The following is a 230,686-nucleotide window of genomic DNA, read 5'->3' on the forward strand; positions in this document are numbered from 1 at the left end:
TCTGGCCGACGCAGTCGCAAGATTTGCGCCCACACGCAGCAAAATGCCCCACCCTTCTTGCCAGCCATATTTGCCCAGAATGCTCTCCACCATCATTTGTGTGGTACCAGAGCGTGCAGGCGTACTCATGGTGACATGACCAAAATAGATAGGCTTCGCTAAATCAACAAACTCTTTAGGCTGCGGTAGTTGGTGCGTTTTCAGATAATCTTGGTTCCAGACCAAACCCGCACCGGAGTAACCAATAGTGGCGACTTGTTCAGAGCTAGGCAAAGCATAAGGCTTCAACCAATCTGGCGTTTGCATTCGCTCCGGTAAAGTGACGAGCTTTCCGCTTTGCGCCAAATGCTGCATAAGATAAGGCGATGAGCTAAGCACCAGATCAATGTTCTGGATGTAACTCTTATTCAGCAGTTGAACGCTGGACTGAGCGCGTCGGTGAATAATTTGCACTTCCACGCCCTCGTAACGACGGCTGAACTCTTCAACCAAAGGCAATAAAGGCTCACGCGAAAAGGTAGTGAGGATCACCAACTCTCTCTCTGCGGCCTGAGTCACACTCGGCAACACACCAAAACTCAGCAAGAGGCTGGGTAAAATAAAAGCAAAAATCCATCGCTGCATTGGGTAAACCCCTAGGTTTTGTGCGTTCACTCAAATCTCTATCAATTGTTCAAAAAAAGTCATCTGCGTGTTTGGGTCAACTCTGACCTCTCTTGCCATTAATATTATCAGCAATTGCTTATCAACTGAGGTCAAAATTCCCAGTTTTGACACGTCTAGAGTGTGCAGTTGAGTCATTTCTGTCCCAAAAAAGCGACTTTGAGCCCAAATTTGCTTTGCCTGATGATGCTTCACGACAAACAGCCCGTTTGATCTTGTGAACTAGGGAGAGCAGTTATGCTTAATTTCTTTAAAACCCGCCCAGATCTGCCTTTAATGAGCAGCTCAAAAGCGGAAATGTTAAAACGCTACAAAAGTTATCAGTGGCAAGTCTTTATTGGCCTGATTTTCGGTTACGCCATGTTCTACGTGGTACGTATGGCGCTCGGCGTAGTGAAAAAGCCGATGCTGGATGCGGGTATCGTAACCCTCGAAGAACTCGGTATCATGGGTTCGGCATTCTTCTTTACTTACGCATTTGGTAAGTTCCTGAACGGCTTCCTGTCTGACTATGCCAACATTGGCCGCTTTATGTCGTTCTCACTGCTGCTGTCGGGTATCGCCTCTATCTTCATGGGGATGAACACCGTCGCTTTCTTCTTCGTTCTGTTATGGGGCTTGAACGGTTGGTTCCAATCAGTAGGTTCTGCGCCATCTTGCGTATCTATCTACCAATGGTTCTCTCCAAAGCAACGTGGTAGCCGTTACTCAATCTGGGGTGGCTCACGTAACATCGGTGAAGGTATCACTTGGATCCTAACGGCAACCTTGGTGAGCTACTTCGGCTGGCGTGCAGGTTTCATCGGTGCTGGTATCGCAGGTATCGTTGCTTCTCTCATCATGTTTAAACTTTTGAAAGACCGTCCACAAACTTACGGTATGCCAGATCCAGGCACAGCGTTTGACGAGGGTACTGAAATCAAAAAATCGAACGACCCAAAAGAAACTCGTCGTGCGCAAATGTTCATCCTGAAGCAACCTGTTGTATGGCTAATCGCTCTAGCTTGTGCGGCGATGTACATCTCTCGCTACGCGATGTCTTCATGGGCAGTTCTGTTCCTGCAAGAACAAAAAGGCTACTCACTGATTGACGCTGGTTTTGCGATGTCTATGTACCCAACTGCGGGTCTGGCTGGTGCGATTCTGTCGGGTATCTTGTCTGACAAAGTGTTCAAAGGTAACCGTAACATCCCTAACCTGCTGTACGGATTGACCAACATCGCTGGTATGTGTCTGATGTTCTTCGGCCCAGATAACCGTATCGTTGATGCTGTAGCACTGAGCATGATCGGCTTCTCAATCGGTGGTCTAGTAGTATTCCTAGCAGGTCTGATCGCTTGTGACCTGATGCCGAAAAACGCAGTAGGTGCAGTTAAAGGTCTGATCGGTCTATGTTCTTACATCGCCGCTTCTGCTCAAGAACTTATCTCTGCATCACTGATCACAGTAACTGAAGTAGAAGGCGTAAAACACTACGACTTCGGTAACGCTCAGTACTTCTGGCTGGCAGCGGGTGTGGTTTCAGTACTGCTCGCACTGACAGTGTGGAATGCGAAGAAAGTCGTCGATATCGACGAAGCTGAAGGCAAGCCTCTGAAAACTCAAGAAGCCTCTTAATCTACGCCAAGCAGGAGCCTAGCTCCTGCTTACTTTCTCCTTTTTTATTTTCTTGTTGAGCGTCGTTATAGGAATTGCAATATGTGTAAAACCAAAATTGTGGCCACTTTAGGCCCAGCTAGCCAAACTCGTGAAACCCTTACTCAACTCATCCAAGCTGGCGTGAACGTTGTTCGCCTTAACTTTTCTCACGGCAGCGCTGAAGAACACATTGCTCGCGCCGAAATGGTTCGTGAAATCGCTCAAGAGCTGAATGTGAGCGTTGGCGTACTGGTTGACCTGCAAGGTCCTAAAATTCGTATCGCTTGCTTTGAAGAAGGCGCGATTCAACTCGCCGCAGGCGACACCTTTATTCTTGATGGCAATTTAGATCGTCAAGCCGGTACTCAAGAGCGCGTGGGTTTAGATTACCCAGAACTGATTGATGATCTGAAAGTGGGCAATATCCTGCTCCTTGATGATGGCCGTATCCAACTTGAAGTGACCGCGGTAGATGCCCAAACTCGCATCGTTCACACTGTAGCACTCAACAGCGGCAAACTTTCAAACCGTAAAGGCATTAACCTGCTGGGCGGTGGTCTTTCAGCGCCTGCACTGACTGAAAAAGACAAAATCGACATCATTACTGCGGCTGAGCTGCAAGCAGACTTCTTAGCCGTTTCTTTCCCACGTAATGCAGAAGACATTGAATACGCACGTCAATTAGCCGTACAAGCGGGTTGCCATGCACACATTGTTGCCAAAGTTGAGCGTGCTGAAGTGGTTGCCAATGAAGCGGCAATGGACAGCGTGATCCGCGCGTCAGATGTGATCATGGTTGCTCGTGGTGACTTAGGCGTAGAAATTGGTGATGCTCGCCTACCAAGCGTACAAAAAGCGCTGATCGCTCGTTCTAAGCACTTAGGTAAGCCAGTGATCACTGCCACTCAAATGATGGAGTCCATGATCGAAAACCCACTGCCAACGCGTGCAGAAGTGTTAGACGTGGCAAACGCTGTTATTGATGGTACTGACGCGATCATGCTTTCAGCAGAGTCAGCAGCGGGACGTTACCCAGTTGAAGCCGTGCAAGCTATGGTGCGTATCGCACAAGGTGTTGAGCATGAAACTCACTGCGCACAAGATTGCTGGGATGCACTACAACATCTTTGCAGCGATGCGGGCAAAAGCTTCGCTCTGTCTTCAATGATTTCAGCATCCAAAGTGAATAAAGATCTTGGTGTTGCGATTGTGACTGAGCAAGGCGAAACGCCACTGTTGATGTCACGCTGCCAAAGCCAAGCCACCATTTGGGCGGTTTCTGATAAGCCTGCTCTACTGCGTAAGCTATCCATTCTGCGTGGTGTAACACCGACTTATTTCCAGCATTTAGACAAGCAAGGTGATATTGCTACTCAGCTGATTCACTTGCTGCGTAAACCTGCACAAGATAAGCAAATTTCATCCATCCTAGTGACTCAACTTGAGTCAGTAGAAGGTGTTGGTCACATTAACGTGTGCCGACTACTGAATTTGGCGCAACAGGAAGAACTGGTCGCCTAACCCAATTAGTGACGCGGGAAGTAGGGTTCAGCGTCACTAATATCCCCCAAAACTTTGTAATCATACTCTCCCAAATGCTCCACATAGGGATTTGACCTGCGCTTGTCGCAGGTCTTTTTTTATCCATTTTTCAAATTAGCTAAGCGCTTGATACAAAGCGTGTTTTGCTTGTTCTACGGCTTCAACTAATGGAGTTAATTGATAAACTTCAGCAGGGGAAGCGGCTTGCTCAATCCGTTGGCAAAGTTGATATAACGCCGTTAACCACAACGCTCCTGCAGAGCCTTTCAATTTATGGGCTTGGCTTTTGATCACCGCATCGTTGTTTTTCTGCTCTTCACAAATAGCGAAGAACTCTGCACATCCTTGTTCAAAATAGCCGACGATTTCGCGCATTTTGTCGACACCAAGGATCTGTAAATCCTGCTCAAACTTGCTCATATCCAGCACTGCAACGGCTTCCTTCTCCGCTTGTTCCGTGACTATGGAAGCAGGAGTCTCTGATTGAGGTTTCATTGTTGCACCATCGCTGACAGCATCCGTTACATGCCCCGCCAACTGTTGACGCAGCATGGCGGCTAATTGTTCTTTGACCAGAGGTTTAGGCAGATAGCCATCAAAACCGGCAGCTAAGTACCCGGCTACTTCTTCATTAAACACATGAGCAGAAACCGCGATAAAAGGAATTACTGCGTTATGCGCACTATCTTCCATTTGCCGCAAGTCGCGCAGCAAATCAACCCCATTTCCATCCGGCAAATGAATATCAAGTAATGCAATATCAAAGCGTTGCTGTTGGAAGCACAGCTTCGCTTCCTGCACGCTTTTCGCTATGGTGACACGGTGACCTAAGCTGTTTAAAAAGCCTTGTGCCACCAAACAGTTGACTTCGTTATCTTCCACCACCAACACATCAGCCACAGGTACTTCATCCAAGGTACGGGCTGGTGTGTCTACGGGTTGACCCGGCTCTAAAGGCAGTGTGAAGCTAAAGCAACTGCCTTGTCCCAATTGGGATGATAACTGTAACTCTCCCCCCATCGCTTGCACTAGCTTGCGGCTGATCGCTAAACCTAGCCCAGTCCCTTGTTTACGACGCCCTGCTTCCGCTTGCGTGAAGGCATCAAACAGTGACACTTGATCTTGCTCCGCGATACCAATTCCCGAATCTTCCACCGCAAAGCGGATACCTTGCCCTTCCGGGTCTTGGCTAATTCGGATACATACATGTCCTTGTTCGGTAAATTTGATCCCGTTGCCGACCAAATTATTCAGCACTTGTCCGATGCGTATTTCATCGCCCTGCCAGTATCGTGTTACATCATCTTCAAATTGATAAGACAGCGTAATGCCCTTCTCTAAAGCACGGCTTTGCATCAGCTCATGGGTTTCACGCACTAAACGGTATAAGTCAAAATGGGCTTGATGAATCTCCAAATGCCCCGCTTCGATCTTGGAATAATCCAACACATCGTTAAGGATCGCGAGCAGTGATCGCCCACTGCGGTTAATCACTTGCACGTAGTGTTGCTGGGTTGAAGTAAGAGAGGTTTCCTGCAACAGACGCGCCGTGCCCAACACCCCATTCATCGGGGTACGAATTTCATGGCTCATGGTAGCCAAGAACGCTGATTTGGCACGGCTTGCCTGCTCAGCTTGGTAACGTGCTTTGGCGTGATTAAGCACTTCTTGGTTGAGTTTATGGTTCATTTCACTCAATTGATGGGTACGCTGCTCCACCAACTCTTCCAAGTGCTCTTTGTGTTGTTGCAGTTCGCGCTTCGCCAGCACCTCACTTTCTGCCACCACCTTAAGTGCTTTGGCGGTATCACGCGCATGGGCAATCGCCAGCCCCATTTGTGCCAACTCATCTTTACCTTGTGTTTCAACCTCGACCTCAAGTTGACCTTTGGCAACAGAAAGCAGTGCCGCGGTATGTTTATCCAACCTTTGAATCACTGAACGGTACACCACTTGCCACACTATCCACACCACGATCACCAAACCGAGCAACCCCAAAATGGTCAAGATCAGTTGCGCGTAATACAAAGTATTGGAAAGTTTCCCCACCGCTTCTGTCGTCACTTGGTTTGACGCATCCACTAACTGGTTAACCGTTTTATTGAGACTGGTAAATTGGGTCAAGCTGTCTTGCAGCAGTTGTTGTGCTGCTTGTTCGTTATCGTAGCGTTGTTTGAGTAAATCGAACACGATGCGCCGTTTTTCTAGCTCGCGCAATAAACTGACCATCTGTTTCGAACGGGTTGGATCTTCTACCGCTTGCACACGGCGCTGCATAATGCTCAGGTTCTGTGCAAATTCCGCATCCAAAGCCAAGATCCGCTCCAAATCAGTCACGGTTTGCGTTTCTTCAATTTCATTGAGCACTTTAAAGGCCAGCAGATGCAGCTCATGTAAACGCTCCGCCAGATCTAAATCCACCTCAACCAAATTATCTAAGGCTTGATACACCTTTGCTTGCTGCTGCTTTTGCAATAGATCATAGATGTGAGTGACATTCGCCACCGCAATCGTACTGGTATTGAGCACCTGAGTACGCGTTAACTGCTCTAGCTCTTGCGCCAATTTACGCATCTCTTTCACACTCAGCCCCAGTTGCCCTTCCAATGAGAGGCGCTGTTCGACTCGACGCCCTAGCTGCGCGAGCGAATCAATCACGTTTTGCACATCCTGTTCTAAGCGATCAAGTAAGACGCTATCAAAGGCTTCCTCTCCCAATTGCTGAATATGGGTGAGCAAGGTTTCCAATTGAGTAAACACTTTTTGCCCAGTTTCTTGGTGTTCTTGCTCATTTTTGGCACTGGAGAGGGTTTGGGCAGACGCAATGATCTGGTGGCTAAGCTCCGCCACTTGACGAGCTTCAATCATGGATGGAATGGCATTGTTCACCATATCCCGTTCTGTTTTCGCGACCAGAGAAAAGCCTAAAACACCGATCAATGCGGAGAGAAGCACCAGCAACGCCATCGCGCTGAAAGAGAATAAGAGCTTGCGACCAATACTGGCTTTAGCGAGACGCATGGGGAAAACCTTCTTGTTGACTTCTTCTGCGTGACGGATTGGGCTATATTGTGCAGTGTTTACTCTGGTTCGCCAACGAATAACCTCATGTTAAATCTGCGCTTGTACTCATTTTCTCTGATTTCTGCACTTTTGCTGCTCTGCCCACTGCCAGTGGCCGCAGCAGAAAAACTATGCGCGCTTTACCCCCACCTCAAAGATTCTTACTGGTTGTCAGTGAATTACGGCATGGTGGAAGAGGCGCGTAAACTCAACCTTGATTTACGCGTGATGGAAGCTGGGGGGTACCCTAACCACGATAAGCAGCAGCAACAAATTGCCCTATGCGTACGTTGGGGGGCGGACGCGATTCTACTCGGAACCGTCTCTCCTGAACTCTACCAACACGATTTAGCACGCTATACACGCTCCGTGCCTGTATTTGCTACCGTGAATCAACTTTTGTTGGATGAAAAACAACAAGAGCATCTGAAAGGCGAAGTCGGTGTCGATTGGTATTGGATGGGGTTTTACGCCGGAGAATATTTAGCCCGCAAACACCCGAAAGGCAGCGGTGAAGTGAATATTGTGGCACTGCCTGGCCCTGCATCTAGCGGTGGTACTCAACCGGTTATGCAAGGGCTACAGGATGCAATACGCAACAGTGATGTACTTATTATCCAAACCTTGTGGGCGGACAACGATAAAGAGTTACAGCGCAATCTCATTCAACAAGCGTTAGAGCAACACAAGATACGTTATCTGGTTGGCAGTGCCGTTGCGATCGAGGCCGCCATCAGTGAATTACGAACACTGAACCAAAGCGAGCAAATTGGGCTGATTGCAACCTATTTGAGTCACGGCGTGTATCGCGGCTTACTGCGTGGGCGCGTAGAGTTTGCCCCAACCGATCAAATGGTCGAGCAAGGTCGGCTTTCCGTACGCCAAGCCGCGGCATTTTTGCACGCTAAGCCGTACGTCAAACAGCAAGCCCCAAAAATTGAAGCGTTAACGCCAAATCGCTTAGAGAAAAAAATCATTGCAGATTCGTTATCTCCATCCGAATACAGGCCTGTATTTCAGGTAAAAGCAGTTGAATAAACGCAGATTTTTGGTTATCAAGCATCTAATCAAAAAACATTAGGAAATGTACCAATGAAAAAAACTACCCGCACCATGGCAGCGCATAAACACGTTGCTCTTGTGGCTCACGATAACTGCAAAGGTGAACTGCTGCGTTGGGTACAAGAAAACAAGGAAAAATTACAGCGCCATTTTCTGTATGCGACTGGCACAACAGGCCACATGCTGAGCAAAGAAACTGGCCTTGCCATCAAAAGCATGATCAGTGGTCCGATGGGTGGTGACCAGCAGCTTGGTGCGTTGATTTCTGAAGGTAAAATTGATGTGCTGATTTTCTTTTGGGATCCGCTCAATGCGGTTCCGCATGACCCGGATGTGAAAGCGTTACTGCGTATAGCCAGTGTGTGGAATATTCCAGTAGCCACCAACCGCGCCAGTGCCAAATTCCTATTTACCTCTGCGTTAATGGAACAAGAAGTCGATATTGAGATCCCAGATTACCAAGCGTACTTAGCAGAACGCACTTAGACCAGTTGAGGAAATCCGTGATGGCTATCGCTCATATTTTAAGGAAGGATAGCCATTTAAGCGTGCGGGAATTTATATATCGCCGTTTAGCAATTGCTGCGAAGTCGTTAACTGACATCCGGCAGTTTGCATTTCATACCATGCCGCGGCGCAATCCCCGACATTCAGCTCCACACCACGACATGCATCTTGGATCACCCAAGTATTAAAGCACAAAGAGATGGAGTCCAACGCAGTGAATTTCACACAATAATCCGTGGCTAAGCCAGCAATGTAGACATCCGAAATACCGTGACTACTCAAATACTCGGCGAGCCCCGTCGCATGAAAACGTTGATTATCAAAAAAACCGCTGTAGCTATCAACGTCAGGATGCGTACCTTTGAGTACAGTATGAGTAATCTGCTGCACCTCTAGCCCATCAATAAACTCTGCGCCTTGCGTATTTTGGATACAATGCTCAGGCCACATCACCTGAGGAATGCCATTGAGATCGATTACTTCACCGGGGGCTTTCCCCTGAACAGAAGCAAAACTGGCATGTTGGGCTGGGTGCCAGTCTTTGGTTGCAATCACATGCTCAAACAGAGGAATCAGTTGATTAATCACCGGAACTACAGCATCCCCATCAGGCACAGGCAAGGCACCTCTGGGTGAAAAGTCATTCTGAATATCAACTAATAGAAGTGCTTTGGCCATTCATTCTCGCCTATTAATCATAAAGTTCTAGATTTACCGGACATAGAATAACATCCCTTTCACACTCTGGCATTATACTGCCGTGCCATCACCACATCAGAATGACAAACTGGCGTAAATTCCTGTTTCGTCACCATCAAAATAAGGCACAAGCACTAAATTGGTGGCTGAGATCCCCCCAACAGTAATCGCGTATTGAATACCCGTGGCTAATGCCATGCCGGCGGCAACATCTCGCCAGTAATGTTTATTCGCATCAACTCGTGAATAGCCAACTAATGCTGCCGCAGCGTAAGCTGGGATGCCGTAAGTTGAACCATACCGAAATTGCAAATAAGCTGCCCCTTGGCTAGCCGCTGATGTATGTCCAGAAGGAAAACTTTGGCTTCCACCATTTGGACGTTGGGCATCAATAGAGACTTTAATAAGTTCAGTTGTCGCGGCCGTCCAGAATGCACCTTCCGCCAATTGCATCATGCCTTCACCATCCATATGTATGGCAGTAATCAATCCAGCGGTAAGAGGAATCCCATATTGTGCAATATCGCCATATACCTCTAATTTACTTTTTTCAGCCGAATAGGCGATTGGAGAGGTACACATAAGTATTGAAGTAACCAATAACAGACGAGGCGTCATAATAAAATCCCTATTATTTGTTTTTTAAATGATGTTCTTTTTATTCATTAACCATTAATTTACGGTGAATGTTAAATACAAATTCCCCACAACCAGTCGTACTTATTATTACTATCGACCATGAGAACTTGGCGATAAAAAAAGTAACAATTTGTAATGTTCGACCAATACACATAAAAAGCATTCGTTATGGATGCAGAATTCATGCCTAATCAAAAAATCAATTAAATCCCATGTCTAAAAAATCGACGCATCTAATAACAATATTAAAACTATTCTCATTGACTATCGATTCTGACCTCCTAACGCTAGCGTTGCAATCAAGTCTTAAAGAATACTTAAGAACACAAATTTTAATGAAAAAAAACCTTATTAGTTGGCAGCTGATGATAAATCTTTATAATCCGTAGCCATTCAAAAACAAACACAACATGACAAACACTATGAAGCATTCACGTACTGGTATAGCGCGTGTTTTTTACGCGACTGGGTACTCAATGAAAGGATTCGCCGCTGCATGGAAAAATGAAGCTGCATTCCGTCAAGAAGTTGCCTTAACGTTACCTTTAACCATTCTCACCTTTTTCTTACCGGTTACGAAAGTTGAGCAAGTATTACTTGTTGGCTGCCTTGTTCTTATTTTAATCGCTGAGCTTTTAAATTCTGCCGTTGAAGCTGTCGTAGACAGGATCGGTGCCGAACATCATGAACTCAGTGGACGAGCCAAAGATATTGGCTCTGCAGCGGTTTTTGTTTCGCTCTGTTTTGCTGCCTTTACATGGGCGTGGATATTGTTGTAAGTATCAATTGCGATAGAAAAAAATAAAAAGGTTTGCGTCAGCAAACCTTTTTTATTGAACTAAGATTATTGAGTTCAATTATGAACACATTCTAACCATTCCCTTAAGTATTCATTAAGATTAAATCGATAAGATGTAGTCAATGCATAACGTAAAGGAGAGCATTATGTCACTACTTAAAACATCTCGTCTGTTCGCTATCACTTCCCTTGGATTAATTTCGGCTGCCGCATTTGCTGACCCGACTTGCACTAAAGAACCAGAAAGTAGCTGGATCTCTTTTGAACAAGCTCAAAAGCAAGTCGAAGATATGGGCTATAAAATCAAGGTTTTTAAAGTCACTAAGACCAGTTGCTATGAGTTATATGGTCATGACAAAGATGGCAACCGAGTAGAAATTTATTTCAACCCGACCAATATGGAAAAGGTGAAAGAGGAAAAAGATGGCTAAACCATACACTTGGGATCTTTTTGTTCGGGCGACGCACTGGTTAGTTGCCGCCCTTTTCTTGGCTAATTTTTTTGCGATTGAAGAGGGTAGTGATCCCCATGAGTGGGTTGGGTATGTGGTTATGGGTGCCGTTATTCTGCGTTTAGGCTGGGGGCTAATCACTCACTCCCCTGCTCGGCTAACGGCTTTTACGCCATCCATTCCCAAAGCCATTGAGCACATTAAAGAAGTGGTGCGAACCAAACAAGATAACCACACTGGGCACAATCCTGCTGGTGCGATTATGATTTGGGCAATGTGGATTTTACTGCTCGCCACCGGTTTATCGGGTTGGATGAATGAGTGGGATCTGTTTTGGGGTGAAGACTGGATTAAAGAGGTGCATGAAACCTTAGCTAACCTCACTATGGCTGCTGTTGCCGTCCATGTTTCAGCGGTGATTATTATGTCTAAATTTACTGGGCATCCTTATGTGCATGGAATGCTGAAAGGGCATAAAACATCTTCACAAAATAGTGAACCGTCGTGATTGCAAAAGGCGAGCTCAGCTCGCCTTTTTTCTGCGTTTCACATTAATCCAGATTCTATTTCTGCTTAACAACCGGATAGTCATCATTCAGCAGCTCTTGAACAAAACTGGATCCGTTGCCATTGTAAGTCACCCACACTTTCTCTTTGCCGCGAGTGAGTGCCACATAAAATAAACGTCGCTCTTCTGCATAAGCAAAATCGTCTTCGCCTTGGCTCAATGCACTGTCGAGATGCAGTGCTTTCACTCTAGCAGGAAACTGCCCTTCATCGACTGCCAAAATAATCACAAAATCAGCCTCTTTACCTTTACTCGCATGGCAAGTCATAAAATCAATTTTTAAGGAGAGATAGCGATTTTGCCAATCTTTCAAAAGTTCTGGTTTATGGTAGTGGTTACGGCCAAGTAAAAGCACTGTTTTTAGTTTATTCGTTGAACGATTGAGCTCATCGAGAATTTTTTCCACCGCGTTATTGGGTGCCAACACGACTGATTTTTGCTTTTGCGTTTTGAAACTATTCAGCGTTTTCGGTAACTGATTCGGGTTTTGCTGAATAAAACGGTTAGCTACCGCCCCAATCTGATCATTAAAACGGTAAGTCGTATCCAGATAATGCACTGTCGATTGAGCAAAACGGGTTGCAAAACCAGTGGTTAAATCCACATCCGAACCCGCAAATTGATAAATCGATTGCCAGTCATCGCCCACCGCAAACAAGTTGCACTGGCCTTGGTTCTGCTCACACAGCGCTTGTAACAAGCGTAAACGCTGCGGCGAGATGTCTTGATACTCATCTACCATGATAAATTTCCACGGCGATCGGAATTTGCCTTTTTCGACATACTCGGTCGCTCTGGTGATCATGATGTTGAAATCAATCTGGTTTTGATTTTTAAGCATCTGCTGCCACGCTTGATAGCACGGCCAGCATAAGGAAAGCTCGCTGTTTAAGCGCGGGAAATCCTCATGATCGACTAAGCGCTCCTGCAGCTCTTTCTTGCTCAAACCCAGTTGTGCCAACTGATCGAGCTGCTTCTCTAACCAAGCAATCAATTTCGGGTTTTCAACATGACTGCCAAGTTCATCATCCCCCGCCAGATACGCAATTGGCCATTTGGCGAGATGTTTTTGCCAACGTTTAAAGTTGGTCGGCGTCATCCAATGGCGCTTTAGCCAATCAATACACCAAGCTTGCTTTAGTTTATTGTCGTTCGCCAGTGGAGACATAATAACCGTTTTACCTTCCACTCGGTTGAGGATCCGCAATCCTAGCTGATGGAAAGTATTAACGTGTAGCCGATCGGCTTCCAAGCCAATTTTATTTTTTAAACGCTCAGCCATCTCTTGTGCCGCATCGCGTGCAAAAGCCACCATCAAAATTTGCTCGGGCTTCGCCAAGTGACTTTGCAACAAATAAGAAACTCGCGCAGTTAATACACTTGTTTTGCCTGAACCTGCCCCTGCCAGTACAAGATTATGATCATCATTGAGTAAGACAGCATATTGTTGCGATACATTGAGCGGCGAAGACTCACACTGTGAAAATAGGACCGTCCAATTTGCACGCTCTATCTCCAACCAAGCTTGGTTACGTTCATAAAGCGTGGCTGAGGTATCGAGCAACCAAGGCAATAAAGTATCGAATACTGTAGGAAGGTGCTTTTGTGCTTCATGCAGCGTCATATCCATCCGCTTTAAGTCAGCGTATACCTGCTCGACCCAAGCTTCGATAGACGAGTGTGACAAGAAAGAAGGCAGACGTTTTAAGCGCGACAACTCTTGCTGCCAGCGAGGAAAATACAGGCTCAACTGTTCACACTGTTGATTGTGCCAAGCCTGATAATGCGCGACAAGTTGATGCGCAAAATGCCGACACTCTGGCCAAGGTAGCCCTTGTACTAACCAGCTACGTTGTACGCCATTTTCAGGGTGCGCAAAAAACTGCAATGTTCCCCAGACTAAGCCTCTGCGGATCTGCACTTCTCCATTCCATACATGGAATGGAATACGTTCTTCGCTACTAAGCGAAGTCAGAACCAGCCACTCGTTATCAAGTTCGACTTGGTAATATTCATTGGCAATAAAGAACTGTGCAGTCTTATTTGCGTTCAGCTGCATTGGTAAAAGCCCACTAACAAAGTTGTCGGCAATAATAACCTAATCCCCCTCCCTGATGAAAAGATAATGTCAATATTCTTAGTGATTAATCAATACTCAACAATCACTTGGCAGCCCAGTTATTCAGCCAATCCCACTTTATCGCTTCATAGCAGAAACACGATTTTTCTTTATCTTGATCAGAATCTTATTACTTCAATCTGCTAAACTCCCCACTTTCTATACTCACTGACGTGCTGCGCTGTGCCAAAAATCAACCAACTGCGCCTGTATTGGGCAAATAAAACTGTTAACTACAGTGTTTTGATCTTACTGACTTTACTTGGTGTAGTGATCCCCGCTTGGCACTATCAGCTCAATACTTGGATTACCCCTCTCATTTTAGGCGTGATTGCGGCGGCACTCGCCGAACGTGATGACCGTTTTAGTGGGCGTTTGAAATCGATCACCCTGACATTGATCTGTTTCGCGATCGCTGCTTTTTCAATTGAAATTCTATTTCGCACCCCTTGGTTGTTCGCCATTGGCCTTTTCAGTTCAACCTTTGGCTTTATCATGCTCGGCGCGCTAGGCTCACGTTACGCGAGCATCGCGTTTGCTTCACTGTTGATCGCTATTTACACCATGCTCGGGGCGCACCAAAGCACCAATATCTGGTTCCAGCCTTTGCTGCTACTCAGTGGCAGCGCGTGGTACTACTTAATGTCGATGCTTTGGCATGCATTCTGGCCAATGCAACCGGTACAGCAGAATCTCGCTAATATATTTCTGCAATTGGCTAATTACTTGGAAGCCAAATCTACACTGTTTCATCCCGTGTCGAATATGGTACCGCAGCCTTATCGCATCACAGAAGCGAACCTGAACGCCGCGACAGTAAACGCACTGAACCAATGTAAAGCCATCTTTCTTACGCGCTCGAAACGCGGGCATGTCGACAGTGCCAGTGACCGGTTTTTGAACATCTATTTTCTCGCACAAGATATTCACGAACGCGTCAGCTCAAGCCACTACCGTTACCAAGAACTGGCTGAGCATTTTGGCCGCTCAGACATCCTCTTTCGCTTTAAATATCTATTGGAAACGCAAGCCAAAGCCTGTCGCGATATTGCGCAGTCCATCCGTTTAGGTCACAGCTACCAGCATGATTCTGCGTCCATCGTTGCACTGGATGAACTGCAACTGTCTCTCAGTTATTTACGCCAACAAGATCGCCGAGATTGGAAGAGTTTGCTCGGCCAATTAGGGTATCTGTTTAATAACCTTGCCACCGTAGAAAAGCAGCTCAATAACGTAAGTAATCCTGATGTCGCAAAGCCTGAAGAGGGGATGTTAGATGATACCGAAGCACACACCTTAGGCAGCATGTGGGAACGTTTACGCGCAAACCTGAATAAAGATTCTCTGCTTTTTCGTCACGCATTACGCATGTCTATCGCACTGACCGCAGGTTACGGCATCATTCAAGGATTAGGTATTGAACGCGGTTACTGGATCTTGCTTACGACCCTATTTGTTTGTCAGCCTAACTATGCCGCGACCAAACAGAAACTCACCGCTCGAATCATAGGAACGTTAGCCGGATTGTTTGTCGGTGTACCATTACTGACATTCTTCCCCTCACAAGAAAGCCAACTGGTGTTTATTGTACTTTCTGGGGTGATGTTCTTTGCCTTTCGCTTGAACAATTACGGCTATGCCACAGGTTTTATTACCTTACTGGTGCTGTTTTGTTTTAACCAACTCGGGGAAGGCTATGCTGTTGTACTACCAAGGTTAGCCGATACCTTGATTGGTTGTGCTTTAGCTGTTGCGGCCGTCGCGTGGATTTTGCCAGACTGGCAATCGAAACGCTTACACAAGGTCATGGCTGAAGCTGTGGATGCCAACAAGCAGTATCTCGCACAAATCATCGGTCAGTATCGAATTGGGAAAAAAGACAGCTTGAGCTATCGCATTGCTCGCCGTCATGCCCATAACCAAGATGCGGCACTTTCTGCCGCTGTCACCAATATGCTGGCAGAGCCCGGCCGTTATCGAGCGGCAGCAGATGAGAGCTTCCGTTTCTTAACCCTTAATCATGCCTTGCTCAGTTACATCTCTGCGCTCGGAGCTCATCGAACTCGGCTTGATGATGAAACGGTGCATCAGTTGGTGCTCGATTCACATCGCGTGATTCATCAGCATCTCGACTTGCTTCACCAACAGTTATTCGACCACTGTGAAGAGTGTGATACTAGCAACATTGATAGCTCTGGGTTGGAAAAACGTCTGGCGGAATGGCGTGAAGATGATGATGGTTCAGCACGGATGGTACTGCAACAATTGCACTTGATATATCGCATGTTGCCAGAGCTGCACTCCCTCGCGAGCAAGTTTGCAGTGCGAGTGAGTTCGAATACTGACAAATAATACTTAAGCCAGTCCGATGACGACTGGCTTTTTATCCTCTCATGCTGCGCGACATCAGGCTCATCTTGATTATCCCCCGAACTTTATTGAGCCTTTTCTAAACTATATCACCGCATTTTTTGAAAACACTGACACTTTTCGGACAAAAAACCACCAGCCCAGCGTTAATTTTTGCGTATTACAACACGGCGACATAGAGCGGATCAGGATGATGAGCACCGATTGTCGAAAACGTCTAAACAACGACCTATTTTCATTAATACCGGAACACGCCATGAGTCATCAACAATTTGAACGTTGGAAATCACAATTACAGCAGTTAAGCCCACAGCAACTTCGTGCACTACAAGGCGAAATTGATCGCTCACTCCATCAAAGTGAACCCTCAATTTTGACCGAAGAAGAGCGCGATGCGATTGCACACCTGTTTTCTTAACTTGAGTAACCCAAGCGGTACGGCTAAACTTTAAGCACAAAGGTGAGGTAAACACTATGCCCGTATCAGCAGTCCCTAATGGCTCTTCAATGCTCATGCAATCTTCCAAAATGATGGAGGACGCCGCGCGTGACATTCAACAATCTAGCCTCCCTGTTGAATCATCAAACTCTAAAATCACGGATCCAAGTCAGCAGCCTGCTCCTCCGGCAATCAAAAAACAGTATGCCGATCATATTGATGCCTTAAATGCTCTCAATCAGGCATCACACTACAGTCGCATCGGTACCAACATCATTCAGCGCGATCAAGACATGCTCGGCACCATGTTGGATGTGCGCGTTTAAAGCAAACTGTAAGCTTTTTTATCCTTGCGTTGAAATTCACCTCTTTCGCTTTACAATGCCCAGCAAACTCAATACCAAGAACTGTTATGCCTAAGTTTGCTCTGCTGCCCCCTTATTCGCCGGATATGGCGACTCTTGATAACGATATGCTGACTGAGCAACTCGCTCCGCGCTTTCACAGGCCAAATTTACGCCTAACGCCAAGCCCCGCACTCAATGAACAACAAGTCATGAAGCGCTGGCAAAAACTGGATGCCCCCCAAGCTCAAGCGTTACTGCTCGATGAACATACCGAACAGACCATGCTGGCTTACCAGAAAAACATCGAGTATTTCATCGGCACCGTGAAGTTACCTGTCGGAATTGCCGGGCCGCTGCGCGTCAACGGTTCGCATGCCCAAGGGGATTATCTGGTTCCGCTTGCCACCACGGAAGCGGCGTTGGTTGCTTCATACCACCGCGGTAGCCAGCTGATCACCGCAGCAGGGGGAGCAAGTGCGCTATTGATCAATGAAGGGGTGACTCGAACACCTGTCTTTGCCTTTCTCTCTTTAGCGCAAGCCGGACAATTTGTCGGTTGGGTCACCAGCCAGTTTGAACAGATGAAAGAGATTGCTCAATCCACCACCGCTCACGGTAAGCTCAAAGATATTCAAGTCAATATTGAGGGCAATCACGTCTATCTGGTGTTTGAATACACCACAGGCGATGCGAGTGGGCAGAACATGGTGACCATCGCTACGCATGCGGTATTCGAGTTTATTTTGCGCCACTCTCCGGTCACACCGACTCAAGCCTTTTTGGACGGTAACCTCTCCGGCGATAAAAAAGCCAACAGCTACACGCTACGCAGTGTGCGTGGCAAAAAAGTAACCGCAGAAGTTCACCTATCCACTGAGTTAGTCAAAAAATATCTGCACACCACACCAGAAAAAATGGTGCAGTTTGGACAAATGACCACAGTGGGTGGCGCGCTTAGTGGCGCAATCGGAGTCAACGCGCATTACGCGAATGCCCTGGCGGCACTCTACATTGCGTGCGGACAAGATGCCGCATGTGTCGCGGAATCCGCGATTGGGATGACACGCATGGAAATACACCCGAAAGGCGGTCTGTATGCCAGCGTAACGTTACCCAATTTGATGGTAGGAACGGTTGGGGGCGGCACTAGTCTACCCAGCCAACAAGCTTGTTTATCCTTAATGGGATTAGCGGGACAAGGCCACGCAAGAGCCTTAGCGGAAGTGGCGGCCGCACTCTGTCTTGCCGGTGAGTTATCGATTGTCGGGGCGTTTTGTGCAGGGCATTTTTCGCGTGCACACCATAAGCTCGCGCGCTGAACACTCAGCGCGCAAAACCCATTTCCTGTGCGAAGCAATACCAGAATCAGTAAGGCTAAGGAACAAAAAGATTAGTGGGTCAGGATCACGTCGCGTTGTGACACACTGACCCCTTTAATTTGCGCGAACACTGACATGCCCACCTTTAGCGCCAACTCCGCGTGAGCCCATTCAGTAACCACCGCCCACAAATAGCATTTCGGTGCCAATTCCAATTTCAGCGAAACACTTTTTTTGCTCGGTTGTTGGTGTTCAATCGCCACAATGCGTGCTGGCAAAATATTTCGAATGGAACTCGCGGTCGGTTTGTCTAGCGCTATCGACACATCATTGGCACGCACTTGCATGCGCACACTGCTGCCGATTTCAGCATCCACTTGCTGTACCCAAAGTAGAACCTCATCCGCCAAGCGAACTTGAGTCAAACCGTATTCTTGGTGATGTTTGCTCACCGTTGCGGAAAACAGCGTGCTTTGCTCACTGAATGATTGCCAAGGTCGCATCGCTTTGGATGACCAGACTTGCTCAATCGGCCCCGAACTCAAAACTTTGCCCTGATCCAATACCACCAGATGATCGGCCAAGCGCAAAATTTCCTGCATGCTGTGTGAGACATAAAGGATCGGCAGTTGAAAATGCTGCGCGAGGTTTTCCAGAAACGGCATCACTTCTTTCTTACGTGGCATATCGAGCGATGCCAGCGGTTCATCCATCAACAATAAATCGGGTTTAGACAGCAGTGCACGCCCAATCGCCACACGCTGCTTTTCTCCACCAGAGAGATCGCGTGGATGGCGATCTAATAACGGCTCTAATGCCAATAAGCGAGTGACGCTGGCAAAATAATCAGGATCAGCTTGAGTCACCCCGTAATTGAGGTTGCCACGCACCGTATAGTGCGGAAAAAGCCGTGCATCTTGGAACACATAACCGATCTTGCGTTGTTCAATCGGCAGGTTAATACGCTGTGATGAACTAAACAGAGTTCGTCCGGCAAGGTGAATTTCACCGTGCTCAGGCGTGGTTAATCCACTAATCAGGTTGATTAACGAGGTTTTCCCCGCTCCAGAACGGCCAAAAATCGCGCAAATCCCTGATGCAGGCAGTCGTAAATCCACATAGAGGTGAGTATCCCCTAATTGCTTTTGGATTTGTAAAATCACCTCGCTCATTACTGCACTCCTAAGCGATGCTTCATGCGCCGGCTTAACCATTCAGAAGTAAACAGTGAACCCAATGCAATAACGATGGAGATCACACACAGCCGCGCGGCTTCCATTTCCGAACCCGGTGTTTCTAAAAAGGTGAACATGGCCAGCGGGATGGTTTGCGTTTCCCCTGGGATGTTAGAAACAAAACTGATGGTGGCACCAAACTCGCCAAGGCTACGCGCAAAAGCCAACATCACCCCAGTCAAAATTCCCGGCAAAGTTAACGGCAAAGTGATGGTGAAAAAGACTCGCAGTGGTGAGGCACCTAAAGTGCGGGCTGCTTGTTCGAGTTTTTGATCGACGCTTTCCAGACTGAGACGAATCGAGCGCACCATTAAAGGCAGCGCAATCACCATACAAGCCAACATCGCGCCACGCCAACTGAAGCTGAAACTCAGCCCAAACACTTGATAAAGCCATTGGCCGATAAAGCCTTGCCGACCCATGCTGATCAGCAGCAAATAGCCAATTACCACTGGCGGCAAAACTAGTGGCAGATGCACTAAGCTATCAATCAGCCCTTTACCCACAAAAGAAGTACGTGCCAATACCCACGCCAGCACGATGCCGATCGGCAGCAACCATAACGTGGCGTAACCCGCCACTTTCAAACTCAGCACCAGCGCTGCCCATTCGTAATCGGTCAACACAACTCATTACTCGCTAGCAGATTCAAAACCAAAGCCTTGCAAGATTTGTTGTGCTTGGGCTGAGCGGAAATACGCCACCAGCTCAGCACTTGCGGCTTTATTGTTAAGTTGTGCCAGTGGATAACGAATCGCTTGATGTGACTGCGCCGAGAAAGTCGTCACGATCGTGACTTTGTCACTGAGCATAGCATCGGTTTTATAGACGATCCCAAGCGGCGATTCACCACGTTCCACCAACGCCAGAGCTAAACGCACGTTATTGGTTTGCGCAAGGCGTGATTCAAGTTGCGACCATACTCCGGCATATTGCAAAGCTTGCTTGGCATAAATACCCGCAGGTACGGCATCGACTTGTGCCACCGCCAATCGTGAGTCTGCTAATGCTGCTTGCCATGCCGATATATTTTGCACATCAAATACTTCAATAGGCTGCGCAGAAGGACGAATCAAGACCAAACTGTTTGCCGCAAGCGTTGTGACGTTTTGCGGTTTGACCAAGGACTTCTCAACCAAGTAATTCGCCCACTCTTCATTGGCGGAAATAAACAGATCGGCTGGAGCGCCCGCTTCAATTTGGCGAGCCAGAGAAGAAGATCCACCGTACACCGTCACTAATTTAACATCATGCTGCTGTTGATAGGCTTCGACCAAGGCATTGACCGCATTGGTCATCGACGATGCCGCATAGATGTGCAGCGTCTCTTTTGCATTCACAACCTGCACGTTAAAAGCGATACACAGCAGCAACAAAATTCGTTTGAACATGTGAATTTTCCTTATAAGTCTGGCCACAAGAGTTTGAGGTCTAGGTGCTCTTCAATCGCATCGGCGATACGGTCAATCGCCCGCTCTTGTACTGCTCTGTGGTCATACAGTTCAATTTCGGCAGCGCCTGCCCATTGGCAAACACGCAGCGCGGTTTCAGGGCGGTCAAAAATACCATGTAAATAGGTACCAAAGAGTTGATTGCAGTCACTGACTAACCCATCGACGCTACCATCACTGAGCAAAATCGGACTTTTTTGATCTTCAGCCCAAGTCGAACGTCCGGCATGAATCTCATAACCTTGCGCGATGACTTCTTGTCCATCTAGCATTAAAGTGCCTTGCACATTGGTGAGACGCTTTTCTGCGGTGAGCTCAGTTTCCATCGCAAATAGACCCAGCCCTTCGCTACTTCCCGCTTCCCCTTCAATACCTAATGGGTCATGTACCCATTTCCCAAGCATTTGAAAGCCGCCACAAATCCCCATGACTTTGCCACCCAAGCGCATGTGACGAAGGATCTCTTTATCCCATCCTTGAGAGCGTAAATAAGCGAGATCAGCTCGCGTGGATTTAGTACCGGGGAGAATGATCAAATCCGCTCCCGAAAGTGATTCACCCTGCCCGACATAACGAAAATCGATATTGGGATTCAGTCGCAGCGGGTCAAAATCCGTGTGATTGCTGATTCGCGTAAACACAGGTACCGCAACACACAGTTGGCGATCCGCTGAAAGTGTTTGATGCGCCGAAATTGCATCCTCCGCTTCCAGATCAAACCCGTGTAGATAAGGCAACACGCCAATCACCGACTTACCCGTTTTCTGCTCTAACCAGTCTAGTCCAGATTGCAGCAGCGCAATGTCACCGCGGAAGCGGTTAATCACAAAGCCTTTCACTCGTGCCTGCTCGGTCTCTGAAAGCAGTGCCAACGTGCCGTATAAGTGGGCAAACACGCCGCCGCGATCAATATCCGCCACTATGATCACCGGAATATCAGCCTTTTCTGCAAAGCCCATATTGGCGATGTCATTTGCACGTAAATTGATTTCGGCAGGGCTGCCCGCCCCTTCAATCATTACCGCTTCGTAGTCGTTTTGCAGACGCTGGAAGGAATCCATCACGGTATCCATCGCGACTTTTTTATAGTCGTGATAAGCGTTGGCTTCCATGTTGGATAAAGCACGCCCTTGCAAAATCACTTGTGCGCCCGTATCGGAATTGGGTTTGAGCAATACCGGATTCATGTGCACGCTTGGTGCAATACCGCATGCCTGTGCTTGTACGGCTTGTGCGCGGCCAATCTCACCCCCATCGGGTGTTACCGCGCTGTTCAACGCCATGTTCTGCGGCTTAAACGGGGCTACCTTGATGCCTCGGCGCGCCAATACACGGCACAACCCAGCAACCAAAACACTTTTGCCAGCATCTGAGGTGGTGCCTTGCACCATTAAGGCTTTTGATGTCGGAATCATTTCAACTTAACTCTCTGAATTTGGCGACATAATAAGTGCTGAACCTAGCTCACTCAACAAAATGAACCGAATATTAATCGTCACCTCAGTATTCGTTCAAATCCGATAGCGTTTAATAGCCACATCAAGACAACAAAGAGTCTCGTTAAGAGGCAAAATGATTAAAAAGGAAAAACCATGAAACGTACTATTATCGCTCTGACTTCTGCTCTGATTCTGGCTCCTGCAGTAACCCTAGCTGCTGACAATTCTCAGCACATCAAATTTGTTGGCGATAACCAAGCACAAACCGGTGTGCAATTCCAAGGTCCTGTGGAAGTGGTGAAAGTGCAATCTCTGCTGGATTCATCAAACCCTTTTATGGAGAAAAAAGTGGTAGTGGAAGGCAACTTGGTTCGTCAACTGCGTAAAGACACTTTTATGTTTTCAGATGGTAGCAATGAAATTCAAGTTGAACTGGATGATGACATCCACCTGAATGCAACCCTAACTCCAGAAACCAAAGTGCGCCTATTCGGTGAGTTTGAAAACGGCCGCACACCAGAGATTGAAGTGGATCATATTGAATTGCTGTAATTTCAGGTACTGATCATCGACAGCGATGCCTTACGCATCGCTGTCGGTTTTCCCTTGGAAACACGTCATGACCTCTCTTTAACACCTCTAAGATCCCTTTTTCTGGCGTAAAATCCCTCAATAAGTCCTCAATTGGAATAAATGGCCTGTAATTTGCTTACTATTACGGTATCTTTGCCACTTATTTGATTGCTTGCGGACAACGTCATTATGCTTAATAAAACGCACCTATCCCTGCTGCTCGGCTTGGTACTTTCAGCACCAGCTATGGCTAACAACTTTAACTACAACTTCCTTGAGTTCAGAACCGCAATGAACCCAGAGTCTGGTGGCGTCGAATTCAGCACTTACTTTACCGATAATTCACACTTTATTGCACGCATCGACTCTCAACTCGATAGTGATTGGGATATTGCAGGTGGGATTGGTTTTAATGGTCCAGTGAATCAATTTGCCGATGTGTATGGGCAAATGTTGGTACACAATATCCGTATGCCAAAAGAGTTAGGCGGAGAAAAAGAGACCGAGCTTGAATTTAACCTCGGCGGCAGAATCTGGCTCACCAACCAAGTAGAAGGCCATGCGCGGATTGGCAGATTGGGCGAACATTCGGTGTTCATGGCTGGGGTTCGCTTTCATTCAACAGATCAATTGTCACTCACGGCAGAAACTCGTAATGCTGGCGTTTGGGGACCACAAATCGGTATGGGCGTACGTTTTCAGTTTTAACGAACCGTTTTGTCGCCAAGTTGAGACAACGCTCAGCTTGGCCTCACCTTATCCGTCAACTTAGTGTAAGAATGCAGAACAAGAAGTAGCAAATACCCAGCTTTCAGGTGTATAACTTTGCCAAGAATAAAAACCTCTAAGAGTTTGATATGGCAGTCGGTTCCAATGATCTCAATAAACTGGCGTTATTGTTAAAACCCGGCATGCGAGTCTCGGCGGAAATTCAATTCGGACCTCAAGATAACTACGCGTTCCACACCACCCTGATTGGCCACAAAATTGAACAATATATTGTGCTGGATCTGCCGCTCAAAGCGCATCAAGCCTTGGTGATGCGTAAACTCAAGAATGTCGCGATCGTCTTACGCGGTATGTGTGACACTGAATTGGGGCATATTTTGGCGTTTCAAAGTTCCATTTTGCAGCCCAGCACTAAGCCTTTCTGTGTTTTGTTTATTCGCCCACCCAAACATTTTGCGACCAAAGCGATTCGTAGCCATGAACGTTATAAAGTGGCGATTCCGGCTGAAGTGAGCGAAGACAACAAAAACTATGCGGGCACGTTAGTCGACTTTTCCATTTCAGGTTGCGGAGTGTTCATTCGTGGTGAAAATGAGCTCCATATGGGCTCTAAAGTGCGGATCAATAGTGAACTCGACCCCTTTCTGCCGAAGCGGCTCAAAAGCCATATCGTCAATATTCGGCGTAAATCGAATGGGCATTTGATCGGCATTCAGTTCGAACAACCGATCACCTTGACGGAAACCCTCAAAAAGCAGGTTTTAGAGCAAGCTTTCCTCGCCGGCTCAATTTGAGCTTGCCTGATGTAAATGCTGGTTTTTGAAGTGTTCTAACGCTTTATGTAAGGTCTGTTCTTTCAGTGGCTTAACCAAAACATATTCCGCCCCTGCGTGGAAAAAGGCTTGTCGAGTCTCCTCTAAACCATCGGCCGTACAGGCATACACTACTGTCGGTAAATGCAATACCTGTTTGATGGTTCGCGTGGTTTCCACACCGTCTAGATAAGGTAATTGGTTATCCATCAACACTAAGTCGTAACGATGCAATTTCAACTCTTCAATTGCTTGCAAACCATCGGTAACCCAACTCACATCTAGGCCATATTTTCGGCAAAATGCTTGTGCAATGAAAGCATTGGTATGGTTATCTTCAACCAATAACACTCGCAGAGGTTTATCAAATAAGCGATGAGGATCAGGCAACAATAATGGAGGTTGCGCAGGCTCAACTACCTCAACCAACTCGATAGGTAGCTGGATCTCGAAACGAGTGCCGACACCATATTCCGAGCTAACATGCAGTTGCCCACTGAGCATTTCAACCAAACTATGCACAATGGTTAACCCCAAACCACTGCCGCCATATTCACGCGTGGTGGTTGATTCCGCCTGCATAAAGGGTTCAAAGATCACGGTCATATCTTGCTCACGAATACCAATTCCCGTGTCAATCACTTGAATCACTAACTGCGCCAACGGCTCACCAACCATCAATTCCAGCTCCACTCGCACTGAGCCTTGGTGGGTAAACTTAATTGCGTTGTTGAGTAAGTTAAATAAAATCTGATTGATGCGAATTTGGTCACTGCGCACCATCGTTGAACGGGTGATATTCGAATTGACGATCAGTTGTAGACCTTTGTCATTGCAGAGTGGGCGATAAATTCGGTCGATAGCACACACTAGCTCTTGGAGAGGAAACTCATTTTTTTGAATACGGAATTTACCTTGCTCTAGACGAGAAAAATCCAAAATATCATTCAGCACAGCAAGCAGATGTTCACCACTGCTGCACAAAACGGCGACATGTTCGCGCTGTTCATCCGTCAATGATGTGCGCTTGAGCAATTGCGAAACACCTAAAACCCCATTCAGTGGCGTACGTAATTCATGACTCATCTTCGCCAAAAATTCCGCCCTCACGCGCGCGGATTCTTCTGCCTCTCGTCGGGCAACTTGGCTCTGTTTTTCAGCTTCCGCAATCGAGGTCACATCCTGACCTTGGGTAATGACGGAAATAATCTGCCCTTCCACCATAATCGGTGAGAGGTTCCAGCGATACACTCGCCCATCCACTTCTGTCGTCACTTCACTGGGATTTTTACCTTGCGCGACGTAGGTAATCATCGGTAATAGCTGTTTTTCAAGGATTTCAAATAAAAAATGGTTTTGTGCATCCTCACGCAAAAATTGAATTTGCGCAGAGGGATTCATACGAATCAAACGCCCTGCGGTGTTCCAAAGCATGGTGGGTGATAATGCAAAGTTAAACAGATCTTCAAACTGCTTTTCTTTGTTAGCTAAGCGGCGAAACGACTGTTCGAGCGTTCGCCCAAAGTAATCAAACTCGTAAATTTTTGACCCCGCAAATTGACTCTTGGTGTCTAAATCCATCAACTTGTGGGTGTAATTCATTAAGGTTTCGATTTCACGCTGAATACGTTTTTGCAACCACCAACGAGAAGCCATCGAGACTCCAATCATCGTAACCAGTGCAAACGCCATCCAAAAATAGAAGTTATCACGTAAAGTCAGGACGTTTTGGTTGGTTTGGATCGAATAAACACAAAGATACGTCGGTACGCTTTCTACTTCTAAAAAAGTTTGCCCAACAATGAAGCTATCACGCATCGCATCTTTGGCACTATGCACGACATAATCTAGCGAGTAGGGTTCGTTCCCTTTCAAAGTAGAGACCAGTGGCGTGCTGTCCACCACTAGCACGAGATTTTCGGAATTACTGCCACTACGGATAGTTTCTAAAAGGGCAAAATTATCATTCAATACAATACCGACATAGAGGTATCCCATCACATGCCCAGTAGTGGACTCAATCAAAGAAGATCGACGAACCAAAAGATAAAGCGATTTACCGTCACTCGGCATTTGAACCAGATGCCAGTTACCACTGATCGCGACTCTACGAATCAGTTTATTCAGCTCTTGTGTAGCAATACCATAGAAAGACGCATTACCGTCATCCCACAAAATCGTATCGTTACTGGAAATAAAACGCAGATCGGGAGCATTAGAAAGTTCGAGCTCATCAACACTCGAAAAAAACTCATCCAACTGACTGGCTTGGCGGCTGTCTAGCGCCCGAATCAAGCTGGCATTTTTGGCGGTACTGTCTTGATGAATTTTGAGTGCTGTGAGCCGAAAATCAAATAGGCTTTGAATCAGGCTGGAGGTTTGAACCGAAGTACGCTGCCCTTCTTGAGCCATTAAACGACTGCTGATCTGATAGCTTTGAAATAAAACACTGACGATCAAAATCCCCATTGCGATGACGACAGCATGCGTAATGAAGGAAGCAATGCGTTGTTTGTGCTTAATCTGGCTAGGTCGAATGTTCAAACACGTAATCCTCTTATCCCTAGCGATCCGAATAACGGAACGCGCGGGCTTTCAGCGCTTCAACGTGTTGAGTCGAGTCTTGCTGAGTCACGATTTCAAAATCACCGGAATACACCAAAGGTACCGTTTTACCTTCAAGATCCCATTTAATCGCTTCTGCCATCGCAACTCCCGTATCATCGTTCATACGCATCACGGTCATATTGAGTTCGCCTTTTGCCAACGCCTCTAATTCCGCAGATCCCCCACCCCAACCATTGAGTAGAATATCCTGTCGCCCTAGCTCTTTTAATGCTTGGGCTGCGCCCAAAGCAATGTCTGTGGCACACGCATAGATAAAACCAATTTCTGGGTTACTTTTAACGATGTTCAAGGTCGCCTCATACCCACTTTGTTCGGTAGCCTTAGTGTAATAGGAAGAAGCAAGTTGAAAACGGTGCGCTTCATTCATTTCTTGAATAAAGGTATCTCCGCGCGCTTCACTGATGTACCCCTCAGAGAAATAAAGTACCGAGTATGGTTTGTTCGGTGCTATCAATTGGTATTGTTTCGCTAATTGCTGCGCACCTAACTCATGGTCGAAGCCGATATACATCATAGGTTGTCGGCCTTGCCAATCTTTCACTGGTGTTGTGATGTTTTGTAATATCAGTTTGGTCTGTGAAGACTGTAATACGTGCTCAATAAACTTACGATGACGCGTCGTATCTAGCGTAAAAATCAGATAATCGCTTTTATTTTTCAGTGCTTCCATTAATGAAACACTTTGTTGACGAGTATCCAGATTAGGGCGAGTAAAGACTTGATTAATTTGGTAGCGAATACCGAGCTCATCCATCCTTTTTTCAAAAGCTTTAATGTTACGAACCCAATAGTCTGAGATTTGTTGTCCAGGATAGACGACAGAAATCACGATCGGTTGTTTTTGCTCAACACCAAGTGGGATCGGTTTTTCGCGAACCATTTTCGCCAGTTGATCCGTCAACTGATGTTGTTCTGGGTACTTCGCGAGAAAATCATCGTAATGCCAATAACCTTTGAGTGAACTGGTATAGCCTTCTGTGCTGAAGAGTGCTGCAGTTAGAAGCAGCGAGAACATTAGCTTTTTTTTCATAGCTTCCTCACGAGCTTTTCTTCCTCTCCTGCCTACGAATGGCCCCACAAGCTCGGTGATGATTCATAAGTGAAAGGTGAACGCTTTTTGCCCTGAGTGGGAAATTGTTGTTACTGATTATTAAGCATCATGGAGGTAATTCATAGTGCAGGTGTGGGAAAAACGGATTCTCACACCTGCAACTGCTCACTTATTCAGCAAATCACCCTCAGAATGTGAAAGCAAGATTCGCAGAAAGGCCAAATTGATTATCCCCAGCATAGGAGCCTGCAAAATCTAAGCTGACAACATCCCACGGGCTGACACCAAGACCGACAGAAACCGAGTTATCTAACGAGTTTTGCAAGTCCACTTCATACCCTGCTCGTAGCTGCGCCCAACCCCATGCATTTCCTTCCAGCCCGAAACGCATAAACTGGGTATCATCGTTGTCACCGTTGAAGCGGCGCTGTTTAGTGACATCAAGATCAATAGCAGCCACAAAGAAATTACTCACATAACTCGCCGATACCGTTACTTGCGTATCAAGCTTGTAGGTGTTGTTTTTATTCATGGTTTGGATGTCTTTGGCAAACAGATCTTTCGCTACCACACCGAAACGATACTGATCTAGCAACCAAACCGCGCCTATATCTAAGTTAAAAGAGTTATCTCTTACTTCACTCTGATCATAGTTATCTAATTCAAATGATTTGACGGAGAGATTTTGTTGATAGGTTCTGAGTTGCTGCACTTTGGGAGTAACCCCTAACGCGACTGTTTGTCCTGCCAATACCACTTGTTTGGCAATAGCAATACCCACTTCGGTATAACCAAACGCAGTTAAATCAACATCGGAACTTTCATAGCGAGTTTTCACCTCATTGGCACTGTTGCCAGATTTCTCTGCCACATTGGCTTTCGCAATCACTTCTGCATAGCCGCGGGTAAAAAAGTTGAGGGAGACTGCATCGAGAGGTAGGGCGACTGCAATACCAATCCCTGCTGTGACGGCCAAGGGTTTATCATCCGCCAATTGATCGAGATAACGATTGAGCTGATCTACGTTTTCCTGCGTTGCCGCCCCGACTCCTGCGCGCTCAAACTGTTCAATGGAATCTTGCAAATCATCTATCGTTTTGAGTGATTCATCCTTGTCTTCCGATCGCAGTCCGATGCTGGGCAGCAAAATGCCGAATGAGTCATTTTTACGATACACCGCCGTCAGCGCAGGGTTGTAGTAGGGAGCAAGCAGATAATCCGCCGTAGAAACGCCCGTGTTACCCATACCGGCACCGCGAGCATCCATCAACAAATTAGAAGCTAATGCCGAAGAAGAGAAGGCCATTGCCATGACCACTGCTAAAGTACTTTTTGTTTGAATATTCATTCCGTTACCAACCTGTTTTTGGTGATTCCATAAACAAGGTTAATACAAGAATGAGGTTTTCCCAGTAAACCAGACGATCCTGTTCACTAATTTGGAATAATCACCTGAAAATGATGTCGCTTTGTTCGATGTAAGCACAACCAGAAACCAATGCCTCTTTCTGCGCTTTAGAGAGTGTTTTGATTCGGTATTCGAGTTTGAGTGCAGCGCTTTTCCCCTCTGCAACAGAGTGTGTCCATACCAACGTCAATGGTCCTTTACCACGTAACGCTTTCGCGCCGCTGCCCTTTTGATGTTGGGCAAAGCGACGCGATACATCGGTAGTGATGCCACAATAGAGTGCGTTATTTGCACAACGCACCAAATAAACAAACCAAGGTGAAGACAACTCAGCCGAGGTTTCCATTAGCCTAAATGCAGTTCAATCAGTGCACGCAACTCGGCCACCTCTTCACGCAGTGCTGCCACTTCTTGCTCTAATTCTGCTAACTGAGAAGAGGCCATGCCTTCGTTTTCTGTACTCGACGCAAAAGCACTCATATCCACTTCACCGCAAAACAGGTGGTGATAACGTGACTCACGTTTGCCCGGTTCGCGTGGCAATTTAACCACTAAGGCTCCGGAAGCGCGGTTGGCTAAACGATCTAACACCGCTTCGGTTTCTTTCACATCACTAAAGTTACATAAGCGATTGGTACGCGTGCGCAGCTCACCCGGCGTTTGTGCACCACGCAGTAATAAGCAGCAAACCAAACCGAGTTCTTGTTCATTGAGCTTCAAATCACCAAATTCCGTATTGCAGAACCGATGCTGATATTTACTGGTGCGACTATTAAAACTGCTTTCATCACTGACTAAACGGCGGGCAATCAGCGCTTCCACTGTATCTTGTACTTCCGCTTCACTGAGGTTGAGAACGGGTTCGCGGTTGCTTTTTTGGTTACAGGCGGTGGTTAAGCTATTGAGTGTCAGCGGATAGTGATCGGGCGTGGTGACTTCTTTTTCAATCAAACAGCCAATTACGCGGGCTTCGAGTGGGGAGAGTTGAATATTCATCGTGCTGTCCTTCTGCTGGCGGGCGAACCCGCAGTCGGTATTTAGTGCTCGGTTAACAGGGGTAACCGAACCAACTTGCCATCCTCGTCAATCATGACAATTTTGGCGCGGTTTAATTCAATTTCGGTCAACTCAAGCTCATGACGCTCTTGCACATAAGCTTCACGCAACTTCACAGCTGTAGCGTCAGGCTCAGTTTGCACCGGCGGCTGGGGAACCAAAATTTCAGAAATACGCATGGTTGCTCATCATGTCTTCATGAATGGCGCACATGATATAGCGCATTTTTTCTGATGTACAATCACCTAACACACTGAGTGGCGATAAATTGGCCAAGTTAAGCGGCATATTGATCTTAAGTCTGTTATGAAAAGAATTGTTGTGTTTTAATCTTCGCAGTTGCATTAAAAGTAGGAAAAGGAACCTATGAACAGCGTATTTGAAATTGTGAGCTTGGCTCGTCGCAAAAATAAACTTCAACGCGAACTCGATGATAACGAGAAAAAAGTTCGTGATAACCGTAAGCGTGTTGAACTGTTGGTTAACCTGTTGGACTACATCAAGCCAAACATGAGCCACGAAGAGATTCTTGGCATCATTAAAAACATGAAGTCTGACTACGAAGATCGTGTCGATGACCACATCATCAAGAGCGCGGAAATTTCTAAAGAGCGCCGTGACATCAGCCGTCGTATCAAAGATTTGACTGAGCACGATAAGCAGATGACTCAAGGCAAAAAAGCCTGATAATTTAAGACCCACCGCAAGGTGGGTTTTCTTTATTGCGCCAATCCGTTTCTCTCATTCGATTTAAGGCAAACGCGTTAACGCTTTTATCAACGTCAGCCTTGCAAAAACTGAACGTGATCGACATTAAACGTTTGCGTAATCGCTAACCTTCACCGAACAAAATTACGAGCCTTTCGTCACATATTTTCCATTGCTATAGTAATGATAGTGAATCAACGGGATGCTCCTGCAAGCGCAACATTGACTAAAATAGCGATACAACAGCATCTTTTCTTGAGGTTCGAGTCTGTACATTCAGCATTCAAACTTACCAAGATAACCATTCGAGGCATGGAGCTTCCTCACTACTCTCACGATGAGAGGATTGGTACGACACTAACACTGTCCACACTTTATAGAGGGTCAAATAATGGAAATGAGTATGGTTGAAATTTTAGGATACGCGGCATCGATCATGGTGGCGGTATCATTGACAATGAAAGACATCGTCAGACTGCGTGTACTGAATTTTATTGGTTGTGCGCTGTTTACTGCATACGGCTTGATGATTGATGCTTGGCCTGTCGTCGTGACTAACGGCTTTATTGCCTGCGTCAACGTCTACTTCTTGGTGAAAATGCAGCAGGAAAAAAAGCCTGACGCGTCTTCGAGCGCGGCTTAATTCCCCAGATGAAAAAATAATGCCCGGTTTATCCGGGCATTATTGTTATGGATAAAAGAAAATTACTCTTCTTCGTTGTGCAGCACAGCCCACGCTTGGGCGCATTTCACTGCACGCTTCCAACCTTTGTAACGGCGTTGGCGTTTCTCTTCATCATGATGCGGCGCAAAACTGCGATCAATTTCTGCTTTACCTTGTAGCTCTTCCAAACCATCCCAGAAACCAACAGCAAGACCGGCTAGATAAGCGGCACCTAACGCGGTGACTTCCGTGACTTTCGGACGATGCACTTCGGTATCCAATACATCTGCTTGGAACTGCATCAGGAAGTTATTGGCGACCGCACCACCATCGACACGCAGCGCAGAAAGCTTGATGCCGGAATCCGCTTGCATCGCATCCAACACATCACGCGTTTGGTAAGCGATACTTTCCAGCGTTGCGCGAATAATGTGGTTTGAGTTCACACCACGGGTTAAGCCGACAATTGTGCCACGCGCATACGCATCCCAGTACGGAGCGCCTAAACCCGTAAAGGCTGGCACCACATACACCCCATTGGAGGTATCCACTTTGGTGGCGAAGTATTCTGAGTCGCGAGCATCGGAAATCAGTTTCAGTTCATCACGCAGCCATTGAATCGATGCACCGCCCATAAACACCGCACCTTCCAGTGCATAAGCGGGTTCACCACGTGGGCCACACGCTAGCGTGGTCAGCAAACCGTTGTTCGAGGTCACTTTTTCTTGTCCAGTGTTCATCAGCAAGAAGCAACCCGTACCGTAGGTGTTTTTCGCTTGTCCCGCTTGCACGCACATTTGGCCGTACAGCGCCGCTTGTTGGTCACCCGCAATCCCCGCGATAGGAATACGCGTACCACCTTTACCACCAATGTTGGTTTGGCCATACACTTCCGATGATTTTTTCACTTCCGGCATCATGGAGAGCGGGATATTGAATTCGGCGAGGATCTTTTCATCCCACTGCAAGGTGTTGATGTTGAACAGCATGGTACGTGATGCGTTAGTGTAGTCCGTCACATGTACGCGACCTTGGGTCATTTTCCACACTAGCCAAGTATCTACGGTACCAAACAGCAGTTCACCGGCCTCGGCTTGCTCACGTGCGCCTTCTACGTTATCCAAAATCCATTTAATTTTGGTGCCTGAAAAGTAAGGATCGAGCACCAAACCGGTGTTTTCGCGAATGTAACTTTCTAATCCGCGTGCTTTTAGCTCTTCACAAATTGCCGCAGTTCGGCGACATTGCCAAACAATCGCGTTGTAGACAGGCTTACCTGTCTCTTTATTCCACACCACCGTAGTTTCACGTTGGTTGGTGATCCCAATGGCTGCGACTTGATCACTGCGGATACCCGCCTTACCTAACGCCTCAACCAGAGTCGAACTTTGGGTTGCATAAATTTCTAGCGGATCGTGTTCTACCCACCCAGCTTCTGGGTAGATTTGAGTAAATTCACGCTGAGAAACGCTCACGATATTCGCATCGTGATCCAATACCACAGCACGAGAACTGGTTGTGCCTTGATCGAGAGCGACGATGTATTTTTGCTCAGTCATGTTCTATTCCTTATAGTTTCACGTTCTTGCTTCAAAGGTTTTTCTGTTTTTTACGTGTTATACGTGGGCTTCTTTGGCTTCTTCTTCACTATCACACTGATTGGGGATAGTACAACCTGTACCCACTTTGGGTAGGTAAACGGCAATGAATTTCGGGTAAGCCCAAGCGCCAAAGCATGCCCCTAAAATCGGAGCCACAATCGGTACGATGAAGTAAGGGATCTCTTTTGCGCCAGTCAGGGCATAATCCCATCCCGCTAAGTAGGCAAACAGTTTAGGACCGAAATCACGCGCAGGGTTCATGGCAAAGCCAGTCAATGGACCTAATGATCCGCCAATCACCGCAATCAGAATACCGATCAACAGAGGGTTCATCGCGTTGCGATGAGCGCCATTATTTTCATCACCCAAAGCCAAAATCGCGAACATCAGTACCGCTGTAATGGTGAACTCCACGGCCATGGCTCCCATAAAAGAGAGAGAAGCATGCGGATAAGTTGAGAAGATCCCCGCAGTGGCTAAGGCTTCTTGGCTGCTACGTACAAAATTGTGGGCGATTTCGTAATCGGTAAAAAGATTGCTGTACAAGCTGTAGACCAGTGCTGCCGCACAAAACGCACCAGCCACTTGTGAAACGATGTAAGGTAGCACTTTCGCTTTATCAAAACCGTGGAAAGCGGCCAGAGCGATAGTGACGGCAGGGTTAATGTGCGCGCCAGAAACCCCAGCCGTACAATAAATGGCAATCGATACGCCAAAACCCCAGACAATGCTGATTTCCCACTGTCCGAATTGAGCACCTGCTAAAACGAGTGCGGCCACGCAGCCGACGCCGAAGAAAATCAGTAATCCTGTACCGATAAACTCGGCGATACACTGCCCGAGCAGAGTATGTTGCTTTGTTTGGTTCATAGTTCAGAGTCCTTTTTGTTATCTTGCTACCAGAACCGCATAAAACAGCACCAAAAACCAGTTATGCTTAGATAATCAGCACTATTCTCTGAAATTTAAGCATTACTAGGTTTATGTCGTGGTGACCGCCTACACCCATCAGTTCTAATAACCTGTATTTAAATAGCCGTTATTGGATGAACAAGTTCACTGTTCGACGCTGAATCTGGCACAAATTCCTCATCCCGAAAATAAACGACCGCGATTAATGAGTGTTCGAGCACAATTTTGTTATTAACAAATTCGTTTTTTGTTAAACAACGCATCTTTTTCCAATCTCTTTTCAGCCCCACCCAAATCATCAGCAGCGTTATTAAGTGATTACTAAATCATTAGTTTAAGAACCATTTGGCGTGCATCTTCACTAAAATTCGAGCTTACTTTGAATAGTGAGCCTTAAAACATAAGCACTCAAACGAGCACTACTTGTATAATAAATGTTATCAACAATGTTAATCATCAATAGATCAATCGCATAAAATTGCACCACTGAAAGCGATTCTGTATTCACAATATCACAAAAATGCTCGTTCGCGCTTTTGTGAGCAAGATAGCGAACATGAAATGAAAATAATGGCACACTAACCCTATGTGTTTTGATTGCATAAGGTTGAGCTCATGACGGCTTATCAAAGAATGGAAACCGACGTGGTCATCATTGGCGGCGGCGCAACAGGAACCGGAATCTTGCGCGACTGCGCATTGCGCGGATTGCGCTGTATTCTGGTTGAAAAAGATGACATTGCCGCAGGCACCACAGGTCGCAATCATGGTTTGCTGCACTCCGGCGCTCGTTACGCGGTCACTGACTCTGAATCGGCACGCGAGTGTATCCAAGAGAACAAAATTCTGAAATCCATCGCGCGCCACTGCGTTGAAGCCACCGACGGTTTGTTTATCACTCTGCCAGAAGATGATTTAGGCTTTCAGGAGTCGTTTATTCACGCCTGCAGTGATGCAGGGATTGAAACGCAGCGCTTAACACCTAAAGAAGCCTTGTTACTTGAGCCGAATGTCAACCCTGCTTTGATTGGCGCGGTGAAAGTGCCTGACGGTACGCTCGACCCTTTTCGCCTGTGTGCGGCCAATGTGCTGGATGCCAAAGAGCACGGCGCGCGAATGTTTAACCGCACCATAGTGACCCAATTGATCCGTGAGGGAGATAATGTGCTCGGCGTGCGTTGCCAGCATTTAGGCAGTGGCGCTAAGTTTGATATTTTCGCCCAGCAAGTGATTAACGCGGCAGGTATTTGGGGACAAAATATCTGCGAATACGCGGATCTCAACATCAAGATGTTCCCCGCCAAAGGCTCGCTGCTGATCTTGGATTACCGCATTAATAATCTGGTGATTAACCGCTGCCGTAAGCCATCCGATGCGGACATTTTGGTTCCCGGCGATACCATTTCGCTGATTGGTACCACTTCCGAGCACATTGATTATGACCAGATCGATAATCTGCATGTCACTGAACGAGAGGTGGATATTTTGCTCGCCGAGGGCGCAAAACTCGCCCCCATTATGGCCAACACTCGCGTATTACGCGCTTATGCGGGCGTTCGCCCACTGGTCGCAGTGGATGATGATGGCAGTGGCCGCAATATCAGTCGCGGTATTGTTTTGCTGGATCACGAGCAGCGTGACGGCTTGAAAGGCTTCACCACCATTACCGGTGGCAAACTGATGACTTATCGTTTGATGGCCGAGTGGGCCACCGATTTGGTCGCCAAGAAACTTGGCAATACCCAAAGTTGCCAAACGCACCTACGCCCTTTACCAGGATCTCAGCAAGCGCCAAAAGCACTCAAAAAGACTGCCAGTATCGCCAAACCGGTTTATGAATCCGCCATTTATCGCCACGGTGAGCGTGCTGCGAGCTTTTTAGCCGATGATGCGAAAAGCCAAGCGGTGATCTGCGAATGCGAAATGGTCACCGCCGGTGAAATCGAATACGCCATCAAGCAGTTGGATGTGAATAATTTGGTCGACCTACGGCGCCGTACTCGTTTGGGCATGGGACCTTGTCAGGGTGAGCTGTGTAGCTATCGCGCAGCCAGTCTGTTTAGTGAATACGGGCAAGTTTCGGGTTGCCAATCGAGCCATTTGTTGGTCGATTTTCTGGAAGAGCGCTGGAAAGGCATCAAACCGATTTTCTGGGGCGATGCGCTACGCGAAGCAGAATTTAGCTACTGGATTTACGAAGGCTTGCTCGGTGCAAGCGATTTACCTTCCTTCGACTCAGCCACGGAGAAACAACAATGATGCATTATGATGTGGCCGTCATCGGTGGCGGAATTGCCGGATACTGCGCCGCCCTGCGCGCACTGCAAGCCGGAAAAAAAGTGGTGTTAATCAACCAAGGGCAAAGTGCGCTGCATTTTTCTTCCGGCTCGATTGATGTGCTTGGCCGTTTGCCGGATGGCAGCGTAGTGAATCAGCCGTTTGACGCACTTTCAGCTTTACAACAGCAAGCACCAGAGCACCCTTACAGCAAAGTCGGACGCAAAAACAGCGAGAAAGGTTTGATGTGGTTCAAACGCACTTTAGACAGTGCGCACGTCCCTTTGCATCACGAACCCGACGGGGCCAACCACTGGCGCATTACCCCGCTTGGCACCCTAAAAAATACTTGGCTGTCGCAGCCTTTTGTTTACCCTTATCGTGGTAATGCCGACTTTTCACGCATCGTGATTGTTGCGATTGACGGCTATCGCGATTTTCAACCTGCGATGCTGCGCGATAACCTCGCTCAGCGCCCTGAGCTTGCTAACACGCCGATGCTCACGGTGAATGTTTCTATCCCCGGCTTTGAAGGGTTCAGACGTAATCCTAACGAGCTGCGCTCGATTGATATTGCGCGTTTGCTGCGCCAAGAATCGGCGTGGAATGCATTGTGCGATCAGCTGATGCGCGTTGCGCGTCCAGATGATCTGGTGATCATGCCTGCCATCATGGGCAACGGTGATGGTTTGCATTTGATGAGCAAACTCCAACAGGTAACCCAACTGCGCTTTCATGAAGTGCCAACCATGCCCCCATCACTACTCGGGATCCGCATTGAAGAAGCGCTGCATCGTAGTTTCATCCAAGGTGGCGGCGTGCAACTCAAGGGAGACAAAGTGATTGATGGCGATTTTGCAGGCTCTCGCCTCACCGCTATTCATACTCAAAATCTGCGCGATTTTCCGATCAGTGCTGAGCACTATGTGATGGCGACTGGCAGTTACTTCAGCCAAGGATTACAAGCCTCACAACATGCGATTCAAGAGCCGATCTTTGCGCTGGACGTCCAGCAAAACCCTGACCGCGCTCAGTGGCGACATGCCCAATTTATCGCCGCACAATCACACCCGTTTATGACTTTCGGCGTCACTACCGATGCCAATTTGCATCCGTCACGCCAAGGCAAAACCATTGACAATCTATGGTGTTGCGGCGCAATGCTCAGTGGGTACGACCCCGTGTTTGAAGGCTGTGGCGGAGGCGTAGCGATTGCGACCGCTTATCATGCCGTAGAACAGATCCTTGCGACTTATACGCAAACCAAACAACCGGAGGTGCTGCTATGAACCATGCCTTTATTCACTCTGCACCGCAAAATACCACCTTTGATCAATGCATCAAATGCACGGTGTGCACTGTGTATTGCCCCGTTGCCAAAGCCAACCCAAACTATCCCGGCCCTAAACAGTGTGGCCCAGATGGTGAGCGTTTACGGATCAAAAGTGCCGAATACTATGATGACGCGCTCAAGCTGTGTACCAACTGTAAACGCTGTGAAACCGCCTGCCCTTCAGGCGTCAAAATTGGCGATATGATCGCCGTGGCGCGTGGCAAATACGGCAAAAAACCGCTTAACCCTAAATTGGTGCGCGACTTTGTGCTCAGCCACACCGACTTATTTGGCTCGATCGCCACGCCGTTTGCGCCACTCGTCAACGCCGCAACCTCGTTGCCATTGGTGAAAAAGCTGATGCACAAAACCATTGGCGTGCATGACCATAAAACCTTACCCAAATATTCGCACGGCACGTTCCGTCGCTGGTTTAAACAAAACTGCACCAGCCAGCCGCTCTACCAAAGGCAAGTGGCTTATTTCCATGGTTGCTACGTGAACTACAACCACCCGCAACTCGGTAAAGACTTTGTGCGAGTGATGAACGCGATGAACATAGGCGTGCGTTTGCTTGATAGCGAAAAATGTTGCGGTGTGCCCCTGATCGCCAACGGTTTTCACAACAAAGCGCGTAAAAACGCGCTGCACAACGTCAAACACCTTACGGCTATGGTCAATGATTACCATGCGCCGGTGCTTTCCACCTCTTCCACCTGCTCGTTTACCTTGCAGCAAGAATACCCGCATGTACTAGGGGTAGATAACAGCCAAGTGGTGGATCAAATCCATTACGTCACGCGTTTTCTGCTCAAAGAGTTTATGAGCGGTAACGCGCCGAAGATGAAACCTGTACACAAAAAAGTGGTGTATCACACCCCTTGCCATTTAGAGCGCAGTGGTAATGTGATGTTTACGATTGAGCTGCTGAAAATGATCCCCGGCTTAGAACTGGTGGTGCTCGACAGTGAGTGTTGTGGCCTAGCCGGTACCTATGGTTTTAAAGAAGAGAACTACGAGGTATCGAAGAAAATTGGTTCGCATCTGTTTGATGCGATTCAAACCTCTGATGCCGATTATGCGGTGACCGATTGTGAAACCTGTAAGTGGCAAATCGAAGAAAACGCGCATTTGGAAACCATTCATCCGGTGAGTTTACTGGCGATGGCGCTAATCGATGAGCCTCGTGCTTGAGCGTGAATAGCCACTTCCTACTTGAAGCCAAAAGCTGGACGGAAATATTAAACAATCACCACTGCTGAAAGCCGTGGTTTAGGGAGGGCAGTAAATAGGGCAAGTAAAACTTGCCCTATTGTTATTCCAACATTCAGAAAATCATTCTGATTGATGACGCTTGCAGTGCTCAATAGCCTTGCTCAACAGATCTAACGCCGTGTGATCACAAGAAGGCAATTGCGCATCGCTTTTACCCAGAGGCGTTATCCGCTCACCCCAGCGAATATGACCCGCACCCCACGTTAGCCCTGCGCCAAAAGCGGCGACCAACAGATCATCATGAGGTTTGATTTTACCTTGCTCTAACGCTTCGCATAGGGCAATCGGCACCGTGGCCGCGGAGGTATTACCGTAGCGATGAATATTGACAAAGGCTTTGTCTTGCGCGATGCCCGCCAAATCACACAGGGTTTGAATAATGCGGATATTGGCTTGATGCGGGATCACCACATCAATTTCTTCGGTCGATAAGCCGCTACGTGCCAGCACTTGCTGCGCCGCAGCACCCATGCCACGCACCGCGCGTTTAAAGATCTCTTTACCCACGAAATCAAATGCCCAGTAACCATTGTCTGCATCAAAACGATCCATCGCGGTTCCAAACTTAGGTACCGCTAAAATATCTCGTCCTTGGGCATCACAGCCAATTTGCGCATCTTGCAAGCCCACTTTTTGTTCGGTCTTGCTCAATACCACGGCACCTGCACCATCCCCAAACAGCACAGCAGTGTCTCGCTGCGTCCAGTCAAGATAGAAAGAGAGGCGCTCAGCACCAATCACCAAAGCATGGCGATAATGGCTCGCTTGCATCAAGCGTGTTGCGGTTTCTAAGCCATAGAGGAAACCGGTACAGGCTGCGTTGAGATCAAAGGCGGCGGCAGAAGGAATGCCTAAATTTTGCTGCACTTTTGAAGCAATATTGGGAATTAACGAATCCGGTGAACAGGTTGCCACAATAATCAGGTCTATCTCTTCAACGCTTACGCCCGCACAGGCAATGGCATGCTGAGCGGCCACGGTGGCGAGATCGGAAGTATTCACGTGGCTTATCCGACGCTGTTCAATCCCAGTACGTGATTGAATCCACTCATCGGAAGTATCAAGAAAGGTGCTCAAATCGTGATTGGAGAGCGTCGCAGGTGGCAGACATTTACCCCACCCGGTAATTTCGGCATAACATTGAGTCATAAAAATTCCGTCTATGCTGCTTATTGTAATTTGGCGGAGCGCCCCAAGATATTGAGCAACGCCCGTCGCCATTGTCGGCAATGGGCAGAAGTATACGCCGATTTTCGAACCATGGTTAACCATTGAGCTTAAACTGGTGACGAAAGCGCAAAATAAAGAGAGGAAGTCATGTCAACATTCAATACCCGCTGCCCATCTTGCCACAGCCTCAACCGTGTGCCAGAAGAGCGCATTACCGAAAGCCCAAATTGTGGCAAATGCCAAAGTGCACTACTCGATGGAGCACCAATTGAAGGTACTGAAACCAATTTTTCCGCGCTGCTGCAAAGCGACAAACCTGTCGTCGTCGATTTTTGGGCACCATGGTGTAACCCTTGTGTCGGCTTCGCACCGATTTTTAGTGATGTTGCCGCCGAGCGAAAAGGCCAGATCCGCTGCGTGAAAATTGATACCGAAGCGCAGCAAAACCTTGCTGCACATTTTCAAATTCGCAGTATTCCCACCATTATGGTGTTCAAAAATGGCCAACGCATCGACATGATCAATGGTGCGCTACCAAAATCTCAATTTGACCAATGGTTAAACCAAGCGCTGACTAAATAATCACATCTTGTAATCCACAATTAAGTTGGCATTTTCGATAAAATTATGCCAACTTAACTGGCAATTTCCCCGCCCTTTTCCTCAACAAGCAAAGTTTATCGTCAAGAACGTTTTTTTTCGTTTTACTCTGCGCACTATTCGTCCCATATTCGCGCCAACTGTTCCTTCTGCTGTTCCCGAGGCCTGCTGTGGAAATCCATTCTTCTGCACCAAACCGCATTGCGGTGCCTGTTATTGCGTTAACTCTGTATGCGATTGCCGCAGGCTACTTAATGAGCCTAGTGCCTTTAATGCTGCCGCATTACCAACTCGAATCTGATTTGGCCAGTTGGCTGGCAAGCGTTTTTTATGCCGGATTATTAGCGGGCGCGCTGGTTGCAGAGCCTTTCGTTAATCGTTTAGGCCACCGTAAAGCCTTTGTATGGTGCTTGAGCTTACTGCAACTGTCGATTGTGGTTATGCCGCTATTGCCCTACGCCAGTATTTGGCTCTTGGCGCGCTTGGTCGCAGGTATCGCCGTGGCCGGCATTTTTGTGGTGGTGGAATCTTGGTTACTGCATGGCGATGAACAAGGTCGCGCTAAGCGTCTTGGCATTTACATGGTGTCACTCTATGGCGGTACTGCACTCGGACAAATGGCAATTGGCCAACTGGGGGTGGCAGGTGCCGTGCCTTTTATTGCGATCACCACACTACTTTTGATTGCTTCCATGGTGCTGATGTACGTAGATTCGGATCAGCCTTCCACGCAGCAAGCCAGCTCACTTTCGTTGCGTCAGATTTTCACGCTCAGTAAAGCGGCGATGATCGGCTGCCTCGTTTCGGGCCTGACATTAGGAGCAATTTACGGTTTGATGCCGGTGGAACTTGCCAACCGTGGCATTAGCCATACTGATCTGGGTAACTTAATGGCGCTGGTGATTTTAGGCGGAATGGCGGTGCAACCTCTGGTGCCTTGGCTGTCTAAATTTTTAGGTCGCACTCTGCAGATGGCGCTGTTCTGCTTACTTGGCACAGCAGCCATCGCGCTGACCGTGTTCGATGATTCGCTGCTCGTACTGGGCATTAGCCTGTTTATTTTAGGCATGGCGACCTTCGCCCTCTACCCAATCGCGATTAATTTAGGCTGCGACAAATTGGATGCGAGCTACATTGTTTCCGCAACCCAAGTGATGCTGCTCAGCTACAGCGTAGGCTCGGTGGTTGGTCCGGTATTGGCCGATTGGTTTATGCAAGATCGCCACGGCTTGATGGCTTACTTGTTTGCCATTTTACTCGCGACTTGTTTGTATATGCTGATCAAAAGCGTCAAAACCAAACGCCAATGGGTGGCAGGCGAGTAACCTTCTTTTAGGGCAAGTTTCTATCACTCAGCGTGAGGGAGAGAAACTTGCTTTTCCGACCCAAGCTTAATCTAAGCTTCATATTTGCCCCATACAGTCATCATAAACCGAATCATTGATGTCACTGTGAAACCACTCAAACGCTACCAATACGAACGCTACGCCGTTTTGTGCAACCTCGCTTATCCGCGCATTTTTAAGCAAACACGTTACGGGTTTGATCCTAACGGACAGCGTGTGATCACCAATCAGTTTGGCAAAATCATGATCCGTGTGTTGTGGAGCCGAGCGAGCGATGAAGTAGTCGTTGTCATTAAAGGCTCACACAGCCTCACCGACTGGCTACTCAACTTCGCGGTTTGGACACGCAGTTGCCGCCATTTAGGACTGCAATACCGCATTCATGCCGGCTTTTATCACTTACTGCATCAAGAGAGCCAACCGAGCCGCAACCAAGATACGCTTGGCATGACGGTGATTGAAAAACTGGAACAGACCCTACTGCCGCTGATTGAACAAGGCAAACGCATTGCAATCACCGGCCACTCTTCCGGCGGCGCGATTGGCTGCGTGTTTGCGGACTATTTTGAGCGAAAATATCCACGCACGATCAAGCGAGTCGTCACTTTTGGTCAACCTGCGATCGGGGATTGGCGCTTTCCGAAATACTATGGGCTAGCTCATAAAACCTATCGCATCTGCTGCGATCTGGACATCGTAACCTTCATGCCGCCCGTGCCATTTCTGTACTGGCATGCCGGAAAACTACTCTGGCTGTACAACGGCAGAATTTACGAAAATACACCAACATGGGAGCGTTTAGGACGTTCGATCATCAGTTGGTTAATTCGACCGTTTTCTTATCACTTGATGAGTAAATACATCCGCAATAAAGATTTTTTTGATGAACGCTAGAAGGAGTTTTGTATCAACAAGAGAGAAAATAATGGAGGCGCGTCCCGGAGTCGAACCGAGGTTCACGGATTTGCAATCCGCTGCATGGCCACTCTGCCAACGCGCCTAAGTGATGTGTCTTGAGGATGATGGTGCCCCGGGCCGGACTTGAACCGGCACGACTCGAAAGTCGAGGGATTTTAAATCCCTTGTGTCTACCGATTTCACCACCAGGGCAACGCATACTGCGATGGAAGACACCATCTGTTCTAACGAGCTTTGCCGCTAGAACGAGGCGTACTTTAACGGATTAAGATTTCTGGTCAATAAAAAATTTCAGCAATTTAATCAAGTGATTAAAAAGCACACCATAGCGTACAAATGGCGTGCACAACGCACAAAAACCATTCAAAACTAAAAATCAATAAGCCTCAAACGCTAACGCTTTTTTCTCGATTTGGCGGAAGATCAGGGTCAGAACTCCGTTCACTGCAAGGTAAAATGCCCCAGCAATCCCAAAGACTGTCAGCGTATCGTAGGTTTGGGCGTTGATGCGCTGCGCGTAGCCCATCAAATCCATAATGGTGATCGTGCTGGCCAGCGAAGTGCCTTTAAAGACGAGAATCACTTCGTTGGAATAGGCTGGCACTGCTCTGCGTAATGCATAAGGCAGCAACACCCGTAGCGTAGCGATTTTGTTCATGCCTAATGCGCGGCACGCTTGCCACTGTCCGCTAGGAATCGCGTTAAATGCGCCTTTAAACAGTTGCGTACTGTACGCCGCCGTGTTGAGCGCCAAAGCCAGCATAGCGCAGAACCAAGGTTGGCTGAGCCATACCCAAAGTACGCTTTCGCGGATCCATTCAAACTGCCCAGGGCCGTAATACACCAAGAAAATTTGCACTAACAGCGGTGTACCGGTAAACAAGGTGATCACCGCACGGCTAAACCAATGCACGACGGGTGTGCGCATCACTAAGCTTACGGTCATCAAGAGTGACAATATGCAACCCACCAGCAGCGAAGCCGCCGTCAATTGCAAACTGATGCCTAAACCTTCAAACAGTTGCCATAGGTGTTGCTCTTTCATGCGCTGGCTCCTTGGCTATGGCTCATGCCTTGTATCGAGAACTTGTTATCAATGACTTTGACGGCGCGCTGCGTGATCAATGTGATCACCAGATATACCGCTGCCGCCGTTGCATACCAAGTAAAGGCTTCATGGGTTGCGGCCGAAGTGAGCTGCGCTTGCTTGAGCAGATCCGTCACCCCAATCAAAGAAACTAGCGCCGTATCTTTAAGTAGCACCAACCATTGGTTCATTAAGCCGGGAAGTGCGTGGCGTACCGCTTGCGGCAGCACAATACGAATAAATGCATGGCTGGGCGGAATTCCTAACGCGCTGGCCGCTTCACGCTGTCCTCTACCCACGGCTTTGAGTGCACCGCGCAACGTCTGCGAAGCGTACGAAGCAAAAATCAGCGAGAGCGCAATCACACCAGAGATAAACGGGCTGATCTCAATAAATTCACCAGTGATGAAAAACAGCACTTGGGTCGAGCCAAAGTAGATAAACAGCACCACCAAAAGCTCAGGCAAACCGCGGATCACGGTGACCAACAAGGTGGTTGGCCATTTGATCAATTTCAGTTTTGCCATTTCACCGCCAGCAAACACCAGTGCCAGCAGTAACCCGACCAGCAAGCTGGCCAACGCAATTTGCAGCGTCATCCAGCTTGCTTGTACCAGTGATAAAGAGTAGCCCGTTAACACCATCTTAGTTTCCGAAGTACTTATTGAAGATCGCGGCGTATTCGCCATTTTCTTTCACGGCTTCCAACGCGGCGTTCAGTTGATCAAGCAGCGCTTGGTTATCTTTATTGACGGCGATGCCAAAGCCATTACCGAAGTACTGTGCACTCGTGACACGCTCACCGACGTAAGCGAGGTTGTTATCCCCCTTAAACCACTCCGCGACAACGGCCGTGTCACCGAATACCGAATCAATACGGCCATTTTTCATATCGATGAACGCATCTTGGTAGCTTGAGTATGGCACCGCGACCACGTCCGACAGTTGCTCAAGTAGGAAACTTTGGTGAGTCGAGCCATTTTGCACACCAACACGTTTGCCTTTCAGCGCGGCTTGATCCGCCACTTTGCCCGTCAGAGAAACGAAGGCGGCTGAGTTGTCGTAGTACGGATTGGAGAAATTCACCTGCTCTAAACGCGCTTCGGTGATGTCCATTGCCGAAATGGCGGCATCATAACGTTTGAATTTCAGTGCTGGAATCAAGCTGTCAAACGCTTGGTTGTGAAAGCTACATTTCGCTTCAAGTTGCTTACACAGCGCATTGGCTAAATCCACATCAAAACCTTGGATTTGGTTGTTCTCATCCATGTATTCGAACGGCGCGTAAGTCGCTTCCATCACAAACTTGATCTCTTGTTGCGCAGCTGCGCTAGCAGAAACCAAACCAATCAAAGACGCGAGTAGGATCTTTTTCATTGCAATACTCCATGTGTTCTGCGAAATCTGGCGCATCAATGGCCAGAATCTGTGGGCTAATATCAGTAACTTCTTAATGTTTTAAATAATCGGCAAACTGCTGGGTCTGCGGATGAGTAAAGGATGCGTGCGTGCCGTGTTCAACAATGCGCCCTTTTTCGAGGTAGAGCACATGGCTGGCGATTTTCTTGGCGAAGTCGACTTCATGGGTCACCACCACTTGCGTGATCCCTGTTCCACTTAACTCTTTGATGATTTTAACAACTTGATTGGTGATCTCAGGATCCAGAGCCGCTGTCGGCTCATCAAACAGCAGTACATCCGGCTTCATCATCAGTGCACGCGCAATCGCCACTCGCTGCTGCTGGCCACCCGAAAGTTGTAGCGGCCACGCATCGGCTTTATCTGCCAGTTGCAACGTTTTCAGGATGTCCATCGCTTGCTGTTTAGCTTGCGTTTTCGCGATACCTGCGACTTTCACGGGGGCTTCCACCAGATTTTCCAGCACGGTCATATGCGGCCATAAATGGTATTGCTGAAACACCATGCCCACTTTGCGACGTAGCGCTAAGCCTTGCTGTTCAGTCGGATGCGTTGAGAAATCAAACGATTGATTGGCGATATGCAGTTGACCGTTATCGGCCGTTTCAAGAAGATTGAGCACGCGCAGCAAAGAACTTTTACCCGCACCACTAGGGCCAAGTAACACCAAAGTTTCGCCTTTCGCGCATTCAAAATGGATGTCGTGCAGCACCTGAGTGGTGCCATAAGACTTGTTAATTCCGTTAACTCGAATACTCATGCTGACATACTGCATTAATTATCATCTGGCGTTCATACTACTACGAACGTATTTTTATGCAATAAAAATGTATAAAAATCAAAACCGCAGACTATTTGTATAAAAAAACGTCACAAGAATAGCAAAAACGACTGGTTAAACCACAGACAGATGCGTAAAGCGTGATAAGCAAACAGGAAAGACTCAATAGGGAGCGATGGGATAAAGAGCGAGGACTTGATTGAAGAAATGCAGACACAAAAAAACCAGCACTTGGCTGGCTTAAGCGATGACTTCAAAAGAAATGGAGGCGCGTCCCGGAGTCGAACCGAGGTTCACGGATTTGCAATCCGCTGCATGGCCACTCTGCCAACGCGCCTCTGAAGCCAAACGAAGGCTGTGCTTCGTTGCTTGCGCTGCGTACTTTACGGATTATGCGAGATGAGTCAAACAAAAAAATGAAATGCCGGATCGTTTGCTGAGAATTACAACGATTTGTTTAACGAGCACGCGAAATAGCACACTACGACATAGGTTTATCACCCGTTACCATTTCTTCATTAAACGCCCGACCAAACTTGGATGATAGCTCCAGCAGTGATCAAACATGCTCATCAACTGCGGGTTACCGTATTTAGAGAGGCTAATTGCATGGAAGCGATTTTTACGAGCTTTCAGTGCAGCGACTTTTGCCAGCAGTTCTTCACTCTGTTTCGGTGCAATGAAATCCGACATGACCACTAAATCACCGTTGCGGTATTTATCGCTACTCATTAACTCGATGGATTTTAAAATCACTGGCTCAAAGTCTGTACCGCCGTGGAAGGTGTAGCTGAGAAAATCGCTCGCTTCACGTAACCCATCTTGGCGAGTTAATTCATAAGTAATGAACTCGGAGGAAAACAGCATCACATAACAATCACGATCTTCTGCCAGCGCGATTTGCATTAAGGCGTAAGCCATGGCTTTGGCACATTGTTCTGGGAAACCACTCATCGATCCTGAGGCATCAACGCAAAGTACAAACGGTCCTTTTTCGATATCAACCTGTTTGTTGTCAGGACGATGGGCACGCACCTTACGCAGAGTGCGTGATTTCCCCTGCATGCGATAATTCATTAACCGTTTGTCGACTAAGTGCTTATAAAACACCACTTCCAGTTCTGGGTAAGCCAAGAACATGGTTTCGTTGGGCAATAATTTATTCAGATCGTCGCTTTCGTGAATGCCGACAATATCATCGGTGGCTTCGTCCGAACGTTCCTCAACCATTTGTAGCTCTTCAGCGGGCGCACGGTTGAGATCAGGATCGTCCACCTGTCCTGCCATTCGTCCAAGTTGTTCAGCGATCTCCTGCATCCCTTTGTGTTTTTTGAGGAACTCTGCGTAACGCTTCATCACACTCAAATCACCACGGCTTAATTTTGCAGAGGCCATATCCCAAAGGCGGCCGACGATCGCCTCATCACCTGCAGCGGTGACATTATCCATATTGCGCATAGTTTCCATGCGCTGATAAAGATCGGCAAACATGCGTTCTTTATTGGCAGTAAGTTCTAGTAACTGAGCTTGGCGAATCGCATCGGACAGGGACTTATACCATTGATCGCAAAAGAAATGAGGAAACATCGGGTTATGGTGTAGCTGCTCTTTTTCGATCAAGCGGCGCGCTTCCAAATAAAATGCAGAATCCCACTCTAGCTTTTTGAGCACCTCAGGGACTTGCGTGAAGAAGGTTTCCTCATCCCAATGAATCACTTCTTGATAAAGTGCTAACTCACGCTGGAAACGCTCCGTTTCGCACACTTTGGTCATGCGGCGGCGAACATTACTGCGCCATTTGAGTAGGTGGTTTTTCACCGAGGTGCCGACACCTCGGTTTTCTGCCATCATCATGACCTGTGAACGCGCGATCAAATCATTGACCGCAGTGTCAATTAACCCTGACTCCGCAATGCTTAACACCAGATTGAACGCATCCGCACCCAGCATAACAACCCCTAGGCAAAAAATTGATTGAGATTGCGAATACGCATTACGCTGCGCTCACATTCCACCTGCGTGGATTCCAACTGCTGCTGCAGCGAATGCAAGGTTGCCTCCATCGCAGTGGGTAGCTCAGGATCAATAAAGCTGTGTGGCAACGCATCATGAAATTTCAAACGCACTTTACGCAGATGATGTTCGGCATGGGTGAGTTGCGCCATGGCTTGGTTCGCTTTCGCCAACCAGTTTTGATAAAGCGTTTCCTCCAAGCCTTGTTCAGTTACCATCGACACGAGTACCGAACGGTTGGCGATGTCTTTAATCACCAGATTGTTGCTGGCATCGAGATCAAAACGCAGCCGGCAAAGGTTGGTGTTTTGGTTGACGTAACCATAGGCTTCACCATGCCCCTCTTTAATGACGCGCTCTAATTCACTTTTCTGTACGTAAATCCAACGGCTATCGCCTTTCTCACCTTCGGATACGGACATATTACTTTGAAGCAGCACGAGTTTGATCAGATTTGCAGTGACGCCTACTTTGTAAATTTTAGCGTCCGAGAGGTCATATTGGTGGTGAACTTGCTTTTTGATTAATCCATTGGATGTTTCGAGTGAAAGCACCATCGCAAACTCTGACTCTAACTCTTCTTGAATCTGGTTTAACTCAAGGCGGCAGAGATCTAATTGTTGTTCAACTTCAGCTTGGTCAAAAGCGTAACGCAGAGCAAACTCGCGGATCACTTCATACACCACCTCGTGAGACTCTGGGGTATTCCACAAGCAGTTTTGTAATAACAACAGATCCAGAGGATTGATCTCATCACGGCCATTAAAAAAGGCACTGGCTTTCAAAAGTTTTGCGGCTTTTTTCCAACGTCGGTCAGAAACATACATTTCCAGATCCGAACCGGCGCTGTCTTTTGAGCGTTCTTCAACCATATTTTTCAGCTGGTACAGCTTTTCAAACACATCATCGCTGAGTTCGAGCTTGTCGAGCTGTGTCTGCCATTGGTGGTACTCTGCATCGGTGATCGGCAGCCCTGCGGGTACTTGTGCTTCTTGCGCCGTTCCAACCGTCAACATGGATTTGAAGTTTTGTTTGTTTTGAATTCGGTTAACGAAGATACGCACTAACATCCGGTCGTAAAGTGCTTCAAGTCCGCTGTCTTCATCGGGTAATTCGTTGGAAGCGGTGACTAGCAAGCGCATCGGTACACGTTCTATATCACTGCCGTTTTTAAAGGTTTTTTCGTTCACAACGGTCAATAAGGTGTTGAGAATCGCAGGGCCAGCTTTCCAGATTTCATCCAAAAAAACCACTTGTGCGGTTGGCAGGTAGCCTTTGGTTAAGCGCACGTAGCGACCATTATCTTTTAATTCTTGAATACTGAGTGGACCAAACACTTCTTCTGGTGTCGAGAAGCGAGTCATTAGGTATTCAAAGTAGCTACTGTTGTCGAAGGCTTGGATCAAACGTTTTGCGATCAAACTTTTGGCGATCCCAGGAGGGCCTAACAAAAACACGCTCTCACCCGCGAGTGCCGTTAATAAGCAGAGTTTAATGGTATTTTCTCGCTCATACACACCATCAGAGAGCGCTTTAGCCAGCTTATTGATTCGCTCTGAAAGCAGCGCTTTTTGCGCGTGAGAGCCAGTAGTCGGTTGCAGCATCTCTTCATTCCTCGGACAAGAAACCCAACTGGGTCAAATAGAATTCATAAACAATGAGTTTATACATTTGTTGTGTATTTGTTACAAAGTGTATTTTTTGTTTTGCTCACCCTTATAACAGATCTCATTTCCTTGAAACAACTGGTAATCATTGATTGCACATTTCATGGCTCAACTTCTCACCAATTCATTCCAAGTCGCTCAAAAAGTGTAATTTATTCTTGGGGATGCTGCTTAACGTGAGTTAAGGTAACCCTTTCATCACAACGCTTCGTGTTACAAGACATCCCATGAGCAAAATCATCCATCAATGGAAAAGCATCGCGCTGATCGAGGAAGAAGTTTTGCTTCCTAATGGTCATTCAGTTACGCACACCACCATCGCTCACCCTGGCGCGGCCGTGATTTTGCCAGTGACAGAGCAAGGAGACATTGTGCTCATTCGCCAGTTTCGTCCTTCTCTTAACAAGTGGTTAATCGAGCTACCCGCTGGCACCATAGAGCAAGACGAGCCGCCCTTAGCCTGCGCCCAACGCGAGCTGGAAGAAGAAACGGGGTTTAGCGCCACGCAATTTATTGAATTAGGTCAAGTGACGCCATTAGCTGGATTTTGTGATGAAATCCAACATCTGTTTGTCGCCAAAGGCCTGAGTAAAACGGCTCGTTATTCTTGCGATGAGGACGAAGTGATTGAAGTCCTAATTCTTACTGCGCAAGAATTGGAGTACAAAATTATTGCTGGCGATATTACCGATTCCAAAACCATTGCTTGTTTAAGTAAAGCCAAACTTTGCGGATATTTGTAGGAGAAAATATGGACTTTCGTTCGGATACAGTAACCCAACCTACCGAAGCTATGCGTTTCGCTATGGCGCAAGCCCCTGTCGGTGACGATGTGTATGGCGATGACCCCACAGTCAACGAATTAGAACAGTGGGCAGCCGAACGCCATGGCTTTGAAGCTGCGCTGTTTACCACCTCAGGCACTCAAGCCAACTTATTAGGCTTGCTTGCTCACTGTGAGCGAGGCGATGAATATCTTTGTGGTCAACAAGCCCATAACTATCGTTATGAAGCTGGCGGCGCCGCGGTACTCGGCTCGATCCAACCTCAACCGATCGAAAACGAACCTGACGGCACTCTCGATTTTGCCAAACTTAAAGCGGCGATCAAACCTGATGATGCCCACTTCGCGCGTACCAAACTGCTCAGTTTAGAAAACACCATCAATGGTAAAGTGTTGCCTTTACGTTATTTGGCACAAGCACGTGACTTCGTAAATCAACATGGTTTACAGCTGCATCTCGATGGTGCTCGTGTGTACAACGCTGCTATTGCACTGAATGTGGATGTGAAAGAAATCGCGCAATACTTTGACTCCATGACTGTGTGCCTATCCAAAGGGTTAGCGGCACCTGTCGGCTCATTACTGTTGGGCTCTCACGAATACATCGCCAGAGCAAGGCGCTGGCGAAAGATGGTCGGTGGCGGTATGCGCCAAGCGGGTATTTTAGCCGCAGCGGGTAAATTGGCGCTGACCGAACAAGTCGCGCAGCTCAAAATCGATCATGACAATGCCCACTACTTGGCGCAAGAACTTAACAAGTTGCCGGGTTTCTCCGTTAACATGCAATGGGTTCAAACCAATATCGTATTTGCGAAGTTAGAAGCGGATATTGATATCACCATGATCGCAACTCGCTTGCATCAAGAGGGCATCACCATTACGCCAGGAAATCCGCTGCGCTTAGTTACTCATAAAGACATTACTCGCAGCGATATTGAAACTTTTCTTGCCAAGCTGAAAACCTTGCTCGCTTGATCTCCAAAGGTTGATAATTAAGCTCCCACCGCCGCATGGATAAGTCATAACCCTTGCTTTAACTCTTGAGCTTCCCCTTAGGGGAAGCTTTATACTGCGCGCCATCTACTGAATGTTGATTTGGAAACAACAATGCACCGCTTATGGACCTTTATTTTTCTCTCTTTGTTGTCTAGTCATGCCTTCGCCGCGGGCGATCCGATTCTTGGTCAGCAAAAAGCCCAGAGTTGCGTTTTTTGCCATGGCAGTGATGGTATCGCCACCCAATCGAGCTATCCTAATCTTCATGGTCAAACCGCAGACTACCTGTTTCAATCCATGAAAGCCTATCAACAGGGCGAGAGAAATGGCTCAATGGCTGACATGATGAAAGTACAGCTGCAGCGTTTGAATGATCAAGATTTGCGCGACGTTGCCGCATTTTATGCATCAAAACCGTAAGTTTTCTCGGCAAATCCCGCTTTTATGCGAAATGGCGATGAAAAGTGCACGCAGATCTGGTAAAAACGAGGCGTTTCAGTGACCGCTAAACGTTAGGTTGACATGATTGAAAAAAAACAAGGGCGCCGTAGTGCACAAGACGCCCAAAAAACGCGCTATCACATCATTACTATTGCCGCAGAACTATTCTGCGAGCTCGGCTACTCACGCGTTTCACTACGCCATATCAGTGAAAAAGCGGGCGTTTCGCACAGCTTGATCCGCCACCATTTCGGCAGTAAAGAGAAAATTTGGCACAGCATTAGTGACGGTTTACACGCCTACATGATTCGCTATATGCAAACGGTATTGCAGGCGATCCCAACAGAAACCCCAGTCAACGTTAAACTTTACTACTTCCTCATGCGAATGTTGGCTCACGGTCTGATCATCAAGCAACCGATCCAGTTGATTGCTGACGCCGTACGCCAAGAAGATAAATTATTCGATTATTTCCTCGATACTTCTGGAGAGATTGAACGCTTGGTTGAATCCTTGGCGGACGACTACAACCGGCAGCACCCTAAAACTCCGATCCACTTGTGGGAAATCAAATGGCAGCTGATTATGTACACTCACAGCGCCGCCAGTTTGACGCCTTTTATGCGTGCAACTTGGGCACCGGAAATTGAAGACGTTTCCGCCTGTTTACTCAAACATTGGCAGTTGTTTAACGCTTTGATGGTTGAGAAATTTCATGTCGCCAAGCCTTACATTATGCAGCCGACGTCCGTTGATGCACTGGTGTATACCTTGAACTGTGATTGGCGCGATTTCTATAAAGAAAGCGAAGAGTGGGATTAGACTAAAAATAAAAGCGCAATACGGTTCCGCTTTGAAAGCGGATACCCATATAGCGCTTTTATTTTGGCTGCGTTTAACGCGCTTTTTTACCGCGTTGCGCGTGGATCTTAAGCTGTGCTTTCATTTTGCGCTTTTCTGCCGAACGCCCACTAGAGCGGCGCGGTGAATTCTCCTCACGTACTTCTGGGCTTGGCTCAAAACCTTTCAACCACTCTTGTGGAAGACGCGTGTTCAGTAGACGCTCAATCGCTTCCAATTGTGGTGTTTCATCGTGTGACAGCAGAGAAACCGCCAAACCGGCTAACCCTGCGCGGCCAGTACGCCCGATACGGTGCACATAATCTTCCGCTTTAAACGGCATGTCATAGTTCACCACTTGCTCAAGCTGGGCAATGTCTAGCCCACGTGCCGCCACATCAGTGGCAATCAAAGCACGGACTTTACCCGCTTTGAAGTCATCCAGTGCTTTTTGGCGTGCTCCTTGGCTTTTATCGCCGTTAATCGACACCGCTTTGATGCCATCTAGCTTTAACTCTTTGGCAAGTGCGTCACTCCCCTGCCGAGTTTTGGTAAACACCAACACCTGTTGCCAATTTTTAGAACCAATCAAGTAAGCAAGCAGTTCACGTTTACGCTTTTTATCCACCGGATACACCATCTGCTGCACGGTTTCTGCCGTGGAATTCGATGGCGTCACTTGCACTTCGACCGGATCACGCATGATGCGATAAGCCACCGCTTTGATTTTGCTATCGAAAGTTGCAGAGAAAAATAGCGTTTGACGCAGTGGCGATAAACGGCGCAACACGCGCTGGAGATCCGGCATAAAGCCCATATCGAGCATGCGATCCGCTTCATCAAGCACCAAAACTTCAACTTTGCCCAAAAACAGCGATTTGACATGAGCGTGATCGAGCAAGCGACCCGGTGTCGCAATCAATATATCCACACCACCACGCAGATGGTTAAGCTGAACCTTCATACTCGTGCCACCATAAACGGCCACGATCTTAAGTTCAGTCCCCTTTGCGTAGGCTTGCAGGCTATCCAGCACTTGCTGGGCTAACTCACGAGTTGGCACTAGCACTAACGCGCGGATCTCTTTGCTGTTCTCTTCCCGCACCCAAGGTTGTTCAATAAATCGTTGGATCAAGGGCAGACCAAACGCTGCCGTTTTTCCTGTTCCGGTTTGCGCACCTGCCAGCACATCTTTTCCTTGCAATACATGCGGAATGGCTTGCTGCTGGATCGGGGTGGGATTGACGATTCCCAGATCGCTCAACGTATTCAGCAAATGAGGATCTAAGCCGAGTTGCGAAAAAGTGATGGGGGTTTCTGACATGTCGCGTACCTAATAACTTTTGGGCCGCGGATTGTATCAAAGTGAACGGCGTTTGGCTTTCTCTAAAACATCAAGATAAAGCGTATCAAACAACGCTTGTAACTCAGTGTAATTTTCCTCAAGTGCCACCGCACTGTGGACCAAAGGCTGCATCCGATCACTGCGCTGAGCCATTCGGCTAAGCGCATAACGAATATTGTCAAAATCCATATATGATTCAAGCCATTGACCTTGCCACATGGCCTGATTAACTCGCACAAAACGCTCCGGTAACGCCTGTGTACTTTCTGCGGTAATGCCCTGTTGTGCGTGACTCAGAAATTGCGTTAAAGGCTCAGCATGCCAACTCGACCAAGTATTGACTAAGCAGTGATCCCAAAAAAGATCCAAAGCAATCGGAGCAAAGCGTTGCTGTGGGGTGGGAAAGAGCAATTTTGATGCTTTCATCACTGGGTGGCTATCGGTATAAGCATCAACCCAGCGATGTAAACGGATACCTTGCACTACACTCTGCGGATACTGATTTGTCGGATCACCTTTGACAAAATCCCCCAATAAATTGCCTAACAGGCTACTTCGGCAATGATGGGCAATATGCAGATGGGCAAGAAAATTCATATGAAGTGTCACATTCGGCTTTAAACCGAAGTGGGAAGATTATGCTGGTGTAACGTCTGATGACTCTTGAGCTTCGGCTTGGTAATGGCTCAAGGTAAAACCAATTTCCATCGCATCAAGCAGCTCTAAGCACTCATCATATTGACTGTGGTCACTCATGGTTGACCTCCTTCTTTAACTCTTTTCTTTATCCTTTTAACCATTCTTGATGAAGCTTTTATGACAAGCTCAATCAGAACGCGATTAAGATGTACCACAGCTTGCATTAACTACCAAGATTTCTTTCTACGGAAAAACTGACCACACTTGAAGTGTAAAATAAAAATTACACTTTCGGATTTAAATTTTTACAAACTGATTGACGCAAATGGAAAGCTTCTACAGAATAGCCAAAAACTAGCGAAACAAGATTAAATACTGATTAAACTTCGCACAAACCACTAAACATAGCATCATACAACGTACAAAAGAGTTTACAAAATGGCACAATCAAAGCTTTTAGGCAGTACTTTGATTATCGCGGGCACCACGATTGGTGCAGGAATGCTAGCGCTGCCTCTAGCTTCCGCAGGTATCGGTTTCTCTACATCATTAATCATTATGCTGGGCTTGTGGATGCTGATGGCATTTACCGCACTGTTGATGGTGGAAATCCACCAGTACGCAGAAAAAGAAGCCACCTTGCATACTCTTGCTAAGCAAATCTTAGGTGATAAAGGCAAATGGGTAGCCACTTTTGCCATGCTGTTTCTGTTTTACTCACTCTGTGCGGCCTACATTGCGGGTGGTGGTGCCCAATTTACCCAACGCATTTCTGATTTCACTGGCGTTGCGGTAGAAGGTTCAAGTGGTACTTTGTTGTTTACCCTGATTGTCGCCTTAGTCGTTACCATTGGTACTGGCACCGTGGATCGCGTTAACCGCGTTTTGTTTGCAGGGAAAATGATTGCGATGGTGGCAGTGCTGTTCTTCCTCGCTCCTAATGTTTCTCACTCTTACCTGCTGAGTATGCCGATTGAGCAAGGTTTAGTGGTTGCGGCAATTCCGGTTATTTTCACGTCGTTTGGTTTCCACGGCAGCATTCCTGCCATTGTCAATTACTTGGATGGCGATACGCCTGCGCTACGCAAAGCGATTTTGATTGGTTCTGCGATTCCACTCGTGATCTACATTTTCTGGCAACTGGTGACTCTCGGAGTAGTAAGCCAATCAGCCTTACTCGACAACATGGGTTTAACCGCGCTGATCGGTGTGCTATCGACCACGGTTCATCAGTCCAACCTAAGCAATATCATTGGCGTGTTCGCGGATCTGGCTCTACTGACTTCCTTTTTAGGCGTAAGCTTAGGCTTGTTTGAATTTATGGGTGATTCTCTGCGTAACAAACAAGGCAAAATGAACCGCCCTCTGGCTTCTGTCGTCACCTTTTTACCACCACTGATCTTTGCGCTGTTCTACCCACAAGGTTTTATTATGGCGCTGGGTTACGCGGCGATTGCCCTCGCGATCCTAGCCATCTTTTTGCCCTTGATAATGGTGGTGAAAGTACGCCAACAAGCCACTGACCAACATTACCAAGTTACTGGTGGAAATATGGCTCTGATACTCACAGGCTTAGTAGGATTTTTCATTATCAGTGCACAAATTTTTATTACGCTAGGCGTGTTACCCGCTCTGGGTTAAAGGCCTATCTAAAACAGAATCTAGGGCGAATATTGATGTATTCGCTCTGTTTTTATGCAACAGAAAATATTTGAATTAAACCACAAAATTAAGCCAACCAAAGGATCGCATTTCATTTTTATAAGATGCAAATCTCACTTTTGTCACTAAAATCGGGTTACCTTGTGCCAGCAATTTTGCTAGGCAGGAACCATTATGAAAGAAGTTCAATTCAGGACGATTGATCGAATCTTCATCCGTATGTCAATCAATGACAAAATGTGGGTGATTTTTTTACTGTTTCTTACTGCAATCACTACGATTGCAGGCGCTCGTTACTGGCACACCTTAACCAGCATTGAGCAGCAATCACAATTGGCGGTCGAATACAAATTACAAGGGTTACTTAACCATCCCGACCCAGCCCAGCTCCCGATGTTAAAAGCTCAAAACCGGTTAACGGAAACGGCTTACTCACAAGGGATAGTTACGGCCAGTGCCACCAGCTCAAGCGGGCAAGTATATGCTTATAGTGAATCGATGCAGCAGTATGAACAGCCTGCACGCGAACAAGCCCTGCACAGTTTTTTATTGGCCTACCTATGGGCAATTCCTTTTGCAATTTTTACCTATTGGGTCGCCACTTTCATTGGTGGTGCGCTATGGGTGCTTTATTCCACGACTCAGAAAATCGCCGACGGTGATCTGACGTCGCGATTGGGATTTCATCCGGGGCGTGATGAGTTTGGGACGATTGGCTGTGCTCTGGATAAGGCGATGGATACGCTGTCAGAACTCATTGTGGCAGTAAAACAAAACAGTGCGACGCTAAGTGACACTGCCAATACTTTCGCACAAGAAGTGAAAGAATCTGAAATTCAGATCCAAAATCAATACAGTTCGCTGGATTCTGTTGCTACCGCCATGGAACAGATGACCGCATCGGCAGAAGAGGTGTCTAGCACTTCACAAAGAGCCACAGAGCAAACCGAGCAGGACACGCAACAAGTTGAACGCAGCCAGCAACGCGTCAAAAAAGCCATTCAAGATATTGAACAGCTTTCTCGCTATATCGCACAGGCGTCTTCCTCGGTTGAAACTCTCAATACCAATGCCACGCAAATCAATGCGGTGATCACCACCATTAATGCGATTTCGGAACAGACCAATTTGCTTGCCCTCAACGCCGCAATTGAAGCCGCAAGAGCCGGTGAGCAAGGTCGCGGATTTGCCGTTGTCGCCGATGAAGTACGGACTCTGGCAAGCCGCACCCAATCCGCGACCGTTGAAATCCAAGCAATGATCGAAAAGTTGCAAGTGGAAAGCCAAAATATTGCCAAACTGACTGAGCAAACCGTTAGCCAAGCACATACCAGCAGCCAATTAGTGAGTGAAGTGGGTAACGATGTACAAGCCATCGCTCATTCTGCACAGTTGATTAACGATCTTAGTGTGCAGATTTCCACATCCGCCACAGAGCAAAGCTCAGTGGCTAGCGGAATTTCTTCGGAGCTGAGCGATATTCGTAGCCAATCCAACACCCTACGCCGTGTCGCGCAACAAACCTCTCAAGGAGTGAGTGAGATCACTCAAGCAACACGTAACTTAGGCGATATTTTGTCTCGTTACCGCACTTAACTGCTCACCCGTCTTGGAGCATCGGCTCGAAGGTATGAAAGTTATAAAGCAAACGCCCATCAGAATGATGGGCGTTTTCGTATCAGATATCGGTTTGATGGACAACCTTGGGGCGTTTACGCTTCAGGATAACCTTGTGGGTTATTAGACTGCCAACGCCAAGCATCTTCAGCCATATTATGTAGGGTACGGGTTGCTTTCCAATCAAGATCTTGCATTGCTTTAGCTGGATCTGCCCAATATTCAGCAATGTCACCAGGACGGCGTTCAACCAATTTGTAGGGAACCTCGCAGCCCGAAGCGGCTTCAAATGCCTTAACCACATCTAATACGCTGTAACCATTACCCGTGCCGAGGTTATAAACATGTAATCCAGCACGTAAACCTACTTTTTGCAGTGCTGCGATGTGGCCATCCGCTAGATCCATCACGTGAATATAGTCACGTACTCCTGTGCCATCTTTGGTCGGATAATCATTTCCAAACACTGAGAGAAACTCACGGCGACCTACCGCTACTTGCGAGACAAACGGCATCAGGTTATTTGGAATGCCTTGTGGATCTTCACCTAACTCACCAGATGGATGAGAGCCCACTGGGTTAAAGTAACGCAGTAGCGCAATACTCCAATCTGGATTGGCTTTTTGAAAATCCGTTAAGCATTCCTCTACCATTAATTTACTCCGACCGTATGGATTGGCTGCTTTAGTCGGAAAAGATTCCGTAATTGGCACTGAGGCAGGCTCCCCATACACGGTTGCAGATGAGCTAAATACCAAAGATTTAACGCCAGCTTCACGCATAGCGGCCACCAACACTAAAGTACCGTTGACATTGTTGTCATAATACTCAAGTGGCTTTTGTACCGATTCACCCACCGCCTTTAAGCCAGCAAAATGCACCACCGCTTCAATCTGATGCTGCTTCATCAGTTCAACCAACAGAGCTTGATCACGAACATCACCCTGTACAAACAGAGGGCGACTACCTGCAACTTTTTCAATACGCTCAAGCACAGTAGATTTACTGTTATATAAATTATCTAGGATCACTGGGGTCATGCCCGCTTGAATCATCTGAATGCAGGTATGGCTGCCGATATAACCCATGCCACCTGTCACTAATACTTTCATGCCTAGCCTCCTTGATGTTTTCGGCGATTGTAACGGCTTTTTAGCGTTCACCAACGCATTGATGCTTCTGGATTTACAGAATAACTCGCACTATACCTTAATAAATTGCCTCGGATCTGAGATCCAGACTTCAGTTTCTAGAAACATCGTTTCATTTTTAAAAGAGACGGTTATGCCATGCATCGCTCAAAAAAGGAACCAATGCTATTTTTCATTCTCACTGGATGACATTCACACACGCAAATTTAGTTACTCGAAAGCAAATTCGGCTGACGAAATCCTGCTTTTTCGCTACCTTAACGGACAGAATTGACAAAAGGATGTACAACAGTGAGCAAACGGACGATTCAACTCAATTGCGATATGGGTGAAAGCTTCGGTATTTGGACTATGGGAGCCGATGAAGACGTGATGCCTTGGATTGACATGGCCAATATCGCTTGCGGTTTTCACGCATCTGATCCCCATGTCATGAGTCGTACCATAGATCTCGCGCTTGAACACCAAGTCATGATCGGAGCTCATCCTAGCTACCCTGATTTGCAAGGTTTTGGTCGTCGTTCGCTGGCAATGAGCGAACAAGAAATCAGTGAAATCATTCTTTATCAGGTTGGAGCACTGAAAGCACTGTGTGAAAGTAAAAATGGTCAGTTGAGTTACGTTAAGCCTCATGGCGCGCTGTATAACGACATGATGAGCGATCCCAGTATCTTTCGTGCGGTGGTCGATGCGGTTTCCTGTTTTAATTTGCCCTTGATGGTACTCGCTTCTGCCAATAACCAAGACTATCTCGATATTGCCGATCGCTTTGATGTACCGCTGCTGTTTGAAGCCTTTGCCGATCGCACTTATCTCGCCAATGGAAAACTGACACCACGCTCTCAGCCCAATGCAGTTCTTACGACTGATGAAGATATTTTGAGCCAAGTCCGGCAAATCGCTCGCTACGGTAAAGTCACCAGTTCAGATGGTTTTGTGATCCCGATTGAAGCCGATACCTTATGTGTACACGGAGATAATCCAAATTCGATTGCTTTGATCGCGCGAATTCGTGCGGCCTTGGATGAATAAAGCATGTCCATCCCATTTGAGATTGAACCGATTGCCGAAGGCAGTTTACTGGTGAGCTTTCAACACCCGGCCAATGCAACGTTAGCGATTCATATCGGCGAATGTGCTCGTGACATCATGCAGAATTTTGCGCATGGACTGATGAATGTCACGCCTTCCTACACCACTTTGCTGATTGACTACCTTCCCTATCGTTTAGCACAAAACGATCTGATGGCTCAATTGACTTCCCTGCTAAACCAACCTCGGCAGATGAATCAAACCAACACAAATATCATTGAGTTGCCCGTTTACTACCATCCCGATGTGGGGCCAGATCTCATGCGCTATCAAGAACAAGGGCTTTCGTTACAAGAGGTGATTCAATTACATACGTCAGTGACTTACACCGTATGCGCTATTGGTTTTGCGCCGGGTTTTGCCTTTATGACTGAAGTGGCTGAACCGCTACGCCGACCTAGACGTGCCACGCCGCGTTTGATGCTACCAAAAGGCAGCGTGGGCATTGCCGAGAATCAGACTGCGATTTACCCCAACGCCTCACCGGGCGGTTGGAATATTATCGGTAACTGTCCAGTGGCTTTGTTTAACCCTAACCAAACACCGATGTCGCCATGGCAAATTGGCTCCCAAGTGCGATTTTGTTCTATTGAACGAGAGGAGTTTGTTCAGTTAGGCGGCATCATTCAGCCACAACGTTTTCAATAAGGAAGAAAGATGCAAGGGATGCTAAAGGTGCTCAAAGCCGGGCCAATGACCCTACTTCACGATTTGGGACGTTATGGCTTCAGCCATTTGGGCATTAGCCCGTCAGGCCCCTTGGATGAATACGCTTACAGTTGGGCTAACCATTTGCTTGGCAATCCAGTCAATCAAGCGACGTTGGAGATCACTTTAGGTCCCGCTGAATTTCGTTTACAGCACGATGCGCAGCTCGCAATCACAGGTGGCGATCTCAACGCGACTCTCGATGACGTCTCCATTCCGAATTGGAGCCGCTTTTATGCACAGAAGGGGCAAATTCTACGCTTTGGTTTGCCACGCAACGGACTCCGCGCTTATCTCGCGGTTCAGGGGGGATTTGCGATAACGCAGCAGCTTGGCTCAGTCTCGACTCACATTCGACAAGGCTTAGGCGGTTTGCACCAACAAGGGCAAGCGTTACAGCAAGGTGATGAGTTGGCCTTTGACTCCTTACAAATCGCCCTAAAACCCGCACATATGACCTTCCGCTTCCGCCCTGATTACAACTTACCTTTGCGGCTCAGAGTGATTGAGAGTTACCAACATAGTCAATTTTCTCAATCGGCAATAGAGTGCTTTTATCACAGTAAGTTTGTGGTGACGCCAAACAGCGATCGCATGGGTTACCGCTTGCAAGGTGAAAGCGTGACACCGCCAGAACAGCCTATTTTGTCGGAAGGGATTGCCTTAGGTGCCATTCAAATTCCACCCAACGGGCAACCGATCATTTTGCTTAATGATCGACAAACTATTGGTGGTTACCCCAAACTCGGTTGTGTCGCGAGAATTGATTTACCCCGTTTAGCACAAGCTAAACCGGGGCATTCGGTGCAGTTTGTGGCTGGCGATCTCGCAGGGCTACAAACGGTATGGTGTCGATGGGCGCGTTTTTTCGGTTACTGAGTCTGAGGTTACTAAGCTTGAGGTTACTGAACCTTTCTGATGACCGTTTTAAAGCCCGTACACTTTGGCTAGTGCTGTGGGGTAACCACGCTCTTGGGTTAGAGTGATGGCATGCTGTTCAACTTGTTCTGCTGTTAATGCCATGCTCAGCGGATGTTCGTTTTCGATGGAAAACGCCGTGTGAGTTGGCCTCAGTTGCCACACTTCCACCAACTGCCGAGCCGCACGCAATGCAGAAGATCCCTTCACGACTTCCAATCTCGCGTAGTGATTCGCTTCAAAGCTGACATCCGCTGCGCGCAACGTCACATCATCACCGGGAATTTGCTGCGCCCCAAACAGTGGCGTTCCTGCGTATTCTGCATTGCCAAACGCAGGCACAAACCGGCTCATGTGTTCTATCGCTCGCTGTGTACGATCTTGTTGAGCGGTCATCGGCCAACCGCGTGCAATTTTCTGCTGTAGATAACTCGGTAATTGAGGCTGCGCTGAATCAGCACTGGATGCCACTAGACCATCAGAAAACAGGGTGATCGCCACTGTCATTCCGTGCAGTTGGAACGTTCCATCCGCATAAGGCGTTAACTGCGCCATACCATCGTCACTGCCACGTGGTCCATGGAAGATCACTTCCGGCCACCATTGATGACACGCAGGCCAATGGGTCACATACGCAGCCTTAAACTCCACCAAACGCTGTCTGTGGTGGCTTGCCATATCGTCCACCTGTCCGGTTTCAAAGCCACAAGCATTGACCAGATAATCAACCGTCTGCGTGTAGCGCTCACCTTGCGCATCCTGATAGGTTAATCGCCACTGGTTATCTTGATACTGTGCATCAACAAGCTCAGTACGTAGCATCACTTCACAATTAGGCAGTGCGGCAAGCGTGAGATCCACACTCGCCGCGAGACGAAATACGCTCCAACCATACTCTTGCACCAACACCACTGGGTATTTGAGTTGGTCCAAATCCGCGTTTTGTGCAAAAGGTATGACCCAATCATCATCACTGCGTGGCGGGTTAGGCTGCACCGCTTGCGCCAGATGCTCCAACTCTTCACGTTGATAAAGGCGGTAATAGTTTTCAACTTCACCCAATACTTTATTAGCCGGATCTTGCTCGACCATCTGCCAGTAAGCATTTTGAATGGTTGCCAGTCGCGGCAAAATATCTTGTGGTTCACCCGGATCCGATTTTGGAATGGTGATAAGGGTTGGACGCACATTTAAGGTATGTGGATAAAGGCGAACGGTTTCAATCGATTGTTCAAGCAAATCAATACACTGCTGCTCAGAGATTTCTCGATAGAGATTTCCCCCCGCATGCAAATGACAAATGGGTGGCCCACTGACTAAACCCGCGCCTTTTTCCATTAATAGCACATTCAATCCAAGCTCACCCAAGTGAACGGCCGCGGTTGCACCAGCAATACCGCCACCTATGATAGCAATTCGGGGATCTTGAGATCTCAATGTCATATTTTACCTACAGTTACATCAAGGCGAAGAAAAGTGGCTGCTATTCTAAAGGGTATGAAACGTTAATAAAATCACATTTTTTACGAGGACTTATCCTTTACGGATCACTCAATCTTGCCCAAACAGATCGCGGGTATAAATTTTTTCCTGCACATCGTCGAGTTCTGCCACCAGACGATTGGTCACAATCACCTCAGCCATCGCTTTGAACTGCGCTAAATCAGTAATGACAGGAGAGCCGTAGAACGTCGATTCGCTGAGCACTGGCTCGTAAATCACAACGTCGATACCTCGGGCTTTGATGCGTTTCATAATCCCCAGAATTGACGAAGCGCGATAATTGTCAGAGCCCGCTTTCATGATCAACCGATAAATCCCCACCACTTTAGGATTTCGATTCAAAATTGAAAACGCGATATGGTCTTTACGTGTGGTATTGGCATCAACAATGGCACGAATCAAGTTATTCGGTACATCTTCAAAATTACGCAGCAACTGGCGGGTATCTTTCGGTAAACAGTAACCTCCATAACCAAAGGAAGGGTTGTTGTAGTGGTTCCCGATACGAGGATCCAGCCCCACTCCTTCAATAATCTGTTGGGTATCTAAACCATGAGTTTCCGCGTAAGTATCCAACTCGTTAAAGAAAGAGACACGCATTGCAAGATAAGTATTGGAGAAGAGTTTGACCGCTTCAGCTTCGGTCGAATGAGTCAACAAAATAGGAATGTTGGTTTTCTTTGCACCCTGAGCTAATAGCTCGGCAAAGGCTTGGGCGCGCTCTGACTTTTCCCCAACAATGATCCGAGATGGGTATAAGTTGTCATACAAGGCACGCCCTTCGCGTAAAAACTCTGGCGAAAAGATCAGGTTGTTACAGCACAGCCGTTGTTTGATGCGTTTGGTGTAACCCACTGGCACGGTGGATTTAATCACCATGATGGCCTGTGGATTGTTCGCCAACACATCATCAATCACCGCTTCCACGGTTCGTGTATCAAAGTGATTAGTTTGTGGGTCATAGTCGGTAGGCGTGGCGATCACGACAAACTGTGCGTCTTGGTAGGCGTCTCGTTTATCGCAAGTCGCTCGAAAATTAAGGGGTTGATGCTGTAGAAAAAATTCAATTTCGGGATCGGCGATCGGTGAAATCTTATCATTAAGCTGCTCTACTCGGCTGACCACGATATCCAATGCGACCACTTCATTATGTTGAGCCAGCAGTATTCCATTCGATAATCCTACATACCCCGTTCCTGCAATGGCAATTTTCATGGCGGATCCCTTTCACTTGATGCCCTTTCTCCCGACCCAAGCGGTTATCGGGAGAGATTCAAGTTTTACCATGCCATAGAAAATTGACGATTTAGTGACTGCAAATTGTTTGCCTAAATAACGCTAAAGAAACAAAAACAATCTGTAACATAAGGATTTTTGATCAAACGCACTTGGGCTAAACAAAGACTGTTTTAAGCCGAAAAAATATAAAAAAATGCTTGACTCAAATTTGCCATTCTTGAGTTTTCATCACTTTGTGAATAACCCAATCACGCAAACCTCGGCCACTACGGGGCTAGCACCTAACCACCCCGGAATAGCCACTTTACTTATCCCAGAAGTTATCCACTGATTTTGTGGATAACTAACCTATTTACTCCACACCTCAATCACTGAACGCTTTATTCACGGGGGCTAACAGCCGTTTGAGCAAACTGCTCACAACCACAGCAAGTGTGCAAAAAGTCAGAGCTGGCAAGGCAAACCATAACACCACATGCAAACTTGGATTTAAGTTAAATCCCCATTTCATCACTGCGGCAACCACCAGATCGGCACTCAAACTCGCCACTAAGCCGCCGACTAATGCCATCACCCCATATTCCGCCCAAATGGTGTGCACCACTCGACGGCGACTCGCTCCTAAAGTGCGGTATAAGCGAATTTCCTGCTGACGCTGGCTGAGGCTCAAACGCAGTAAAGTGAAAATCAACAAGACTCCGGCCAATACTCCGAGTGCAGCCAGAACGGTCACAGACCATACAATCTGCGTCAGTAAAGCTTGAATTTTTGCCCCCATAGAGCGGATATCCATTAGGCTCACCGTGGGGTGCTGGCGCGAAAGTTGACTGAGCAATCCATCGTGCTCGGGTAATACACGAAAGCTAATCAAATAACTCACAGGAAGCTTTTGCACCACATCAGGGCTAAAAATGAAGTAAAAATTGGGCTTCATTTCCCGCCATTCCACCTGACGGATGGTGTTCACTTTTGCGCTCACCACTTGGCTGTTGATCATGAAAGTCAGAGTATCCCCGAGCTTGAGGCCAAGATCGCTCGCCACTTCTTGTTCGACTGACACGCCATTTTGGCTTTGCCACTGACCTTCCAAAATTGGGTTGTAGTCAGGTAGTTGCTCTGCCCACGTAAGGTTCAATTCTCGACGCAGCGCATCTGAACTCTCTTCCCCGTTTTGGGCATAGAGTTTGGCTTCTTGCCCGTTAATGTGAGTTAAGCGCCCACGCATAATTGGGTAAGCCGCAGAGCGCTCAATATGAGCCTTATCTAATGCCGCTAGATAAGTGGCTTTTTCCGACTCACTAATATTGAGTGCGAATGCATTCGGCGCATTTTCGGGCAGTGTACGTTGCCAATCTGAGAGCAAATCGGTACGCACTAACCAAATGATCGCCAACAGCATCAAAGAAAGCGCTAATGCACCAAATTGTAAGCCGCTGGCGGTGCCAGAGCGATTAATTCGACTTAATGCCAATGCCATCGGTGGATTTAACGGAAGCTTAGCGAATAAACGGGTGACCACCACACTCACCAATGCCAGCACTACAAACAAGGCGACAATCCCTATCAGCACAATCCAAATCAGTTGGTTTTGCCAATACACCAGCAACAGAGGCACGACTGGCACCATAATCAGCAATAAAGCACGTTGCCAACGCCGATCATGTTGCACAGGCTGCATCACTGCCACGGCACTCACCGACAATAATCGCCCAAGCGGGATACCCAAAGCAGGAACGGCGATCAATAAACTACTGGCAAGCGCAATCCACAAAGGGCGCAAACCGTAACTCGGGAGCGGATCTGGCAATAAATCTTTTAGGGGCAAACGTAGCAGCGACTCCAGCCCAACACCAATTACGCAGCCCAACACCACGGCAAATACAAGCAACAAACCAACTTGCAACGCTAACCAACGGCGTAACCACTGGCGGCTGGCGCCAAGGCTCTTGAGCATTGCGATGGTATGCATTCGGGTGGACACATAATGCTGACAGGTCAACACCAAGGTGGTCGCCGCCATCAAGATCACAATCGCCACCGTCAACGAGAGATACTGCTGAGTGCGCTCAAACACTTCATTGGTGCGGCTGGCACTCTCTTGATCACGCCAGCGATCACTCGGTGTTAAACTCACCTCTTGTTTAATCGCCTTAATCACCGAGTCATCACCGGTAATAAACAAGCTAAATTGCACACGACTACCGGGCTGAATCGCCCCAGTTTTGGCAATATCCGAAGCATGAATATAAACCGCTGGCATTTGCTGAAATGGGTTAAAACTCAGTCCGGGTTCTTCGAGCACCTCACCGCTGACCACAAAATCGGCATCCCCTATCGTGACATTGTCACCGATAGTCACTCCCAACTGGTCTTTTACTCTGGGTTCTAACCAAAGTTGATTAGCACTGACATGATTCAACACTTGTTGGCCATCACTCAGGCGCATTTCACCACGCAGTGGATAAGCACTATCTACCGCTTTGACCGTCACCAACTGCATACCTTGGTCACTGAATGCCATCGTGGCAAACCGGGTCATTTGCGAAGTGTGTGTGGCTTGCTTCACCGTTAGCGTTAATAGAGATTCAGGTAATGGATTGGCAGAAACAAACACAGTGTCAGCGGTGAGCGCATCACGCCCTTGCTTAACAATCACTTGCTCCATACGTTGCGCGAGAGCGGTGAGCGCAAAAATCGAAGCGATGATCAACGTCAGCGCCACCGTTACCGGCCACAACTGCCCGTGACGGATTTCACTCAAACTCCAGCGCAATAAACGGCGGTTAAGCGCCGTGGAGGGTAACGCCGTCATACTCGCTCCTCCAATTCACCGGCTTGCATGAAAAAGCGGCGCTGGCAGCGCTGTGCCAATTTCGGGTCATGAGTCACCAACACTAGGGTGGTGCCGTGCTCACGGTTGAGTTCAAACAGCAAATCGATCACTTTCGCGGCCGTTTCTTGGTCAAGGTTCCCCGTCGGCTCATCGGCAAACAGCACTTGCGGACGAATCATAAACGCGCGGGCGATCGCGACACGCTGTTGCTCACCACCGGATAATTGCGCCGGAGAATGGTGCATACGATGTTCCAACCCGACTGATTTCAGCAGCATTTGTGCCCGCTCGCGATCTTCCGCCTCGCCTTTGAGTAAACAGGGCAAGGTCACATTCTCCAAAGCGGAAAGGCTTGGAATAAGCAGAAAACTTTGGAATACAAAACCGACCGACTCACTACGCAGCGCAGCGCGCGCTTCATCATCAAGTTGCGATAATGGCTTACCCAGTAAATAAACTTCGCCTTCACTGGGCGTATCGAGCCCAGCAAGCAAGGTCATTAAGGTGGATTTACCGGCGCCGGATGCCCCGACAATCGCTACACTTTCTCCCGCCTGAATCGAGAGATTCACCTGTTTGAGGATTGTTAAATGTTCCTGATTGGTGGAGACTAGTTTGGATAATGACTGCGCTGAAATAATGGATGTTTGCATGACTCGACGACTTTCCTTTGTGTTTATTCTTCTTTTTTCCGCTACGGTGAGCAGTAAAACCCTGTTGATCCTTGGCGATAGTTTGAGTGCGGGATACGAAATGCCCATCGAACAAGCGTGGCCCAGTTTGCTGGCAAACGCACTGGCTGAAAAAGGCAAAACAGTATCCGTTGTTAACGGCAGCATATCCGGCGACACCACAGGTAACGGATTAGCTCGCCTGCCTTCGCTACTGACTCAACATACCCCAGATGTGGTGCTGATTGAGCTGGGCGCAAACGATGGTTTACGCGGCTTTCCTCCAACAACGGTGAGCACAAACTTAGCGACCATGATTGAACAAATCCAAGCTCAGAATACGGCTGTAATTTTAATGCAGATCCGTATACCACCTAACTATGGCAAACGCTATAGTGATGCTTTTTATCAAGTGTATCCAAATCTAGCACAGCAATTCGCTATCCCACTCATTCCATTCTTTCTTGAACAAGTGATCCTCAAACCAGAATGGATGATGAGTGACGGGTTACATCCCAAACCAGAAGCTCAGCCTTGGATTGCCGACTTTGTTGCTGAACAAATCGCCAATGATTTGTAACACCATCCACCTATTTACTGGTTTAGCTCAATAAAATTTACTCAGCTTTACGTTACTTTTGAGCTCTTAACCACACAATAGGTGACCTTATGCACATTAAGCCACTCATTCAGGGCGTTGTTGCACGCAGCGCCCATCCTTATGGCTGTGAGCAAGCCGTTTTACAGCAGATCCAATACGTTAAGCAGGCCAATTCGATCAAAGCAGGACCAAAGCGCGTGCTAATTTTGGGGGCTTCATCCGGTTTTGGATTGGCAGCACGAATTGCGCTCACCTTTGGTGGTGCCAAGGCGGACACGATTGGTGTCTCTTTTGAACGCGCACCCAGCGAAACTCAAACTGGCAGTGCAGGCTACTACAACAACCTCTTTTTTAAGCAATATGCAGAACAAGAAGGACGTATCGCCATCAACTTAGAGGGTGATGTGTTTTCTGCAGAAATGCGTGAACAAGTGGTTGAGGCAATTGAAACTTATTTTGAAGGCGAAGTGGATTTAGTGATCTACAGCATCGCGAGCGGCATGCGCCGCAAGCCAGATGGCGAATTTTGGCGCTCTGCCATTAAACCCATTGGTGAAGCGGTCTCCGGCGCATCCATTATGTTAGAGAACGATACTTGGATTGACACCACTTTAGAGCCCGCTACAGAAGAGGAAATCGAAGGAACACTACGCGTAATGGGCGGCGATGATTGGGAAAACTGGATTGATACACTCATCAATGCAGAATCACTCGCCGAAGGCTGCAAAACCATTGCTTTCTCTTACATGGGGCCTGACGTAACGCATCCTATTTATCTGGATGGCACCTTAGGACGAGCCAAAATCGATCTTCACCAAACCAGCCATTCACTTAATCTCAAACTCGCCAACTTCGATGGCGGTGCATATGCGGTGCTTTGTAAAGCCCTCGTCACCAAAGCTAGCGTATTCATTCCCGGCTTAAGCCCCTATCTCATTGCACTCTATCAAGTGATGAAAAGCAAAGGCACTCATGAAGGCTGCATTGAGCAGATGCAACGCTTATTTAGCGACAAATTATACGGACATTCCCGCATTCCTGTTGATAGCGAGCGTCTGATCCGCATGGATGATTGGGAAATGAATCCCGATACTCAAACACAAGTCGCGGAACTCCTCACTCAAATGAATAGTCATAATTTTCAGCAATTAGGTGACTATGTTGGCTTTAAGCAAGCGTTTATGCAATTGAACGGTTTTGGATTTGAGCGAATAGATTATAACCAATCTGTTGATATGCATAAGTTTATTAACAAATAAGTGATACCGCATTCTGTTTTAGATTTGAGAATTCGCACAAGCTAATTGAAATCACTCTGCCATTCTGATCGGCTTTTGCTAGAGTGACTAACCATTGAAGTAAAAGCATTACTTCTCAAGTACGGTCACTCTAACGAAACCAAAATCCAATGCCGCGCTATTTTCTCGGAAGAAGATAGCTGTTGCATGTATACCCCATTAACTTGCCGTTGAAGCCAGTTAGCGTAATTGATGGCTGTCCAATACCAAAAGACTGTATTGGATCCTGACATAGCGGGCATTACTGTGCGAGAAAAGCAAGCGATAGGTAACGTTTTACTAGCCAAACCCAAGGACTCATTAATGGCACCGATCCTTCCACAATCGATCCCCATCCCTTCGACGATGCTTGCGAGTTGGCAAAATATGCTCAATTTACTCGGCGAAATGCTTAAGGTGCCAGCCACCGTGATTATGCGACTACGCCATCACGATCTTGATGTATTTTGCTCCAATCAGGGACTCGATAATCCATACCGCGTCGGTATGACCGAACGATTAGGAAAAGGGTTGTATTGTGAAACCGTGATCAATACTCGCCAACCGTTGATAGTGAGTAATGCCGAGACTGATCCACTCTGGAAAGAGAACCCAGATATGGAACATGGTATGCGCGCCTATTGCGGAGTCCCCCTGTTATGGCCCAATGGTGACCTTTTCGGCACTCTGTGCGCCACTGACCGTAAAGAACACCATTTTCTTACCCTAGAAAAGCAGTTGATCAGCACCTTTCGTGAATCTATTGAAGCACAGCTCAAAACCCTCTATCAGCGTGAAACTCTGCTACAAATGAACCAAGATTTGCATTTCAAAGTCCGTAACAAAATGCAAAGCATTGCTTCACTGAACCAATCTCTTCACCAAGAAATAGACAAACGTCGGGCAGCAGAACAGCAAATTGAGTACCAACGCAGCCACGATGTAGGTACTGGTTTTCTAAATCGAAATGCACTTGAACAACAAATTGCCCTACAGCTCAATCAATTAGAAGAAAATGAAGAACTCGCTGTAGTCCATATTGGTTTTGCCAATGCTCGCCAATTGCAAGCACGGATTGGTTTTCATCTGTGGGATGATGTTTTAAAACAGCTACGCGAGAGACTTGGCCCTGTCACAGAAGGAGAACTACTCACTGCTCGCCCTAACTCGACCAACCTCACTCTACTTTTGAAAAGTAAGCAGTTGGATGGGCATTTAAACCAACTTTGTCATCGCTTGATTCATGCCGGTCAAGCACAATTCATTGCCGAGGGTTTGCCTTTGCATCTCAACCCTTACATTGGGGTTGCCCTTAGCCGAGAAACTCGCGATCCGCAGCAATTGCTACGCCATGCGGTCAGTAGCATGTTGGCGTGTAAAGATTCAGGTTATAAAGTCTTTTTCCATTCCCCCGCATTGGCCGATAACCATGCTCGACAAAATCAACTAGAAAATTACCTTTTACAAGCCGTGCGCAATAATGACTTAATGCTCTATTTTCAACCCAAGGTAAGCGTTAAGACACAACATTGGGTTGGCGCAGAGGCACTGCTGCGTTGGAAGCACCCGCTGTTGGGTGAGTTTTCGAATGAAACCTTAATCCATATGGCGGAACAAAATGGCTTAATTTTCGAGGTCGGCCATTTTGTACTGCACCATGCCATCAAAGCCGCTAGCGACTGGTTAACGATTTGCCCAACGTTCCATATCGCAATCAACATCTCTTCGGTGCAACTGAAAAACAGCCGCTTTGTTGACCAGATTCGTGAACTACTCACGCTTTACCATTTTCCGGCACATCAATTGGAGTTAGAAATCACGGAAAGTGGTTTGATTGTGGATGAACCGACAGCCAGTGACATACTCAATAGACTACATACACTGGGCGTAGCCTTATCATTAGATGATTTCGGCACTGGTTACGCTTCTTTTCAGTACCTAAAAAAATTTCCATTTGATGGCATTAAAATCGATAAAAGCTTTCTAGTACAAATCGAACACAGCGAGAGTGACCAAGAAATTGTGCGTTCTATGCTGCACGTTGCGAAGAAACTCAAACTGAATGTGGTTGTGGAAGGCATAGAATCCCCACAACAAGAGCAGTTTATTCTGGAGCATGGGTGCGACATCGGCCAAGGTTTTTTATACGGCCGGCCGATGCCAAGCGATGAATTTGAGCAGAAGCTAAAAAGTCACACTCAACCGCCACACAAGCCAGAATAAGTTCAGGGATGGTTGTCGCTCATCAAGAGAATGGCTTATCATTCCTTTACTCTTCAGTGGGCGCTACCTATAATCGCGCTCCTCTTTTTCTTTCCCTATGAGCGATAATCGAGATGGATCGACTAATTGCAACACTTAAAAAACTCGAAAAGCAGAACTATCGTGCTTATCAGCAGATCAAAGGTCAGTATGACTTTGGTGACTTTACTCTGTTCATCGACCACATTCAGTCTGATCCATACGCTTCAGCCTCTCGCCTGCGCGCGACCCGCGCTTGGTCGTTGACCGGTTTAGATTGGCTCAAAGAAAAATCGCCTGCGTATCAAATGGCAGCGCGTGATTTTATCGCTCGTGCTTTTGCAGAGTTCGCAAAGCAAGATAACAGTCTATCTATCGCGATCAGCGGTCAAACAGTACTCGACAGCACATCTGTTCTGTTTAATGAACACGGTATCGAACTGCGTTTTCGCATGAGTATGCCAGCGGAAGGACGTGATATTTTGGCTAAAAAAGCCCTGAATATCCTCACTTTCCATCTACCGAAGTACATTCGCCGTGCCACGTTGGAGCGCGAACTGGATAAAGCGGCCCTGCTGCAACACTGTGAAGTGGTGGAAGACCAAGAAGCAATGCGCGCACAACTTGACGACCTCGGTTTGGTCGCTTTCGTGGCTAACGGTAGCGTACTGCCACGTTTAGCAGGTAACTGCGATCTTCCGATGAAAGATGCCGTCCCATTCCAAGCGCCGCAATCCCTTGAAGTAACACTTTCTACACCAAACCAAGGTGAGTTGGTTGGCATGGGTATTCCGCAAGGCATTACCTTGATTGTCGGGGGGGGTTCCACGGTAAATCAACCCTGCTGACGGCACTCGAACGCTCTATTTACAACCATATCCCTGGTGATGGCCGTGAACGTATGGTGACCGATTTCAACGCGATGAAAATTCGCGCTGAAGAAGGCCGCTGCGTACACAACCTGAACTTATCCAACTACATCAACCATTTGCCTATGGGGAAAGACACAACCGATTTCAGCACGCAAGATGCTTCAGGCTCGACCTCGCAATCGGCATGGTTGCAAGAATCGATTGAAGCGGGCGTCACCACGCTACTGATCGATGAAGATACCTCTGCGACCAACTTCATGATCCGTGATGAGCGTATGCAAGCCCTTGTCAGCAAAGGGGAAGAACCGATTACACCGTTAGTGGATCGCATCGGTCAGTTGCGTGATGATTTGGGGGTTTCCACACTGGTGGTCATGGGGGGATCTGGCGATTATTTAGATGTGGCCGATACCGTGATTCAAATGCATGACTATCAACCGTTGGATGTCACAGCCAAAGCACGAGAAGTGATTGCCCAGCACCCAACTCAACGTCGCAATGAGTGTGAAACACCATTAGCCACTTTCAAACCTCGCGCATTACATTGTGCGACCCTGCAAAAGCTGCTGTTGGAAGGTAAATTCCGAGTTTCAGCAAAAGGGTTGGATGCTCTGCGTTTTGGTAAAGAGTTCACCGAGCTCACGGCTTTGGAGCAATTACAAAGCTCAAGTGAAGTGAATGCGATTGGCTGGCTGTGGTTCCAACTTGCGCAACTGCCAGGCTGGACTGAAAACCCAGCAAAAGCAATGAGTAAGATGCTCGAAGGTGATTGGTATCAAGCGATGCCAAACCATGGTGATCTGGCGAAGCCTCGTATTATGGATGCCATGGCGGCACTCAACCGTATGCGTAAAGCCCAATTTAAAGCTTAAGTGATACAACGCAGAATTATCAATAACGCGACCAACAGGTCGCGTTATTGTTTCGCCGTCAGGGCTCTTGTCTTAACACGTTCCATGCTTCACATAAAATCCGAAAACGCTCGGCATTGCCATTATCTCGATCTGGGTGCCAGCGTAAGGCTAGCTTACGCCAAGTTTTGCGGATTTCTAGCGAACTCGCTTCCTCACTGAGCTCAAACAGACGTAAAGCCTGACCTCGGCTTAAATCTTTACCATTATGGCTACCAACAGAATGACGATAGCGAGTCCAGAATTCGTTGAGTAGGCGCTTAACCTCCCCTTCATCCGCTTCATAGTTCATCCACTGTGTGTAGTAATCTCGAAGTGGATCATTCACGTCAATATCATGAAATTCACTGCGCATCATCGGCATTAAAATGATGTTCATCGCCTCGACTTGTAACCATTTCTCTGGATGCAATGTTTCTTGCAATTGATAAAGCGCATTCATGATCAAAAAATTACGCTTAAACAAGTCTTTCTCCGGCTGAGTATCCAACACCGGCATAATCCCTAACTCACTTAAATGCGCGGCTAAGGTGTGCACTTTCCAGCCTGACGACTGATGCTTCAGTACCTCAAAAATTGGCCACAACAACGGATTTTCCATGTACGTTTGAAACGTTGCGGCAAGTTGGTGACTGTCTGACATAAAGCTTCCATTCCGACGAAATACCGTTATCAAGATCAATCTAACCCATTTATCACCACGGTGAAATGAGAAATCTTGAATGTGTGAAGATCAATCCGCATAAGGCTTACAGAGCATTTTTCTGACACAACAATAGCCAGATTTCTGGCGCATTGTCGGGGGCATCAACCTATCAATTGAACAATGTTCATTATAATGGCAGGATAGTCAGCATTCCATTGACGGAGCTACACCACTATGCCGCTATCACGACCACTCATCGGCTTGACCCTACTTTACAGTTTCGTATTTGTTTTTTCCGCCATTGCTCCCCATTCACGGGCAGTTTGGTTTGCAGAGATTATTCCAGCCGTCCTGATTTTAGGCGGGATTTGGTGGATATCTTTACGTTGGTCATTCAGCACCACGGCCTATGTTTTGATGTTTATCTGGCTCTGCTTACACACGATTGGTGCCAAATACACCTTTGCGGAAGTACCGTTTGACTGGTTCAATTCGATGCTCGGCTCAACCCGAAATCATTTCGATCGCGTCGCCCACTTTTCGATCGGTTTTTATGCTTATCCCATTGCTGAATGGTTAATACGCAAACAACACACCAAACCTTGGTTAGCGTACAGCTTCGCTCTCTTTAGCATCATGAGTTTGGCGGCAGGTTATGAAATCATTGAGTGGTGGTATGCCGCTGTCGCAGGTGGTGACGAAGGCATCGCCTTCTTAGGTTCACAAGGTGATATTTGGGATGCGCAAAAAGATATGTTATGCGACACGCTCGGAGCGTTGAGCGCACTAGGATTATTCCGCTTGCAACGAATTCGTCATTAAACTGTTATATGTTATTGAGCTTGGGATCACAGCATCTGACCAAGCTCGATAAGAATATGATCTGTGGCATGCAATACATGCAATTTCTATGAATTGCATCTCAACTTCGGAACAAATATGACAAAGCTGACCAACAAATCACCAGGAAGTGTTTATGCTAAAGACAAACAAAATAAAACATCCAAGCCAAGTGTTAACTTAAACACGAAGCGACATAAACACTCTTTTTGCTGCTGAGAATCAATAAATGAATAATCCACATGTAGAAGAAACCATCGAATGCTGCCCACTCTGTCAACACGACGAATTTTTCATTTCTGCGGATAAAGAGAAATTCTTCTGTGCGCAGTGTGGTTTTCACACCAATACACTCACCAGCATTCAACCAATGCTGGCAGCCAAAGCCAACCATCTCGGTAATCGGTTTGTTCATTCTGGGGTAAAAACACGTCAGTAAATTGATTCAGCGGAAATGACACCACATCCACCTCTCATGGTGGATGTGGTTTTTAGGGAGATAAACTGGATCCGATTTTTGGGCATTACGCCGATTGACGCAGCGGATGACCAGTTAAAAACTCAGCCAGTTGAAGCAAATTGCTCAGCACAATGACTTGACTGGAATCACTGCGGCTTTGTGCGTTTAAAGGGCTTAACTGGAACGTGAGCACCCCCGCATTGAGCCCAGCCTCTACACCTTTTGGCGTATCATCGACATACACACATTCGTCTAAGGTAAACCCCATATTCATCGCACAGTAGCGAATCAGATCCGGTTCAGGCTTCCAACTATTCGCATCAAAGGCCGAAAAAATCCGGCCTTTGAAGTAGCCGTCCAGTCCTGCCAAAGTGAGCGTCATTGTGATTTTTTCTCGCGGCGCGTTAGACACTACACAAAACTCTATTTGATTGCGTTTTAAATAATGCAGCAAAGCGCGCGCACCTCCCATTGGAGACAACTTACGACTGAATGTCGCAGCAACAATGGAGCGATAACGCTGTTCCAACAAATCAATATCTGCGGTGATCTGCGCCAGTTGACAAGCTGAATTGAGAATGTCAGCGATTTTTCCACCGGAAAAATGTTCCGCGACTTGCTGATAGCTTAGCGTGATTCCTATTTCGCCAAACACCTGCACTAATGCCTCACAGCACAAGCGTTCGCTATCCACTAAGGTTCCTTCACAGTCAAAAATGACACATTTCACTCTGGCTTCTGTCATCGCACATCCTCCGTTCTATTAGCAGTGTATATCCCGCTGACACACTAAAAAGGATGGAGTTAACAGAATGGTAGAAATCAATGCATGAGTGTGCATAACTTCTACCAAGGTCACTTTTTTCGAAACGGAATGTTAAAGCTCAATGAAAGGCAGAGCATCACTCTCGGTCATCGATTGCCATTTCGTATACAGTGCATCGGCAAACTGCTCACGCGTCCCAAAAGGGCTCCCTGCATGAACCACTAAATCGGAGAGCAGCACACTTTGCTCATGCTGGGTAACCATACCTGCGGCTACGGGCTCACCAAGGTGAAAGCCAATAAATAGCTGACAAGGTGGCGAATAGATGATCTGAGTGAAAAACTCAACCAAGCGATCTTGCTCATGCTTAGAAGTGCCACGAGTGGCCTGTAAAAGCGCAAACCATACCGTCAAACGGTGAAAATCAACCAAATAGATCTCTTGTAGGAGCTGCTCATCACAAGCATGTGGTTGGAACGGGGTAACTTGATTTTGTTGAGATAAGGTTTGGTATACGTCACGCCCTTCTAAACTTTCGGAGGTTGGGAACTCGACATCGACTTGACTGAGTAACCACTGGTTTTTGACCGTAACCACAGGCGAGGGAGAATAATTCATAGCGGGCTTCTTCTCGATTGGTGAAGCAACGTTGTCTTTGATATCCGTTGCAATAACGGCAGCATACTCATCCCGACCTGATGCGACAAGCATTAATCCTTTTTCTACTGGATTTGACCTGCTAATTCACCATTCTTCTTAGTCATGAGGCTGCACAGATACTAGAAAATCAGTATGATAACGACACTTAAACTGAACGGTACATTCTTATGCTTAACCCAATTCGCAGTGCCTTACTTCTTTCTTTCGCTTTCGTATTGAGTGGCTGTGATCGCTCGGAGGTTGGTGATGTAAGCCTTGGTATGTTCACCATGAAAGACATTAAAATCAATAATCTGACTGACCCCATTGTCACTGGTGTCACCTGCCATGTGGCCAGTATTGAAGCGGATTTGAGTCTCGCTGATCCTTCAGACTCATCCATTTCTTGCCGCCAAACGGGAGAGATCACTCCAGAAATGATCGCTCAAATAGATAAATCGACATCAGGTGAAGTTGTATTCCAGAAATCCAAGAGCATCTTTTTTAAATCAATGAAAATTCGCCGCATTTTTGATGCGAAAAACCAAACCCTGATGTATCTCTCCTACTCGACCAAAGAAACATCCGGCAGCTTTAAACACAGCCTTTCTACCGTGCCGCTGTGGGGCACTCAAGCCTATAACGCCTTCCCTGAAACACAAAACAAATAGCTTCATACATCGCAGCCTGAGGCGTGTTTTACATCACTTCAGGCTGCAATAAAAATGAAAGTAATCTGTCATATTTGTGATATGATGCGCGAAAATTTTCAATTAACACTTTCAAAATGAAGTTTCCCGGTCAGCGCAAATCTAAGCACTATTTTCCAACTCACGCTCGCGATCCACTCGTAAACCAAATTCAGCAAACACCCAAGCTCCACCGCCCGACGATTGTCGGTGTGGGCCAAACCATCGTCGATATTGAAGCTCGCGTCGATGACGAGTTTTTAACTCGCTACGAGTTAAGCAAAGGTCATTCGCTGGTATTGGAAGAAAGTAAAGCCGATGCGCTTTATAAAGAATTGGTGGAACGTGGCTTGATCACTCACCAATATCCGGGAGATACCATTGGTAACACATTGCACAATTACTCCGTTTTGGCGGACAGCAAATCGGTTTTGCTGGGTGTAATGTCAAAGAATATCGAAGTCGGCTCATACGCTTATCGTTACCTGTGCCGAACCTCTTCACGCATGAACCTCAACCATCTACAAACCGTGGATGGCCCAATTGGTCGCTGCTATACCCTGATTTCAGAAGATGGTGAACGCACGTTTGCGATCAATGAAGGGCATATGAACAAGCTACGCCCAGATAGCATTCCAGAAGAAGTGTTTGAAAAAGCTTCAGCTCTGGTGGTTTCATCTTACTTGATGCGTGGAAAACCAGAAGACCCTATGCCACAAGCGGTACAACGCGCCATTGAAATTGCAAAGGCACACGGTATTCCCGTGGTGCTGACTCTAGGCACAAAATATGTGATCGAAGGCAATGCCGAGTGGTGGCAAAACTACATGAAAGAACATATTACCGTTGTTGCGATGAATGAAGAAGAAGGCGCTGCGCTGACGGGTGAACGAGATCCACTGCTTGCCGCTGATAAAGCTCTGGAATGGGTTGACTTAGTTCTATGCACCGCTGGTCCTGTGGGGTTGTACATGGCGGGATACATTGAAGAATCAGCGAAGCGTGAAACTGAGCTACCACTGCTACCGGGTAATATTCCTGAGTTTAATAAGTACGAATTTAGCCGTGCTATGCGCAAACAAGATTGTACTCATCCGCTGAAGGTTTATTCACACATTGGCCCATATTTAGGTGGTCCATTGGAAATTAAAAACACCAATGGAGCTGGCGATGGCGCACTTTCTGCGTTACTGCACGACATGGCGGCAAACGCGTATCACCAACGTAATGTGCCAAATTCTGCCAAGCATGATCAGCCATACCTGACCTATTCCTCGCTCTCTCAAGTGTGTAAATACGCGAACCGTGTGAGCTATGAGGTGTTAACTCAACACTCTCCACGCTTATCACGCTCACTACCTGAACGCGAAGATAGCTTAGAAGAAACATATTGGGATCGTTAACTCCATTGTTGCACCCAGATCCTCATAAAAGTTATGACAATAATAAAGAAGGCGACCTATGGTCGCCTTCTTTGTTTAGTGGTTAATGAAATGCTTTATTTTTCCAATTCATAACTTTTTTGCGCGATGTAGAAATTCTCTTTAAACGCCAAACTCCCCCACATCGCATTAGCGTGTGCGCGAGTCACGATCGATTCATCAAGCTGAAGCGGTGTCATTTTATGCGTCACTGAATCATATTGATAGGTCGTGATATCTTGTCCTGGCTGCAATACAACCACTTGATTATCTGGTGTTAACCAACCGAAGTTTTTGTCACGTTGCATCATCGCACGTTGTTTTTCAACCGGAACATCTTTAGTTAAATCAAAGCCGATCATCGGGTTTTGACTGCTAATGCCGGCTAAAGAGAGAAGCGTCGGAGCTAGATCCAACTGGCTGAGTAAGCGGTCATCTTTACGCGCTTCAATGCCACCACCAAAAATAACCGCCGGAATATGGAAATATTCCACAGGGATTGGATTGGTACCTTGTGTACGCGCGTCATGGTCTGCGACAACAACAAACACGGTGTTATCCCAATAAGGGGATTTTTTCGCCTTTTCAACAAATTGCCCCAACGCGTAGTCAGCGTATTTCACCGCATTTTCTACCGTCTGTTTAGGTTCATTGTATTGAGTAATCACACCATCTGGATATTCAAACGGGCTATGGTTAGATGAAGTAAACACTAAGCTAAAAAAAGGTTTTCCTTCTTTTGACATTTGGGTGAACTGCTCATCAGCCTTGTTAAACACATCTTCATCCGATGCTCCCCACGATCCTACAAATTTCGGATTTGAGAAAGTAGGAAAGTCTTGCATATCCACAAAGCCATTGCCGAGGAAGAAACTCTTCATATTGTCAAAATGGCTCTCGCCACCATAAATGAATTGCGTGTGGTACTGCTGAGTTTTCAGCAAACCTGCAATGGAGAAGAAGTTATTCTGACTTTTACCTAGCTTCACTACAGAGCGAGCAGGCGTTGGAGAGAATCCTGTGGTTACCGCTTCAATGCCACGGACTGAGCGAGTACCCGTGGCATACATACGAGTAAATGCCCAGCCTTCGTTAATCAACTTGTCCATGTTTGGAGAAACATCAATACCTCCGAGGCTTTTCACATAACGCGCACCGTGGCTTTCCATCAACAAAATGACGATGTTTTTAGGTGCACCTTGGTAAATCGCGACATGATTGGCCAAAGATGGTTTTTCATCACTAATGAAATCTTCCGGAGCGACAGTCATCGAAGCACGAACTTGATCGATCACGAGTTGTTTATCCATTTTTGGATAAAACTCAAACGCGTTGGCCTCTGAGCCCATTTGCTTGGCTGCGAAAATAACTGAATATGCGGAGTTGAGCGCAAGATCGTTCATCAAAGGATCGCTAGAGAAAGAGACCATTGCTGGATTCATAGGACGATGCCCTAAAGAAGAACGAGCGCCTAAAATACCAATTGCCACAACAAGTACAGCAATCACTGGACGCCAATACCACTTAGGGTAACGCAAGTTAGAAACCAGTGTTTTACTCCATCGCCAGCCGAGCACAACCGTCAGTACACTCACGACTAGACCGATAAATAGCTCCAATTTATAGCCAGACCACAACATACCAAAGACTTCTTTCGGATAGATGAGGTATTCCACAAACAAACGGTTAGGCCGCAGATCGTACTCAATAATAAAAGGAGGAGTAGCCACTTCCATGTACACAACGATCCACAGACCTACGGTGATCCAAAGACGCAGAATCCAATTCCAAATGCGGCCTAAACAATGCTCACCGGAAATTAAGCTAGTCAAAAGTGCAGGTAAAATGAACAAATAGCAGATTGACGCAAAGTCCACCCGTAAACCACTGGAGAAAATGCGTACCCAGCCTTCTGCATCGGTCACGCGGTCAAAATGCCAAATCGCTAACCCTAAACGAGATAGCGTAAAAATGGCTAACAAAGCAAGAAGGGCGCAAACAATAGGATAAAGAGGGCCAAAGAGTCGTTTTAGTTTATTCAACGTCGTTACCTAGGATCGTTTATAGATTAAAAGAATGAACTGCGATAATGTCAGATTCGCACCTAAAATCAAACCGCCCTTAAACATAAAACTCAAATACTCAGCTTGTTGCCCCGAATAATGCTCAGCCCTCCCAACAAGAAAACCAAAAACAAAGAACCTGCGCCGCCACTCGCTGAGCTTTCACTCACCGTGGTCGCCGTAGTTCCTCCTGAGGTCAATGTACGCACTCCGTTGCTTTCTGTGACGTAATACTTCGGCGTTTCTAACCCATTCATCACTCGTAAAATCCAGTTGTAATAGTCGGAGACTTCCGTGAATACCGAAGTCACTGGCTGAGTCGAATCACCACAAACGGATGGACCAAAACTGGTGATCCCAATTTGTACATAGCCTGAGCCACTATCGAAGTAGACGGGTCCCCCTGAATCACCCGAACAAGTGGAGTTTTTATATCCGCCAGTTACCGGACCAGAAAAGCAGACATGTCCTGAACCTAAATTTGCACCGTAATAAGCCGAGCAAGTCGAAAAAGGTACAAAGTCCAAGGTCGTTTCTAGCAATTGAGTCCCTCCTGCTACGTTGCTATACACATAGCCATGCCCCACCGCTTTATAGACGCCACTGACGTCATAGTTGCCATTGATCGTACTATTGAGCACCCCTACAAAATTACTCACGTTAAGGTCATTTTCTAATTTAATGATCGCGATATCATTCGGCCAATAAACGGAAGATGAATTCACATAGTTGTCTGGATAATAGAACTCTGAACCACGAGCAAACTGAATATTGCCATTCGGGAAATCGCTTTCATCTTGTAACTGGGGGATGGCTACCGTGTAGAGCATGGCGTAACTATCACCATAAATGCAGTGTGCCGCGGTGAGGATGTAGCGTGAGTTAAGCACCGTCGCACCACAGTAGGTTCTAGAACTATATTGATAGGGAGAAATATAAATTGCCAAGCTAGCAAAAGAAGGGTAATTCGCAACATTCGCATTTGTGCCATTCACGATATAGGGTGAAAGGTCCACGGCCGCGACTCTCGTCGCTAGCAATAAAAGCATCCATAGCCATTTGCGCATGTATCACCTCATCGGTTGAATTGATTGTTCTGCTTATTTATCACCCGTTTAAAGTGTAGCAATGAAATGAAAGTATGCGATGCAGATAATAAAAAACCGCCTTCTTAGAAGGCGGTTTTAATATAAGCCCCCTAAAAGGGGGCCACGACGCTGTTACTCTCTCAATAACTCTAACTGCTGCTCTTGCTCAAGCTCTTTTTTGTCTTGATGCCGTACATACCGTCTAATGATTTCTTCATTTACACCTACCGTATCCACAAAATAGCCTCGCGCCCAAAAATGATTTCCCCATAACTTTTTCCTGATATGTGGAAACTTGTTGAATAGCCTAATTGCACTCCTACCCTTTAAAACTCCCATCAACGTCGAAATCGATACTTTGGGCGGAATTATCGCAACTAAGTGGACATGATCTGGCTGAACATTGAGTTCCAATACTTCACAATCTTTCATATTACAAAGAATGTAGATCGAACGATTTAGCTCTTTGGCTACATTACCTTTTAAGATCTTAAAACGAAATTTTGGTGTCCAAACGATATGATATTTGCAACGCCAATAGACGTGTGATGAACTTCTGTAGTCGCCCATGTTATTTGAATCCTCTTACTTATGGTGAATAAGAGTTTGTCTTCTAACATGGGCGCATTTTCGGGCAAAAGCCCCTAGGGACAATCACCACCGCTAAAAGCGGTGGTTTAGGGATGACAACAAAAAACCCGCAGTTTTACCTGCGGGTTTATCAATTCAAATCACTTTAGTGAATTATGCTTCTTCGCGACGACGGCTATGGCCACGCTCACCACGGTAGCTACCACTGCTCTCACCACTACGGTTACGTTCAAAACGACGCTCACCTTCACGGAAAGGACGGCCTTCACCACCACGGCCACGACCACCTTCGCGGCCGCCTTCACGACCACCACGGAAACCGCCTTCACGGTTGCCTTCAGGACGACGACCACCGTCACGACGTGGGCCACCTTCACGACGAGCACCACCACGAGATTCGCGGAAGTCATCGAAATCACACACTACAGCACCCACTTCTTTCTGGCGGATACGCAGCTTACGCAGCTTGCTAGAAACGTCGCTCGACATCGCTTTTGGCAGCTGAACAAACGTATGGCCTTGAGCCAGTTTGATCGCACCGATAGAACCTTTAGTCAGACCCAGTTCGTTTGCGAGTGCACCTACGATGTCTTTCACTTGAACGCCTTGGTCACGGCCAACTTGCAGCTGGTAAGTGTCCCAATCGTGGTTCTCTTGATCACGACCACCGAATTCACGGCGAGCAGGACGATCACCATCACGGCGGTCATCACGACGCTCACGACGACGTGATTTTTCACGCTCCATCGCTTCGATCATTGGGTCAGCACCAACGTAGAATAGAGGACGCTTACCTTGCTGACGTTTCAGCAGAATCGCAGCCAGTGTGGTTGAGTCGATTTCCAGTGACGCTTGCAGTTTTTCAACCAGCTCAGCGAAACGCTCCAGTGAGCTGAACTCTTTATCTGCCGCCAGCTCTTGACCCAGCTTAGTCAGACGAGATTCAGCCACTTTATCGCGGTGTGGCAGTTGGATCTCTTCCATAGAAGAACGAGTTACACGCTCGATAGTGCGCAGCATGCGAATTTGGTTAGTACGAACCAGCAGGATCGCCTTACCTTTACGTCCAGCACGACCAGTACGGCCGATACGGTGGATGTAAGATTCCACATCAAATGGAATATCGTAGTTGTATACGTGAGTGATACGAGGAACGTCCAGACCACGTGCTACTACGTCAGTCGCAACCAGAATATCAATCACACCTTGCTTGATATGATCAACGGTGCGCTCACGCAGAGACTGAGGGATATCACCGTGCAAAGCTGCAGCTTTGAAGCCACGCGCACACAACCAATCCGCTAGACGCTCAGTATCCTGACGAGTACGTACGAATACGATAGAAGCATCGGTTTCTTCGGTTTCAAGCAGACGAGCCATCGCTTCATCTTTCTCTACACCTTTTACTACCCAGTATTGTTGCTCAACTTTAGCCACAGTTTGGTTAGAACCGGCTACGTCAACACACTCTGGATTACGTAGAAAACGCTCAACGATCTCTTTTACCATTGGAGGCATAGTTGCAGAGAACAGTACGCGTTGTGCTGATTCTGGAGCTTGCTCCATGATCCAAGTCACGTCATCAACGAAGCCCATTTTGAGCATTTCGTCTGCTTCATCCAAGATGAAAGTATGACATTCGTCTAGGTGTAGACGATCACGCGTGATCAGATCTTTTACGCGGCCTGGAGTACCCACAACAATGTGAGCGCCAGATTTCAGAGCGCGCATTTGATCAAGAATTGAAGCACCACCGTAGATTTCAAGAACCTTCAGGCCTTTGATGTTTTGGCCAAGGTTTTTGATCTCAGCCGCTACCTGAATCGCCAGCTCACGCGTTGGCGCCATAACAATAGCTTGTGGCTTGTGTTGAGACAGATTAAGTTTGTTCAGCAGAGGCAGTGAGAATGCCGCTGTTTTACCCGTACCTGTTTGCGCTTTACCCAGTGCATCACGACCTTCCAGCAGAACAGGAATCGCTGCTGCTTGGATAGGTGTAGGTGATACAAAGCCCATTTCGGTTAGGGCAGAAAGGATGGCGCTGTTCAGTGCTAAATCACTGAATTGAATTGCAGTATCTTGCATGGGGATCCCACTAAATGAAGAAATAACCAAGGTCCCACGTGCTCTACCATTTCCAACCAATCCAATGAATTGCTGAGTCCGTTCAGATGCGGATAAGTATTAAAACGCATCAAGCCGCTAGGGACATATAAGGGACGCGGATTATTCCTTAAAAGCATAAAAAAAGCTAGGAAAAATTGAATTTCATCACAAAATTTTCTTAGCAAAGGAAAAATGACGCCTCATTGACCGAAAAAACCCTTCAAAACACCAAATTTGCTGACAATTTCAGCGAATAAATAAACAGCCAACGATGCTCGAACTCACGTTTTAGGTAGTAATCCAGTCCCTCAATGATTATAGTGTGCCCAACTTAAACGGTTAGATAAAAAAGATGTTCCAAGACAATCCGCTCCTCGCGCAGCTTAAGCAAAAAATCCAAGAAACCCTGCCTAAAAAAGAAGGCACCATCAAAGCCAGTGACAAAGGTTTTGGCTTCCTCGAAGTCGATAGCAAAACCAGCTACTTTGTTCCGCCTCCTTATATGAAGAAGTGTATGCATGGCGACAAAGTCGTGGCTTTCATCCGCACCGAGAATGAACGTGAAGTTGCAGAGCCTTCTGAGCTTATCGAACAATCACTGACTCGTTTCATTGGCCGCGTAAAGCTATTTAAAGGCAAACTGAACGTTGCGCCCGATCATCCACAACTGAAAAAGCTGTCGCTGAAGGCAAAAACTAAGAAAGGCCTCAACGAAGCTGACTTCCAAGAAGGTGACTGGGTGGTCGCTCATCTTGTCCGCCACCCTCTTAAAGGTGACGACGGCTTCTTCGCGCAAATCTCACACAAAATCACCGATGCTAATGACAAAATTGCCCCTTGGTGGGTGACATTAGCGGAAAACGATCTGCCTAACAGCGAGCCAGCGGGTATTGACGAGTGGCAACTGAAAGATGATGCAGACTTGGTTCGTGAAGATCTGACCGCACTGCCTTTTGTGACCATCGATGGTGAATCAACCAAAGATATGGATGATGCGCTTTACGCACAACAATTACCTAACGGTGATTTTGCGCTGACTATCGCGATTGCCGATCCAACCGCTTACATCACGCCAGAAGATGAGATGGATAAAGTGGCACGCGAGCGTGGCTTTACCATTTATTTGCCAGGTCGCAACATTCCAATGTTGCCGCGTGATCTGGCTGATGAGCTTTGCTCACTGATGGAAAACCAAGTTCGCCCAGCGCTGTGCTGTTCGGTGACCATTAGTAAAGATGGCGTGATTGGCGATGATATTCGCTTCTTCTCAGCCAACATCAAATCACATGCACGTCTGGTTTACGACCATGTTTCTGACTGGTTGGAAACTGGCAGCTCGGAGCAATGGCAACCAAGCGAAGAAATCGCCCAAGTGGTGCGTGATCTGTATGCCTTCTCACAAGCACGTGCTAACTGGCGTGAAACCCATGCCGTGGTGTTCCCAGATCGTCCAGACTACCGCTTCGAACTGAGTGCCGATAACGATGTGGTGGCGATCCATGCGGACATGCGCCGCACTGCTAACCGTTTGGTCGAAGAATCGATGATCACTGCGAACATCTGTGCGGGTAAAACGTTGCAAGCGACGTTCGGTTTAGGTGTTTTCAATACCCATGCTGGTTTCAAAGCCGAGAAAATGGCCGATGTGGTGGAGCTAATGGCAGCACACGGTGCACCGAATGCCGATGCTGAAACGCTGGCGACGGTGGAAGGCTTTGCCGCTCTGCGCCGCTGGCTAGCCACACAAGAAACTAGCTACCTCGATAACCGTATTCGTAAGTACCAGAGCTACAGTGAGATTGGCAACCAGCCTCTCCCCCACTTCGCGATGGGGCTTGATGTGTACGCGACTTGGACTTCACCGATTCGTAAATACGGCGACATGATTAACCACCGTCTGCTGAAAGCACACATTCTGGGCAAAGCCCCTGTGCAGACGCCGGATGAAACGGTTGGTGAAGAACTTGCGCTGCATCGTAAGCACCACAAAATTACCGAACGCAATGTGGCAGATTGGCTCTATGCGCGCACTCTGGCCGATGAGCCAGCGAAAGAAACTCACTTCCAAGCCGAGATCTTTGACATCAACCGTCCGGGCATGCGTGTTCGCTTACTCGAAAACGGCGCAATGGCCTTTATTCCAGGATCTCTGATCCTCGATAACAAAGAACGTATCGAGTGCAATGGCGAAGACGGTACGGTACTGATTGATAAAGAAGTGGTGTACAAACTCGGTGATGTACTGGAAATCGTTCTTGCTGAAGTGAATCAAGAAAACCGCAGTTTAGTGGGTAAGCCAACGCAAGTATTTGCCGACCTAACCACAGAAGCAAAGCCGAGCATCGAAGATAAGAGCGAACCTCAAGCGTAATCCGTTAAGCTCAGGCTTTCTCCCTCTTACCGAAAAGGCATTCTTAGGAATGCCTTTTTATTTCGCCAACCACACGCTATATCACTGAAACTACACCCAGAAATAGGCTTTCGGGTCTTTTTCTACTTCACGTATCATTGCCGTCAAATCTTCACTACGCGCTAAAAATGGGTAAGGAATCCAAGGTTCATTCGTAGATTGCTCTTCATCATAAGTATAAAGAATCCACTGTTTTGAGGCCTCTTCCCACACAATTTTCGCCACCAAACTTTCATAATCACAATGGCTAGAATCCAGTTTGTAATGGCATAAGATAAATTGCACACCATTTTCTATCGGTTCAAAGCTCGATTTGCCTAGCTCAGCTGGCAGGCTCTGATTGCGGCTCATGCAAAGCAGTTCCGCACGACGCTCGAGTTGTCGCTGTAGAAGGTTGACAATCATGTTTAACCTCACTGTGACTTGATATATCCAGTATGGAGATCTGCACACAGTAATTCTATGATCCCAACATCATTTGAGTATAAGCAATCGCAACAATCTCTATTGATTTCACAAATCCAACACTAATCCTAGGAATGCATTCACATTTTTGTCATACGTTTCAGGCATACTACTTAAGATTTTTTTGACAACATGGGAGCTACTTTATGTTTAGGATGGCACTTGCCGCCGTTTGCGCATTTTTCTTTTCTATCACTGCGATAACACCGTCTGCGCAAGCAAGTGAAATTACCGTTTCGGGTTCCACTTCCGTAGCCAGAATTATGGATGTACTGGCTGAAGAGTATAACAAGACGCACCCAGAAACTTATGTTGCGGTACAAGGCGTAGGCTCCACTGCTGGCATTGCATTACTCAAAAAAGGGGTCGCCGACATTGCAATGACATCCCGTTATATGACGGAAAGTGAAAGCCAAGAGAACCTCAATAGCTTTATGCTGGCTTTTGATGGCATGGCGGTGGTCGTTAACCAAGCCAACCCTATCAGCAATTTAAGCCGTGAACAGTTGTATGGCATCTATAAAGGGCAAATTACTAACTGGAAACAAGTCGGTGGTAATGATCAAAAGATTGCGGTGGTGACTCGTGAGGCTTCATCAGGTACCCGCTACAGCTTTGAAAGCTTAATGGGGTTAACCAAAACGCTTAACAAACGTGAGGTTTCGGATATTGCACCAACCGCATTAGTGGTGAACAGCAACAGCATGATGAAAACCTTGGTCAACCACAATACTCAAGCGTTAGGCTTTATCTCAATTGGCTCGGTAGACAAATCGGTTAAAGCGTTACAGTTTGAGAAAACGGAGGCTACAGCTGACAACATTGCAAAGCACCGTTATCAACTCTCTCGACCTTTCTTAATCCTGCACTACTCGGATAAGGCCGATGAACAAACCAAGCAATTCATTGCGTTTTTACAGTCGGATCAAGCGAAAAAATTGATTGTTGAATACGGCTATATCATGCCAAGCGATGTGGAATAAATCCTAATCGTCGTTTCAACACGTTGGAAAGCAACAAGGAGAGCATTCGCTCTCCTTGTTTTATGTTCTGAATACATTTCATTAAAAATGCAGCTGGATAACCGAAACCACGACACAGCCAGGGCGTCGAACACCTTCAATCTCGACTTTGATTTCACGCTCGATCTCAAGACCTTTCTTGATTGGCGTTACTTTTGATAATGTGCTCACGGCACGAACTCGGTTACCAGCTTTGACTGGATAAGGAAAACGCACTGAATTGAGACCAATATTGACCACCAACTTCGCCGTTGGGAACAGAGACTTCTCTTCGTCAACACTGTCGGTCAAACGAGGCAACAGCGCTAGAGTCAAAAAACCGTGGGCAATTGTTGTTTTGAACGGAGATTCCAGCGCAGCGCGATCAGGATCCGTATGAATCCACTGCATATCTTCAGTGACTGTACCAAATTGATTAATACGCTCTTGATCAACGAGCAACCAGTCCCCCGTATGGATGACTTCTCCCACTTGGGATTGTAGCTGCTCATACAAAGCCTGCGCTTCCGGTTTGAGCACAATCGGTTCTGGGATCGGTGTTTCTTCATTGGCAGGCAGGTGCAGATCTTTCACCCACGCAAACAGCGGGCGACGATTGGTTTTGGTCAAAATATCATCCCAGTACTCACGTACAGACGGAGACATCCACTGTTTAAATTCAGTGTGCTTAACCAAGTTTTCAGCTCGATGCTTTAGAAGATCCGCGACTCTCATCAAAACCTCATTCTTAACCAAGAAGAAATGGAAACGCCCTAATTTTGAAGTACTTCACAGTAAGCTGCAATGACTTTCGGGCGTACATGCGTAATCCGTAAGTCATAAAAATCTATAAAAACAATGAATTATCAATAAAACATTATTTTATTAGCCTTTCAGTCATTAGAGCAAACACACCATTTCTTTATGCGATTTTGTCGAAGCGTTAGCTTTACGCTCACCCTGTCATGGGATAATCCGCACAAGCACAAGCTTTAAACCCAACGTCTGACTGAAAATACCAAGCAAATATTGCGCCGAGTTGTCGTATTCACGGATTTTTAATTGTTGTTACAAGTTATCTATCTGGGCTAGGTAGGCATCGGCGGTCGCTAAAATCGCCTGTTGATCGATGTTCGCCATCTTATCCCATGTTTTATATAGCATCCCAATCCGAGGATTGTTAGCGAGGTGTTCACGATGTTGGAGCATAAAGCGCCAATAGAGTGAATTCAGTGGACAAGCCCCTTCACCGGATTTGAGTTTCACTTGATAAGGGCAAGAAGCGCAGTAGTCACTCATTTTATTGATGTAGGAACCACTGGCGGCATAAGGTTTAGTCGCAATCAATCCCCCATCGGCAAACAGTGCCATTCCCCGCGTATTCGGTAGCTCGACCCATTCAATAGCATCAATGTAGATGCCCAAATACCACGCATCGACTTCATCAGGATCACAGTCGGTGAGCAGGGCAAAGTTTCCTGTTACCATCAATCGCTGAATATGGTGTGCATAGCCAAAGTCCAGTGATTGTGTGATCGCTTGTTGCAGACAGCGCATCTTCGTTTGACCATTCCAGAAGTAACTGGGCAAAGGACGCCGAGCACCAAAATGATTGCGAGTTTTGTAATGAGGCATGTTGCTCCAGTACATACCGCGTACGTACTCTCTCCACCCCAAAATTTGACGTACGAAACCTTCGACTTGTGCTAAAGAAACTTCGCCTTGGGCAGCTCGATAGGTATCAATCGCGGCACCAATTACCTCTTGTGGGGAAAGTAATTTGCAATTCAGTGCAAACGATAGGCGGCTATGATAGAGGCTCCATCGATATGGATGCTGCGCCGTCATTGCATCTTGAAAGCGGCCAAAATTAGGCAAACAGCATTGGCAAAAATGCGCTAAGAGTGACAAGGCTTGCGCGCGATTTATCGGCCATAGTAATGACTCTCCAACGTTGCCAATCGACTTTACGTTATGCCGTTCAAGCCGTGATTTGATGGATAAAATCGGGTTATCAAAACGAAGCGGTGTGGGTAAGTACAGTAAATCTTGGGCTTTCAGCTTGTTGCGGTTATCTGCATCAAAATTCCACTGCCCGCCTTCTGGTTTGTTTGGCGATTCCATCAAATAGCCAAACCGTTTACGCATCCGGCGATAAAAATGTTCCATCAAAACCGATTTTCCGGCAGGAAACTGTTCGGTGATTTCAGAAAATGGTAATAGAAAGTGCTCGGTATCCACACAACCAATGACCACGTTAGGCAAACGTAAACTTGCCAATTGTTCAAGCAAACGATATTCATCAGGTCTTTGGTACTGAAAAGATCGGGCTTGAACTTGAGAACATACCTGACCGATCAGATGCGGCAAATCGGCAAACTCTGCGGTGGCATCCAGATCCAGATACATGACGTGATGCCCCTCTGCCGATAGATAGTCGGCAAATGCTTTCATGGCAGCAAAAAACGCACACTGTTTCTGAATGTGGTGACGCACATACGCCTGCTCCTGATGCAATTCCGCAATCAAGTACAGCACCTCCTCTCGTGGTTCAGTAAACCACGAGTGAGCATGATTGAGCTGATCGCCCAATATTAATCGTACAACCGAGTAACGCATTATGCCCCTTTAGCCGCATTTTTATTCATGTCGGGTATTTGCTTTATCAATAGTCACACTATTTACGAGTGGCAAGCTACTCCGATCACGCGCTCACTATTCTATTTTCGAAATAGGGCCACCCTATCCACCTTGCCAATCAAATCAACACCTGACATTTTGTAGGTAAATTAGTTATTTAACTCTAAAAATTAAGCCTGAGAGCTTCATTCCACAAACGTCTTCTTCACTTAGCCTTATTAACCAAAGTTAGTTAAATTTGCTACCGATCACATTTCGGCAAACCATTTGAAAAAATGGGACGCAAAGCCTCCGGTCTGTCGGTGCGAGAAAAGCTCAACAAACGGTTTTCTCAACCTATGATAGCGGGGTCGCCATAACCATGCTGCATAGTTATGCCTTGCTGAGTGTGATAGGACTCGGAATACCTCTGAGTTCTGTCAGCCAACAAAAAGAGTCTGTGATGAAAAAGCAACCTAAAATTACCGCTATCGCTCTGATCCTTTCTGGTATCAGTGGATTGGCGTACGGACACGGTTATGTGTCAGCAGTGGAAGACGGTATTGTAGAAGGGCGCGTTACGTTATGTAAATTTGCCGCTAATGGTACTGGTGAAAAAAACACTAACTGTGGTGCGATTCAATATGAACCACAAAGCGTTGAAGGCCCAGAGGGTTTTCCGGCTGCAGGCCCACGTGATGGTAAAATTGCCAGCGCTGAAAGTGCACTCGCCGCAGCGCTTGATGAACAAACGGCCGACCGTTGGGTAAAACGCCCAATCCAAGCGGGTCCACAAACCTTTGAGTGGACGTTTACTGCAAACCATGTCACCAGAGACTGGAAATACTACATAACCAAGCCAAACTGGAACCCAAACCAAGCTTTGTCACGCGATTCTTTTGATCTGAATCCATTCTGTGTGGTGGAAGGCAATATGGTGCAACCACCGAAACGTGTTAGCCACGAATGTATTGTGCCAGAACGTGAAGGTTACCAAGTCATCCTCGCGGTATGGGATGTGGGCGATACTGCGGCCTCTTTCTATAACGTGATTGATGTCAAATTTGATGGTCACGGCCCTGTGTTACCCGATTGGAATCAAGCCGGACAAATCATTCCAAGCATGGATCTCAGTATTGGCGATACCGTGTACACACGTGTGTTTGATGCGACAGGTGAAAACCCAGCTTACCGTACCGAGCTGAAAATTGACTCTGAAACGCTAACCCAAGCTAATCAATGGTCTTACGCTTTGGCGACTAAAATTAACCAAACGCAAAAACAGCAACGCGCAGGCCAACTTAATGGCGATCAATTTGTTCCAGTTTACGGCACCAACCCGATTTACCTGAAAGAAGGCAGCGGTTTGAAGCGTGTTGAAATTGGTTACCAAATTGAAGCGCCACAGCCTGAGTATTCACTGACGGTTTCTGGTCTAGCGAAAGAGTATGAAATTGGCGAGCAGCCTGTTCAACTTGACCTGACTCTAGAAGCACAAGGTGAAATGACCGCAGAACTGACGGTTTATAACCACCACCAAAAGCCGCTAGCGAGCTGGACTCAAGCGATGACGGATGGCGAGCTGAAATCAGTAACCTTAGAACTGAGTGAAGCTAAAGCGGGGCACCACATGCTGGTTTCGCGTATCAAAGATCGCGATGGCAATCTGCAAGATCAGCAAACGCTTGATTTTATGCTAGTTGAGCCACAAACCCCGCCAACACCGGGTGAGTATGACTTTGTCTTCCCTAACGGTTTGAAAGAGTATGTTGCTGGCACCAAAGTGCTAGGTTCGGATGGCGCAATCTACCAATGTAAGCCGTGGCCATACTCTGGCTACTGCCAACAATGGACAACCAATGCCACTCAGTACCAACCGGGTACAGGCAGCCATTGGGAAATGGCGTGGGATAAACTCTAATTTCCCCTCTCTAAAACACAAAATCCCTCAGCCACGCTGAGGGATTTTTTTGAGCTAGAGAAAAATCTCATCGCCACACGCACATAGAGTCACTGGATTAAATCTGTTTTACTCTTCATCCATTTCGCAATCAGTACAGCTTTGCAGAGCGATTTCGTGTTCAAAAACAATCGCGCCATTGCCTTCTGCCACAAGTTCTGCAATTTCATCCGCGACTTCTTGCTCATCTTCCGCTTCTACTTGATTTGCCAGTTCTTCTTCTGAGTAACCGTAGAAGTTCAGTAATAAGTAATCGCGCGCTTCTTCTTTAGTACAAGTCACGTTCACGGAAAGGTCCGGCTCCACGTTGTCTTGCGCAAGAATCTCGGCAACTTGAGCTAACACATCCTCTTTCATTGCAGCCGTTAACCAGCCCAGATCCGTGCTTACCGTGGTTTTCTTACAGTCAAAGCAAGGCAGTAGATGAAAGTAATATTGAAAATTGGTCATAGGTTATTTCTTCTTTCAGAATGAGTAGCAAGATTATGCGCGATTTCTCGCAAATTACTATCTCAATGTACCCAAAACAACACTTGACCTTCCCCTAGGGTAAAGCTTTAAATTACGGCTAAGTTTTTCATTCAAGGCACAAAATGCGCTTATCTCCTGTTCGCATCTTCTGGATCTCCATCATCAGCATGTTTGCCATACTGAGCTCCAGTTTTGCTTCAAGCGCGCCTTTAATGACTTGGCAAATGATCAGTGCCTCCACTCACCAATCTGAAGCTGAAGCACCTTCCGGTTGCGTGATGATGGATAGCAGCCAAATGTCTCACACCATGCCGATGAGCCACTCCTCAATGGAGGAAACTTCAAACCATTGCATGAGCGATGCTCCCTCGATCCATAACTGCTGTACCGCTGCATGCGTGAGTGTGTTCGCGTTTTTACCGCAAACCGCCTATAGCCTACCTGCACAATACCAACTGGCTCTGATTCCCTATGAATCCGCCAAATCCGTGGTGCAAAGGCAGCAATCCCTCTATCGACCTCCAATAGCTTAATTCAATCACAAATTCGTCGTGTCACTGTGCTCCTGTGAGCCGTGATGTGTGTTTTCACGTCTTTTTTGACGTGCAGATTGGATTAGAAAAATGAAACCGAGCCTATTGGCGCTGTGTATCAGCGTTTCCGCTCTGGTCGTAACGCCTGTGATGGCGCAGTCTTCTGCGACTTCTTCAGGTCAGTTGCTGTCCCAAAGCGACCCTTTGACTCTGCTTATTGAACAAGCGCTCGCCAACGATGCAAGCCGTAAGCAGTTTTATGCCCAATCCCAAGCCATGCGAGAAACCGGCGTTGCCGCGACTACCCTCATGGACCCCAAACTCAAAGTCGGTTTTGGTGGTTTGCCGGTCGATAGCTTCAAATTTGATGAAGATGCGATGACCAACATTTCCGTTGGTTTAATGCAACAATTTGAGCGCGGCGATACCTTAGATTTGCAAGGCAAAAAAGCCTCACAGCAAGCCGATGGTATGGCTTTGCAAGTCGAGAATCGGGAGCGCGAAGTCGCCAACGGTATCACTCAACTCTGGTTGGAGTTGGGTTATCAGCAGCAAGCGGAACGTGTGCTGCGTGAAAATCAGCGCTTAATGCGCGAGCTGGAAAGCTTCATCAGCACCAACTACTCCATCGGTAAAAATGAAGCGCAAGATCTGCTGAATGCTCAACTGCAAGTCAGCCAGTTAGAAGAAAAACTGCAAGCGAACCAACAAATGCAGCGGCGGCTTCTCTCACAAATGTCCGAATGGTTGGGCAATGAATGGCTCACTAATCAAGTTCAGTTGAAAACCAGTAATCAGTTGGATTGGCAAAAGCTGGATGATTTGCTCGAAACCACGTCATCAGGCCAGTATTTCCCACTCTTGGCTCAGCACCCTATGGTGCGTATGGCCGATGCCAATATTGCGGTGAACCAAACTCAAGTGGAATTGGCTGAGCAATCGTACACACCACAATTTGGGGTGGAAGTGATGTACGCCTATCGCCAAGCCAACAACATGAAGGGAGAACCCGCTTCCGATCTGGTGAGCGCCTATTTAACGATGGACATCCCGTTATTTACGGGGAATCGCCAAGATCGCACCCATGCCGCCGCGCAATACCAAGTGGGTGCTGCCAAATCGCAAAAAGATCTGCTCCTTGCGCAGATGAATGCCAAGGTCAATGCCCTATTGGTTGACCGAACCAATCTTGAGCAACGCCTCGAACGTTACAAAACCACTTTGCTTGATCAAGCCAAAGCGCGCACCAAAGCAGTGGAACGTGGCTATCAAAATAATACTTCGCAGTTCAACGATGTGATTACCGCCACTCGTGATGAACTGGCTGTCGAATTGGAATGGCAGCGTCTCATCACTGACTACAACCAAGTCAGCAGTAATTTAGCCATGTTGCTTGGCGGGTTTGATTACTCCGTCACCCAACCTGAACTGAATGCTGAATCCAGTCGTCGCTCATCTGCCAAGGAATAACCTCATGAAAACATTAAAAACCACAACCATTACTTTACTGATTGGCGGCGCACTGGGCTTTGCGGCTAACCAATACTTCAATAGCCACGATATGAGCGCGATGGCTTCCACTGCCGATAGCAAAGGGGCGAATGAGCCACTTTATTGGGTTGCGCCAATGGATCCGAATTACAAACGTGATAAACCGGGAAAATCACCGATGGGGATGGATTTGATCCCTGTTTATGCCGAGGATTCGGCGAACAGTAATGACAAACCGGGCACAGTAAAAATCGATCCAGCGGTCGAAAATAATCTGGGCGTGAAAACCGCGCAGGTCGAACTCAGCAAATTGTCACCTCGTATTGAAACCGTCGGTTATATCGCGTTTGACGAAAGCCAGCTTTGGCAAACCAACGTGCGCGTTTCCGGTTGGGTAGAAAAGCTCTACATCAACGCCGTAGGCGAGCAAGTGAAAAAAGGCGATGTGCTGTTTACCCTCTACTCTCCCGAGTTGGTAAAAGCACAAGAGGAGTTGTTGAACGCGGTGCGAACCGGTCGTGAGGGTCTGGTCAAAGGGGCAACGGAAAGACTCAGCTCACTTGGCGTAGATCGTGAGCAGATCAATCAAGTGATTCGTCGTGGCAAAGCTTCCCAAACCATCGAAGTGAAAGCGTTAGCCAACGGCGTGATTGCCAGCCTGAATATTCGTGAAGGGGGATATTTATCTCCAGCGCAAGCCGTGATCAGCGCAGGCCCTCTCAACGAAGTGTGGGTGGATGCCGAAGTGTTTGAGCGTCAGGCTCACTGGCTAAACAAAGGTAGCCAAGCCAGCATGACTTTGGATGCCCTACCCGGCCAAGAATGGCAAGGCAAGGTGGATTACGTTTATCCCATCCTTGATCCTAAAACGCGCACACTTAGAATGCGCCTGAAATTTGCTAACCCGAATGGCGAACTCAAGCCCAATATGTTTGCCAATATCACCTTGCAGCCAGTGAGTGACTCCAAAGTGCTTACCGTGCCGAAATCGGCCGTCATTCGCTCCGGCGGGATGACTCGTGTGGTACTGGCGGAAGGCGAAGGCAAATACCGCTCAGCGCGTATTGAAATTGGCCGCGAAGCGGATGACAAAGTCGAAGTGCTGCAAGGCTTAACGCAAACCGATCGCATCGTCACCTCCGCGCATTTCATGCTCGATTCAGAATCAAGCCAAACGGCCGATCTTTCGCGCATCAATGGTGTTGAAGCCCCAGCAGAAACCGCATGGGCCAAAGGTGAAATTACCGATGTGATGGCCAATCACGGCATGTTAACCATCAACCACCAGCCGGTATCTCAATGGAATTGGCCCGCCATGACCATGAACTTCAATGTCGCTAAAAGCATTGATCTGAACGGACTGAAAAAAGGTCAGCCGATTGAGTTTGAGATGCAGAAAAACGACTCCGGCCAATATGAGATCATCAATCTCAAAGCCGGCAACTCGCAAGTCGCGGGGGAAATGTGGATCAACGGCGATGTGTCCACCTTAATGGCCGAATTCGGCATGGTGACGCTATCGCACCTTCCGGTTGCCGAATGGAGCTGGTATGCAGGTCAAATCAACTTTTCCGTGGGCGATAACATCAACCTTTCCGGCTTTGAAGAGGGTCAGAAAGTCCGATTTCTAGTGGCTAAAAATGGCTCGGAATACTCACTGAAACAACTGGAAGCCATCGGAGGTCAACAATGATCTCAGCCATTATTCGTTGGTCTCTCAACAACCGATTTCTCGTGCTCATCGCTACCCTTTTTCTCACCTTGGGTGGTCTTTATAGTGTGAAAATGACGCCGGTGGATGCATTGCCGGACCTGTCGGATGTGCAAGTCATCATCAAAACCAGTTATCCCGGGCAAGCACCGCAAGTGGTAGAAGATCAAGTCACCTATCCGCTGACAACCGCCATGTTAGCGGTGCCGGGGGCAGAAACCGTTCGCGGCTACTCGTTCTTTGGTGACTCGTACGTTTACATCATTTTCAATGATAAAACCGACATGTACTGGGCACGTTCGCGCGTGTTGGAGTATTTAAGCCAAGTCGCCCCGAAACTGCCTGCCAATGCCAAACCGACACTGGGTCCAGATGCCACTGGGGTGGGCTGGATTTACAGCTATGTGTTGCAAGATAAAACCGGCAAGCATGATTTAGCCCAGCTCAGAAGCCTGCAAGGTTGGTTCTTAAAATACGAACTGCAAACGGTGGAAGGGGTATCAGAAATCGCCACCGTTGGCGGCATGGTCAAGCAGTATCAAGTGCAGATCGATCCGGCAAAACTGCGCGCCTACAACCTGACCTTACAACAAGTCAACATGGCGATTCAAAACGGCAACCAAGAAACCGGTGCATCGGTCATTGAGGTCGCCGAAGCGGAGCACATGGTGCGCACCACGGGTTACTTAACCAGCATTGAAGATATTCAATCAGTGCCACTTAAAGTGACCGATAAAGGCACGCCACTGCTACTGGGCGATATTGCCGACATCAACATCGGCCCACAAATGCGCCGCGGTATTTCCGAGTTTAACGGCGAAGGTGAAGCGGTAGGCGGCGTCATCGTGATGCGTTTTGGTGAAAACGCCAGTCAGGTGATCGACAACGTCAAAGCCAAGTTGGCAGAACTGCAACGCAGCTTGCCGGAAGGGGTAGAAATCGTCTCCACCTATGACCGTTCAACGTTAATCAATGCTGCGGTTGAGAACCTTTGGAAGAAGCTGGCGGAAGAGTTCATCGTCGTGGCGATTGTCTGCGCGCTGTTCCTGTTCCACATTCGTTCTTCCTTGGTGATCGCGCTGAGTCTGCCTGTCGGTATTCTTTCCGCCTTTATCGTCATGCATTGGCAAGGTATCAACGCCAACATCATGTCACTGGGGGGATTGCGATTGCGATTGGCGCGATGGTGGATGGTGCGATCGTGATGATCGAAAACGTTCACAAGCATATTGAGCGAACGCCACTCACGGATAAAAACCGCTGGCAAGTGATTGGCAAAGCGGCAGAAGAAGTCGGCGCGCCACTGTTTTTCTCGTTGCTGATCATCACCTTAAGCTTTGTGCCTGTGTTTGCTCTGGAAGGTCAAGAAGGGAAAATGTTCTCTCCCCTCGCCTTCACCAAAACCTACGCGATGGCGGCAGCAGCTGGTTTGGCCATTACTTTAGTGCCAGTACTGATGGGATATTTCATCCGCGGGAAAGTGCTTTCTGAGCAACTAAACCCAGTCAACCGTGGTTTAGTTGCTCTGTATCGCCCGCTTTTAAACCTCAGCCTGAAATACCCGAAATCCATGATTGTGTTGGCCTTGGGTTTGATGGCCTCAGCTTACTACCCCACCAGCCAACTCGGCAGTGAGTTTATTCCACCATTGGATGAAGGCGATTTGATGTACATGCCCACCACATACCCGGGCATTTCGGTTGGTAAAGCACGTGAGTTGCTGCAACAAACCAATAAGCTGATCAAAACCGTGCCGGAAGTACAAACGGTATGGGGAAAAATTGGCCGTGCGGATTCCGCCACCGACCCTGCGCCACTCACTATGATTGAAACTGTGATTCAATTGAAACCTCGTGACCAATGGCGTGAAGGTGTTACCACTGAATCGCTGCGTAAGGAGTTTGATAATCTGGTGCAGTTCCCGGGCTTAACCAACGCTTGGGTTATGCCGATTAAAACACGTATCGACATGCTCGCAACCGGTATTAAAACGCCCATCGGGATCAAAATCTCAGGCCCTGAACTGAAAGAGATTGAGAAAATTGGTGCGCAACTTGAGCCAATCCTGAAAAGTGTTCAAGGCACAGCTTCTGTTTATGCCGAGCGAGTGGCGGGTGGACGCTACGTGACCATCGATATCAAACGCCGCGCCGCCGCACGTTATGGCTTGAGCATTAAAGATGTGCAGCAAGTCATCTCCACCGCTGTTGGCGGAATGAATGTGGGTGAAACCATTGAAGGACTGGAGCGTTACCCGATTAACGTTCGCTACCCGCAAGATTACCGTGACTCGGTGGTAAAACTGCAAAACTTACCACTCGTCACTCCAAACGGTGCGCGTATTGCGCTGGCCGATGTCGCTGACATCCGCTACGAAGATGGCCCACCGATGATCAAAACCGAAAACGCACGCCCGAATGGCTGGGTGTTTGTGGATATTGATGGTCGCGATCTGGGTACTTACGTACAAGAAGCGCAGCAAGCTGTAGCCAATCAGCTGGCTCTGCCTGCCGGTTATGCGCTGACTTGGTCTGGCCAATATGAATACATGGAACGCGCCAAAGAGCGTTTAAGTGTCGTGGTGCCAATCACGATCGCCATCATCATGCTGCTGCTGTATTTCAGCTTCCGCCGCGTGGGCGAAGTGCTGATCATTATGGCGACACTCCCTCTGGCGATGGTGGGCGGACTGTGGCTGATGCATTACCTCGGTTACAACTTCTCCATTGCGGTGGGGGTCGGCTTTATCGCACTGGCCGGAGTGGCGGTGGAAATCGGCGTCATCATGCTCGTCTACCTCAACCAAGCATGGCACTACAAAAAGTTGGATGCCGAAGAGAATCATCAGCCACTGAGCATGAAAGATCTCACTGAGGCTATTCGTGAAGGGGCCGGTTTACGCGTACGCCCAGTCATGATGACGGTTCTGACGGTGATCATTGGCCTTATCCCCATTATGTATGGCGAAGGTACAGGATCGGAGGTGATGCAACGCATCGCAGCCCCAATGATTGGCGGCATGGCATCCGCACTCTTGCTGACTCTGCTCGTGTTGCCCGCCATTTTCAAACTCTGGAAAAGCAAAGAGCTTCCAAAACACTAGGATCGCGGGGCAAACCGCCCCGCTCAATAACCTAAAAATCAAACAAAGCGAAACCCAAAAAAGGAACATAACAATGATGAAGAAAACACTGATTGCGATGGCACTGACTTTCACCGCAACCACCACTTTTGCTAACACCATGGATCACTCCAAAATGGATCATGGCAACATGGGCAAATCTGAAATGAGTGGCAAAATGGACCACAGCATGATGAACATGGATCATTCCCAAATGATGGGTATGGAAGGCATGTCTGATGTAGGAATGCCAGCTCCGGGCGCAAAAGCAAACAAAGTGGTGCACGTCATCTTGAGTGATGACATGAAGATCATGTTCAAGAAAGACGTCGCCATTGAACCTAACGATGTGGTTCAGTTTGTGGTGATGAATACAGGCAAAATCGATCACGAATTTTCGATTGGCTCAGCCGCGGAGCAACTGAAACACCGTGAAATGATGCGTCAAATGGGTAACCATGAACACGACAGTGGCAGCACTGTCACCGTAAAACCGGGCAAAGCCAAAGAGCTGTTATGGCATTTCCAAGGTGACAACAAAGTGGAGTTTGCTTGTAACATCCCGGGGCATGCTGAAGCGGGTATGGTGAAAAGTATCGAGTTATAACCGCTTGACCTCAGTCCATATCGGCAATGATTAATCCACTATTGGCAGCAAAGGAGAATGTAAAAACAGACTTTGCTGCCAACTTCCCTCCTCTTTCCTGTTTGTTGACACTCGGATTACAAATCAAATTACAAAGCCATTACTATGCCTGAAATTGGATTACCTCAGCACTGGCGCAACAACAGGAGAAGAAAATGGATCGTCATCCCTGCATCAAACATTGGAGTGAACTACAGGAAAAGGAGCCTCGTTACTACTCTGGTAGCCAAGAGCCGCTGTCTATTGGCTGCGCGCTTGGTCACTATTTTGGCTTCGCGCGGATCGGCATTCATCATGAAATTGTCGAGCCCAGACATCGCACCAGTTGGCCTCACGCGGAAAAAACGGAAGATGAATTTGTGCATGTATTGGAAGGCACACCCGATGTCTGGTTGGATGGCGTCCTCTATCGACTACAGCCGGGCGACTCAGTTGGCTTCAAAGCGGGTGATGGCCTCGCACATACCTTTATCAACAATACCGAACAGATCGTCCGCTTATTGTGTATCGGAGACACCGAACGAGAAGATAACCGCATTCACTACGCCGTTCATCCCGAACGTAATGCGCGCCTTGGCAAGCTCAACTGGCATGATGTGCCCGATCGCGAGCTGGGTGATCACGATGGTCTACCGGACAGACTTCGTGCTAACAACGGGCCATTCTAAGCGATCACGGCGTTTGACCAGCAGATTTGTTGACACCCAAATTACAAATCTTGTGATGAAGCGGCTACTATTGGCATGAACCCAATTCTAAGTGTTTGGATCATGACGTTGCTGCTGACTCACCGCTGGTTAAGCCTCTTACTGTGTAGCTTATGGGCAGTGCCCGCAAAGGCCAGTATTGACCTGCCTGAAACTCAGCGCTGGTCGATTTTTTATCGCGCAGCGCTTGAGCAGCAAAGCACTCCACTGGTGGCGAGTCAAACCCTCAATCAATACCCGTTTGCGCTACTCAGCAGTCACAGTCAATATCCTGATTTTACTCAATATACGTGGCAAGACATCGCAGATTTAGCCGCCACGGCCAAGCAGTGCCAGCCGCTAAACTCCTCTTCGCCGTATTTGGCGAAAGCGGTCGAATTTGAGTTGGCGTTATGTCGCCAAACCCCGCTCGGCGCAGAGTGGTTTCAGCGTGTTGCGTGGCAACATCCGGCGGGAGGCAGCTACGCAGATCGCTATATTGAGTATTTACCGGATGCAGAGCAGGCAAGCTTTGCTTCGGCGCATCCAACACGTTTCACCTTGGCGAGCCGCTATCATCCGTTGCATGCCTTGTGGCAACGACCGGGCGCTGCGGGGGTAGATGCACTGCTCAACGGTTTTCGTCTCTATCTTGCGCCAAATGATGAGCTGTGGCTAAGCAGCGAAGCGGGCTGGCATGTGCTTTCGAGTGTGCAGTGGCGCGCACTCACCGCACCACTGCCATTCACGCTTGAGCCTTATCAAGCGCAAAAGCCTTGCGATGAGCGTTACAGCAACCTCTGCTTTAATCAGCGCGTGAGCAGTCATGCGTTGCTGTATAGCGGTTTGGTGATCGGCGTGTTACTTGCGTTTGGCGCTGCGCTGCGTTCACTTTGGCTGCGCTATCAAGAAGGGCGCGAGCGGCGCTTTATTTTGCAACTGCTGACTCACGAACTGCGCACGCCCATTACCAGTTTAGGGTTTACCGTCGAATCACTACGCAACCAATTTGATGAGTTATCCCCCAAGGCGCAAGAGAGCTTATGGCGATTAATGGCCGATCATCAGCGGCTAGCACAACTGAGCGAAACCAGTCGCCACTACTTGAGCCCGAGCCACGACAGCATGGCGCGCCATCCAGCGCAGTTGAGTGACTTCATCGAGCATTGTATCGAGGGCTTTGAGGTTGAGCTTTATCTCAAACACGACCCGATACTCGAACTGCCCTATTACTGGCTTGGACTGTGCGTCACCAACTTACTCAGCAATGCCAAACAACATGGTGCGCCGCCCATTCGCCTGACGGTGAGTGTGGTTGCACAAACGCTGCGCATTGAAGTGGAAGATTGCGGTGAATTTCCTTCTTTCTACCAACGTCTGTGCAAACGACTTTCGAGGCATCAAGACACTCACTCTCGCCCAAACACAGATAACATGGGCGTTGGCTTACAGTTGGTGCGAAAACTCATCACCCAAATGGGCGGCAAACTGGTTATCCGTCGTCATCCAACCCGTTGTATTTTGGAGCTGCCGCTATGAAGCGTATTTTGCTGATTGAAGATGACACCTTACTCGGCCAAGGTCTGCGCGATTATCTGCATGACCATGGTTATGCATGCGAGTGGGTAACGCAGAGCCAACAGGTCGAAAAGCACTGGTTCAGTACCGATCTGGTGATTTTGGATCGGCAATTACACGATGGTGACAGCTTGAAACATCTGCCGCACTGGTTGATGCTTAAAGCCCTGCCAGTGATCGTACTGACCGCCAAAATTGAAGTGGAGCAACGGATTGAAGGGCTCAAAGCGGGGGCGAAAGATTATGTGCTCAAGCCCTTTTCCCACCAAGAGTTGCTGGCACGCATCGAAGCGCAACTGCGCCCGCTCGGCAGTAGCTTACTCAGCTACGCGGATATTGTGGTCGATGTGGCCAATCGCTCTGTACTCAATAACCAAACTCCGGTTGAGCTCAAACCGAAAGAGTTTCAACTACTGCTGATGCTATTGCAAAATCCGGGGCGCGTTTATCACCGTGATGAGCTGCTCAATCTTATTTGGGGTTATCAATATTTCCCAACCACGCGCACCGTGGATAACCACATTTTGCATTTGCGACAAAAACTGCCACAACTGGATATAGAGACCCTGCGCGGCGTGGGTTATCGCCTTAAAGGAGCCGCCGTATGATCTGCGCCTCTTTTCGCAATCACATTGTGCGACTTGGCATACTCAGCGCATTACTAAGCGGCGCCGCGATAGCGGAAACGCCGCCAAGCCCCACCCATGCTTGGTTTCGCACCACACCGCTGCAAAGCAGTTACCAGCTATTGGTTGAGGGGCATCCCACGCAAGCGTGGCACGAGCTCATCCACACACTGTCTACCACGCTCGTAGCCGAGCCTTTTTGGCAACCCATCAAAGAGGCCATCCTCAGTCAAACCCAATGCGGACAAGCACTTCCAAGCACATCGCCTAACGATCTCACGATTGCGGTGACTTTTATTCATAAGTTCAATCAAACCTTTCAAGGCTACCAAGTGAGGCTGAGCGCCGAAAACCTCACCCAGCCGCTGGCGGTGCGTCTGGCTTCTGCGCAAGGTGCAACCTTGTTAGCGGCAGAGCTTGCGCCGGCCGATTACGCCGAAGTGGAAAGTCGCGATCTGCTTTCGCCGTATGCCGCAGGTGTCTATTGGCTCACTCTGGGCGAGCAGCGCATGGCGCTGCTGATTTCGGCCCCTTCCAACACACCGTGGATTGAACAATCCAGCACGGCCGATCTCACTATCCGCTTCCCCGCCACGCCTTCGGGCTGCGCATCGTCACTGGCTCGTTGGCAATTTTTTGATCAAAACTTTACCCTGCTGCACTCACAAACCGTCGACCGTGATCAGCCTCCTGCCCCACCTTCTGCCCCTTCTCAAGCGCGCTGGCGTAGCCTCAGCGTCACTCAAAGTGAATACCAAGGCACTATTCGCGTGGAGCAAATGCAGCGCCTGACGATACCGATTGACTAAACCACCTTTCACTTTGTTCAGGCAAAAGTGGGAAAGACATACTGGTGACAAAACCTATCGATAGACAAGGTTAAATATCTGGGTTACTCGATAGGAGACCGATATGAAATTGACCTTTTCCTCACTGGGGCTACTGCTGCTGGTGAGCGCGCCGAGCTTTGCGTTGACCTTAAAACAGGGCGATCAGTACTGGCAGATTGACCCCGACACACTGGCCATCAGCCTCAAGCAAGACTCACAGACTTTCGCCATCAACCAAGGCAGCCTACAGATTGGCGGGCAGACACAACAGGCAACGCAAGTAACCCAAAGCGCCGAGCAAGCCACATGGACACTCAAGCCAAGTGGCGTGCAAGTGTCTGCGCAGTTGCAACAAGGGTTGAACATCGATTTTCGCTGGCCAAGTGCTCGTGGGATTGAACGCCAAGCACCTCAAGCACTGCGCTGGTTTGATCTCAGTGAAGCATCGACCCAAACGCTGTTACTGCCGTTTGACGAAGGAATGCGAGTGCCGACCGATAACCCGACTTGGACACGCTATTTGATAGACAATCATTCGGGCGCCAATACCACGCAAGATCTCAAAATGCCGTTCTGGAGCGCGCAGCAGGGCGAACGCTTCATCAGCTATCAACTGCTCAACGCCACCAATAACCAGCTGCACTTTAGTGAGCAGCAAAATAAGTTGGACTTACAAGCGGAGCACTGGTTTACCCTGCTGAACCAAAGTGAGCCTTTTAGCGTGCGCATCACCGTGGGCGATGAGATGCTGGCCGGAGCCAAAGCTTATCGCGACTGGCGCGAAGCCGCGGGGCTGCGTGTTTCACTTGCGGAAAAACGCAAGGCAAATCCGCAGATCGAAAAAATGATTGGCGCAAGCCACGTCTATCTATTCGGGCGTGATTTAATCGCAGTGCAAGATGTGGTGGATTGGTGGGGGCTGCGCGATTGGTTTTGGCGCTCTGAGTTTACCCCTTCACCAGAATTACAAAAGGAATTGGCGAACCTAAAAAAAGGCCAAGCCTGGCTTAATCAGTATCAGAAAAAATTGCTGGTCGGTGAGATAAACCAAGCCTTGAACCAGAAGTTCAACGCCGATCCATCGTCGATTCAAGCGCAGTACCAAGCCGCGCAGCAGCGCAAAGCGTGGCTGACTGAACACGCTGGCGCATACCTCAAACCAAGCGATCAATGGGGACAAGGGTTAGCGCAACCCATGATCAGCACCCTTCAGCAAGCAGGATTAAGCAAACTCTGGCTAGGTCTCGATAACTGGATGCCAGCCTTTTATCAGCCGCAAGTGGTCGATAGCGCCAAGCAAGCCGGCTATTTGATTGGCGTGTATGACTCATACAATACCGCGATTGAAAAAGGCATCAACGACAGTTGGCTGACCGCGCAGCTGCCGGATCGCATGCGCGAAAACTGCGCGATTGAAAAAGCCGATGGCACGTTACAACTGGGCTTTCGCGGTAACGGCTTTTATCTCAATCCCGCCTGTGAACTCGGTTACGTTAAACAGCGCGTGCAAGATATTCTCCATTTCGGGCGCTTTAACAGCCTGTTTCTCGATGTGGATGGTACCGCCATGGCGCGGGAAGATTACCGCTCGCGCAGCAACGAAACCGCGATGCTGGCTGCGTTTAACACCCGAATGCAGGATATTGCAAACACGCCGAAGCTGATTTTGGGATCGGAAGATGGCAATGCCCTGACCACTCAAGGGCTGGTGTTTGCTCATGGTATGGAAACAGTCGGCTTTGGCTGGACAGACCAAGCGATGAAGAGTGACAAGCAGTCACCTTATTATTTGGGCAACTGGTATCCCGATGAAAAGCCGGATTTTTTCTTTAAATCAGCGCAAGTCAAAGAGCCTTATCGCAGCTTACTTTTTGCCCCAGAGTACAAAGTGCCGCTCTATCAAGTGGTGTTTCATGATGAGCTGATCAGTAGCCACCACTGGCACAGCGACAGTTTGAAGTTTTCGAATGTCAAATCCGTGCGTGATTTGCGTGCCATGCTGTTTAACACCCCTGCGATGGTGCATTTAAGCCGCGATGAAACGCATAAAAACTCCGCGCGTATCGAGCAGCTTAAGCACTATCAACAAGGTTTTTTGCCCTTGCATGAGCAGTTGTGGGATAAAGCCTTGGTCGATTTTCGCTGGCTGGATAAGCAAGGCCAAGTGCAGCAAACGCGCTATAGTGATGGCTCGATTCTCAGTGCGAATTTTAGCGCGCAGCCGTTTAAGCTCGCAGGAGGAGAAGTGATCGCGCCACACAGCCTATTGGCTCAATTGGCGAATGGGCAAACCCATCAATGGCAACCCAAATAGAAATCGTGTGAAAACGGCTAAATGGGCAGTTAGATTAAGGCTGTGACCTTATGGGTTCACAGCCTTGTGATGAAGCAATGAAAAGCTAGCTCAATGGGTTATGCGGCTCGGCATCATATTGGATGACCGCTTGCTTGAGCGCCGCCAAATCCGATGCGCATAAATACGATTTGAGCGCCGTAAATTTCTCCGGCGGCCAGTCGTACACTTTCAACGCAAGCAGCTCGTCAATCACCTTTGTGTCAAAACGGTACTTAACCAACTGGGCTGGCGATCCCGCCACAACGCTGTAAGGCGCCACATCTTTGGTCACGACACTATTGGCCGCCACAATCGCGCCTTCACCAATCTTGACACCCGGCATGATCATAGCGCGCATCCCTAACCATGCACCATCACCAATCTCGGTATTCCCTTTTCCTACGTAGGCTTGTTCAATCACATCCATAAATGGATAGAGACAGAACCAATCGGCTCTATGGGTATGATTACCGCCCATTAAAATCACGACTTCCGCCCCGATACAAACGTAGTCACCAATCACCAGCTGATCGATTTCCCATAACGGGTCCCAACGTTGGCTAATCTCATCGCCATGTAAATAGCGCACCACCGACGCTTCAAAACCGGCATCCCAGCAATCGCTGTAATAGCTGTGTTTACCTTTGATAATGATGTTTGGATTTTTCACTACTTCATGCAGCAGTTGGACTTTTGACCAATGCTTTTGACTCATATTCCACCTCAAATTCGTGGTGTGCAGACGCTTTCTACTTGTTCTCTCAAATAGACCTATTCAGAAAAAATGATACGAATAAGCAAAGTCAATGAATTCGGGGCTGTTTTAATAACGGGATGAGTTTCATAACGGTTTTAATCATGGATGACGCTCAAAGATAACACAGGCTCACCATTCTGCCTCTTAGAAATCCCTCATATCCGATAAGTCACTCAACAGTAGGTTATAACAGCCAACCATTACGTCACAACCACACACATTTACGCAAATTTACTTACACAAACGGTTCACAACACCTTCAAATCGCGCATAATAGCCATGACCTTATGAAACATGTGGAAATAGATTATGGATAACACAAAAACCTATTCGAAAACCTCAGTTGCTCTACATTGGATTGTGGGTTTCGCGTTTATCGGCGTATTTATCGTTGGCTTATACATGGCCGACTTACCTCGCGGGCCTGAAAAAATGGAGCTGATGGCACTGCATAAATCCTTCGGGGTGCTCATCCTACTGATCGCGCTAGCGCGAATCTTCCAGCGAGTTAAAGAAGGGGCGATTCCCCCAGCTTCGGTGATGCCAGCATGGCAAGAAAAATCGGCGAAAGCGGTTCATGGCTTGCTACTGCTCGCCACCTTAGTGATGCCAGTTTCAGGGATTGCCATGAATATTGGTGGTGGACGTGCATTGGAAGTGTTTGGTTATACGCTGGTTGCAGCAGGTGAAAAAGTGGTTTGGTTGCAAGAGTTCGCTTCGGAAGTTCACGAAACGGCACCGCCCATTATTATCGCTCTCCTTGTGCTGCACATTGCTGCAGTGCTTAAACACCAAGTGATCGATAAAGATATCACCATGGCGCGCATGTTAGGGCGCAATTAACTCCCCCCTCTCATAACGTCACGCCATACCATCACACTCGGTGGCGAGTTAGAGATAGAGAAAAAGCCCCCCATTATGGGAGGCTTTTTCCATTACGTCTTACAAGAAGGCTTTGTAAGGCAGTTCTGGCTCATTTTTGAAGATATCTTGGAATCCGCGGAAATGCTGGTAATGCATGCGTCCTTTATCGGTTGGGTAGGTGTATTTACCGCCAACTTGCCAGAAGAACGGCGCAAATTGGTACTGTAAGCGATCTTTTTTCATATTCCACAGCACTTCGATTTCACGCGGATCATTTTGGAAGTTCGCCCAGATATCGTGGTGGAATGGCACGACAACTTGGCAATCGAGCGATTCTGCAGCGCGCAATACATCCGAAGAGGTCATTTTATCGGTCACTCCGCGTGGGTTCTCACCGTACGACAGCAGCGCCACATCAATCTGGTAATCGTTACCGTGTTTCGCATAGTAGTTTGAGTAGTGTGAATCACCGGAGTGGTACACAGAGCCACCCGAGGTTTCGATCAAGTAGTTGACCGCTCGCTCATCCATACCATCCAAAATCGCTTTGTCGTAAGACGATACGCCTTTCGGTAGCGTCACTAACGCCGTGCGATCAAACGAATCCAGAACGCGAATCTTAACATCGCCGATTTCAAGCACATCACCGACTTTTGCCACAATGCAGCGCTCCTGCGGTACACCCCATCCTAGCCACAAATCAACACAGGCTTGTGGGCCAATGAATTTTACGTGCTCACCGCAGTTTTGCAGCACCGCCGCTGCAACGTTAACGTCAATGTGGTCAGCGTGATCGTGTGAAGCCAGCACCGCATCAATCTCTTTAATCGCAAACGGATCGAGTGGGAAAATCGAGGTACGCAAGTTCGGTTGCAACGCTTCCACACCGCCCATACGCATCATCTGATGCTGGGTATTCATCAAGCGGTTTTTCTGCGTTTTTTTACCGGTTCCGCACCAAAAATCGATGGAAAGGTTGGTGTTGCCAGCACTCTTTAGCCAAATCCCCGTACAGCCTAGCCACCACATCGAAAAGGTATTTGGCTCCACGACCGTTTGTTCAATCTCTTCATTTAGCCAAGTTCCCCACTCAGGGAACGTACTCAAAATCCAGGATTCGCGAGTGATTTCATTCACTTTACTCATAACAACACCTCTTGTTTCACAACGTTAAGATAAATTTTGGATGTAGGGAGCCGAGCGCCGAAATCCTGAGGATTGGCACTGGCCAGTTGGGTTAGTTTTTTAATTTGGTAAAAGTGAGTGAGACGCTACACTAAAATCACTTGCGTCCCTTGCGCTTCAATGGCTTTCACCACTTCAGCATTCGCATTTTTACCTGTGATGACGATGTCAATTTTGCTGGTAGGACAAAACAGCATACCGGTACGCTGCCCTACTTTTGAGCTGTCCACCACTACGACTAGCTTATCGATTTGCTCTAGCATCTGCTGTTCAGCAACCGCTGTGAGCATATCGGTTTTGTACAATCCTGCTTCGGTTAGCCCTTTGCCAGAGGTAAACATCCATTTCCCCGCATAACCGCCAAGAGAATCTGGCGCGGGGTTGAGGAAAATGCTTTGCGCTCGATTGTATTGTCCGCCAATGATGATCACATCATCGTGATCTTCATTGATCAGATAGCTCGCCAAAGGAAAATAGTTGGTCACAATCTGTACATTTTCGCCACACAACTGCTGGCCCAGCAAAAAGGCGGTCGAACCACAGTTGATCACCACGCTATCACCTGGTTGGCACAGCTCAGCCGCTTTCAAGGCAATCAGCGATTTCTCTTCATAATGCTCTGTGCTGTTGATATTGAGCGGTGACCATTTTCTTTTTTGATTTTCAATGCGCTCTGCCCCATTGCGCACTTTGCGCAGTTTACCTAGCTCATCAAGCTTGGCGATATCGCGCCGCGCCGTGGCTGGAGAGACATTAAAGCGCTCAATAATGTGCGAAACGTTAATCGCTTGATTCTCTTCAAGCAGAGACAAAATACCGTTATGTCGTTGGACTTCATTCATACCATCACCTAACTGAGAAAAAACTCACCGAATGTCGACTTAGTGATTATTTGGTGATTAATCTTGATTGAATTTGATTCTATTAATCATCGTAAATCTTGTCAAACTTTCTGCACATAGAAATCATACATTTATCACAATTAAATTTAAGTTATTGATTTTTAATCAAATAACAAAAACCAAAGTGATCTACCTATCATTTATATGGTTTTCTTTTGGGCAAAATTGATAAAAATCAAAATAATCACAAATGAGCATTGAATGATTACTTTTGATTGTTAAAGTCTATTCCGTGAGCAAAAGGAGCGATTTTACGCACCACCAAAAATCACTCTTCCTACATCAAAACAACTAAGGGTAGAGATATGGAGTTCTTGTACGACGTTTTCTATATTTTTTACAGCCAAGTAATGACCAAAGCCCCTTTGCTGCTAGGGCTAGTCACCTTAATCGGCTATTGGCTGCTAAGACGCGATGCGACAACCATCATTAAAGGTTCAATCAAAACCATTGTCGGTTTTATGCTGGTACAAGTGGGCGCAGGCACACTGGTCGCCGGCTTTAAACCTGTGATTGAAAAGCTGTCGCAATACCACGGTTTAACCGGATCAGTGATTGACCCCTACACCTCGATGATGGCCACCATGGAAACCATGGGCGATAACTATTCATGGGTCGGGTACGCCGTGCTGCTGGCGTTGGCGATCAACATTCTGTTGGTGCTGTTTCGCCGCTACACCGGCATTCGTACCATCATGTTGACTGGACACATCATGTTCCAGCAAGCGGGGTTGATTGCGGTGTTCTACTTTGTGCTCGGCGCTGGCATGTGGGAAACCATCATTTATTCGGCGGTATTGATGGCGCTCTACTGGGGCATCTCTTCTAACATCATGTTCAAACCGACCGAAGAAGTCACTGGCGGCGCGGGTTTCTCCATCGGCCACCAACAGCAAGTCGCTTCATGGATCGCCACCAAAATTGCTCCCAAACTGGGGGATAAAAAAGACAGTGTTGATCACCTGCAACTGCCTAAATGGCTGCATATTTTCCACGACAGCATCGCTGCCACCGCGATTGTAATGACGGTATTCTTCGGCATTATTCTGCTCTCTTTCGGTCTGGATAATCTGCAAGAGATGGCGGGTTCCACTCACTGGACTATCTACATCCTCGAAACGGGCCTTAAGTTTGCCGTCGCGATCCAAGTGATTGTGGCCGGTGTGCGTATGTTTGTCGCCGAGCTCTCCGAAGCGTTTAAAGGCATCTCCGAGCGCGTTATTCCTAACGCAGTACTCGCGATTGATTGTGCGGCGATCTACGCCTTCTCCCCCAATGCCATGGTGTTTGGCTTTATGTGGGGCGCACTCGGCCAGTTTGCAGCAGTCTTAGCCATGCTGGCGTTTAATGCGCCAATCATGATCATTCCCGGCTTCATTCCTATGTTCTTCTCCAACGCAACGATTGGCGTGTTTGCGAACCATTTCGGCGGTTGGAAAGCGGTGATGAAGATCTGTTTTGTGATGGGCATTATCGAAGTGCTCGGCTCGGCATGGGCAATTCACCTCTTCACCCAACAAGGCACCGAATTCAGTGGCTGGATGGGCATGGCCGACTGGGCTTTGGTCTTCCCACCGATTATGCAAGGTTTGTCCGCCTCGAAACTCTTCTTCTTCGTACTGGTTGCACTGGCGTTGGTCTACATGTTCTTTGCCTCCAAACAGTTACGCGCCGAAGAAGATGCACAAGGCAGCATCACGGTCAGTGACGAGCCGGAAGTGATTGAAGCGGTTGAACAAGCTCTGCAAGCCGCGCAAGGCACTCGTCCAGTGAGCATTCTGGCAGTGTGCGGTAACGGCCAAGGTTCATCGATGATGATGAAGATGAAAATCGGCAAGTATCTGGAACAAAAAGGCATTCCACACGTGATGGATTCTTGCGCGGTGTCTGATTACAAATCCAAACTCGCGACCACCGATATCATTGTCTCCTCGAAACACCTCTCAGCCGAGATGGAACCGGGCGAAGGTAAGTTTGTGCTCGGGGTGCAGAACATGCTTAACCCAAACTCGTTTGGCAATGAACTGCTCGACATTATCCATAACCATTTTGTGAAAATTCGCTAGCTCGACAGGAGGTGGGCAGCCGCACCACTCTGGTTGCCTACCGCCCCCTACGACAATAAGAAGCTGGTTTGATCAGCTCTACTCTGGAGATAGAACCATGGGACTCAAACAATCCTTAATCGAGAACAACTCAATCCAATTGCAAGCCAAAGCCGATAACTGGCGTGAGGCGATCAAAATTGGCACCGATATGTTGATAGCCTCTGGCGCGATTACGCCAGCCTATCACGAGGCGATCATCGCCAGTGTCGAGCAGCTCGGCCCCTACATCTGCATCGCTCCTAATCTTGCCCTGCCCCATGCGCGCCCCGAAAACGGCGTGTTGAGAACTGCTTTTGCGCTGGTGACCTTACAAGAGCCGATCTATTTCGAAGGCGAAGATGAGCCGGTGGATGTGCTGATTACCTTAGCCGGCAGTTCCTCCGATGAGCATATGGAAGGACTGATGGAAGTGACGCAAGTGCTGGATGATGAAAACAGTGCCAGCGGAGTCGATCTGGATAAGCTGCGCCGCTGCCGCGATAAACAGCAAGTGTATGCGGTGATTGACCAAGCACTCTCACCCCAAGCGACTACCCAACCCGCATTTGCGCACACCGCGTAGGAGGGAGTATGTACAGCGAACTGAAACAGCGCGTATTCAACGCCAATCTCAAATTGCCCAAATACGGTTTAGTCACTTTTACCTGGGGCAATGTGTCGGAAATTGACCGCGAACGCGGCGTACTGGCGATAAAACCGAGCGGCGTGGAATACGATGCGATGCGCGCCGAAGATATGGTGATTGTCGACCTCACGGGCAAAGTGGTGGAAGGCAAATTGAATCCATCGAGCGATACCGCAACCCATATTGAACTCTACCGCGCCTTTCCAGACGTCGGCGGCGTAGTGCATACCCATTCGCGCAGCGCCACGATTTGGGCTCAAGCGGGCATTGATATTCCCGCGCTCGGGACAACCCATGCTGATTACTTTTACGGCGACATTCCCTGCACGCGTAAGCTTTCGCACAGCGAAATTGCTGGTGAGTACGAAAAAAACACTGGCCTAGTGATCGTCGAAGAGTTTCGTCATCGCCATATCGATCCGATGGCGGTACCGAGTGTGATTGTGGCCGGACATGCGCCTTTCTCTTGGGGCAAAAATGCCGAAGATGCGGTGCACAACGCCGTGGTGCTGGAAGAGATCTCCGCAATGGCACTCGCCACTCGCTCGCTCAATAGCGGCATCAAAATTCAGCCCGAATTATCCGATAAACACTACCTGCGCAAACACGGCGCGAACGCTTACTACGGCCAGAGGTAATCGCTATGTATAAAGTGCTCGCCTTGGATCTTGATGGCACTGTGCTCAGTGACGATCACACCATCCATCCACAAGTCAAAGACGCGATTCGCGCAGCTCAGCAGCATTGCCATGTGCTTATCGTCACAGGTCGTCACCACACCGCTGCGCGCCCTTACTACGATGAACTGGGTCTGACCACGCCCATCATCTGTTGCAACGGCACGTATGTGTATGACTACGCAAGCGAAACGGTGCTGGAGCACAATGCGATCGATAAGCAAGATGCGCTGACCTTTATCGATCTGGCCCAAGAGTTTCAGCTCAAGCTGGTGATGTACATCAAAGATGCAATGACTTACTCGCAGCGCAGCCCCATCGCGTACATGCAAGCATTGGAAAAATGGGCGCAAGCAGCTTCTCTCTCTCATCCGCCGCAAATCTTTGCGATTGACTCCTTTCACCAAACTGCGCGTGACTCTGAGTTTGTGTGGAAATTTGTCGTCGAAGGTTTACCAAGCTCGGTCGAACGACTCCTAGAGCATCCGTGGGTGAATACCCGTTTTAATGGTGAACGCTCTTGGTCAAACCGCATTGATTTTGCCGCCAAAGGCAACAGTAAAGGCCAGCGCCTTGCGCAATACGTCGCTCAGCTTGGCTACGCCGCCAACCATGTGATGGCGATTGGCGATAACCACAATGACATCTCCATGCTGCGCTATGCGGGCCACGGCGTTGCCATGGCCAATGCCGATGACACCGTGAAATCTTACGCGCGCAGCCTTTGCCCTACCGATAACAACCAAGCTGGGCTTGCCCAACTGATACGTGAACATATTCAAGGATAAACAGTATGACCAAACCAATGATTCAAATCGCCCTCGACCAAACCAAACTAACCGATGCCGTGGCCGTAGCAAGTAATGTCGCCAGTTACGTCGATGTGATTGAAGTTGGCACCATTTTGGCTTTCGCGGAAGGAATGAAAGCGGTGTCGACTCTGCGCCACAACCATCCGGATCATATTCTGGTGTGTGACATGAAAACCACCGATGGCGGAGCCATTCTCTCGCGCATGGCATTTGAAGCGGGGGCCGATTGGATCACCGTCTCAGCCGCCGCGCACATCGCGACCATTGCCGCGTGTAAAAAAGTGGCGGATGAGCTGAATGGCGAAATTCAAATCGAGATTTATGGCAACTGGACGATGCAAGATGCTAAAGCGTGGGTCGATTTAGGCATCACTCAAGCCATTTACCACCGCTCGCGTGATGCAGAATTGGCCGGTATTGGTTGGACGACGGACGATCTCGACAAAATGCGCCAGCTCTCTGCGCTAGGCATTGAGCTTTCGATCACCGGCGGCATCGTACCAGAAGATATTTACCTGTTTGAAGGAATCAAAACCAAAACCTTTATTGCCGGACGTGCATTAGCAGGCGCCGAAGGCCAACAAACCGCGGCGGCTCTGCGTGAGCAAATCGACCGTTTCTGGCCATAACAGGAGGCCGCATGTATCAACATTTACTGCGCCACCGCGTTGGCTTGTATGAAAAAGCGCTGCCCAATCACTTAAGTTGGGAGGAAAAACTGGCCTGCACCAAAGAGCTCGGCTTCGATTTTCTGGAGATCTCGGTGGATGAAAGTGACGAGCGCCGCAGCCGCCTCGATTGGGATGATGCCACCATTTATTCATTACGCCGCCTTTGTGAGGAGTATGGCGTGCCGCTGCAATCGATGTGCCTTAGCGCTCATCGCAAGTTTCCGTTTGGCTCGGCCGATCCCGCGCTGCGCGATGAGGCACTGAAAATTATGCAAAAGGCGATCACCCTCGCCTACAAACTGGGCATTCGCACTATCCAGTTGGCGGGGTATGACGTCTATTATGAGCCAGCCAACCAAGCCACTCATCAGCGTTTTATTGAGGGCATGCAACAAGCCGCCCGTTTAGCTGAGCGCGCTGGCGTGATGTTAGCCGTCGAGATCATGGATACGCCTTACCTCAATGCTCTGAGCAAATTTGAAGTGCTGAATCGGCAGATCCAATCGCCCTTTTTTACGGCGTATCCGGACGTTGGCAACATCTCAGGCTGGAATTATGACTTGCTGACCGAACTCTCGTTAAGCAAGCCCCACATCACTCAGATCCACCTCAAGGACACTTACAAGGTGAGCGAACAGTACGCCGGACAGTTTCGCGATTTAGTGATTGGCGAAGGCGACGTCGACTTTGATGGACTGTTCTGCCGCTTAAAAGCGCTGGATTGCGTGGTGCCATTAGTGATTGAAATGTGGGCGCACGATGAACAGTGGCAACAGCATATTCACACCGCGCAGTGTCGATTAAACCAAGCTTGTGATCGCGCCGAACTCCCTCGCTTATTCCCTCATCTTTAAGCTCCTTAGCCGCGCAACGCGGCACGTCCCGAACAGGGAATGTGCGGTAGGTTTCCCCCGACCTACCGCACTTTTTCAAGCTCATCTTCATGGTTGACTTCATCCCCACCTTGACGCACAGTGGCGGCTGTTTGTTTGAAATTCCAACCGGTTAGCATGAAATTACTCCACCTTCAGTTGTTTTGGTACGAGAAGCACCACACCCTACTTGAATTAGAGGCCCTGCCACAACTGAGCCCAGCACAACAGCAAGAACTCGAAGAGTGGATCAAAACGCGGCGCAAAATTCTCAGTTATGAAGTGCATCAACACGCGTGGATTAAGGTCAACACCGATGGTTTTTCATCACTGCTGACCTTTAAACCCAACGGCACCTTGATTGAAAAAGACATGTTCAGCGATAAAGCGCTGCATGGTTTGTGGAAAGTGATGGATGGTTTTTTGTTCGTCAAAGTGATCAGCGGCGAGTTTATTGTCGAATACCAAATTGTCGGCCACCAACCTCACCCAGTGCACTGCGGCATTGAATACATCAATGGCCGCGTCAGTAGCTACAGCAAGTTTGCCCAATTGGCGTCAAAAGAATAAGCGTCTAGTCATCAACCTTAGCCATTACTCAAATCGGCTTGCGCTTAAAAAAGGCGTTAGGCCAAGCGGTCGAGGCAAACCCAAATCGCGCAGATCGCCACTGCGCCACTCATCCATAAATTACGCAGCAGCATGGCACGGTGAAACACGCGACTTTGGGTCGCGATTTCATTTTTGCGCTTTAGAATTTGCTGGAGCAACAACCATAACCCCAACAAAGCAAGCGCCAGCTGCAGTGCAGAAAACAACCCAATTTTGATCAGCAGTAACATACCTGCCGTTAACGCTAACGAACTGCGAGTCCACGCCAGTTGCGTTCTTTCACGCTGCAAACCGGGATCACGCTCTACCTCAGTTTTCATCTCACTCATAATGCCCAAAGCCCGATCAACACAGCGAAAGCAATGACCACACCTGTCATCACCATCAGGCTTTTGCTGTATTTAAACGGCCCTTCAAGCCGCATCGCTTTCTCATTTTGGTACCAGCGCAGAAATGCCCAAACGGCAGTGGCAAATGCAACGCCCGCCAATGCCGGAGTTAGCCACTGGCTGTGGCTTAATATTGCCGAATCGTGCGTCGCGCTGAGCAGATCTATCCCCACCGCAGTAGCGAGAAAAGCTAATGCCGTACGGATCCAAGCCAAAAAAGTCCGTTCATTCGCCAGCGAAAAACGATAATCCGGATCTTTACCCATTTTCATTGTGAAAAACCTTAATCTGCAATCACTGTTGTATGTGTTGAATCGAGCTTAGTGCGGTATGCATACTGAACGAATCTGTCAAAGTAATGAGTTTGAAAAAGACGATGTCAAACGCCGCCATTTGCAGCAGTTGTGGGGTCACCATGCCTAATTGAGAATGTTCTTCGGTGTAACTATAAGGGATCACATAATCCGCCAGTTGCGCCACTTTATCGCGCCCATAGCGTGTTAAAGCAATCACTTGCGCGCCGTTTTGTTTAGCGCGTTCAATCGCGGTCAACACTTCTTGGGTATTCCCCCGCGCAGAAACCACCAGCAGAACATCATCCGCTTTGAGCAGCGAAGCTTGCACAATTTGAATGTGATAATCCTGATTAAACTGCACATTAAAACCTGCGCGAATCAGCTTGTGGTTGATGTCTGCCGCGACGATGGCTGAAGCGCCAATCCCCGCCAACGCAATTTTGTTGGCTTTCAACAATTGCTGCGCACACAGCTCTACCGATTTCGCATCCATCAAACCAATCGATTGTTCTATGGTAGAAACAAACAGATGCTTGGCTTTTTCAATAATCTGCGCCGTAGAATCACCAGTTTCAATACTGGCATAAACAGATTGAGCCGTACGTGCCATCTCTTGCGGTGCTTGTGCGGCGAGTTTTAACTTCAGATCAGGAAAGCCGCTACAGCCGAGGCTTTTCGCATAGCGAATCACTGACGAATCACTGATACCAAGCAGCGCGCCAACTTTCGTCGCGCTCAACTCCGATAAATCGAACTGTCGTTCAACAATCAATTGTGAGAGCTTTTGCTCATTTTGATTACTCGAATGTACTAATGTTTTTACCTTGTTGATGAGTTTATCCATCGAAGACCCTTGTTGACTCAAAAAGCCGTCACACACTTCCGCGGTGACGGCCAGATACTACCCGATTCTACTGGTTTTTTTCGACTGGCTCAGTGAAGCCAAGCAACATAGAGGCAATAAAACCCACCACCCATGCCGCCAATACAGCAAACAAGAAAGAAGGAATTTGCCCTTCCCCCACGAGCGGGATCAATGACAAGCCAGCCGTACCAAATGGAATGATGATGCCCACTTTAAAAGCCGCCATCATAGCGCCCCCTGCAAAACCGCCGATGCAACCTGCGATAAAGGTTTTTCCAAGCGGAAGCGAAACACCAAACAGCAGCGGCTCGCCCACACCAAGAATCCCTACAGGTAAAGCGCCCGTAATGGTTTTCTTTAAACGCTCATTTTTGGTTTTCAAGAAAACATAAGCCGCCGCCCCCACTTGGCCCATGCCACCCATGGCCAAAATAGGGAACAGATAATTGAGGCCAAACGTTTCTAGAATTTGCGCATGGATTGGGATCAGCCCTTGGTGCAATCCGGTTAACAGTAGGAATAAGAAACCGCCACCTAGTACACCACCAACAGCAACAGAACCCGCGGAGTCATTAAGCAGTGCAACAGAAACCAGATTGCCTAACCAAACATTGACGGCGTGCGCAATCGGCTGTAATACCAACAACGCAACCGCAGAGGAAACCAGAATTGTCAGGGTTGGCGTGAGAATCAGATCAAGGCTTTCCTTGCAGTGACTGCGAAACCACAGTTCGAATTTGGATGAAAACACACACACCAGCAATACGGCAAACATACCGCCACCGCCCGGCACTAAAGTATTTCCAAACAGTTGAATATTAGCCAACCCCGGAGCCGCTAAAATGGCCGCCATCACTGCGCCAATGGCGGGTGAAGCGTGCAGTTCTTTCGCAGTGTTCATCCCGATCATCACAGATAACACGGCGAATACCGCTTTACCCACCACAGTGAACAGGTCAAAAATTTCTGGGTAAGCGGCCACGAATTCAGGCGATACCAGTTTAAAAATGTTAACGATACCTAAGACCAAACCACAGCCGATCAACGCAGGAATGGTTGGGACAAAAATCGCGGCTAAAGTGTTCAGCGCACGACGAACCGAAAAAGGCTGAGCGGCTGATGGAGCACTGGTTTGAGTTCCCGCACCACTGCCTGAGATTCTCTTTTGCAGCACACCCGTTACCTTCGCTGCTGTACCCATCCCCACAATGATTTGATACTGCTCGCCAGCATCTACCACGCCTTTAATGCCGTCGACTTCACGCAGCGCTTCCATATGGAACTGGCTGCGATCTTTGAGCACAAGGCGAACCCGTGTCATGCAGTTGGTTAAGGTCGCGACATTCTCAAAGCCACCAATATGGCGTTCAATCTCGTCGGCAATGATTTCCAAATGTTCTATCTTGTTAGCCATATCAGATTCCTTGCAATAGCTGCTGTTTGAGGGATTGGAAAGGTTTAGAGGCGATAAGAAGAGCTTGAGATGGCTCAATATCCAACCAATGCAGCAGCACCGCAGCGCGCACATTGTAATTGACCTGATTGAGTAAGGCTTGCGCCTCATCCCTCTTCACATCACAGATTTCACTGACAATGCGCTGAGCTCGCACACGTAATTTCTCGTTGCTGGCTTTGACATCAATCATTAAATTGCCATGCACTTTACCTAGCTGAATCATCACCGCCGTGCTAATCATGCCAAGCAACATCTTTTGCGCGGAACCACTCTTCATTCGCGTAGAGCCTGACAGCACTTCTGCACCAACATCGGGCGCAATCACGACATCCGCCAGTTCGGAGATCAAGCCCCATCCGCGAGTACTCAATGCAATGGTTTTAGCACCTACTTGTCTTGCGTATTCGAGCCCGGATAGCACAAAGGGTGTGCGTCCACTTGCTGCAATGCCCAGCACCACATCCTGCGCATTGAGCTGTCGAGATCTTAACTCAGCAGGTGCAGACTCTCGACAATCTTCGATATTTTCTACTGCGCTTAGCATCGCCGCATGACCACCCGCAATAATCGCCTGAACCAATTCTGGTTCGGTGCCAAAAGTCGGAGGGCACTCCGCAGAATCCAGCACACCAAGACGTCCACTGGTCCCCGCCCCGACATAGAACAAACGGCCACCTTGGCGCATTTGCTCAGCAATCACGCGGACTGCTTCCTCGACTTGCGGTAATACGCGGCGAACCGAAAGTGCCACGCTGGCATCATGTTCATTCAGTAATTCAAGAATTTTGAGCACTGGCAGATCCGACAAATTCAGGGTCGCAGGGTTTAACTCTTGGCTGACAGTGGATAACAACTCACTCATAATTCTCTCCGTTGATTTTCGACATTGAAATGATAACCAAATGTCGAAATTCGACAAATGACTTCGCAATAGAAGTCGAGATGCGTCACAAGGAATTTAATTAACGATGCGAGTTGGTGTCGGTAATCCACCTGTATTGGCAATAAATTTGCCCTAGAATGATTAGTAAAAAGCGAGCCAATGGCTCGCTTTTTACTAATCTATCGTTGTACCAACTACAGCCATTCAACCGACTGCTGAGCACTTATAGATTCTTCGTTGACTGAGTCTATTCGTATCTATTAACAGGGATATAGACACAAATGAGTGATACCCATTACTGATGCAGTGAGTGACGGGCTATTTCTGGTAAGGCAGCACAAAACATTTTACTTAGGACATCAAAAACCATTTTTATGCTATCTGACTATCTTGATGTAACAACGTCACTCCAATTTATCAAAGTGGTTTAGCATTTCCTCAATTGAAATCTGATTTCCCATGCGTCCACGATCCACATATTGATGTTTAAAGCTAACCGCACCTTTGGAACGAACTAATGATTCAAAGTCTTTGATGAAACTTTCTTCAAACTTACTGTTAAAGGTATTGAATAGGACAACATCTTTACCTGTGAAGTCGCTATTTTTAGCAAACTGCCATATTGGTGGTGCCGGACTGTATAACCAGATAGGCGAGCCTAAATAAACCGTTTCATAAGTTGATAGGTCAATAGTTTCAGGACTGATATCAGCAATATTGCTGCGAGCATCCTTCAGCGCACTTATCCACCCCGGAATGCCAAGATCATAGTCTTTTGCGGTAATCTCGTAGAGGCGTCCATTCTTTTTCTCTGCGATATGTTTTGCTAACACACCAGTACTTCCAGAGCGAGAAAACACAATGACGGCAACGTTTGATTCAGTCGTAACGGAAAGAGGGCCGAATTGCCTTAATTGCTTATTCTTTGAAGACTGAGAGTTTTCTACTCGCGTTACCACAAAAGCAACAGTGAAGGCCGCCACAATAGCGAGTACTGCAATTATAATTATCCATCGTGTCATATTACTGACCTACCCACTTCAAACTAAATCTTACAGAGTTAAAAAAGAAGCGCTTTGTAACCATACAAAACGCTTCTAACTTATTGGATCACTTTAGGTGTGTTTCAAGGAATGCAGAAACCTTGTCCATTGCCATATTTACCGCTTCAGGATGGTCATACAACTCATAGTGAGACCAGTTTTCCAAATTAACCAGTTGTCGATCTTTTGATTGAACAGATCGGCCATAAATTTCTTGTCCATCACGATAGGCACCAAATGCTCCTACTTTTTGGCCCACCACGGCCATAACAGGCTGAGTCAATAACGTTTCTGCGAATGCAAAAGCATCCCAGCTCAGTGTTTTCTGTGCATGTGAGAACAACATACGAGTTGCACCACCTTCGGTTTGTCCACGTGGCGTTTTATAGTATTCGGTCGCTTCGAACACATCTCGTTCTGTTAACCCATTTTCTTTTGCAAATTCAACACTTGGAGGAAGAAGATCATTGATTTGTAACTCTGAGCCACGAGCTTCGGCTGTTCGCTGTGCAGCCATTGCTTCAAGATTGGCGATAGGGTCGTACATACTGAAGCCTTCACGGAACAAACGACCTACGTTGACTGGCGTGATACCTACTACAGCTTTCAAGCGCTTTTCGGTTAGGGCTGAATTGATGATGTAAGCACCACCGCCGCAGATACCGAGACCACCAATTCTATCCTCATCGACATAAGGTAAAGTTACTGCATAGTCGATAACGCGACTGATATCTTCAACACGTTGACTTGGGTCTTCTACGTAGCGAGGAAATCCTCCCGATTCTCCTTGGAAGCTTGCGTCAAATGCGATCACCACGTAACCCAACTCAGCAAGCGCCTTACCATAGACAGCGCTGGATGTTTGTTCTTTACAGCTACCAAAAGGATGAACACTTATCATGGTTGGATAGCGTTTTGATTCCTTGAAGCCTTCTGGAAATAAAATTAATGCAGACATATCCCATGCCATATCCGCATTTCTGAAAGTAATTTTTTGCATGTTCATAATCCATACCTTGAGAGTAAAAAGCCTTGTGAGTAGAAAGCCATGAGAGCAGAAAGGCTCAAAGCAATCGAGCCTTTCATGGGGAATATTAAAGAGAGCGTTGGAAGAAAGATGAAAGTTGGGATACGGCGTCATCGACGTATTCGGCAACATCATAAAGCGACATATGGTTCGCACCATCAATGACATACAGGGTTTTATCTGTACTCGCCGCACGCTCAATCAAGTCTTCACTCATCCATTTACTGCCGGCAACGCTGCCTGCAATCGCGAGAATTGGTTGAGTCAAAAATGCTTCTGCTTTGTGGTATGCATCGTAAGTGATGATCTGGTTTAAGTTACGGGTTAGAGCAAAACCCGGAGCATTAGGATGTTCACAACGCGGAGTGTGGTAATACTCCCATGCCTCTCGCAGCTCTGCGTTTGGCGCATCTTCTTCACGCATCGGAGCTAGAGGGATAATTGCGTATTCAGAACCAATAGCATCAGTGGTGCGCGCATTCGAACCAAAATCTAAGTAACCAACGGCGTCAGCATCCTTCACTGAATTATCCCAACCATTACGGAACATTTGGCCGATATTTACCGCGCTCACCATACCCAGAGCTTTGATTCGGCGATCATTAATTGCTGCATTTGCGCTATAGCCAGCACCAGCACAAATACCCATTGCACCAATTTTATCGTTATCGACATATTCTAATGTCGTTAGATAGTCGACGACTGCACTCACGTCTTCCGAACTAATGTATGGGTTTTCCATTTGACGCGGTTGGCCAGTACTTTCACCTTGAAATGAGCGGTCAAAAGCAATAGCGATTAAACCATTTTGTGCAAGTTTGCTCGCGTATAGACCTGCGGTTTGCTCTTTTACCCCACCACCAGGATGCGAAACCACAACGGCTGCATATTGTTTACTTGCATCAAAATCTTTAGGGAAGTTGATAACCGCAGAAATCTCAATACCTTGACCATTTAGATTTTTGAAAGTGACTTTAGACATAACGGAATTCTCCTGAGGGTGGTTAACTGTTCATCATGGGATGGCGTAAGCTTCGAAGTAATCTTAATGAAAGGACTGTGTCTGATAAATATCGTTTCACATACATAACTGTTTAGATATACTTTACAAAAATTGCTTGGCTAACCCTTAAAATGCCCATTGAACCTTCTCTTGTTGCTTCGTTGACTTGGTTTGCACATGTTGCTCGTCATCGCAGTTTTACCAAAGCCGCCTCTGAAATGGGGGTAACGCGTGCAGCCTTATCACAGCATCTGAAAGCGTTAGAACAACAGCTACAAGTCCGATTAATCAATCGTACAACCAGACACATGTCGTTGACGGAAGAAGGCCAACGTCTGCTTGATATTTGGCAGCCTTCGTTGACGAGCATTGAGCAAGTCGTCAATCAACTTAACGACTCCCATGTTGAACCTTCGGGATTAATTCGTATCAGCGTATCGAGAACCGCAGCTCGGCTGCTTATTGAGCCTCACCTCGGTGAATTTCTGTCTCTCTACCCCAAAATACGTTTAGAGTTAATTATGGATGATGGGTTTTCTAACATCGTTGCTGAAGGGGTTGATGCTGGCATTCGCTTAGGAATAAGTTTGGATGAACACATGGTTGCCGTTCCTATTACGCCACCTTTAACTACAGCAATCGTTGGCTCTCCTGAATACTTTAAGAGAAAAGGAGTGCCTCAAACTCCTGAGGACTTAGATGTACACAATTGTCTTGCTTATCGCTTCACCTCTAGCGGAACCATCGATCATTGGTCACTAACCAGTTCTGATGCCGAAAGGCACACAGTGGTATTCGAGCCTAAAGGAAATGCCGTTTTCAACGACGACCACAGTATGTTACAGGCGGCAATACAGGGTGTGGGTTTAGTGAAGCATATTGATTTATGGGTAGAAAAATACATCGATGAAGGAAGATTAAGCCGTGTGCTTGCACCTTGGTGTAAATCGTTTCCGGGGTTTTACTTATATATCTCTTCGAGGGAACATATGCCTAAAAAAATCCGCGTGTTGATGGATTTTTTAATCGAGAAACGTGAGCTTCTCAAACCGAAAGAGTAATGATCAGATTACTTTAAATAGAGACTCATGGAACAAGAGACCATTAACCAAGCTCGTAATGGGGCATAAACAAGCCAACATAAAGATCTAAAAAAGCGAGCACGAGGCTCGCTTTTATCGATATTTCGTCGTAATTATTACAATAACTCAACCGACTGCTGGGCAATCACGAATTCCTCGTTGGTCGGGATCACCATGGCTACGGCGTTAAGCAGCTCAGATTTTGCGATAATGCCCGCTTTACCAAAACGCGCAGCTTCGTTGCCTTTTTCATCTTCAACGAAACCAAGCAGTTTTAGGTTGCCGAGAATTTCGCGGCGAATCGGCAGTGAGTTTTCACCAATACCACCGGTGAAGATGATCGCATCCAGATGATCTAACGGGATCAGGTAAGAGCCGATGTATTTGGCGACTCGGTAAGTAAACACTTCAAACGCCAGTTTCGCCCCTTCGTGACCGTTTTCCATCGCTTCCAAAATACCACGAGCATCTGAAGTCAGGCCGGATACCCCCAAGAAACCGGATTTCTTGTTCAGGGTTTCAAAGACTTTCTCTTGGCTCCAGCCTTTTTTCATCAAAAATTCGATGATGCCGGGATCTAAGTCGCCAGAACGTGTACCCATCATTAGACCTGCCAATGGGGTGAAGCCCATGGAAGTATCGACCGATTGACCATTGCTGATCGCACAAACTGAAGCGCCGTTGCCCAAATGAACCGAGATGAAGCTCGCTTGTTCAATTGGCTTGTTCAGCATCTTGGCCGCTTCACGGCTTACATAATAGTGGCTAGTACCGTGGAAACCGTAGCGGCGGATACCGTATTGTTTGTACAGTTCATGAGAGATAGCACCAGTGAATGCCTTTTTCGGCATCGTCTGGTGGAAGGCGGTATCAAACACAGCAAACTGTGGCAAGCTTGGGAAAGCCGCCATCGCCGCTTGGATACCTTTCGCACCGGCTGGGTTGTGGAGCGGAGCAAGATCGGACAAGCTTTCGATTTCTGCCAGTACTTCTTCATCAATACGAACGGTCGAGGTGAATTTCTCACCGCCGTGCACAATACGGTGTCCTACCGCTACTAAGTCTTGAGCGAAGCCCAAGCTTTCCATTAAGCCCACAATGCGGTTGATCGCATGTTGGTGATGATGATCGGCGGCGGTAATCGCCTCTTCCGTTTTTTCACCTTGGTATTTCCAACTGATCACGGCTTCAGGCATGCCGAAGCATTCGCCAAGGCCTGAGATCAGCGCTTCCCCCGTTTGGGAATCAATCACTGCAAATTTCAATGATGAGCTACCAGAGTTTATGACCAACACATACGAGTTCGACATGGGGGCTGTATCCTGTTTCAGACGTTAAGGGGAAGCGTTTTCGCTTCGTCATTATAGAGATAGCATTATTCAATAATTTTTGAATCTTTCAACTTTGTTTTAGTTTTTTGTGCGATAGAAACGTTTTTTTGTTGATCTTAAGCAAGAAGAGATTTCTTTTTAGCCGAGAAATATTTCAATTTTTCATCAAAGAAAACAGCGTTCGCCGAAGATGACGAACGCTGATGCAGTATAGGATGAATGCCGAGAGGCAAGATGATGCAGAGCCACTATGCAAGCGGTGTCGTTTGCCATTCCAGTTCAATGGATTCTCGGCGTGAAAACATATCGATATGCGAATCGATCACCGCGCGTTGTGCGGCCACATTTTTCTCGCTGTCCCCCTGACAAACAAACGTCAGCGTTTGGTTTTTCTCGCACACGGTTAAGGTGGTCACTCCCACAGGAAACTCGATTTGCCCTTGTGTTTCATCCCAAGTCGCAGGGACTTTGCGGGCAAAATGGCGACATAAGGTGACTAAATATTTGACCACATGCTCAGAGTGCAACGTGGCTTGGGATTGGTACAACGCTTGAAATTGAGACGACATAACAAAATCTCCAGTGCAAAAGCCCGCACAAAGCGGGCTTAAATAGAGTAAGAATGATTAGAATTGGTAAGCGGCGGATAACTTATAGCTGCGTCCCGGCTCGTAATCATCGGCTACAAAGCTTTTCGCTAAGCCAACACGTGAGGCATGAGACACATAAAGCTCATCAAACACGTTATCCACGCCGAACGTCAGCACTAGGTTCGGGACTGAATATGGCGTCCACTGAGCATACAGGTTATGCACGTCATAGCCTTCTTTCTTGGCGGCGCCAGCCACTACGTTGTCTTCATCCAGAACCACTATTGAAGTCCAGCCAAACAGGGTATCAATCGAATCCGCTTGATAACCTAAGCTGAGCGCGATGCTGTCACCCATATCGGCGCTGTTACCAACGGAATTGAGCATTGGGCCACCATTTGTAACATCATTCGCATCCGAGTGCGCGTAAGAGAGCTTGGCGCTCGCGGCTTGGTAAGCGTAGGTTGTGCTCAGTTCAAAACCTTTGATTTCCATATCCCCTACGTTACTGATCAGGTAACTGTTACTAGTACGAATATGGTCATCAATCTGGGTTTTAAACAGGGTGAAGTTGGCACCCACAAAGTGATCGCCATAAGTTTTATCAAAGCGCACACCACCTTGAGTGTTTAAGCCCGTTTCTGGTTTGATGTTATCCGCTAAGCGAGCTTGATCTTGGTAACGAACAAAGGTCTCCAGCAGCTCTGGGCCTTTGAATAGCGAGCGGGTGTTGGCAAACAGCGTCCAATCACTGGTCACATCCCATTCCGTACCCAGTGACCAAGTCACCTCATCAAAATCTTTCGTGCCTGTCATAGCTTTACGTTTGAAATCATCAAAACGCAGACCGGCGGTCACTGACCAAACGTCATTTACATACAGTTTGTTCTCCGCAAACACAGCGGTAGAAACTGCAGATTCTTCCATAAATGGGGTGCTGCCGTAGGTCGCTTTGCTGGTTTGATCGACATAATCCATACCATAGCTTACTTGGTTACGGTGCGCGGCCAGTTCGTAGTCAGATTGGAAGAGCGCGTTAATGCCAACATTGCGGTTTGTCGCCGTATTGCGTGAAAGGCGGTTGCCCGGCCAAACACCCGCCATCACACTTTCATCACGATCAATTTCGGTTTGGCTACTGTAGAGGGTGACTTTACCGCGATGCTTATCTTGCTTGAGTTCATAAGAGCCAGTGATGGTATCGCGGTCATAATGCGTCGGAACCAAACGGTTTTTGCTCAAACCTAGGTTGGCGCTTCCTGCCATATCAGGGCGTGGGCTATAGTCCCCTTGATCACGATAGACATCATAGGAAACTTGGAATCGATGACCAACAGCCGGTTCAAAGCCGACTTTTGCAAGAACGTTATAGGTATCCCCTTTCACGCCAAAAGTTTCTTTACCGGCACCATCTTCAAAGTTATCGCGTGAGATCCCTTGACCATAAACCATGGCGTCAACCGTTTCGCTCAATTGACCGTAAACCGTGAGTGAACCTTGTTGGTTATCGTTTGAGGCATAACCGCCGAAGATACGGGCACCAAACTGCTCACCACCCACCAGCAGATCTTTCGCATTCTTGGTTTCAAAATAAACCGAACCACCGAGGCCACTTTGGGTCACCGAGTTGTTACCCACCTGCACATCAGCTGATTTCAAAATGTCTGGGTTAAGCGTTAAGTTACCAATGTGATGGAACATATTGGCGTGCTGTGAAGCGCCATCCAAACGAATATCTAGGTTGGTTTCACCCAATCCGCGAATGTTAATTCGTTGGTTAACCGAGTGCGTTCCGCCTACATCAACCCCGGGAATATCACGCAGCAAGTCCGACATGTGATCGGCTTGTTTGAGTGATAGATCGTCCGTGGTGAGAGATTCCGAGTTGCTCGAGACTTTCGTACCCCAGATCACCACATTTTCCTGCTCCGGTGTCGCTTTCTGCTCAGCAACCGCGTTGGCCGACATCGCGGCAGTGATCGCAAGCCATAACGCAGACTTCTTGCAAATATCCATACTGACTCAATTCCTCAAAAATACAAATGATAACAATTCGCATATATGTTAAGTTGTGCTCAACCAATAGAGAAGTTGAATTGATTATGCAAAATCGCACATCCGTTATGGGAAATGAGCAAAAACACAATAAGGTCATAATGAAACACGGGGCTCGACATACGGTCACCTTGGCACGCCATGTTATCGCTGAACACAGTGAACAGATTGTGGCGCAAAGTGTGAATCAACCTGTGATGGCACAAGGTCACTTTATTGAATACACCAGCCCCACAGGCTTTACTTTGCATGGAGGATCCAGTCATGAACTCGCTGATTGTGATGTGATGACCACCAGTGCTCCCGCCCTTGTCATCATTCTTTTGTTGGAGGGCACCTTACGTTTCGCCTACGACAACCACAAATTCGAGTTATGCGCCAACGAGCAGCCACAAGCCATGATGGTGAACTTACAGCAACCTTGCATTTTTCATCGACGGATACATCAAGGAATGTCGGTGCGCAAACTCAACATCATTTTGGCACCCGATAAATTACAACCTTTTGCGCAGCAAGAGTGTCCGCTGCACCATTTTATACAGCAGGATAAAGCCTTTCTCCGCCTCTCACTGCACAACGAAAGCTGGCAAGCTGTAGCAGAGTTACTCAACACGCATGGGGCAAAAACGGTGAGTGCGCACATTGCTCGTGAAGCGTTGGTTTGGCGTTTAGTCCACGAGGCGATCATGCAATGCCCAGAACAAGGCGGCACGTCCCTCCCCGCTCACCATGAACACACCGAAAGCGTGATTAACCCACTCCTGCATTACATTGACCAACATTTGTATAGCGAAATTTGTTTAGAAAAACTTGCTGAACAGCATGCGATGAGCGTTTCAAACTTACAGCGTAAGTTTAAATCTCGTTTCAATATGACGATTGCGCACTACATACGACACCGACGTTTACAACTGGCTCGTCAGCAATTAGAACGGGGCTTAGTCAGCATTACTGAAGCTGCGTATGAGGCAGGCTATTTACATCCGTCCAACTTTACTGCCGCCTTTAAAAAAGCCTTTGGTATTTCTCCGCAGGCTTTTCTCGATCAAAAACAGCAAGTACAAAATCCAATTAATCGGTAGGCAGCGTATAAAGGCACAAACGCTGCCCTTGCATCTCAATCACATTAAACGGGGTTTCGTAAATTTGGCTCAGAACATCGGATTGGATCACTTCCGATACGGAACCGGTCGCCACCACCTCCCCTTTTTTCAACGCGACGATTTTATCGGCGTAGCAGGAAGCAAAGTTGATGTCGTGGATCACCACCACCACAGCTTTATTCAACTCGTGAGCTAAACGGCGCAACGTAGACATAATTTGCAGCGAGTGTTTAATGTCCAGATTGTTTAATGGCTCATCGAGGAACACGTAATCCGTATCTTGCGCCATGACCATAGCAATAAACGCCAACTGACGCTGGCCGCCACTCAGCTCATCCAAATACTGATATTGAATGGTTTCGAGATCGAGATAGTCAATCGCCTGGTTGATGATCTGCTCATCCTGCGCAGTCAATTTCCCTTGGCTGTAAGGAAAGCGGCCAAAAGCCGTCAGTTCACGTACCGTAAAGCGCATGTTCAGCACGTTGGACTGACGCAACACTGCCAGCTTTTGAGCCAGCGCTTTGGTATTCCAATCCACTAACTCACGTTGCTCAATCCAGACTTTACCGGCATCACGGTTAACTAAGCGGCTCGCCATGGAAAGCAACGTACTTTTACCCGCGCCATTGGGGCCGATAATTGCCGTCACCTGCCCTTTGTCAAACTGGGCACTAGCGTCATGTACCACCCGCTTGGTACCAAAATGTTTGGTGAGATTATCCAGTCGAATCATTGCTAAACCACTTTATTGCGAAGTAATAGCGAGAGGAAATAGATCCCGCCGATGAAATTGATCACCACACTTAAGGTAGTGCCGAAATGGAACACTTTCTCGATCACCCACTGCCCAGAAAGCAAAGCACACACCGACATCGCCGACGCTGCAATCAGCAACGTAGAATGGCGATAAGAGTGAAACCACTCGCGAGTCAGGTTCGTTACCAGCAAACCGAAGAACAGAATTGGTCCCACTAGCGCCGTGGAAATTGAAATCAGCAGTGCACTAATCAATAAAACCTTGCGCGTCACCTTGTGCACATCCACACCTAAACTGACGGCATTATCTTGATCTAGCCAAAAGACATCGAGCACACGATGCTGACGGAACAACAGCACGCATGCTAACAGCAGTAACGGCGACACCACATACACCAATTTCGTGTTGACGTTATTAAAGCTGGCAAACATATTGGCTTGTACCGACGCAAAATCGTTCGGATCCATTAACATCACAAAAAAAGAAGCGATATTTGAAAAAAGCTGCCCCAGTATCACGCCAAGCAACAGCAGTACAATCAAATTGCGATGCCCAGTGCGAAAATAAAAGGTAAACAGCAGAGTTGAGAAACTCAGCATCGCCGCAACCGAAAGCGAAAAATTCCAGTACACATTCATCGCAATGCTGCTCATGCCCCCAAACAGCACCACGACCAACACTTGGGTGAACATGTACAGTGCATCAAATCCCATGATACTCGGCGTGAGAATCCGGTTATGGGTAATGGTTTGAAACGCCAATGAAGATTGCGCAATCGCAATGCCCGCAAACACCATCGCTAGCACTTTCGGCACACGGCGCGATAAGAAATATTGGTAGTTATCCGCATTGAGCCCTACACCAATAAATAGCGCGGCAAACAACAGCGAAATCACGATCAACAGCAGTAATTTAGTTCTATCCTGCATGACGTTGTCCTCGCAAAATCAGAACAATAAATACTGAACCACCCAAGATGCTGATGATCATTGAAATAGGAACTTCATACGGGAAAATGATCACGCGTCCGACCAAATCACACACTAAAACAAACAACGCACCAAAAATGGCAGTGCGCGGAATGTTCTTGCGCAAATTGTCACCGTAATATTGACTCACCAGATTGGGAACGATTAACCCTAAGAAAGGGAGCTGCCCCACAATCATTACCACCGTCGCCGACATCATCGAGACCAATGCCACGCCGATAACCATGACTTGGTGGTATTTCAGGCCAAGGTTGGTTGCAAAATCTTTCCCCATCCCCACCGCGGAAATACGTGCCGCATACAGGTAACTGAATATGGCTACCGGAATTGCCAGATAGAGCAGCTCAAAATCGCCTTTAAGCAAATTGGCAAAATTTGCCACCGCCCAACCGGAAAGGTTTTGAATTGCATCGTATTTATAAGCGATAAACGTCGCGAGGGAATCAATCACATTACCAAAAATAATGCCGATCAACGGGACAAAAATAACGTTTTTAAACTGGATACGTTGAATAAAAAACACAAACACTAAGGTGCCTAACATAGCGACACCAAAAATCAGCCATAAGTTTTCGCCATGGCCAAACAGCACGAGGCTCAACACATAACCGAGCATGGCACACTCCACCGTTCCGGAAGTGGAAGGGGCCGCAAATCGGTTTTGACTCACCTGCTGCATGATCAAACCCGCAATGCTTAAACCCGCACCAGAGAGAAGAATGGCCAATAATCTTGGTACTCGACTGGTCAGCAGCAACTGCCATGCGGCAGCATCACCTTGAATCAAACCGGCGAGCGGTAAATGCCCCACGCCAACAAACAGTGAACAAAAACTCATCACGCCTAAAACAAGCAATAACTTTTTCAAAGCTAACCTCAGCTTGTCAACCAGAGGAGGGTTGCCCCTCCCCCGCATTTACTACTGCATACCTACCGATGTTTTCATATCGACAACCATTTGCTCTGTGGCTTTCACGCCAGAGATAGCGATGTACCAAGCATTCACATCGAGGTAAGCAATATGGCCGTTTTGGTATGCGGTGGTGGCTTTAACCAGATCATTTTCAAAGGTTTGACGAATATTCGACTCGGCTTTGCTCACCACTTTATCGCGGTCAACCACCAACAAGGTTTTGGGGTTATGTTCACGGATATACTCAAACGAGATCAGATCACCGTGGCCACTCTCTTTGCTCACTGGCACAGTCTCGCGAAAGCCAAAATCTTTATAAACGGAGGAAAAACGCGAATTGGCGCCAAATGTGGTCAGGTTGCCACCAGAGCTCATCACCAACATCGCATCACTTTTATGTTGTTGGTTGTATTGCATGATGGATTTAAATTGCGCGTCAACTTGTTCAATTTTGGTTTCTACCGCAGATTCAATCGCAAACACTTTTCCTAGGTTGCGCCACTGCTGTTGGGTACTCTGCCAGTAACCTTGATCGGCTTCAGCCGCAAACACGATGGTCGGAGCAATCTTCGACAATTCGTCGTAGCTTTTCGCCGCACGCGGGCCAATCACAATCAAATCCGGCTTTTGGGTGTAAATCGTTTCAAAGTCAGGCTCAAATAAGGATCCTGCACTTGGGTATTTATCACTCTTATATTTGGCCAAATAGTCAGGAGAGCCATCAAACTTAGAGACGGCAACGGGCTCAATGCCAAAACTATCTAACGCATCCAGCGCACCCACACCAATCACAACCACTCGCTGTGGTTTTTGTTCTAACGTGGTTTTACCCAAGCGATGTTCAATCGTAACGGTCTCTGCTTGTACAGCAAATGAAGCCAACAATCCTAAAATAGCCCAATGAAGAAGAGGTTTCATACGTTCCTTCCGACGGTAGTTGAGACGGCAAAGTAAATTATTTTGATATTCATTCTCATTAAGAGAGTGCGTACTATAATCAAAACTGACTTCGCAATGCAACTGTGTGAAGGAAGATATCGTGTCACGGTGTAAAAATAACAAACCCTTGCTAATTCCTATCAATAGCAAGGGTTTGCGATATTAACGAGATGAATTTCTGCTTAAATCGTATGCGGTTGACATTCCGCGCCAAGAACATGGGTGATGGTTTGTGGCTCCACAAGCAACCAGTTTGGGCAACCATCCAAAGGTTCTGAGGCTAAAATAATCCCATCTTGCCAAGGTTTACGGTAAACCGTTGGAGGCTGACCATCACTACTGTAACGAACCAGCCAAAACTGCTGCCCATCAGAAATACAGATAGAAGCTTTAAAGGGTAGCTGCACACTTTTAGTTTGCATCAATACTTCGATTTCACTAATCGTTTGTCGAATCGCCGCCACCGGATCACGCTCCAAACCGTTTTTGAGCATCAGCAGAAAAATCAATTCACTGTCTGTCGTACCGGTCCGGCGAATATAAAGATGCTCAGGCAGTGAACGCTCCAGCTCATATTTGACTGCACAATAATCACCAATTTGGCCATTGTGTAAAAACATCCAGTGGTTATAGATGAAAGGATGACAATTCGAACGCGACACTTGAGTGCCGGTGGAGGAACGAACATGAGCCATAAAACGGTGTGAACGAATGTGGTGAGCCAACGAGCGTAGATTTTCATCTCCCCAAGCGGGTAATACTTCATGAAAGCGTCCTGGCGTACTGCGCTCAGTATACCAACCTAGCCCAAAACCATCCGCGTTGACTCGTGTGACCGCTTTACGGGCCTCTAAACTTTGATGAACTAATGAATGCTCAGGTTGATAAACCAACTGCTCTAGATAGATTGGGCTTCCTTGATAAGCCAGCCAGCGACACATAAACCACTTCCTGTAAAAAAGTATTTCTGATTTCAATAAAGCATGTTTAGTTGCGGGGTGCAATACGGGCTGAAAAATATAACGTATTTCGAGCTAAGGCTTGTGGTATAAGGCTTTCATGCTCACCATTTTGGGGCAATACTCACCTTTGCTAAGCTTAAAACAGTGCTCTTTTTGTCCCCTTGTTCCCAAATCTTATCTTTCAACACGCCATTAGGCGGTAAATGCTGATTTAAGTGCCTATTTCTCTACTTAGGTATCTCCCAAAGAGATTTCATCAAACAATAAATAAGTGAAGCAAGATCAAATTATTAATTTTTATTTAAGCATGACTCCTTTCTTTATTTTCAGCATATTTCAGTAAGGTTTTTATTTTCTATTGAAACTGGCCGTGGCAATTTTTACTCGATTTACTTAACACAAGTAACTTTTCCCATATTTTATATCGACATCAATATCATTTATTCATGTAATCATAGCGAATATTTAACTGTTTTATTTATAATTAAGGCCAGTGCCATTTCGTTTACTAAATTTGTTGTAAATGTGACCTTATTTCAAACGTAGAATAATTCACACTTGCTATCAATTCCCCTCAATCATAAATTGTTACAAATACTTTACATATGGATATGTTGTATGCGCTTTCTATTGGGGTTAGGGATTCTTTGCCATTCAGGCTTATTGTTTGCGAGTGTACCACCTAACGATGAAAAGCTAATCGAATCCTTGATTGAACAAGGGGTTATTTGCCAAGGCTTATCTTATGAGCAACAGCAAAAAGCCTTATCGATATACTTACAAAAGAGAGTCGGGAAAAGAAAAGAACCGACAGAATCACGCCCAAATACAGAACCAGAAACCTCTTCACCTGAACCTGTGGGTGAATTAAAACCAAACTGTATTAATCCAGATTCTCAATAGTATCACCCTATCTGGTTAACTGAGCCGTTTCAGTTAGCTTTGTCATACCTTAAATAAGGAAATATTAAGGAAATAAAATGAAAACTATCAGAAAAACGCTATTAGCGACCGCGGTAGCGACTTTTTTTAGCAGTGGCTTATATGCTCAAACTCCCGTTGATTTAGGCGTGGTGAATGAGGATAAATTAATTGAGATGTTAGTGCGTACTGGGCAAATTTCTGCTGATGCGTCTGACAGCGATAAACGTATTGCACTTGAGCATTATTTGGATGACAAAATTCGCTCTGGTTTTAAAGGCGATGCTCAATTTGGCAAAAAAGCCCTCGAACAGCGTGCGAAAATCCTTAAGGTCATTGATAAGCAAAAAGGCTCACACAAAGCACGTGTATTCGCCCTAGATGTCAGTGCCAAGCGCACCGACAAAGTGTTGGCTTTATTGATTGATTTCCCAGATCTTCCTTGGGATGACAACCGTCTAACCAAAGAGCATACAGAAATGCTCTACGATCGTTATGAAGCTTCCCACTATCAAGATTTGCTGTTTTCTGATAGAGGCTACACTGGGCCGAATGGGGAAAACTTTATCTCGATGCGTCAATACTACGAGAGTGAATCCGGCAACACATACAGTGTTGCAGGCCAAGCCGCCGGTTGGTATCGCGCTTCGAAAAATGCTGCGTATTACGGTGGCAACTCACCGACCACCAACAGTGATTTACATGCTCAAGAATTAGTGCGTGAAGCACTCGATCAACTGGCACGTGACCCGAGCATTAATCTTGCTGACTACGATATCGAAGATCGTTACGACTACAATGGCAATGGCAACTTTCGTGAGCCCGATGGCGTGATTGACCATTTGATGGTCTTCCACGCTTCTGTGGGGGAAGAAGCCGGTGGCGGCGTATTGGGGGCGGATGCCATATGGTCACACCGCTTTAACCTTGGCCGTTACCATGTTCTTGAAGGCACGAAAAGCAACGTTCCTGGACGCTTCAATGGCCAATTCGCAGCATTTGACTACACGATTCAACCCATTGATGCCGCGGCAGGCGTTTGTGCTCACGAATACGGTCACGATCTAGGCTTACCCGATGAATATGACACCCAATACACAGGAGCCGGTGAACCCGTATCTTATTGGTCTATCATGTCGTCTGGTAGTTGGGCCGGTAAAATTGGAGGCACGCAACCGACCGCGTTCAGCTCTTGGTCAAAACAATTTTTACAAAATGCCATCGGTGGCCGCTGGATCAACCATGAACAGTTGACGATCAATGAATTGGAAAAAAATCCTCGCGTCGTCACACTATTCCAAACCACCGACAATTCACGCCCCAACATGGTGAAAGTCACTTTACCGATGAAACGCGTGGACGGCATCAAGCCGGCGGAAGGCGAGTTTTCTTTCTACTCAAACCGTGGCGATGATTTGAAAAACCGCATGAGTCGAACACTAGTCATTCCAGCGGGTAGCCATACCACTCTGAGTTTTAAAGCTTGGTTTCAAATTGAAAAAGATTATGACTTTGCTCGTGTGCTGATCAACGGCCAACCGATCGCAGGCAGTATCACCACGATGGATGACCCATACAATACTGGCCTAGTCCCAGCGATTTCTGGTGATTCTTCTGGCTGGGTGGATGCACAGTTTGATCTTTCTGCTTGGGCAGGACAAAGCGTTGAACTGGCGTTTGATTATGTCACCGATGGTGGTCTGGCGATGGAAGGCTTGTACATCGATGACCTACGCCTGACAGTCGATGGCACGGAGAGTGTACTGGACAACGCCGAGGGTGATTCCAGTTTTGCTTTCAATGGCTTTACCAAAAATGGCGGCTTCCACGAAGCTAATCATTACTACTTGCTGCAATGGCGTAGCCACAATGACGTTGACCAAGGCTTAGCCAATTTGAAACGCTTCGGGCAACTGATGTCATTCGAACCCGGCTTGCTGGTGTGGTATGTGGACGAATCTTATGCGGATAACTGGGTGGGCAAACATCCTGGTGAAGGCTGGCTAGGCGTTGTCGATGCGGATCAAAATGCCTTGATCTGGTCAAAAACGGGCGAAGTGGCACAAACGCGTTTCCAAGTGCGTGATGCAACCTTCTCACTGTTTGATCAAGCGCCGCTCAAACTGGTCACGGCCGATGGCAATACGCTGGAAGATATGAACTTAACTGCGAATGCCTCGTTCTCGGACGATCAAGATTACAGCTCACCACAAGCACCAGATTCTGGCCGCAAAGTGATGCCATTTGGTCTGAAAATCGATTTGCTCTCACAAAGCAAAGAGAATGAGTACGGTGTTGTTCGTCTGTCCAAAGTCAGTACAGCAAACATCGCACCGGTAGCGCGATTTGAACTGAACGTAGAAGGCTTGAATGTCACTGCGCAAAACACCAGCAGCGATAGTGATGGTTCCATCGTCAGCTACTTGTGGGATTTTGGTAACGGTCAAACCAGTACCGAAGCCGCTCCAACTTGGTCTTATACCAAAGCGGGCAGTTACTCTGTCACCTTAACGGTGACGGATGACAAAGGTGATAGCGATACTCATCAACAAATCATCAAAGTGGAAAAACCAAACGCTTTACCAGAGGCGAATGCTCACTACATTCACCTCGGTCGCTGGGTCACCATGTGGTCAACCAGTACCGACAGTGATGGCCGCATTGTCGACACGGAATGGACACTGCCGAATGGCAAAATTAAGCGCGGCCGTATGTTTACTGCCATTTTCCCAAGCTATGGCAAGCATGATGTGCTGCTAAAAGTGATGGATGATCGCGGTGCAGTCACCACCAAAACCATTAAAGTTAAGTTGTAATTTCCCTTCTCTACCATGGATTTGGGCACCTTCGGGTGCCCCTTTTTTTGAGGCTCCTACCGATACGAAAAGCCTTATTCCCCGCTATCTTTCAGCCGTTCTAACGCATCAATACGTCGCCACTGCTCAGGCGCAAAGTGCTGCTCTCGTAACTGCTGAATTTGGATTTGCTGCTCACTGGCAGAGAGTTCGTTGCGAACTAATATTGCCGCCCGCGCTTGGTAGTAGTGCTGAAACTGTTGTTCAAATGTCGCACGGGAATCATCGAGCTCCGCTAAACGCTGCGCCCCTTGCTCACCCACCAAGGCAACGCGAGCCAAATAGCGTTGCTGCGCATCCCCCTGCCCTGCTTGAGTTAACTGCGGCAATAGCTGTGCGGCCGCCTCACTGCGCTGAATAAAATCGGGCTGCTCGGCTAGCAGTGCTTGCCAAGCTCGCTGCGCCTCTTCATTTTGCCCATATTGCTCGTAGATCAATCGCTTTTGAATCGCGAGTTCACGCAGCTGATTCTCTTCAGCAAATAACGCTCGTTGCTCAACAGTAAAATACTGCGCTTGAAGCTCCAATAATGCTTGATGTAACTGCCACCATGCTTGTCCAGTTAGCCCTCCATCAACATCGGGAAAACTCAACTCCGCTACGGCAGCTTTGTAATCGACATACCGATCAAACACATCGCCATCAAGCAACAAACCTTGTGTTTGCTGCTCATACTCTTGTACCTGCCGCTTAATGGCAGGTAGTGAGGATTCCCCCATGCCAGAGAGAAAAAATTCTAAGAGATCTCGTGGACTGGATTGATCGGGCTGAATGTCTTTCTGCGATAGTGTACCTAGTGCTGGCGGCGTACTGCTTGATAACCCGAAGATCGCACAGAGTGCGCCAAGGGTAACTAATGTTCCTACACTCCATACGATCTTCTTCATCATCTGCTCCTACAAACCTGCGAGTTTGAGTCGATTGGCATGCTGACGATACAAAGTGATGGGATCGGTTTCTAACAGAGAGTGGATACCCAACAAGCCGTTAATTTCATCGAGATGGTTCATTCGATAATCATCACGGATCACCTTACCAAGGTGAGTGCTACAGGTCGCGACTAAACCATCGTTCGGCTCCGAAAACACTAGACCCAATACGCCCATCGCCACATCACTCGGGTCCAACACATTGGTCACGGTCGAACTGCCACTCCATGAGTAGTAACGCACCCCATTCACTTCATACGCACCTTCTCCACACTTGGATGTTGGAACGCCTTCTGGATAGTATTGGTTGAATTTCAGTGAGCCTTCTGTCGTCAGCGCGGCAAGTGATGCGAGAGGATCTTGTGGATGAGGTTCTCCGCCAGATAAAAGATCAATTAAGGCAACAAAACCTTTGGTCAATGCAACAGCAACCTGCTCACTATTTGATCCTGGCGGAATGGTACCACGCAATAAATCCGCTACTGCCGAACCTTTATGAACGCCACCAATGCTGGTCACCGAAGCGACTAAATCAGGACGCACAGAGGCCACATAGCGAATGGTGGGGCCACCATGACTATGCCCAATCAAGTTCACTTTTTTCGCTCCCGTTACCGCCAGTAAGGATTCCACCTGAGCTAACAACTGCTCACCTCGACGCTCAGAGCTGTTGGTCGCTGAAACCTGTGCCACATACACTTGAGCGCCATCTCGGGTCAGTGATTGCGGAATACCGTGAAAATAATCCATCCCCGCCAAGGTGTCGAAGCCAAATAGACCATGAACTAAGACTATCGGATAACGGGTTTGGGTATAACCTTGTTGCGATAACGCGTGAGCACTGGCTCCTGCCCAAATTGAGGAAGAAAACAGTGAGAGAGCGATTAATATAATGATTTTATTCAAGAGATATTCCTTCTCGTTCTTGCCTTCAATCCCTGAAAACCTCAGACGTTGCGCCACTTTCATGAGGTGAAAGCATAAGATTCATGAGCAAGAGATCCGACCTCTTGCTGTGGTTTAGGCTAGAAGAGAAGTGAACGAATACCGAATGACAAAAGTTCAAAATGTGAACAAGACGAGCAAATTAATAACAATTAATTAACAACAAAAAGACAGCCCCAACGTAGGTTGAGGCTGAAATGAATCGAGTTCACTCTTTATTGACAGAGACAAAAGAATAAGGCTTACAACTCAAAGCCTCCAACCAATTTATCCAACTGCGAAGAGAGACGTTGCAAGTTTGTACTGGCACGGCTTAGTTCATCGGCCACGTGTGAAGTTTCTGTCGTCAGTTGGTTGATGTCTTCAACGTTGCGATTGATGTCTTCCACCACGGTTGATTGTTCCTCTGTCGCGGTCGCAACTTGAATATTTTGATCATTAATTTGATCAATCTGACTATTAATTTCGGTTAAAGACTGGTTCGCTTTAGCGGAAAACTCAACGACCACATCACTTTGTGAACGGCCTTTTTCCATCGCCTCCACCGCACGATTCGATTCACTCTGTAGACGGTTGATCACTTGTTGAATTTCTTCCGTCGATGCAGCAGAGCGGCTTGCCAAAGTACGAACTTCATCTGCCACCACCGCAAAACCACGACCTTGCTCACCAGCACGCGCAGCTTCAATTGCTGCGTTCAGAGCCAGCAAGTTGGTTTGTTCAGAAATACTGCGAATGGTATCAAGAGTTGAACTGATGCCATTGATCTGTGTGGCAAGAGAAGTCACCACTTGAGTTGCATTGTCTAACTCAGTAACCAGTGTTTGAATACGAGTTTGTACCTCACCCACCACTTTTTTACCTTCGCCAGAATGCTGTGTTGCTTGTTTCGCCACATCCGCGGCCATCGCCGCATTAGAAGCAATTTCCGATACCGTGGCACCTAGCTCATGAATCGCCGTCGCCACCTGTACTGTTCTGTCACGCTGTGACGCACAGTTAGTCTGTGTGGTATGGGCGCGTTGTGAAACACTGGAAGCCATAGAAGCCAATTCTTTTGAGTTTTCTGCCACCTCTTCAATCGAGTGGTGCACTTTGTCAATAAACGCATTAAAGCTATTGCCGATATCGCAAAGCTCATCGTTACCATCCAACTCAATTCGCGCACGCAACGACAAATTTGCCGCTGCTGAACTCATTTTGTCCTTCAAATAAGACACTCGACTACGTAAGTTCGTAATGATGACCAGTGAAGTGATAAATGAAATGATCAAACCTGCCGCAATGATCACCATTTGCTGGGTGCGTCCAGACTCAAAGCTCTCTACACTTGCACGGTTTTGCTGTTCTGCTTGCTGCAAAAGCGTATCAAGGATCTGATTCGCTTGTTTGCGCATTTCACCATAAGTAGGTGCGTACTTATCACGGTACAGGTTTTGTGCCGTGGTCATATCGTTATTGGCAAAGGCTTGCAGCATAGGCTCTAACTCTTCACGCACCATTTGTTCAAAACGAGCTTGAAGTTTGCGAGCCTGCTCTTTGAGTTCCGGATTCACTTGCGAATCCACCGCAACTTGCATTGCTTGACGCATTTCTGGGATATCTTCGGTTCTTGCCTCTTCGACTCGTTTGAGAACCCCTTTCGCATCTTTGAGCGCCGTTTCTTGCAGTAGCATCATATCGATACCGACACGCATCCGAGGAATACGTGAGGTTGCTTCAGCCATGGCACGCATTGGTGCAGCCGTGTTGGCATACAAGCTGTTGGACTGTGCTTGCATCACTGACATGGTGTTTAGACTGGTGAAAGCCACAAACAACAGTGCTATCGCAGGGATGGCGACGGCAATAGCCAACATCCATTTAAGGGAAAATTTATTGATGATCATGTCTCGTACCTATCGTTCAGAAAAAAGAGTCTGCTGACCTATAAGGGTTGTAGGGATGTCAGCAAACTGGACTTACGCTGTCTCGCGCTTAGTATTGTGATTGCGTACTTTTACCCTAATGTGAAAGGGAATTCTGTACACCTAAATAAGTTCAGCCTTTGAAGTAGTATGGCAAAATTATTCTGTTTCTGAATTGTTAAGTCGATAAATGACTAAATAAAGAACATTAAATACATAAAATGCCCTGAAATTTCAGGGCATGCTTCCATTGTTTAATGGCTATGTTGACGGTCTACTTTTAGTTCAAATCAAATTGAACCCCTTTCACCAACCAATCGTCAGCCCAAATTTTCAGTTGAGTGATCTTAGCGGCATCCGGTAAATCGAAACGATCTTCATGAGCATTGCTGACATACGCTTTCGAGCCTACCGTTTGCTGACGCCCATCTTGGTAGGTGAATGTCAGCGCCACCAACTGCTGACCGCCATATTGGAAATCGCCAGAGGTTGCCGTGATGGATTTCACGCCGGACAGCTCCACCGAACTCAAGCTACCACCGTTGCCACCAATCAATAAATCGGAGGCGGCCCCTAATGCATCAATCGCAGCACCCGCTCGCACATACAAACGATGATCTTGTCCCACACGCTGCTGATTCATTTTTCCTTGCGTGTAACCCAGAATCGGCGAACTTTCTTGTGCATTAAACACATCGGTATAGGCGGTGATGGTACGTAAACTTACCGCATCGTTGCTGCTCGCATACAAACCAAGCTCACCCGTTTGTTTGTCATGTCCAAGGGACTCGCCGCTGTAGACATTGGTCAATTCATCTGTGCCTTTACGCCACTCCCAACGCTGAGTCAGGTTTTGGTTACAGGGTTGCAATGCGTCTAATGCCTCACCATCAAGACAGAGCTTGGTGTTACTCGCACTCACATAACGACCAAGCTGATCATAGATGAAAGATTGCGCTGATTGCTGGCTATCGCACGTATTGGCCGCCAAGCGACCTTGAGCATCGACTTGAATACAGCGGTTGTTAAAGCTGGCAAGTTGTAGGTTGACCGGGCGGCCACCCGTGAATACTGGGTGATCCCAATCGACCGTAAAGCTTGCCGATTTCGTGATTCGACGACGTGGGGTATCTTCAAAGCCATGGTAGGACTGATGAGCACCGACCACATAGTAGTGCTTATAAGCACCGTTATAGATTGGGCGGATATTGACCGAAGAGTCGATGATAAAATCCGTACTGCCTGTCTCTGTGGCTGAGGCTTTATAAATCACATCCATTTTCGGCACAAAACTCGCGTAGCTCAGCGGGCTAATACGGTTTACATCTACCGGGTAGGTATTCACCCACAAAGCATCGGTCGAACGATTGAGTAGCGATTCTGCTGTCGCGTATTGTTGACGATTCCATGTAAAGCTAACCGCTTGCGCATTCTTCGCATTACGCTCAATACGATAGTCTTGTGTGTTGTAGGTTAACCAGCGACTCTGGGTATAACTTGCTCTCGCCTCTAGTTTGGCTTTCGGGCCATCTCCACTGACTTCCACCCCACCAGTCACCCCAAGCTCAAAACCTGAAACCTCTTTACGCTCAAATTTCTCGTTAATGTTATCGACAGGAAAGGTTTTCAGGATCTGCGCTTTATTGTTCGATGCGTTAAACACGAAGCGATAATCTTGGGCAATCGCATCGGTTGACCACTCACGGAAATAGGCATCTAACGTCGTATAACTGGCACCAAACTGACGATAACCGAGTTGATCATTCAGATGAATGCCGGCTCCCGTGCTGTCATCATCTAGACTGATACGCACAATTTTGGCATCCGGTGTAGCGGAACCCACAATGCCGTATTGCAGCGAACGCTCTAGGTTAACCCGATAAATCAATGAGATATTGGCATCTTTACAGAACGGACGACTGCCCTTTTCGTTTTTCCACAACCAAGAGTTGTTGAAGGTACATTCTTCATCGCTGATCGCACGGTTGACACTGATGTAGAAAGCCACATGCGGCAAGGTATTTGTTTCGCTGTTTGCCGGTGCCGGACTTGCAAAACCAGAGCGCGCTAATAAGCGAGCGGTACGCGGCGCTTCGAGTAATTGAGGGTCAACCTCTTGTGCCTGATCAAAAGGTGTAAACAGCAGCTCCCCTTTATGTTCAGTGATGACAATAAATTGATTAGCAAAGCCTACCCCATAAGCCTTTCTGAATTGGGCTTGCATCTCTGCTTGACCTTCAGCATCACTGATCTGACTGAAATCAACCAAAACGCGTTTTTGCTGGTTAATCACCAAATCGCGTAGTTCAGCTAAGCTCGGTAATGCGTTGTCTTCAGCTTGCCAATCAGCAGCATTATAATATTTTATTGCATGACTATCAGCGACTTGACTAATAATATCCGCCGCTTCACCATTTGGTTCATTGATATTTGCCAACAGGGTTGGACTGGATATTGCGCTTAATATTGTGAATATCGCGATTGCGCAACGATTGAGTTTTGGCATATAAACCTCACTGACTCTGTTATTTTTAGTGTTATTACAAGAGAGATTTCCAAACAAAGTGACTTATACTCAAACTACTGAAACAACTAGCGATAAACAAACTTACTCAAATGAATAGGCATCAATCACCCATCGTTAATTCTCCGAGTAAAAATGAGAATACCAGTTTGCTTTAAGTAATCAGAACATACCCATTTTGATTGCGTCTCATGGGGTACCCTCGTCATCCTTGATGTGTTGCATGTGCCGATGGTGCTAAGTAGCTGAATGCAGCTCCATTGAACAGTGGTCGATAAAAATATTATTTTTCACAAGATATGTTTCTATATATTTATTACCACTGCATACTTACTGAAATATCACTGATATTTCTAAATGTAAAATACTGCAAAATAAAAAACTCACAGCAGATCACAAATTCATACCAAGAAACTTTTTATTTATTGTAAAATAATTAATCCCTAAAATAATCATTGCTAATATTTTCACATTAGAATCACTCTAATTTAATTTGAACTAATTTAGTCTGAATTAATTTATGAAAATCAACATGAAATATTGTTTTCTATTGTTACGTCAAAACTCTACTTCAACATATTCTTCGTAAAAACCGCTATTGACGCTTTAGTAAACAACTATTGATCTTACTTCCAAGCTAGAGAAACGGTTGGCCAGTTTTCATTGACCTGATGAATGTCTCATTCACAATACAAACAGATCTGACCAGATCGTCAATCTGTCTATTCTACCCATAAGAAGATAAACAATGAGAACAGCGCTCTTCACCTTAATCGCTGGTTTAACCAGCCTCTCTGCTTCCGCCGCTACTGACCCGTGGACAGCAACTGAAATGCCACTGATGAGCCGCGCTCAAGTGGAACAGGTTCAAGGCAAACAAACCTACACCTACGTTCGGTGTTGGTATCGTCCTGCCGCCACACATGATGACCCATACACCACCTGGGAGTGGGCAAAAAATAACAAAGGGGGTTACTACACAATCAACGGCTATTGGTGGTCAAGCATCAGTCATAAAAACATGTTTTATACCGATGTTCAGCCAGACACCATTAAACAACGTTGCTATGAAACACTTGGTGTCACACACGAAACTGCCGATGTGACTTATTTTTCCGCAGATACCCGACTCTCATACAATCACACCATCTGGAGCAATGATTCTTCAGTGCAGCCAAACAAGATCAATAAGGTGATTGTCTTTGGTGATAGCCTTTCCGATACAGGCAACATTTTTAATGCCTCTCAATGGCGTTTCCCAAATCCGTCATCGTGGTTTCTGGGCCATTTCTCAAACGGTTTTGTCTGGACGGAATATTTGGCGCAAGGGTTAAACATCCCCGTTTATAACTGGGCTGTGGGGGGAGCCGCAGGACGTAACCAATACATCGCTCTGACTGGGGTTTACGAGCAAGTCAGCTCATACCTAACATACATGCAGCTGGCAAAGCATTACCAACCGGAAAACAGTTTATTTACCTTGGAATTTGGCTTGAATGATTTCATGAACTACAACCGCTCCCTCGCTGACGTTAAAGCCGATTACAGTTCTGCGTTGATTCGCTTGGTGGATGCGGGAGCCGAGAACATTGTTTTGCTCACGTTACCAGACGCAACGCGTGCGCCACAATTTCAATATTCGACTCAAGAGCAGATTGAAACGGTACGTAACAAAATCATCGGTATGAACGCGTTTATCCGTGAACAAGCCCGTTACTACCAAATGCAGGGGATTCGTATTGCACTGTTTGATGCACATGCGTTGTTCGAAAGCATGACCAGTGATCCTCAACAACATGGTTTTGCAAATGCGAATTCACCGTGTTTGGATATTCGACGTAGCTCAGCCGCCGACTATTTACTTTCCCATTCACTTTCTGCTGAGTGTGCAGCCCAAGGCTCCGACCGTTTCGTGTTCTGGGAGGTCACCCATCCCACCACGGCAACACACCGCTATATTGCGCAGCAAATTCTTGCCACTCAAATGGCAGAATTTCCTCTCTAAGAATAGCACTCAATGAGGATAGGTGAACCTATCCTCATTTTTGCGACACCACTGACTTTGCTTTCTGACTCATCTCTTCGTAGCCTTACAAAAAGAGCAGAGGGTGAACGTGATGAAAAAACCAAACCAAACTTCTGCTTTTACTGGTTCAGAGCTATTAAATATCTACTACCAGCGTCGAGTATCACTTTTCATCGCCTCAATTTCCAGTTTGGTTTTTTTCCCTTTGGCAATGAAAAATCTGATGATTCATCAGATCGTTTTAGGCGGTTTGATCATCGTATTTCAATGCACATTGTTGTTTGAAATCTCCGCAATCTACCACCAGAAAAAAACGCCATGGGGCTTTCGGCTTCCACTCTCTTTAGTCGTTATCATTGTAGTTATGGCGATCCACATCTTTGGCACTTTGGCGAGTTACTGGCTTTTCCCGGTGATCATTTCGATTGCTTTTTTACTCCCGCCCAAAGACAACTTACTGACGATTTTCATCATTATTCCATCTAGCATATGGGCTTTGATTCCGCATCAAACTTCAGAAGTCACTTTACGCTTTAGCCTTGCGATCAGCGCCTGCGCTGCCATCATGTATGTGGTTGTGGATGCCATTCGTAAACTGCACGCAGAATTGTTCTATCTATCAACCCGTGACGCATTGACTGGCAGCCTGAATCGCCACCAACTTGAGAGTTTTTTGCGTAAAAACATTCAACTCTGCCAGATGAGTCATCAATATTCAGTTATTGCCGTCATCGATGTAGATCATTTCAAAACAATTAATGATCTCTATGGCCATGACACTGGTGACAAAGTCATCACGCAGCTGGTCGAGATTATTAACACTCACAGCCGCGAATTAGATTTACTGTTTCGATTAGGCGGCGATGAGTTTCTACTGCTGTTTGAAAACACCACACTGAATGAGGCCTTGATGGTCATCAGCCACATTGGATGCCGAATTCAACAGGCACACTACCCTAGGCATGCCGAAGTCACTATCAGTGCTGGGTTAGCAGAAGTGCGGCGCACCGATACTCCGGAACAGTGGTTTAAACGAGCAGATATTTCGCTCTATCATTCGAAAAAAATGGGGAAGAACCGAGTCTGTTCAGAGGAGAAAGAAGTGGTTGAGCTCAATAGTAAACAGTGTGATTCACTGCTGAACTCAACCCATGGTCATCGTTAAACCATCATTACCATTTGCACCAGTTGCGGTAATACAATACCCAAACAGAACAAGGCACCTTGCCATTTGGGAGGTTTGATCGCCAGTATAGCGGGAGCCATAAAATACAAGATCACCAATACCGGTAACGCATTGATGTGTTCTAAACCAACCAACGCAACCGTTAGCAGCACCGCTCCCATCGTGAGCTGATAAGGTAATTTCAATTTATAGCCAAGCAGCCCAATAAAAAGCAGCGCAGCAAGCAATAACACCATGTCCATAATCGCCTCACAAAGTGATATTAATTCTCATTTACCACAATAATAGTCTGCTCTTGCTTTAGATTCAAGTTGTAAAACAAGCAAAAAAACCATTAGAAAAAATAATCCAATCTATAGATATTTATCGTGAACAAAAAAGCAAGAATCGATTGATAGATAAGGGGTACAGCAATACTATCTCGCGCCGAGAGCAGTGCTCTCTAACGATTTTTCATTAGCTGATTTTAATAAGATATTGTTTTTATCTGGAGATAACGATGTCTGCCTCGCTTTCTGTCGCAAAACTGACCTTTTTTATCGCTATTCTGGCTGCTGTGGGTCAAGCAACCCAAACCATGTACGTGCCTTCTATTGGGTACATGGCACAAGAATTTTTGGTTTCACCGGCTGCACTACAGGCGGTGATGGCTTGCTATCTTATTCCTTATGGTTTGTCACAATTCGTTTACGGTACGCTGTCGGATCGCATTGGTCGTAAGCCCATCATCATTGCTGGGTTAATCATTTATGTCCTCGGTTCACTGATTGCCCTTTTTGCACATCAATATTCTTGGTTTTTGATTGGTAGCTTTGTGCAAGGCCTTGGGATTGGTTGTGGCGGTGCGATGTCCCGCACACTCTCTCGTGACTGCTTTGACGGAGCTGAATTACATAAAGTGAACAGCTTAATTAGCATGTGCCTTATCTTCTCACCTTTGGTCGCCCCCGTCTTAGGCGGCTACCTAACGGAAAGTTTTGGCTGGCGTTCAAGTTATTTGTTCTTGTCTCTGTTTGCGATTGCGGTCGTGATTACCATGATGACCAGCATGGTGGAAACGCTACCTAAGGCTGCGCGTAAGAAAGAACCGGTATTGCGCAGCTATCACTACGTGTTATCCGATCGCCGCTTCCAAGGTTACTTAATTTGCCTTGTTGCCACTTTTGCAGGTCTTGCGGTTTTTGAGGCAGCTGCCGGCGTGTTACTCGGTGGTGTACTTGGCTTGCCTGCAACCACCGTGAGTTTGCTGTTTGTATTGCCAATTCCTGGCTACTTAGCGGGCGCGTGGCTTTCTAACTTGATTGCTCGTCACTGGCGTGAAAAAGCCGCCATGCGTGTCGGTTTGATCGCAATCCTCACCGGTTCTCTGGTGATTATGTTGCCCGGCCTGCTTGGCATGACAACCGCATGGTCCTTAATTGGTGGCGCTACGATTTACTTCCTTGGTGCGGGCATTTTATTCCCAGCCGCAACCACAGGCGCACTCTCTCCTTTCCCTTATCATGCAGGGACTGGCGGGGCAATCTTAGGTGGCATGCAAAACTTAGGTGCGGGTCTCGCAACACTGTTTGCCGCGATGTTCCCTGCGTCAGATCAACTGCCACTCGGTACCATCATGTTACTGATGTCGGTCGTGGCACTGTGGGGGCTAAAACGCGTTTACACCAAACAGCCGCCTTCAGATGAAATGCCGATCGCCATCTAAAGAGAGAAAGCTCTCGCTGCTTCGCGAATATACCGGATGAGATCAATTTCGCTGCAGAAATGGGGAAATTAAATCTTGTCGTCACCTGAAAAGGCAGTAATATACGTTGTGTGTCACAGTTTTTGAGTGAATCACTCAAAGTGGTACACGTTCCTTTAAGTAGAGGCGCGCTGTTCATGAGTCGCCAGTCGTAGGTTGACCCCGATGATGACTGGTTAAAGGGTACAGCGCCGAAGTGATCGTTGCGTCATCAACGTTCGCTGGGCCAGCATTGAACAAATGTCGGACTGCCATAGTTTGTTGTCTATGGAGCGCTACCTTGAAGGATAAGAAGTGTTATTTCGCTGAAATGTGTTTTTTATCCTGCTGGTAGATCTCCACCTGAAAAGGTGATGTGAGATCCATGAATTTAGCCGTTTATTCTGACTCGATTTATTCGGTCATCCCACCGCTACTGGCGGTGCTGCTCGCGATTACGACCCGCCGAGTGTTACTCTCTTTAGGCGCAGGCATTTTCGCTGGCGCTATCATGCTTAACCATTTCTCTCCTCTAAACACATTGCAATACCTGTTCGGTAAGATCAGCGGCTTGTTCTGGTCAAATGGTGCTGCCAACAGCGATAACATCAACATGTTGGTGTTCATGCTACTACTAGGTGGGTTGATCAGTTTAATGACCGCATCAGGCGCAACACGCGCTTTTGCAGTATGGGCTGAACGTAAATGTAAAGATCGCCGCAGTGCAAAAGCGCTGACAGGGTTAATGGTATTTGCCTTTTTCATCGATGATTTTTTCCATAGCTTGTCTGTGGGTGCGATTTGCCGCCCAGTGACGGATCGCTTTCAAATCTCGCGCGCGAAACTCGCCTATTTGCTCGACTCTACCGCTGCACCTGTCTGTGTAATTACACCGATTTCCTCTTGGGGTGCTTATATCATCGCCCTGATTGGCGGAATTTTAGCCGCCCACGAAATGACAGATATCAGTGCGATTTCAGCGTTTGTACAGATGATCCCGATGAACCTGTACGCAGTATTTACTTTGCTTATGGTGCTCGCAGTCATTTTCCTGCCGATGGATATTGGCCCAATGCGCCAACATGAAGCATGGGCTCGTGAAGGTAAATTGTGGGATGAAAGCAAAGGCCGCCCTGCGGGCTTAGATATGGAAGGCGGAGAAACCGCACGCGGCACCATGATTGATATGGTTTTGCCCATCGCGGTACTGACCATCACCACCTTGATTTTCATGATCCAAACCGGCAACGCCGTATTAACGACCAAAGGTGAAGCTTTCTCTTTGATTGGCGCTTTGGAAAACACCAATGTGGCTCAGTCGCTGGTTTACGCCGCACTGTGTAGCTTGGCGGTCTCGATTGTTCTGTCACTGCGCTTAAAACTGTCTGCGCAAACATGGTTATCAACCGCACCAAAAGGCGTAATGGCCATGATGCCAGCGATCATCATTTTGCTGTTTGCCTGGACCATTGGCGGTGTGGTGCGCGATCTACAAACTGGCATTTACCTCGCGTCACTAACGCAAGGTAACCTACCGGTTGAACTGCTGCCGGCTTTAGTGTTCGTACTCTCTTGTTTGATGGCCTTTGCCACAGGCACCAGTTGGGGTACTTTCGGCATTATGCTGCCACTCGCGGGCGATATCGCTGCAGCGTCAGACATCAGTTTGATGCTACCAACCCTCTCTGCTGTATTAGCAGGCGCAGTGTTTGGAGATCACGCCTCACCGATTTCCAGCACCAGTATCCTTTCTGCAACCGGTGCAGGTAGCCACCATATTGATCACGTGGTCACTCAACTTCCGTACGCCATCAGTGCCGCGATGGGTGCGTTGCTCGGTTATCTAGCGATGGGTTTACTGCATTCCGTTTGGGCAGGTTTAGCGGCCAGCAGTGTGTGGTTTGTGCTGTTTTGTGCCTTTAACCTACGCCAAAAACGCTGGCAACAAGAACCGGTTGAAGCCTAATTTTTTCACACCGCCCCATAGGGCGGTGTTTTTTTCTGAGCGAATCAATCCTTGATTGGCCACCAGTCCTTCGGCGGAGTTAGACCCCAGCGTGCAAACTCTTCAGGTTGATAAACGCCTCTCCCTTGGCGGTTAATCTGGATCGGAATGTATTTGGCAGGTTCTTGCTTATCTAGAATACGGGTCACCAGTTCAGCAGCCATTTCACCTTGCTCTAATCCAAATAATACGACCCCACCCGCGGCTTTACCTTTACCGACGGAGAAATCCCAAAATCCAAATAAAGGTAACCGAGAATGTTGATTGGTCCAACTGAGGATATTTTCCGCAGGGATATGACGCCCTGTATCATCAATCAGAGTCTGATATAAGCCGACGATAACCGCGCCATAACCTTGTTGAGGGGCTTGTTCAATGGCATCGTGCCACTGCACTTCTTTCTCAATCGCTCGGATTTCCACATCCAACCCTAGGTTTTTCTTGATCAGCGCATATTGACTTTGCATATACTCCAAAGCAATTTTTGAAGTATTACCCGAGTCGAATAAAACCAGCACGCGATGCTTATCTTGCGGTAATAAACGGCCAATCTCTGCCATATTTTTTACAAACAGAGGCTGTTCTAAAATTCCCGTCACTTGAGCAATCCCCGAATACTCGTCCAGCAACTCTCTTGGATTTGAGTTAATGCCGAGAAACACAATCGAGATCGGCTCGTTATACAGTTTGGGCAAAAGATAATACAGTGCGTTGTCATCGCCAAGGACTACAAGCTTGGGTTTTAGCGTCTGATAGGTTTGAAAAGCCCGCTCCGCGGCTGCACTGAATTCTCGCACCGGGATCCGCTTGGTATTCATTTCAAAAAAGTGCAGTTGGTGCGAGGGCTTTATTCCTTCTTTTAAACCTTGGATATAACTCGCATCCCAAGCATAACCCGAGTGATAACTTTGGATCACCAACACATCATCTGCCCATGTAGGCATGCAAAAACACCAGACTAACCCCATCCACCAACGCATATTGTTTCCTCCCTAATGTCATGCAAGTGTAGTCTAGACTCGCCAAACCGCTGGCTTAAAAACGCTTTGTGGCCATCAATCTCTCAATTCCATCACACGTCCCTCCCCGCCATCTCCTACATTCCGGCGACTCCATCTATACTCAATCACAAGGTTCCTAAAAGAATGCACGAGAATGACCCATCGAAATATAGAAGAAATGGACTCCAATCCGATACTCAGTCGCATCGGCCGCCGCATCATTCTTATCATGGTGATTTTAAGTGGCGCCGTGACGTTACTGATGACCCTCACTCAAACGTACATTGATTACAATCGAGAATTCAATAACGTTGAAGAGCGGCACAATGAAATCAAAACGATTCATGCCGATTTATTGGCAAGCTCGCTGTGGAACTATGATTTGCTGGTTCTCACCCAACGGCTAGAAGGCTTAGTCAATCTGCCGAATGTGGATTACATGGAGATCACCTCGGGTAACTATCATTTCTCTGCTGGGCATCCTGTCTCTAGTATGGCGTTAAATAGCCGCTTTCCTCTCAATTTCACCAATCCTGAAACTCATCAACTCGAAAAAATTGGCGAGTTGTATGTGGAATCAGATGCTCAGGGCATCTACAACTATTTAATTCGTCAGTTTCTGGTCACTCTAGCCGTCAATGCGCTAAAAACGGCGATTGTCTGCTATTTAATTTTGTTAATTTTTCACGCCAGTGTGAATCAACGTATTTTTGCCATAGCCCAATTCTTACGTCAGTACAATCCACGCCACCCGAAGAGGCCTTTGCGTTTGCCTTATAATCACTGGATTATGGAAAAAAATGATGAGTTACAGTGGCTAGGTGATGAAACCAACAAAATCGCCAATAGCGTCACTACGCTTTACCGTAACATCAAAGCAGAGCAAGAACGTTTGGAAGACTTTGCACAAGCCGCCTCAGACTGGCTATGGGAAACCAACCAGCTTGGAGAGCTGATCTACAGTTCAGAAGCGATGAGCAAAGCTCTAGATCTACCTGATGACTCAAAACCCCAAATGGCTTTGATTGAGCCCCTCAAATCATCGAATGCGTTGATGGAGAGCTTGCTTCACCAACGTGATTTTTCCAACTGTGAGGTTGAAATCCAACTCCATGATGGCTCGCATGCCTACTTACTCTTTCAAGGCATTGCACGATATGCCGACCAACAATTTCTTGGCTTTCGTGGCACTGCGATTAATGTTACTTCGCTCAAATTGGCTCAACTAAGTTTAGAAATCATGAACCAAGATCTTGAACAGCAAGTGGCAACCAGAACCGAAGATCTCGAATCCAGCTTAAAACGGTTACAAGAAACTCAATCTCAATTGATTGAATCAGAAAAACTGGCGGCATTGGGGGGCCTAGTCGCTGGTGTCGCGCACGAAGTGAATACTCCCTTAGGAATTGCGGTAACCGCCGCTTCAGTGATTCAAGAAACACGAGAATCCCTACTTCAGGCTTTCAACCAACAAACGTTAACCAGCCAGCAATTTGCCGAACTCATGGAGCGAATGACACAAAGTGCAACCATGCTAGAAAGCAATCTCAGCCGCGCCGCACGATTAGTCCGTGATTTTAAACAAACTGCCGTAGACCAAGTGTCAGAGAGCCGAAGCCAGTTTAACGTGAAACAAGTGCTGGAAGCCCTCATGGCAAGTTTGCACAGTGAGACACGTAAAATACCCGTCGAACCTCAACTGCATGGAGATGACGCGATCATCATGAACAGCTTACCGGGAGTTCTAACGCAAATCATGACGAATCTCGTCATGAACAGCGTAAACCACGCCTTTGCTACGTGCTCTAACCCAATGATTGACATTCAGTTTTATCAAAAAGATCAGAACATAATTATCGAATACACCGACAATGGATGCGGTGTGGGCAAGGAATTACATCAAAAGATATTTGAACCCTTTTTTACCACCAAGCGTGGGCAAGGTGGTTCAGGGTTAGGGCTCAATCTCGTATTCAATCTGGTTAAACAGAAACTGCATGGTCGGCTCTCTTTTTCATCAGAACTGGGGCAAGGCGTACATTATGTGATCACCTTACCGCAAGCTTTACCACAAACGGCATTATCCAGTTCCGATATCTTACCCAGTTCAGACCTACAACCGTAATACGAGAAAGCACATCCACAGCTGTTTAGCTGGGGTTTGAAAGGGCCTAGAGAGTTTGACTGACTTAATTAATCGGGTAACGAGGAGCGAATCGCAATGAACTCATCCCAGTGTTCTAGCAATAACTCCACCAATTTAGGTTCAAAATGTCGGCCTTTTTGCGCCACCAGTTCATTGCGGATTTGCTCATCCGGCCACGGTTCCTTATAAGAGCGTTTGGCTCCTAACGCGTCAAACACATCAGCAAGTGCAGTGATGCGCCCAGAAATCGGGATGTTATTCCCCTGCAATTGATTTGGGTAACCGCTGCCATCCCACTTCTCATGGTGCGTGGCTGCAATCTCTTTCGCGACATAGATTAAACGTCGTTTCGAACGACTCAGGATATCCACACCGTACTCAACATGTTTCTGCATGATCGCCCATTCTTGGGCATCCAGTTTCCCTGGTTTGTGCAAAATGCTATCGGGAATCGCCACTTTACCGACATCATGTAATGGAGAGGCATTTTTAATCATCTCCGCATCCGTATCCGATAGCCCATACAGGCGCGCTAATCGCTCACTGAACAAAGAGACGCGCTGAACATGCGCCCCCGTTTCTCGGCTGCGCGCTTCCACTGCATTCGCGAGGTTATAAACGAGCTCCTTCGAGGTTTCACGCAAATCCACCATCAAATTAATGTTTTCGAAGGTAAGGCCAATGTTGTACATGTAGATTTCGAGAAGTTTTCGGTCTAATTCAGAAAGCGCCTGTTCAAGCTCCACATACAGCACACTATCCACACCACGATCGTCTTGTTTAAAAAAGACGTAAGCGTCACCGTAATCATAAGAGCGGCCGTTATTTAGCACCTCTTTACAGCGCGCTTCAACCTCTGTTGGTAAACCTTCGAAAGGGGATTCCACATATAAATCAACGCATTCTGCAGTAGTAGCTACTGTAAGTGCACTGTACTGCTCACTTCCAGGGTGGGGATTAACGACACAGTAAAAAGCGGATGCATGCAGTTTTAGCAACGAGGTGAGTTGGCTCAGTACTGCCGTTGCATAGGTTTGTAGCGTTCTCGTATTCTGTACATTCGCTGATGCTTCAATCACGCGGCTCAGGCCCCGTTTCTGATCTTCAATCAGGCACAAATCACGATACGCGCGCAGCATCGAATAGAGTAAGGTTCTTAGTTTTTGAGTGGTGAGTTCTGTTTTTTCTTTGTAATCATCAATTTCGTAATCTTTAATCACTTTGTCTTCTGGTGCCTGCCCCGCCTGACCAGTGCGTAACACCAAACGAACTTGACGATTTTGCAATGTGTCACGAATGTACCGCACTAAATCTAAACCGGCATCCTCGGTTTCCATCACCACATCAATCAAAGCGAGTGCAATGTCTGATTGTTCAGCCATCACTTTTTGCGCTTCAAGCCCCGATAACACCGAAATCAATTCCAGAGGGCGATTTTGAAACTGAAACCCAGTCAACGCTAAACGAGTTATTTGATGCATCTGCTCATCATCATCAACCAATAAAACACGCCAAGGGTCCAAGTTGTGTAGCATAGTCTGTTCCTTCGCTACCACCTCGCCTTGCCGCATATCTGCAAACAGATCCATGTTCTCTCCACATTCAAACGCTATTGACCTTATTTAGTTTTAGCACAATGACGTGACATCAGTGGCTAATATTCCCTATTTTTCAATGGTAATCCCGTTAAGCAGGCTGTGACGGCTTCATGCTAAAGCTAAATTGGTTATAGTTTCACATCGCAAAGACAATTCATTGTCTAAACTGGTTGGATAAAAAATAAATCGACGTCAGAGGCATCCATGAAATCATTGTTGACTTATTACCCGTTATACAAAATTGTCACCGTACTTGCGGGGCTACCAATCCTTATTGCACTGCTGCTCGCCACTGACCACTACATAAGCTATCAAGAACGAGCCATCAGTGCCGAACATGATCAAGAAACGGTTCAACTGATCCTTTTGTATGACAACCTTGCGCATAATTTAGCATTGGAAAGAGGATTAACTGCGGGCGTGATCGGTGCCAAAGGGCAAGGTCCACAGGTCGAGGCTTTACAAAAACAGCGCCAGGAAAGTGATCGACACATTGCCGCCTTACTGGGTTTTCACCCTGCATTCTTGGATACCCGCTTGATTGAACAATTGAAAGCCGATGTAAAAAGCCAACTCGCTAACGTAAAAAACGTGCGTGAACAAGTTGATGCTTTGAAACTCTCGTTGTCTCCTTTTACTTACTATTCGAACCTCAACCAACTCGCCATTGATAACAGTTTAATCATGCTCTCAACTATTGATAATCCTTCAGTCGCCGAGTTAGGCAGCTCCTTGATTTCCGTGGTGGTTATGAAAGAGCGTGCTGGACAAGTGCGGGGCGCTCTCAATGGTGCATTTGCCAGTAAACGTTCGGATGCCGCGCAGTACACGTCGATTAATGGTTATATCGAATCTGGCCGTTATGCGGAACGTTCAGCACTCATGACCATGTCTGATGAACTTGCCAACAGTTTGAATCAAATGAAAAATACCAACGTATGGCAAAACGTACTCAACACTCAACAAAGCTACCTCAGCCAAAAAACAACGCTCGATAACCTGCAAGGCCCAGCACCTCAAGAATGGTTTAGTGCCGCAACAGAACAAATTAAGCTCATTAACCAACTGCGGAACAGCATTCAAGCCCAAATGATTGATCTCTCCACCTCTCAGGCCAAGCAAGCAGAAAGTAATAAATGGAGCATACTGCTACTGAGTATCCTGATCGGGTTGGCTTTACTGAGCTCACTCTATTTTTCTGTCCGTAGCCTGAAATCTCGTGTGGGACACCTCACTCACGGGTTGGCGCAGATGTCGGCTCATCGCGATCTAAGCCAAACTCTCAAAGACACAGGTAAAGATGAAATTTCGCAGATTTCACGTAGTGTCAACGGATTAACCGACAGTATCCGCCGAGTGCTACAACATGTACTCAACACCAATGAACACAGCACTGAGCAACTCACACAGATAGTCACCAGCTCTCAACAACTGGGCCGCAGTAGCCAAGAAACCAATGCAAAATGTTCGAATATTGCCGCTGCGATGACCCAGTTATCTCAGTCCAGTGTGGAAATTGCCCAATCCTCAGAGCGAGCTTTAGAAGAAACTAAACAAATGACTGATAAAGTCATTGCTTGCCAAACTCAAAGCCTCACCTCATTCCGTTCAGTAGAAGCGTTGGTTGAGCAGATTGAACAAACTCAAAAATGCATGAAAGATTTGGAAACGGATGCAGAAAACATCAGTAAGATAGTCGATACCATCAATGGGGTTTCCGAACAAACTAACTTACTGGCACTCAATGCGGCCATTGAAGCAGCGCGAGCCGGTGAACATGGTCGAGGCTTCGCCGTGGTGTCTTCCGAAGTCCGCGATTTAGCACAACGCAGTAAATTAGCGACAGAGCATATCAGCCAGCTACTAGCGAATATCTCCTCCAACACCACTACTGCCGTGAAAAACATGGATAAAAGCCGCGAAGCCACACATGTCACCTTTGATTCTGTTTCGACTGTAAAAACCAGTGTCGCAGAACTGGAGTCTGTCATTGAATTGGTCAATCAACACATCAATAGCATTGCCAACGCCACCACTGAGCAATCTACCGCCAGTGACGCAGTCGATCGTGATGTCGACGTATTAGCTGAAATTGCACAAAACACAGGCTCACTGGCCAACACCATGAACAGCATCGTCAGTGAATATCAGCAAGAGATGGAAGAGATTCGCCACCAGTTAACCGAGTTCAAACTGCAATAACTCGGCTAACCGGAAAACTTAAGGTTCAAGGTTGAGATACAACTGGCGCTGAGATAACAGTGCCGCAACCCCAGAGGTGGTCAAGGCCGAAATAGATTGCCCCATCAGCAGAGCTTCGCGAAGCGTGGTACTCCGGATGGCCACTCGCTCGGGACAGGCCATAACGGTCCAACGTTGCAATATCTCCTCAGCTTTGTAGAACTTGGCAAAGTTGAGGAGATTGTCTGGCCCCATCACAAAGGTAAGCTCATCATCAGGATACCGTGCTTGCAAACCGTTAAGCACTGCGTAAGTGGTCACTGAGTTTTGCGGCGTATACAGCTCATATTCAACATCTGAACGCTGCACTTTGCTGGAGCCAATATCTGCGATGAATTGATCCAGCAGTTGCAATCGCTGATCATAGTCAAGCATGACTTTGCCCCAAGCATGAGCAATGCTTGGAACTAACAGAATCAAATCAAAATGACCAAGCGAATCAATAATGCTTTTGTGGCCTAAGGTCGGTGGATTAAAAGCACTGCCAAACACCGCAATTTTTTTCATTGTGCACCTAGCCGATCAGGAAATGCCCTTTCTCGGTTTTCTAATTCAACGATTGCGGTATCATACACCGAAAAATTGACATTGCTTGCAGGAAAGGAACCTATGGAACACAAGATCCGTGAAGAAATGCGCGTTCAGCCTTCGATTGATCCTCATTTTGAAATCGAACGCCGCGTGGCTTTTATTAAGCGTAAGCTCACTGAAGCTCGCTGCAAATCATTGGTACTGGGCATTAGTGGCGGTGTTGACTCCACCACCTGTGGCCGTTTAGCTCAACTCGCCGTTGAAGAACTCAACCAGCAACACAATACGACGGAGTACCAATTTATCGCGGTGCGTTTGCCTTATGGTGAGCAAAAAGATGAAGATGAAGCGCAACTCGCACTCTCCTTTATTCGCCCAACTCACTCGGTTTCCGTCAACATCAAAGCCGGAGTCGATGGTTTGCATGCTGCCTCTCACCACGCACTGGCGAATACCGGACTTATCCCAAGCGATCCGGCTAAGATTGATTTCATCAAAGGCAACGTGAAAGCGCGCGCGCGCATGGTCGCGCAGTATGAAATTGCCGGCTATGTCGGCGGCCTAGTGCTAGGTACCGATCATTCTGCAGAAAACATCACCGGTTTTTACACCAAGTTTGGGGATGGCGCGTGTGACCTCGCCCCACTATTTGGCCTCAACAAACGCCAAGTACGCTTGCTTGCCAAAACGTTAGGCGCACCTGAGCAGTTGGTTTGCAAAACCCCCACCGCCGACCTTGAAGAGTTAGCGCCGCAAAAAGCCGATGAAGCCGCCTTAAACCTGACCTATGAACAGATTGATGATTTCTTAGAAGGTAAAGCCGTACCTGCCGAAGTTAGCCAGCGTTTAGTGGCGATTTATAACGCAACTCAGCATAAGCGCCAGCCTATTCCGACCATTTACGACTAGACGCCTTATTGACCTACATCAAGCCAAGCCTTTCGCTTGGCTTGATAGTCAAAATAACGCTTTGTGTGGCGCAACAAGCTCGTTACACAAAAGCACTAAAAATCTTTACTTTTCAGCCCGATAGTGTGACTCCCACCTGAATAACGAAATCTCGTTTCTTCCAGCTAGAATTCTGTGAACTCTGCTTCATAATTTTTGCAAATGAAATCCCACAATACATATAACTTCATTTCAATATAGGGAACATGGGATGTTATATGTAGAATTTCTCTTTCTACTGCTGATGTTGTATATCGGCTCACGATACGGCGGTATCGGGCTTGGGGTCGTGTCGGGAATTGGTTTGGTTATCGAAGTTTTCGTCTTCAAGATGCCACCAACTTCACCACCAATCACAGTAATGTTAATTATCCTCGCGGTTGTCACTTGTGCCTCGATTCTTGAAGCTGCTGGCGGTTTAAAATACATGCTGCAAGTGGCGGAGCGCATGCTGCGCAAAAACCCCAAACGCGTCACTTTAATTGCCCCTTTTGTCACTTACACCATGACGTTTATGCTGGGTACAGGCCATGCGGTTTACTCGATCATGCCAATCATTGGTGACGTTGCCCTGAAAAACGGCATTCGTCCTGAGCGCCCGATGGCAGCAGCATCCGTTGCGTCACAAATCGCCATTACCGCCTCGCCGATTTCGGCCGCCGTGGTTTACTACTTGGCACAACTCTCCAACATTAACCATGAAATCACCCTACTATCGATTTTGATGGTCACGGTACCAGCGACTTTATTCGGTACGCTTTTAATGTCGCTGTACAGTTTGAGACGCGGTAAAGAGCTGGAGAACGATCCTGAATATCAAGCAAGACTGCAAGACCCAGTCTGGCGCGAGAAAATTCTCAATACCACCGCTACCTCACTCGATGAAACCTTGCCAGCGTCAGCACGTAACTCCGTGCTGCTGTTTATCTCCTCGATTTTAGTGATCGTGGTGATTGCAATGTGGCCGGAGATCCGCACCATTCAAGAAGGCACCAAGCCAATTGGCATGGACATGGTGATTCAAATGATCATGCTCTGTTTCGGCGGTATCATTTTGCTCGCCACCAAAACAGACCCTCGCTCTGTACCTAACGGTGTGGTGTTCAAGTCTGGCATGGTTGCTGCGATTGCCATCTTCGGTATCGCATGGATGTCTGACACCTACTTCCAATACGCCATGCCACAATTTAAATCTGGCATCGTGGAAATGGTGACCAACTACCCTTGGACGTTTGCTCTGGCGCTGTTCATTGTGTCGGTGGTGGTGAACTCACAAGCCGCAGTCGCGCGGATGATGCTCCCTGTTGGTTTAGGGCTAGGTTTAGAACCTGCACTGCTGATTGGCTTGATGCCAGCGTTGTACGGTTACTTCTTTATTCCGAACTACCCATCGGATATCGCCACCGTCAACTTCGATAACACAGGCACCACCAAGATCGGTAAGTGGTATTTCAACCACTCCTTTATGTCGATCGGCCTCATTGCGGTGATCTCTGCTTGCTGTGTAGGATTTGTGCTCAGCAAAATCATCATCGGCTAAACCAAGCTTGTCACCAATAGCCAAAGAGCCACTAAGTGTGGCTCTTTTTATTGACGACCAATCTTCATGATCTCTCTACCCAAATGACTTGGCATTGTAGATAGCGGTTGCTACTAATCAATAAAGGCCTCAGAATGGCGGGCTTTGCGCGGACTTCCCGCGTTATTTGATTACTGTTGAGAATGATATATGGGTTTTACCTCGCTCGGTCTGTCTGCGCCAATCCTTAAAGCTATTGAAGAGAAAGGATACAACACGCCTTCACCGATTCAGTTACAGGCTATTCCTGCGGTTTTAGCAGGCAAAGACGTGATGGCCGCAGCTCAAACTGGCACAGGAAAAACGGCTGGCTTTACGCTACCCATTTTAGAATTGCTGGCAAAAGGGCCAAAAGTTCGCGCCAATCAAGTTCGTGCTTTAATCCTTACCCCAACGCGTGAACTGGCCGCACAAATCCAAGACAATGTCATGCTCTATGGCCGCCATCTACCGCTCAAGAGCGCGGTTGTGTTTGGTGGTGTGAAAATTAACCCACAAATGCAGCGAATGTGTAAAGGTGCGGATATCTTAGTGGCAACCCCAGGCCGCTTAATGGATCTGTATAACCAAAATGCGGTCAAATTTGATCAGTTGGAAATTTTGGTACTTGATGAAGCAGATCGCATGCTCGACATGGGCTTTATTCGTGATATTCGTAAAATACTGAAATTATTGCCAGAAAAGCGCCAAAACCTACTGTTTTCAGCCACCTTTTCGACCGAAATCCGTGAGCTTGCCAAAGGCTTGGTGAATAACCCCGTCGAAATTTCAGTCAGCCCAGCCAACTCAACGGCAAGAACCGTTGAGCAGTGCATTTATCCTGCTGATGTGAAAAAGAAACCGGACATGCTGGTGAAATTGATCAAAGAGGGGAATTGGCAACAAGTGCTGGTATTTATGCGTACCAAGCATGGTGCCAACCGTTTAGCGACCTATCTCAACGAACAAGGTTTAACCGCGGCCGCGATTCACGGCAATAAGAGCCAAGGCGCACGCACCCGAGCACTGGCGGATTTTAAAGCGGGAGAGGTGCGTATTCTGGTCGCAACCGATATTGCGGCGCGTGGCATTGATATCCCGCAACTGCCTCAAGTGGTGAATTTTGAATTGCCGAAAATTGCTGAAGATTACGTGCACCGAATTGGCCGAACAGGCCGAGCAGGTGAAGTCGGTAAAGCGATTTCTTTGGTGAGTGCCATTGAAGCACCGGAATTATTTGCGATTGAGCGTTTAACGCAAGCCTTACTGCCCCGTGTAAATTTAGCGGGATTTGAGCCGACCAACCAACTCCCTGAGTCAAAATTAGACACTCGACCTTTGAAGCCGAAAAAGCCCAAAAAGCCTAAAAAGGTAGAGGGAACTGGAGAAAACAAAGGCAGCGCAGCTGAAAACAAACCTAAAGCTGGCCACCGAGGTCAACCTACAGGGCAAGCTCGCACAGCGAAAAAAGGCGGCACTCATTCAGCGCCGAAAAAACCCGCAAACCGCCCTCGTCGCAGTTCTTCAAAACCAGTGACAAAGTCATCATCGGCTAAACCGATTTAGGTATGAAACCAATAGCAAAAGAGCCACATTATGTGGCTCTTTTTGTTCAACCATCTTCGAAACGCCAATCGCTAATCCTTTGAATATGTGATATTCCGCCATCGTCACATAAGCACTACTCGAAAGCATCGAATATGCAATCATGATGATACCATCGCTCCCGCTACAATCTTTCTCAGCTGTCGTAATCGACGAAATACAGAGAGATTTGTCTGAAGAAATTCAAAAATAAAAGCGATTGAATAGCGAAGGATGAAAGTGGGAACGTTGGCTGTAACGATGAAGGAACAGGAAAAACAATAGGCATCTAAGACAAGAGCAGGCCTTCATGATCGGAAAGAACGGATAAATACCCAGCATCAAATTGTCATCCTAAAGTCTTTCTGCCTCACGAGCAGACAGCTCGTAGCAACGGGAGAAATCCCCTATGCAGAGACTGTAAAATGGAATACCGTCGTATGTCACTTTCTACTGCGACTTTCCCACCATGCCTTAGTTATGTGAATGCCTCAGATTGAACAAGAGGTAAATGATGACAGAGTCCACTAAATCCTAACGAGCAAAATGGTATTACCGAGCTAATTTAATCAGCTAGGTCGGGATTGGATAGAAACGTGCCAGCGCCCCCTAAATTTAAATTAGCAATTCATGAATAACTAGATGTATGGCAGATTTAGTTGTGAGAGCTAGTGCGATGGATAACATCACACTAGCAAAAGTGTGGGTTTAGGTGCGCACTGAGTGCCATTACGTTAAATTGTTACTTTCATGCAAATCACATCGAGTTAATAAAGATAAACCGCGCCAGACATGGAAGCTCCATTGTTCCCTTCAGCACCAGAGTTAACCCCTATTCCATTTGAACTCTCAGAAACCGTACTCACAGCCAGCGTATTGCCATCTGACGATAAGGCAACTGAATAGCCAAATCCATCCCCCCCTCAGTATTAGATGCCTTTATGTAGGCTTCCTGAGCCCATGTCGACGCACTGTAGCGGAAGAGATAAACCGCACCAGACCAGGCAGCATTATTGTTATCTTGGTGACCTGAGTTGACCCCTGTTCCATCTGATGCCTCAGAACCTGCTCCCACAGCCAGCGTATTGCCATCTGACGATAAGGCAACTGAATGGCCAAATCCATCTCCCCCCTCAGTATTAGAGGCCTTTATGTAGGCTTCCTGAGCCCATGTCGATGCACTGTAGCGGAAGAGATAAACCGCGCCAGATCTCATAGCATCATTGTTCGCTTGAGTATCAGGGTTGACTCCTGTTCCATTTGAACTCTCATAAACCGCACCCACAGCCAGCGTATTGCCATCTGACGATAAGGCGACTGAATAGCCAAATACATCTCCCCAATCAGGATTAGAAGCTTTTATGTAGGCTTCCTGAGTCCATGTCGATGCACTGTAGCGGAAGAGATAAACCGCGCCAGATCTCATAGCATCATTGTTCGCTTGAGTATCAGGGTTGACCCCTGTTCCATTTGAACTCTCATAAACCGCACCCACAGCCAGCGTATTACCATCTGATGATAAGGCGACTGAATGGCCAAATTTATCATGATAACCAGTATTAGAGGCTTTTATGTAGGCTTCCTGAGCCCACGTCGATGCACTGTAACGGAACAGATAAACCGCGCCAGAATCGTAATTAGCATAATCAACTTGACTACCAGAGTTGACCCCCGTTCCAGTTGAGTCCTCAAAAACCGCACCCACAGCCAGAGTATTGCCATCTGATGATAAGGCGACTGAATGGCCAAATCTATCATCATACTCAGGGTTAGAGGCCTTGATGTAGGCTTCCTGAGTCCATATCGATGCACTGTAGCGGAACAGATAAACCGCGCCAGACTTGAAATCATTATTGCTATCTTGGTGACCAGATTTACCCCCCGTTCCATCTGAGTCCTCAAAAATCGCACCCACAGCCAGCGTATTGCCATCTGATGATAAGGCGACTGAACGGCCAAAGGAGTCATCAGATTCAGTGTTAGAGGCCTTTATGTAAGCTTCCTGAGTCCATGTGGATGCACTATAACGAAAGAGGTAAACCGCGCCAGCACCTTCAGCATTATTATTATCTTGGTGACCAGAGTTGACCCCCGTTCCATCGGAATCTTCATTCCACGCCGCCACAGCTAGCGTGTTGCCATCTGATGATAAGGCGATTGAATTGCCAAATTGGTCATTATATTCAGTGTTAGAGGCCTTTATGTACTGAATGAGAGGCGTTAAGTCTTGAGGGGTCAACGACCTTTTATTTGATGCGATTTCGCCAGAAGAATTCTTTGCAATAACAAAATATTCAGACGTTAAATTTTTGATGATACCAATGTCATTAACGATGACACTAGTGGTCGTAGATGTTGCGAGTACATCACAAGACTTTGGCATTGATACATCTTTTCTACACAGTGAATACTCAGTAGCATTATCCGAAGCCTGCCATGTAAAAATTGTTGCCTTCTCGTTCATTGATAGTGAGATTGTGATTAGGTCAAATGCTAATGGCATTTTATTAGGCGCTGCACCACCAGACACACAACCAGCCAACATCAACGCAACCGATAAAGTTATTGTGCTTTTTTTATTTGATATAAACATAAAACTATTTACAAAGTAATGGTTAATTAATCAATAACACTAACAAAAAATCAGCATCAAAGATAACAGGCCAGAATAAATACAGGGCAAGAATCAGCATATTCATTTGGAGAAAGAACCGCACTATGATACCTGTTTTTCATACTTTGTGAATTTGGGTGTTAGATTGGCTATATTTGGTCAAAATTCGGTTATCTCCGAACTCGTACTTATGCGCGAAAACGATAACGGGGCACTTCTAAGTTACGAAGTGCCCAATGTGAAGGTTCTGGACAAAAATTAGTTTCAAACTTGTTGCCCTGCGACAGTCGCTTCAAATTTTTTTCACCTCTGTCGCCACTTGCTCACTTTAGAGCAAAAAAAGAGCCGTTAAAAACGGCTCTTAATCATTCGATTTTTCCGATCAATTTAATTAAGGCTTACTCACGCCCGTAGACGTTGTTCTCTTGCTCTTGAACTCGGATAAATGTTGTACGCTTGGTTAGCTCACGAAGCTCCGCCGCGCCTACATAGGTACAGGTTGAGCGCACACCGCCGAGGATGTCTTGAATGGTGCTGTGAACGCTGCCACGGTATGGCAATAGTACGGTTTTTCCTTCGGCTGCACGGTAACCTGCTACACCGCCAGAATGCTTGTCCATCGCGCTCTTAGATGACATGCCGTAAAATTTCATGAAGGTTTCACCATCTTTTACGATGAGTTCACCGCCTGCTTCTTCATGACCTGCCAGCATACCGCCAAGCATCACGAAATCCGCACCGCCGCCGAAGGCTTTCGCGACATCTCCCGGACACGTACAGCCGCCGTCACCGATGATGCGACCACCAAGGCCGTGCGCAGCATCCGCACATTCGATAATCGCGGACAGTTGTGGGTAGCCGACACCGGTTTTTACGCGTGTCGTACACACAGAGCCCGGGCCAATGCCTACTTTAACAATGTCGGCACCCGCGAGGATAAGCTCTTCTACCATATCGCCTGTTACGACGTTACCCGCAGAGATAACTTTGTCAGGAAATGCAGCGCGCACTCTTTGCACGTACTCAACAAGATGCTCAGAATAGCCATTCGCGATATCGATACAGATGAAGATCAACTCATCCGACAGTGCCATCACATCTTTGGTTTTTTGGAAATCCGCTTCCGATGTGCCGGTTGAAACCATAACATTGTTCAGGGTCGCTTTGTCGGCACTTTTCACAAACTCAGCCCAATCAGCCACAGTGTAATGTTTGTGCACTGCGGTCATCACACCATGCTCAGCCAAGGCTTTAGCCATGGCAAAACTGCCTACCGAGTCCATATTGGCGGCAATCACAGGTACGCCTGACCATTGACGACCACTATGTTTGAAAGTAAACTCGCGGGTTAAATTTACTTGAGAACGGCTTTTCAGGGTTGAACGTTTCGGGCGAAACAGGACATCTTTAAAACCTAACTTAAGTTCTTGTTCGATACGCATTGTGTAATTCCTTGATTAATTGACCATTTGTGTCTCTTAGCAGAGTGCGTAGTACCTTCGTTGGCAGACGTCAGTACATTTCGGACACAAAAAAACCGGAGCGTTGGCAGACGCTCCGGTTTTCAGCATTATAGGCCGCGTTTTTTTTCTCTCAAGACTGATATTTGACTTTTTTTTGTGTTATCCTGCCGAAGTTTTCATACCTAGACAATCCCCTCTGTAACACTCAACTCTTAAATTGCTTACCAAACAGTACGTTAGTTCTATTTTGTCAAATTACCGACATATCGCTTTTTGCTGAACAATCGATTGCCCTCGCTTTAAATTGCCACAAATTAGACTTTGATCACCTTTTTGCAGGGCAAAATTCCAGCAACTCACAAGCTCCGTTTTCGAAGTGGATCAAGCTCACATCACATATAAATAATTCACCGAAGCAAATCATTCGGCGTATTTATTGCTTAGCTTTACCTATCATTACGTTAGATGTGGCCCTTTCAAGGAAGAAACTGGTGATCTATGGCGCATTCACATTATTGGCTGTTAGTCTGCTGTTGGTTAGCTCTACCTGTTTATGCAGGCTCTAGCCCCTATTCATTTTCTCTAAATACAGGATTTAGCCGTATTGATAACTCAGCGAGCACTAATGAAGCTTGGGTGACTCAATTTGGTTATAGCTATCAGTTTTCTCCCTTTATCGGCTTAGATCTCGGCTACTCTGGGATGATCGGCAATGGCGCTGAGATGTTGAATATACAGCGGCAAAAGATTGACGTAAAAGTAGAGGGGTTCTACTTCGGAGCTTTCATGGAACAGCCCATCAATAATGTTACTACTCTTTATGCAAGAGGCGGCGTGGCTCAGATGAAGGTGAAAGAACGCTATGCCGTCGGCGCTATTGAGGATAACCAGCAATTTTCAGGTACTCATCCCTATTTAGGCATTGGAACCAAAGTTAAATCCAGTCTCGACAAAAGCTTGGCGCTAACAATGGAATTGAACTACCAGACTCTCGAACAAGATTATTCGAGCCTCTCTTTTACTGTTGGTGGGCAATATCGTTTTTAACCCACACGAGTTCGCTGTTTTTTGATAGGCTAAGAGCACATTTACTCTATATCGCCTATGTTTTATGAAGCTAGCCATTCGAAAGAAGCTATTAGAAAAAGTTGAGAACACAACAGAAACCCCCATGTTAATTCTGTCTGTGGTTTATGTTGTCGTGGCTCTATTGCCCGATATTGCCGTCTTATCTCCGGATGATTTGGAATTTCTTGATGGTTTACTGTGGATTGTCTGGGGAATTTTTGCGACTGAGCTATTAGTTAAAATCACCGTTAGCCCGAAACCCTTGCAATATATGGTGCAGAACTGGCCGGATGTATTGATTGTTGCCATGCCATTTCTACGGCCACTACGCTTTTTACGGATCTTATTGGTTCTGCCAAAAGCGTGGAAACAAACCAAATCTGTGCTGCGCCAAAAAACGTTTAGTTTTATCGGCCTCACCAGTCTTTCTACCGTTTTACTCTCTGCATCTTTTGTCTATTTGGTGGAAAAAGGCACACCAAGCCCAATTAACAGTTATTCAGATGCACTCTGGTGGGCAATGTCGACGATTACAACTGTTGGCTATGGAGACATGTATCCTGTGACAGGATTTGGACGGGGTGTCGCGGTATTTTTGATGTTAACAGGGATCACCTTGTTTGGTTTACTTACCGCAAGTGTTGCCTCTTTTTTCGTCGAGGATGACACTTCCAAAAAAGATCACCAATCGATCAATACGTTGTTGGAGAAAAACCAGTTATTGGAAACACAACTGAGTCAATTAGTGGCGGTTCAACGCCCGAGACGACGTTTCCATCTGGCGAGCTATCGTCAACAGCTCGCCCAACGCGAAAATGAGAGAAAAAGCCAGAAGCCTAAGACAAAGCGTCGTCGTTTATCTCTCTAGTTCAAGTTAACGCATGGTGTGGCGGCGAAAGACCGCCACAATGGCAGCTAAAGCAAGGAAGAAGCAGTAGTAAGAATAACTCACCACACTCAGCGGTGACATATGGAATATAGAGCCCAGTAGTAACGCTTGAGCACCATATGGCAAAATACCCTGCATAATACAAGAGAAGATGTCCAGTAAGCTGGCAGAACGCTTAGGCGTCACATTGTTTTGTTCTGCGAGTTCTTTTGCCACGCCACCACTTACGATGATTGCCACTGTGTTATTGGCCGTACATGCGTTCGTTAACGCGACTAAACCGGCAATCCCTAATTCACTGGCACGCATCTTCTGCACATCGCCGTGTGAACGAGCAAACTTATTAATCATGCGGCTAATTTGGTGCGTGAGAAACGCTAATCCACCTTGCTGCTTCATTAGCTCGCCCATTCCACCAATCAGCATCGACAATAGGAAAATTTCCTGCATATTTCCAAAGCCTGCATACACATCTTTTGTAAGTGCAGACAGTGAATAGCCATCGCTAAAACCCCCGACGCCCGCAGCCATTAACGTCCCTACTAGCAGCACAAGGAACACATTGAATCCCATCACCGCAAGAACGAGGATCGTCAAGTATGGCAACACTTTCAACCATTCAATCTCACTCGTTGCTGGTGATTGTGCGGTTTGACTGCTTAATGTAAATACCACCAACGCAAGTATTGCTGCAGGCAGAGCAATTCGAATGTTTTCTTTAAACTTATCACGCATGTGGCAACCCTGAGAACGAGTCGCCGCGATGGTAGTATCAGAGATGATAGAAAGGTTATCACCAAACATGGCGCCACTAAGCACAACCCCTGCCGTCAAACCCAAATTCAACTCTGCCGCTTGCGCAATACCGAGCGCGACGGGCGCAATTGCCGCAATCGTGCCCATTGAGGTACCCATTGCAGTTGCAACAAAAGCAGAAATCACAAATAGCCCAGGCAGAATCAGGCTGGCCGGCAACAGGGCTAAACCAAGATTTACCGTTGCATCGACACCTCCCGTCGCTTTCGCTACGGCAGCAAACGCACCAGCAAGCAGATAGATGATGCACATCGCCATGATATCGCTATGACCCACACCACGTAAAAACTGCTCGATGGCTCGATTGAGTGATTCTTTACTCAAGGTGATCGCCAACACTACAGCAGGCAACACAGCTACAGGAGCGGGTAACTGGTAAAACGCAAACTCAACCCCTTGTAAAGTGAGATAACTTCCCACTCCCATAAATAGCAGCAAAAAAACCATGAGTGGTAACAATGCTAGGGCATTGGGTTGTTGGGGCTGTGATGAAGGTGTGTAGTGCATGAAGAAATCAAATTATCTTAACTAAATTGGGCGCAAAGCCTAAAGGCAAGCCGCACACATGTCAACTGTCTAGACGTCCAAACATCCATTTGTTGCACAGTTAGACGTAATAATTTTGGGGTTTATTTTTTCCGACAATAGGTATATCAATACCGTAGAATCATTAATAACAGGAATTACTATGCTCAACGTCGTATTTTTTAGCGCAAAATCCTACGATATCACCTCATTTAATCCACTGGTTGATCCCTCAAGGTTGGCGCTGCATTTTCATGATTTTCGCCTCACCGAAAAAACCGCACAAATGGCTAAAGGCTGTGAAGTCGTATGCGCTTTTGTTAATGATGAGCTGAGCGCGCCTGTTTTAGAACAGCTGTATCAAGGTGGCACGCGTTTAGTTGCCATGCGCTGCGCAGGATTCGATAAAGTTGATTTGGTAGCAGCGAAAGAGTTAGGTATTCAAGTGGTTCGAGTCCCTGCCTACTCTCCCGAAGCCGTTGCGGAACATACAGTGGGAATGATGATGTGCCTTAACCGTCGTTTCCATAAAGCATACCAGCGCACACGAGATGCTAATTTCTCGCTAGATGGATTAGTTGGCTTTAACTTTTATGGCAAAACAGTGGGGGTCATCGGCTCTGGAAAAATTGGCGTAGCAACCATGCGCATTTTAAAAGGCTTAGGTATGCAGATCCTCTGCTTTGATCCATACCCAAATCCAGATGCGATTGCATTAGGTGCTCGCTATGTGGAACTGCCAGAGCTATTTGCTCACAGTGATGTCATCACTTTGCATTGTCCCATGAGCAAAAAGAACTACCATTTATTAAATGATGCCGCGTTTGAACAAATGAAAGATGGGGTCATGATCATCAACACCAGTCGAGGCGAGTTGTTAGATTCTGCCGCAGCGATCGAAGCTCTCAAACGAGGACGAATTGGCGCTCTAGGCTTGGATGTTTACGACAATGAGAAAGATCTGTTCTTCCAAGACAAGTCCAACGATGTGATCGTCGATGATGTCTTCCGTCGCCTTTCCGCTTGCCACAACGTGCTGTTTACAGGTCACCAAGCCTTTTTGACTGAAGATGCGCTCAACAATATAGCCCAAACCACACTCAACAATATCGAGCTTTTTTTCAGTAACCAAACGTCAGGCAACGAACTAATTCAATAGCTCACGCAGATGTGGTAATAAATCACTGGCCAGAAGCCCTCTCTGGCCATGTGCCTTGGCATCTAAATCGGCGGCGTTACTGTGTAACCATACGCCAAGTTTCGCGGCCTCTGCTAAACCAATTTTTTGGGCTAAGAGCGCCGCAATAATCCCGGTGAGCACATCGCCCATCCCACCACTGGCCATTCCAGGATTTCCTTGTAAGCAAACTGCAATCTCTTTCCCATCATCGACAAGAGTTCCTGCCCCTTTCAGTACAACAACCCCGCCATAACGCAGTTGTAAAGCACGAACCGCCGCAAAACGATCCTTTTCAATCGCTTCCACATCACATTCCAGTAGGCGTGCAGCTTCAACAGGATGTGGAGTAATAATACGCTGGGCATCATAGTTTGGTGTTAAAGAAAGAAAGTACAGCGCATCAGCATCCCATACTTTCGGCACAACCAGTGGACTCAAACGCTGCATGATCTGCTGAGCCTGTGTATCTCTGCCCAAACCGGGACCCAACGCAAGCGCATCACACCATTGAATACGGTCTTCAAATAAGTGCTGTTTACTCCAACTGGTGCTCATCACTTCAGGAGTAATCGTCAACATAGCCGTTACATTGTCAGGATGAGTCATCGCCGCTGTCAAACCTGCTCCAGTTCTGGCACAAGCAGAAGCACAAAGGATGAGAGCTCCCCCCATACCCTCATTTCCGCCCACGATCAGTGCTTTGCCATTTTGACCTTTATGGGTACACGCAGCTCGCGGTGGAAGTAAACTGTGCCGTAACTTACCTTCAATCGCCACCACAGACGGCGCGTTGTGCTGTGCAAACACTTCTTCAACGCCTAAACCCGCATAATGTAAAGCACCAACATAGCAACGCGCCTGCCCTGTGACTAACCCTTGTTTGAGGCCAATTAAGCTCACCGTATGCTGCGCCTTGATACAAGCCCCCATCACTTGGCCTGTATCGGCACATAACCCAGAAGGGACATCAATCGACACGATAGGCTTACCACTAAGGTTCAATTGTTCTACTAAAGGTGCAACTTGTGGCCGCAGCACCTCTTTCAAGCCAATCCCAAATAATGCATCAATAATAACATCCACGCTTTCAGGCAGTTCTGTTTGTGGAGCATAAACTGTGCCCCCCAACTCCTTCCATTGTTGATAGGCTTGATGTGCTTCTGGAGGGAGGTTATCCGGATCGCCTAGCTGCCAAACAGTGACGTCAATCCCCATATGTCGCGCTAAAACAGCCACGATATAGCCATCGCCTCCATTATTTCCACCACCACAACAAATCAGCCAATGATGACTGGAAGGAAATTGGGCAAAAGCGATCGTAAAAACCGCTTGGCCTGCACGCTCCATCAAATTGAACAGATCAAGTCCACGCTCTTGTGCGGCTTGTTGTTCACCTTGTTTGAGCTGCTGTGTCGTATAAAAATGACTGGGTAACGGCATAAGAATATCCAACTGCAGGCATGCGGCCATGGGGAATGGCCGCTTGGCATTTATTGAGCTGATGCTTGTATAGAGATCAAAGCTTCACTGGTGGCATCTTGAATCGATAAAAACAGCGAATTGACCACACCGGTTGGGGTTCGCATGGGATTAAGCGTCACGTTTTGGTACATAAAATTAGCCTGTTGGGTCACAGGGCGTACGTTACGGCAATGAAAAAGATAAGGACGCTGTTGCCATGTGATGAAGCTGCGACATCCAAGGTCGTAAACAGGTTTCGCCTTGAGTTTAAACCATTCACGAGGTATTTCAGGAAACAGTTCAAACAGCGATTTACCAATAGCGTCATGGGCTTGTTTACCACTGTGGTGCGTCATAAACCCGTTCCACACTTGGACATTGTAATCACGATCAATCACTATCAATCCCATATCGACATTCTGCACCATGTCAACCATCCAGTGGAATTGCTCAAACTCCGCAGGTAACGCAAGCATCAGAAGTCCTCCATTAAATAGGAAAGTTTGTTATCCAGCAGCGGCAAAGACTCATCCACAAACATAAACAATAAGTCACAACGGATCGAAGTGCCCTCAATGTTATAACTCACTTCAAATGTCATCGTTTTTCTAAACGATCCTGCGGTAGAGTTGATCACCGAGTCGATAGAAAGGTGTCGGCCTAACAACACTGGAGAACTTTGGAAGAAACGTACTTCAGCTTGATGCCCCAAACCGTTCAAAAACGATCCCACTAGAATATTGGAAACATCCATCAATAGTTCTAGCTCTTGCAGATCTTCACTATCTACAGGCACTTTCATCAATTTTTTGAGATCTGCGACACTCGAATCACTCAGTAAAACGAGCGCCTCACCAGCAATGCCTTCACCACTAAAACCCTGACAAACCCCCGATACTTGGCTGTTATCAGCAAGATCGCGTAGTGCCATATGTAACTCACTCACCTCAAATATATTTACATTGGGTAAAGGTAACTCAACAAACACATCGAAATGACGGGCTAAAGCATCGGCCGCTCGGCCAATGGAAACGTTCGCGACTTCCATATAAATGTCACGACGTTTTAAAATTGGCAGCTCAATCGAAACTGGCGTAACAATACGCGGTTGAGTCGGCGGTTCCACCAACATCTTAAGAACATCATTCAAAACATTCTTATCAATCGGCTTTTGAATGAAGGCTTTCGCACCCAACGCAAGCACACGCTCTTTGGCTTTAGGCTGGATATCACCAGAAACAACCACCACAGGGGTCGTGTGTCCCTTTTTCCCCATAGCCTCTAATGTCTCGAAACCATCGAGCTCAGGCATAGTGAGGTCCAAAAACATGAGCTTAAAGCTTTGATTTTCTAAAATGCTCATCGCATCCAGTCCATGCACCGCAAACGTGATATCCGCATTAAGCGATGCAGGAAGCGAGCGCGCCATTTGTTTACGCGCGAGTGGAGAGTCATCACAGATGAGAACAGGGAAAGACATGCCACCACCTTGTTTGTTTTTATCAGTTACTAAAGTGTATACCTAAAATTCAAACAACAGCTAGGTAAAAGGTGGTCAGACTGAAAATCAGATTGCAGGCCAGAAGGTTAGCAGTGCAATTCGTAAGATCACTGCAAACAAAATACAGCTGATCCCTAAACGGTACCATTTGAACTCTTCAACCGTCATCGGAATACGTTTGTAAAACATCGTAACGACACCTTTCCAATCTTGGCTACGCCGACCATAACGCAGTATCCCTGTCAAAACCAATAAAATACCACCAACCAGTATCAGTTTTTCTACCCAAAACAGCACCATATCCATACTCAGCTCTCCAGTTCATTTTTCATAGTGTAAACAGGAGGCTTCGTTTTTTCTGTTGTACAAAAGTCGAACATACCCACAAGGTGATCATCATGAAAGAAAAAGTAGAAAACGGTGTATCACACCCAATAAAAAAGCAGAGCTTAATGGCTCTGCTTGCATTGAAACTTAGTCTCTCTTCTAGTGAGAGTGGGATTGTGTGCGCGTGGCAATAATTTTCGCTCTGAGTTTCATCGCTAATTCGCGATAACGGAACCAGAAATAGGTCGCGACGATGGAGAAGAAAAGATAGGACAACGCAAATACAAATGGCGATGTCATCAAATCATTTGAAATGCCCCACATAACGCCAACCACAGTCACCGTAATTTTGGCCAAAAAACCACACAACAGTAAAAATACAGCCAGTTGTGGGAATCGAGTGCTGCGGAAAGCCAACCAGTAACAACTTCCAACCGCTAAAGATGCCACACCAAACCCGAGAATAAACGAGTAAAGATGTTCAGCTGACGCAATACCGCCAGACACAGAAAGCATGAGAATTAAAAACAGTTTCATGATGCACCTACCTCAATTTACCTCAAAAAGCATCCATTCATTTTTGAAAACTCATTTTTAGTTAATTTTGAACCTTCAGAAATTTATTTCAAGCTCAAAAAGCTTGCAGATTTTGTATCTAAATTTTAATGAAGATCATTGTTACATAAAGGTTAAAGGCGAATCACTTGCCAATTAATGCTCAGGAAGAAGGAATGCAGAACCAAAGCAACAAAAGGAAACATTTTAAACAATTTGCTTACAAATGACTTTTGATACTTTTTCTCCATTGTGAGATGTCAGACCAGTTTTACGACGCTAGTATTGAACGCTATATCAACGAATTACGTATCAGTTGTGAAGTGAAGCAGAGGGGTGAAGTTGGGAGGAATTGTGAGCGCTGAAAATCTAAGTTGAAGATAGAGAATGTTATCCGAAAACAAACGTATTCATCATTTTTGGGTAAAACTCTCTACCTTTGAACTTCATTTTACGCGAGTAGCTACCTTTGCCTTTTTTGGCTTTTTCCATGCGACAACGAAACACAGGGCTTGTGACGACTGCTTTAAGGGCATTATCTTGAATCGTACCGCGTCCACACTCGGTATCTATAACCGCCGGGGTCGAGGTAGCTTTCTCTACCGTTTTTTCTTTCATGTAAATCTCCATATAGCGTCTTCATCATACAACGGTGTACGACGATATTTTGTACTTAATTTCATCACAGTCAAACGATAATTTATCGGAATAAAGAGAAAGCGTAGTTACATAGAAATGGCATTGAGCGCAAAAAAATGGATTATTTTTGTTAACAGGTTTCGACTCTATTCAAGATTCGATTGACAAGCCAATGGTTTACTCTAGACTCGATCGCGGCTAGAAAGAGTTCTTTGTATACACATCGCTTGGTTGGATTATTCGTAACCGTCCGTGTCGTACGCAATAGCAAGCAACTTTTCCACGCTATCCGCGCCGTAATCGGCCTACGTTAAAAATGTATTTAGGATATTTATTATGTCTACTCCAGTTACTGGTACCGTGAAATGGTTCAACGAAACTAAAGGTTTTGGTTTCATCAAGCAAGAAAACGGTCCTGACGTTTTTGCTCACTTCAGCGCAATCCAAGGTGACGGTTTCCGCACTCTGGCTGAAGGTCAAAAAGTGGAATTCGTGATCACTCAAGGCCAAAAAGGTCCACAAGCTGAAAGCATCAAAGTTCTGTAATAGACTTGCCAAAGATTTTAATAGCCAGCCTAACTAGGCTGGCTATTTTTATACTTATTTTTTATACATTTAGTTCAGTTATGCCGCTAACTGGGCATGTGGGCCAAACACTTCGTAATGAATACGTTCCTTTTCTACTCCAAGTTCCAATAGCTGTTTCACCACGTACTGCATAAACCCAATAGGGCCACACAGATAAAAATCACCATCCTGGACTGGCAGTGAGACTTGGGTTAACTGCATCTCTCCTTGCAAAGCATGCTCTGATGCTTCATCGCGATACCATACCTGTTGTTGCCAACCGTGCTCAGCGACCAACTTTGCAGTTTCTTGAGCAAAAGTATGCTCCTTAGCACTGTTACACGCATAAAGATAAGTCACTACCGATTTGTTTTGCTCCGCTAACGTGTGCAAGATGGCTTGCATTGGCGTTGCGCCTACACCGGCGGAAATCAACACAACAGGACGGTTGCGCTCAACATAGAAAAAGTCACCAGCGGGGGCGTAGAGTTTTACACTGTCTCCCACTTTCACCTTGTTGTGCAGATAGTGAGAAACCACCCCTGGGTTATCACTTCCTACGCCTTCACGCTTAACCGAAATACGATAATCTTTGCCATTCGAGCCTTGTGACAACGAGTATTGGCGAATTTCTCGATAATCACTTCCCTCTGGGCTCACCTCAATACCAATGTATTGTCCGGGTTGGTAATCAAGAACAGGCCCACCGTCAGCAGGCACCAGAATAAAACTGGTCACGTATTCGGATTCGGCTCGTTTCTCTTGCACAGCAAAGCTTCGTCCATCGCGCCATCCGCCTAGTGCGTGATTGCGTTCTAAGTAAAGAGCACCTTCTCGGTCAATAAATACTTGAGCCAAAAAGAAGTACGCGGCAGTCCAAGCCTCTTCAACTTGTTGAGTGAAAGCCTCTGGAGCTAATTCGCGCAAGGTTTCAAGCAGATGATGTCCGACAATCTGATAGTGCTCAGGTTGAATGTTAAAGCTGGTGTGTTTATGAGCAATACGTTCTACCGCACTGGTTAAGGCCGCTAAATTATCAATATGCTTGGCATAAGCAGCAATCGCTTCAAACAGCGCCACACTTTGTCGCCCGGTCTTCTGATGGGTCATATTGAATATATGCTTCAGTTCAGGGTTGTGACTGAACATACGTTGGTAAAAATGCTGAGTGAGCGCAGGGCCAGCTGACTCTAGCAAAGGAATGGTACTTTTGATGATATTGATGTGTTCTTGGGTGAGCATAACTTCTCCTCAGTAGGCAAAAACGGTGGCTTAAGCCACTCTAAACAAGCCTTTTCTATGAGCAGATTACGTGCCAAAAACTAATTTATTGAAAAATATAAATAAACATTTTTCCCATGAGTCAATTAAACACTTTGAGATGTGTCTAATTGACTCTACACTATCAAAAAATCCGAACTTAAGAAGCTAAGATGCAAGAATTCTCACTAACCACTTTGTTAGAAATGACGGTTGGGCTCGCCAGCGGCGCGAATAACGAAGAGCGCTTCCACCGATTGTTGGATGCGGTGCGTAAAGCGGTCATTTGTGATTGTGTTGTCTTGATGTCACTGCAAAACGACACCTTAACACCACTGGCAATGCAAGGATTGACTCGTGATACCTTGGGTCGACGTTTTATGGTCAGTGAGCACCCAAGGTTGGCGCAGATTTGCAGTGCTGACCTGCCAGTGCGTTTTGCGGCAGATTGTCCACTTCCAGATCCTTTTGATGGCTTACTGCTTGATAGCGAAGATGATCTTCCAATGCACTCTTGCATGGGCTTACCACTGCATTTTGGCGACCAACTGCTGGGTATCTTGACGCTGGATAGCTTAAAACCGGATGCGTTTGATCATCTCTCCCCTCGCAGTTTAGAAATATTAGCGGCGATTGCCGCTGCCACATTGAAGATGGCTCTCACCTTCTCTGAGCTTGAGAACCAAGCCAAACAAACACAACAGCGCCTTGAAGAACTCAATGAAGAAGCTTGGAACCGAGACAGCATAGAGATCATTGGTAATAGTGGTCCAATGCTCGCCATGAAAGCGGATATTGATGTGGTTGCTCCCTCTCAATTCAATATTTTGATCCACGGTGAAACCGGTGTAGGTAAAGAATTGGTTGCGCGGACGATTCATCACCGTTCCAACCGCAAACGCCAACCACTGGTGTATGTTAACTGCGCCGCCATTCCCGAAAATTTGTTAGAAAGCGAACTGTTTGGCCATGTCAAAGGGGCATTTACGGGGGCAGACCGCGCGCGAATGGGTAAATTTGCTCTGGCCGATGGTGGCACGCTGTTTCTTGATGAAATCGGTGAGTTACCACTGAGTGCCCAAAGCAAAATTTTGCGAGCACTGCAAAACCATGAAATTCAACCCGTTGGACAAGATCGTGTACAAACCGTTGACGTGCGTATTCTGGCGGCCACCAACCGAGACTTGAAAAAAGAGGTTGAAGCGGGTCGTTTTCGAGCTGACCTTTACCACAGATTGAGTGTTTACCCGATTTATGTGCCGCCACTGCGTGAACGCAAAGGCGACCTTTCTCTGCTGGCGGGATATTTCGTTGAACAAGCGAGACGTAAGCTGGGCATTACTCAACTTAAACTGCACGCCGAGGCGTTAAGTCAACTCATCCAATATCCTTGGCCGGGCAATGTTCGCGAACTGGAACATGTGATCAATCGAGCGGCACTCAAAGCAAAAGCACGCCAACGCGGACGCCCCGTAACGACACTCAAAGCCGAAGACGTGGGTGAATTACAAGGGCCAAGAGCGCCCTTGGTACCACAAACACCACAAGAGGATTTTGTGTTGAGTGAAGCACTTCAAGATTTGGGATTACGAGAAGCGACGGATGAATTTCAGCGCCATTTGATCAGCGAAACGTTAACCCAAGCCGACTTTAATTGGGCCGAAGCAGCACGCCGTTTACACACCGATCGTGCCAACCTCACTCGACTGGCGAAACGACTGGGGCTCAGTGTTTCACGCAGCCATGCGATTGAACGCTCACATTAACTCACTGGCGTGAGGCTCGGGCGTGGAAAAGCACGCTCGTACTCTTCCATAAAATCTTTACGGATCAACTGCTCCAATTGATTAGCTCGCTCCGTCGGGCAGAAAATCATAATGTGGACGATTTGCTCCCCTGCCGCTGAGCTACTGATTTCAATATGTGGCTCAGCACTTGGTAAATCGACCCCAGCATGACGCTCAATCACGGTATTATATCGACGAGCCACCTCCATAAAATGCGCAAAGTGCTCATCAATTTTTTGGTGCAACACCGGTACCAAGGGGAAAAGGTTGACAAAATCCGGCACCACAATATTGAAGTTATGGAACACATAACGCTTCATAAAGTTAAGATTTTTCACGGGATAAGAGAAAAACATGCTGTTTGGCAAGGTCGCCGTTTTCCCTGTGTAATGGTATTGACCATGATGCAAATCAATCTCTTGAATCACGGTCGCCATCAGATTGTGTTCGATCACTTCACCACACAGTTTTCCCACTTCAATCCAGTCACCAATACGAAATGAACGAGAGCTCGCGCGCTGAATCGATCCGGTAAAACATAAAATGATCTCTTTAGAAGCGACGACAATCGCGACCGCAATCGCTGTCACTGAAAGGGCAAATTGGCTAATTTCTGATTGCCAAAGGATGAAAAGTGTCAGTAACGTAGCCGCAAATACACCATTTTTAGTGCGCGACATCCATTTACGTTGTTTTTCCGTGATGAGTGCAGCATCCCCTCGGATATGCTCTAACACAAGGCGGCGTACCGAAATCACACTCAATAAAATCAATGCACTAAACAGCAGCTTATGTGTGAGCAGAAAATCAATCACTGTGCTCAGTTGTTCCATATTCTTCTCCTACTACGGCTTAACCCGCCGCTTCGTTTGTTATGTGTTGCAAGGCGCGCCAATTTCACCATTGAACACCCTAACATGACAAGCGCAATCCCTAAACTCTTGGCTCTCTTACACAGGAAAACAATCACCACCACTAAAAGCGTGGTTTAGGGATGACAATAAAAAAGCCGCTCAATGAGCGGCTCGTCTTAGCTAGATTGCTTATGGTCGATAATGCAGTGCTGTTTTCTCTGCCAGTTTCACAATCACTTGAACGGCAGCCTCCATTCCCTCGATCGTGATGAACTCATGAATACCGTGGAAATTGTAGCCTCCAGTGAAAATGTTGGGGCAAGGTAACCCCATAAATGACAATCGAGCACCATCCGTACCACCACGAATGGGCTTAATTTTCGGTTCAACATCACAATCAATCATGGCTTGTTTTGCCAATTCAATGATATGAGGATGAGGTTCCACCATCTCTTTCATGTTGGCATAGCTCTGTTCAAAACTGACTTCTATGCGACCTTTTTTAAGCTGGTGGTTTAACTCATCGACTTTCGCCTGCATCAACGCTTCTCGCGCTTGTAAGCCACTCGCCTCAAAATCACGCAGAATGTACTTCAATTCCGATTTTGCCACGCCCATGGTCGCACTCGAAAGGTGATAGAACCCTTCATAGCCTTCTGTGTGTTGCGGGGTTTCGCTTTCTGGCATCATCAAAATAAATTGAGCAGCAATGTGCATCGCGTTAACCATTTTGTCTTTCGCGGTACCCGGATGAACATTCACGCCATAACAAGTCACCGTCGCGGTTGCTGCATTGAAGTTTTCATACTCCAGCTCTCCAATTGGGCCACCATCAATGGTATACGCCCACTGTGCAGCAAACTTTTCGACATCAAAATGATTCGCACCGCGACCAATTTCCTCATCCGGAGTAAAAGCAATGGAAATATCGCCATGCGCAATAGAAGGATTCGCGAGCAACATTTCGATTGCGGTGATGATTTCGGCAATACCCGCTTTGTTATCGGCGCCCAGCAAGGTCGTACCATCGGTCGTGATCAAGTTATAGCCATGCAGTAAATGCAGATCGGGATATTGGATCGGCGAGAGCACTTCATCCCCTTTACCGAGGGCAATATCGCCGCCTTGATAATCTTCAACGATTTGTGGTTTCACATTTTTACCGCTGGCATCGGGTGCGGTATCCATATGCGCAATAAATCCAATCGCGGGTACTGGATAATTCACATTGGACTTGAGTTTGGCCATCACGTAGCCATGTTCGTCCAGTGATACATCACTCAAACCTAACCCCCAAAGCTCGTCATACAGTGCTTGTGCAAAGACTTTTTGCCCAGTGGAACTTGGGCAATGGTGATTCTTAGGTTTAGATTGGGTATCAAATGTGACATAGCGCATAAAGCGCCCAACAAGATTTTTCATATAGCAATACTCATCATTCAAATACGCAGCGCTGTTCAACAACGCTGAAAGGGTCATAAGCAGTGAATTGCATTCCATACTACGTATTCTTATTCGTGATGAGTTGTTACAAATCAGTTTTTCACCGATTAATCATAACGAGCTGTCATTCCTCATTTAAAAAGCGGCCACCGAGCACTACTGTGCATATTTTGTTACCTTTCTTTAGGCTTAGAGATGACAACAAAAAGCCTACCCGAGGGTAGGCTTAAGATATGCCAACACATTCAATTACGGCTAGCTACAACCGTGATGATAACGTGCTTAAAGAGCGATAAATAGCCCAGCTAAGCAAGCACTCATTAGGTTTGCTAATGTTCCCGCAATGACCGCTTTAATCCCAAGGTTGGCGACTTCTGAGCGGCGCTCAGGAGCGATCACACCAATCGAACCAAGTTGAATCGCGATCGATCCAATGTTGGCAAAACCACATAGGGCGAATGTGATGATCACTTGGCTATGTTCAGAAAGCAGAGCTTTATGCTCAACAAAGTCGATGAAAGCGACAAACTCATTCATTACGACTTTTTGACCAATGTATGAACCAGCCGCTAACACTTCATGGCTTGGAATGCCAATCACCCATGCCAGTGGAGCAAATAAGTAACCAAACAGTGCTTGTAGCGAAATGCCACTAAAACCAATCAAATCACCGAGATTTTCAAGGCCCGTATTCACCATCGCGATCACACTGACGAAAGCAATCAACATAGTACCGACGGCAACTGCCACTTTCATACCGTTCATCGCACCGCTGGCAAGAGCATCAATCAAGTTGCTTTCTTGCGCTTTATCCAATGCCACTTGGCTTTGATCAATCGGCGTACCACGTTCTGGTACAATAATTTTCGCCATCATCAAACTGCCAGGAGCCGCCATGAAACTTGCTGCGATCAAGTATTTCAGCTCAACGCCTAAACCGGCATAACCACCCAATACGGAACCAGCAACAGAAGCCATTCCCCCTGCCATTACTGCAAACAGTTCTGAACGAGTCATATTAGCGAGAAATGGACGAACCAAAAGTGGCGACTCACCTTGTGAAAGGAAGATGTTACCCGTAGCCACCAGAGATTCCGCTTTGCTCGTACCTAAAAAACGTTGAATTCCACCACCAATTAGGGCAATCACTTTTTGCATCACACCTAGATAGTACAAAGCAGAAATCAGCGCACTGAAGAAAATGATGATAGGCAGTACACGAATCGCAAAAATAAAGCCTGTATCTGCTAAATCGCCAAACAAGAAGCGAATCCCAATATCCGCAAAGCTCAGCAAGCCAGAAACACCATTACTTAAACTGCTCAGTGCCGCTTGTCCCCATGGGAAATAAAGCACTAATGCTGCGAAACCAATTTGCAACAATAAAGCGCGAGAAACCGTTTTCCAATTAATCGCGCTGCGGCTTTCAGAAAGCAGATACGCGCATAAGATCAGTACCGAAACACCGATGATTCCAAACAAAATCGCCATAATTTACCTAGAAAAATGTGAGTAAAAACAGGGTATCCCAATGGCTTGGTCAAGGTGTAGGCAGAGAGGGCTGCGAAAAGAGAGAATAAAAAATTCATTGCTCACTCGCCATCAACGTCAACAGACACAAGCTTTGGAATTAGCTGGTCCTGTCCTTGGGGTCATTCACATTTCCTTGTGACGGCTTGTACTGGCAGAGCAACCGGCTCTTAGCCGGGCGGAAAGTATAACGATAAAAAAATGAGTTTCATCACATTTTTTCACGCAAACGTTTATTTGTGGCATTTTTCCTTCAACACCACAACCAATGATGAATTCACAGTGCTGTGACTCTAGATCAACACAGGTCAATCATACGCCCACCTATTGAATGGAACGCATATCACAATGTTGCATTCTTTTATCGATTAGTCACAAAACAATCTGGCATAAGCGCAAAAATCGACCTAATTTAAATTGAATTGAATTGTATTTAACGAATAACCATTACTAACAACGTCAGTGTCAACGCCTCACGCGTTTCTTCGAAGCCGTGAGGCTTTTTTTCAGCTCCACTTCACTTTTTGCGCATTTTTCACACAAGAAAATACAACGCACCGCCCCTAAAGTTGGCCGATACCGTTATGATGAACAGAGCTCATCAATTGGAACCCACACTGGCGAAGGAGAGTACGATGCACAAGTTAACGATTGATCTTGTCTCGGATGTTGTCTGCCCTTGGTGTGTCATTGGCTACTTTAGGTTAAACCAAGCGCTATCCAGATTACCAAACATTGAAGCAACGCTCAGATGGCATCCCTACGAACTGAACCCGAGGTTGGCGAGCGGAGGGGAAAACCTGCGTGAGCATCTTGCGAAAAAATACGGTACGAATGTCGAAGCGAGTCAACAAGCCAGAAATACCTTAACGGAACTGGGTAAAGAGGTCGGTTTTGAATTCCACTTTTTTGACCAGATGCGGATTTACAATACGCGCAAAGCTCACCAATTACTCCTATGGGCCAATCAGCAAGACAAACAATTGCCACTAAAACTCGCTCTGTGGCGTGCTTATTTTCAGCAAGGAAAAGCGATTGATGAAGATGAGGTGTTGCTTGAGGTTGCCGAAACTGCCGGTTTGGAACGTACAGCCTGCCAACAAATTCTAAGTGATGAATCTTGGGCCAAAGCCGTTGCCAATACTGAGCAACAGTGGCTGCAAGCCAGCATTCACGCCGTACCCACATTAATTATTGAGCAGAAATATTTAATCTCTGGTGCACAAACCAGTGATATTTTGTTTGATGTGCTGCAGCGGCTTACCGCAAAAACGGAACATGGCCATTAGCGAATCTGACTAGCTTTAACGTGATTGACTAAACATTTATCCACAGAGAGAAATCGAGCCGCAAAGCGGCTCGATAAATTCATAGCAAAATGTTATTCAACCTAGTGAATTGGCGTTTCAGCTTTCACGTAGTATTGACCAAAATAGGCTTCAAGCACCTCAGGGGTCAGCTTCCCTTCCGCTTCCAACTGCTTGAGTTTTTCTGCAATCGCTTTTTGCTCTTCCAAACTGGGCAGTTTAGCTTCCGGCTCATCAGCCACCTGCTGAGACATCAACTCCAGTTCTTTTTCGAAATCGTTCATCACTCTTTACCTACTTGGTTTTTACTGGCCGGAAGTGTAACCAACTCCCGGCGAGGTTGCTAGAGTTTAAAGTTACCCACCATTTTGTCTAACCGCCCTGAAAGCTCACGCAAGGATTTACTTGCATCCGCCAGCTCTTGCGCCGTGCTAGTAGTGACTTCATTGATGGCGTTAATCTCTTCAATATTTTGGTTGATGGTGTGCACTACTGTCGATTGCTCTTCTGTTGCCGTCGCCACTTGGGTATTACGATCCGAAATATCATGAATGCGATCAGAAATACTCATCAGTACATTAACCGCCTCATCAGAAGAGGCCACTCCTTGATGAGTAATCGCTTTACCTGCATCCATTGCCGATACCGCATTCTTGGCATCTGTTTGCAACTGATTGATCATTTTCTGAATTTCTTCGGTCGATGCGGCGGTACGGCTTGCCAAATTGCGGACTTCATCTGCCACAACAGCAAAACCACGCCCTTGATCCCCAGCACGCGCCGCTTCAATCGCCGCATTCAGTGCCAACAAGTTGGTTTGCTCCGAAATGCCACGAATTGCATCCAAAATTGACCCAATCTCTTGCGTCGTTGAAGCCAATTGCTCCACCACTTTACCAGTGTTTTCTATATCCACGGCTAAGCGACTGATCGCATCTTTCGCCTTATTTACCACATTACGCCCTTGATCCGCATTGCCGGATGCTTGATTGGCCGTTTCTGCCGCCGTCGCCGCATTAGAAGCAATTTCACTGATGGTCGCGCCCATTTGGTTAATCGCCGTAACCACTTGAATGGTCTGATCACGCTGCTGTTGGCTATTATCATGGGTGACTAACGCCTTGCGTGATACCCCTTCTGCAGCGACTTGTAACTCGCGACTGGTTTGTGCCACATCTTTAATCGATTGATGGATCTTTTCAATAAAACCATTGAAGCCCTTTGAAAGCTGAGCAATTTCATCATTGCCTTTCACTTCAATGCGTTGTGATAAATCTCCATCACCTTTGCCTAAATCGGTAAAGCGTTTGGCAATTTGGTTAATCGGGGTTGCAATGCTGTTAGCAAGAAAGATCCCCATCACGATGAAAATACCCGCCACCACGAGAGTCGTCAGCATCATACGCTGCGCAACCGCATCCAATTCCGCAAAAACCTCATGCACAGGTACGGTACCAACTAAGAACCAATCCATGCTCTCAATGTAGAGGCTCGCGACCATTACCTCTTCGCCTTGATATTCAGCAGAAATCAAATTAAATCCATTTTTGTTGAGTAACGCACTTGCCGCAGAACCATAGATTTTCTGCAAATTGGATTTGACCTGCTCTTTTTGGCGATGAATTTGTACATCCCCTTGGGCATTGGTTAAAAACACAAAGCCCGTGTCCTCAATTTTAAAGCTGTTCAGTAGTCGCACCATATCATCCATGGATTTCGACATACCCGACATGGTGTCGCCATTCACCAACTGGTAGTTGGCAAACATTTTCACTTCCCCATTCGCTTCTTGAAACATGCTCACCATGGTCGGTTTACCTGAGTTGGTAAAACCAAAAAACCAACCATCTTGCTGCTGATTCAGTTGTCGCAAAAAGCCATTTTGGTTCCAGTAGTAGGCCGTTTTGCGGTTTGCCACGGAAGCATCATTCAGTTTGTATTGATCACGCAAATTATTCAGTTGCTTAATCAATAGGGCCTCTGTTGCAGGATCTCTCTCTGTACTTGAAATGGCTTGCTGAACAAACTCATTACTGGCAATTTGCTGTGCCGACGCCAACAGTTGAATAACCTGATGGTCAATATCCGTTTTAATTAAATTCAAAATATTGGGCAGTTCCAAATCGATCAAACGATGCTCTTGAACTTCTCGTGCCTGACGTTGTGCCATTACCCCAACAATCAGGGTGGATGCCAACACGGCAAAAGTGACGCCTAACACAACCTTTTGTTTGATACTCATTTGATGCAGCTTGAACATATTCTCCGCCTAATTATGGCTATCATCGAAACCTATGTATTATCGACTTAAGATCACGCCACTTAAGAAATTTCTTACAAAATCTCACATAAAACCAATCGCATCTCACATTTTAATGCAAATTGCATAACTGGCGCTTATAAATCACCACTTGAATACTCATTAACAGAGCTAAACCTTGCGCCTTTTCTGACCCACAATCTCTATATGGCTTCATCAGCATAGATCAACAATTCTCTTCCAGTAGGCCAAGATGATGAACAACCCGCCGGGACGTTACCAAGAGCCCAATCGACGCCCCAAACCTCCAACTGGATAATAATTAGCCATCCACACTCGGCTCATGCATTTTTTATGGAACTTTCTGCGAAATACGTAACACTAACCGCTGAGATATCAAGGAGTGGAAGAATTCATGTCGTTTCAACCTTTTCAAACGTTGCAGCACTATTTGAATCAACAAGTCATTGGTCAAACCGATTTCATTAACCAACTGCTCATCGCCCTACTTGCCGATGGACACATTCTGGTTGAAGGTCCTCCAGGGCTTGCGAAAACTCGTGCGGTCAAATCACTTGCCGAATGTATTGAAGGCGATTTCCACCGCATTCAATTTACGCCAGATTTGCTGCCAGCCGATCTTACTGGTACCGATGTGTTCCGTCCGGAAACCGGTGAATTTGTATTTCAATCCGGCCCGATTTTTAACTCGTTGGTGCTCGCGGATGAAATTAACCGCGCCCCAGCCAAAGTTCAGGCAGCCATGTTAGAAGCCATGGCAGAGAAACAGATCTCCGTGGGGCGAAAAACCTACCGCTTACCTGAGCTCTTTCTCGTAATGGCGACACAAAACCCTATTGAGCAAGAAGGAACTTATCCGCTCCCTGAAGCACAACTCGACCGATTTTTGCTGCATTTAGAAGTGAACTACCCAAATGCACAAGATGAGCTAGCCATTTTGCGCCTCAATCGCGGCGAAGCGAAAGGAGAGCAAACGGTAGAGAAACCGTTGATTACTCAGCAGCAAGTCTTTAAGGCTCGCCAAGAAGTACTGAATGTGCACATGGCTGAATCGATCGAAAGCTATCTTGTACGCTTAATTATGGCCACTCGTCAGCCAGCCAACTACGACCAGAAACTGGCACAATGGCTTGCGATGGGAGTTAGCCCGCGAGCGACCATTGCACTGGATCGCTGTGCGCGAGCCCACGCTTGGTTACACGGCAGAGACTTTGTTACGCCGGAGGATGTGCAAGTGATGGCATTTTCGGTGTTGCGCCACCGGCTACTACTGAGTTATCAGGCACAAGCGGAAGGGGTGCATCCGAATCAAGTCATCAACCATCTGTTGGCTTTAGTTGGCAGTGCGTAGCTTATGACAATGCCCCATTCGCTGCCCTTGCATGCTAACGGTGTCACTCTGTGTCTTGAAGAGTTGCTTGCCTATGAACAGCAAACTGTGCATTTTTTACCCCCAGCACGCCAAGTATGGGCACAACGCATCGGCCAGCATCAAAGTCGCCGTCTAGGACGCGGAATGGATTTCTCAGAGGTGCGCCAGTACCAAGCGGGAGATGATATTCGCTCGATTGACTGGCGAGTTACCGCGAGAACGGGCAAGCCACACACGAAGTTGTTCAGTGAAGAGCGAGAAAAAGTTGTCATACTTTATATCGACCTAAGCCAGTCGATGCAATTTGGTTCCAGTTTATTGCTCAAATCGGTTCAGGCGGCACATTTAGCCAGCTTGCTCAGTTGGCTTGCCGTGAAGCAACAAGACCGAGTCGGCGCTGTGATTGATTTGGGACATCGTCTGATTGAGATTAAACCGAGCAGCCGCCAACGTGGGGTCTTGCCTATTTTAGCGGCCTGCATTGATGCACAACATAAGTTGCATTCAGAGCACACACCAAGAAATCTGGCATTGCATGATGTATTGAGCACTCTCAATCGATTGTGTCCCAAAGGCAGTGAAGTGGTGTTGATCAGCGATTTTGTTGATTTAGATGCACAACAGCATGCACTTTCCCTACGTCAGTTGTGTCGGCACAACCGCGTACGCATGGTGCAAATTTACGATCCATTAGAGCAAGGAGACACCTCATTTCGTGGTATTGAGCAAGTACAAAATAACCAAGAGACGCGCTGGCTCAACTTTTCGATAAATAGTACGCGTGCAGGTATCAAAAAAGCCTTTGAAACTCAAAAAGAAAAACTAAAATCACTTTGTCTATTATTGGAAATGGACTACCGCTCAGTTTCAAGCGGAATACCTTTGCTGCAACAATTATCGGACCATAAGAAATGAAGGAATCGTCAATCACATCACTGGATCTCAACGCCCTGCATTTGCCAGAACTCCCAAACTGGTTTCCATTAGCTTGGGGATGGTGGGCAAGCATAGGCGGTACTCTCATCGTGATGCTCATCATCGGATTGGCAGTGCGTTGGCGTCGCCGTCGTCTCGCCCCTAAAAAATCCGCGTTACGTCTTCTGAGCTTAACGGTAAGCCCACAAACGCCCTCTTCAGCCATTGAGTTGGTTCGTCAGGCAGCACTGTGCTATTACCCTCGCGAAGAGATTGCGCATTTAACCGGTAAAGATTGGTACGCCTTTTTAGACGCCCAAGTCGGACACCCACTTTTCGTACCAAATGAAACCTTGTGGCAGCAAGCGTTATACCAAAAGCAGAAAGTGAACAATGCCGATGAGCTGGTTCACCACTGTTATCATTGGGTAGAAAGCGCCTTGCCGCCGAGAAAGCGGAGAAAATCAGGCATTGGCAAGTTTTGAGTTTATTTGGTGGTGGGCATTTTTATTGCTCCCACTGCCTTGGCTTATCTATTTTTTTACACCAGCCATTCAATCTCGGGCAGCCATTAAGCTGCCCTATCTTCCTGACACATCTGGTATCCAACCTCGTTCTTGGCTTCCTCGTATACTCGCCATCGGATTGTGGATTCTGTTGCTTAGCGCGGCAGCGAGGCCCGTTTGGTATGGTGAGCCAGTAAGCACGAGTACTTCACATCGTGATCTGATGTTAGTGGTTGATCTTTCTTATTCAATGAGTCAGGAAGACATGCAATCCGGTCAACAGATGGTAGACCGCCTCACAGCGGTAAAACAAGTGTTGTCTGAGTTTATTGCCAAACGTGAAGGAGACCGTATTGGGCTTATTCTGTTTGCCGACCATGCTTATTTACAAACACCACTGACTTTGGACAGAGAGACCGTCACTCAACAGCTCAACCAAGTGGTTTTAAAACTCATTGGTACCCAAACTGCAATTGGTGAAGGCATTGGGCTAGCAACCAAGATTTTTATCGACAGTGACGCACCACAACGAGTAATGATTCTGCTCAGTGACGGTAGTAATACAGCTGGAATTCTCGACCCACTCGAAGCGGCGAATATTGCCAAGCAATACCACTCTACAATTTACACCGTTGGAGTGGGAGCCGGTGAAATGGTAGTCAAAGATTTTCTGTTTAACCGCAAGGTCAATACAGCGCAAGATCTGGATGAAAAGACACTGCAAACCATCGCCTCAACCACTGGGGGGCAATATTTCCGTGCTCGCAATCAGCAAGATTTACAAGGCATCTATGACACCATTAATCAACTTGAGCCCATCAGCCACTCCGATCAAACTTGGCGACCACAAACCGAGTGGTTTTTTTACCCTCTGAGTGTGGCATTACTGCTTTCCGTCATTCTGGTTATTGTGAGGAGATAACATGCCACTAACTTTCCTCTATCCATACTGGTTATGGTTACTGATCCCTTCACTTGGTTTCGCATTTTGGCTGAAAGCACGTAAAAACCAGCGGGGCTTAATTGCCCCTCATCTTGCTCACGTTATGGGTGTGGGTGCGCCCCAAAGCCGCCACCTCAGTGGATTACTGGGAGTCGGATGGATGATCGCGGTGCTTGCACTCGCAGGGCCAAGCTGGCAATCGGCTGAGCGACCTAGTGTGCAAAATAGCGCTGCGCGAGTATTAATTATGGATATGTCGCAATCCATGTATGCCACTGATTTAGCGCCAAATCGACTAACCCAAGCTCGTTATAAAGCGTTGGATCTGCTGAAAGGCTGGCATGAGGGTAGTACAGGATTGGTCGCTTACGCTGCCGACGCTTATGTGGTGAGCCCTCTAACTCGTGACAGCGCAACACTGGGCAATTTGATCCCTTTGTTATCTCCCGAGATCATGCCCTATCAAGGGGCGAATGCCGCAAATGCAGTGGATTTAGCGATTTCCATGCTACAACAGGCGGGTCATCAAAAAGGTGACTTGATTCTGCTGACTGACGATATTCGTGCCGCTGAACGACAGAAAATCACTCAACAGTTAGAAAATAGCTCATGGCGTCTGATTGTACTTGCCATCGGGACATCGAATGGTGCTCCGATTACCTTGAGTGATGGTAGCCTACTCAAGAGTCCTCAAGGTGAGACGGTGATCGCCAAAACATCCTTTGAACAAATGCAGCAATTCACGCACAGCGTGCAAGGAGTATTCGCCGCCTATCGCGCCGATGGCGCGGATATCGAGCAGATTTTACACATCACGCAACAGCAAACCGATGTCGCCAACCAAACCTCGCGTAAAGTTGTTACTGAACAAGTCAACAACGGTTATTGGCTAGTTCTGCCTTTAGTTATCGCAGCTTTAGCCATATTTCGTCGTGGCGTGATTTTTACCTTGCTGCTGATTGTCGGTGCTCACTTTCCTGCCCAAGAGGCTTCGGCATCCCCTTGGTTAAATCAAGATCAGCAAGCAATGCGCGCTTTCGAAGCCAAGCAATATTCACAAGCGGCTGAAACATTTCGAGACCCGAAATGGCAAGGCGCAGCACGCTACTATGCAAAAGATTATCCCGGTGCCATTGAAGCGTACTCGCGTATTGAGAACCCCGATTTAGAGACTCAATACAACTTGGCGAACGCTTACGCACAAGCGGGGAATTTCCCTAAAGCGCGCGAATTGTATGAACAGGTGCTCAAACAACAGCCAAACCATCAAGATGCTCAGCACAATCTGCAAGTTGTTAACAGCGCAGAACAGCAACAGCAGGATTCTGCATCTGAATCCAAAGGTCAAGCTCAGAAAGAAAAATCATCCGGCAATTCATCTGATGCCGATGATAGTGAAAAAACCGATTCTCAAACTGAACAACAACCTGACTTAGCCCAAAATCAGAACCAACAACATAGTGCTCAACCTAAGGCAGATAAGGAAAAATCCACCGAGCAAGCAAAGCCAAACAATCCAGAACCAACTAATGAAAAGAACAATGACCAAAATACCTTAGCTCAAACCAAGCCGTTAACGTCAGCAACGGATCCCAACCTCGACCCGCTGCTACGCAAATTAGAACAAGTCGAGAATGCGCGCGATCCGAGCGCTTTATTACGTGCGCAACTGTTTTTACAAGCCCAACGTAAACCTCAACCAATGGAAACCGACCAGCCATGGTAAAGAAGTCCTCCGTTTATCACTCCACGCTTTTCTGGCTCACGCTCACGGTTAGCCTATTCGGGCTACCTGCGCATGCTGCCGATTTAGTTGCCAGTGTCAGCAAAAATAAAGTAGTTAAAAATGAAGTGATTCAACTGCGTATCGTCAGCAGTGATAAAGCCTCTGCCGATGCACTCGATTTTTCTCAACTGGAGCCTGACTTTTTCGTTGGTCAACCGAGTTTTGCTTCTTCAACCAACATCATTAATGGCAACTACTCCCAGCGTAGCGAATGGACAGTGGCTATTGCGGCTCAAAAAACCGGTATCATCACGATTCCCCGCTTTCAGTTGGGTAATGCCCAAACCACGCCTATCGCCATTCAGGTCACCGAAGATCAACATCAACCAGCACAACAAGAGTTGGCAGAAGTGCGTAGCCGTTTAGAGAGAACGCAACTATATCCAGGTGAAAGCACCTTGTTTCATGCTCAGTTAATTATTAAGGAAGATGTGCGCCGACTACGTGACCCAAACATTACGCCACCGAAAGTCGATGGAATGCAGATCGAGTCCGCCAGTGAACCCAAACAATATCCTAGTGTGCTCGATGGCGTGGAAGTGACTATCGTTGAGCAATCTTTTCGCATTACTGCGCAGCATGCGGGCAGCTTTAAGCTCAGTGAACCTATCTTAAAAGCAAGCCTGCTCTACGGTAACCAATACAGTGGTGGTACACGCTTAGTCCCGCTGCTCACCCATCCCAAAACGTATGCGATAACAGTGCTCGAAAAACCCTCAAACTATCAAGGCTTCTGGCTACCGACGGCCAAATTACACCTGAGTCAAAACTGGTCTGATGGTCAGAAAACTCTGAGTTCACCCGAGCAATACGAAACACAGGTAGGCCATGCCATCACACGAGAATTGCGTTTACAAGTGAGTGGCCTGACTCAGCAACAACTGCCTAATTTCAGTATTCAATACCCCGAATCCGTTAGCGTGTATGCGGAAAAACCCCAGTTCAGCACACTCGACAACGGAGAGACTCTGATGACGCTTAAGCAGGTACTGATCCCTCGTCAAGCGGGAGAAATCGCCTTACCTGAGGTCAAACTCCATTGGTGGAACACACAGACACAAACTGAGCAAACGAGCCAAATTTCAGGTTTAGTTTTACACGTCAAGCCCAGTGAAGAAGCCGCTTTACCCACTGTGCCAACGCTCTCAACGACAACACCGAACAGCTCGCCAGTCAACGATGCAGGTTATTGGCCATACCTCACTTTACTCTTTGCATTATTGTGGTTAGCCACTAGCCTGTTCACTTGGTGGCAATGGCAACATACAAAACATCCACAACAGGTAGGCTCCAACCATTCTGAACCATCATCGGCGTATCAAATACTCCTTCAGGCTATTGAACAGCAAGATCTTCTGGCAATCAGCCAAGCAATACGTATATGGCAAAGCCAAATCATCTTAGATCAAGACGAGCAGCAGAGGCTGACAGCACTGCTTTATCCTTTGCAGCAAGCCTGTTATTCAGAACAACCACAAACCCCAGATTTTAGTGAATTAAAGCACTGGATTATGGTCAAACAGAAACAACAATGTAAACGCACTCGTCAACAAGAGGCTGAGTTACCTCAGTTATGACACTGCTGCAATTTCATGTTACCGAGGGATAGCGTGTTCGTTGCCACAAGAGTAATTTATGGAAAAGCAACACCAAGTACAGCCAAACCGCTGTGACTTAAATACAGAAAAGAATAACGGTCAAATAATGGGAGGAAAACCATGACCAATATGAATACCAAAACCGCCAGCGTGCTTGGCCTGAGTCTGATTATCGGACTGGCCGCACTGGGTTTTTTGGTACAGCAAATGGCTGTTAAGTTTAAAGAATATGAACGAGTCGTCACCGTAAAAGGGCTATCGGAGCGTGAAGTCGTTGCCGACACGGTCATTTGGCCTATTCAGTTTACGGTTGCGGATAATCAACTTTCTTCACTCTTTGAAACGGTGGATCAACAGACTCAACTCATCACCCAATTTTTAGTTGAGAAAGGCATTGATCGTACAGCGATTTCCCTTTCAGCCCCAGCAGTAGTCGATAAAAAAGCCCAACAATATGGGGAGGATCGTTCAGAGTTTCGCTATCTGGCAACGCAAACACTCACGGTATACAGCAAAAAAGTGGATTTGGTGCGTAATACCATCAGCGAGATTGGTCAGCTCGGCAAACAGGGTGTGGTGTTTAACCAAGATCCTTACAACAATCGCGTTGAATTTAGCTTTACTGGGTTAAATGACATCAAGCCAGACATGATCGAAGAAGCGACCAAGCAAGCGCGAGAAGTGGCATTGAAGTTTGCAACCGACTCACAAAGCACGCTAGGTAAGATCAAAACCGCCTCACAAGGACAGTTTTCTATCTCAGATCGTGATAACAATACACCGTACATCAAAAATGTCCGCGTAGTCACCACTGTTGAATACTATCTCTCAGATTAATTTCTAGTATATCGATACGAAATCCTCTTTCTAGCCTGCTAGGAAGGGGATTTTTAGTATCTGTAGGCCTATCGCATAAAAGTCAGCCTTAGGAGACTTATCGGCTTAAACCTCAGCTTTGAAGAATGTAAAAAGGGGCGTGGTTTACACCACGCCCCTTTTAAAATCAATCTGTGCTAATTACAGCGCAGTTACTTGAGCAGCTTGTGGGCCTTTTTTGCCTTGCTCAACTGTGAAGCTTACACGCTGACCTTCAGCCAGAGTTTTGAAGCCTTCAGAAACGATAGACTTGAAGTGTACGAACACGTCTTGACCGCCGTTGTCTTGAGAAATGAAACCAAAACCTTTAGTTTCGTTGAACCATTTTACTGAACCAGTCATTTTCTGAGACATAGTAACCTCTAATATATATTTGCTATGGGTTGATTTGGCTGATAACGAAAGCTATTGAATGGTATATCAAGACAAAGTTGACGCAGGTTTAACGAGAAATCGATAACGATCTGAGATTGAACTTTCACTGAATTTAACATTAACAACTCTTACCTAAGAGCCGAGGTAAACTATACACGTATTTTCCTGAAACGCTACACTTATTTGTGATATTTGCCATACCGTAAGAAATCTGCTGGAAAATGCTACATTTCGACCCCTATACAGTCGATATTTTCAACAATAACACCAACTACCTGATTTCGCCCCTGACTTTTAGCGCGATACAAAGCTTTATCTGCTTCTGCATAAAGTTGATCGAATTGAATCTCACGAGGTTTGTAGCGTGAGGCGGCATAACCAATGGATACAGTCAGTATTGTTCCACTTGGGTTTTCACAATGCTCGATCTTTTCGGTTTCGATACTCTGACGAATACTTTCTGCCAGTAAACGGACTTCATCCGCACTGCGATTAGCGGTCAGGAGCAAAAATTCCTCTCCCCCAATCCGGCAAAATAGCTCGTGTTCAGACTGAGCATGTTGGCTTAGAATGTTGCCAATACGCATCAGGGCAATGTCCCCTTCCAGATGTCCATAGCAGTTATTAAATAAGCCGAAGTGGTCGATATCCAACAAGATGACTCCGTAGCTCACCACCTCTTTCATCGTCTGTTCACAGGTCTGCTCAAGCAGATGTTCTAGCATGCGGCGATTCCCAAGACGCGTTAGAGGATCTAACTTCGCCATGAGATCCAACTTTTCGTTGGCCTTTTGAAGATCACGAGTGCGATTACGCACTTCAAGCTCCAAGGTTTCGTTGAGTACCGATATCGCCTCTTGCGCTTTCGCCCGCATTAACACTTCCGTTAAGTTCGAAGCAAACATGCGGATCACTTCTCGCAGTTGTGACGTCAACGGTGAACGGCGGATCAAATTATCGGCCGCAATGAAGGCTATCGGCGTACCTTTATCGGTCAACATGGTCATTGCCGTCCAACCATAGCCTACGATTTTGCAATCGTGGTAAATGGGCACCCCTTCTTTGAAAACAACTTCATTAGGGTAAAGTTTTGCAAGATCGACGATGTCATTTTCGTGGGTCGATCCTCGGAAATAGGATTCATCAACGATATTGCCTTGAATGTCTGTACCCCATGTTCCTTGAATATACGAGCATGCTTCATCGGTCAGAAATACGGCCATGCGATCAATCCCCATCCGGTTAATCGCAAAACTGACGGCAGACTTACACACTTCGCTGACGGTCATACAACGGGATAGCTCCACCATGCTGGCATGCAACATACGGACATTCTGTTCTTGTCGCTTCCGAATGTAGATTTGAGCTAGCAATGATCCAAAAGACTCCAACATTTGCTTTTGGTATTCAGTGATCGGCTGACGATGAATGTAATTGTCAATCGCTAACCAACCAATAGTGTCGTTACCATCACGCAGGATCAGCATCCCATTCCAACCTTGGCCAACCACTTGGCCTGCGGTGTACAATGGCACATCTTCAACCACCATTAAATTGCACTCATCGTTAGACAAAGCTTCTAAATATTGGGTTTCCACCTGGTGCAAGTCATATTGGGTATGATGTTCATCAACCGTGTTACCCTCTTCACTGGTACCATAAGTACCACTGAAGCAGCGCTTTTTCATATCCAATAATAAGAAAGCGGCACGATCAAAGCCTAGGCGATGACGCACAGCTTCTACCGATGCACGGTGTAGTTCATCAAGATTGGCTGGATTCGAGAGTTCAACAGCGACCTGATGCACCAGCTTCATGTTGTCGATGAACTGCTCTCGTTGACGAATTTCACTGAGGTACTTCGCCTCTCGTAAATCACGATTCTTAAACTCTTTCGAGGCTTCAATCTCAGCACGTAAACACTGCCATTTCGACGCAATCAACTGTAAAAAATCTAATTCGCCCGACTCGGTACTCAAATGTACTTTATCCGCGCAAGCCGCTTGAATAATTAAATAAGTACGATGTTGAGGGTGGTTATCCAACATTAAAATGAACGATTCTCCCCCCATCTGTGGTAAGTAATCCCAGCGACAAGTATTGATTGCAAAAGGAATTAAACCATCTGAAGTATCAAACTGTGCAGCCCATGTCCAAAAGGCTTCCGGGTAGCTTTCTAAACACAAAAAAGATTCCTGGGCTAAAACCACCTCTGCTGCGGCAGCATAGGATGGCGCGTAGACAATCCCCGCGGCTTGTGATTCTAAAAACGTGGTCAAATACTCGAACGTGGTATCGGCCAACATTCGATAATTTCGACTTGAGGTGACTCTTTTTAATAGGGTTCTAGGAAACATGCACAGCCTGACATTGGAATTATGTTTTATTAGAAATAATGGCTGATTTTTTAATAAGCAATCAATTGGCTATCTGACTGGCTGTTAACTGCGCCGCATTTTTCCCAGATAACTGATTACATCCTCGGCACAGGCGGCATTTCTGCGATGTTGTTTCCATTTATTGCATCTATGAACAATAGTTTTTAATAACTTTCTCATTATTGATTCAACAGCACATGGCATCCTCACGCTGTTTTTCATGTTCGATGGAATGGTGAGAATAAACAAACGTCACGGACATCACTGCAATTTCAATAAGGAAGCCGCTAAAATTAGGCTCGATTGCATTCACTATGGATTCCTCATGCGCCTTGTCTCTTTGGCTTTATTAATACTATGGATTTTGCCTTGCGTCAGTTTTGCTCAGGTCGACCTCGTCAAAGTCGATAAATCGAAACGACGCCTGTATTTATTGCAAGGAGATCAAGTGATTCGTGAGTATCGCATCGCACTCGGTAAGTCCCCCAAAGGGCATAAACAGCAAGAGGGCGATCAGCGCACACCCGAAGGGAACTACTACTTAGACTTTATTACTCAAGATTCCCATTTTTACCGTGCAATTCATATTAGCTACCCTAATCCACAAGATGAGCAACATGCGGCTCAATTAGGAGTCAGCCCTGGAGGCGACATCAAGATCCACGGATTGAAAAATGGTGAAACAGCAGATCCCGCCTTTATTCAAAGTTTTGACTGGACCAACGGTTGTATAGCGTTAACCAATAGTGAAATGGATGATTTTCTGAGCTTAGTGCAGCCCGGTACGCCTATTCACATCGAGTGGTAACCAAACAGGTCGAGGCAATCTACTTGGTGTTTGTCCCTATCACTCATTGTCTTAAGGGTTTGACTAATGCCTCTAATCCTTCAATTTTAAGAGCTAAACAGAGTTCCAGTAGCACTCCGAGCTCACCTTCTGGGAACCCTTGCTTTTGGAACCACAACAAATAAGGTTCAGGGAGATCAATCAGCACGCGACCTGCGTATTTACCAAACGGCATTTTCATTCGAGCCAATTTTAAGAGATGTGTTTTTTCAAACATGGATAATTTTTACTTTTCGCGAAATGATGAGTAGCCTAAATCTAAGGCTCAGAAAAGTAAATCTTTCTCTGCATCTTGATGCAGGATGCAATAGCTTATTAAATGTGATTCATCACTCATGATTTTATTTTTTGTTAGCACATTCTCAATTTATTCATTTCCCAGATGACGAAATTCTATTTTCATACATAATCAATCTGGGTTTGAAATGAATCATTTCAAATAGGTGAAAATATGAGAACGTACAACAACTCTAGCTTTTGGTTTACCCTCGATTATAAAATCGCTTTCTTCTTTCCTGCGTAATCCTTTCTCGTATGGATAACGTGTCATTCTGTGTAATCGTTTATTGCATAGCTATTGCATAGTAGGCTTATACCCAAGCTACTTGGCGTTGCAGGTAGTCGGCAAGTAAGTTCATCCCCATGAGCATAGACAATCTATGTGATTAGGGTGAACAACCTAAGCCAACACCACTGCTGCTTCAAGTCGGAAGGGATCGTTATTCAGCCATCTTACTCACTTATAGTTTGGGGCTTATAATACTGGACATTTTTTCTCAATGAGTTTTATATTCGTTGCGTAGATGATATTGATGTTTATTTGTTATTCTTAACTTCAATTCATTAATAATTAATCCGGCATTTCGCCTCAAGGTCAGTAAGAATTCAAACATGCATTCCTCATGGTGTAAATTTATTTATCACCCGAGGTAATATTATTAAAAATTCAAGAAGCAAGGGATTTTGATTTTATTCCTTATAAGACTTCTTTTATCAAAATTTAGGACTAAGCAACATGGAAAACTTTAAACACTTACCTGAACCTTTCCGTATTCGTGTTATTGAACCCGTAAAACGTACCACACGGGAATATCGTGAAAAGGCGATTTTAAATGCTGGCATGAACCCTTTTTTACTCGATAGCGAAGATGTGTTTATTGACCTACTGACAGATAGCGGCACTGGCGCAATCACTCAAGAGATGCAAGCCGCGATGTTCCGTGGTGATGAAGCCTACAGCGGCAGCCGCAGCTACCACGCACTCGCGAGAGCGGTTAAAGATATTTTTGGTTATGAATACACCATTCCTACTCACCAAGGTCGTGGTGCAGAGCAGATTTATATTCCTGTTTTGATTAAAAAACGTGAAAAAGAGAAAGGACTCGATCGCAGTAAAATGGTCGCCCTATCTAACTACTTTTTCGATACCACTCAAGGCCATACTCAAATCAACTGCTGTGTTGCTAAAAACGTGTACACCGAAGAAGCGTTTGATACCGGTGTAAAAGCCGATTTTAAAGGCAATTTCGACTTAGAAAAGCTCGAACAAGCCATCCTTGAAGCGGGCCCTGCTAACGTCCCATATATTGTCAGCACCATCACTTGTAACTCTGCGGGTGGCCAGCCGGTTTCTATCGCCAACTTGAAAGCCGTGTATGAGATTGCCCAGCGTTACGACATTCCCGTGATCATGGATTCTGCTCGTTTTGCTGAAAATGCGTATTTTATTCAGCAACGTGAGCGCGATTATCGCAACTGGAGTATCGAAGAGATCACGCGTGAAGCTTACAAATACGCCGATGGACTCGCGATGTCGGCCAAAAAGGATGCCATGGTGCAGATGGGCGGCTTACTCTGCTTCAAAGACGAAAGCTTCTTTGATGTGTACACAGAATGCCGAACCCTGTGTGTGGTGCAAGAAGGCTTCCCAACTTACGGTGGCTTAGAAGGCGGTGCCATGGAGCGTTTGGCGGTTGGCTTGTATGACGGTATGCGCCAAGATTGGCTCGCTTATCGCATTAACCAAGTGGAGTATCTGGTCAACGGCTTAGAAGCGATCGGGGTTGTTTGCCAACAAGCTGGCGGCCATGCCGCGTTTGTCGATGCCGGTAAACTGCTGCCTCACATCCCAGCAGACCAATTCCCTGCTCACGCTTTAGCTTGTGAACTCTATAAAGTCGCAGGCATTCGCGCAGTAGAAATTGGTTCACTCCTGCTTGGCCGTGATCCTGCAACCGGAAAACAGCATCCTTGCCCAGCTGAATTGCTCCGTTTAACCATTCCTCGCGCAACTTATACGCAAACCCATATGGATTTCATCATCGAAGCATTTGAGAAGGTGAAAGCCAATGCTCGTAACGTAAAAGGATTGGAGTTTACTTACGAGCCACCCGTGCTACGCCACTTTACGGCTCGTTTAAAAGAAAAAGCCTAATACGGTATCGAAAAAGTGCAGCCTGCAAAGGCTGCCTTTTTTTGACCTAAACAACATAACAACAAAATCAACAATAACGTGAAACCCAAGGATTTTATCATGTCGAAACAACCCTCTCTGTTTGGAGGAGCCTGCATTATTGCCAGCGTCTGCGTAGGTGCTGGTATGCTTGGCCTCCCCAGCGCAGGTGCTGGTGCATGGACTCTCTGGTCAATGCTGGCACTGATATTAACAATGGCAGTGATGACACTTTCAGGCTGGATGCTACTTGAAGCCTTTAAACATTACGATCTTCGAGTCTCTTTTAATACCGTGACCAAAGATATGCTAGGCAGCCATATCAATCGCTTTAACAACCTGACCGTTTACTTTGTCGGCGGTATTTTGCTGTACGCCTACATCACCTCTTCTGGTCTAATTTTGCAGGATCTCCTGAACATCAACAGCAAACTCGCTTCGGTGCTTTTTGTGGCAGTATTTTCCGCCTTCGTCTGGCATTCAACCCGTGCGGTGGATCGTATCTCGGTTATTTTGATCGTATTTATGGTACTGAGCTTTATTTTTGGCGTTTCAGGCTTAGCGATCAAGGTGAAAACATCCATCCTATTTGACACTCTAAATCAAAGTGGTGAATACGCTCCTTATGCAATGGCAATGCTGCCCGTTGCGCTGACCTCGTTTGGTTATCATCACTCCGTCTCATCCATGCGTGCCTATTACGGCGAAGAGCGCAAAGCCAAGTACGCGATTTTAGGAGGCACAGTGATTGCGTTAAGTCTTTATGCGCTTTGGCTGTTTAGCATTTTTGGCAATTTACCTCGTGCCGATTTTGCGCCTGTCATACAGCAAGGTGGGAATGTGGATGTGCTTTTAAAAGCCTTAGGTTCAGTGGTGGAATCGGAGAAAGTCTCACAAGCGATCAACGCCTTTTCGATGGCGGCTATCCTCTCTTCTTTTATTGGCGTTGGCTTAGGCGTATTTGATTTTCTGGCCGATTTATTTCAGTTCAGTAACTGTAAACAAGGACGTACCAAAACTTGGCTGGTCACCTTTTTGCCGCCTCTCATTCTCTCTTTACTGTTCCCATTCGGCTTTATCATTGCGATTGGTTACGCAGGCGCAGCCGCAACCATTTGGGCTTGTATTATCCCTGTGCTCCTCGCGCGTAAATCGCGCACTTTAGCCAATGGCGCACAAGGTTTTGTTGTCCCAGGTGGTAATGTGGCACTAGGTGTCGTGCTGATCTTTGGTGTGCTTACTGCGGTTTTCCACATGATGGCAATGGCCAATTTGTTGCCAACCTTTGCTGGATAAAATGATAACCACCTACTGAGTATTCAAGTAGGTGGTTATTCACTTGTTACTCAAGACTCCAGCATTTTTCTATCTGCGCTTCTGCGACAAAATAATCATCATGACTGACGAGAATCAATGCGCCTTGATAATGTGCCAGTGCCTTGGCTAAGGCTTGTTTGGATTCAAGATCGAGATGATTATCCGGCTCATCAAGCAGCAAAATAGGTTCATTGGCAACATGGCTGACCATTAACATGGCCAGTTTCATTTTTTCACCGCCACTGAGATGCTTGGCGAGTCGGTAAACCGTGTCTCGGCGAAAGCCGATCCCGGCCAAGAGCAAGCGGGCATCATTGGCCGTTAAACCTTCACAAAACCCAGTCAAATTGTCGAGCAGTGACTGGTTTAAATCCACCAAAGCATAATGCTGATCGAGATACACCACGGGAGCGTTGCACTGGATATGACCTTGGTACTGACGATGCAAACCCGCAACCGCTTTAAGAAAACGGCTTTTACCCCCACCGTTTGGAGCACAGAGACGATAATGCTCTCCCTGTCGTAGAAACAAAGTCAGTGGCGAATGGTTAAGCCTATCAGCGCTGTAATTCTCGACACTCAGCAAGGTGCGTTTTTTACTGTTACCAATATCGGCAAGATAGAGTTTTGGGTCCGACTCTCGCACTAACTTATCTTGCAACCCTTGCAATTGCTGCTGGTTTCGCTGGCGCTGGTTGCGAGCGTTCACTAACGCAGCGGAACGATTTTTCTCGGCATTGTTCTTTTTCGCATCCATCAATATTTTCGGTTGGCTGCCCGATTTCAGTGCTTTGGCGCCTTGGTTTGCCCGTTTTTGCGCTTTTTCCTGACTCTTTTGTATTTCACGCTCAATCGCTTTCTGTTCATTGTGCAATTGACTCACACGTCGGCTCACCGCTTCTTGCTGCAACTGCCATTGCTGTTGATAGTGGGCATAGTTTCCTTCAAACCAATGCAAACCTTCCGCGGTAATCCGGACAATACGATCCATCTGCATTAACAGTGCTCTATCATGGCTCACTACCAACACCGGACGATTCTCTTGTCGCAACTGGTCGATTAACCATTGGCGTCCAATCTGATCGAGATGGTTACTCGGTTCATCCAGAACTAACGCATCACAATTCGACAGAAACAGGCGTTTGAGTTTGAGCGCCGCCAGTTGCCCGCCGCTAAGAAAACGACAGCTAGCATCCATCGGTAACGTAATACGCAGCTCATCCAGCAGCGCTTGAGTGGTTTCAGCAATGTCCCACTGCTCTCTTAACTCATCAAAATGCTGTTGGTCGATACTGCCTGCTTCAATTGCATGTAATGCATGGAGCGCATTCGCAATGCCAAGAAACTCGGCAAGGCTAACATCCGTTTCGAGATCTGAGGTGTGCTGGGCGTAGTAACCGACCAGACCGTGGCACACCACATGTCCAGACGTAGGTTTTAGCTTACTCAGTAGTAACTGAAGCAACACTGATTTGCCAATGCCATTACGGCCCACAATGGCGGTGCGCCCTTGCGGAAAATGAAAATCAAATGGATGAAACAACCACTCACCACTTTCTAGCTGATAACTTAATTGGTGGGCATGAATAACGGGCATAAAGATCCCCTTTACTGTTCAAAGAAAAGTAAAGAAGCCAGTAAGCTGATAACCACGATGAATTGGCGTTTTCCGGCGAACCATCGCCAATCGCACACTCTTATGTGGTAAAACGAGCAACACTCAGTGAACAAACAGAAATGCAATAACGCCTACTAACTCCAAGAGCCGAATGAAATTAAGATCATCGGTAATAAGGAAGTTAGATATCCATGTTGGCGTTATCTCCAGAAGTAAGGATGAGGGGAGGTTAACAAGTGAGCAGCGACCTTGTCAATCTTGGCCTCCGCTCACTGCACCATATCGAAAGCATTAGCGCATCACGAATTGTTCTTCATGAAATTGGCGTGACAGATCCACTCGGTAGGGTTTAAGCGCCTTTTTCAAGCTATTAGAGAAAGCAACAGGCCCACAGAAATAGAAGTCGAAACGGCTTAAATCTCCACATCGGCGCGCTATATCCTCCGCTGACAAACGAGGGTCAACACTCGAATCAATAATGGTGAGAGCAACTCCTGCCGCCTGCGCTTTGTGGCGTAATTCTGCACACACATTGGGATCAATCTGATGGCAACAGAAAAACAGATGCACTTGGGTATGTGCTCTCTCCGTCATTAACCAATCGAGGCCAGCCATAAATGGTGCAATCCCGACACCGCCGCCGATCCAAATCTGCGGTTGATGAGCCACAAAATCGAACTTACCATAAGGTCCTTCCACTTCTAGCGTATCGCCACGGCGCAACCTATCATGCAAACCTGTCGTGAAGTCGCCTAATTCTTTGATCAGAAAACGTAATTGTGAACCTTGATGAGCACAGGCGATGGTGAATGGATGCGGCTCTTCACCAGCAAACCGTAGGTACGCAAACTGCCCAGCTTTATGACCTAACCATGGCTTATCTAACTGAATGGTTAAATCCAAAGTTTGACTTTTCGGGCAGTAATGAAATGCGTCAACATGAGCAGGGTAACGAGATTGCCGACCAACCAAACCGAGCAAGCTATAACATGCTGCCCATGAGCCCACGACAATGAACAGCATTGTTAGCCAGTAAATCGGCTCACCCCAATAGGCTTTTTTCAGCAAGATCGCACTATGTAGAGCAATCAATAAATACACTACCGCCATCAAGCGGTGAGTGAGCCGAAACGGTTTGTATTTAATGGCCGACCAGAGTGAAACCACCAACAACGCAATCAAGGCATAAAAGCCCCACTCCCCCATTTCCATCGCCAAAGGTTTGGCTTCTTTTAGCCATAATGCCAAAACGGATAAGTTCCCATGTGGGCCAGAACCGTTGAGGCGCACGGGTTTAGTCAGCAACTCAAGAGAGATGAGCCACTTAGGAATATGGTAAGTCAGCCAGTGAAAGACACCAAGCAAGAGCGCGGAGATCCCGAGCCATTTATGAATCCGGTAGCCTTTGTCTATTCCTTGTGTCCATTGTTCTATCAAGGGTAAACGTAACGCTAACAGCATCGCTAGCGACATCAACATGAGTGCCAAAATGCCAGAATACTGGATCAATCCCGAGCGCCACTCGAATAGGTTCGTCGACGTCCATATTGTTGGTTCAACTTGCACCCAAAACAGTGTGGTGAGACCTAGCATAGCCCAAAGTGTGTATTTAACCCTGCTCATAACCAAAACCCGCTTTATTTATAAGGTTACTTTAGAGTAACAAGCCTAATGTAAAGCGCTGTCGCAGAAGGGTAAAGTTAAGTAAAGGAAGATGGCATGGGTCCGAGCACTCTGCATCTGTCGTCGCTACCAAGAGCAGCTATGGCGGCGCCATAAAAATAAAGCCAGTCAAACGACTGGCTTTATAATGAAAAACTTAGAACTGGCCGAGGTATTCCCAGTGTCCATTAGTTGGATTGGGATCGGTTGGGAAAGGGAAATATCCATACTTCGTCACTTTCAAGCGGTAGTAGTGGTAACCGCCACGGAATACATATTGGTAGATGTCGTTCACGTTGCCACGCTGACCATCACTGCCCCACACGCCCATCGCGTCTTGTTGATACCATTCCAGCAGCATCCGCTCAAAGCTGGCCAGATCGCGATTGAGCTCAGTAAGAGTCTCTTGAATAGAAGAGTCACTGCCTAGCCAAATCCAATCTTGGTTTGACGCTCCGCGCGTTGGGAATGCCTCCCCTTCGCCCAGACGCTTTTGGATAAAGTAATGGTTTTCACCCTCGATTTGACCAACAAACACTGCGTTAGAAGCGTTGTCCCACGTGGTTGAGGTGCGTTCATCCCATGTCAGCAAGCGAGATACACCAAAGTAGCTTTGCACACGTGCTTCAACGCTCACACCCTCGGCTCTGTTGAGCTTGATTGGGTTGAAAGCAAAGTTAATGTGGTCATCTGCCGAGCCAAGGTATTTCCAACCTTGATCACTGGTTTGGTCGGTCGGGAACGCACCAGCTTCAAGCGTGCGCATCACAAAGTAGTCGCGCGTACCCGTTTCTGGATTCGGGTAAACATACAACGCCCCAGCACGGCGCTCCGCTTTCGTCACACCATTGTTGAGCACGCCGCGCCCATAGTGTTCGGCCACAAAGGCATCAAACTCCGCGATGGTCGCAAAATCCGTGTTCAGCAAAGTCTGGTTCTGGGCGAAGGTTTTCGTCATATCGACCACTTGGCTGTAACCGTATTCCTGACCGATGATGATTGGCCCTTTGAGCTTATCCAGCGGCGGATTCTGCTCTGGCGTGAAATGTGTCAGCGTTGAAGTGCCGTTAAGGTCACTACAGCTCAAACTCACTTGGGTAGGTACACCTATTTCCATCGATAAGTTAACGTGGAACTTGTTACTTTCGGTCGATGTATGACGATTGCCAGCCAATGCCACACGAGTTGAACCATTACGGTGCTCTACCAGCAACTCACAACGACGTTGAGAATCCATATTTCTCGGCAATACTTCCCCACTACGGATTGCATAACTCCAAACGCGACCTTCAGCGTTATTTTTCACGCCTTCGACTTGCTCACAGCGGCCATTGCGAACAAAACCTGCCCCGTCATGACTACCGTTATTGTGCGGCTTGTTTAGAGTACACAGCTGCACTTCACCAATCTCCGAATTCGGAGTGTAGGTCACATTGCCTGCACCAAATTGTGAAAGTAACTCGTACTGCCCCACTAGCGAATCAATCTGATAATCGTTATACCAGCGCATATCTCGGCTACCTTCACACACGTTACGCTGTGCATTTAAGCTGCCAACAAACGTCGCGCTTTGACCATTGGTATTGGTGTAATCAAAGCGGCAAATTGGCAGTTGTTGCCCATCAATCAATAACGTCTGCCATTGGTTGTATTGGATTTCGGCTTGAGTGAGATCCCCGGCTGCTTGCCAACCTTCTAGCTGATACTCACCTTGCTCTGGCTGTGGCAGTTCAAACAGGTTGCCATAATTTGAATAAACCAGAGGATAGATTTGGCTAGGGTTCTCATTCTGCGGATCGTAAATCCCCAATAAGGTCACTACCGGCACACCCACTTGCTGGGGTTTGGGTGTATCCGTTTCGACGGCTTTATAACGTTGCGTCGCCTGATCCCATTGCACATAGCCGCTTGGGCTGTGGCTATCTAGGTTGAAGCCGTTGTTCATCCAACGCTGTGCTTTGCGCGACTGAGCCGGATGCTCCAAGGTAAAGCGGCTGATGGTGCCAACGTACTCTTGCTCTCCGCCATTTTGCGCATCAACTAAGAAACGGAAGGCATCTTTAAACGGTGGCACAATATCATCACCTTGCTGTTGGGTGTAAACATCGCCTTTCCAGTGTAAGTTACCAATAAAGCGTTGGTGGAACGCATCCCAACCCCAACCGGACTCCATATCGTGAATCGAGGCCATGTACGGCCAATGACCTAAGCCATAGTTATGCCCAAGCTCATGAGACCACTCGTTACCGGTCGTCGCTTCCAGTGTCACGATGCCACCGCCACCGCTGCCGCCATGCACCACGACTTGCGGTAAATCCGTGTCTTTTTTGGTATAGATGCCCACGTTGGTATGGGCTGTGATGTGGTTAAAACGTCGATTGTACTGCTGCGAATAACCCGCACTGCTCACAATACCGACGTTGGCATTGTTGATACCCGTAGAGACCATGGCTTTACCGATCGCTTCACGCATATCACCACTGTGCCAACCGCCCGTACTTGCGCTCTTGTCGGTATACACCACACCGTTTGGCATGGTCACGACGGGAAAGTGCGCTGGCGTATAATCGGCCATCACCAGTTTAGAGGCTGGAATTTTCTGGAAATAATCCGCCGCAAGCGTAGGCAAGTTTTGGATCATGGTGTTGCGATCCCGCGGTGGCATTAACATGCCGATATCGATGTTCTGGATCACCAACTCAGGCGCACCGCCAAACTGGATTTCACCTTGGCTGAGCACCCCCTCACGGCCTAAGTTGTCAGTCAGGCGCAGCGATAGTCCCGGCTTCATCCAATCCCATTGCAGGGGCAGCGACCATGCATGATGCGAAAACACCACTTTCATGCGGTCATTCTCTGGCTGATCCGACGCAGCCAGAGCGCTTGGCGGCAGCATCAAGATGGTTTGCACTAATTCGCCATCGAGGAACACTTCGGCGCGGACTTGGTTAATCTCCTCACCTTGCTGCGGCGTAAACAGCAGTAAAGCTTCACGGTTCATGATCGCATCGAGATGGCCTTGTCCAGTCAGCTCATTGCCCTTGGGCGCAACCGAAGTATGGGTTTGCGTGATGCTCAACCCGCCTTCTAAACTGCCTTGCAAATGGTTCGGGGTTGGGATCTCATCAGCAAAACCAACTCGAGCTTCCTGAGTCGTGAAGCGCACCACTTTCGGCTCAGCGCAATCGACTTGATTGCAAGAACTGAGGGCAATTTCATACTGGGTTTCTGGCTTAAGCCCACCCACAAAGAAACCCGCAGAAACATGCTCATAACGTCGAACATCACTGTGATCACTGAGGTTAGTGACCGTGAGTGTCACTGAGTCCGTTTCGTTTTGCCCAAGCCAGTCAAATGACACACCGACATCAGACAGGCTCGAAACGGTTAACGAGCGAATCTCTGGTTTGACTAACGCACCGCAATCATTGGTTTCGGTGCGATAGATGACATCGCGCTCCCAAATGTAGCTGCCGTCGGCACGCTTAGAGCCGTGTGACGCAGGAATGTATTCAATAAAGCAGCCTTGCTCGTCTGATTCGTAAACACCAAATTCGCGGCTCATGAGATAAAAACCGCCGTCATACATCATGAATTCCCAACTCTGATCGACAAAGTCAATCACGTTGCGATAAGGCGTATCATCGCCGCCTTGATAAGGCAGAAAAGGGAACTGCAGATCATTTTTGTAGCTCAGGCGATAGTCCGTCCCTTTGTAACGGATCCAGCGTTCGCCATTGCGCTCAAACACCCCTTCTCCGCGTTCGGCCATCGCTTTAATCGATTCTAGCCGCTCAACGGTTTTTTCGCCGATCTGCACTAGCGTGAGCTCATGTTGCGCCCACGCCGATGTGCTTCCCAATAGCCCAGCTATCAGAAGCGTTAATGGTTTCTTGTTCATGGTTGGATTTCTCATTTTGTTTTTCTTGTGGTTAGCGTGCGTGATGCGACCTGAATTTCGGCCGCAGTAACCCTCGAAACCTAGGGTATTCACACCACAATAGGTTCCGGACATAGACAACCGAGTTACGGATTTATTATTAGTTACCGAATGACATTTCGGTAGAATCACTGCATCCACAACGAGAGAGGGGTTCCAACTCTGTGCGAGTGGTTTCTTGAAAATGAGAATCTGTGCCAAAAAATATGCAAACAATTACACATAAAATCAGCAAATAGTTACACAAAAATCAATTAAAGATAATGATATGTAAGCACTTTAAAATTATAGGCGAAGAAAATGCCCACCTTCATTGATGGGCATTGAGAGGGTTAAGCGAGCGATTTTTCCGCGATTTTATCGCACAGATATTCGCCGATTGGCATTGCGGAAGTGGCCGCTGGAGAAGGCGCGTTACACACATGCAAACTGCGCGGACTTTCGGCAAACAGAAAATCGTGCACCAGCGTACCATCACTTAATACCGCTTGGGCACGAATGCCTGCAGGGTAAGGCTCAAGATCGGTCAGTTCGATACTTGGGCAGTATTTACGTACCAACTGTAAGTAGCCCGCTTTCCACCATGAGTTTTTCATTTCGACCATGCCCGTTTTAAAGTGCTTGGCACTCACTTTCCAAAAGCCGGGGAAGCGAACCATCTCCCACACATCGCGTAGGCTGACATTCCATCTGCCATAACCTTCACGCTTAAAGCCTTGAACGGCATTGGGGCCAACGGTCACGCTACCATCAATCATGCGGGTTAAATGTACGCCGAGAAACGGCAATTCAGGATCCGGAATCGGGTAGATAAGATGACGCACCACTTGGTTATGCTTGGGTGCCAAACGATAGTATTCGCCACGATAGGGGATGATCTGAAAATCGGTCGGCAAACCGAGCATCTTGGTTAAGCGATCGGCCATTAAGCCTGAGCAGGTCACTAGAAATCGTGCCTGATAACTCACGCGTTGGTTCTTCTGTTGGCAAGTTAGCGTGATCGAGGATGGGGTTTCTTCCAAGCCCACCACTTCCGTGCCAATTTTCACTTCGCCACCCAACTGCATAAAGGCTTCGGCCATTTTCTCAGTCACCAGACGATAATTGACAATACTGGTCGCTTTCACCAAGATCGCCCCTAAGCCACGAATATTGGGCTCCGCCAGCTTCAACTGCACGGCATCCAGTTTTTCAACGTCGATCTGATTTTGTAAGCAGCGATCATAGAGTGCGTGCATGCGTTCGAGTTCTTGCTCATTGGTGGCCACCAGTAACTTGCCGCAGTTTTCCACTGGAATCTTGTGCTGCGCGCAAAACGCCAAAGTGCGTTCGACTCCGCGTTTACAAAAATCAGCCTTCAAACTGCCGGGAGCATAATAAACCCCCGCATGGATCACCCCGCTGTTGTGACCAGTTTGATGGCGGGAGAATCCCGCCTCTTTTTCCACCAGCAGAATCGATTTTTCCGGATAACGCTGTTTAAGCTGCCAAGCCGTGGAGACGCCGACAATACCGCCTCCGACAATCACGTAATCATAAATCATGCAGATTTCGCCTCCTGCACCGCCGAATTTGCTCGCTCAACGCGAGTTGATGATTTTCGTGTGTAGATAAAAATCGCCACAAACAACGCCACACAAACTAAACGGATCCAAATCGGTAAATTTGGCCACACCAGCAGCACACCGATCACCGCCAGCACTAAGCGCAACAGCACATTCAGCGGCCCTTCAAGATAGCCTTCAATCGCGCCAATCATGGCGTAAGTGCCAAAAATCGCAAAGATGCCGATAGTGACAACTGTGGTCACGTCCCAACTGATTAGCTGGGTATAGGCAATCAGCACGGGAACCAAATACAAGCCTTTGGCAATTTTCCACGCGGTAAACCCAGTACGCATCGGCGGTGTTTTGGCGATGGTCGCCGCTGCAAATGCCGTCAAACACACCGGTGGCGTCACGTTACTGTCTTGCGAGAGCCAGAAGATAATGAGGTGCGCCGAAAGCAGAGCCAGACCAATCGCTTCTAACCCTAAGCTTTGTTGTAGCAAGGTTTCCACAAAATCCGCGGGCACAAGGCTAATCAGCTCATGGGCTTTTTCCGCCGCCATAGGCGCATTGAGCAAGCTCAATTGATCCGGCGCCGCCAGCATGAAAATCGCTTTGGCTTGTTCAGGTAACTGCCCCGAAACCATCAAATCCACCAACTGGCTTTCGGCCAGCAGCTTGTACAGCGCAGGAGCAGAAAGCGTACCCAACACAATGTACGCTGCCGTTACTGGCAGCCCCATACCAAGCACCAAAGAAGCCAAAGTGATCAATACCAGCATGGTCAGCAGATCGCCATTCGCCCAGTTGTTGATCATCAGTGAGAAGGTATTGCCGATGCCCGTTGTGCTGATCACGTTAATGACCAAGCCGATGCCAACCAGCAATACCGCGGTCGTCGCCATGTTTTTCGCACCTTGCTCCAACGCTTCAATGATCGCTTTAGGACCCATTTTGTGATTTTTGGAAAACCACGAAGCGACAATCACCGACAGAATCGACAAGCCCGCCGCGTACGTTGGGGTAAAGCCGAGCACCAATAAGGTCACGAGTACAGCGAGTGGGATCAAGTTATGCCAACCCGATACCAATACTTTCAGGAAAGGTTCTTGGCTCGCCGCGACAATTTGTACACCCATGCGTTTGGCTTCAATACGCACGAAAAACGCAACAGAAAGGAAATAGATGAGCGCCGGAATAAACGACACCGCAACAATATCCACATACGGAATTTGCGTGTACGACGCCATGATGAACGCGCCTGCGCCCATCACCGGCGGCATCAGTTGCCCACCGGTCGAAGCTGCGGCCTCCACACCTGCCGCGAAACGTGCTGGAAAGCCCGCTTTTTTCATCATGGGAATGGTGATCACACCCGTTGATACCGTATTCGCGACACTAGAGCCTGAAACCGACCCCATCAAACCCGAAGCCAGCACAGCAATAAAACCGGGCCCCCCCACCACTTTACCTGCCGCAGCGCGTGACACATCCATGATGTAATCGCCAACACCAGAGCGCACTAAGAAGGCACCAAACAGGATGAACATGAACACGAAGCTCCAGCTTATCGCTGCAATCGAACCGAACATGCCTTCCGAGGAATAGAAACTGCGATACAGCAGGGTTTCGGCACTTAAACCGGGAAAATGGAAAATGCCGCCTGCCCATTTGCCCCAGACCGAAACATAGGTCAGACAGATCAAAATCAACGTGGGGATAAACCAACCCATGGTGCGGCGGATCATCTCCATCACAATCAAGATCGCGAGAATCGAGAACACCCAATCGCTGGTAACAAATTTCACCCCGCGCTCATAGAGTGCATCTTCTGCCAGCATCAAATAGATCAAACACGCCAGTGCCAGCAGCGCTAACAACACATCAAACGCCAGCGCAACTTTGCTCTCACGCCAACGAGGTAAGGCGGGATACCAAAGCGCGCAAATCATCGCGAAACCCGCGAAGTGGATAGCCGAAATCCACAATTCTGACCACGTGGATAACGTATTAAACCAAATGTGCGCCAGCGACAGCAGCACACACAGTACGGAAATGGTGCGCGTTACCCAACCAAAACGGGTACGGGTTGGCACTTCGAACTTTTCCAGTTCTTGTTCTACTGAATTGCTCATTGCGTTACTCCAACAGCGAGACAACTAAGCCATATCCCCGCGCGAAGCGGCCGTATTGCAACCACTTCCGGCGGTTTGGGGATAGACGAATGGAAACAGTGATGCCCTTTAGATTTATCTGATGTGTAAAGGGCAAGACTGCCCGCTCCCGAGCAGTCTTTCGCGTTAGCCGAACTTACTGTGGCATCAAGTGGGCTGGAATTTTAATCCCCACTTCTTGGTAGTAACGCGCCGCACCGGCGTGCAGTGGCATTGGCAAGCCTTCGATGGCTTTTTCAATCGCCATATCTTTGGTTGCTTTGTGAATGCCTTGTAGGAAAGCTAAGTTCTCGTACATAGCTTTAGTGAGCTGATACACATCCTCTTCCGAAATGTCGGTGCGCACTGCGAGGAAGTTCGGCTGAGCAATGGTGGTGATGGTTTTATCGACACCCGGATAGGTGTTCGCCGGAATATCAAACTTGGTCCACAAATTGTAGTTACCGTTGGCTTGTTTGATCTGCTCATCAGTGAAAGAGAGGATCTTGATGTCGTTGCCCATCGCTGCAAAAGCTTGAGTCACCGCGCCCACGGGCACACCCGCTGGCGTGTTCATGCCGTCAATGGTGCCATTTTGCAGCGCACTAGCACTGCCGCCGTAACCCAAATAAGCCAGATTAAAGGTATCAGGGTCAACACCAATCCCTTTCATGATCTGCCGACCCGAAAATTCCGTGCCTGAGTTCTTCGAACCAATCGAAAACTTTTTCCCTTTCATGCTGGCCAGATCGGCAATGGTTCCTGTTGACGCGAGATCAGAGCGCACAATAAAGTGCTCCACGTTCTGCCACAGCATAGAGACGGAACGCAATTGGTTTTGACGCTCCGCATACGGGCCTTCGCCCGCCCATGCCCAAGCACCGTACAAACCTTGTAAAATCGCGAACTGGGCTTCGTTATCGTTCATCAACTTCACGTTTTCACCCGATCCGGCCGAGCTAATCGCGGAGAGTGAAAAGTGGTAGCTCGGGGTGAGTTTGACTTTGGTCAGGGTCGCCAGAGCTACACCTACGGGGTAATAGGTTCCTCCGGTTGACGCGGTGGCAAGAATATAGCTACGTTCTTCGGCTGCGTAAGCTCCACCGATTAAACCAAACGAAGTGATGGCGGCTAATAGGGTTTGCGTAAGGCGCTTTTGTTTCATCGTGACTCTCCATGTTGTGATTATTTTTCGATGCTGCACCGTTTCCAAACGTACAGCATGAGCAATATCAGTAAGAGCAAAGAAGATGCCAAAAATTAATCCTTTGTTTTATAAGATATTAATTTTCAAAACAGATAAAAATGAGCAAAATCTTGCTGATTGAGCCTCAAGTACATCAGCAAAAAACCGCCGATCATCGTGCGTGTTTTAGGCTCAAAAATCAGGAGAGCGATCACGCAAGGTTAACTAAATGTGATCGATGTTAATAAAAACCATTGAAAAGTGATGAGCAAAATTTTGCTCATTCCTCCTGCGAAGTAAAATCACCGCGGATCAAACCAAACTTCTGCATTTTCTGATTCAGGGTGCGCCTTGGCAAATCCAGCTCCTTCATCACTTCACTGATATTACCTTGATGACGATGCAGCGCCTGAGCGATCACTTTACGTTCAAAATTATGTACTTGAATCGCAAGCGGTAATCCCGCCGAGGCTTCTTCTTCGGTCATTCCCGGACGTGAAACCAGAATTTCCCCAACACTGATGGTGTCATCCAGCGCATAACGCAGCGCGACATTGCGCAGCTCGCGCACGTTACCCGGCCAACGATAAGTAAGCAGCGCCAACCGATCTGCTTCACTCAGGCTGCGCCAAGTCGGTTTCACTTGTACGCAAAAGTGTTCAAACAGCAGCAAAATATCTTCCCCCCGCTCACGTAGCGGCGGTAAATAGAGCTGCGCGACATTGAGGCGGTAAAAGAGATCTTGGCGAAATTCCGCATGTTGCCGCAGCTCTTCTTTGGCTGCCGCAATAACTCGCAGATCAATGGTGATCGGCTGATTACTGCCCACCCGCTCCACCACATGATCTTGCAGCACGCGTAACACTTTCACTTGCATGGCCAGCGGCATGCTCTCGATTTCATCCAGAAACAGGGTGCCTTTATCGGCCAATTCCAGCTTGCCAATCCGCCGCTTCACCGCACCGGTAAATGCGCCCGCTTCATGGCCGAACAGTTCGCTTTCAAACAAGTTTTCTGGGATCGCGCCACAGTTGATCGCCACAAACTGACCACGCTGACGCTCACTGGCTTGATGCAGACACTGCGCCACCAGCTCTTTGCCACAGCCAGTTTCGCCGTAAATGATCACATTGGTATCCATCGCTGCCACTTTGGCGATTTGCTCGCGCAGCAGTTGAATCGACTTACACTGCCCAATCAAGATCTGCTCTAACCCTTTGGCAGAGGCAAGATAGTGGGCACGCGACTGCGATGACAGCGCGTTTTGGTACTGACTGACCGCTTGCGCCACCGTGTTGGCAAGGCGTTCTGGTTGAAATGGCTTCTCGATAAAATCGAACGCGCCTTGATGCAGCGCTTTCACCGCCATGTCGACATCGCCATGCCCAGTGATCAAAATCACTGGCATCAGCGATTGCACATTTTTCAATGCCACCAACAGACTCAATCCATCGGTATCGGGCAGGCGTACATCACTCACCACGGCCGCGAAACTCTGCTGCTCAATCGCCGCTAACGCGGATGTACCATCAGCAAACATCTCCACGTCAAACCCCGCCAGTTGTAACCACTGGCCTGTGGCTTGGCGCACGATGTCGTCGTCCTCAATCAATGCAATCCGTTGGCTTTCCACGCTTTATTCTCTGTTCTATTTATAGTGCGGCTAAAGTAAGCAAATTTGTCTGGCTTGGAAAGGAGCCGCCTCTCACTTCTGAGTTACCCGTCATTAACATTTATCGCTTTCGTTGCTAAGTTGAACCGTCAAGCTCGGTGCTCGTTTTAAATAGGGAAATGTTTTGAAGCTCAATAAAGCAAGTTGGATAGTGTTGGTGATTTTACTGCTGATCGCGGTGCGATGGGGCTCGCATGCCGTCAGTGAAAACTGGCAATTGGGGCAAGCGCAGCGCCACGGCGAGCAGCGTTTGCTCGATTACATCAGTGATGTACGGCGTACCTTAAGCCGCTTTTATCATTTGCCCTACTTGATGACCAATGAAGCCAACACGCTCAAACTGTTTCAGGGCGATGATCGCCCGCAAACCCAATTACAGCAACAATTGGCGCAACTCGATAAAGCCGCGAATACCAAAGGTTGGTACATACTGACGCTTTCCGGTTCACTGCTAACGGCCAGTAAAAATGCTGAAAACTGGAAGCTCTCTGATGGCAAAGCCATCATCCATAAGATTTTGCAGCAGCGCGAAGGGATTTCGATTGTCACCAAATCCGTTGGCAGCACCCCCACCTATTTTGTTGCTGCACCAGTTTATCTGGATGTCGAGATCGTCGGCGCGGTTGCCGTACAAGTGGATTTAAACGTGCTTGCCGATCAATGGTTTGCCAGTGATGAGTTAATCCTTTTTCAAAATGCTCAACGCCATTATTTTCTCTCCAGCAGTTCAGTTTACAGCGCAGACTGGATAGCGACTCACCCCGAAGTGGTCGCAGCGGCGCAAAAGCGTAGCTTATTTGATGGAACACGCCTAACACTGTGGCAAGTTGAACAAGCGCCTTATCTTGCCCAATCCGTCACGCTGGATGATCTGAATTGGACGCTCACTTACCTCACGCCGCTTAAAAATCTTAATGCCACGGTTAACTGGATCAGCACCAGTGCCATGGTCGGCGTATTATTGCTGCTATTACTGATGCGTCTGCGTTACGAGCAGTATCAAAAGCGCCTCAGTGAAGCCAAGATTCAACAAGTGTTGTTTGAGGCCGAAGAGCGACAACGCAATATGATCAACAAAACTCATGTTGGGCTGCTGCTCATCGATGGACAAGGCCGCATTGAAGAGATCAATCCGATGGCGAAGCGCTATTTTAGCCTCTCGGAAAGCATGGTGCGTCAGCTGCAAGCGTGGTCGCTGTTTGACACTGGAAACCCGAATGCCACCGTGCCACTGCTGCTGAAAAATCTCACCGAGCATCAAGAGCTGGCCGACATCACCAACGTGGAAACGGTCGCGCGACGCAGTGATGGCAGTTTGTTTCCGGTGCTGTTCTCCCTGATTGCGGTCAGTTGGAAAGATCGCCGCCACTATTTGGTGACACTGATTGATATCAGTAAACGCAAGAAGGCGGAAATCGCACTTCAGAATGCCAACCGCGATTTGCAACAGCGAGTAGAAGAGCGCACCGCTGCGCTGAAATCCGCTCAACAAGAGCTGATTGAAGCGAGCAAAATGGCCGCACTGGGTCGTATGTCAAGTGCGATCACCCATGAGCTCAATCAGCCCCTTACCGGTTTGCGCACCCTACTTTCGAGCAACGAATTGCTCCTTGAGCGCGGTGAAACCCAACTGCTCAAAGCCAACACTAAGCTGGTGCATTCTTTGATTGATCGCATGGCGGCGATGACCTCCCAACTCAAATCCTTCGCGTTCAATCGACCCGATGCTTTGCAAGCCATCTCGCTGCCCGATGCGTTACAGGAGATTTTGCGCATTCATCAAGCACGCTTAACTCCGGTGGATGTTCGAGTTCGGCTTTCTAGCGATCTGCCGTTGGTGATGGGAGAAGAGCAACGCTTGCGCCAAGTGCTCGGTAACTTGGTGTCGAACGCGTTAGATGCGATGAGTCAAACCTTAGAACCGAAGCTCAGCATTAGCGCCGTGAGTGAAGAAGATCAAGTGATCGTGCGCGTAAGTGACAACGGTTGTGGGATTGCCCCTGAGCTTCTCACCACCATGTTTGAGCCGTTTCAAACCAGCAAGAAAATGGGCGAAGGATTAGGGCTTGGCCTAGCGATTGTCGCCAATAGCCTGCGAGATATGCAAGGCAGTATCGTGGCAACGAATAACCCCGATGCGGGCATGAGCTTTGAAATCCGCTTACGCGCCGCCCAATAGCGGCAACGTGCTCGGTTAAAAAGAAAAACAGGTTGTACGAGACAACCTGTTTTGGCGAGTGACAGCGCCTTTTGAGCGCATATAAACGCTCAGTTCGTCAAAGAGGCAGCGCGCTTAGCGCCACACACCCCATTCGCCTGTGGTTCCCGGCTCTTCACCTTGTGTCCACCACTGCGCAGTCCAGCTCTTGCCTTTATGAGTGACGACCGCGCCAGCGGTATAAGTCTTGCTCTTATCCCATGCATTTTCGGGTTGAGTCGGTGGCGTGGTATCTCCCTTCGTCAGCGATAAGCGGTAAGTGAGGTTACTGTTTGGCGCAAAGACTTGGTTGGCGTACAGATTTTGCGTATCAAACATGTAGTGGTTCATCTCTTGGTGCCAAATACCAATAAACCATTCGCCGTTTTTCAGTTGATTAAACTGACCCGCTAGCTCGGCAGGCCAAGTCTCCAAATTGTTGGCACGGATTGGCAAGGCAATATCTGTCGTTTCCATACCTGTCGCATCAAATGTTCGCAAGCGAACACTGTCTCCGACTTCAACAGGGCCAAACCCTTGCGGTACGTAATAACCCAAAGCGGTGAGCTTAGCCGGATCGGTCGGGTCAGTCGGATCTGGTGGCGTGGTAGCGCCGCCAAAGGTGATGTCACTGCAGTTATAAAAGCCTTCACCACCTGCATCTACCCGCTGCCAGCGCGTGTAAAGAATCGCATCACCGCTGCGATCTTGTGGCAAGGTGACTTTGAAACGGTATTTCTTATCACTTCCCGCGGCCACATCATCCGAGCTGCCCACCAATTCCAAGTCATCCCACGTCAGTGGCTTGGTGTGGTCGTAATTCGCTTTACTTAAATAAAATTGCCAATACGAGGGATTGTGAGGCGTTGCCGCATGGAACACGACCTCAATTTGACCATTGGCATCTAAGGTGATTCCGGTTTTTTGCCAATGGGCAGAAGGCACATTCAAGCCCGCTTTGGCTTTATCGCCCGCCGAACAGAGCTCGCCATCTTTCACCACCGCTTTTACCGCGGCCATATCCCGATACTGCTGCACATTGGCCGAGACTTCATTGCGCTGCACAAACGGAAAAGCGCCGGAAACATCATAGGCCGCCTGACAAGCTTGATTTGGAATGGCGTTATCCCAAAAACCGCCGTCGAGGTAACAGGTGTTTTGTCTTGCGCTTGGGAATTCCACCCAGCCATGTGCTTGTACCTGCGGAGCCGCCAAAGCCCCGAGCATGACTGAGCCTAGCGCACTGATTTTTAGTCCATATTTCATGATTTTTCCTTGTTGATCCTGACTTATTCTTTATCGCCATTCTTGTTTACAAATGGCTAACAAAAGCTAGCAATAACCAGAAAAAAGCGTGTCAATTCCGACTCAAAGTCCAAAGAAAAATGATCAATTTGCTGACTACTTTCCAGCACCCGTTTGTAACAACCGCCTCTTGCGCCAAGCCTTCGAGTCACTTCAAACTCTGTTACGCCGACTAAATTGAAGTGCATGACAGAATTAAATTTGGCTAACGACTAACAGTGTCAACAAAACCACCACCAAACAGCCCTATATCAAAAATTCCAACCGTACTTTTTCAAAAGCTTTACCCTTCCTGACGGACTCTTTACACAGTGAACGTTAAGATGAAACGGTGTTATTTAAACAAGGGCAGATCTTCTTACTAAGAGATGTCGCTAACTCAATCAAAAGGAAAACCATCATGAAAAAAATTATTCTAGGTCTGACTACCTTAGTCGTTAGTGCAGGTGCCTTTGCTGGTCTCGAAACGAATCATAATGAGCGCACATTATATGCGGGCGTGTATTCCAGTCAGGAACAAGCTTATGTGGCTGGTTTTCAAAAGCTGGATCAATTGAAAGCTCTGCCATCACAAAAACTGGCGAATGAGCTTTTACTACAAGATGCCGCTTTACAACCTAAAACCTTAAAAATTGATAACAGTGAAGTGCAAGTTCAAGCCTTTTCTCAGCAACGTGGTACAGTCCAATACCGCGCCATAGTGAAGGTTGATTATCAGTATCAATCACGTGAAAACCGTCGCAGTTAAATACCATGAGGTGGCAACGGAATGCCATCACCCCACCCTTTTCACTTCACAACACCACTCCCCGCTTTCCTCTGCATTATCCGATTAACGAAAACATTTAACTTTCGCAAAGTTTCATTTGATTTCAGATGAAAATTTCACCCGCACAAACCCTATGGAATTGTTCCAAATCGATGAATTTTGCGATTAAAGTCAACAAAAACGAAAATTTACAATTTGTTTTTATAAGTAAAATAATTCACGTGCCACATCAATCACAGTAATAACAATTAATAAACATAACAATCGCCTCACTTTCGAACGAAAGAAGTTTGTTCGTTCGCTCCTTTCTTTACGTTTTCACACTCAATCTTCTCTTTGAGTCAAGAAACCGTAAAGGGAGATACAACCCAAACGATTGGAAGCGGTATTGAAAACGTCGCAACCGATCTGCAGGGGAATACCATCGCCAAAGACAATGAGGTCATTATGTTCGAGCTCTTCAAACCAGCTGCGCATACGCAGCGGCTGCCATCCGATAAGGTGGACAGCGTCTATTCACGCCTTCGTTGGCAACTCTTTATCGGTATTTTTGTGGGGTATGCCGGTTACTATCTAGTCCGTAAAAACTTCAGTTTGGCGATGCCTTACCTGATCGAACAAGGTTTTAGCCGCGGAGATCTGGGGGTCGCCCTCGGTGCGGTATCTATCGCTTATGGTCTATCTAAATTTTTAATGGGCAACGTTTCAGACCGTTCGAACCCTCGTTACTTCCTCAGTGCGGGTCTGCTGCTCTCAGCTATCGTGATGTTCTGTTTTGGTTTTATGCCTTGGGCAACCGGCAGTATCACCGCGATGTTTATCCTGCTGTTCCTCAATGGCTGGTTCCAAGGTATGGGTTGGCCTGCTTGTGGCCGTACTATGGTGCACTGGTGGTCACGTAAAGAACGTGGCGAGATAGTGTCAGTATGGAACGTCGCCCATAACGTCGGTGGTGGTTTAATCGGTCCGATCTTCCTTTTGGGCTTGTGGATGTTCAGTGACGACTGGCGTGCCGCATTCTATGTACCTGCTTTTTTTGCGGTTCTGGTTGCCATTTTTGCTTGGGTCATCATGCGCGATACACCACAATCTTGTGGCCTGCCACCGATTGAAGAGTACAAAAACGACTATCCCGATGATTACGATACATCACATGAAAATGAGATGACTGCGAAAGAGATCTTCTTTAAGTATGTCTTCAACAACAAACTACTGTGGTCGATTGCGATTGCTAACGCCTTCGTTTACCTGATCCGCTACGGTGTACTTGACTGGGCTCCGGTTTACCTCAAAGAAGCCAAACACTTCACGGTTGATAAATCTTCATGGGCTTACTTCCTGTACGAGTGGGCGGGCATTCCGGGTACTTTGTTGTGTGGTTGGATTTCCGACAAAGTGTTTAAAGGCCGCCGTGCGCCAGCGGGCATCCTGTTCATGGTGTTGGTGACGCTTGCGGTTCTGGTTTACTGGTTCAACCCAGCAGGTAACCCAGCGGTAGATATGGCTGCTCTGGTCGCGATTGGCTTTTTGATCTACGGCCCTGTGATGTTGATTGGCCTTTACGCTCTGGAACTGGCGCCGAAGAAAGCCGCCGGTACCGCAGCAGGTCTAACTGGTCTCTTTGGTTACTTAGGTGGTGCTGTGGCAGCTAACGCAGTATTGGGTTACACCGTTGACCACTTCGGTTGGGACGGCGGCTTCATGGTCTTGGTTGCCTCTTGTGTACTCTCAGTGCTCTGCTTGATTTACGCTTTCGTTGGCGAACGCGCTCACCATAACGATAAGCTTAAACAAGCGACCATTTAAGAGCGTGTGTCATCAAGCAATAACATCGTCAGTGTAGCTTGTCCCCCTCGCCGCGCTCTTGCCTGATTAGGAGCGCGGCTATTCAATATCCCCAACTAACATAAATGACATGTTCAGCACCTATGGGGAGTAACAAAAAAGGATTTCATGATGCTAAAACCATTCTCGCTTTCTCTGCTGGCTCTGGCCTGCTCAACGTCTCTATTTTCAAGCATTGTTTCTGCAGAACCAATAGTGATTGCTCACCGTGGAGCCTCTGGCTACTTACCTGAACATACGTTAGAAGCCAAAACACTGGCTTATGCGATGAAACCGGATTACATCGAGCAAGATGTGGTGATGACCAAAGACGATCAATTGGTGGTATTACATGATCACTATTTGGATCGCGTCACCGATGTTGCGGAGCGTTTCCCTAACCGCGCACGAGCCGATGGCCGTTATTACGCGATTGACTTTACCTTAGCTGAAATTAAAACCCTGCGAGTGACAGAAGGGTTTGATATTGATGCGCAAGGCAACAAAGTCGCCGGCTTTCCTGACCGTTTCCCGATCTGGAAAAGTGATTTCACCGTCCCAACTTTTGCAGAAGAAATTGAGCTGATCCAAGGGCTCAATAAAACGCTGGGTTACAACATTGGTATCTACCCTGAAATCAAAGCGCCTTGGTTTCACCGCCACGAAGGCAAAGATATTTCTCAAGCAGTCCTCAAAGTGCTTAAGCAGTATGGTTACGACAGCAAAGACGACAAAATCTATCTGCAGTGTTTTGATCCTATCGAGCTAAAACGCATTAATGATGATCTGCTGCCAGCGATGAAGATGGATCTCAATCTGGTGCAGCTGCTGGCGTACACCGACTGGAATGAAACTATGGTTTATCAAGGTGACCAAGCCACACCCTATGACTATGACTGGATGTTTGCCGAAGGCGGCATGGCCAAAGTCGCGCAATATGCGGATGGCATCGGCCCGTGGAAGCCTATGTTGGTGGATGATGCTTCAACCAAAGACAACATCATTATTAAGCCGTTGATGAAGCAAGCGAAAGATGCAGGCCTCGTGGTGCATCCCTACACCTTCCGAGCCGATAAAGGGCGCATTGCACCTTGGGCAGATAGCTTCGAAGGGATGTTGGATGTGTTCTACAACCAAGTGAAGGTGGATGGTCTGTTCACTGACTTCCCCGATAAAGCGGTAGCTTTCTTAAATCAATAATGCTTTAAACTGCGAATAGCGGGGATAACCCCGCTTATTCAAAGCTGGCCACAAAAGCACGCAAAGCTTCAAGATCTTTGATGATGAGTCCACGCTCACCTTTTTCGACTAATCCCCTATCCACCAACTCTTTCACAGCACGGCGATACACTCGGCTCGATGTACCAAAGCGCTCCGCTTCTGGCTCCATCCTTTCAAAGCCACCTAAATTGACCCGGGTTTCATGCTGGAGCAGCAGATCATGTGCGATGTTAAAACTGATTGAATGCATCAAACGCTGCGTGTAAATGTCCAGCGACTCTTGATAATCCTGCGCTAAAGCAGAGGCAAAAAACAGGCTAAGCACAGGTTGCTGTTCAAGGCACTCTTGCAGCTTCTGAGCACAAATGACCGCCGCTTGAATCGGCTCTTCGGCCACCACATTCCACTGACAAGACATGGCGGTAAAAAACTCCATCTCGCCAAAAAGGTGATCGTCGCACTGCACTTCACCGAGTTGAAAACGGCGTCCATTGGCCGCCAGAATATTCATCGAAACTCGACCACAAGACACCACATATAGAAACTCAACAGGTTGGCCTTGCTGCAACAGCGCTTCACCCGCATCAAACCTTTTTGTCGCGATTTGGCACTGAGACAACGCCAGACGAAACGCAGGCAGTTGCGCATTCAAATAGCCTGAAAAACGGCCGGTAGTGTTAGCGGTAAGTTGCATAGCGTTTTGAGATTCGATTCACATGGGCATAGGCTACCTGTTTTTTGCACTTAGGCGAAGCTCTACGGTGATGCCTCACCCAACGAAAAATACCGTTCATTGAGCGAGGCCATATTATGCACCTTAAGAAGATTGGAATTTAAGTGCGTTTAATGCATGCAAAGCAGCACGTGCAGCCAGCGTTTCGCCCTGCATCATTCTTTGATCAGCATTGACGTATTGATTCACGCCCGCTTGCACATCTTGCTCATACAACACCACATTATTGAGAACGGAAGCGACCTGTAACCCGCGTAAACGGCCAACCGTGAGTAGCGCAGAGGTTTCCATATCCGCCGCAAGAATCCCTTTGCGATGCCAATAACGGCACAGTTCTGCTTCTTCATCGGTATAAAAGCTGTCATGCGAGCGAACAATACCTCGGTGAGTCGGTACTGACTGCTCAGCTAAAAAGCGTTGCATCTCCAGCACCAATTCAAAGCTTGAGTAAGCCGGATAAGCGGCGCCAATATATGCCTTTGAACCGCCCTCATCACGTACTGCACCTTCCACCAAAATCAGTTCACCTAATCCGATTTCTGACTGCATTGCGCCTGCAGAACCTACTCGCACAATGGCTTTTGCACCACTTCGCGCTAGCTCTTCCACCGCGATGATCATGGATGGCGCACCAATCCCTGTGCTGCATACGGTGATCGGCTGCCCTTCGAACTCACCACTGAATAAGCGGTATTCGCGGTTTTCAGCGACAAGCTCTGCGTTATTCAACAAGCTGGCAATACGGTTCGCACGATTCGGCTCACCGCAGACCACAACACGTGGCGCAACTTGAGCAACATGAATGTGAGGTTGAATGATCATGCAGTTGCCTCATTGGTCAGGTTTTTTTCTGCATTATGGCGAGCGGTTTGCATCCAAGCTCGGGTGCCATTGGCGGCAATGAACAGCAAAATCGCGTATTCAATAGAGAGGGCATACACACCTTGCGCCGCATAAATTCCGACACTGATGATGTTGATGACTACCCACAGAATCCAGTTTTCCACGTATTTACGCGTCATCAAAATCTGCGCCATCACCGAAAGTACTGTCATCGTCGCATCCCAGAATGGGAAAGCATCCGGAGATAACACTGGGCGATCCAACTGTGCGCCGAACAGATTCAATACATCAACGGTAATATTGGCTAAAGAAAAGAACACCGGATCGATGTAAATGGTCATCAAGATAATGCTGATCACGCTAATGCATGCCGTGAGCAGCAATTTTTGACGGCTCATCCAACGCACAACGAGCGTATCCCCTTGAGCATTCGGGCGAGTCCACGCATACCAGCCATAAATGTTGGCGCAGAAGAAAAACAGCTGGAGCAACAAGATGCCATACAGTTGGATCTGATAAAAAATCACCGCAAACAGCGTGACATTAATCAGGCCAAACAAGTAGTTAATGGTTTTTTCTTGGCTCGCAAACCAGATACACAGCAAACCAAACAGTGTTCCCACCGCTTCAATCCACGACATGGCATATCCGCCACCGATCGGAATATTGACTAGGGTGTGGTTAATATCAAAAAAAGTCATCAGATCCATTTGTTCTATCTCTCATTGTTATGACTTGCCACACTATAAGGAACAATATGAGGAAAGCGAGAGGACATTTGTCCTCTTGGGTTGATGAATACCTCAAAAATAAGATCTAATAGAGACGTCTAACCGGATTAGAAAAAGTGAAGCGATGAAAGTAATGCACTGTTTTAATCAAAAATGAAAACTAGGATGGAAATTAAACAACAATATACTATGGTGTAGTCACTTTATTTTTAAATAACCATTTCTTAGTTAAAAATTAATTCACGATAGCAATCATTAATTATCTAATGGATTGAGTTACGTATCTCTTGCTTGAAGTTGAGTCTCATAACAGCATGTCTGATTACGTCCATGCATTTTTGAGTAATACATCGCTTTATCAGCTCTTGAAATTAAATGGCGCATACTACTGTCGTTTGGCATAATCTGAGTCACACCAAGGCTAATCGTTACTCTTACAGAACAGGTCTCTAATTCACACATAGTTTCCGCTAAGCGGATACGCAACTTCTCGGCAACTTTAAATGCTTTGTCATGATTAGAATCTCGAAGAATGATTCCAAATTCTTCACCACCTAAGCGACCAATAACATCAGTCAAGTGAAGTTCTTGTTGAATCACTTTCACAACATATTTAATAACATCGTCACCTGCAGGATGCCCAAGAGTATCATTGACCCATTTAAATTTATCTATATCGAATAAAATAAGTGAGAAAGGTACTCCATAAATATCATATTCTTTTATCGCTTGAGAAAGTAAAGAAGAAAATGAACGACGATTATGTACTTCGGTTAATGTATCCATCTCGGATAATATTTTTAGCCGCTGCTCTAGCATTTGCTGTTGAGTAATATTTTTCGCAGTCCAAATGACGGTTCTCTCCTCCCCTTCTAATAAAGGTAAAGGTTTTATAATGCCTTCAAACCAGATCTGCATAGGCTTAGGAACATGAGCGGGTAGCTCAATCATCTGCTCCTCTTCAAACTTATACTTCACTCTTTGGGTTGTATTTGCGTTCAATGCTCGATTGATATAACCAAGAAACTCATCGGCCATCTCGCTAGGCAGAATGTCATGCAGATGACGTCCGATAAAATCTTTACAATCAAAACCTGTTTCATTTTCTGCACCACCAAAGACATCCACATATCGTCCTGATTCTGAAAAGATAAAGATATGATCCGGTAGTGAATCCAATATGGTGTAGTAGCGATGACTTTCGCTCATGTGCATCCCTGAATAGAGAAATGAAAAAATATCGCTATAAAGTATGCTGTCACTCAAATAGGAGTCAACTGACTCTTGTTACTAAAGAAGTAAAAAAGTAAATAAAATGTATCCGCTATGCGAGGCTAATCTCACTTATTTAAGGAACACACACTACTACGCACCACTAAAGTCGGCTCTAACTGTACAACTTGCGCAGTGGTGTCTGGATTTTCCAACCGATAAAGCAGGGTATCTACAGCGGCTTTGCCGAGGCGGTATTTGGGTTGATGGATGGTGGTTAAAGCAGGGGTCATAAATTTAGCAATATGCACATCATCGTAACCAATCAGGGAGAGAGCATCAGGGATTCGCAAACCTCGCTGGTTAGCCGCTTGAATCACCCCCATCGCCATCATGTCATTACACACAAACAGTGCGCTTGGCAGTTTTCCACGCTCGTACAGCTTTTCAAAAGCTTGGTAGCCACCTTCACATTCGAAGTCAGATTCCACAATCCAATCTGGATTAATGGCAATTCCCGCTTCCGCGAGCGCACGTTTGTAACCTTCATAACGCATTTGCGCTTGATGACGAATCAAAGGCCCAGTGATACAACCAATTTCTCTGTGTCCACACTCAATCAGATGTTTGGCCGCCATGTAGCCGCCTTGCAGTGAGTTGTCTTGAATTTTGTCACTGGCAAACAGGATTGGGCCCCAGTCCATCACGACAACAGGAATATCGGGATAACGATCAAACACATCCAACCGTTCTCCCTCAAGGGTTGAACACATCAACAATAAACCATCAACACGCTTTTGCAGCAAGGTATTGATGCTGGCTTTCATGCGTTGGTTATCGCCTTCGGTATTGCACAAGATTAGGTTGTAGCCTTGGTGATAACAGCTGCGCTCTACGCCTTTTACCACTTCACCAAAAAATGGGTTGGTCGAGGTGGTCACTAACATACCAATGGTTTTGGTGCGGTTCATTTTGAGGCTACGCGCGAGGGCGGAGGGGGCGTAATTGAGTTGCTGAGCGGCGTTATTCACCCGCTCAGCAATTTCATCACTCACAAAACGACTCTTATTGATCACATGGCTTACGGTTGAAGTGGAGACGCCAGCAAGTCGAGCGATATCCTTCATGGTGGCCATGTGTTTTCTCCTATGAGTGTTCTGCTAAAAAGGCATCAACTTCCGCACGAGTGGGAATCGAGGTTTGTGCACCAAAGCGTGTTACCGAAATTGCGGCAGCAGCATGGGCAAACTTAATGGCTGATTCTAGAGGCATTTCTTGCAACAAGCTAGTCACCAATGCACCGTTAAAGGTATCACCTGCGGCGGTGGTGTCCGTGGCTTTCACCACAAAACCGGGAATTCGTTTCCCGCGACCATTTTGACTCAGCCACACGCCCTTTGAGCCAAGGGTAATGATCACAATCTCGATGCCTTTACAGTGTAAAGCGTCCGCCGCTTGCTGCGCGCTGGCATCATCCGAGACCGTAATTCCGGTGAGCACTTCCGCTTCGGTTTCATTCGGCGTGATCAAATCTACACACTTCAGCAACTCATCAGGCAGTTCACGGGCTGGTGCAGGGTTAAGAATCACATTGGTTTTGGCCGCTTTGGCTTCTTGCGCTGCTTTTAAAATGCCATCAAGCGGTGTTTCCAGTTGCATCAGCAGATAACGTGCATCACGAATCGCCGTAAGATCGGGCTCAATAGCAGCGGCCGTCAGCTTGGCATTGG

At 47.2% G+C, this 230,686-nt stretch carries 193 protein-coding genes, 3 tRNA genes, 2 pseudogenes and 2 riboswitches (2 of these 200 only partly in view); of the genes and pseudogenes, 94 read left to right on the forward strand and 104 right to left on the reverse strand.

Annotated features, from left to right (window positions below):
- Positions 1-624 carry the 5' end (the start) of an ABC transporter substrate-binding protein gene (locus EPB59_RS14845; RefSeq protein ID WP_195707163.1) on the reverse strand. Its footprint begins 669 nt before the window's first position, so 624 of the gene's 1,293 nt are visible here — the first part of the coding sequence; it begins with the start codon at positions 622-624; the stop codon falls past the left edge of the window.
- A gap of 276 nt (positions 625-900) precedes the next feature.
- On the opposite strand from EPB59_RS14845, the gene EPB59_RS14850 reads away from it, so the two are divergent.
- A complete protein-coding gene (locus EPB59_RS14850) occupies positions 901-2,280 on the forward strand; it encodes an MFS transporter (RefSeq protein ID WP_000931491.1) in 1,380 nt (459 codons plus the stop codon).
- 81 nt (positions 2,281-2,361) lie between these two features.
- Positions 2,362-3,822, forward strand: coding sequence for a pyruvate kinase (gene pyk, locus EPB59_RS14855; protein ID WP_154114103.1), 1,461 nt, complete (start codon positions 2,362-2,364; stop codon positions 3,820-3,822).
- 135 nt (positions 3,823-3,957) lie between these two features.
- Here the strand turns inward: pyk and torS are convergent, their stop codons facing one another.
- A complete protein-coding gene (gene torS, locus EPB59_RS14860) occupies positions 3,958-6,864 on the reverse strand; it encodes a TMAO reductase system sensor histidine kinase/response regulator TorS (protein ID WP_154173541.1) in 2,907 nt (968 codons plus the stop codon).
- An 87-nt stretch (positions 6,865-6,951) separates the two neighbouring features.
- Here torS and torT point away from each other — a divergent pair, with 87 nt between their 5' ends.
- Both torT and EPB59_RS14870 read left to right on the forward strand, forming a co-directional pair.
- Positions 6,952-7,944 carry a TMAO reductase system periplasmic protein TorT gene (torT, locus tag EPB59_RS14865; RefSeq protein ID WP_195707164.1) on the forward strand — a complete coding sequence of 331 codons (993 nt, stop codon included), beginning with the start codon at positions 6,952-6,954 and terminating at the stop codon, positions 7,942-7,944.
- 54 nt (positions 7,945-7,998) lie between these two features.
- Complete coding sequence (locus tag EPB59_RS14870; RefSeq protein ID WP_000754099.1) at positions 7,999-8,454, forward strand: methylglyoxal synthase; 456 nt, start codon at positions 7,999-8,001, stop codon at positions 8,452-8,454.
- Between the two features lie 72 nt (positions 8,455-8,526).
- Here the strand turns inward: EPB59_RS14870 and pncA are convergent, their stop codons facing one another.
- A complete protein-coding gene (pncA, locus tag EPB59_RS14875; RefSeq protein WP_154173545.1) occupies positions 8,527-9,153 on the reverse strand; it encodes a bifunctional nicotinamidase/pyrazinamidase in 627 nt (208 codons plus the stop codon).
- 96 nt (positions 9,154-9,249) lie between these two features.
- Positions 9,250-9,792, reverse strand: coding sequence for a phosphatase PAP2 family protein (locus tag EPB59_RS14880; RefSeq protein ID WP_195707165.1), 543 nt, complete (start codon positions 9,790-9,792; stop codon positions 9,250-9,252).
- Positions 9,793-10,235: 443 nt separating this feature from the next.
- Here EPB59_RS14880 and EPB59_RS14885 point away from each other — a divergent pair, with 443 nt between their 5' ends.
- The 3 genes from EPB59_RS14885 (at position 10,236) to EPB59_RS14895 (ending at position 11,572) form a co-directional block, all read left to right on the forward strand.
- A complete protein-coding gene (locus tag EPB59_RS14885; protein WP_055049959.1) occupies positions 10,236-10,592 on the forward strand; it encodes a diacylglycerol kinase in 357 nt (118 codons plus the stop codon).
- A gap of 166 nt (positions 10,593-10,758) precedes the next feature.
- Entirely contained in the window at positions 10,759-11,043 is a 285-nt protein-coding gene (locus EPB59_RS14890) for a PepSY domain-containing protein (protein WP_154173547.1), read from the forward strand.
- Positions 11,036-11,572: a cytochrome b/b6 domain-containing protein gene (locus EPB59_RS14895; RefSeq protein ID WP_055049960.1), complete on the forward strand. Its 537-nt coding sequence runs from the start codon at positions 11,036-11,038 to the stop codon at positions 11,570-11,572. Before EPB59_RS14890 ends, EPB59_RS14895 begins: the two co-directional genes overlap by 8 nt.
- A gap of 55 nt (positions 11,573-11,627) precedes the next feature.
- Here EPB59_RS14895 and helD read toward each other — a convergent pair whose 3' ends face one another.
- Positions 11,628-13,691: a DNA helicase IV gene (gene helD / locus EPB59_RS14900; protein ID WP_154173549.1), complete on the reverse strand. Its 2,064-nt coding sequence runs from the start codon at positions 13,689-13,691 to the stop codon at positions 11,628-11,630.
- A 243-nt stretch (positions 13,692-13,934) separates the two neighbouring features.
- Between helD and yccS the strand changes: the two genes are divergently transcribed.
- From yccS to EPB59_RS14920, 4 genes are all read left to right on the forward strand, one after another.
- On the forward strand, positions 13,935-16,103 hold the full coding sequence (yccS, locus tag EPB59_RS14905; RefSeq protein ID WP_154173551.1) for a YccS family putative transporter: 2,169 nt from the start codon (positions 13,935-13,937) through the stop codon (positions 16,101-16,103).
- Positions 16,104-16,377: 274 nt separating this feature from the next.
- On the forward strand, positions 16,378-16,539 hold the full coding sequence (locus tag EPB59_RS14910; protein WP_095458333.1) for a hypothetical protein: 162 nt from the start codon (positions 16,378-16,380) through the stop codon (positions 16,537-16,539).
- A gap of 56 nt (positions 16,540-16,595) precedes the next feature.
- Positions 16,596-16,886: a hypothetical protein gene (locus tag EPB59_RS14915; RefSeq protein WP_154173553.1), complete on the forward strand. Its 291-nt coding sequence runs from the start codon at positions 16,596-16,598 to the stop codon at positions 16,884-16,886.
- An 86-nt stretch (positions 16,887-16,972) separates the two neighbouring features.
- Entirely contained in the window at positions 16,973-18,226 is a 1,254-nt protein-coding gene (locus EPB59_RS14920; RefSeq protein ID WP_154173555.1) for a hydroxymethylglutaryl-CoA reductase, read from the forward strand.
- 71 nt (positions 18,227-18,297) lie between these two features.
- On the opposite strand, the gene modC is transcribed toward EPB59_RS14920, so the two are convergent.
- The 4 genes from modC to EPB59_RS14940 are packed head-to-tail and all read right to left on the reverse strand — an operon-like array spanning position 18,298 to position 22,327.
- Positions 18,298-19,398 carry a molybdenum ABC transporter ATP-binding protein ModC gene (gene modC, locus EPB59_RS14925; protein ID WP_154173557.1) on the reverse strand — a complete coding sequence of 367 codons (1,101 nt, stop codon included), beginning with the start codon at positions 19,396-19,398 and terminating at the stop codon, positions 18,298-18,300.
- Entirely contained in the window at positions 19,398-20,087 is a 690-nt protein-coding gene (gene modB / locus EPB59_RS14930; protein WP_154173559.1) for a molybdate ABC transporter permease subunit, read from the reverse strand. The genes modC and modB overlap by 1 nt, the downstream gene beginning before the upstream one ends.
- A gap of 6 nt (positions 20,088-20,093) precedes the next feature.
- Complete coding sequence (gene modA / locus EPB59_RS14935) at positions 20,094-20,852, reverse strand: molybdate ABC transporter substrate-binding protein (protein WP_195707166.1); 759 nt, start codon at positions 20,850-20,852, stop codon at positions 20,094-20,096.
- A gap of 11 nt (positions 20,853-20,863) precedes the next feature.
- The gene (locus EPB59_RS14940; RefSeq protein WP_154173561.1) at positions 20,864-22,327 is read right to left on the reverse strand and encodes a cobyric acid synthase; all 1,464 of its coding nucleotides are present in this window, start codon (positions 22,325-22,327) and stop codon (positions 20,864-20,866) included.
- 177 nt (positions 22,328-22,504) lie between these two features.
- Here EPB59_RS14940 and EPB59_RS14945 point away from each other — a divergent pair, with 177 nt between their 5' ends.
- From EPB59_RS14945 to EPB59_RS14955, 3 genes are all read left to right on the forward strand, one after another.
- Complete coding sequence (locus EPB59_RS14945; protein ID WP_154173563.1) at positions 22,505-22,903, forward strand: YgiW/YdeI family stress tolerance OB fold protein; 399 nt, start codon at positions 22,505-22,507, stop codon at positions 22,901-22,903.
- 210 nt (positions 22,904-23,113) lie between these two features.
- Positions 23,114-23,632, forward strand: coding sequence for a hypothetical protein (locus EPB59_RS14950; RefSeq protein ID WP_055049970.1), 519 nt, complete (start codon positions 23,114-23,116; stop codon positions 23,630-23,632).
- Between the two features lie 149 nt (positions 23,633-23,781).
- Positions 23,782-24,447, forward strand: coding sequence for a PilZ domain-containing protein (locus EPB59_RS14955; protein ID WP_095458328.1), 666 nt, complete (start codon positions 23,782-23,784; stop codon positions 24,445-24,447).
- Here EPB59_RS14955 and luxQ read toward each other — a convergent pair.
- The 6 genes from luxQ to EPB59_RS14985 all read right to left on the reverse strand — a co-directional run bounded on the left by luxQ (position 24,439) and on the right by EPB59_RS14985 (position 30,787).
- A complete protein-coding gene (gene luxQ, locus EPB59_RS14960) occupies positions 24,439-27,009 on the reverse strand; it encodes a quorum-sensing autoinducer 2 sensor kinase/phosphatase LuxQ (protein WP_154173565.1) in 2,571 nt (856 codons plus the stop codon). The two genes, EPB59_RS14955 and luxQ, sit on opposite strands and share 9 nt — an antisense overlap.
- Before the next feature lie 19 nt (positions 27,010-27,028).
- The gene (locus EPB59_RS14965) at positions 27,029-28,123 is read right to left on the reverse strand and encodes an autoinducer 2-binding periplasmic protein LuxP (protein ID WP_055049973.1); all 1,095 of its coding nucleotides are present in this window, start codon (positions 28,121-28,123) and stop codon (positions 27,029-27,031) included.
- A 208-nt stretch (positions 28,124-28,331) separates the two neighbouring features.
- Positions 28,332-29,492 (reverse strand): conjugal transfer protein TraF, encoded by a 1,161-nt coding sequence (gene traF / locus EPB59_RS14970; protein WP_154173567.1) that lies wholly within the window; start codon positions 29,490-29,492, stop codon positions 28,332-28,334.
- A gap of 100 nt (positions 29,493-29,592) precedes the next feature.
- A complete protein-coding gene (locus EPB59_RS14975; protein ID WP_055033677.1) occupies positions 29,593-29,898 on the reverse strand; it encodes a GIY-YIG nuclease family protein in 306 nt (101 codons plus the stop codon).
- Positions 29,898-30,548 (reverse strand): YceH family protein, encoded by a 651-nt coding sequence (locus EPB59_RS14980; protein ID WP_055033678.1) that lies wholly within the window; start codon positions 30,546-30,548, stop codon positions 29,898-29,900. Before EPB59_RS14980 ends, EPB59_RS14975 begins: the two co-directional genes overlap by 1 nt.
- Positions 30,549-30,589: 41 nt before the next feature.
- Positions 30,590-30,787, reverse strand: a complete 198-nt coding sequence (locus EPB59_RS14985) for a hypothetical protein (protein ID WP_001222790.1) — start codon at positions 30,785-30,787, stop codon at positions 30,590-30,592.
- Between the two features lie 187 nt (positions 30,788-30,974).
- On the opposite strand from EPB59_RS14985, the gene EPB59_RS14990 reads away from it, so the two are divergent.
- Positions 30,975-31,295: a DUF496 family protein gene (locus EPB59_RS14990; protein WP_001089529.1), complete on the forward strand. Its 321-nt coding sequence runs from the start codon at positions 30,975-30,977 to the stop codon at positions 31,293-31,295.
- 412 nt (positions 31,296-31,707) lie between these two features.
- Complete coding sequence (locus EPB59_RS15000; RefSeq protein WP_009355552.1) at positions 31,708-31,959, forward strand: YgjV family protein; 252 nt, start codon at positions 31,708-31,710, stop codon at positions 31,957-31,959.
- A gap of 62 nt (positions 31,960-32,021) precedes the next feature.
- Here the strand turns inward: EPB59_RS15000 and glpK are convergent, their stop codons facing one another.
- A complete protein-coding gene (gene glpK / locus EPB59_RS15005) occupies positions 32,022-33,539 on the reverse strand; it encodes a glycerol kinase GlpK (protein WP_055049977.1) in 1,518 nt (505 codons plus the stop codon).
- A gap of 57 nt (positions 33,540-33,596) precedes the next feature.
- Positions 33,597-34,451, reverse strand: a complete 855-nt coding sequence (locus EPB59_RS15010) for an MIP/aquaporin family protein (protein ID WP_055049978.1) — start codon at positions 34,449-34,451, stop codon at positions 33,597-33,599.
- Positions 34,452-35,108: 657 nt separating this feature from the next.
- Here EPB59_RS15010 and glpA point away from each other — a divergent pair.
- The 3 genes from glpA to glpC are packed head-to-tail and all read left to right on the forward strand — an operon-like array spanning position 35,109 to position 39,297.
- Positions 35,109-36,752, forward strand: a complete 1,644-nt coding sequence (gene glpA, locus EPB59_RS15015; RefSeq protein ID WP_154173569.1) for an anaerobic glycerol-3-phosphate dehydrogenase subunit A — start codon at positions 35,109-35,111, stop codon at positions 36,750-36,752.
- The gene (gene glpB / locus EPB59_RS15020; RefSeq protein WP_154173571.1) at positions 36,749-38,059 is read left to right on the forward strand and encodes a glycerol-3-phosphate dehydrogenase subunit GlpB; all 1,311 of its coding nucleotides are present in this window, start codon (positions 36,749-36,751) and stop codon (positions 38,057-38,059) included. Before glpA ends, glpB begins: the two co-directional genes overlap by 4 nt.
- The gene (gene glpC, locus EPB59_RS15025; RefSeq protein ID WP_001014992.1) at positions 38,056-39,297 is read left to right on the forward strand and encodes an anaerobic glycerol-3-phosphate dehydrogenase subunit GlpC; all 1,242 of its coding nucleotides are present in this window, start codon (positions 38,056-38,058) and stop codon (positions 39,295-39,297) included. The genes glpB and glpC overlap by 4 nt, the downstream gene beginning before the upstream one ends.
- 141 nt (positions 39,298-39,438) lie before the next feature.
- Here glpC and EPB59_RS15030 read toward each other — a convergent pair whose 3' ends face one another.
- Positions 39,439-40,527 (reverse strand): ketoacyl-ACP synthase III, encoded by a 1,089-nt coding sequence (locus tag EPB59_RS15030; protein ID WP_154173573.1) that lies wholly within the window; start codon positions 40,525-40,527, stop codon positions 39,439-39,441.
- A 168-nt stretch (positions 40,528-40,695) separates the two neighbouring features.
- On the opposite strand from EPB59_RS15030, the gene trxC reads away from it, so the two are divergent.
- From trxC to EPB59_RS15045, 3 genes are all read left to right on the forward strand, one after another.
- On the forward strand, positions 40,696-41,130 hold the full coding sequence (trxC, locus tag EPB59_RS15035) for a thioredoxin TrxC (protein ID WP_114974443.1): 435 nt from the start codon (positions 40,696-40,698) through the stop codon (positions 41,128-41,130).
- 188 nt (positions 41,131-41,318) lie between these two features.
- Positions 41,319-42,473: an MFS transporter gene (locus tag EPB59_RS15040; protein ID WP_154173575.1), complete on the forward strand. Its 1,155-nt coding sequence runs from the start codon at positions 41,319-41,321 to the stop codon at positions 42,471-42,473.
- 126 nt (positions 42,474-42,599) lie between these two features.
- Positions 42,600-43,388 carry a lipase family protein gene (locus EPB59_RS15045; RefSeq protein WP_000803303.1) on the forward strand — a complete coding sequence of 263 codons (789 nt, stop codon included), beginning with the start codon at positions 42,600-42,602 and terminating at the stop codon, positions 43,386-43,388.
- 32 nt (positions 43,389-43,420) lie between these two features.
- On the opposite strand, the gene EPB59_RS15050 is transcribed toward EPB59_RS15045, so the two are convergent.
- The 9 genes from EPB59_RS15050 to EPB59_RS15090 all read right to left on the reverse strand — a co-directional run bounded on the left by EPB59_RS15050 (position 43,421) and on the right by EPB59_RS15090 (position 50,316).
- Positions 43,421-43,494, reverse strand: a tRNA-Cys gene (locus EPB59_RS15050).
- A gap of 23 nt (positions 43,495-43,517) precedes the next feature.
- A tRNA-Leu gene (locus EPB59_RS15055) sits at positions 43,518-43,604 on the reverse strand.
- 184 nt (positions 43,605-43,788) lie between these two features.
- Positions 43,789-44,457: an arginine ABC transporter permease ArtM gene (artM, locus tag EPB59_RS15060; RefSeq protein WP_154173577.1), complete on the reverse strand. Its 669-nt coding sequence runs from the start codon at positions 44,455-44,457 to the stop codon at positions 43,789-43,791.
- On the reverse strand, positions 44,454-45,143 hold the full coding sequence (gene artQ, locus EPB59_RS15065) for an arginine ABC transporter permease ArtQ (protein WP_000244567.1): 690 nt from the start codon (positions 45,141-45,143) through the stop codon (positions 44,454-44,456). Before artQ ends, artM begins: the two co-directional genes overlap by 4 nt.
- 1 nt (position 45,144) lies before the next feature.
- Positions 45,145-45,876, reverse strand: a complete 732-nt coding sequence (locus EPB59_RS15070) for an arginine ABC transporter substrate-binding protein (protein ID WP_154173579.1) — start codon at positions 45,874-45,876, stop codon at positions 45,145-45,147.
- 73 nt (positions 45,877-45,949) lie between these two features.
- Positions 45,950-46,678: an arginine ABC transporter ATP-binding protein ArtP gene (gene artP, locus EPB59_RS15075; protein ID WP_154173581.1), complete on the reverse strand. Its 729-nt coding sequence runs from the start codon at positions 46,676-46,678 to the stop codon at positions 45,950-45,952.
- 284 nt (positions 46,679-46,962) lie between these two features.
- Positions 46,963-47,036: transfer RNA gene (locus EPB59_RS15080), tRNA-Cys, on the reverse strand.
- Between the two features lie 167 nt (positions 47,037-47,203).
- Complete coding sequence (gene viaA, locus EPB59_RS15085) at positions 47,204-48,649, reverse strand: ATPase RavA stimulator ViaA (RefSeq protein WP_055049990.1); 1,446 nt, start codon at positions 48,647-48,649, stop codon at positions 47,204-47,206.
- 8 nt (positions 48,650-48,657) lie between these two features.
- Positions 48,658-50,316: an ATPase RavA domain-containing protein gene (locus EPB59_RS15090; protein WP_055049991.1), complete on the reverse strand. Its 1,659-nt coding sequence runs from the start codon at positions 50,314-50,316 to the stop codon at positions 48,658-48,660.
- 290 nt (positions 50,317-50,606) lie between these two features.
- Between EPB59_RS15090 and EPB59_RS15095 the strand changes: the two genes are divergently transcribed.
- The 4 genes from EPB59_RS15095 (at position 50,607) to EPB59_RS15110 (ending at position 53,422) form a co-directional block, all read left to right on the forward strand.
- Positions 50,607-51,122 carry an NUDIX hydrolase gene (locus EPB59_RS15095; protein WP_055049992.1) on the forward strand — a complete coding sequence of 172 codons (516 nt, stop codon included), beginning with the start codon at positions 50,607-50,609 and terminating at the stop codon, positions 51,120-51,122.
- 8 nt (positions 51,123-51,130) lie between these two features.
- On the forward strand, positions 51,131-52,138 hold the full coding sequence (gene ltaE / locus EPB59_RS15100; protein ID WP_195707168.1) for a low-specificity L-threonine aldolase: 1,008 nt from the start codon (positions 51,131-51,133) through the stop codon (positions 52,136-52,138).
- Positions 52,139-52,270: 132 nt separating this feature from the next.
- A complete protein-coding gene (locus EPB59_RS15105; RefSeq protein WP_154173585.1) occupies positions 52,271-52,579 on the forward strand; it encodes a c-type cytochrome in 309 nt (102 codons plus the stop codon).
- Positions 52,580-52,681: 102 nt separating this feature from the next.
- On the forward strand, positions 52,682-53,422 hold the full coding sequence (locus EPB59_RS15110; RefSeq protein ID WP_095470498.1) for a TetR/AcrR family transcriptional regulator: 741 nt from the start codon (positions 52,682-52,684) through the stop codon (positions 53,420-53,422).
- A 73-nt stretch (positions 53,423-53,495) separates the two neighbouring features.
- On the opposite strand, the gene EPB59_RS15115 is transcribed toward EPB59_RS15110, so the two are convergent.
- Positions 53,496-54,764, reverse strand: a complete 1,269-nt coding sequence (locus EPB59_RS15115) for a DEAD/DEAH box helicase (RefSeq protein WP_154173587.1) — start codon at positions 54,762-54,764, stop codon at positions 53,496-53,498.
- A 36-nt stretch (positions 54,765-54,800) separates the two neighbouring features.
- Positions 54,801-55,382 (reverse strand): ACP phosphodiesterase, encoded by a 582-nt coding sequence (locus EPB59_RS15120; RefSeq protein ID WP_154173588.1) that lies wholly within the window; start codon positions 55,380-55,382, stop codon positions 54,801-54,803.
- A gap of 480 nt (positions 55,383-55,862) precedes the next feature.
- Here EPB59_RS15120 and EPB59_RS15125 point away from each other — a divergent pair, with 480 nt between their 5' ends.
- Positions 55,863-57,065: an aromatic amino acid transport family protein gene (locus EPB59_RS15125; RefSeq protein WP_154173590.1), complete on the forward strand. Its 1,203-nt coding sequence runs from the start codon at positions 55,863-55,865 to the stop codon at positions 57,063-57,065.
- 195 nt (positions 57,066-57,260) lie between these two features.
- Positions 57,261-58,682 carry a methyl-accepting chemotaxis protein gene (locus EPB59_RS15130; RefSeq protein ID WP_154173592.1) on the forward strand — a complete coding sequence of 474 codons (1,422 nt, stop codon included), beginning with the start codon at positions 57,261-57,263 and terminating at the stop codon, positions 58,680-58,682.
- A gap of 116 nt (positions 58,683-58,798) precedes the next feature.
- Here the strand turns inward: EPB59_RS15130 and galE are convergent, their stop codons facing one another.
- Positions 58,799-59,815: a UDP-glucose 4-epimerase GalE gene (galE, locus tag EPB59_RS15135; RefSeq protein WP_055044617.1), complete on the reverse strand. Its 1,017-nt coding sequence runs from the start codon at positions 59,813-59,815 to the stop codon at positions 58,799-58,801.
- A 330-nt stretch (positions 59,816-60,145) separates the two neighbouring features.
- On the opposite strand from galE, the gene EPB59_RS15140 reads away from it, so the two are divergent.
- Genes EPB59_RS15140 through EPB59_RS15150 form a run of 3 tightly spaced genes read left to right on the forward strand, consistent with a single transcriptional unit; the run spans position 60,146 to position 62,533 of the window.
- Positions 60,146-60,886, forward strand: coding sequence for a 5-oxoprolinase subunit PxpA (locus EPB59_RS15140; RefSeq protein WP_000044783.1), 741 nt, complete (start codon positions 60,146-60,148; stop codon positions 60,884-60,886).
- A gap of 3 nt (positions 60,887-60,889) precedes the next feature.
- Entirely contained in the window at positions 60,890-61,594 is a 705-nt protein-coding gene (gene pxpB, locus EPB59_RS15145; RefSeq protein ID WP_154173594.1) for a 5-oxoprolinase subunit PxpB, read from the forward strand.
- Positions 61,595-61,603: 9 nt separating this feature from the next.
- On the forward strand, positions 61,604-62,533 hold the full coding sequence (locus EPB59_RS15150; protein WP_154173596.1) for a biotin-dependent carboxyltransferase family protein: 930 nt from the start codon (positions 61,604-61,606) through the stop codon (positions 62,531-62,533).
- A 48-nt stretch (positions 62,534-62,581) separates the two neighbouring features.
- Here EPB59_RS15150 and EPB59_RS15155 read toward each other — a convergent pair whose 3' ends face one another.
- From EPB59_RS15155 to EPB59_RS15170, 4 genes are all read right to left on the reverse strand, one after another.
- The gene (locus EPB59_RS15155; RefSeq protein ID WP_154173598.1) at positions 62,582-64,015 is read right to left on the reverse strand and encodes an FAD-dependent oxidoreductase; all 1,434 of its coding nucleotides are present in this window, start codon (positions 64,013-64,015) and stop codon (positions 62,582-62,584) included.
- A 108-nt stretch (positions 64,016-64,123) separates the two neighbouring features.
- Positions 64,124-65,290: a nucleotide sugar dehydrogenase gene (locus EPB59_RS15160; protein ID WP_154173600.1), complete on the reverse strand. Its 1,167-nt coding sequence runs from the start codon at positions 65,288-65,290 to the stop codon at positions 64,124-64,126.
- A gap of 388 nt (positions 65,291-65,678) precedes the next feature.
- The gene (locus EPB59_RS15165) at positions 65,679-68,126 is read right to left on the reverse strand and encodes an ABC transporter permease (protein WP_154173602.1); all 2,448 of its coding nucleotides are present in this window, start codon (positions 68,124-68,126) and stop codon (positions 65,679-65,681) included.
- Positions 68,123-68,800, reverse strand: coding sequence for an ABC transporter ATP-binding protein (locus tag EPB59_RS15170; RefSeq protein WP_154173604.1), 678 nt, complete (start codon positions 68,798-68,800; stop codon positions 68,123-68,125). Before EPB59_RS15170 ends, EPB59_RS15165 begins: the two co-directional genes overlap by 4 nt.
- Between EPB59_RS15170 and tesA the strand changes: the two genes are divergently transcribed.
- From tesA to EPB59_RS15190, 4 genes and pseudogenes are all read left to right on the forward strand, one after another.
- The gene (tesA, locus tag EPB59_RS15175) at positions 68,799-69,398 is read left to right on the forward strand and encodes a multifunctional acyl-CoA thioesterase I/protease I/lysophospholipase L1 (protein ID WP_055050007.1); all 600 of its coding nucleotides are present in this window, start codon (positions 68,799-68,801) and stop codon (positions 69,396-69,398) included. The two genes, EPB59_RS15170 and tesA, sit on opposite strands and share 2 nt — an antisense overlap.
- An 89-nt stretch (positions 69,399-69,487) precedes the next feature.
- Positions 69,488-70,678, forward strand: coding sequence for an enoyl-ACP reductase FabV (gene fabV, locus EPB59_RS15180; protein WP_154173606.1), 1,191 nt, complete (start codon positions 69,488-69,490; stop codon positions 70,676-70,678).
- Between the two features lie 342 nt (positions 70,679-71,020).
- The gene (locus EPB59_RS15185; protein ID WP_154174244.1) at positions 71,021-72,919 is read left to right on the forward strand and encodes a sensor domain-containing phosphodiesterase; all 1,899 of its coding nucleotides are present in this window, start codon (positions 71,021-71,023) and stop codon (positions 72,917-72,919) included.
- A gap of 113 nt (positions 72,920-73,032) precedes the next feature.
- Positions 73,033-74,681 (forward strand): annotated as a pseudogene (locus EPB59_RS15190) (P-loop domain-containing protein).
- A gap of 58 nt (positions 74,682-74,739) precedes the next feature.
- On the opposite strand, the gene EPB59_RS15195 reads toward EPB59_RS15190, so the two are convergent.
- The gene (locus EPB59_RS15195; protein WP_055050011.1) at positions 74,740-75,363 is read right to left on the reverse strand and encodes a DNA-J related domain-containing protein; all 624 of its coding nucleotides are present in this window, start codon (positions 75,361-75,363) and stop codon (positions 74,740-74,742) included.
- Between the two features lie 237 nt (positions 75,364-75,600).
- Between EPB59_RS15195 and EPB59_RS15200 the strand changes: the two genes are divergently transcribed.
- Together EPB59_RS15200 and EPB59_RS15205 are read left to right on the forward strand one after the other, a co-directional pair.
- Positions 75,601-76,188 carry a DUF2238 domain-containing protein gene (locus tag EPB59_RS15200; protein ID WP_154173608.1) on the forward strand — a complete coding sequence of 196 codons (588 nt, stop codon included), beginning with the start codon at positions 75,601-75,603 and terminating at the stop codon, positions 76,186-76,188.
- A 247-nt stretch (positions 76,189-76,435) separates the two neighbouring features.
- A complete protein-coding gene (locus EPB59_RS15205) occupies positions 76,436-76,645 on the forward strand; it encodes a transcription initiation factor TFIIIB (protein ID WP_081017500.1) in 210 nt (69 codons plus the stop codon).
- 85 nt (positions 76,646-76,730) lie between these two features.
- On the opposite strand, the gene EPB59_RS15210 is transcribed toward EPB59_RS15205, so the two are convergent.
- The gene (locus tag EPB59_RS15210; RefSeq protein ID WP_055050014.1) at positions 76,731-77,411 is read right to left on the reverse strand and encodes an HAD family hydrolase; all 681 of its coding nucleotides are present in this window, start codon (positions 77,409-77,411) and stop codon (positions 76,731-76,733) included.
- Between the two features lie 132 nt (positions 77,412-77,543).
- A complete protein-coding gene (locus tag EPB59_RS15215) occupies positions 77,544-78,050 on the reverse strand; it encodes a hypothetical protein (protein ID WP_055050443.1) in 507 nt (168 codons plus the stop codon).
- Between the two features lie 209 nt (positions 78,051-78,259).
- Here EPB59_RS15215 and EPB59_RS15220 point away from each other — a divergent pair, with 209 nt between their 5' ends.
- Both EPB59_RS15220 and EPB59_RS15225 read left to right on the forward strand, forming a co-directional pair.
- Positions 78,260-78,742, forward strand: coding sequence for a CreA family protein (locus EPB59_RS15220; protein WP_055050015.1), 483 nt, complete (start codon positions 78,260-78,262; stop codon positions 78,740-78,742).
- A 116-nt stretch (positions 78,743-78,858) separates the two neighbouring features.
- Positions 78,859-80,163 (forward strand): inosine/guanosine kinase, encoded by a 1,305-nt coding sequence (locus tag EPB59_RS15225; RefSeq protein WP_154173610.1) that lies wholly within the window; start codon positions 78,859-78,861, stop codon positions 80,161-80,163.
- A 95-nt stretch (positions 80,164-80,258) separates the two neighbouring features.
- Here the strand turns inward: EPB59_RS15225 and EPB59_RS15230 are convergent, their stop codons facing one another.
- The 4 genes from EPB59_RS15230 to EPB59_RS15245 all read right to left on the reverse strand — a co-directional run bounded on the left by EPB59_RS15230 (position 80,259) and on the right by EPB59_RS15245 (position 86,008).
- On the reverse strand, positions 80,259-82,223 hold the full coding sequence (locus EPB59_RS15230) for an LTA synthase family protein (RefSeq protein ID WP_154173612.1): 1,965 nt from the start codon (positions 82,221-82,223) through the stop codon (positions 80,259-80,261).
- Between the two features lie 92 nt (positions 82,224-82,315).
- Complete coding sequence (vesA, locus tag EPB59_RS15235) at positions 82,316-83,311, reverse strand: GlyGly-anchored extracellular serine protease VesA (RefSeq protein WP_154173614.1); 996 nt, start codon at positions 83,309-83,311, stop codon at positions 82,316-82,318.
- 153 nt (positions 83,312-83,464) lie between these two features.
- Complete coding sequence (gene tnpA / locus EPB59_RS15240) at positions 83,465-83,902, reverse strand: IS200/IS605-like element IS1004 family transposase (protein WP_055051091.1); 438 nt, start codon at positions 83,900-83,902, stop codon at positions 83,465-83,467.
- 174 nt (positions 83,903-84,076) lie between these two features.
- Positions 84,077-86,008, reverse strand: coding sequence for a DEAD/DEAH box helicase (locus tag EPB59_RS15245; RefSeq protein WP_195707169.1), 1,932 nt, complete (start codon positions 86,006-86,008; stop codon positions 84,077-84,079).
- Positions 86,009-86,381: 373 nt separating this feature from the next.
- On the opposite strand from EPB59_RS15245, the gene rnb reads away from it, so the two are divergent.
- Positions 86,382-88,400: an exoribonuclease II gene (gene rnb, locus EPB59_RS15250; RefSeq protein WP_154173618.1), complete on the forward strand. Its 2,019-nt coding sequence runs from the start codon at positions 86,382-86,384 to the stop codon at positions 88,398-88,400.
- A gap of 90 nt (positions 88,401-88,490) precedes the next feature.
- Here the strand turns inward: rnb and EPB59_RS15255 are convergent, their stop codons facing one another.
- Positions 88,491-88,844 carry a DUF3024 domain-containing protein gene (locus tag EPB59_RS15255; protein WP_055050021.1) on the reverse strand — a complete coding sequence of 118 codons (354 nt, stop codon included), beginning with the start codon at positions 88,842-88,844 and terminating at the stop codon, positions 88,491-88,493.
- Between the two features lie 206 nt (positions 88,845-89,050).
- Between EPB59_RS15255 and EPB59_RS15260 the strand changes: the two genes are divergently transcribed.
- Positions 89,051-89,887, forward strand: a complete 837-nt coding sequence (locus EPB59_RS15260; RefSeq protein WP_154173620.1) for a phosphate ABC transporter substrate-binding protein PstS family protein — start codon at positions 89,051-89,053, stop codon at positions 89,885-89,887.
- 81 nt (positions 89,888-89,968) lie between these two features.
- Here EPB59_RS15260 and EPB59_RS15265 read toward each other — a convergent pair whose 3' ends face one another.
- The gene (locus EPB59_RS15265; protein ID WP_055050023.1) at positions 89,969-90,640 is read right to left on the reverse strand and encodes a MaoC family dehydratase; all 672 of its coding nucleotides are present in this window, start codon (positions 90,638-90,640) and stop codon (positions 89,969-89,971) included.
- A 333-nt stretch (positions 90,641-90,973) separates the two neighbouring features.
- The gene (locus EPB59_RS15270; RefSeq protein WP_154173622.1) at positions 90,974-92,524 is read right to left on the reverse strand and encodes a cryptochrome/photolyase family protein; all 1,551 of its coding nucleotides are present in this window, start codon (positions 92,522-92,524) and stop codon (positions 90,974-90,976) included.
- A 268-nt stretch (positions 92,525-92,792) separates the two neighbouring features.
- Positions 92,793-92,903, forward strand: a riboswitch (cyclic di-GMP riboswitch).
- An 84-nt stretch (positions 92,904-92,987) separates the two neighbouring features.
- Between EPB59_RS15270 and gbpA the strand changes: the two genes are divergently transcribed.
- Positions 92,988-94,445, forward strand: coding sequence for an N-acetylglucosamine-binding protein GbpA (gene gbpA, locus EPB59_RS15275; protein WP_154173624.1), 1,458 nt, complete (start codon positions 92,988-92,990; stop codon positions 94,443-94,445).
- A 108-nt stretch (positions 94,446-94,553) separates the two neighbouring features.
- Here gbpA and EPB59_RS15280 read toward each other — a convergent pair whose 3' ends face one another.
- Complete coding sequence (locus EPB59_RS15280) at positions 94,554-94,934, reverse strand: hypothetical protein (protein ID WP_154173626.1); 381 nt, start codon at positions 94,932-94,934, stop codon at positions 94,554-94,556.
- Positions 94,935-95,122: 188 nt separating this feature from the next.
- Between EPB59_RS15280 and EPB59_RS15285 the strand changes: the two genes are divergently transcribed.
- The 10 genes and pseudogenes from EPB59_RS15285 to EPB59_RS15330 all read left to right on the forward strand — a co-directional run bounded on the left by EPB59_RS15285 (position 95,123) and on the right by EPB59_RS15330 (position 108,491).
- Complete coding sequence (locus tag EPB59_RS15285; RefSeq protein ID WP_241666252.1) at positions 95,123-95,488, forward strand: hypothetical protein; 366 nt, start codon at positions 95,123-95,125, stop codon at positions 95,486-95,488.
- Positions 95,489-95,578: 90 nt separating this feature from the next.
- Positions 95,579-96,958 carry a TolC family protein gene (locus EPB59_RS15290; protein WP_154173630.1) on the forward strand — a complete coding sequence of 460 codons (1,380 nt, stop codon included), beginning with the start codon at positions 95,579-95,581 and terminating at the stop codon, positions 96,956-96,958.
- 4 nt (positions 96,959-96,962) lie between these two features.
- Positions 96,963-98,672 carry an efflux RND transporter periplasmic adaptor subunit gene (locus tag EPB59_RS15295; protein WP_154173632.1) on the forward strand — a complete coding sequence of 570 codons (1,710 nt, stop codon included), beginning with the start codon at positions 96,963-96,965 and terminating at the stop codon, positions 98,670-98,672.
- Positions 98,669-101,793: pseudogene (locus tag EPB59_RS15300) on the forward strand (efflux RND transporter permease subunit). The gene EPB59_RS15295 and the pseudogene EPB59_RS15300 overlap by 4 nt, the downstream one beginning before the upstream one ends.
- 73 nt (positions 101,794-101,866) lie before the next feature.
- Complete coding sequence (gene copI / locus EPB59_RS15305; protein ID WP_154173634.1) at positions 101,867-102,418, forward strand: copper-resistant cuproprotein CopI; 552 nt, start codon at positions 101,867-101,869, stop codon at positions 102,416-102,418.
- Between the two features lie 194 nt (positions 102,419-102,612).
- A complete protein-coding gene (locus tag EPB59_RS15310; protein WP_154173636.1) occupies positions 102,613-103,125 on the forward strand; it encodes a cupin domain-containing protein in 513 nt (170 codons plus the stop codon).
- Between the two features lie 102 nt (positions 103,126-103,227).
- Positions 103,228-104,682 (forward strand): ATP-binding protein, encoded by a 1,455-nt coding sequence (locus EPB59_RS15315; protein ID WP_154174246.1) that lies wholly within the window; start codon positions 103,228-103,230, stop codon positions 104,680-104,682.
- A complete protein-coding gene (locus EPB59_RS15320) occupies positions 104,679-105,329 on the forward strand; it encodes a response regulator transcription factor (RefSeq protein WP_055065267.1) in 651 nt (216 codons plus the stop codon). The genes EPB59_RS15315 and EPB59_RS15320 overlap by 4 nt, the downstream gene beginning before the upstream one ends.
- Positions 105,326-106,156: a DUF2861 family protein gene (locus tag EPB59_RS15325; protein WP_154173638.1), complete on the forward strand. Its 831-nt coding sequence runs from the start codon at positions 105,326-105,328 to the stop codon at positions 106,154-106,156. The genes EPB59_RS15320 and EPB59_RS15325 overlap by 4 nt, the downstream gene beginning before the upstream one ends.
- Positions 106,157-106,259: 103 nt before the next feature.
- Entirely contained in the window at positions 106,260-108,491 is a 2,232-nt protein-coding gene (locus EPB59_RS15330; protein WP_154173639.1) for a glycoside hydrolase, read from the forward strand.
- A gap of 85 nt (positions 108,492-108,576) precedes the next feature.
- Here the strand turns inward: EPB59_RS15330 and EPB59_RS15335 are convergent, their stop codons facing one another.
- Positions 108,577-109,227, reverse strand: coding sequence for a CatB-related O-acetyltransferase (locus EPB59_RS15335; RefSeq protein ID WP_154173641.1), 651 nt, complete (start codon positions 109,225-109,227; stop codon positions 108,577-108,579).
- Positions 109,228-109,578: 351 nt separating this feature from the next.
- On the opposite strand from EPB59_RS15335, the gene EPB59_RS15340 reads away from it, so the two are divergent.
- Positions 109,579-110,112: a cytochrome b gene (locus tag EPB59_RS15340; protein WP_154173643.1), complete on the forward strand. Its 534-nt coding sequence runs from the start codon at positions 109,579-109,581 to the stop codon at positions 110,110-110,112.
- 99 nt (positions 110,113-110,211) lie between these two features.
- On the opposite strand, the gene ulaG is transcribed toward EPB59_RS15340, so the two are convergent.
- Together ulaG and ulaR are read right to left on the reverse strand one after the other, a co-directional pair.
- Positions 110,212-111,279, reverse strand: coding sequence for an L-ascorbate 6-phosphate lactonase (gene ulaG, locus EPB59_RS15345; protein WP_000049013.1), 1,068 nt, complete (start codon positions 111,277-111,279; stop codon positions 110,212-110,214).
- 125 nt (positions 111,280-111,404) lie between these two features.
- The gene (ulaR, locus tag EPB59_RS15350) at positions 111,405-112,160 is read right to left on the reverse strand and encodes an HTH-type transcriptional regulator UlaR (RefSeq protein WP_001006789.1); all 756 of its coding nucleotides are present in this window, start codon (positions 112,158-112,160) and stop codon (positions 111,405-111,407) included.
- A 365-nt stretch (positions 112,161-112,525) separates the two neighbouring features.
- Between ulaR and EPB59_RS15355 the strand changes: the two genes are divergently transcribed.
- The 7 genes from EPB59_RS15355 (at position 112,526) to EPB59_RS15385 (ending at position 118,555) form a co-directional block, all read left to right on the forward strand.
- The gene (locus tag EPB59_RS15355; RefSeq protein WP_000395341.1) at positions 112,526-114,286 is read left to right on the forward strand and encodes a PTS ascorbate-specific subunit IIBC; all 1,761 of its coding nucleotides are present in this window, start codon (positions 112,526-112,528) and stop codon (positions 114,284-114,286) included.
- Between the two features lie 97 nt (positions 114,287-114,383).
- The gene (locus tag EPB59_RS15360; protein ID WP_148522952.1) at positions 114,384-114,890 is read left to right on the forward strand and encodes a PTS sugar transporter subunit IIA; all 507 of its coding nucleotides are present in this window, start codon (positions 114,384-114,386) and stop codon (positions 114,888-114,890) included.
- Positions 114,891-114,898: 8 nt separating this feature from the next.
- Positions 114,899-115,591, forward strand: a complete 693-nt coding sequence (locus EPB59_RS15365) for an L-ribulose-5-phosphate 4-epimerase (protein ID WP_000286772.1) — start codon at positions 114,899-114,901, stop codon at positions 115,589-115,591.
- 5 nt (positions 115,592-115,596) lie between these two features.
- On the forward strand, positions 115,597-116,418 hold the full coding sequence (locus tag EPB59_RS15370; protein WP_154173645.1) for a Cof-type HAD-IIB family hydrolase: 822 nt from the start codon (positions 115,597-115,599) through the stop codon (positions 116,416-116,418).
- Positions 116,419-116,423: 5 nt separating this feature from the next.
- On the forward strand, positions 116,424-117,071 hold the full coding sequence (locus EPB59_RS15375) for a 3-keto-L-gulonate-6-phosphate decarboxylase UlaD (RefSeq protein WP_000165653.1): 648 nt from the start codon (positions 116,424-116,426) through the stop codon (positions 117,069-117,071).
- A gap of 11 nt (positions 117,072-117,082) precedes the next feature.
- Positions 117,083-117,967, forward strand: coding sequence for an L-ribulose-5-phosphate 3-epimerase (locus EPB59_RS15380; RefSeq protein ID WP_154173647.1), 885 nt, complete (start codon positions 117,083-117,085; stop codon positions 117,965-117,967).
- A gap of 156 nt (positions 117,968-118,123) precedes the next feature.
- Positions 118,124-118,555, forward strand: a complete 432-nt coding sequence (locus EPB59_RS15385) for a hypothetical protein (protein WP_000770690.1) — start codon at positions 118,124-118,126, stop codon at positions 118,553-118,555.
- Positions 118,556-118,611: 56 nt separating this feature from the next.
- On the opposite strand, the gene EPB59_RS15390 is transcribed toward EPB59_RS15385, so the two are convergent.
- The 8 genes from EPB59_RS15390 to EPB59_RS15425 form a co-directional block, all read right to left on the reverse strand.
- The gene (locus EPB59_RS15390) at positions 118,612-118,917 is read right to left on the reverse strand and encodes a DUF202 domain-containing protein (protein ID WP_241666253.1); all 306 of its coding nucleotides are present in this window, start codon (positions 118,915-118,917) and stop codon (positions 118,612-118,614) included.
- Positions 118,918-118,922: 5 nt separating this feature from the next.
- On the reverse strand, positions 118,923-119,258 hold the full coding sequence (locus tag EPB59_RS15395; protein ID WP_000781647.1) for a YidH family protein: 336 nt from the start codon (positions 119,256-119,258) through the stop codon (positions 118,923-118,925).
- Between the two features lie 22 nt (positions 119,259-119,280).
- Positions 119,281-120,126, reverse strand: coding sequence for a MurR/RpiR family transcriptional regulator (locus EPB59_RS15400; protein WP_055050045.1), 846 nt, complete (start codon positions 120,124-120,126; stop codon positions 119,281-119,283).
- A gap of 67 nt (positions 120,127-120,193) precedes the next feature.
- Complete coding sequence (locus tag EPB59_RS15405) at positions 120,194-121,561, reverse strand: PTS transporter subunit EIIC (protein ID WP_154173651.1); 1,368 nt, start codon at positions 121,559-121,561, stop codon at positions 120,194-120,196.
- Between the two features lies 1 nt (position 121,562).
- Positions 121,563-122,465 (reverse strand): N-acetylmuramic acid 6-phosphate etherase, encoded by a 903-nt coding sequence (gene murQ / locus EPB59_RS15410; RefSeq protein WP_154173653.1) that lies wholly within the window; start codon positions 122,463-122,465, stop codon positions 121,563-121,565.
- 425 nt (positions 122,466-122,890) lie between these two features.
- Positions 122,891-123,508, reverse strand: a complete 618-nt coding sequence (locus EPB59_RS15415) for a flavodoxin family protein (RefSeq protein WP_154173655.1) — start codon at positions 123,506-123,508, stop codon at positions 122,891-122,893.
- Between the two features lie 88 nt (positions 123,509-123,596).
- Positions 123,597-124,535 carry an alpha/beta hydrolase gene (locus tag EPB59_RS15420; protein ID WP_154173657.1) on the reverse strand — a complete coding sequence of 313 codons (939 nt, stop codon included), beginning with the start codon at positions 124,533-124,535 and terminating at the stop codon, positions 123,597-123,599.
- Positions 124,536-124,623: 88 nt separating this feature from the next.
- Complete coding sequence (locus EPB59_RS15425) at positions 124,624-125,538, reverse strand: alpha/beta hydrolase (RefSeq protein WP_154173659.1); 915 nt, start codon at positions 125,536-125,538, stop codon at positions 124,624-124,626.
- 152 nt (positions 125,539-125,690) lie between these two features.
- Here EPB59_RS15425 and EPB59_RS15430 point away from each other — a divergent pair, with 152 nt between their 5' ends.
- Positions 125,691-126,620 (forward strand): LysR family transcriptional regulator, encoded by a 930-nt coding sequence (locus EPB59_RS15430; protein WP_154173661.1) that lies wholly within the window; start codon positions 125,691-125,693, stop codon positions 126,618-126,620.
- A gap of 137 nt (positions 126,621-126,757) precedes the next feature.
- Here the strand turns inward: EPB59_RS15430 and EPB59_RS15435 are convergent, their stop codons facing one another.
- The 3 genes from EPB59_RS15435 to vctA all read right to left on the reverse strand — a co-directional run bounded on the left by EPB59_RS15435 (position 126,758) and on the right by vctA (position 130,578).
- A complete protein-coding gene (locus EPB59_RS15435; RefSeq protein WP_000072098.1) occupies positions 126,758-127,951 on the reverse strand; it encodes an acetate/propionate family kinase in 1,194 nt (397 codons plus the stop codon).
- Positions 127,952-128,220: 269 nt separating this feature from the next.
- Positions 128,221-128,541 (reverse strand): DUF2218 domain-containing protein, encoded by a 321-nt coding sequence (locus EPB59_RS15440; RefSeq protein ID WP_000098211.1) that lies wholly within the window; start codon positions 128,539-128,541, stop codon positions 128,221-128,223.
- A gap of 57 nt (positions 128,542-128,598) precedes the next feature.
- Positions 128,599-130,578: a TonB-dependent iron chelate receptor VctA gene (vctA, locus tag EPB59_RS15445; protein WP_154173663.1), complete on the reverse strand. Its 1,980-nt coding sequence runs from the start codon at positions 130,576-130,578 to the stop codon at positions 128,599-128,601.
- Between the two features lie 86 nt (positions 130,579-130,664).
- Here vctA and EPB59_RS15450 point away from each other — a divergent pair, with 86 nt between their 5' ends.
- Positions 130,665-131,699 (forward strand): helix-turn-helix transcriptional regulator, encoded by a 1,035-nt coding sequence (locus EPB59_RS15450; RefSeq protein WP_195707170.1) that lies wholly within the window; start codon positions 130,665-130,667, stop codon positions 131,697-131,699.
- On the opposite strand, the gene vctC is transcribed toward EPB59_RS15450, so the two are convergent.
- The 5 genes from vctC to EPB59_RS15475 all read right to left on the reverse strand — a co-directional run bounded on the left by vctC (position 131,689) and on the right by EPB59_RS15475 (position 136,262).
- Positions 131,689-132,456 (reverse strand): iron chelate ABC transporter ATP-binding protein VctC, encoded by a 768-nt coding sequence (gene vctC / locus EPB59_RS15455; protein WP_154173667.1) that lies wholly within the window; start codon positions 132,454-132,456, stop codon positions 131,689-131,691. The genes EPB59_RS15450 and vctC overlap by 11 nt on opposite strands.
- Positions 132,457-132,458: 2 nt before the next feature.
- Entirely contained in the window at positions 132,459-133,409 is a 951-nt protein-coding gene (gene vctG / locus EPB59_RS15460) for an iron chelate uptake ABC transporter permease subunit VctG (protein WP_154173669.1), read from the reverse strand.
- Positions 133,399-134,337 carry an iron chelate uptake ABC transporter permease subunit VctD gene (gene vctD, locus EPB59_RS15465; RefSeq protein ID WP_055050058.1) on the reverse strand — a complete coding sequence of 313 codons (939 nt, stop codon included), beginning with the start codon at positions 134,335-134,337 and terminating at the stop codon, positions 133,399-133,401. The genes vctG and vctD overlap by 11 nt, the downstream gene beginning before the upstream one ends.
- Positions 134,338-134,388: 51 nt before the next feature.
- A complete protein-coding gene (gene vctP / locus EPB59_RS15470; protein ID WP_154173671.1) occupies positions 134,389-135,300 on the reverse strand; it encodes an iron chelate ABC transporter substrate-binding protein VctP in 912 nt (303 codons plus the stop codon).
- Positions 135,301-135,503: 203 nt separating this feature from the next.
- Positions 135,504-136,262: a class II glutamine amidotransferase gene (locus EPB59_RS15475; RefSeq protein WP_055050060.1), complete on the reverse strand. Its 759-nt coding sequence runs from the start codon at positions 136,260-136,262 to the stop codon at positions 135,504-135,506.
- A gap of 639 nt (positions 136,263-136,901) precedes the next feature.
- Between EPB59_RS15475 and EPB59_RS15480 the strand changes: the two genes are divergently transcribed.
- Together EPB59_RS15480 and prtV are read left to right on the forward strand one after the other, a co-directional pair.
- Complete coding sequence (locus tag EPB59_RS15480; protein WP_055050061.1) at positions 136,902-137,186, forward strand: hypothetical protein; 285 nt, start codon at positions 136,902-136,904, stop codon at positions 137,184-137,186.
- Positions 137,187-137,263: 77 nt separating this feature from the next.
- A complete protein-coding gene (prtV, locus tag EPB59_RS15485) occupies positions 137,264-140,020 on the forward strand; it encodes a M6 family metalloprotease PrtV (protein ID WP_154173673.1) in 2,757 nt (918 codons plus the stop codon).
- 74 nt (positions 140,021-140,094) lie between these two features.
- Here prtV and EPB59_RS15490 read toward each other — a convergent pair whose 3' ends face one another.
- From EPB59_RS15490 to hlyA, 4 genes are all read right to left on the reverse strand, one after another.
- The gene (locus EPB59_RS15490) at positions 140,095-140,946 is read right to left on the reverse strand and encodes a lipase secretion chaperone (protein WP_154173675.1); all 852 of its coding nucleotides are present in this window, start codon (positions 140,944-140,946) and stop codon (positions 140,095-140,097) included.
- A gap of 9 nt (positions 140,947-140,955) precedes the next feature.
- The gene (locus EPB59_RS15495; RefSeq protein WP_431355121.1) at positions 140,956-141,957 is read right to left on the reverse strand and encodes a lipase family alpha/beta hydrolase; all 1,002 of its coding nucleotides are present in this window, start codon (positions 141,955-141,957) and stop codon (positions 140,956-140,958) included.
- A gap of 218 nt (positions 141,958-142,175) precedes the next feature.
- Complete coding sequence (locus EPB59_RS15500; protein ID WP_095458262.1) at positions 142,176-143,822, reverse strand: methyl-accepting chemotaxis protein; 1,647 nt, start codon at positions 143,820-143,822, stop codon at positions 142,176-142,178.
- A 298-nt stretch (positions 143,823-144,120) separates the two neighbouring features.
- Positions 144,121-146,346, reverse strand: coding sequence for a cytolysin VCC (gene hlyA, locus EPB59_RS15505; RefSeq protein ID WP_154173677.1), 2,226 nt, complete (start codon positions 146,344-146,346; stop codon positions 144,121-144,123).
- Positions 146,347-147,112: 766 nt separating this feature from the next.
- Between hlyA and EPB59_RS15510 the strand changes: the two genes are divergently transcribed.
- Together EPB59_RS15510 and EPB59_RS15515 are read left to right on the forward strand one after the other, a co-directional pair.
- A complete protein-coding gene (locus EPB59_RS15510) occupies positions 147,113-148,369 on the forward strand; it encodes an SGNH/GDSL hydrolase family protein (protein WP_154173679.1) in 1,257 nt (418 codons plus the stop codon).
- A 112-nt stretch (positions 148,370-148,481) separates the two neighbouring features.
- Positions 148,482-149,555: a GGDEF domain-containing protein gene (locus EPB59_RS15515; RefSeq protein WP_055031157.1), complete on the forward strand. Its 1,074-nt coding sequence runs from the start codon at positions 148,482-148,484 to the stop codon at positions 149,553-149,555.
- On the opposite strand, the gene EPB59_RS15520 is transcribed toward EPB59_RS15515, so the two are convergent.
- A complete protein-coding gene (locus EPB59_RS15520; RefSeq protein ID WP_055050445.1) occupies positions 149,552-149,812 on the reverse strand; it encodes a hypothetical protein in 261 nt (86 codons plus the stop codon). The two genes, EPB59_RS15515 and EPB59_RS15520, sit on opposite strands and share 4 nt — an antisense overlap.
- Before the next feature lie 263 nt (positions 149,813-150,075).
- Between EPB59_RS15520 and emrD the strand changes: the two genes are divergently transcribed.
- Together emrD and EPB59_RS15530 are read left to right on the forward strand one after the other, a co-directional pair.
- Positions 150,076-151,281: a multidrug efflux MFS transporter EmrD gene (gene emrD, locus EPB59_RS15525; protein ID WP_195707171.1), complete on the forward strand. Its 1,206-nt coding sequence runs from the start codon at positions 150,076-150,078 to the stop codon at positions 151,279-151,281.
- Between the two features lie 152 nt (positions 151,282-151,433).
- Positions 151,434-151,606, forward strand: a riboswitch (Lysine riboswitch).
- Positions 151,607-151,684: 78 nt separating this feature from the next.
- Entirely contained in the window at positions 151,685-153,265 is a 1,581-nt protein-coding gene (locus EPB59_RS15530; protein ID WP_195707172.1) for a Na+/H+ antiporter NhaC family protein, read from the forward strand.
- 44 nt (positions 153,266-153,309) lie between these two features.
- Here EPB59_RS15530 and EPB59_RS15535 read toward each other — a convergent pair whose 3' ends face one another.
- Positions 153,310-154,284, reverse strand: a complete 975-nt coding sequence (locus EPB59_RS15535) for an ABC transporter substrate-binding protein (RefSeq protein WP_154173685.1) — start codon at positions 154,282-154,284, stop codon at positions 153,310-153,312.
- Positions 154,285-154,459: 175 nt separating this feature from the next.
- On the opposite strand from EPB59_RS15535, the gene EPB59_RS15540 reads away from it, so the two are divergent.
- Positions 154,460-156,430, forward strand: a complete 1,971-nt coding sequence (locus EPB59_RS15540; RefSeq protein ID WP_154173687.1) for a sensor histidine kinase — start codon at positions 154,460-154,462, stop codon at positions 156,428-156,430.
- A gap of 68 nt (positions 156,431-156,498) precedes the next feature.
- Here EPB59_RS15540 and EPB59_RS15545 read toward each other — a convergent pair whose 3' ends face one another.
- Positions 156,499-158,040, reverse strand: a complete 1,542-nt coding sequence (locus EPB59_RS15545; RefSeq protein WP_055050071.1) for a DUF3369 domain-containing protein — start codon at positions 158,038-158,040, stop codon at positions 156,499-156,501.
- Positions 158,041-158,253: 213 nt separating this feature from the next.
- Here EPB59_RS15545 and EPB59_RS15550 point away from each other — a divergent pair, with 213 nt between their 5' ends.
- The gene (locus tag EPB59_RS15550) at positions 158,254-160,251 is read left to right on the forward strand and encodes a methyl-accepting chemotaxis protein (protein ID WP_154173689.1); all 1,998 of its coding nucleotides are present in this window, start codon (positions 158,254-158,256) and stop codon (positions 160,249-160,251) included.
- Positions 160,252-160,269: 18 nt separating this feature from the next.
- Here EPB59_RS15550 and EPB59_RS15555 read toward each other — a convergent pair whose 3' ends face one another.
- Positions 160,270-160,797: a nicotinate-nicotinamide nucleotide adenylyltransferase gene (locus tag EPB59_RS15555; protein ID WP_095457358.1), complete on the reverse strand. Its 528-nt coding sequence runs from the start codon at positions 160,795-160,797 to the stop codon at positions 160,270-160,272.
- Positions 160,798-160,899: 102 nt separating this feature from the next.
- Between EPB59_RS15555 and nadE the strand changes: the two genes are divergently transcribed.
- From nadE to EPB59_RS15570, 3 genes are all read left to right on the forward strand, one after another.
- Positions 160,900-161,730, forward strand: coding sequence for an ammonia-dependent NAD(+) synthetase (gene nadE, locus EPB59_RS15560; protein ID WP_095469034.1), 831 nt, complete (start codon positions 160,900-160,902; stop codon positions 161,728-161,730).
- Between the two features lie 250 nt (positions 161,731-161,980).
- Entirely contained in the window at positions 161,981-163,309 is a 1,329-nt protein-coding gene (locus EPB59_RS15565; protein ID WP_000967523.1) for an anaerobic C4-dicarboxylate transporter, read from the forward strand.
- 189 nt (positions 163,310-163,498) lie between these two features.
- Positions 163,499-164,893: a DEAD/DEAH box helicase gene (locus EPB59_RS15570; protein ID WP_154173691.1), complete on the forward strand. Its 1,395-nt coding sequence runs from the start codon at positions 163,499-163,501 to the stop codon at positions 164,891-164,893.
- 880 nt (positions 164,894-165,773) lie between these two features.
- Here EPB59_RS15570 and EPB59_RS15575 read toward each other — a convergent pair.
- Positions 165,774-167,441, reverse strand: a complete 1,668-nt coding sequence (locus tag EPB59_RS15575) for an FG-GAP repeat protein (RefSeq protein ID WP_195707173.1) — start codon at positions 167,439-167,441, stop codon at positions 165,774-165,776.
- A gap of 482 nt (positions 167,442-167,923) precedes the next feature.
- Positions 167,924-168,967: a GMP reductase gene (locus tag EPB59_RS15580; protein ID WP_154173695.1), complete on the reverse strand. Its 1,044-nt coding sequence runs from the start codon at positions 168,965-168,967 to the stop codon at positions 167,924-167,926.
- 519 nt (positions 168,968-169,486) lie between these two features.
- Between EPB59_RS15580 and EPB59_RS15585 the strand changes: the two genes are divergently transcribed.
- A complete protein-coding gene (locus tag EPB59_RS15585; RefSeq protein WP_154173697.1) occupies positions 169,487-170,035 on the forward strand; it encodes an outer membrane beta-barrel protein in 549 nt (182 codons plus the stop codon).
- A 64-nt stretch (positions 170,036-170,099) separates the two neighbouring features.
- Complete coding sequence (locus tag EPB59_RS15590) at positions 170,100-170,924, forward strand: potassium channel family protein (protein WP_154173700.1); 825 nt, start codon at positions 170,100-170,102, stop codon at positions 170,922-170,924.
- A 6-nt stretch (positions 170,925-170,930) separates the two neighbouring features.
- On the opposite strand, the gene EPB59_RS15595 is transcribed toward EPB59_RS15590, so the two are convergent.
- Entirely contained in the window at positions 170,931-172,208 is a 1,278-nt protein-coding gene (locus EPB59_RS15595; protein WP_195707174.1) for a Na+/H+ antiporter NhaC family protein, read from the reverse strand.
- A 241-nt stretch (positions 172,209-172,449) separates the two neighbouring features.
- Here EPB59_RS15595 and EPB59_RS15600 point away from each other — a divergent pair, with 241 nt between their 5' ends.
- Positions 172,450-173,445, forward strand: a complete 996-nt coding sequence (locus EPB59_RS15600; RefSeq protein WP_154173702.1) for a 2-hydroxyacid dehydrogenase — start codon at positions 172,450-172,452, stop codon at positions 173,443-173,445.
- On the opposite strand, the gene EPB59_RS15605 is transcribed toward EPB59_RS15600, so the two are convergent.
- From EPB59_RS15605 to EPB59_RS15630, 6 genes are all read right to left on the reverse strand, one after another.
- A complete protein-coding gene (locus tag EPB59_RS15605; RefSeq protein ID WP_195707175.1) occupies positions 173,434-174,906 on the reverse strand; it encodes an NAD(P)H-hydrate dehydratase in 1,473 nt (490 codons plus the stop codon). The genes EPB59_RS15600 and EPB59_RS15605 overlap by 12 nt on opposite strands.
- Before the next feature lie 50 nt (positions 174,907-174,956).
- The gene (locus EPB59_RS15610) at positions 174,957-175,403 is read right to left on the reverse strand and encodes a PAS domain-containing protein (protein ID WP_000880545.1); all 447 of its coding nucleotides are present in this window, start codon (positions 175,401-175,403) and stop codon (positions 174,957-174,959) included.
- On the reverse strand, positions 175,403-176,407 hold the full coding sequence (locus EPB59_RS15615; protein ID WP_055050081.1) for a response regulator: 1,005 nt from the start codon (positions 176,405-176,407) through the stop codon (positions 175,403-175,405). The genes EPB59_RS15610 and EPB59_RS15615 overlap by 1 nt, the downstream gene beginning before the upstream one ends.
- Before the next feature lie 87 nt (positions 176,408-176,494).
- Positions 176,495-176,734 carry a hypothetical protein gene (locus EPB59_RS15620; protein ID WP_055050082.1) on the reverse strand — a complete coding sequence of 80 codons (240 nt, stop codon included), beginning with the start codon at positions 176,732-176,734 and terminating at the stop codon, positions 176,495-176,497.
- A gap of 180 nt (positions 176,735-176,914) precedes the next feature.
- Positions 176,915-177,292: an NADH:ubiquinone oxidoreductase gene (locus tag EPB59_RS15625; protein ID WP_154173704.1), complete on the reverse strand. Its 378-nt coding sequence runs from the start codon at positions 177,290-177,292 to the stop codon at positions 176,915-176,917.
- Between the two features lie 408 nt (positions 177,293-177,700).
- Positions 177,701-177,928: an alternative ribosome-rescue factor A gene (locus EPB59_RS15630; protein WP_154173706.1), complete on the reverse strand. Its 228-nt coding sequence runs from the start codon at positions 177,926-177,928 to the stop codon at positions 177,701-177,703.
- A gap of 357 nt (positions 177,929-178,285) precedes the next feature.
- Here EPB59_RS15630 and EPB59_RS15635 point away from each other — a divergent pair, with 357 nt between their 5' ends.
- Positions 178,286-178,495, forward strand: coding sequence for a cold-shock protein (locus EPB59_RS15635; protein ID WP_000106983.1), 210 nt, complete (start codon positions 178,286-178,288; stop codon positions 178,493-178,495).
- 78 nt (positions 178,496-178,573) lie between these two features.
- On the opposite strand, the gene hmpA is transcribed toward EPB59_RS15635, so the two are convergent.
- Positions 178,574-179,758: an NO-inducible flavohemoprotein gene (hmpA, locus tag EPB59_RS15640; protein ID WP_154173708.1), complete on the reverse strand. Its 1,185-nt coding sequence runs from the start codon at positions 179,756-179,758 to the stop codon at positions 178,574-178,576.
- A 191-nt stretch (positions 179,759-179,949) separates the two neighbouring features.
- Here hmpA and norR point away from each other — a divergent pair, with 191 nt between their 5' ends.
- On the forward strand, positions 179,950-181,542 hold the full coding sequence (gene norR, locus EPB59_RS15645) for a nitric oxide reductase transcriptional regulator NorR (RefSeq protein ID WP_154173710.1): 1,593 nt from the start codon (positions 179,950-179,952) through the stop codon (positions 181,540-181,542).
- Here the strand turns inward: norR and EPB59_RS15650 are convergent.
- The 3 genes from EPB59_RS15650 to EPB59_RS15660 form a co-directional block, all read right to left on the reverse strand.
- Entirely contained in the window at positions 181,539-182,396 is an 858-nt protein-coding gene (locus EPB59_RS15650) for a mechanosensitive ion channel family protein (protein ID WP_055050087.1), read from the reverse strand. The genes norR and EPB59_RS15650 overlap by 4 nt on opposite strands.
- A gap of 210 nt (positions 182,397-182,606) precedes the next feature.
- On the reverse strand, positions 182,607-183,839 hold the full coding sequence (gene pepT / locus EPB59_RS15655) for a peptidase T (protein ID WP_154173712.1): 1,233 nt from the start codon (positions 183,837-183,839) through the stop codon (positions 182,607-182,609).
- A gap of 303 nt (positions 183,840-184,142) precedes the next feature.
- Positions 184,143-185,351: a NupC/NupG family nucleoside CNT transporter gene (locus EPB59_RS15660; protein WP_154173714.1), complete on the reverse strand. Its 1,209-nt coding sequence runs from the start codon at positions 185,349-185,351 to the stop codon at positions 184,143-184,145.
- Positions 185,352-186,025: 674 nt separating this feature from the next.
- On the opposite strand from EPB59_RS15660, the gene EPB59_RS15665 reads away from it, so the two are divergent.
- A complete protein-coding gene (locus tag EPB59_RS15665) occupies positions 186,026-186,679 on the forward strand; it encodes a DsbA family oxidoreductase (RefSeq protein ID WP_055050089.1) in 654 nt (217 codons plus the stop codon).
- 101 nt (positions 186,680-186,780) lie between these two features.
- On the opposite strand, the gene EPB59_RS15670 is transcribed toward EPB59_RS15665, so the two are convergent.
- Both EPB59_RS15670 and EPB59_RS15675 read right to left on the reverse strand, forming a co-directional pair.
- A complete protein-coding gene (locus EPB59_RS15670) occupies positions 186,781-186,981 on the reverse strand; it encodes a hypothetical protein (protein WP_055050090.1) in 201 nt (66 codons plus the stop codon).
- Positions 186,982-187,040: 59 nt separating this feature from the next.
- On the reverse strand, positions 187,041-188,957 hold the full coding sequence (locus EPB59_RS15675) for a methyl-accepting chemotaxis protein (protein ID WP_154173716.1): 1,917 nt from the start codon (positions 188,955-188,957) through the stop codon (positions 187,041-187,043).
- Between the two features lie 415 nt (positions 188,958-189,372).
- Between EPB59_RS15675 and EPB59_RS15680 the strand changes: the two genes are divergently transcribed.
- The 7 genes from EPB59_RS15680 to EPB59_RS15710 all read left to right on the forward strand — a co-directional run bounded on the left by EPB59_RS15680 (position 189,373) and on the right by EPB59_RS15710 (position 196,935).
- Positions 189,373-190,329: an AAA family ATPase gene (locus EPB59_RS15680; RefSeq protein ID WP_055050092.1), complete on the forward strand. Its 957-nt coding sequence runs from the start codon at positions 189,373-189,375 to the stop codon at positions 190,327-190,329.
- A gap of 3 nt (positions 190,330-190,332) precedes the next feature.
- Complete coding sequence (locus EPB59_RS15685) at positions 190,333-191,265, forward strand: DUF58 domain-containing protein (RefSeq protein WP_055050093.1); 933 nt, start codon at positions 190,333-190,335, stop codon at positions 191,263-191,265.
- Entirely contained in the window at positions 191,262-191,750 is a 489-nt protein-coding gene (locus EPB59_RS15690; protein WP_154173718.1) for a DUF4381 domain-containing protein, read from the forward strand. Before EPB59_RS15685 ends, EPB59_RS15690 begins: the two co-directional genes overlap by 4 nt.
- Positions 191,737-192,693 carry a vWA domain-containing protein gene (locus EPB59_RS15695; RefSeq protein WP_154173720.1) on the forward strand — a complete coding sequence of 319 codons (957 nt, stop codon included), beginning with the start codon at positions 191,737-191,739 and terminating at the stop codon, positions 192,691-192,693. The genes EPB59_RS15690 and EPB59_RS15695 overlap by 14 nt, the downstream gene beginning before the upstream one ends.
- Before the next feature lies 1 nt (position 192,694).
- Positions 192,695-194,440 carry a VWA domain-containing protein gene (locus EPB59_RS15700; RefSeq protein ID WP_154173722.1) on the forward strand — a complete coding sequence of 582 codons (1,746 nt, stop codon included), beginning with the start codon at positions 192,695-192,697 and terminating at the stop codon, positions 194,438-194,440.
- Positions 194,434-196,077 carry a BatD family protein gene (locus EPB59_RS15705; protein ID WP_154173724.1) on the forward strand — a complete coding sequence of 548 codons (1,644 nt, stop codon included), beginning with the start codon at positions 194,434-194,436 and terminating at the stop codon, positions 196,075-196,077. Before EPB59_RS15700 ends, EPB59_RS15705 begins: the two co-directional genes overlap by 7 nt.
- Positions 196,078-196,218: 141 nt before the next feature.
- Positions 196,219-196,935 (forward strand): SIMPL domain-containing protein, encoded by a 717-nt coding sequence (locus EPB59_RS15710; protein ID WP_154173726.1) that lies wholly within the window; start codon positions 196,219-196,221, stop codon positions 196,933-196,935.
- 180 nt (positions 196,936-197,115) lie between these two features.
- On the opposite strand, the gene cspE is transcribed toward EPB59_RS15710, so the two are convergent.
- Positions 197,116-197,328, reverse strand: a complete 213-nt coding sequence (gene cspE, locus EPB59_RS15715) for a transcription antiterminator/RNA stability regulator CspE (protein ID WP_000078819.1) — start codon at positions 197,326-197,328, stop codon at positions 197,116-197,118.
- A gap of 245 nt (positions 197,329-197,573) precedes the next feature.
- Positions 197,574-199,655 carry a GGDEF domain-containing protein gene (locus EPB59_RS15720; RefSeq protein WP_195707176.1) on the reverse strand — a complete coding sequence of 694 codons (2,082 nt, stop codon included), beginning with the start codon at positions 199,653-199,655 and terminating at the stop codon, positions 197,574-197,576.
- A 397-nt stretch (positions 199,656-200,052) separates the two neighbouring features.
- Between EPB59_RS15720 and EPB59_RS15725 the strand changes: the two genes are divergently transcribed.
- Complete coding sequence (locus EPB59_RS15725; protein WP_154173730.1) at positions 200,053-200,535, forward strand: L,D-transpeptidase family protein; 483 nt, start codon at positions 200,053-200,055, stop codon at positions 200,533-200,535.
- A 43-nt stretch (positions 200,536-200,578) separates the two neighbouring features.
- Here EPB59_RS15725 and EPB59_RS15730 read toward each other — a convergent pair whose 3' ends face one another.
- Positions 200,579-200,791, reverse strand: a complete 213-nt coding sequence (locus EPB59_RS15730) for a DUF3820 family protein (RefSeq protein WP_055033746.1) — start codon at positions 200,789-200,791, stop codon at positions 200,579-200,581.
- Between the two features lie 234 nt (positions 200,792-201,025).
- Between EPB59_RS15730 and tnaC the strand changes: the two genes are divergently transcribed.
- The 3 genes from tnaC to EPB59_RS15745 all read left to right on the forward strand — a co-directional run bounded on the left by tnaC (position 201,026) and on the right by EPB59_RS15745 (position 204,322).
- Positions 201,026-201,097: a tryptophanase leader peptide gene (tnaC, locus tag EPB59_RS19055; RefSeq protein WP_081017583.1), complete on the forward strand. Its 72-nt coding sequence runs from the start codon at positions 201,026-201,028 to the stop codon at positions 201,095-201,097.
- Between the two features lie 492 nt (positions 201,098-201,589).
- Positions 201,590-203,008 carry a tryptophanase gene (gene tnaA, locus EPB59_RS15740; protein WP_046126272.1) on the forward strand — a complete coding sequence of 473 codons (1,419 nt, stop codon included), beginning with the start codon at positions 201,590-201,592 and terminating at the stop codon, positions 203,006-203,008.
- 99 nt (positions 203,009-203,107) lie between these two features.
- Positions 203,108-204,322, forward strand: a complete 1,215-nt coding sequence (locus EPB59_RS15745) for an aromatic amino acid transporter (protein ID WP_055050100.1) — start codon at positions 203,108-203,110, stop codon at positions 204,320-204,322.
- A 46-nt stretch (positions 204,323-204,368) separates the two neighbouring features.
- Here EPB59_RS15745 and EPB59_RS15750 read toward each other — a convergent pair whose 3' ends face one another.
- The 7 genes from EPB59_RS15750 to EPB59_RS15785 form a co-directional block, all read right to left on the reverse strand.
- Complete coding sequence (locus EPB59_RS15750) at positions 204,369-205,940, reverse strand: ATP-binding cassette domain-containing protein (RefSeq protein ID WP_154173732.1); 1,572 nt, start codon at positions 205,938-205,940, stop codon at positions 204,369-204,371.
- Between the two features lie 312 nt (positions 205,941-206,252).
- Positions 206,253-207,584: a ferredoxin reductase family protein gene (locus tag EPB59_RS15755; protein WP_154173734.1), complete on the reverse strand. Its 1,332-nt coding sequence runs from the start codon at positions 207,582-207,584 to the stop codon at positions 206,253-206,255.
- 196 nt (positions 207,585-207,780) lie between these two features.
- Positions 207,781-211,524, reverse strand: coding sequence for a M66 family metalloprotease (locus EPB59_RS15760; protein ID WP_154173736.1), 3,744 nt, complete (start codon positions 211,522-211,524; stop codon positions 207,781-207,783).
- 371 nt (positions 211,525-211,895) lie between these two features.
- Positions 211,896-213,107: an L-2-hydroxyglutarate oxidase gene (gene lhgO, locus EPB59_RS15765; RefSeq protein WP_154173738.1), complete on the reverse strand. Its 1,212-nt coding sequence runs from the start codon at positions 213,105-213,107 to the stop codon at positions 211,896-211,898.
- A complete protein-coding gene (locus EPB59_RS15770) occupies positions 213,104-215,245 on the reverse strand; it encodes a TRAP transporter permease (protein ID WP_154173740.1) in 2,142 nt (713 codons plus the stop codon). The genes lhgO and EPB59_RS15770 overlap by 4 nt, the downstream gene beginning before the upstream one ends.
- A gap of 175 nt (positions 215,246-215,420) precedes the next feature.
- Positions 215,421-216,428 carry a TAXI family TRAP transporter solute-binding subunit gene (locus tag EPB59_RS15775; RefSeq protein WP_154173742.1) on the reverse strand — a complete coding sequence of 336 codons (1,008 nt, stop codon included), beginning with the start codon at positions 216,426-216,428 and terminating at the stop codon, positions 215,421-215,423.
- A 301-nt stretch (positions 216,429-216,729) separates the two neighbouring features.
- A complete protein-coding gene (locus tag EPB59_RS15785) occupies positions 216,730-218,082 on the reverse strand; it encodes a sigma-54-dependent transcriptional regulator (RefSeq protein WP_154173744.1) in 1,353 nt (450 codons plus the stop codon).
- Between the two features lie 163 nt (positions 218,083-218,245).
- Here EPB59_RS15785 and EPB59_RS15790 point away from each other — a divergent pair, with 163 nt between their 5' ends.
- The gene (locus EPB59_RS15790; protein WP_154173746.1) at positions 218,246-220,300 is read left to right on the forward strand and encodes a sensor histidine kinase; all 2,055 of its coding nucleotides are present in this window, start codon (positions 218,246-218,248) and stop codon (positions 220,298-220,300) included.
- A gap of 114 nt (positions 220,301-220,414) precedes the next feature.
- Here the strand turns inward: EPB59_RS15790 and EPB59_RS15795 are convergent, their stop codons facing one another.
- The gene (locus tag EPB59_RS15795; RefSeq protein ID WP_154173748.1) at positions 220,415-221,584 is read right to left on the reverse strand and encodes a lytic polysaccharide monooxygenase; all 1,170 of its coding nucleotides are present in this window, start codon (positions 221,582-221,584) and stop codon (positions 220,415-220,417) included.
- Positions 221,585-222,023: 439 nt separating this feature from the next.
- Here EPB59_RS15795 and EPB59_RS15800 point away from each other — a divergent pair, with 439 nt between their 5' ends.
- The 3 genes from EPB59_RS15800 to glpQ all read left to right on the forward strand — a co-directional run bounded on the left by EPB59_RS15800 (position 222,024) and on the right by glpQ (position 225,416).
- Complete coding sequence (locus EPB59_RS15800) at positions 222,024-222,371, forward strand: DUF3316 domain-containing protein (protein WP_055029360.1); 348 nt, start codon at positions 222,024-222,026, stop codon at positions 222,369-222,371.
- Positions 222,372-222,839: 468 nt separating this feature from the next.
- Positions 222,840-224,198, forward strand: a complete 1,359-nt coding sequence (glpT, locus tag EPB59_RS15805; RefSeq protein ID WP_055050109.1) for a glycerol-3-phosphate transporter — start codon at positions 222,840-222,842, stop codon at positions 224,196-224,198.
- 147 nt (positions 224,199-224,345) lie between these two features.
- Positions 224,346-225,416: a glycerophosphodiester phosphodiesterase gene (gene glpQ / locus EPB59_RS15810; protein ID WP_431355123.1), complete on the forward strand. Its 1,071-nt coding sequence runs from the start codon at positions 224,346-224,348 to the stop codon at positions 225,414-225,416.
- Between the two features lie 34 nt (positions 225,417-225,450).
- Here the strand turns inward: glpQ and EPB59_RS15815 are convergent, their stop codons facing one another.
- The 6 genes from EPB59_RS15815 to rbsK form a co-directional block, all read right to left on the reverse strand.
- On the reverse strand, positions 225,451-226,131 hold the full coding sequence (locus EPB59_RS15815; protein ID WP_154173752.1) for a Crp/Fnr family transcriptional regulator: 681 nt from the start codon (positions 226,129-226,131) through the stop codon (positions 225,451-225,453).
- A gap of 123 nt (positions 226,132-226,254) precedes the next feature.
- Positions 226,255-226,992 (reverse strand): nucleoside phosphorylase, encoded by a 738-nt coding sequence (locus EPB59_RS15820; RefSeq protein ID WP_154173754.1) that lies wholly within the window; start codon positions 226,990-226,992, stop codon positions 226,255-226,257.
- A complete protein-coding gene (gene pnuC / locus EPB59_RS15825; protein WP_154173756.1) occupies positions 226,989-227,723 on the reverse strand; it encodes a nicotinamide riboside transporter PnuC in 735 nt (244 codons plus the stop codon). Before pnuC ends, EPB59_RS15820 begins: the two co-directional genes overlap by 4 nt.
- A 297-nt stretch (positions 227,724-228,020) precedes the next feature.
- Entirely contained in the window at positions 228,021-228,953 is a 933-nt protein-coding gene (locus EPB59_RS15830) for a GGDEF domain-containing protein (protein ID WP_154173758.1), read from the reverse strand.
- A 131-nt stretch (positions 228,954-229,084) separates the two neighbouring features.
- Positions 229,085-230,092 (reverse strand): substrate-binding domain-containing protein, encoded by a 1,008-nt coding sequence (locus EPB59_RS15835; protein WP_154173760.1) that lies wholly within the window; start codon positions 230,090-230,092, stop codon positions 229,085-229,087.
- Positions 230,093-230,102: 10 nt separating this feature from the next.
- On the reverse strand, positions 230,103-230,686 hold the 3' portion of the coding sequence (gene rbsK / locus EPB59_RS15840; protein WP_154173762.1) for a ribokinase. It continues 337 nt past the right edge of the window; only the last 584 of its 921 coding nucleotides appear in the window; the start codon falls outside the window, past its right edge; its stop codon occupies positions 230,103-230,105.

The organism is Vibrio metoecus, from assembly GCF_009665255.1.
In the GTDB taxonomy this organism is placed as follows: Bacteria; Pseudomonadota; Gammaproteobacteria; order Enterobacterales; family Vibrionaceae; genus Vibrio; species Vibrio metoecus_B.

Bases quoted from the DNA above. Each gene is read 5' to 3' on its own strand.
- EPB59_RS15165 (WP_154173602.1), bottom strand. From the start codon at position 68,126: ATGACGGCGTTACCCTCCACGGCGCTTAACCGCCGTTTATTGCGCTGG.
- EPB59_RS15360 (WP_148522952.1), top strand. From the start codon at position 114,384: ATGGGACTCAAACAATCCTTAATCGAGAACAACTCAATCCAATTGCAA.
- EPB59_RS15610 (WP_000880545.1), bottom strand. From the start codon at position 175,403: ATGCTTGCGTTACCTGCGGAGTTTGAGCAATTCCACTGGATGGTTGAC.
- EPB59_RS14975 (WP_055033677.1), bottom strand. From the start codon at position 29,898: ATGGAAACCTCGGCTGAGTTGTCTTCACCTTGGTTTGTTTATTTGGTG.
- EPB59_RS15615 (WP_055050081.1), bottom strand. From the start codon at position 176,407: ATGTCTTTCCCTGTTCTCATCTGTGATGACTCTCCACTCGCGCGTAAA.
- modA (WP_195707166.1), bottom strand. From the start codon at position 20,852: ATGTTCAAACGAATTTTGTTGCTGCTGTGTATCGCTTTTAACGTGCAG.
- EPB59_RS15725 (WP_154173730.1), top strand. From the start codon at position 200,053: ATGCGCCTTGTCTCTTTGGCTTTATTAATACTATGGATTTTGCCTTGC.
- EPB59_RS15335 (WP_154173641.1), bottom strand. From the start codon at position 109,227: ATGAGTCAAAAGCATTGGTCAAAAGTCCAACTGCTGCATGAAGTAGTG.
- pnuC (WP_154173756.1), bottom strand. From the start codon at position 227,723: ATGGATCTGATGACTTTTTTTGATATTAACCACACCCTAGTCAATATT.
- EPB59_RS14895 (WP_055049960.1), top strand. From the start codon at position 11,036: ATGGCTAAACCATACACTTGGGATCTTTTTGTTCGGGCGACGCACTGG.
- EPB59_RS14955 (WP_095458328.1), top strand. From the start codon at position 23,782: ATGGCAGTCGGTTCCAATGATCTCAATAAACTGGCGTTATTGTTAAAA.
- galE (WP_055044617.1), bottom strand. From the start codon at position 59,815: ATGAAAGTATTAGTGACAGGTGGCATGGGTTATATCGGCAGCCATACC.
- EPB59_RS15285 (WP_241666252.1), top strand. From the start codon at position 95,123: ATGTTTGCCATACTGAGCTCCAGTTTTGCTTCAAGCGCGCCTTTAATG.
- EPB59_RS15580 (WP_154173695.1), bottom strand. From the start codon at position 168,967: ATGCGTATCGAACAAGAACTTAAGTTAGGTTTTAAAGATGTCCTGTTT.
- EPB59_RS14870 (WP_000754099.1), top strand. From the start codon at position 7,999: ATGAAAAAAACTACCCGCACCATGGCAGCGCATAAACACGTTGCTCTT.
- EPB59_RS15440 (WP_000098211.1), bottom strand. From the start codon at position 128,541: ATGTCGTCTCAATTTCAAGCGTTGTACCAATCCCAAGCCACGTTGCAC.
- EPB59_RS15215 (WP_055050443.1), bottom strand. From the start codon at position 78,050: ATGAATTATTCTCCCTCGCCTGTGGTTACGGTCAAAAACCAGTGGTTA.
- EPB59_RS14885 (WP_055049959.1), top strand. From the start codon at position 10,236: ATGAAGCATTCACGTACTGGTATAGCGCGTGTTTTTTACGCGACTGGG.
- EPB59_RS15605 (WP_195707175.1), bottom strand. From the start codon at position 174,906: ATGCCGTTACCCAGTCATTTTTATACGACACAGCAGCTCAAACAAGGT.
- pepT (WP_154173712.1), bottom strand. From the start codon at position 183,839: ATGAAAAATCTTGTTGGGCGCTTTATGCGCTATGTCACATTTGATACC.
- EPB59_RS15800 (WP_055029360.1), top strand. From the start codon at position 222,024: ATGAAAAAAATTATTCTAGGTCTGACTACCTTAGTCGTTAGTGCAGGT.
- EPB59_RS15495 (WP_431355121.1), bottom strand. From the start codon at position 141,957: ATGAAAGTGGCGCAACGTCTGAGGTTTTCAGGGATTGAAGGCAAGAAC.
- EPB59_RS15420 (WP_154173657.1), bottom strand. From the start codon at position 124,535: ATGAACATGCAAAAAATTACTTTCAGAAATGCGGATATGGCATGGGAT.
- EPB59_RS15125 (WP_154173590.1), top strand. From the start codon at position 55,863: ATGGCACAATCAAAGCTTTTAGGCAGTACTTTGATTATCGCGGGCACC.
- EPB59_RS15320 (WP_055065267.1), top strand. From the start codon at position 104,679: ATGAAGCGTATTTTGCTGATTGAAGATGACACCTTACTCGGCCAAGGT.
- EPB59_RS15000 (WP_009355552.1), top strand. From the start codon at position 31,708: ATGGAAATGAGTATGGTTGAAATTTTAGGATACGCGGCATCGATCATG.
- vctP (WP_154173671.1), bottom strand. From the start codon at position 135,300: ATGAAACCTCTTCTTCATTGGGCTATTTTAGGATTGTTGGCTTCATTT.
- EPB59_RS15375 (WP_000165653.1), top strand. From the start codon at position 116,424: ATGACCAAACCAATGATTCAAATCGCCCTCGACCAAACCAAACTAACC.
- glpT (WP_055050109.1), top strand. From the start codon at position 222,840: ATGTTCGAGCTCTTCAAACCAGCTGCGCATACGCAGCGGCTGCCATCC.
- EPB59_RS15200 (WP_154173608.1), top strand. From the start codon at position 75,601: ATGCCGCTATCACGACCACTCATCGGCTTGACCCTACTTTACAGTTTC.
- EPB59_RS15550 (WP_154173689.1), top strand. From the start codon at position 158,254: ATGAAATCATTGTTGACTTATTACCCGTTATACAAAATTGTCACCGTA.
- EPB59_RS15155 (WP_154173598.1), bottom strand. From the start codon at position 64,015: ATGACATTGAGATCTCAAGATCCCCGAATTGCTATCATAGGTGGCGGT.
- EPB59_RS15685 (WP_055050093.1), top strand. From the start codon at position 190,333: ATGACAATGCCCCATTCGCTGCCCTTGCATGCTAACGGTGTCACTCTG.
- EPB59_RS15430 (WP_154173661.1), top strand. From the start codon at position 125,691: ATGCCCATTGAACCTTCTCTTGTTGCTTCGTTGACTTGGTTTGCACAT.
- hmpA (WP_154173708.1), bottom strand. From the start codon at position 179,758: ATGCTCACCCAAGAACACATCAATATCATCAAAAGTACCATTCCTTTG.
- EPB59_RS15405 (WP_154173651.1), bottom strand. From the start codon at position 121,561: ATGGCTAACAAGATAGAACATTTGGAAATCATTGCCGACGAGATTGAA.
- EPB59_RS15340 (WP_154173643.1), top strand. From the start codon at position 109,579: ATGGATAACACAAAAACCTATTCGAAAACCTCAGTTGCTCTACATTGG.
- murQ (WP_154173653.1), bottom strand. From the start codon at position 122,465: ATGAGTGAGTTGTTATCCACTGTCAGCCAAGAGTTAAACCCTGCGACC.
- EPB59_RS15730 (WP_055033746.1), bottom strand. From the start codon at position 200,791: ATGTTTGAAAAAACACATCTCTTAAAATTGGCTCGAATGAAAATGCCG.
- EPB59_RS15770 (WP_154173740.1), bottom strand. From the start codon at position 215,245: ATGAGCAATTCAGTAGAACAAGAACTGGAAAAGTTCGAAGTGCCAACC.
- EPB59_RS15315 (WP_154174246.1), top strand. From the start codon at position 103,228: ATGACGTTGCTGCTGACTCACCGCTGGTTAAGCCTCTTACTGTGTAGC.
- EPB59_RS14915 (WP_154173553.1), top strand. From the start codon at position 16,596: ATGCCCGTATCAGCAGTCCCTAATGGCTCTTCAATGCTCATGCAATCT.
- tnaA (WP_046126272.1), top strand. From the start codon at position 201,590: ATGGAAAACTTTAAACACTTACCTGAACCTTTCCGTATTCGTGTTATT.
- EPB59_RS15220 (WP_055050015.1), top strand. From the start codon at position 78,260: ATGCTTAACCCAATTCGCAGTGCCTTACTTCTTTCTTTCGCTTTCGTA.
- viaA (WP_055049990.1), bottom strand. From the start codon at position 48,649: ATGCTGGGTGCGGATGCGTTCAATCTGGTGTTAAGCATTGCGGAGTCA.
- EPB59_RS15245 (WP_195707169.1), bottom strand. From the start codon at position 86,008: ATGCAAGATACTGCAATTCAATTCAGTGATTTAGCACTGAACAGCGCC.
- pxpB (WP_154173594.1), top strand. From the start codon at position 60,890: ATGTCCATCCCATTTGAGATTGAACCGATTGCCGAAGGCAGTTTACTG.
- prtV (WP_154173673.1), top strand. From the start codon at position 137,264: ATGAAAACTATCAGAAAAACGCTATTAGCGACCGCGGTAGCGACTTTT.
- EPB59_RS15665 (WP_055050089.1), top strand. From the start codon at position 186,026: ATGCACAAGTTAACGATTGATCTTGTCTCGGATGTTGTCTGCCCTTGG.
- EPB59_RS15195 (WP_055050011.1), bottom strand. From the start codon at position 75,363: ATGTCAGACAGTCACCAACTTGCCGCAACGTTTCAAACGTACATGGAA.
- vesA (WP_154173614.1), bottom strand. From the start codon at position 83,311: ATGCGCAAATGGCTATGGATGCTTTTATTGCTAGCGACGAGAGTCGCG.
- artQ (WP_000244567.1), bottom strand. From the start codon at position 45,143: ATGGTGTTAACGGGCTACTCTTTATCACTGGTACAAGCAAGCTGGATG.
- EPB59_RS15490 (WP_154173675.1), bottom strand. From the start codon at position 140,946: ATGAAGAAGATCGTATGGAGTGTAGGAACATTAGTTACCCTTGGCGCA.
- EPB59_RS15225 (WP_154173610.1), top strand. From the start codon at position 78,859: ATGAAGTTTCCCGGTCAGCGCAAATCTAAGCACTATTTTCCAACTCAC.
- EPB59_RS14890 (WP_154173547.1), top strand. From the start codon at position 10,759: ATGTCACTACTTAAAACATCTCGTCTGTTCGCTATCACTTCCCTTGGA.
- gbpA (WP_154173624.1), top strand. From the start codon at position 92,988: ATGAAAAAGCAACCTAAAATTACCGCTATCGCTCTGATCCTTTCTGGT.
- emrD (WP_195707171.1), top strand. From the start codon at position 150,076: ATGTCTGCCTCGCTTTCTGTCGCAAAACTGACCTTTTTTATCGCTATT.
- EPB59_RS15745 (WP_055050100.1), top strand. From the start codon at position 203,108: ATGTCGAAACAACCCTCTCTGTTTGGAGGAGCCTGCATTATTGCCAGC.
- EPB59_RS15590 (WP_154173700.1), top strand. From the start codon at position 170,100: ATGAAGCTAGCCATTCGAAAGAAGCTATTAGAAAAAGTTGAGAACACA.
- EPB59_RS15555 (WP_095457358.1), bottom strand. From the start codon at position 160,797: ATGAAAAAAATTGCGGTGTTTGGCAGTGCTTTTAATCCACCGACCTTA.
- EPB59_RS14985 (WP_001222790.1), bottom strand. From the start codon at position 30,787: ATGCGTATTTCTGAAATTTTGGTTCCCCAGCCGCCGGTGCAAACTGAG.
- fabV (WP_154173606.1), top strand. From the start codon at position 69,488: ATGCACATTAAGCCACTCATTCAGGGCGTTGTTGCACGCAGCGCCCAT.
- vctC (WP_154173667.1), bottom strand. From the start codon at position 132,456: ATGATTCGACTGGATAATCTCACCAAACATTTTGGTACCAAGCGGGTG.
- EPB59_RS15260 (WP_154173620.1), top strand. From the start codon at position 89,051: ATGTTTAGGATGGCACTTGCCGCCGTTTGCGCATTTTTCTTTTCTATC.
- EPB59_RS15450 (WP_195707170.1), top strand. From the start codon at position 130,665: ATGCAAAATCGCACATCCGTTATGGGAAATGAGCAAAAACACAATAAG.
- artP (WP_154173581.1), bottom strand. From the start codon at position 46,678: ATGAGTATTCGAGTTAACGGAATTAACAAGTCTTATGGCACCACTCAG.
- EPB59_RS15210 (WP_055050014.1), bottom strand. From the start codon at position 77,411: ATGACAGAAGCCAGAGTGAAATGTGTCATTTTTGACTGTGAAGGAACC.
- EPB59_RS15120 (WP_154173588.1), bottom strand. From the start codon at position 55,382: ATGAATTTTCTTGCCCATCTGCATATTGCCCATCATTGCCGAAGTAGC.
- EPB59_RS15475 (WP_055050060.1), bottom strand. From the start codon at position 136,262: ATGTGTCGCTGGCTGGCTTATCAAGGAAGCCCAATCTATCTAGAGCAG.
- EPB59_RS15545 (WP_055050071.1), bottom strand. From the start codon at position 158,040: ATGGATCTGTTTGCAGATATGCGGCAAGGCGAGGTGGTAGCGAAGGAA.
- EPB59_RS14990 (WP_001089529.1), top strand. From the start codon at position 30,975: ATGAACAGCGTATTTGAAATTGTGAGCTTGGCTCGTCGCAAAAATAAA.
- glpC (WP_001014992.1), top strand. From the start codon at position 38,056: ATGAACCATGCCTTTATTCACTCTGCACCGCAAAATACCACCTTTGAT.
- EPB59_RS15520 (WP_055050445.1), bottom strand. From the start codon at position 149,812: ATGGTGTTATTGCTTGCTGCGCTGCTTTTTATTGGGCTGCTTGGCTAT.
- EPB59_RS14920 (WP_154173555.1), top strand. From the start codon at position 16,973: ATGCCTAAGTTTGCTCTGCTGCCCCCTTATTCGCCGGATATGGCGACT.
- EPB59_RS14910 (WP_095458333.1), top strand. From the start codon at position 16,378: ATGAGTCATCAACAATTTGAACGTTGGAAATCACAATTACAGCAGTTA.
- artM (WP_154173577.1), bottom strand. From the start codon at position 44,457: ATGAAAGAGCAACACCTATGGCAACTGTTTGAAGGTTTAGGCATCAGT.
- EPB59_RS15720 (WP_195707176.1), bottom strand. From the start codon at position 199,655: ATGTTGGCCGATACCACGTTCGAGTATTTGACCACGTTTTTAGAATCA.
- EPB59_RS15160 (WP_154173600.1), bottom strand. From the start codon at position 65,290: ATGAAAATTGCCATTGCAGGAACGGGGTATGTAGGATTATCGAATGGA.
- EPB59_RS15310 (WP_154173636.1), top strand. From the start codon at position 102,613: ATGGATCGTCATCCCTGCATCAAACATTGGAGTGAACTACAGGAAAAG.
- EPB59_RS15565 (WP_000967523.1), top strand. From the start codon at position 161,981: ATGTTATATGTAGAATTTCTCTTTCTACTGCTGATGTTGTATATCGGC.
- EPB59_RS15415 (WP_154173655.1), bottom strand. From the start codon at position 123,508: ATGACACGATGGATAATTATAATTGCAGTACTCGCTATTGTGGCGGCC.
- EPB59_RS15620 (WP_055050082.1), bottom strand. From the start codon at position 176,734: ATGGATATGGTGCTGTTTTGGGTAGAAAAACTGATACTGGTTGGTGGT.
- EPB59_RS15265 (WP_055050023.1), bottom strand. From the start codon at position 90,640: ATGAGAGTCGCGGATCTTCTAAAGCATCGAGCTGAAAACTTGGTTAAG.
- EPB59_RS15290 (WP_154173630.1), top strand. From the start codon at position 95,579: ATGAAACCGAGCCTATTGGCGCTGTGTATCAGCGTTTCCGCTCTGGTC.
- EPB59_RS15330 (WP_154173639.1), top strand. From the start codon at position 106,260: ATGAAATTGACCTTTTCCTCACTGGGGCTACTGCTGCTGGTGAGCGCG.
- rnb (WP_154173618.1), top strand. From the start codon at position 86,382: ATGTTCCAAGACAATCCGCTCCTCGCGCAGCTTAAGCAAAAAATCCAA.
- ltaE (WP_195707168.1), top strand. From the start codon at position 51,131: ATGGACTTTCGTTCGGATACAGTAACCCAACCTACCGAAGCTATGCGT.
- copI (WP_154173634.1), top strand. From the start codon at position 101,867: ATGATGAAGAAAACACTGATTGCGATGGCACTGACTTTCACCGCAACC.
- EPB59_RS15510 (WP_154173679.1), top strand. From the start codon at position 147,113: ATGAGAACAGCGCTCTTCACCTTAATCGCTGGTTTAACCAGCCTCTCT.
- EPB59_RS15530 (WP_195707172.1), top strand. From the start codon at position 151,685: ATGAATTTAGCCGTTTATTCTGACTCGATTTATTCGGTCATCCCACCG.
- EPB59_RS14965 (WP_055049973.1), bottom strand. From the start codon at position 28,123: ATGAAAAAAAAGCTAATGTTCTCGCTGCTTCTAACTGCAGCACTCTTC.
- EPB59_RS15355 (WP_000395341.1), top strand. From the start codon at position 112,526: ATGGAGTTCTTGTACGACGTTTTCTATATTTTTTACAGCCAAGTAATG.
- EPB59_RS15090 (WP_055049991.1), bottom strand. From the start codon at position 50,316: ATGCTGCAACCGACTACTGGCTCTCACGCGCAAAAAGCGCTGCTTTCA.
- EPB59_RS15690 (WP_154173718.1), top strand. From the start codon at position 191,262: ATGAAGGAATCGTCAATCACATCACTGGATCTCAACGCCCTGCATTTG.
- lhgO (WP_154173738.1), bottom strand. From the start codon at position 213,107: ATGATTTATGATTACGTGATTGTCGGAGGCGGTATTGTCGGCGTCTCC.
- EPB59_RS15130 (WP_154173592.1), top strand. From the start codon at position 57,261: ATGAAAGAAGTTCAATTCAGGACGATTGATCGAATCTTCATCCGTATG.
- EPB59_RS15675 (WP_154173716.1), bottom strand. From the start codon at position 188,957: ATGTTCAAGCTGCATCAAATGAGTATCAAACAAAAGGTTGTGTTAGGC.
- EPB59_RS15435 (WP_000072098.1), bottom strand. From the start codon at position 127,951: ATGTCGAACTCGTATGTGTTGGTCATAAACTCTGGTAGCTCATCATTG.
- EPB59_RS15010 (WP_055049978.1), bottom strand. From the start codon at position 34,451: ATGAACCAAACAAAGCAACATACTCTGCTCGGGCAGTGTATCGCCGAG.
- EPB59_RS15755 (WP_154173734.1), bottom strand. From the start codon at position 207,584: ATGAGCAGGGTTAAATACACACTTTGGGCTATGCTAGGTCTCACCACA.
- pncA (WP_154173545.1), bottom strand. From the start codon at position 9,153: ATGGCCAAAGCACTTCTATTAGTTGATATTCAGAATGACTTTTCACCC.
- EPB59_RS15115 (WP_154173587.1), bottom strand. From the start codon at position 54,764: ATGTCAGAAACCCCCATCACTTTTTCGCAACTCGGCTTAGATCCTCAT.
- EPB59_RS15480 (WP_055050061.1), top strand. From the start codon at position 136,902: ATGCGCTTTCTATTGGGGTTAGGGATTCTTTGCCATTCAGGCTTATTG.
- EPB59_RS15750 (WP_154173732.1), bottom strand. From the start codon at position 205,940: ATGCCCGTTATTCATGCCCACCAATTAAGTTATCAGCTAGAAAGTGGT.
- norR (WP_154173710.1), top strand. From the start codon at position 179,950: ATGCAAGAATTCTCACTAACCACTTTGTTAGAAATGACGGTTGGGCTC.
- trxC (WP_114974443.1), top strand. From the start codon at position 40,696: ATGTCAACATTCAATACCCGCTGCCCATCTTGCCACAGCCTCAACCGT.
- EPB59_RS15325 (WP_154173638.1), top strand. From the start codon at position 105,326: ATGATCTGCGCCTCTTTTCGCAATCACATTGTGCGACTTGGCATACTC.
- EPB59_RS14880 (WP_195707165.1), bottom strand. From the start codon at position 9,792: ATGACGCCTCGTCTGTTATTGGTTACTTCAATACTTATGTGTACCTCT.
- EPB59_RS15295 (WP_154173632.1), top strand. From the start codon at position 96,963: ATGAAAACATTAAAAACCACAACCATTACTTTACTGATTGGCGGCGCA.
- EPB59_RS15205 (WP_081017500.1), top strand. From the start codon at position 76,436: ATGAATAATCCACATGTAGAAGAAACCATCGAATGCTGCCCACTCTGT.
- EPB59_RS15380 (WP_154173647.1), top strand. From the start codon at position 117,083: ATGTATCAACATTTACTGCGCCACCGCGTTGGCTTGTATGAAAAAGCG.
- EPB59_RS15540 (WP_154173687.1), top strand. From the start codon at position 154,460: ATGACCCATCGAAATATAGAAGAAATGGACTCCAATCCGATACTCAGT.
- traF (WP_154173567.1), bottom strand. From the start codon at position 29,492: ATGAATATTCAAACAAAAAGTACTTTAGCAGTGGTCATGGCAATGGCC.
- pyk (WP_154114103.1), top strand. From the start codon at position 2,362: ATGTGTAAAACCAAAATTGTGGCCACTTTAGGCCCAGCTAGCCAAACT.
- hlyA (WP_154173677.1), bottom strand. From the start codon at position 146,346: ATGCCAAAACTCAATCGTTGCGCAATCGCGATATTCACAATATTAAGC.
- torT (WP_195707164.1), top strand. From the start codon at position 6,952: ATGTTAAATCTGCGCTTGTACTCATTTTCTCTGATTTCTGCACTTTTG.
- EPB59_RS15515 (WP_055031157.1), top strand. From the start codon at position 148,482: ATGAAAAAACCAAACCAAACTTCTGCTTTTACTGGTTCAGAGCTATTA.
- EPB59_RS15625 (WP_154173704.1), bottom strand. From the start codon at position 177,292: ATGAAACTGTTTTTAATTCTCATGCTTTCTGTGTCTGGCGGTATTGCG.
- EPB59_RS15390 (WP_241666253.1), bottom strand. From the start codon at position 118,917: ATGAAAACTGAGGTAGAGCGTGATCCCGGTTTGCAGCGTGAAAGAACG.
- modC (WP_154173557.1), bottom strand. From the start codon at position 19,398: ATGAGCGAGGTGATTTTACAAATCCAAAAGCAATTAGGGGATACTCAC.
- EPB59_RS15705 (WP_154173724.1), top strand. From the start codon at position 194,434: ATGGTAAAGAAGTCCTCCGTTTATCACTCCACGCTTTTCTGGCTCACG.
- EPB59_RS15270 (WP_154173622.1), bottom strand. From the start codon at position 92,524: ATGCGTTACTCGGTTGTACGATTAATATTGGGCGATCAGCTCAATCAT.
- tnpA (WP_055051091.1), bottom strand. From the start codon at position 83,902: ATGGGCGACTACAGAAGTTCATCACACGTCTATTGGCGTTGCAAATAT.
- EPB59_RS15700 (WP_154173722.1), top strand. From the start codon at position 192,695: ATGCCACTAACTTTCCTCTATCCATACTGGTTATGGTTACTGATCCCT.
- EPB59_RS15830 (WP_154173758.1), bottom strand. From the start codon at position 228,953: ATGAGCGAAAGTCATCGCTACTACACCATATTGGATTCACTACCGGAT.
- EPB59_RS15585 (WP_154173697.1), top strand. From the start codon at position 169,487: ATGGCGCATTCACATTATTGGCTGTTAGTCTGCTGTTGGTTAGCTCTA.
- EPB59_RS15710 (WP_154173726.1), top strand. From the start codon at position 196,219: ATGACCAATATGAATACCAAAACCGCCAGCGTGCTTGGCCTGAGTCTG.
- EPB59_RS15820 (WP_154173754.1), bottom strand. From the start codon at position 226,992: ATGATCATTCAACCTCACATTCATGTTGCTCAAGTTGCGCCACGTGTT.
- EPB59_RS15670 (WP_055050090.1), bottom strand. From the start codon at position 186,981: ATGAACGATTTCGAAAAAGAACTGGAGTTGATGTCTCAGCAGGTGGCT.
- EPB59_RS15070 (WP_154173579.1), bottom strand. From the start codon at position 45,876: ATGAAAAAGATCCTACTCGCGTCTTTGATTGGTTTGGTTTCTGCTAGC.
- EPB59_RS15650 (WP_055050087.1), bottom strand. From the start codon at position 182,396: ATGGAACAACTGAGCACAGTGATTGATTTTCTGCTCACACATAAGCTG.
- EPB59_RS15030 (WP_154173573.1), bottom strand. From the start codon at position 40,527: ATGACTCAATGTTATGCCGAAATTACCGGGTGGGGTAAATGTCTGCCA.
- EPB59_RS15400 (WP_055050045.1), bottom strand. From the start codon at position 120,126: ATGGATAAACTCATCAACAAGGTAAAAACATTAGTACATTCGAGTAAT.
- EPB59_RS15835 (WP_154173760.1), bottom strand. From the start codon at position 230,092: ATGGCCACCATGAAGGATATCGCTCGACTTGCTGGCGTCTCCACTTCA.
- EPB59_RS15105 (WP_154173585.1), top strand. From the start codon at position 52,271: ATGCACCGCTTATGGACCTTTATTTTTCTCTCTTTGTTGTCTAGTCAT.
- ulaG (WP_000049013.1), bottom strand. From the start codon at position 111,279: ATGAGTAAAGTGAATGAAATCACTCGCGAATCCTGGATTTTGAGTACG.
- EPB59_RS15095 (WP_055049992.1), top strand. From the start codon at position 50,607: ATGAGCAAAATCATCCATCAATGGAAAAGCATCGCGCTGATCGAGGAA.
- nadE (WP_095469034.1), top strand. From the start codon at position 160,900: ATGGAACACAAGATCCGTGAAGAAATGCGCGTTCAGCCTTCGATTGAT.
- EPB59_RS15570 (WP_154173691.1), top strand. From the start codon at position 163,499: ATGGGTTTTACCTCGCTCGGTCTGTCTGCGCCAATCCTTAAAGCTATT.
- EPB59_RS15595 (WP_195707174.1), bottom strand. From the start codon at position 172,208: ATGGTTTTTTTGCTGCTATTTATGGGAGTGGGAAGTTATCTCACTTTA.
- EPB59_RS15280 (WP_154173626.1), bottom strand. From the start codon at position 94,934: ATGACCAATTTTCAATATTACTTTCATCTACTGCCTTGCTTTGACTGT.
- EPB59_RS15365 (WP_000286772.1), top strand. From the start codon at position 114,899: ATGTACAGCGAACTGAAACAGCGCGTATTCAACGCCAATCTCAAATTG.
- EPB59_RS15150 (WP_154173596.1), top strand. From the start codon at position 61,604: ATGCAAGGGATGCTAAAGGTGCTCAAAGCCGGGCCAATGACCCTACTT.
- EPB59_RS15760 (WP_154173736.1), bottom strand. From the start codon at position 211,524: ATGAACAAGAAACCATTAACGCTTCTGATAGCTGGGCTATTGGGAAGC.
- EPB59_RS15600 (WP_154173702.1), top strand. From the start codon at position 172,450: ATGCTCAACGTCGTATTTTTTAGCGCAAAATCCTACGATATCACCTCA.
- EPB59_RS15795 (WP_154173748.1), bottom strand. From the start codon at position 221,584: ATGAAATATGGACTAAAAATCAGTGCGCTAGGCTCAGTCATGCTCGGG.
- EPB59_RS15395 (WP_000781647.1), bottom strand. From the start codon at position 119,258: ATGAAAATGGGTAAAGATCCGGATTATCGTTTTTCGCTGGCGAATGAA.
- vctA (WP_154173663.1), bottom strand. From the start codon at position 130,578: ATGGATATTTGCAAGAAGTCTGCGTTATGGCTTGCGATCACTGCCGCG.
- EPB59_RS14950 (WP_055049970.1), top strand. From the start codon at position 23,114: ATGCTTAATAAAACGCACCTATCCCTGCTGCTCGGCTTGGTACTTTCA.
- EPB59_RS15775 (WP_154173742.1), bottom strand. From the start codon at position 216,428: ATGAAACAAAAGCGCCTTACGCAAACCCTATTAGCCGCCATCACTTCG.
- EPB59_RS14850 (WP_000931491.1), top strand. From the start codon at position 901: ATGCTTAATTTCTTTAAAACCCGCCCAGATCTGCCTTTAATGAGCAGC.
- EPB59_RS15660 (WP_154173714.1), bottom strand. From the start codon at position 185,351: ATGGCGATTTTGTTTGGAATCATCGGTGTTTCGGTACTGATCTTATGC.
- EPB59_RS14980 (WP_055033678.1), bottom strand. From the start codon at position 30,548: ATGAATATTCAACTCTCCCCACTCGAAGCCCGCGTAATTGGCTGTTTG.
- EPB59_RS14945 (WP_154173563.1), top strand. From the start codon at position 22,505: ATGAAACGTACTATTATCGCTCTGACTTCTGCTCTGATTCTGGCTCCT.
- ulaR (WP_001006789.1), bottom strand. From the start codon at position 112,160: ATGAATGAAGTCCAACGACATAACGGTATTTTGTCTCTGCTTGAAGAG.
- EPB59_RS14940 (WP_154173561.1), bottom strand. From the start codon at position 22,327: ATGATTCCGACATCAAAAGCCTTAATGGTGCAAGGCACCACCTCAGAT.
- EPB59_RS15255 (WP_055050021.1), bottom strand. From the start codon at position 88,844: ATGATTGTCAACCTTCTACAGCGACAACTCGAGCGTCGTGCGGAACTG.
- EPB59_RS15680 (WP_055050092.1), top strand. From the start codon at position 189,373: ATGTCGTTTCAACCTTTTCAAACGTTGCAGCACTATTTGAATCAACAA.
- EPB59_RS15815 (WP_154173752.1), bottom strand. From the start codon at position 226,131: ATGCAACTTACCGCTAACACTACCGGCCGTTTTTCAGGCTATTTGAAT.
- EPB59_RS15370 (WP_154173645.1), top strand. From the start codon at position 115,597: ATGTATAAAGTGCTCGCCTTGGATCTTGATGGCACTGTGCTCAGTGAC.
- glpA (WP_154173569.1), top strand. From the start codon at position 35,109: ATGACGGCTTATCAAAGAATGGAAACCGACGTGGTCATCATTGGCGGC.
- vctG (WP_154173669.1), bottom strand. From the start codon at position 133,409: ATGCAGGATAGAACTAAATTACTGCTGTTGATCGTGATTTCGCTGTTG.
- glpQ (WP_431355123.1), top strand. From the start codon at position 224,346: ATGATGCTAAAACCATTCTCGCTTTCTCTGCTGGCTCTGGCCTGCTCA.
- EPB59_RS15500 (WP_095458262.1), bottom strand. From the start codon at position 143,822: ATGATCATCAATAAATTTTCCCTTAAATGGATGTTGGCTATTGCCGTC.
- glpB (WP_154173571.1), top strand. From the start codon at position 36,749: ATGATGCATTATGATGTGGCCGTCATCGGTGGCGGAATTGCCGGATAC.
- EPB59_RS15630 (WP_154173706.1), bottom strand. From the start codon at position 177,928: ATGAAAGAAAAAACGGTAGAGAAAGCTACCTCGACCCCGGCGGTTATA.
- cspE (WP_000078819.1), bottom strand. From the start codon at position 197,328: ATGTCTCAGAAAATGACTGGTTCAGTAAAATGGTTCAACGAAACTAAA.
- EPB59_RS15535 (WP_154173685.1), bottom strand. From the start codon at position 154,284: ATGCGTTGGTGGATGGGGTTAGTCTGGTGTTTTTGCATGCCTACATGG.
- tesA (WP_055050007.1), top strand. From the start codon at position 68,799: ATGACTCGACGACTTTCCTTTGTGTTTATTCTTCTTTTTTCCGCTACG.
- EPB59_RS15110 (WP_095470498.1), top strand. From the start codon at position 52,682: ATGATTGAAAAAAAACAAGGGCGCCGTAGTGCACAAGACGCCCAAAAA.
- EPB59_RS15170 (WP_154173604.1), bottom strand. From the start codon at position 68,800: ATGCAAACATCCATTATTTCAGCGCAGTCATTATCCAAACTAGTCTCC.
- helD (WP_154173549.1), bottom strand. From the start codon at position 13,691: ATGCAGCTGAACGCAAATAAGACTGCACAGTTCTTTATTGCCAATGAA.
- EPB59_RS15385 (WP_000770690.1), top strand. From the start codon at position 118,124: ATGAAATTACTCCACCTTCAGTTGTTTTGGTACGAGAAGCACCACACC.
- torS (WP_154173541.1), bottom strand. From the start codon at position 6,864: ATGCGTCTCGCTAAAGCCAGTATTGGTCGCAAGCTCTTATTCTCTTTC.
- glpK (WP_055049977.1), bottom strand. From the start codon at position 33,539: ATGACTGAGCAAAAATACATCGTCGCTCTCGATCAAGGCACAACCAGT.
- EPB59_RS15425 (WP_154173659.1), bottom strand. From the start codon at position 125,538: ATGTCTAAAGTCACTTTCAAAAATCTAAATGGTCAAGGTATTGAGATT.
- EPB59_RS15185 (WP_154174244.1), top strand. From the start codon at position 71,021: ATGGCACCGATCCTTCCACAATCGATCCCCATCCCTTCGACGATGCTT.
- EPB59_RS15635 (WP_000106983.1), top strand. From the start codon at position 178,286: ATGTCTACTCCAGTTACTGGTACCGTGAAATGGTTCAACGAAACTAAA.